The 177,898-nt window shown below is 29.4% G+C and carries 132 protein-coding genes and 4 tRNA genes (1 of these 136 running past the window's edge); 71 read left to right on the top strand and 65 right to left on the bottom strand.

Going from position 1 to position 177,898, the window contains the following annotated elements; translation table 4 throughout:
* Nucleotides 1-129 precede the first annotated feature (129 nt).
* On the bottom strand, nt 130-357 hold the full coding sequence (locus ACNQ13_RS00800; protein ID WP_416741589.1) for a sigma factor-like helix-turn-helix DNA-binding protein: 228 nt from the start codon (nt 355-357) through the stop codon (nt 130-132).
* Nucleotides 350-1,390, bottom strand: coding sequence for a signal recognition particle-docking protein FtsY (gene ftsY / locus ACNQ13_RS00795; RefSeq protein ID WP_416741588.1), 1,041 nt, complete (start codon nt 1,388-1,390; stop codon nt 350-352). The genes ACNQ13_RS00800 and ftsY overlap by 8 nt, the downstream gene beginning before the upstream one ends.
* 161 nt (nt 1,391-1,551) lie before the next feature.
* Here ftsY and ACNQ13_RS00790 point away from each other — a divergent pair.
* Nucleotides 1,552-1,636 (top strand) — tRNA-Leu (locus tag ACNQ13_RS00790).
* Nucleotides 1,637-1,709: 73 nt separating this feature from the next.
* Here the strand turns inward: ACNQ13_RS00790 and ACNQ13_RS00785 are convergent.
* The 4 genes from ACNQ13_RS00785 to ACNQ13_RS00770 all read right to left on the bottom strand — a co-directional run bounded on the left by ACNQ13_RS00785 (nt 1,710) and on the right by ACNQ13_RS00770 (nt 4,287).
* A complete protein-coding gene (locus ACNQ13_RS00785) occupies nt 1,710-1,973 on the bottom strand; it encodes an HPr family phosphocarrier protein (RefSeq protein ID WP_416741587.1) in 264 nt (87 codons plus the stop codon).
* A gap of 65 nt (nt 1,974-2,038) precedes the next feature.
* Nucleotides 2,039-3,553 carry a phospholipase D-like domain-containing protein gene (locus ACNQ13_RS00780; protein WP_416741586.1) on the bottom strand — a complete coding sequence of 505 codons (1,515 nt, stop codon included), beginning with the start codon at nt 3,551-3,553 and terminating at the stop codon, nt 2,039-2,041.
* A 45-nt stretch (nt 3,554-3,598) separates the two neighbouring features.
* Nucleotides 3,599-3,847, bottom strand: a complete 249-nt coding sequence (locus tag ACNQ13_RS00775) for a DUF2188 domain-containing protein (RefSeq protein WP_416741585.1) — start codon at nt 3,845-3,847, stop codon at nt 3,599-3,601.
* 2 nt (nt 3,848-3,849) lie between these two features.
* Nucleotides 3,850-4,287, bottom strand: a complete 438-nt coding sequence (locus ACNQ13_RS00770; protein WP_416741584.1) for an RpiB/LacA/LacB family sugar-phosphate isomerase — start codon at nt 4,285-4,287, stop codon at nt 3,850-3,852.
* 99 nt (nt 4,288-4,386) lie between these two features.
* On the opposite strand from ACNQ13_RS00770, the gene ACNQ13_RS00765 reads away from it, so the two are divergent.
* The 16 genes from ACNQ13_RS00765 (at nt 4,387) to ACNQ13_RS00690 (ending at nt 24,814) form a co-directional block, all read left to right on the top strand.
* The gene (locus tag ACNQ13_RS00765; protein ID WP_418035433.1) at nt 4,387-6,411 is read left to right on the top strand and encodes an Mbov_0121 family peptidase domain-containing ABC transporter; all 2,025 of its coding nucleotides are present in this window, start codon (nt 4,387-4,389) and stop codon (nt 6,409-6,411) included.
* On the top strand, nt 6,389-6,772 hold the full coding sequence (locus ACNQ13_RS00760) for an MAG1140 family protein (protein WP_418035432.1): 384 nt from the start codon (nt 6,389-6,391) through the stop codon (nt 6,770-6,772). Before ACNQ13_RS00765 ends, ACNQ13_RS00760 begins: the two co-directional genes overlap by 23 nt.
* Nucleotides 6,773-6,824: 52 nt before the next feature.
* Nucleotides 6,825-7,322, top strand: coding sequence for an rRNA maturation RNase YbeY (ybeY, locus tag ACNQ13_RS00755; RefSeq protein WP_416741580.1), 498 nt, complete (start codon nt 6,825-6,827; stop codon nt 7,320-7,322).
* A gap of 71 nt (nt 7,323-7,393) precedes the next feature.
* Nucleotides 7,394-7,792 carry a cytidine deaminase gene (gene cdd / locus ACNQ13_RS00750; RefSeq protein WP_416741579.1) on the top strand — a complete coding sequence of 133 codons (399 nt, stop codon included), beginning with the start codon at nt 7,394-7,396 and terminating at the stop codon, nt 7,790-7,792.
* A 2-nt stretch (nt 7,793-7,794) separates the two neighbouring features.
* Nucleotides 7,795-8,676: a GTPase Era gene (era, locus tag ACNQ13_RS00745; protein WP_418035430.1), complete on the top strand. Its 882-nt coding sequence runs from the start codon at nt 7,795-7,797 to the stop codon at nt 8,674-8,676.
* A 100-nt stretch (nt 8,677-8,776) separates the two neighbouring features.
* Nucleotides 8,777-9,814: a heat-inducible transcriptional repressor HrcA gene (locus tag ACNQ13_RS00740; RefSeq protein ID WP_418035429.1), complete on the top strand. Its 1,038-nt coding sequence runs from the start codon at nt 8,777-8,779 to the stop codon at nt 9,812-9,814.
* On the top strand, nt 9,807-10,646 hold the full coding sequence (locus ACNQ13_RS00735) for a nucleotide exchange factor GrpE (RefSeq protein WP_418035428.1): 840 nt from the start codon (nt 9,807-9,809) through the stop codon (nt 10,644-10,646). Before ACNQ13_RS00740 ends, ACNQ13_RS00735 begins: the two co-directional genes overlap by 8 nt.
* A 136-nt stretch (nt 10,647-10,782) precedes the next feature.
* Nucleotides 10,783-12,588: a molecular chaperone DnaK gene (dnaK, locus tag ACNQ13_RS00730; RefSeq protein ID WP_416741575.1), complete on the top strand. Its 1,806-nt coding sequence runs from the start codon at nt 10,783-10,785 to the stop codon at nt 12,586-12,588.
* 109 nt (nt 12,589-12,697) lie between these two features.
* A complete protein-coding gene (locus tag ACNQ13_RS00725) occupies nt 12,698-13,996 on the top strand; it encodes a glucose-6-phosphate isomerase (RefSeq protein WP_418035426.1) in 1,299 nt (432 codons plus the stop codon).
* Complete coding sequence (locus ACNQ13_RS00720; protein WP_416741573.1) at nt 13,996-14,697, top strand: pseudouridine synthase; 702 nt, start codon at nt 13,996-13,998, stop codon at nt 14,695-14,697. The genes ACNQ13_RS00725 and ACNQ13_RS00720 overlap by 1 nt, the downstream gene beginning before the upstream one ends.
* Nucleotides 14,698-14,788: 91 nt before the next feature.
* Nucleotides 14,789-14,864 (top strand) — tRNA-His (locus ACNQ13_RS00715).
* A gap of 128 nt (nt 14,865-14,992) precedes the next feature.
* Complete coding sequence (locus tag ACNQ13_RS00710) at nt 14,993-16,900, top strand: hypothetical protein (protein WP_418035424.1); 1,908 nt, start codon at nt 14,993-14,995, stop codon at nt 16,898-16,900.
* Nucleotides 16,901-16,991: 91 nt separating this feature from the next.
* Nucleotides 16,992-17,972: an aspartate--ammonia ligase gene (gene asnA, locus ACNQ13_RS00705; RefSeq protein ID WP_418024145.1), complete on the top strand. Its 981-nt coding sequence runs from the start codon at nt 16,992-16,994 to the stop codon at nt 17,970-17,972.
* A 91-nt stretch (nt 17,973-18,063) separates the two neighbouring features.
* Nucleotides 18,064-19,731 (top strand): site-specific DNA-methyltransferase, encoded by a 1,668-nt coding sequence (locus tag ACNQ13_RS00700; RefSeq protein WP_418035423.1) that lies wholly within the window; start codon nt 18,064-18,066, stop codon nt 19,729-19,731.
* Complete coding sequence (locus ACNQ13_RS00695) at nt 19,725-22,049, top strand: DEAD/DEAH box helicase (RefSeq protein WP_418035422.1); 2,325 nt, start codon at nt 19,725-19,727, stop codon at nt 22,047-22,049. The genes ACNQ13_RS00700 and ACNQ13_RS00695 overlap by 7 nt, the downstream gene beginning before the upstream one ends.
* Before the next feature lie 35 nt (nt 22,050-22,084).
* Complete coding sequence (locus ACNQ13_RS00690) at nt 22,085-24,814, top strand: cation-translocating P-type ATPase (protein WP_418035420.1); 2,730 nt, start codon at nt 22,085-22,087, stop codon at nt 24,812-24,814.
* A 32-nt stretch (nt 24,815-24,846) separates the two neighbouring features.
* Here the strand turns inward: ACNQ13_RS00690 and ACNQ13_RS00685 are convergent, their stop codons facing one another.
* Together ACNQ13_RS00685 and ACNQ13_RS00680 are read right to left on the bottom strand one after the other, a co-directional pair.
* The gene (locus tag ACNQ13_RS00685) at nt 24,847-26,217 is read right to left on the bottom strand and encodes a dihydrolipoyl dehydrogenase family protein (RefSeq protein WP_416741565.1); all 1,371 of its coding nucleotides are present in this window, start codon (nt 26,215-26,217) and stop codon (nt 24,847-24,849) included.
* Between the two features lies 1 nt (nt 26,218).
* Nucleotides 26,219-26,677 carry an Rrf2 family transcriptional regulator gene (locus ACNQ13_RS00680; protein ID WP_416741564.1) on the bottom strand — a complete coding sequence of 153 codons (459 nt, stop codon included), beginning with the start codon at nt 26,675-26,677 and terminating at the stop codon, nt 26,219-26,221.
* 197 nt (nt 26,678-26,874) lie between these two features.
* Between ACNQ13_RS00680 and rpmG the strand changes: the two genes are divergently transcribed.
* Genes rpmG through nusG form a run of 3 tightly spaced genes read left to right on the top strand, consistent with a single transcriptional unit; the run spans nt 26,875 to nt 27,929 of the window.
* Entirely contained in the window at nt 26,875-27,024 is a 150-nt protein-coding gene (gene rpmG / locus ACNQ13_RS00675) for a 50S ribosomal protein L33 (RefSeq protein WP_416738397.1), read from the top strand.
* Nucleotides 27,024-27,311, top strand: a complete 288-nt coding sequence (gene secE / locus ACNQ13_RS00670) for a preprotein translocase subunit SecE (RefSeq protein ID WP_418035419.1) — start codon at nt 27,024-27,026, stop codon at nt 27,309-27,311. The genes rpmG and secE overlap by 1 nt, the downstream gene beginning before the upstream one ends.
* A gap of 9 nt (nt 27,312-27,320) precedes the next feature.
* Nucleotides 27,321-27,929, top strand: coding sequence for a transcription termination/antitermination protein NusG (nusG, locus tag ACNQ13_RS00665; protein ID WP_416741562.1), 609 nt, complete (start codon nt 27,321-27,323; stop codon nt 27,927-27,929).
* Between the two features lie 58 nt (nt 27,930-27,987).
* Here the strand turns inward: nusG and ACNQ13_RS00660 are convergent, their stop codons facing one another.
* Together ACNQ13_RS00660 and tpiA are read right to left on the bottom strand one after the other, a co-directional pair.
* Nucleotides 27,988-28,989, bottom strand: a complete 1,002-nt coding sequence (locus ACNQ13_RS00660; RefSeq protein WP_418018711.1) for a hypothetical protein — start codon at nt 28,987-28,989, stop codon at nt 27,988-27,990.
* Nucleotides 28,979-29,725: a triose-phosphate isomerase gene (gene tpiA / locus ACNQ13_RS00655; RefSeq protein WP_416741560.1), complete on the bottom strand. Its 747-nt coding sequence runs from the start codon at nt 29,723-29,725 to the stop codon at nt 28,979-28,981. The genes ACNQ13_RS00660 and tpiA overlap by 11 nt, the downstream gene beginning before the upstream one ends.
* Before the next feature lie 173 nt (nt 29,726-29,898).
* On the opposite strand from tpiA, the gene recU reads away from it, so the two are divergent.
* Nucleotides 29,899-30,381 carry a Holliday junction resolvase RecU gene (gene recU / locus ACNQ13_RS00650; protein ID WP_418035417.1) on the top strand — a complete coding sequence of 161 codons (483 nt, stop codon included), beginning with the start codon at nt 29,899-29,901 and terminating at the stop codon, nt 30,379-30,381.
* On the opposite strand, the gene ACNQ13_RS00645 is transcribed toward recU, so the two are convergent.
* The 3 genes from ACNQ13_RS00645 to ACNQ13_RS00635 all read right to left on the bottom strand — a co-directional run bounded on the left by ACNQ13_RS00645 (nt 30,378) and on the right by ACNQ13_RS00635 (nt 32,190).
* Nucleotides 30,378-30,692, bottom strand: a complete 315-nt coding sequence (locus ACNQ13_RS00645) for an HU family DNA-binding protein (protein ID WP_416742042.1) — start codon at nt 30,690-30,692, stop codon at nt 30,378-30,380. The genes recU and ACNQ13_RS00645 overlap by 4 nt on opposite strands.
* Before the next feature lie 150 nt (nt 30,693-30,842).
* A tRNA-Ser gene (locus tag ACNQ13_RS00640) sits at nt 30,843-30,933 on the bottom strand.
* A gap of 117 nt (nt 30,934-31,050) precedes the next feature.
* Nucleotides 31,051-32,190 (bottom strand): YitT family protein, encoded by a 1,140-nt coding sequence (locus ACNQ13_RS00635; RefSeq protein WP_418018707.1) that lies wholly within the window; start codon nt 32,188-32,190, stop codon nt 31,051-31,053.
* 317 nt (nt 32,191-32,507) lie between these two features.
* Here ACNQ13_RS00635 and ACNQ13_RS00630 point away from each other — a divergent pair, with 317 nt between their 5' ends.
* The 4 genes from ACNQ13_RS00630 (at nt 32,508) to rsmA (ending at nt 37,081) form a co-directional block, all read left to right on the top strand.
* A complete protein-coding gene (locus tag ACNQ13_RS00630; RefSeq protein WP_418035415.1) occupies nt 32,508-34,025 on the top strand; it encodes a hypothetical protein in 1,518 nt (505 codons plus the stop codon).
* A 111-nt stretch (nt 34,026-34,136) separates the two neighbouring features.
* A complete protein-coding gene (gene mnmE / locus ACNQ13_RS00625; RefSeq protein ID WP_416741556.1) occupies nt 34,137-35,495 on the top strand; it encodes a tRNA uridine-5-carboxymethylaminomethyl(34) synthesis GTPase MnmE in 1,359 nt (452 codons plus the stop codon).
* 1 nt (nt 35,496) lies between these two features.
* Nucleotides 35,497-36,306 carry a TatD family hydrolase gene (locus tag ACNQ13_RS00620; protein WP_418035414.1) on the top strand — a complete coding sequence of 270 codons (810 nt, stop codon included), beginning with the start codon at nt 35,497-35,499 and terminating at the stop codon, nt 36,304-36,306.
* Nucleotides 36,296-37,081, top strand: a complete 786-nt coding sequence (gene rsmA, locus ACNQ13_RS00615; RefSeq protein ID WP_418035412.1) for a 16S rRNA (adenine(1518)-N(6)/adenine(1519)-N(6))-dimethyltransferase RsmA — start codon at nt 36,296-36,298, stop codon at nt 37,079-37,081. The genes ACNQ13_RS00620 and rsmA overlap by 11 nt, the downstream gene beginning before the upstream one ends.
* Nucleotides 37,082-37,298: 217 nt before the next feature.
* On the opposite strand, the gene ACNQ13_RS00610 is transcribed toward rsmA, so the two are convergent.
* Together ACNQ13_RS00610 and recO are read right to left on the bottom strand one after the other, a co-directional pair.
* The gene (locus ACNQ13_RS00610) at nt 37,299-37,661 is read right to left on the bottom strand and encodes a hypothetical protein (RefSeq protein ID WP_418035411.1); all 363 of its coding nucleotides are present in this window, start codon (nt 37,659-37,661) and stop codon (nt 37,299-37,301) included.
* Between the two features lie 428 nt (nt 37,662-38,089).
* The gene (gene recO / locus ACNQ13_RS00605; RefSeq protein WP_418035409.1) at nt 38,090-38,770 is read right to left on the bottom strand and encodes a DNA repair protein RecO; all 681 of its coding nucleotides are present in this window, start codon (nt 38,768-38,770) and stop codon (nt 38,090-38,092) included.
* A 137-nt stretch (nt 38,771-38,907) separates the two neighbouring features.
* Here recO and ACNQ13_RS00600 point away from each other — a divergent pair, with 137 nt between their 5' ends.
* The 5 genes from ACNQ13_RS00600 to ACNQ13_RS00580 are packed head-to-tail and all read left to right on the top strand — an operon-like array spanning nt 38,908 to nt 45,507.
* Nucleotides 38,908-39,231: a hypothetical protein gene (locus ACNQ13_RS00600; RefSeq protein ID WP_418035408.1), complete on the top strand. Its 324-nt coding sequence runs from the start codon at nt 38,908-38,910 to the stop codon at nt 39,229-39,231.
* Nucleotides 39,221-40,861, top strand: coding sequence for a fatty acid kinase ATP-binding subunit FakA (locus tag ACNQ13_RS00595; RefSeq protein WP_418018701.1), 1,641 nt, complete (start codon nt 39,221-39,223; stop codon nt 40,859-40,861). The genes ACNQ13_RS00600 and ACNQ13_RS00595 overlap by 11 nt, the downstream gene beginning before the upstream one ends.
* Nucleotides 40,861-41,865, top strand: a complete 1,005-nt coding sequence (gene plsX, locus ACNQ13_RS00590) for a phosphate acyltransferase PlsX (RefSeq protein WP_418035406.1) — start codon at nt 40,861-40,863, stop codon at nt 41,863-41,865. Before ACNQ13_RS00595 ends, plsX begins: the two co-directional genes overlap by 1 nt.
* Complete coding sequence (gene rnc / locus ACNQ13_RS00585) at nt 41,852-42,559, top strand: ribonuclease III (RefSeq protein WP_418027843.1); 708 nt, start codon at nt 41,852-41,854, stop codon at nt 42,557-42,559. The genes plsX and rnc overlap by 14 nt, the downstream gene beginning before the upstream one ends.
* A gap of 11 nt (nt 42,560-42,570) precedes the next feature.
* Nucleotides 42,571-45,507 (top strand): SMC hinge domain-related protein, encoded by a 2,937-nt coding sequence (locus tag ACNQ13_RS00580; RefSeq protein WP_416741547.1) that lies wholly within the window; start codon nt 42,571-42,573, stop codon nt 45,505-45,507.
* Between the two features lie 63 nt (nt 45,508-45,570).
* Here the strand turns inward: ACNQ13_RS00580 and ACNQ13_RS00575 are convergent, their stop codons facing one another.
* The 7 genes from ACNQ13_RS00575 to ychF all read right to left on the bottom strand — a co-directional run bounded on the left by ACNQ13_RS00575 (nt 45,571) and on the right by ychF (nt 51,426).
* Nucleotides 45,571-46,131 carry a hypothetical protein gene (locus ACNQ13_RS00575; protein ID WP_418027845.1) on the bottom strand — a complete coding sequence of 187 codons (561 nt, stop codon included), beginning with the start codon at nt 46,129-46,131 and terminating at the stop codon, nt 45,571-45,573.
* 9 nt (nt 46,132-46,140) lie between these two features.
* Nucleotides 46,141-46,569: a hypothetical protein gene (locus ACNQ13_RS00570; RefSeq protein ID WP_418024167.1), complete on the bottom strand. Its 429-nt coding sequence runs from the start codon at nt 46,567-46,569 to the stop codon at nt 46,141-46,143.
* A gap of 69 nt (nt 46,570-46,638) precedes the next feature.
* Nucleotides 46,639-47,565, bottom strand: a complete 927-nt coding sequence (locus ACNQ13_RS00565; RefSeq protein ID WP_416741544.1) for an SPFH domain-containing protein — start codon at nt 47,563-47,565, stop codon at nt 46,639-46,641.
* Between the two features lie 80 nt (nt 47,566-47,645).
* Nucleotides 47,646-47,719, bottom strand: a tRNA-Trp gene (locus ACNQ13_RS00560).
* A 180-nt stretch (nt 47,720-47,899) separates the two neighbouring features.
* A complete protein-coding gene (locus ACNQ13_RS00555) occupies nt 47,900-49,654 on the bottom strand; it encodes a hypothetical protein (RefSeq protein ID WP_418035404.1) in 1,755 nt (584 codons plus the stop codon).
* 82 nt (nt 49,655-49,736) lie between these two features.
* Nucleotides 49,737-50,291: a hypothetical protein gene (locus ACNQ13_RS00550; RefSeq protein ID WP_418033858.1), complete on the bottom strand. Its 555-nt coding sequence runs from the start codon at nt 50,289-50,291 to the stop codon at nt 49,737-49,739.
* A 34-nt stretch (nt 50,292-50,325) separates the two neighbouring features.
* Complete coding sequence (ychF, locus tag ACNQ13_RS00545; RefSeq protein WP_416741541.1) at nt 50,326-51,426, bottom strand: redox-regulated ATPase YchF; 1,101 nt, start codon at nt 51,424-51,426, stop codon at nt 50,326-50,328.
* 110 nt (nt 51,427-51,536) lie between these two features.
* Here ychF and ACNQ13_RS00540 point away from each other — a divergent pair, with 110 nt between their 5' ends.
* The 4 genes from ACNQ13_RS00540 to ACNQ13_RS00525 all read left to right on the top strand — a co-directional run bounded on the left by ACNQ13_RS00540 (nt 51,537) and on the right by ACNQ13_RS00525 (nt 69,785).
* Nucleotides 51,537-53,183, top strand: a complete 1,647-nt coding sequence (locus ACNQ13_RS00540; protein WP_418027848.1) for an MAG5620 family putative phospho-sugar mutase — start codon at nt 51,537-51,539, stop codon at nt 53,181-53,183.
* A 33-nt stretch (nt 53,184-53,216) separates the two neighbouring features.
* Entirely contained in the window at nt 53,217-54,581 is a 1,365-nt protein-coding gene (gene hisS / locus ACNQ13_RS00535; RefSeq protein WP_418035403.1) for a histidine--tRNA ligase, read from the top strand.
* A complete protein-coding gene (gene aspS, locus ACNQ13_RS00530) occupies nt 54,565-56,274 on the top strand; it encodes an aspartate--tRNA ligase (RefSeq protein ID WP_418035401.1) in 1,710 nt (569 codons plus the stop codon). Before hisS ends, aspS begins: the two co-directional genes overlap by 17 nt.
* Before the next feature lie 176 nt (nt 56,275-56,450).
* Nucleotides 56,451-69,785 (top strand): hypothetical protein, encoded by a 13,335-nt coding sequence (locus tag ACNQ13_RS00525; RefSeq protein WP_418035399.1) that lies wholly within the window; start codon nt 56,451-56,453, stop codon nt 69,783-69,785.
* An 83-nt stretch (nt 69,786-69,868) separates the two neighbouring features.
* Here ACNQ13_RS00525 and ACNQ13_RS00520 read toward each other — a convergent pair whose 3' ends face one another.
* The 6 genes from ACNQ13_RS00520 to ACNQ13_RS00495 form a co-directional block, all read right to left on the bottom strand.
* Nucleotides 69,869-70,369 carry an adenine phosphoribosyltransferase gene (locus tag ACNQ13_RS00520; RefSeq protein WP_416741536.1) on the bottom strand — a complete coding sequence of 167 codons (501 nt, stop codon included), beginning with the start codon at nt 70,367-70,369 and terminating at the stop codon, nt 69,869-69,871.
* Nucleotides 70,370-70,373: 4 nt separating this feature from the next.
* Nucleotides 70,374-72,179, bottom strand: coding sequence for a translation initiation factor IF-2 (gene infB, locus ACNQ13_RS00515; protein WP_418024178.1), 1,806 nt, complete (start codon nt 72,177-72,179; stop codon nt 70,374-70,376).
* Nucleotides 72,163-72,450: a YlxR family protein gene (locus ACNQ13_RS00510; RefSeq protein ID WP_418024180.1), complete on the bottom strand. Its 288-nt coding sequence runs from the start codon at nt 72,448-72,450 to the stop codon at nt 72,163-72,165. The genes infB and ACNQ13_RS00510 overlap by 17 nt, the downstream gene beginning before the upstream one ends.
* Entirely contained in the window at nt 72,437-74,116 is a 1,680-nt protein-coding gene (locus ACNQ13_RS00505) for a NusA N-terminal domain-containing protein (protein ID WP_418024182.1), read from the bottom strand. The genes ACNQ13_RS00510 and ACNQ13_RS00505 overlap by 14 nt, the downstream gene beginning before the upstream one ends.
* Nucleotides 74,117-74,125: 9 nt before the next feature.
* Complete coding sequence (locus ACNQ13_RS00500) at nt 74,126-74,557, bottom strand: LSm family protein (RefSeq protein ID WP_416755956.1); 432 nt, start codon at nt 74,555-74,557, stop codon at nt 74,126-74,128.
* A 153-nt stretch (nt 74,558-74,710) separates the two neighbouring features.
* Entirely contained in the window at nt 74,711-75,736 is a 1,026-nt protein-coding gene (locus ACNQ13_RS00495; RefSeq protein WP_418035398.1) for a S66 family peptidase, read from the bottom strand.
* A 281-nt stretch (nt 75,737-76,017) separates the two neighbouring features.
* Here ACNQ13_RS00495 and secDF point away from each other — a divergent pair, with 281 nt between their 5' ends.
* The 6 genes from secDF (at nt 76,018) to ACNQ13_RS00465 (ending at nt 84,977) form a co-directional block, all read left to right on the top strand.
* A complete protein-coding gene (gene secDF / locus ACNQ13_RS00490) occupies nt 76,018-78,615 on the top strand; it encodes a protein translocase subunit SecDF (RefSeq protein ID WP_416741530.1) in 2,598 nt (865 codons plus the stop codon).
* Between the two features lie 119 nt (nt 78,616-78,734).
* Nucleotides 78,735-80,000 (top strand): GTPase ObgE, encoded by a 1,266-nt coding sequence (gene obgE / locus ACNQ13_RS00485; RefSeq protein ID WP_418035397.1) that lies wholly within the window; start codon nt 78,735-78,737, stop codon nt 79,998-80,000.
* 176 nt (nt 80,001-80,176) lie between these two features.
* Nucleotides 80,177-81,010 (top strand): ABC transporter ATP-binding protein, encoded by an 834-nt coding sequence (locus ACNQ13_RS00480; protein ID WP_416741528.1) that lies wholly within the window; start codon nt 80,177-80,179, stop codon nt 81,008-81,010.
* A gap of 2 nt (nt 81,011-81,012) precedes the next feature.
* Nucleotides 81,013-82,470, top strand: a complete 1,458-nt coding sequence (locus ACNQ13_RS00475) for a hypothetical protein (protein WP_418034634.1) — start codon at nt 81,013-81,015, stop codon at nt 82,468-82,470.
* A 148-nt stretch (nt 82,471-82,618) separates the two neighbouring features.
* Nucleotides 82,619-84,364 (top strand): threonine--tRNA ligase, encoded by a 1,746-nt coding sequence (thrS, locus tag ACNQ13_RS00470; RefSeq protein WP_416741526.1) that lies wholly within the window; start codon nt 82,619-82,621, stop codon nt 84,362-84,364.
* Entirely contained in the window at nt 84,357-84,977 is a 621-nt protein-coding gene (locus ACNQ13_RS00465) for a hypothetical protein (protein WP_418035396.1), read from the top strand. Before thrS ends, ACNQ13_RS00465 begins: the two co-directional genes overlap by 8 nt.
* 81 nt (nt 84,978-85,058) lie before the next feature.
* On the opposite strand, the gene ACNQ13_RS00460 is transcribed toward ACNQ13_RS00465, so the two are convergent.
* The 5 genes from ACNQ13_RS00460 to ACNQ13_RS00440 form a co-directional block, all read right to left on the bottom strand.
* Nucleotides 85,059-86,804 (bottom strand): hypothetical protein, encoded by a 1,746-nt coding sequence (locus ACNQ13_RS00460; protein WP_418035394.1) that lies wholly within the window; start codon nt 86,802-86,804, stop codon nt 85,059-85,061.
* Between the two features lie 133 nt (nt 86,805-86,937).
* Entirely contained in the window at nt 86,938-87,264 is a 327-nt protein-coding gene (locus ACNQ13_RS00455; protein ID WP_416741523.1) for a Smr/MutS family protein, read from the bottom strand.
* Nucleotides 87,252-87,788, bottom strand: coding sequence for a cysteine hydrolase family protein (locus ACNQ13_RS00450; protein ID WP_418035393.1), 537 nt, complete (start codon nt 87,786-87,788; stop codon nt 87,252-87,254). Before ACNQ13_RS00450 ends, ACNQ13_RS00455 begins: the two co-directional genes overlap by 13 nt.
* Nucleotides 87,781-88,638, bottom strand: coding sequence for a bifunctional DNA-formamidopyrimidine glycosylase/DNA-(apurinic or apyrimidinic site) lyase (gene mutM / locus ACNQ13_RS00445; RefSeq protein WP_418035392.1), 858 nt, complete (start codon nt 88,636-88,638; stop codon nt 87,781-87,783). Before mutM ends, ACNQ13_RS00450 begins: the two co-directional genes overlap by 8 nt.
* Nucleotides 88,638-93,011: a PDDEXK-like endonuclease domain-containing protein gene (locus ACNQ13_RS00440; protein ID WP_418035391.1), complete on the bottom strand. Its 4,374-nt coding sequence runs from the start codon at nt 93,009-93,011 to the stop codon at nt 88,638-88,640. Before ACNQ13_RS00440 ends, mutM begins: the two co-directional genes overlap by 1 nt.
* 189 nt (nt 93,012-93,200) lie before the next feature.
* Here ACNQ13_RS00440 and ACNQ13_RS00435 point away from each other — a divergent pair, with 189 nt between their 5' ends.
* On the top strand, nt 93,201-96,707 hold the full coding sequence (locus ACNQ13_RS00435; protein ID WP_418035390.1) for a DUF31 family putative serine protease: 3,507 nt from the start codon (nt 93,201-93,203) through the stop codon (nt 96,705-96,707).
* A 131-nt stretch (nt 96,708-96,838) separates the two neighbouring features.
* On the opposite strand, the gene ACNQ13_RS00430 is transcribed toward ACNQ13_RS00435, so the two are convergent.
* Both ACNQ13_RS00430 and ACNQ13_RS00425 read right to left on the bottom strand, forming a co-directional pair.
* The gene (locus tag ACNQ13_RS00430) at nt 96,839-97,804 is read right to left on the bottom strand and encodes a hypothetical protein (RefSeq protein ID WP_418035389.1); all 966 of its coding nucleotides are present in this window, start codon (nt 97,802-97,804) and stop codon (nt 96,839-96,841) included.
* A 25-nt stretch (nt 97,805-97,829) separates the two neighbouring features.
* On the bottom strand, nt 97,830-98,051 hold the full coding sequence (locus tag ACNQ13_RS00425) for a hypothetical protein (RefSeq protein WP_418034642.1): 222 nt from the start codon (nt 98,049-98,051) through the stop codon (nt 97,830-97,832).
* Nucleotides 98,052-98,379: 328 nt separating this feature from the next.
* On the opposite strand from ACNQ13_RS00425, the gene ACNQ13_RS00420 reads away from it, so the two are divergent.
* The 7 genes from ACNQ13_RS00420 (at nt 98,380) to ACNQ13_RS00390 (ending at nt 106,523) form a co-directional block, all read left to right on the top strand.
* A complete protein-coding gene (locus ACNQ13_RS00420; RefSeq protein WP_418018676.1) occupies nt 98,380-100,251 on the top strand; it encodes a ribonuclease J in 1,872 nt (623 codons plus the stop codon).
* 104 nt (nt 100,252-100,355) lie between these two features.
* Nucleotides 100,356-100,898 (top strand): tRNA (cytidine(34)-2'-O)-methyltransferase, encoded by a 543-nt coding sequence (locus ACNQ13_RS00415; RefSeq protein WP_416741515.1) that lies wholly within the window; start codon nt 100,356-100,358, stop codon nt 100,896-100,898.
* Nucleotides 100,876-101,607 (top strand): TrmH family RNA methyltransferase, encoded by a 732-nt coding sequence (locus tag ACNQ13_RS00410; protein ID WP_418035388.1) that lies wholly within the window; start codon nt 100,876-100,878, stop codon nt 101,605-101,607. The genes ACNQ13_RS00415 and ACNQ13_RS00410 overlap by 23 nt, the downstream gene beginning before the upstream one ends.
* Nucleotides 101,608-101,609: 2 nt before the next feature.
* Entirely contained in the window at nt 101,610-101,873 is a 264-nt protein-coding gene (locus ACNQ13_RS00405; RefSeq protein ID WP_416741513.1) for a DivIVA domain-containing protein, read from the top strand.
* Nucleotides 101,866-102,723 (top strand): ribosome biogenesis GTPase YlqF, encoded by an 858-nt coding sequence (gene ylqF / locus ACNQ13_RS00400; RefSeq protein ID WP_418035387.1) that lies wholly within the window; start codon nt 101,866-101,868, stop codon nt 102,721-102,723. The genes ACNQ13_RS00405 and ylqF overlap by 8 nt, the downstream gene beginning before the upstream one ends.
* A 48-nt stretch (nt 102,724-102,771) precedes the next feature.
* Complete coding sequence (locus ACNQ13_RS00395) at nt 102,772-105,297, top strand: DNA cytosine methyltransferase (RefSeq protein WP_418035386.1); 2,526 nt, start codon at nt 102,772-102,774, stop codon at nt 105,295-105,297.
* A 2-nt stretch (nt 105,298-105,299) separates the two neighbouring features.
* Entirely contained in the window at nt 105,300-106,523 is a 1,224-nt protein-coding gene (locus ACNQ13_RS00390) for a hypothetical protein (protein ID WP_418035385.1), read from the top strand.
* Nucleotides 106,524-106,661: 138 nt separating this feature from the next.
* On the opposite strand, the gene ACNQ13_RS00385 is transcribed toward ACNQ13_RS00390, so the two are convergent.
* The 11 genes from ACNQ13_RS00385 to efp all read right to left on the bottom strand — a co-directional run bounded on the left by ACNQ13_RS00385 (nt 106,662) and on the right by efp (nt 117,471).
* Nucleotides 106,662-108,308 carry an MHO_4530 family protein gene (locus ACNQ13_RS00385; protein WP_418018674.1) on the bottom strand — a complete coding sequence of 549 codons (1,647 nt, stop codon included), beginning with the start codon at nt 108,306-108,308 and terminating at the stop codon, nt 106,662-106,664.
* Nucleotides 108,308-110,494 (bottom strand): ATP-dependent helicase, encoded by a 2,187-nt coding sequence (locus tag ACNQ13_RS00380; RefSeq protein WP_416741510.1) that lies wholly within the window; start codon nt 110,492-110,494, stop codon nt 108,308-108,310. Before ACNQ13_RS00380 ends, ACNQ13_RS00385 begins: the two co-directional genes overlap by 1 nt.
* 2 nt (nt 110,495-110,496) lie before the next feature.
* Nucleotides 110,497-111,150: an RDD family protein gene (locus ACNQ13_RS00375; RefSeq protein WP_416741509.1), complete on the bottom strand. Its 654-nt coding sequence runs from the start codon at nt 111,148-111,150 to the stop codon at nt 110,497-110,499.
* Nucleotides 111,150-112,169, bottom strand: coding sequence for a glycosyltransferase (locus ACNQ13_RS00370; protein ID WP_418018672.1), 1,020 nt, complete (start codon nt 112,167-112,169; stop codon nt 111,150-111,152). The genes ACNQ13_RS00375 and ACNQ13_RS00370 overlap by 1 nt, the downstream gene beginning before the upstream one ends.
* A 109-nt stretch (nt 112,170-112,278) precedes the next feature.
* Nucleotides 112,279-113,388, bottom strand: a complete 1,110-nt coding sequence (locus ACNQ13_RS00365) for a hypothetical protein (RefSeq protein ID WP_418035384.1) — start codon at nt 113,386-113,388, stop codon at nt 112,279-112,281.
* A gap of 90 nt (nt 113,389-113,478) precedes the next feature.
* Nucleotides 113,479-114,072 (bottom strand): FMN-dependent NADH-azoreductase, encoded by a 594-nt coding sequence (locus ACNQ13_RS00360; RefSeq protein ID WP_418032883.1) that lies wholly within the window; start codon nt 114,070-114,072, stop codon nt 113,479-113,481.
* 87 nt (nt 114,073-114,159) lie between these two features.
* Nucleotides 114,160-115,161 carry a nicotinate phosphoribosyltransferase gene (locus tag ACNQ13_RS00355; protein ID WP_418018669.1) on the bottom strand — a complete coding sequence of 334 codons (1,002 nt, stop codon included), beginning with the start codon at nt 115,159-115,161 and terminating at the stop codon, nt 114,160-114,162.
* 41 nt (nt 115,162-115,202) lie between these two features.
* Nucleotides 115,203-116,249, bottom strand: coding sequence for an MAGa3780 family membrane protein (locus ACNQ13_RS00350; RefSeq protein ID WP_416741504.1), 1,047 nt, complete (start codon nt 116,247-116,249; stop codon nt 115,203-115,205).
* Between the two features lie 10 nt (nt 116,250-116,259).
* Complete coding sequence (locus ACNQ13_RS00345) at nt 116,260-116,589, bottom strand: hypothetical protein (RefSeq protein WP_416741503.1); 330 nt, start codon at nt 116,587-116,589, stop codon at nt 116,260-116,262.
* A gap of 1 nt (nt 116,590) precedes the next feature.
* Nucleotides 116,591-116,908, bottom strand: coding sequence for an MMB_0454 family protein (locus ACNQ13_RS00340; protein WP_416741502.1), 318 nt, complete (start codon nt 116,906-116,908; stop codon nt 116,591-116,593).
* Nucleotides 116,908-117,471 carry an elongation factor P gene (gene efp / locus ACNQ13_RS00335; protein WP_416738327.1) on the bottom strand — a complete coding sequence of 188 codons (564 nt, stop codon included), beginning with the start codon at nt 117,469-117,471 and terminating at the stop codon, nt 116,908-116,910. The genes ACNQ13_RS00340 and efp overlap by 1 nt, the downstream gene beginning before the upstream one ends.
* Nucleotides 117,472-118,023: 552 nt before the next feature.
* On the opposite strand from efp, the gene ACNQ13_RS00330 reads away from it, so the two are divergent.
* Together ACNQ13_RS00330 and ACNQ13_RS00325 are read left to right on the top strand one after the other, a co-directional pair.
* Nucleotides 118,024-119,331 (top strand): hypothetical protein, encoded by a 1,308-nt coding sequence (locus ACNQ13_RS00330; protein ID WP_418035383.1) that lies wholly within the window; start codon nt 118,024-118,026, stop codon nt 119,329-119,331.
* Between the two features lie 113 nt (nt 119,332-119,444).
* Entirely contained in the window at nt 119,445-121,841 is a 2,397-nt protein-coding gene (locus tag ACNQ13_RS00325; protein ID WP_418035382.1) for an MIP family Ig-specific serine endopeptidase, read from the top strand.
* Between the two features lie 42 nt (nt 121,842-121,883).
* Here the strand turns inward: ACNQ13_RS00325 and ACNQ13_RS00320 are convergent, their stop codons facing one another.
* Nucleotides 121,884-122,660, bottom strand: coding sequence for a hypothetical protein (locus tag ACNQ13_RS00320; RefSeq protein ID WP_418035381.1), 777 nt, complete (start codon nt 122,658-122,660; stop codon nt 121,884-121,886).
* 300 nt (nt 122,661-122,960) lie between these two features.
* Here ACNQ13_RS00320 and ACNQ13_RS00315 point away from each other — a divergent pair, with 300 nt between their 5' ends.
* Nucleotides 122,961-123,785: a PTS sugar transporter subunit IIAB gene (locus ACNQ13_RS00315; protein WP_416741496.1), complete on the top strand. Its 825-nt coding sequence runs from the start codon at nt 122,961-122,963 to the stop codon at nt 123,783-123,785.
* Nucleotides 123,786-124,128: 343 nt separating this feature from the next.
* On the opposite strand, the gene prmC is transcribed toward ACNQ13_RS00315, so the two are convergent.
* The 3 genes from prmC to ACNQ13_RS00300 all read right to left on the bottom strand — a co-directional run bounded on the left by prmC (nt 124,129) and on the right by ACNQ13_RS00300 (nt 127,169).
* Nucleotides 124,129-124,842, bottom strand: coding sequence for a peptide chain release factor N(5)-glutamine methyltransferase (prmC, locus tag ACNQ13_RS00310; protein ID WP_418035380.1), 714 nt, complete (start codon nt 124,840-124,842; stop codon nt 124,129-124,131).
* 3 nt (nt 124,843-124,845) lie between these two features.
* Nucleotides 124,846-125,922: a peptide chain release factor 1 gene (gene prfA, locus ACNQ13_RS00305; RefSeq protein WP_474623449.1), complete on the bottom strand. Its 1,077-nt coding sequence runs from the start codon at nt 125,920-125,922 to the stop codon at nt 124,846-124,848.
* A gap of 143 nt (nt 125,923-126,065) precedes the next feature.
* Nucleotides 126,066-127,169, bottom strand: coding sequence for a restriction endonuclease subunit S (locus tag ACNQ13_RS00300; RefSeq protein WP_418034691.1), 1,104 nt, complete (start codon nt 127,167-127,169; stop codon nt 126,066-126,068).
* A 143-nt stretch (nt 127,170-127,312) separates the two neighbouring features.
* Here ACNQ13_RS00300 and ACNQ13_RS00295 point away from each other — a divergent pair, with 143 nt between their 5' ends.
* Nucleotides 127,313-128,590: an amidohydrolase gene (locus tag ACNQ13_RS00295; protein WP_418018662.1), complete on the top strand. Its 1,278-nt coding sequence runs from the start codon at nt 127,313-127,315 to the stop codon at nt 128,588-128,590.
* Between the two features lie 126 nt (nt 128,591-128,716).
* On the top strand, nt 128,717-130,588 hold the full coding sequence (gene topA / locus ACNQ13_RS00290; protein ID WP_416741492.1) for a type I DNA topoisomerase: 1,872 nt from the start codon (nt 128,717-128,719) through the stop codon (nt 130,586-130,588).
* A 288-nt stretch (nt 130,589-130,876) separates the two neighbouring features.
* On the opposite strand, the gene ACNQ13_RS00285 is transcribed toward topA, so the two are convergent.
* From ACNQ13_RS00285 to ACNQ13_RS00270, 4 genes are read right to left on the bottom strand one after another with little or no spacing between them, the layout of a single operon-like run.
* Nucleotides 130,877-132,352: an APC family permease gene (locus tag ACNQ13_RS00285; protein WP_418018660.1), complete on the bottom strand. Its 1,476-nt coding sequence runs from the start codon at nt 132,350-132,352 to the stop codon at nt 130,877-130,879.
* 7 nt (nt 132,353-132,359) lie between these two features.
* Nucleotides 132,360-135,170, bottom strand: coding sequence for an endopeptidase La (gene lon / locus ACNQ13_RS00280; protein ID WP_418024224.1), 2,811 nt, complete (start codon nt 135,168-135,170; stop codon nt 132,360-132,362).
* A gap of 12 nt (nt 135,171-135,182) precedes the next feature.
* Nucleotides 135,183-137,513, bottom strand: a complete 2,331-nt coding sequence (locus ACNQ13_RS00275; protein WP_418035379.1) for a class I tRNA ligase family protein — start codon at nt 137,511-137,513, stop codon at nt 135,183-135,185.
* Between the two features lie 15 nt (nt 137,514-137,528).
* Nucleotides 137,529-138,272: an MPN527 family putative ECF transporter permease subunit gene (locus tag ACNQ13_RS00270; protein WP_418032901.1), complete on the bottom strand. Its 744-nt coding sequence runs from the start codon at nt 138,270-138,272 to the stop codon at nt 137,529-137,531.
* Between the two features lie 254 nt (nt 138,273-138,526).
* Between ACNQ13_RS00270 and nadE the strand changes: the two genes are divergently transcribed.
* The 7 genes from nadE (at nt 138,527) to ACNQ13_RS00235 (ending at nt 146,968) form a co-directional block, all read left to right on the top strand.
* The gene (gene nadE / locus ACNQ13_RS00265; protein WP_416741488.1) at nt 138,527-139,318 is read left to right on the top strand and encodes an NAD(+) synthase; all 792 of its coding nucleotides are present in this window, start codon (nt 138,527-138,529) and stop codon (nt 139,316-139,318) included.
* Nucleotides 139,319-139,328: 10 nt separating this feature from the next.
* Entirely contained in the window at nt 139,329-140,060 is a 732-nt protein-coding gene (locus tag ACNQ13_RS00260) for a YebC/PmpR family DNA-binding transcriptional regulator (RefSeq protein ID WP_416741487.1), read from the top strand.
* A complete protein-coding gene (locus ACNQ13_RS00255; RefSeq protein ID WP_418035378.1) occupies nt 140,060-141,232 on the top strand; it encodes a ZIP family metal transporter in 1,173 nt (390 codons plus the stop codon). Before ACNQ13_RS00260 ends, ACNQ13_RS00255 begins: the two co-directional genes overlap by 1 nt.
* 532 nt (nt 141,233-141,764) lie before the next feature.
* Nucleotides 141,765-143,768, top strand: coding sequence for a GGDEF domain-containing protein (locus ACNQ13_RS00250; protein WP_418032906.1), 2,004 nt, complete (start codon nt 141,765-141,767; stop codon nt 143,766-143,768).
* Nucleotides 143,749-144,210 (top strand): 50S ribosomal protein L9, encoded by a 462-nt coding sequence (gene rplI, locus ACNQ13_RS00245; protein WP_416741483.1) that lies wholly within the window; start codon nt 143,749-143,751, stop codon nt 144,208-144,210. Before ACNQ13_RS00250 ends, rplI begins: the two co-directional genes overlap by 20 nt.
* Nucleotides 144,197-145,663, top strand: a complete 1,467-nt coding sequence (locus ACNQ13_RS00240) for a DnaB-like helicase C-terminal domain-containing protein (RefSeq protein ID WP_418018653.1) — start codon at nt 144,197-144,199, stop codon at nt 145,661-145,663. Before rplI ends, ACNQ13_RS00240 begins: the two co-directional genes overlap by 14 nt.
* Before the next feature lie 3 nt (nt 145,664-145,666).
* Nucleotides 145,667-146,968, top strand: a complete 1,302-nt coding sequence (locus ACNQ13_RS00235) for a CNNM domain-containing protein (RefSeq protein ID WP_416741481.1) — start codon at nt 145,667-145,669, stop codon at nt 146,966-146,968.
* Between the two features lie 43 nt (nt 146,969-147,011).
* Here the strand turns inward: ACNQ13_RS00235 and trmB are convergent, their stop codons facing one another.
* Together trmB and ACNQ13_RS00225 are read right to left on the bottom strand one after the other, a co-directional pair.
* On the bottom strand, nt 147,012-147,620 hold the full coding sequence (gene trmB / locus ACNQ13_RS00230; RefSeq protein WP_418035377.1) for a tRNA (guanosine(46)-N7)-methyltransferase TrmB: 609 nt from the start codon (nt 147,618-147,620) through the stop codon (nt 147,012-147,014).
* Nucleotides 147,621-147,897: 277 nt separating this feature from the next.
* Nucleotides 147,898-148,080, bottom strand: a complete 183-nt coding sequence (locus tag ACNQ13_RS00225) for a hypothetical protein (RefSeq protein WP_416741479.1) — start codon at nt 148,078-148,080, stop codon at nt 147,898-147,900.
* Nucleotides 148,081-148,441: 361 nt separating this feature from the next.
* Between ACNQ13_RS00225 and ACNQ13_RS00220 the strand changes: the two genes are divergently transcribed.
* From ACNQ13_RS00220 to ACNQ13_RS00200, 5 genes are all read left to right on the top strand, one after another.
* The gene (locus tag ACNQ13_RS00220; protein ID WP_416741478.1) at nt 148,442-149,098 is read left to right on the top strand and encodes a LemA family protein; all 657 of its coding nucleotides are present in this window, start codon (nt 148,442-148,444) and stop codon (nt 149,096-149,098) included.
* A gap of 4 nt (nt 149,099-149,102) precedes the next feature.
* On the top strand, nt 149,103-150,206 hold the full coding sequence (locus ACNQ13_RS00215; protein WP_418035376.1) for a DUF3137 domain-containing protein: 1,104 nt from the start codon (nt 149,103-149,105) through the stop codon (nt 150,204-150,206).
* A gap of 86 nt (nt 150,207-150,292) precedes the next feature.
* A complete protein-coding gene (locus ACNQ13_RS00210; protein ID WP_418035375.1) occupies nt 150,293-151,477 on the top strand; it encodes a phosphoglycerate kinase in 1,185 nt (394 codons plus the stop codon).
* Nucleotides 151,478-151,584: 107 nt separating this feature from the next.
* Entirely contained in the window at nt 151,585-153,090 is a 1,506-nt protein-coding gene (gene gpmI, locus ACNQ13_RS00205) for a 2,3-bisphosphoglycerate-independent phosphoglycerate mutase (protein WP_418027707.1), read from the top strand.
* A gap of 1,301 nt (nt 153,091-154,391) precedes the next feature.
* On the top strand, nt 154,392-156,092 hold the full coding sequence (locus ACNQ13_RS00200; RefSeq protein WP_418035374.1) for a hypothetical protein: 1,701 nt from the start codon (nt 154,392-154,394) through the stop codon (nt 156,090-156,092).
* A 136-nt stretch (nt 156,093-156,228) separates the two neighbouring features.
* Here the strand turns inward: ACNQ13_RS00200 and ACNQ13_RS00195 are convergent, their stop codons facing one another.
* Genes ACNQ13_RS00195 through ACNQ13_RS00180 form a run of 4 tightly spaced genes read right to left on the bottom strand, consistent with a single transcriptional unit; the run spans nt 156,229 to nt 160,054 of the window.
* Nucleotides 156,229-157,479, bottom strand: coding sequence for a cell division protein FtsZ (locus tag ACNQ13_RS00195; protein ID WP_418035373.1), 1,251 nt, complete (start codon nt 157,477-157,479; stop codon nt 156,229-156,231).
* Between the two features lie 9 nt (nt 157,480-157,488).
* Nucleotides 157,489-158,694: an MAG3720 family protein gene (locus tag ACNQ13_RS00190; RefSeq protein ID WP_418034655.1), complete on the bottom strand. Its 1,206-nt coding sequence runs from the start codon at nt 158,692-158,694 to the stop codon at nt 157,489-157,491.
* A gap of 30 nt (nt 158,695-158,724) precedes the next feature.
* The gene (gene rsmH, locus ACNQ13_RS00185) at nt 158,725-159,633 is read right to left on the bottom strand and encodes a 16S rRNA (cytosine(1402)-N(4))-methyltransferase RsmH (RefSeq protein WP_418018924.1); all 909 of its coding nucleotides are present in this window, start codon (nt 159,631-159,633) and stop codon (nt 158,725-158,727) included.
* Complete coding sequence (locus ACNQ13_RS00180; RefSeq protein WP_416741471.1) at nt 159,620-160,054, bottom strand: division/cell wall cluster transcriptional repressor MraZ; 435 nt, start codon at nt 160,052-160,054, stop codon at nt 159,620-159,622. The genes rsmH and ACNQ13_RS00180 overlap by 14 nt, the downstream gene beginning before the upstream one ends.
* A gap of 379 nt (nt 160,055-160,433) precedes the next feature.
* On the opposite strand from ACNQ13_RS00180, the gene ACNQ13_RS00175 reads away from it, so the two are divergent.
* Nucleotides 160,434-161,423 carry a YwaF family protein gene (locus ACNQ13_RS00175; RefSeq protein WP_418024239.1) on the top strand — a complete coding sequence of 330 codons (990 nt, stop codon included), beginning with the start codon at nt 160,434-160,436 and terminating at the stop codon, nt 161,421-161,423.
* Nucleotides 161,424-161,438: 15 nt separating this feature from the next.
* Here the strand turns inward: ACNQ13_RS00175 and ACNQ13_RS00170 are convergent, their stop codons facing one another.
* From ACNQ13_RS00170 to deoD, 4 genes are all read right to left on the bottom strand, one after another.
* Entirely contained in the window at nt 161,439-167,366 is a 5,928-nt protein-coding gene (locus tag ACNQ13_RS00170) for a hypothetical protein (protein WP_418035372.1), read from the bottom strand.
* A gap of 152 nt (nt 167,367-167,518) precedes the next feature.
* Nucleotides 167,519-168,181: a deoxyribose-phosphate aldolase gene (gene deoC / locus ACNQ13_RS00165; RefSeq protein WP_416738279.1), complete on the bottom strand. Its 663-nt coding sequence runs from the start codon at nt 168,179-168,181 to the stop codon at nt 167,519-167,521.
* Nucleotides 168,182-168,204: 23 nt separating this feature from the next.
* Nucleotides 168,205-169,500: a pyrimidine-nucleoside phosphorylase gene (locus ACNQ13_RS00160; RefSeq protein ID WP_416741468.1), complete on the bottom strand. Its 1,296-nt coding sequence runs from the start codon at nt 169,498-169,500 to the stop codon at nt 168,205-168,207.
* Between the two features lie 2 nt (nt 169,501-169,502).
* Nucleotides 169,503-170,207, bottom strand: coding sequence for a purine-nucleoside phosphorylase (gene deoD, locus ACNQ13_RS00155; protein ID WP_416741467.1), 705 nt, complete (start codon nt 170,205-170,207; stop codon nt 169,503-169,505).
* Between the two features lie 368 nt (nt 170,208-170,575).
* Here deoD and ACNQ13_RS00150 point away from each other — a divergent pair, with 368 nt between their 5' ends.
* The 3 genes from ACNQ13_RS00150 to ACNQ13_RS00140 all read left to right on the top strand — a co-directional run bounded on the left by ACNQ13_RS00150 (nt 170,576) and on the right by ACNQ13_RS00140 (nt 174,647).
* On the top strand, nt 170,576-171,802 hold the full coding sequence (locus ACNQ13_RS00150; RefSeq protein ID WP_418035371.1) for a hypothetical protein: 1,227 nt from the start codon (nt 170,576-170,578) through the stop codon (nt 171,800-171,802).
* A gap of 142 nt (nt 171,803-171,944) precedes the next feature.
* Nucleotides 171,945-172,877 carry a hypothetical protein gene (locus ACNQ13_RS00145; RefSeq protein ID WP_418035370.1) on the top strand — a complete coding sequence of 311 codons (933 nt, stop codon included), beginning with the start codon at nt 171,945-171,947 and terminating at the stop codon, nt 172,875-172,877.
* Between the two features lie 207 nt (nt 172,878-173,084).
* Entirely contained in the window at nt 173,085-174,647 is a 1,563-nt protein-coding gene (locus ACNQ13_RS00140) for an endonuclease (protein WP_418035369.1), read from the top strand.
* 43 nt (nt 174,648-174,690) lie between these two features.
* Here the strand turns inward: ACNQ13_RS00140 and ACNQ13_RS00135 are convergent, their stop codons facing one another.
* Nucleotides 174,691-175,164 carry a Sua5/YciO/YrdC/YwlC family protein gene (locus tag ACNQ13_RS00135; RefSeq protein WP_418018919.1) on the bottom strand — a complete coding sequence of 158 codons (474 nt, stop codon included), beginning with the start codon at nt 175,162-175,164 and terminating at the stop codon, nt 174,691-174,693.
* 124 nt (nt 175,165-175,288) lie between these two features.
* Between ACNQ13_RS00135 and ACNQ13_RS00130 the strand changes: the two genes are divergently transcribed.
* Both ACNQ13_RS00130 and ACNQ13_RS00125 read left to right on the top strand, forming a co-directional pair.
* Entirely contained in the window at nt 175,289-175,642 is a 354-nt protein-coding gene (locus ACNQ13_RS00130; RefSeq protein ID WP_418017985.1) for a PTS sugar transporter subunit IIB, read from the top strand.
* 9 nt (nt 175,643-175,651) lie between these two features.
* Nucleotides 175,652-177,898: the 5' portion of an AAA domain-containing protein gene (locus tag ACNQ13_RS00125; RefSeq protein WP_418035368.1), read on the top strand. Its footprint extends 1,968 nt past the window's final position; only the first 2,247 of its 4,215 coding nucleotides appear in the window; its start codon is at nt 175,652-175,654; the stop codon falls past the right edge of the window.

Genomic DNA, 177,898 nt, shown 5'->3' with positions numbered 1-177,898 from the left:
AAAAATTATACTGAAAATTCATACTATACAATAAGTGAATTTTCAGTATTTTTTTTAAAATAAAAGTGGTAATTTAACTGTTCAACTTACATAACTAATCAATATAAATTGCTAGTCAAAAGAGTTCACTTATTGATCTATTTGCTTTTCGTATTTAAGTAAATTTTTAATAGCTTTATTTAGGGTGTCATAAGCTGCAGATCTTGTAGTTGCTAGAATTTCGGCAACTTCTGCATAAGAAAGGTCTTGTTCATAGTATAAACGAAAGACTTGTTGTTGGTTTTGCGTTAGTAATTTGCCATATTTATCAAATAAGGCTGTATATCTGTCGATATTTTCAATTGATTTATTATTCATGAATTAAATCCTTAGTCATTTGATAAATAAACATTTCAAGGTCAAATTCTTGTAAATCATCTAACCCTTCTCCTAGACCAACATATTTAACATCAATATCATACTCATCTTTAATTGAAAGTACAATACCACCTTTTGATGTTCCATCCATTTTGGTTAGAATAATTCCAGTTAAGTTAGCAATGTCTTTGAAATGTTTAGCTTGTGATAATCCATTTTGTCCAGTTGTTGCATCTAGTACTAATAAAGATTCATGAGGGGCTGAAGGTTCAAATTTTTGAATTACGCCAATCATTTTTTCGAGCTCCTTCATTAAGTTAACTTTATTTTGTAATCTACCAGCTGTATCAATGATTAATAAATCATAGTGTTCACTTGTAGCTTTATCCATTGCTTTATAGACTACACTAGAAGGATCAGCACCTTCTTTATCCGGTTTTACAATGCTTGCTCCAATTCTTTCTGCTCAAACGCCTAATTGGTTAACTGCACCAGCTCTAAAGGTGTCAGCAGCAGCTATTAGTACCTTTTTGCCTTCTTTGATATATTTATTTGCTATTTTGGCAATTGAAGTAGTTTTACCTGACCCATTAACTCCAACAAAGATAAAGACATTTAATCTACCATCTTCAAAGTTTAAATTAGTGTTAACAATTGAGTTATTAGCATAAATTGAAAACATCATATCAGCTACTAATTCACCAATTAATTTTGGATCATCAATATTATTAGTTCTAATTTCTTGTTTGATTTTTTCAATCATAACATCAACTAAAGATGCATTAATATCTGACATAATAAGCAATTCTTCAAAGTCATCAAAAAAATCTTCATCTATTTTGACGTGCTTATTTTGAATTTCAAGTAGTTTTTTTCCAAATGAGGAAGCACTATTAAGTCCAGATTCATATTTTTTAAACTTTTCTGAAGCCAATATTTCTTTAGTTTCTTTTTCGTCTAGTTGTTTATTAACTGTTTCTACATCTTTTTTCTTAGTAAAAACTTTTTCTTTTAATTTAGTAAAAAATCCCATATATCTATTTTACTAATTAAATTAAAATTGCTGCATGATTTTTTAATAAATAGCTTACTTTTGCCTAATTTTAAGCAATAAGAAAAAGCCTGGGCAAAAGCAACTTTTTCCAGTTTTCTTATTTACTTCTTTTGTTTTTTATATTATAATATTTACAACAAGCCCGAGTGGTGAAATTGGCAGACACGCTAGACTAAGGATCTAGTGGAGCAATCCGTGCAGGTTCAAATCCTGTCTTGGGCACCAGAGTATGCGTTTATCGCATTTTTTTATTACTTTTTTGTATAAAAAATCACCACTGAATTGGTGGTGATATTTACTATATTAAACCGTTAGCTTCTAATGCGCCTTTGATAGCTTTAACTGCATCAGCTTCATCGTCGCCAGAAACTTTGATTGTGATTTCGGCACCGTGTTTAACACCTAAGGCCATAATGTTCATAATAGATTTTAAGTTAGCTTCACGTCCGTTGTAAATTAATTTAGAATCAGACTTGAATTTAGTTGCTGTAGAAACTATTAATGTAGCAGGTCTAGCGTGTAGCCCAATCGGGTCAATAATCTTAGATGAAAATTCTTTCATTAGACTCCTCCTTAGGATTTACGTTCTATATTTATAAACTTAAATTCTTTTTTCGTACGTTATTATTATATCAGTGGTTTAGTAATATCATATAGAAATTTTTCAATTACGTTAGGCTTTTTATCGATTTCTGGAACATTTTCCACTTTTTGGCTATCTTTTTCATATTTATGGAAAATTCCACATAAGTTTTCAATGGATTTACCAGTTAATATATCCATAGTTTCATATTGAGAAAACATACTGCGTGAATCTCAATTATTTGTTCCAACCCAACCATATTCATCATCAATTAGCCCAGCTTTAGTGTGCAAGAAGTGATCTTGATAGATTTTAACTTCTAATCCATATTCCCTAAGTTTGCTAAGTTGATAAATACCAATTTTATAAACCAATTTTTTATCAGGCAATCCAGGGAAATAAAGAGTAACTTTAACTCCACTTTTCAGTGCTAAAATAATTTGCTTTTCAAGGGCACGAGTAATTGAGAAATAAGGGGTAGCTATCTTAATACTTTTTTTAGCATTTGGAATCATTTTAAGGAAAAATAATTCAGCTTCTGAATGTGAATAAGATGGTGATTCAGTAACTAGTAAAGCTGAATCTTCATAATTTTGATTTTGATCAGCGATAAAAAGTGATGCTTGGATATCAATTTCACTTCGTGTAATAACTTTTCAAAACTTAATAAAGTGTATGATGTAAGCATTAATATATGGTCCCGTAATTCGATAGTTTAAATCAATTCAGTGTCCATATTTTTTTGACATTGAGGCATATTCATCAGAGATGTTATTTCCTCCTGAAAATACTACTTCATTGTCAATGATAATGAATTTTTGGTGATTACGAGAGAAACTAGCTGCATTAATGAATGGATAATAGATTTTACCAATTAGCTTAATTTCAATATTTGGATGTTTGTTTAATTTTCTTAGCAATTTTTTTTGTGAGGCCATAGCTCCAAAGTCATCAACTAATCACTTAATCTTAACTCCTTGGTTAGCTTTTTGCTCAAGAATGTGCAAGAATTCTTGTGAGATTTCGGATTGCTTAATAATATAGGTCACAATGTAGATACTACGCTGCGATTGTTTTAAAGCTTCGAATAAATCATCATAAAAACGATACCCTTCAGCAAAAAAATCGAAGTTACATGGTAGTACCATGTTTTGATTAATATTCTCCATGCGTTTAAGCATTGTAATGTGTTTTACTGTATTATTGCTATAAATTAAATCTTTATAAGTTCTTAAATTATATTTAGGATCTTCGTTAATTTTGAGTTCATATTTATTTCTAAATAATAATCCATAACCAATAAAAATAGCATGTCCAATAAAGGGAACTAGCAAGACTAGATAAATCCAACTAAATTTTGCTTCATGTTCACGATTTTGGGCATATATTACAAAAACAAACAGGACATTAATTAGGTAAAGTAGGAATAAAAGCAAGTAAGCATATCGTTTATCGACATTTAAAATAAGCATAGTAATTCCAACAATAAACCCAATAAATAAAATAATTTGTAGCAAGAAAATTACTACATTTTTTAAACTTATTTTAGTTTTATTCATATTTAAATTTTATCCCAATTAAAAATAACGCGTAAGCGTTATTTATTATTTTTCCTTAAAGCTTTGACCAGCTCTAATTTTACCTTTTTGACTGTGGATAAGGTATCTTCCTTCATTATTTTTAGCTAATTGTTTTGCATATTCAATAGCTTCTTTTTGGGTGTCAAAAGTCTTGATTGCCTTAACTCCACCTTGTCTTATAACTTTTCATCCATCAGGGTGTTGTGAAACATGTCAAACAGCAGCTAATTCTTTAGCTTCTTTTTCGTTTACTTCTAAGTTTTTATCAGCCATAATTATTCGTCCAATTCATCAATTCTTGCTTGGTGACGTCCACCTTCGTATTCTGTTTTTAAGTATTCATCAACCATAGCTTTAGCTTGGTCCAATGTAACTTGACGTCCACCGAATACAAGAACGTTCGCATTATTGTGTTGTTTTGCTAAGTGTGCATCTTCAACAGATGTTACTCTAGCTGCTCTAATGTGCTTGTGTCTGTTTAAAGCATAAGAAATTCCTAAACCTGTTCCACAAACACCAATTCCGAATGTTGGCTTAGCTTCGTCTACATAATTAGCTAATTCTTTCCCCATTAAAGCATATGAAACAGAATTTGCATCTGTAGATGGTCCTAAGTCAACAACATCAAAACCTTTTTCTTTAAGGTATGTTGCTAATTCATCTTTTAATTTGAAACCAGCATGATCACTTGCAAGTGCTACTACTTTGTTCATAAAATATCTCCTTTCACTTTTTATACCTTAATTATATAGAAAAAAACGCTTTTTGTTCTTTTTTAGTCCACTTATCAAATAATTTAATTTATAGAATATATGAGAGAAAAACAAATTGATATTAGAGATTGCTCACTGTTTGTTTTGAAGTGATTTTATGATCGCTATAATCTCAATTCGATTGAAATTAGTGAGCTAAAATTAAATGCAAAATATACTGAAAAAGGAATTGCTATTCCTGATTTTGAATCACTAGCTAGTAACTATAATTTCGCAATTGAAGTGTATAATTGTGACTTTTTAGGCTTGCTTAAATTAGATATTGAAACCTTCCCAATTGCAGCACTCATAAAGAAGGATAATAATACTCACATGGTGGTAATTAAGAAAGTAACTCATAATAAAATTAAGCTATATGATCCTGTCCTTGGAAATGTATCTTACTCATATCCAGACTTTAAAGATAATTTTTTTGGCTTGCTGATAAACTTTAAAAAACAAGAAGGCGAATTAAAATTTAGTTCACAGCTAAAAGAAAATTCTTGAGTCAAGTTTGATAAGTTTTCCTTCTTTTATTTAGCTGCCTTATTGTGTGAAATTTTAATTTTATTTTCCTTGCCTTATTTTAATAAGATTATTCTGGAAAAAATTATTCCAAATAGGTTAAATATTCACTTGTTGTATCTTGGAATAGTCTTTATTTTTGTGGTGTTGTTAAATTTTGCATTGCGCAATCTAAGCCAAAAAATTTTGCAAAAGATACTAGCGCAAAGGCGTGAAAGTGTATCTTTAAACTTTATTAAGAACTTAAAATTTAAAAATTATAAAGTAATAGATAAACTCACAGTGCTAGAAGCTAAAAATCGAATTGCAGTTTTTGATACTATTATTCATTTCCAAATTGTTTTTATACCTGAGGTGCTTTCAAGCGTTATGACCTTAATTTTGGCCCTAATTTTATTATGAAATGTTAATGTCTACTTAATGATTATTATTGTACTTTATTCAGTTTTAACTCTTATAGTAAGCTTTATTTCAAAATCAATCTATGATAATGAATTCCCAAAACTAATGCAAGAAAATATCACAACTGATAATGCTTTTAATAATTATTTTAATCATATAAAAAATATTCATAACTACTACCTAGAAGAAAACCTCTTTACTGCTCTATCTAATTCATATCAAAACATGAACTTAAAGCTTCTGCAGTTTAAAGAAAAAACCATTTCACTAAATTCTTTTTTGACTACTTTAGATGTTATTGCACCTTTATGTATTCTAATTTTAGGCTCATATCAAATTTGAAACAATAAATTAAGTGTGGTGAATTTAATCTTTTTCCTAACTGGTGCTAGTTTATTTACTCGACCAATTAAAAATGTTTTACCACTTGTAAGTAGTTATAGTGAGTTTAAAAAAGCTTTTAGTATGCTTAAAATATTTAAATTTGATGAGCAAGAAACTGAAGAAAGCAACAGTGTTGATAAGAAAATAAATTCAATTAAGCTCTCAAGTATTTCATATTCATATACTGAGTCTAAAATCAATAAAGCACTAAATATAAACTCTTGTATTATTGATAAAAACCTTCATTTAATAGGACCAAATGGATGTGGTAAGTCTACTTTGTGCGCTATTTTAAATGGTTCTAAGCAAGCTGATGATGGTGAAATACTAATTAATGGCAATAAGGTCAATCCATTTTTAGATGCGGGCTATAAAGCTAAAGTAATTTATATTGGAAAAGATAATAATTTAACGCTTTCAGTACTTGATTACTTATGTATTAGTAATATTGAACAGTTTAATGAACTAATTAATCAGTTAGATTTAAAAGGCTGCTTGCAACATTTAAATATTAATTTAAGTCAAAATATTTCACTTGATAATCTTTCTTCAGGCCAAAAGCAATTTATTGTATTACTTAGTTTATTTTTACTTCCATATGATGTTGTAATGCTTGATGAGGCTTTTGAAAATTTAGATCAATATACTTTTGAAAACTTACGCAGCAAGTTACAAAATGAATTAGGAAGTGCTTTAGTCCTAGAAATTAGTCATAATGGTAGATACTTATATCCAGAAAGTGAGGAGTTAAATGTACAAGAAATTAGTGCATAACTATTTAATTGAAATAGTGCTATTTATAGTTCTACTTGGGCTCTTTGGTTTCATTATGTATTTAATTGGTACAGTAAAATTGCAAGATTATAAAGAGGGATTAATACGTTATGAGGGTGACAATTTATATTTATATAATCTCAAACCACAAGATTTACCAAGCGAGCAAATAAGCATTAATTTTAACTATGACAATCACTTATATACCTATAGCGTAGATACAAAAAATGAAGAAGGTAATTTAGTAAAACTATATAGTGAAGCTTTAAAATTCTTTTTGGATCAAAACAATATTGCTGAACTTAAAGTTAGTGTTAAAATGCAAGATATCTCAGTTTTAAGTTATATATTTTCGCTGTAAATTTAATAAGATAATTACTCTTTTAGCAAAATAAAAAAAGTATAATAATTTTATGAAAATTAACGAAGAAAGAGATGCTATTAAAGCAGAAGATGAAATTTCAATTCACTCTCGTATTAAGCGTGCAATTATTTATCAAACAGAAATGGAACAAATAGTTGCTAACTTAAAGAAATACTTTAAAATCAAAAAACCAGTGATACTAGATGTTACAATCGTTTCACCGGCAGCAATTAAGAAATTAAATGCTGAATATAGAGGGAAAGATTATGTAACCGATATCTTATCATTTGACTTTGGTTTTGATTCATTTGATATGGACTCATTACCATTTTTACAAATTGGAGAATTAGTAATTTGCTGAGAAAAAGTAGAAAAGCAAGCTAAAGAGTTTGGACATTCAGTTCGCAGAGAATTTTGTTACTTATTTACTCATGGTTTAGTCCACTTAATGGGATATGACCATGAAGAAGAAAACGAAAGAAAAGAAATGAATGCCATTGTGGATGCAATATTTGATCCACTTAAGATTACACGTGAATCATTTTAAAACGAGCATGTCGGTTAAAGGCGACTAAAGTAAGGATTATATGCTCACAAATTTATTAAGGAGATAATATTATGACTTTTGAAAAATTAAGAGACTTATTAAAATATTCTTACGCACCATATTCTAAGTTTCCAGTTGCAGCTATCTTAGTAGCCGAAGATGGAACAGAATACTATGGAGTTAATGTAGAAAACGCAGCTTACCCATCAGGACTTTGTGCTGAAAGAAGTGCAATGTTTGGTTCAGTAGCTTACGGTGGAAAAGTTGGAAAATTCAAGGAAATTCACATTATCAGTGGAAAAAATGAAATCATTAGCCCATGTGCCGGATGTAGACAAGTAATGACAGAATTTATGCCATTAGACGCTAAAGTTTACCAATACAGTAATGATGGTAAAAGTGTTAGAGTAAACACTGTTGAAGAACTTGTTCCTTTCAGCATTAGAGCAGAAGAAATTACTATTAAATAATTATGAAAATTTGCTTTGCAAGTATCCTTGGTAGACCAAATGTTGGAAAGAGTTCATTACTAAATGCAATTTTAGGTTACAATGTTGCAATTGTAACTGATACAGCACAAACTACAAGAGATCAAATTACTGGTATTTATACTGATGATGACACTCAAATTATTTTTACTGATACACCTGGAATCCACAAACCATTAAATAAGCTTGGCGAAGCTTTAAACAAAAATGCCTATGACGCAGCTAAAGATGTTGACGTCTTATTATTCTTAACACCTGCTGATGAAAAACTTGGTAAAGGCGATGAAATGATTTTAGAAAAAATTGCTCACACTAAAAATAAGATTGCAGTTGTTTCTAAAATTGACAAAATCAGAAGTAAGCCTGAAATTTTAGTTGAAAAAATTAATGAATTACATGCCCGTGGTTTTGAAACTATTTTAGCTACTGATGTAAATGACTATAGATCAATTAATGCTTTAATTAATGAAATTAAGAAATATAGTTATGATGGCGAACCTCAATACGACCCTGAATATTTAACTGATAAATCTATGAGATTTTTAGCTAAAGAAATTATTCGTGAGTCAGCTATTAATGCTTTATATGAAGAATTACCTCACTCAATTGCAGTTGAAGTATCTGAATTTATTGAAGAAGATGACCACATTACAATTGATGCAGTAATTTATGTTAAGAAGGCTTCACAAAAAGGTATGGTTATTGGTAAAGGTGGTGAAAAAATTAAACAAATTGGTAAGAATGCTAGAATGAAGATCGCGCATCAATTTGATGCACCAACTACTTTAACTCTAAAAGTAAAAATTGCTAAAAAATGAATTGATGATCCAGAAGCTCTTGAAAAATTTGGTTATTCAAGTAAATAAATCACTCTATATATAAAGGGGTGGTTTTTTCTTTAGCAAGCTTTTAGCAAAAGAAAAGTTTATTTGCTAAAAAAATAAAATATTGTGGTAAAATAGTTCTATGAAAACAGGAAATAAATTAAGTGAAAAGTATGAACCAGTGCTTAAATACACAGTCCAAGCTTATATAGAAACAGGTGAACCAGTTTCATCATCATATTTATTAAGTAAGTATGCTCCAATTCATCCAGAGATTAATTTTTCAAGTGCTAAAATGCGTTATATGATGAATGATTTAGAGGAATTTGGTTTTCTTAAAAAAGAAGCGCATACCAGTGGAAGAATACCTACTATTGAAGGATTAAACTATTACGCAAAACATTTAAGTGCTTTAACAACAACTCGTTTTGAAGATAAACTTGATGCTATACTAGCAAATAAAAATGTTGCAATTGACCAGACAGTGGATCAAGCTGCCCAAATTATTTCAGATATGACTGGATTAACTATGATAACAACTGAGTCAAATGTGCATGATATGGAACTTAAAAGTATTGATTTAGTAGCACTTAGTGATACTAAAGCAACAATTGTAATGGTTATTTCTTCAGGTGAAGTATTTTCAAAAATTCTTAATATCAGTGATAAAGACTTCAAAATGAATGATGTTAGAATTGCAATTAAGATTTTTAAAGAAAGATTGATTAATACACCACTGCAAGAAATACCAATGCGTTTAGAATTGCTCAAAGATGTGCTTGCTGAATCAGTTAAGAAGTATCAAGAATTAATTAATTCATTTGTTGAAGACGTCTTCCATAATATTGGAATTCGAACAAAATCAAGAAACAATATCTATGGTAAAAATAACATCATACTTAGCCCTAAAATTGATAGAGAAAACTTAAATAAGATGATCGAACTTATTGAAAACCACTCAGTTTGAGAAAGCATTGAAAGTGAACTTGAAGAAAATGAAAAAATCAAGATCATGATTGATGATTCTGGTGCATATATGTCTAAGAAAATTGAATCAGGTGATAAGATCACTGAAATTTCAGTAGTTGGAGCAACTACATCAAACTATGATATGATGCGTTCAGCTATCAAAATTTTAGACAATTACTTAAATAGAAAGAAGGAAGATAAAAATGAATAATACAAAACTAAATGTTGGTGATATAGTTAAAGGTAACTTTACATTGTTTATTAATGATGAAATCATTGCAGAATACACTAAACAATGTAGCATTGAGTTAGGAAAAGAACAATATCTTCCTAACTTTGATGAATATTTAATTAATCGTAAAGTAAAACCTAGTTTAGAAGTTAAATTAAGTTTTGCTAAAAATTATCCTATAGAAGCTTTAGCAGGTAAGAATGCTAAAGTAATTATTGAAGAAGTGCAAGTTACTTACAGTCATCATAAAAGAAATGAAGCTATAAATAGCAAAGAAGTGGAAAATTTAAAAGCTGAAATTGACACTTTAAAAGCAAAACTAGCCGAAAAAGAACATAAGATCTTGCTTGATGAATACATGTATAAGGAAAAACTTGAAACCTTACAAACTAAAGCAAAGGAAAAACTTGAAGCTGAACAAGCTCATTTGCATTCAAAAATGAAACATGAAAAAGCAGAAATTAAAAAATATGCTTTACAAGGTTTCTTAGAAGATTTTATTGAACCTTTTAACAACTTTTTAGCTGCAACTAATGCTGGAGCAAATTCAGATAATGCAGTTGTTAAAAACTATTGTTATGGATTTAGTATTGTAGCTAAACAATTTACTAACTTACTAGAACAACACGGTGCTTTCATTATCCAACCTGAAATTGGGAGTGAATTTAATCCAGAGCAAGAAGAAGTTTTGGATTTTGTAGCTGATGAAACAAAAGCTAATAATACCATTGTTCGTGTAGTGCGTCTAGGTCTTTCAATTGATGATCGACTTGTGAAACCTGCTGGTGTAATAGTAGTAAAAAATAGCTAAAAAAATAATTAAAAAAAATTAGCAAATAAGTATTGTGTTTGCTAAAATGGTGGTATAATATTATCAGTTCAAGGGGATGAAATAAAGAAAATCTACCTAAACTTAAATAATTAATTTTATTTTAGGAGGCTATATTATGGCAAAAGAAATAGTATTAGGAATTGACTTAGGAACAACAAACTCTGTTGTTACAGTTATGGAAAATAAACAACCAGTTGTGTTAGAAAACCCAAATGGTAAAAGAACAACTCCATCAGTAGTTGCTTTCAAAGGAAACGAAATTATTGTTGGGGATGCTGCTAAAAGACAAGTTGAAACAAACCCAAACACAGTTGTATCAATTAAAAGATTAATGGGAACAGATAAAACTGTACATGTAAATGGAAAAGACTACAAACCAGAAGAAATTTCAGCAATGATTCTTTCATACATGAAAGATTATGCTGAAGCAAAACTTGGTAAAAAAGTTTCAAAGGCAGTTATTACTGTACCAGCTTACTTTGACAATGCTCAACGTGAAGCTACAAAAATTGCAGGTAAAATTGCTGGACTTGATGTATTAAGAATTATTAACGAACCTACTGCTGCTGCATTAGCATTCGGACTTGAAAAAACTAACAAATCAATGAAAGTGTTAGTATATGACCTTGGTGGTGGTACATTTGACGTTTCAGTTCTAGAACTTGAAAATGGAACATTCGAAGTACTTTCAACTAGTGGTGATAACCACCTTGGAGGGGATGATTGAGATCACGAAATCGTTGAATGATTAATCAAGAAAATTAAAGATGAACACTCATATGATGTAAGAAACGATAAAATGGCTATGGCTAGATTAAAAGAAGCTGCTGAAAAAGCTAAAATTGATCTTTCAAACCAATCAACAGCTACAATTAACCTTCCATTCTTAGCTGTTACAGCTGCTGGACCATTAAACGTTGAATTAGAATTAAAACGTAGTGAATTTGAAGCAATGAGTTCACACTTACTTGACAGAACAAGAAAACCTATTGAAGATGCTTTAAGAGAAGCTGGAATTACAGCTAAAGATCTTGATGAAGTATTACTTGTTGGTGGATCAACAAGAATGCCAGCTGTACAAGAAATGGTACGTTTAACATTAGGAAAAGAACCTAACAGATCAATTAACCCTGATGAAGTTGTATCAATTGGTGCTGCTATTCAAGGTGCTGTATTAGCTGGAGATATTAATGATATCTTACTTCTTGATGTTACACCTTTAACACTTGGAATTGAAACACTTGGAGGAATTTCTACTCCTTTAATCCCAAGAAACACAACAATCCCTGTAACAAAATCACAAATCTTCTCAACTGCTGCAGATAACCAAACTGAAGTTACAATTAGAGTTGTGCAAGGTGAAAGAGAAATGGCAAATGACAACAAGTTGCTTGGACAATTCAATTTAACAGGAATTGAACCTGCTCCTAGAGGAATTCCTCAAATCGAAGTAAGTTTCTCAATTGATGTTAACGGAATTACTACAGTAACTGCTAAAGATGTTAAAACAAACAAAGAACAATCAATTACAATTCAAAACTCATCTAAACTTTCAGAAGCTGAAATCGAAAAAATGATCAAAGAAGCTGAATTAAACAAAGAAGCTGATAAGAAACGTAAAGAAGAAGCTGAAACAATTGTTAGAGCTGAATCTCTAATTGACCAAATTAAGAAAGCTAATGCTGAACAAGGTGACAAGATGGACCCTAAAGCAAAAGAAGAATCAGATAAACTTGTTAAAGAATTAGAAGACTTAATTGCTAAAAAAGACATTGAAGCTTTAAAAGTAAAATTAGACCAAGTGGAAGAAGTAATTAAGAACTTTGCTAATGCTGCTGCTCAACAAAACGCAAATGCAAGTGCAAATGCTAACACACAAGCTAACTCAGATGAAGATGTTGCTGAAGTGGTAGAAGAATAATACATTCAATAATTTGAGATATACCTTCGGGTATATCTTTTTTATAAATTTACTTTATTTAATTGCTTCTAAAAATATATTGATAAAATTTAAGTTAATAGGAGTATATATGAATTTATCAGCCTTAAATGTTGAAATAAAGAACTTAGCTAGTGCTAAAAAAGATAAAAAGTTTATCCATAATTTAAATAAAATGGAAGGGATTTTTGACTTACTAAAAGGGCAAGATCCTGAATATGAATTTGACTTTTTAACTTATGCATGCAAGTATTGAGATGAACATAAAATGGAATTTTCTTCTGCTGTATCCTTTTTAAAAAGCAATGGAATTAATAAGATGGTTATTATAGCTGATGGAGAATCTTATATTTTAACCAAAGCCTTATATGATGTTTTTTATAATCAATATAGCAATCTAAAACCAGATATTGAATTAATTTTTACACAAGGTAATATTAATCCAGAAGAATTAGTAGCTTCCTTATATCAACTTAAGGATGAAATCTTTGCAATTAACTATATTTCTAAATCAGGAATTTCACTTGAAAGTGCCATTGCCTTTCGTGAATATCGTAAAATGCTAACTGATAATTTAAAAGCTCAAGGACTTGATCCAATTATGCTTATTGATTTAATTTATATAACTACTGATATTCATGAAAATGTACTCAACAAAATGGCTGGATTAAATAAGTACACTTTATTTAATATGCAAGCTCCTTTACCATGTCGCTACAGTGGATTATTTGAAGCTACCTGTATTTTTCCACTACTAGCTAGTGGAATAAATATGCAAGAAGCTTTTAATGCTTATATTGCAACCTTTAAAGATATTGTTAATAATCAAAATATTGAACATAATGTGGCTTTAGTTCTAGCTAGCTATATTCACTATATTTCACGAGCTTTAAAACACAATGTGAATTACTTACTGGTAAACGATCCTAGCTTAATGGCAATGGGAAAATACTTAAGTTTACTAACTAATACTTCATTAAACCAAAACCAAAAAGGCCTAGTGGCTTTTGAACAATTATTTGATTATAGTGCATTTGAAAATTTTAACTCCTTAAATAATAATTTTATTTTTACTACCTTTATTTCACGGAGTAAAGATCTCAATCAAGATGTTTTAGATATCAATATGCAACAATATGATGTGCTTAATTTTTTAGGTAATAAAGAGCAAATTAAGGCTTTAAATAACAAGGATAAAATTCATAGCATTCAAAATGACTTTGATATTAAACTTGAATTAAATGACTATTCTGAAGTTGCACTTGCTAGCTTAATTGCATTAATGCAAATTGTAACAATTGCTATTGCCTACTTATATGATATTGACCCATTTTCACAACCAGGAGTAGAAGTGTATAAGCGTAATTTATACAACTTACTAATTAAATAATGCAAAGTAAAATAAGATTAGATAAATTTTTAGCCCAATGTCTAGGACTAAGTAGATCACAAGCTTCCAAAGTGCTTAAAAGTAAACTAGTAACTCTAAATGGTGAAACTATTACTCATAATATGGACATTAATCCTAACGATATAGTATCGTATCAAGGACAAGAATTAAGTCTTGGCCCTAAGTATCATTATTATGCTTTAAATAAACCTGCAGGGTATATTTGTGCTAATTATGATAACAAGCATCAAACAGTTTTTGACATATTAGATAGCAATATAAATCAAATTAAGGATATACATACTGTAGGAAGATTGGACAAAGACACTACAGGTTTACTTCTAATTACTAATGATGGAGAGTTAACTCATCAATTGCTTGCACCCAAAAAACATGTCAATAAAACTTATTATGTAACTTTAAAAGATCCATGCCCAATTGACTTAGTGCAAGTTTTTGCTTCTGGCTTTGAATTAGGACAGGGTGAAAAAGTAAAACCAGCTAAATTAGAAATTATTAATCCAACTTTTGTGCATTTAACTATTAGTGAAGGTAAATATCATCAAGTGAAAAGAATGTTTGCAAAATTTGGAAATGAAGTAGTAATGTTACATCGTCAATGCTTTGGCACCTTATCATTAGATAATTTAGACCTAGCTCCAGGAGAATACAAAGAGCTTAAACGAGAAGAAATTAAATAGTGCATTAAATTAATAACTTATAGCCCTTAAAAATAGGCAAAAAAACCATTTGGAAAATTACTTCTTTTAGTTATAATATATGTGCTAATTGGCGAATGTGGTGAAGTGGCTAACACAGCGGGTTGTGGTCCCGTCATTCGCGGGTTCGAATCCCGTCATTCGCCCCATATGTTAAAAGACTGTCTAAAACAGTCTTTTTTCTTTACTAATAAAAAATATATATTGCTATAAAGTAATAAATGATATAGTACAATTATACTTATAAAAAGAATAAACTTAGATTTAAGGAGTGTTAATGAAAAAAATTTTTAATTTTATCTTAGTGAGTTGTGTACCAACAATATTGAGCTCTACCATAATAGCTTGTAATAATACAGAATCTTCAACTCCTGAAGATAAACAAATGAAATTATTAATTGATAAAATACAATTGCTTGAAAAGGTTGAGCCTAACCAATATCAAAAATACAGTAAAGTTATAAAAGAAATGACAAAAAATAATAATAAAACATTACAAGAAATTTCTACATATATTTTTGAGGTTGAAGAAATAATAAATCAACATCAAAACCTAACAAGTAGCATTACTGATAAAGTCAATTTAATTAATAAAATGATTAACAACATAAATGCTAAACCCATATTAGCTCATGAATTATTAGGATATGTTGACCAAGCTAATAAATTGATTTCATCCATAACTAAACTTAATATTTCTCAAACTAGTATTGAAATATTAAAAAATAAATTATTATCATTAAATTTAAAAATTGAAGAACTAGATAAACAACAACAGACAGCTGATATTTTGATTAATGAAAACTTAAATAAATTAAATAGTGAAATAGATGTAGTGCAAGCTCAGCTGGTGGCTCTAAATAAAACACGACCTCAAGAGGCAAAAATCTTGCAAAGTAAATTACAAAACAATGTATTACATTTTAAGAATAGTTTAAATTCAATCCAAAAAATTAAAGAATTATTAAACACGGTTAAAGACTTGGAAAATCAAATTCAAGTTACAAGCATGACACCTGAGGAATTAAAAAATTTAGAGTTTAATACTTTTTCTAATTTAAAAAAACTAGCTTTAGAATTAATAACTAAAATTGACTTATATGATGTTGATTCAAGTAACAAATATTCTGCTCAAATAAACCAAATAGCTGATAATTTATCTAGCTTAGGAATAGAGGAAATAAAAGAAAGAATTGAACAATTAAAACAATTAATGCAAGAGTGCAATGAATATCTTTCGATACGAAGTGTTGCGGTTAAGCAAATTGAAAGTATTTTAAATAATGCAAGAACTAATTTATTAACTTCATTAAATAAAGATATATATAAAAATGGTGAAAATAATCTTTATTCTGAACTAATAGAGTACTTAGATGGTGTAAATAATTTAAATATTCCAAATAATGAGCTTATTAAGTTACAAAAAGAAATAAGCGCTCAAATTGAAAAAGTTAAAATAGCCAAAGAAAAAATTGACCAAGAACAATTGAATAAAAAGAAACAACTAAATACATTAAGAATAATGGTAGATAATCAAATTGAAAGCATTAGCAGAAACTTAAATAAGATTCAAAAATATGATAATGACTATGCTATTGGAATAAAAGGTGAAATAAATAATTTAAAGGACCAATCAACAAATGTTATTTCAATTATTGAAATGAATGAATTGGTTAATAGGCTTACTGAAATAGAACAAGAAATCAAACAAAATTTAAAAGATCGTAATGATTTAATTAATACATTATCTGTTCAAGGCAAAAAGGAAATTAATAATTATGCTAATAAAATTAATCAACCTTTATTTTCAAGTGGAAGTCATAATTTACTAGTTAGATTTAATGAAATTGAAAAAATTTTATCTCAAAATTTTAATAATAAGACTTTGGGACAATTAAGAACAATACAAACTCAATATAGTGAAATGTTTGAAGATTTTAAAAGATCTTATAAAGAAATATTACAAGAGGCTGAAAATATTAAAACAATAGCATTAGATTTAAAAGAAAAACTTAATAAAAAGTCAGCTAATAATTTAAACAGTAAAGAAAAAGAAATAATGCAATTTATTAATAATTTACCTTTAGATCATATTGAATTTTTATCAGGAAATAGTTTAATTAGTACACTGCAAAAAGTTCAGGAATATCAAGCACAACTTGAGGAAACTAATATTGAGAAATAATATTATTCAGACATTTAATCAAATATTTTCAATAAGCTTTGAGTATAAAGTTTATAATTATTTGTAACTATATATTAGGAGAAATAAAAAAATGTACCATTCAAAATTAAATGTTAGACAAACTCAAAGCGCTATTCAGGACTTAAAATTATACTTTCAAGAACAATTAAAAGTCCACCTAAACCTTACAAGGGCAACAGCCCCACTGTTTGTATCTAAATCTTCCGGATTAAATGATGGGCTTAATGGTGAAGAACCTGTATGATTCTTGCCTAAAGATAAAGATGAAAGGTTGGAAGTAGTGCACTCACTTGCAAAATGAAAAAGAGATGCGTTAAAACAATATAACTTCTTACCTTATGAAGGTTTATATACTGATATGAATGCAATTAGAAAAGAAGAAGATCTTGACTTATTACACTCATATTATGTTGACCAATGAGACTGAGAGCTAGTGATTTTACCTCAAGATCGTAATTTAGAATACTTAAAGAAAACAGTTAAATTAATTTATGATTCTTTAAAAGTAACTAAAAAACTTTTAAAACTTAAATACTATCAACTTGAGGATGAAATGCCTGAAGAAGTTTTCTTTATTTCAGCTCAAGAATTAGAAAACTTATATCCAAACCTTGATATTAAAGAAAGAGAAAATGCAATTGCAAAAGAACATGGTGCTGTCTTTATTTATGGAATTGGATATCCAATGGAATCAGGATTAATTCATTCAGCTAGAGCATTTGATTATGATGATTGAAAATTAAATGGAGATTTAATTGTTTATTCAAATGTTATTAATCAAGCTATTGAACTTTCTTCAATGGGAATTAGAGTTAATGATCAATCTTTAGTTGAACAAAGTGGATTAAGCAAGGAAGATGTTAGAAAGCTTTCTCCTTACCACCAACATGTTATTGATCATAAACTTCCCTTAACTATTGGTGGAGGAATTGGACAAAGTCGTGTTTCAATGTACTTACTTGAAAAAGCTCACATTGGTGAAGTTCAAGCTTCATTCTGGCCTGAAGAATATCGTGAAGAAATGCGTGTCAAAGGAATTGAATTATTATAATGATTGCCTAGTGTAATAACTAGGCTTTTTTGACTCATTAAAGAAATAATTTAATAAAATTAAATTATAAATTTATGCTGTGAGGTAAGTTATGAATAATGAAAAGAAACAAATTATTTTAAATTGATTAAAACAACAAGAAGAAACTGATTCATTAACACAAGAGCAACGTGATATTTTTGCTCTCATTAGAGAATCATTACATACAAAAAAATACGGGCTCGTTTTTGAAGAAAAAGAAGAAGATATTGTTAAAGAAACTAATGATTCAATATTAACTTTAAAACAAAAAGATTTAATCATTGCAAATAATAATGCAAAGGAATTAAATTATCTGCTTGAGGGAGATAATTATCAAGCGCTAAAATTGCTTCAAAAAACGCACAGAAATAGAATTGATGTAATTTATATTGATCCTCCTTACAATACTGGTAATAAGGATTTTATTTATAATGATGCGTATGTTGATTCGGAGGACACTTTTAGACACTCAAAATGATTATCTTTTATGAAGAAAAGGTTAGAACTAGCGAAGACTTTACTAACTGAAAATGGTGTAATTTTTATAAGCATAGATGATAATGAATATGCACAATTAAAATTATTATGTGATGATATTTTTAACGAAAATAATTTTATAGAAAACTTTTTATGAAATAAAGCTGCTGGGGGATCATCACTTTCAAAATTTGTCAGAAGAGATTATGAGTATGTCCTTGCGTATTCAAATAATAAAAATAAGATTAATGGTAAGTTGATGGGGGCTATAACAAGTGAAATGGGTGATAGTTCTCTAATCAATAAGCCCAATAAATATTCAAAATTATTCTTTCCTAAAGGTACCATTAAGTTTGTTAATCATTCAAAAGGCTCTATTAAGCCTTTCAAGGATGATTTCTTTGAACTAGAAGATGAAATTGTTATAAATAACAATTACAATTCAAATGGAGTATCTATATGAGCACGCTGAAAATGAACTCAAAGCAAACTAGAAACAGAATTAAATAATGGAACCATAATTATTTCCAAAACTGAATTACTTAGGTTAAGATACATTAAAGAGAAAAAGAATGAGGTAGCAATTCCTAAAAAGTCTATAACAATAAGTGACAATGTTGGATATACACTTACAGCAACAATGGAACTAAAAAAAATATTAGATGATAACTCTGAGTTTTCATATCCTAAGCCAGTTAGTTTAATTGTTTACTTACTTAATATGGTTGCATATGACAAAAAAGAGTCAATTATTCTTGATTTCTTTGCTGGATCAGGTACAACAGGACATGCTGTTGCTAAGCTAAATGCCGAAGATGGTGGAAATAGAACCTATATTTTATGTACAAATAATGAAAATAACATATGTGAAAATGTTACTTTTAAAAGATTAAGTAATATTCAAGATGAATTACCTCACAACTTGATATATCAACAAATCGAAACAATTAATAAGGATGAGTTTATTGTTTCAAATTACGACCAAAGATATTTAGATCAACTAGAAGGATCTTCAAAGCAACTATCACAGTTAGAATTAGGAAAATTAATTGATAATAAAGAAATTTTCTTTATAACTAGCCAAGATGAATTAGAAAATGCTAATAAAGATGATTTATTAAATGCTACTGTGATCTTTATGAATGAAAACAAAGTTGACCCATATAAATCTAAGGTCTATGATCATATTAAAAACAAAATCATTATTATTCCAGATAATTACTATGAAAAAGAATTGAAAGAGACTGACTACTTATGATAAATATAAAATGAAAAAGATTTCAAGAAAAAACAATTGAAAATACAACAAATTTTGTACTTGCTAACAAAGATAAGAAATCATTAGTTATAAAATCACCTACTGGATCAGGAAAAACATTAATGATGTTACAAATGATTGCTAATGTCATAAATAATGATGTAAACAAGGAATTTATATTCCTATGACTAGCACCAGGTGCTGGATCATTAGAAGAACAATCTAAAAGAAAAATGATTAAGTTTTATCCCGAATATGACTGTGGTGATGTTCAAGACATATTAAATAATGGTTTTGTACCTGATACAACATATTTCATTAACTGAGAAAAGATTACTAAAAAAGGAAATAAAGCTATAGCTGAAGCTGAATATTATAATATTCATGATCAAGCCCTTAAGGCTAGAGATAATGGTTACAAATTTATAGTTATTGTTGATGAAGAACATGTTAACCAAACTAAAAAAGCTTTTGATTTCTTACACGATCATATTAAACCATTTAAAGAAATTAGAATATCTGCTACTGCAAAAGCAGCAAAAGGTCAAGAGTACATTGAAATAACAGATAAAGAAGTTATTGATTCTGAACTTATAACTCGCTCTATATACATAAATCCTGATGTAAATACAAAAGAAGCTTTAGAAGATTTTGAAAACGAAGCATTTATTTTGATAAAAGCTGCTGAACAAAAAAGATTAGAAATAGTTAAAGCATATGAAAGCATTGATTCTCAATATAGAATTAATCCTCTTGTTATAGTTCAAATACCAAATAAAAGTGATTCATTAATTCGTTACATGCAAGAAAATCTTTTTGATAAGATGGGAGTAAGTGTTGAAAATGGTAAATTAGCAATTTGACTTGACAATGATAAACAAAATATTGAAGGTATTGAAAAAAATAATTCAGCAGTTGAATATTTAATCTTTAAACAAGCTACAGCAACTGGTTGAGATTGCCCGAGAGCCAAAATTTTAGTTAAATTAAGAGATAACATGGCAGAAAACTTCGAAATCCAAACTATAGGAAGAATCAGAAGAATGCCATCACAAAGACATTTTGATGATGATAAAATTGATAATTGTTTCTTATATACTTTTGATGCTAAATTTAAAGATAATGTCTTAATGCAAGCAAATGGCGTTGAAGTAGCAAGAGTAAATCTTAAACCTGAATTTAATAAGTTTACATTAGTGAAAGAAGAAAGAAGTTTACGTACATCAGCACATGATGATGATCAATGAATTCACACTTCAAAGCTTATTTATAAATTTTTAAAAGAAAAGTATAAATTAACCAGAGATTTAGAAGAAAATGCTAAGAAATTAGCAGATAATGGATACATTATTGATACAAAATTCATCCATGATGATATGCGCCAAGGACAAGTTCAAGAGTTATCCGGAATGATTGATGATGTTTTAGTGCGTAAAGATGTTCGTTATCACTATAATACAGCTGCAAATCACAACGACGAAACTCATGCAATTGATAAATTGAGAAACATCCTAGGATTTGATGGTAAGCAATTAAAAAATATGCTCAATACTTTAATTAGCTCAAGAAGAGCCAATGAATATTTAGAAAGATATCAAATCATCGAAATAGGCCTAGCTAAACCACAAATCTTTTTAATTAACAATGTTAATAAATTAGCTAGTGATTTTCAAGAATTTACAACTCAAGCCAACATTGTAAATAATTACAATTTGTTTGAATCTGATGAAGATATTGTTAGAAGCAACTGATATATTCCTACAAAAGATGAAATTGTTTATGACTCTACTTCTAAGGATAAAAAAGTTTTCACTAAAAATGTTTATGAAGAATATGATGCAAGTATGGCAACAACTAAAAATAAAATTAGATCATTGCCTGAACACCTTTTTGAAATGTTTTGTCAAAGTAATAAGCACATTAAGTGATATTACAAAAATGGAGATAAAGGGAAACCTTACTTTTCTTTAATTATCAAAAAAGAAGGTTTAGAAAGACTTCAAGCTTTCTATCCAGATTATATTCTTGAAGATAGTAAAGGCACTATTTGAATTATAGAGGCTAAAGGGGGAGAAAGCTTCCAAGGTGAAAGCAAAAATATTGATCCATTTAGTGCTCAAAAATATGCCACATTAAAACGTTACGAAAAATGATATAACAATGATTGCAAAAGTAAAAAATATAACCTTAAAACTGCATTTGTTAGAGATAAAGATAATACTTTATATATAAGAACTGCTGATAATTATGAAGAGAACTTAAACGATCCAGATTGATACGATATTAAGCAATTCTTTAATATGCAAGAATTAAATAAATAATATAATTATCATGTTTTTAGAAAGGATATAAATAAATGGAGAATTTATTAAATACAGACCTGAAGTCTGGTTTAACTCAAGAAGAAGCACAAGCAAGAATTGCTTCTTTAGGAGAAAATACAATTAAAGCCAAAGAGCGTAAAAGTGTTTTCGTGATCTTTTTAGCTCAATTTAAAGACTTTATGATTATCTTGTTATTAATTGCAGCTGCCTTTTCTTTTGGGGTTACAATTTATGAACACGTGCATGGTGACTTCGAAACTAATGGACAAATTGCAATTGCATATATCGAACCATTTATCATTTTAATAGTAGTTGCCCTAAACTCTATGCTTGGTACCTATCAAGAGATAAAAAGTGATCAAGCTGTCCGGGCTTTAGCTAAAAGTAATGAACTATATGCTAAAGTTATTCGTGATGGTAAAATGGTTTCAATCCCATCTTCTCAAGTTACAGTTGGAGATTTAATTGTAATTGAAGCTGGAGATATGATTTCAGCAGATGCTAAAATTGTTGAAGCTTTTAGCTTTAGTGTGGTTGAATCAGCTATCACTGGAGAAGCTTTAGCTGTTGAAAAAAGAGTAGGTGAAATTGCTAATATTGAACAATTACCACTAGGAGATAGATATAATACTATTTTCTCAGGTACATATTGTGTTACAGGTAGAGCAATTGCCTTAGTACAAAAAATTGGAAAAGATACTGAAGTTGGTAAAATCAACTCAAGTATTCAAGAACAAGAAGTTCCAAAAACACCTTTACAAATTAAATTAGATAAGTTATCTAAAATCTTTGGAATTTCAGGGATTATCTTACTATTTGCTTCAACTATAATTCAAATTATTTTAACTGGAGCCTTTAGTGGTGAATGATCCAACCCTCAATTATATTCAAATGCCTTTATTATAGGTATTTCACTTGCTGTAGCTGCTATTCCTGAAGGATTAATTACTTTTACTACTGTGCTACTAGCTATTGGTGTTTCACGTATGACTAAGGAAAATGCTATTATTAAAGCTTTCCCAGCAGTTGAAACCCTTGGATCAACAAGTATTATTTGTTCAGATAAAACAGGTACATTAACAGAAAATAAAATGACAGTGGTTAAATTCTATGATGCTCAAGGAGTACAAGATTTAACTAAATCACAAACTTTAGGTAGCTTTGTAGCATGTACTGATGCACAAGTTACTTTAGATGAAAATGGTAATTATGTAGAAGTAGGAGATCCTACTGAAACAGCTATTTTAAGATTTGGACTTGAAAAAGGAAATTCAAAAGAAGAGTTTTATTCAAAATTTGAAAAGCTAGCAGCGTTACCTTTTGATAGTGATCGTAAAATGATGTCAGTGCTTATTAAGGCACCTAATGGACAAAAGATTTTAATTACTAAAGGGGCACCAGATGTTATCTTTGGTAAATGTGCTAAATTAGACCCTAATGTTCGTGAAATGAACGAAGAATGATCTAATGATGCAATTAGAGTTATTGCAGTAGCTTACAAAATGCTACCAGAAGATGTATCAACTATTACTCTTGCAGATGAACATGACTTTATTTTCTCAGGTTTAATTGGATTAATTGATCCACCTAGAGCAAATGTTAAAGCAAGCATTGAAGAAGCTAAACGTGCAGGTATCAAGACAGTTATGATTACTGGAGATCACTTAACTACAGCTGTAGCAATTGCACGTAGTTTAAGTATTTTTGAAGAAGGTGATAAAGCTATTGATGGTACTACACTAGCAAATATGAGTGATGAAGAATTAACTCAACAAGTACAACATATTTCAGTTTATGCTAGAGTAAATCCATCTGACAAGCTTAGAATTGTTAAAGCTTGACAAGCACATAACCAAGTGGTTGCTATGACAGGAGATGGGGTAAATGATGCTCCAGCCCTAAAAGCTAGTGATGTTGGTTGTGCTATGGGAATTACTGGAACTGATGTTTCAAAACAAGCTGCTGATGTTATCTTAACTGATGATAACTTTAACACTATTGTGCGTGCGGTTAAATCAGGTAGAGAAACATTTATACGTATTAAAACAGTTATCTTAAACTTACTAGTTTCTTCATTAACTGAAATTATTGTTATGTTAGTTGGACTATTTGCCTTTAGATTTATCTTTAAAGATGCAATTGGTGGTGAAGAATTTATTGTTCTAACTGCAGCCCAACTATTATGAATTAACTTATTAACACATGGATTACCAGCTATTGCACTTGGAATGGTGCCTAGTGATGCGGATGTAATGAACCATAAGCCAATTAATAAAAACCAAAGCATTTTTGCTGATGGACTTGGCAAACGTCTAATTATTCACAGTGTAATTCTTTCTCTTGCTGCATTGCTTTCTTACTTAATTGTAGGACTATATGCTTCTAGCCATGGTATAAATGGAAAAGATTTTGTTATGTTAACATCTTCTGCTGCCTTTATTACTTTAGGAGTTGGATCAAGTATTAACTCACTAAACTTAATGTCAAAAAATAGTATCTTTAAATGTTCTCTAGCTAAATACAAATTAGTTTACTTAGCAAGTAGCTTTAGTATGATTTGTATGCTTGGATCAGCCTTTATTCCAGGTATTAACCAATTATTTGGAAATGTTGATTTATTAAGTATTAGCTATTCATATTCAGTTGTTTATTGATTAATTCCAATTTTACTTGCATTTGTACTTACAATTTGTGTTGAAGGATACAAACTTTATCAAGCTATTGTAAGCAAAAAAGCTATGCAACCAGCAGTAAATGAATAAGAGATATAAAAAAGCACGTTTGTGCTTTTTTCTTATCCAAATATATTTAAGCTTTCAGTAAAGGTTGGATGAGTGTAAATAAAGTTAGCTAATTCATCATATTTAATTTTCTTAGCAATAGCTAATGAAATAAGGTTAATCATTTCATCAGCTTGATAATTAAATAATGTCGCTCCAATGATGTAGCCTTCACTATCTACAAGTATTTTATTTCATCCAAATGTTTCATGTATTGTTTTAGCTTTTGGAATTGATGATGTATTTAATTGTTTAACTTCATATTTGATACCTTTGGCATCAGCTTCTTTACAATTCATTCCTACACGTGCGTAGGCTGGGTCGATGAATAAACAGAATGGAATTGGTGGACGATTACCAAGGTTACGTTCATTAGTTTTATCTAATAATTGAGGTAATACAATTCTAGAGTCATCTAGTGATACATATGTGAAGAATGGACCACCCTTGCAATCACCAACAGCTCAAATGTTGTCAGCTGTAGTCTTTAAGTTTTCATCAACTTTAATTGCGCCATTTTCGGTAATAACACCAGCTTTACTTAGTCCTAAACGATCTAAGTTTGGTTCACGTCCAATTGAAACTAAAACTGCATCATACATTTCTTCGACTTCTTGGCCATCAATGATAGCTGTAACTTTTGTGCCTCTGCTGTAGTCTTTAATAGCAATAATTTCGGCATCATTTTCGAAGTTAATTCCTTGAGTTTGCATTGTTTCTTTAATACTATATGAGTCCATGTAGTCTTCTGAAGGAAGGAAATTGTGTAGTTTACTATAAACTGTTACCTTACTTCCAAAGTTATTATACATACTTGCAAATTCAAGACCAATAAAACCAGCCCCAACTACAAGTAATCTTTTTGGTAATGCAGTTAATTCTAAAATTGCATCTGAGTAAAAAATGTTTTTAGATTTAATATCTAAATCTAATCTAACAGGTTTAGAACCTGTATTAATAACAATTTTCTTTCCGCGAATTTTAATTAATTTATTTTGAGTTTCAATAAGAATTGTATGTTGATCAAGGAAACTAGCTGCTCCAACATATAAGTCAACATTTTCACTACTTATAATTTGATCATAGCTGTCATTATGCATTTTCTTAATAAATGCTCTTTTATATCTTTGCGCTGTTCTATAATATGCTTCTTTTTCTTTTCAAGTCATATTAAGATTGTGGGTTTCGGCTTGTTGTCTAATTTTAGCACTGTGAATTAGAGCTTTTGTAGGCAAGCAAGCCACATTAATACATGCTCCCCCAGCCATATCTATATCTTTTTCAATAAGAGCAACTTTTTGTTTATTAGCTGATAATTTTGTTGCAAGAGTTTTTCCTGCTTTTCCTCAACCAATAATAATTACATCATATTCAATATCTAACATATTAAGCCTCCCTAGATAAGACATCTTCTTTAATATCTTCTAGTGTTTTGTTTTTTAAATTTTCGTATATAACATTATTTAATGAGTTTATTAAATCCTGTTCTACTGCTTCTATATTTCGTGAGATCACGCATTCAGAATCCTTGAGACCACTCGCCCAAGTTCTATTTAGTAACTTTAGGTCTAAAACATCAAGCAAGTCGCTACATTTGATGTCTTTTAGCCCTACATTCAAGGCATACCCTCCTTTACGACCTCGACTCTTTTTAATCCAATTGTTGTCATCCATTGCTTGCAATATTAATCTGACTTTAACAGGATTAATGTTAGCATTTTTAGCAATTTCAGAGCTACTCATAGCAGTATTCTTGTGCCCTAAAATTGTTAAAATGTGTAATAGACTAATAAAGTCACTGAATCCATATTTCAGTTCAGTCTTTTTATATGTTACATTAACCATTACATATTAATTCTAGTACAAAAAAATAATATTTCAAGTGAATTTTTCAATTGTTTAGGCCTATTTTTTAGGATTAGAAAAATGAAAAAATTTCTACATTTTAAACAAAAATGGCTAGTTTGTGCAAAATAGGATAAAACTTATAAAGTTTTATATTAAAAACAAGCAATTTTTGCAACTTATGATAAAATAAACATATGAAAAATAATAAAGTATCACTAGCTTGCGAATTGTGTCGTAAAAAGAATTATGTCACAGTTAAAAGTGCAGGTAATCCAGAGAGAATTGCAATTAAAAAATTCTGTCCACGCTGTAAAGTACACTCGCTACATAAAGAGGAAGTATAATGAGTTTAGAAAATGAAACACAAGTTGAAACATCAGAAGTGACTGATACTAGTGTAGTAGTTGAAGAAAAGAAACCATCTTTAAAAGAAAGATGAAAAAATCGCAAAAAAAGATATTTCTTACGTAAGATTGTCAAAGACATTAAACGTGTTAGATGATCTTCACCAAAAGAAAATTGAAAAAATTTAGCTAAGATAATAATCTTTACAGTAATATTTGCTTTATTTGTGTATGGTGTAACAATCGGATTTACATCATTATGATCTGCAATCGGTGCAGCAAAATAAGGAGACAAGATGAATACAAATTTTAAATGATATATGATTTCTACTATTCGTGGAAAAGAAGAACAAGTTCTAGAAGCATTAAAAAACAGAATTGTGGCTGAAAATGTTGCTGATTCATTCAATCAAGAAGCTACAGAATTTGGTGCTTTCAAAATGTACTCAAAACCAACATTAACACCTAAAGAAATGGAAAAGAAACGTATTGGAGAACCTTACAAGATTAAATATGTAAATATGTATCCAGGTTACATCTTTGCTAACATGGATATGACTGATGAAGCTTGATACGTTATCCGTAACACTCAATATGTTACAGGGATTATTGGATCATCAGGAAAAGGAGCTAAACCAACTCCAGTTTCAGCTAGTGAAATTAGAAAAATGATTAAAGCTGAAGCTGAATACTTAAAATTATTTAATGAAGGTAAAAACTTACTTGGACTTAAGTTAGGTGATCTTGTTGAAATAATTAATGGACCATATAAAGGTGAAATTGGACCTATTGCTTTACTTGATGTTGATAAAGATATTGCTGTTGTAGAACTTGAATCATTTGGTAAGAAAATTGTAGTGGAATTCCCTCTTGAATTATTAAAACCTAGTGAAACATACCTATAATAATTAATATGTGCCTTGTGCACATTTTTTTATAAAAAAATACTGGCAAGCCAGTAATTTAAAATTCTTTACGTTCTTTTTTGAAATGTTCAATTTTATCATTAGTTGCTTCAATTTTTAATTCAGCTCACATGATAGCTTCTTCAAGAGAAGCTACATTTTCAGGGAGATTTTTAATAAATTTTAGCAGCAAGTTACATTCATGAATTTTATCATTTGCATATTTTTCAAGTGCAAGTAATGAATCATCATCTTGAGTTTTTTCATACTTTTTAGCATACTTAGCAAAATTATTTAACAGTTTCTTTTGATGAGACAGAGCTGAAGTAGTTTTATTAATGTTAGAATCAATTGTATCGAGATGATTTGAACGTTGCAATATGATATCTTGATTACGATAACAATAATCTAATTTTAATACATCATCCTTATTATAATTAACAATATCAGTATCAATAATTTGTAAGTCTTGTAAAGTTAAGTTTAGTTTATTAGTTGACTTTTTAGTCTTATTAAATAATTGAAAACGAATAAAACCTAAAAAGCTTGCAGCAAAGCCTGGATCATCAAAGATGCTGGCATCTATTTCAGGTTGTTTGGCTTCAAATAGGGCTCTAGTAGCAATAAAATAATCATCCTTATGTAAGTGAGGGACAACAATTTTAAGTGATAATAAACGCTTACCATTGTATTTTGAAGCGTTAAAACAATTAATCCCAAATAGCTTATTTAAAATGATATTTTCCATTTGAGGGTTTCAACCGTAAAATTCAACTTTTTCAGCTAAATTAGCAGCAGAAATTTCTTCTTTAGCTAAAATAGATAAATCATTTAGTAGATTAGTTTTAAGCTTATTTAAATAAGTACGATAGTTAAAATTCTTAAATGACATCATTGAGGTTTTGGTCATAAAACCTTTATTTAAATTGTTTTCACGATACATACCAATCGTATAACAATAAGGTAAAAATTGAATATTTAAGTTACCAGGTAGGCGTTTTAAAAAGTTATTGGTAATCGCTTCAAAATCGATAAAGACTTTTATTTTATTATTTTTCATTATGCGCCACTTCCATTAGTATGTCAAAAAATTGCTTAACATTTAATGAAGCCTTGCCAATTAAGAATCCATCGATATCATCTTTGTTAATTAGTTTAGTTACATTAGTTTCAGTTACACTTCCTCCGTATAAAATGTGACAGTTTTGGCCCACTAAAGAACGGATATATTCAGAAATTTCTTGAGCTTGACATGATGAAGCACATTTACCTGTTCCTGTAGCTCAAACTGGCTCATAAGCAATAACAAATTTATCATACGGTAAATTAGCAATTGATTCCAAAACTTGTTGCTTGATTATACTTTTAGTTTGGCCACTTTCAAAATCTTGTAAGTTTTCACCAACGCAAATTATTGGGATAATACCATTAGCTATAAGTTGCTTAGCTTTTGCATTAATGAGAGCATTATCTTCCTTGTGGTGTGCTCTGCGTTCATTGTGCCCTATGATAGCATATGAAACGTTTAAATCCTTAAGCATAGCTGCGCTAACATCACCTGTATAAGATCCTTCTTGGTGGCTTGAGACATCTTGAGCAACTAAGACAAAATTATCTATTTTAAGATTTCTAAAGGCAGGCAAACATGTGTAGGGAGCTGCAATTCCAAAACTAACTTTATTATTAAAAACAGAAGCGTTTTGTTGATAAAGATCCTTAATTTTAGCGATATACATTTCTGCTTCTGTATATGTTAAATTCATTTTTCAGTTACCAATTATTAAAATTTTATTCATTTTTACCTTCTTACTATATTTTATTAAATTTAAATTTAAAACCTAAATATAAATGCAGCATATTTTGTGAGATTTTTCACTTTACAATCGCAATTTTCTTATGCAAAAAGTGAACAAAAGCAAGGAAAAGTTCATTTTTAGTTCACTTTAACTAATTTTTAATTTATTAGTATATGAACAATAAAAATCGCGGGATGTTTTTGGAAACAATTATTAATCAAACACTAGCTTATTATTGAAACAATGACATTGCTTATATTGAGAAAAAGGCTACGCCTATGGAATTAAAAGCACTTATTCGTAGCGATAGAAATAAATTTCTTGGTACTTTTAGTCTCAAGAAATCTACAGTTGATTACATAGGCATGTATCAAGGTAGATTTATTTGTTTTGAAGCTAAAAGCACAAATGAAAATCGTTTGGATTTAAGTAACTTTCAAGCCCACCAGCTAGATTATTTGAAACTAATTGAGACTCATAAGGGAATAGCTTTTGTTATTGTGTATTTTTCACTATATAACGAATTTTACTTAGTTAATATACCATATGTATTAGCGCAATATCAAATGCATAAGTCGATACCATATCAAGAGATAAAGAAAAACTCAAGAAAACTAATCCTTGAGTTTCCTGGTTGTCTAAATATTCTTAATTAAGCTTTGAAGTCTACTAAGTCACGTAAGTATTTAGAAGGTGTATATTTTACAACACGTCTTTGTGGCACTTCGATGTAGTCTGGTTCATCTGCTGATTTCTTAAATTTATTTGACATTGTTCTAGCTGGTTTAATTGAAGTAGAGAAGATACCTAGGTGTGATAATCTTACTTTTTCTTCCATAATTAATTGTTCTTTTAGAACAAAAACCATAGCATCAAATACTTTTTCTACATCTTTAGGTGTAAATTCTGAACGTTCTGATACTTCGTTAATGAATTCTTTTTTTGTCATGTTTTTATTCCTCTCTAAGGTATGTGTTTGTTGTTTATACCTATATTATAGAACAAAAAAATATTTTTTAGAAAATAATTCTTGTGAATTGTGGAAAAATAGTTTTTGTTCCACATTTTCGTTTTTGAAGCAAAAATGCATAAAAAAAACTAGTTTCCTAGTGTTTACTGGCGGGACAGAGAGGATTTGAACCTCCGCGGGAGTTGCCTCCCCTATAGTCTTAGCAGGACCACCTCTTCAGCCTCTTGAGTACTGCCCCATATGCTTAATATTATATAGCATATTTATTTTAAACTAAACACTTTTTCTATAAAATTTTAAATTTTGGGCCCAAAAAGCTAGTTAAAAAGAAAATATTGTCCCTGTTGGAACAATACTATTTTTCGATAAACATGTAACCATCACCTTTTTTCAGATCAAGAATTGAAATAAATAAATCTTTATTAATTTTCTTAGTTACCAGGAATAAATCAGCTGCATCTAAATATTGAGTATTAGTTGTAATCATATATTTCTTAGCACGAGAATATCCACCAATTACTTCTACAATTGAAAAAGTATATGTACGATTTGAAAGTTTATTAATTTGTTCAATTAATTGGAATGGGTGATCACAGAAAATTTGAGTTTGCACTAATTTATTTTTTGGATAAGTAAAGTTAACAATAAAGGCATTAATTAATAACATGAAGAAGCCTGATACATAGTTTAAATTAAAGAAGATATCAAGCGCTCATGGACTATTTCCTTCTAGTGGCTTTTGTTCCAGTGACATTGAAGCTGGAATATAAGATCCCATAATGTTGGCAAGAGTTAATGAAATAAAGTTTAAAAAGAGAAAGACAGTACCAATATCTTTAAGCTTAGTTTTGGCAATATACATTCCATAAATATCAAAACCACCAGTAGAAGATCCAATAATTATGCAAGCTACAGCAGCTATTCCTTGTAACATACCTCAGCAAAGTGAATATAAGAAAATAGCCATGTGTTTAATTGCATCTTTATCATAGTTTCAAAGCACAACTTGGACTTCATTTTGACTAAAAATTGCTGGTGAATTAGCTTTTAAGTTTGTGAATAAATAAACTTCGTTAATTCCAGGAATGAAACCAAAAATTACCCCAGCTAATGTAAAAATAAATAAGTAATAACCTGTATAGATGGTAAAGCTATGTGAAATCTTCTTTCATGATAAGACTAACAGAGGGATGTTTAAAATAAAGTAAATTAATCAGAAACAAAGGTTAAAGACAATGTAGCCTAAATTAGAGTCTGGATTTTTAGATTGAATGTAGTATAGAAAAAAACTACCAATACCTTGCCCAAAAGCTTCCAACCCAAGAGCATATAGTCCAGTATTTTGAAGTAGTAACACTCCAAATAGACCCATAACAGTTCCAATTATGGTCATTACCAAGATTTTTTGTCATGGTTTTTTGATCCGATATAAGAATGCGAAAGCAAGTAAAGAACTCTTAATTTTTTGTCTTGTATATTCTTTTTTATGTCCCATATTACCTCCTTAATTTTTAGTAAATTAAGCACAAAACGGGATAAGAAATCTCTTTAAAACACAACTTTTATATTCATTTTTGCTTAATATTTAAATTATATCACTGCAAAAATAAAAAATATTAAATGAATGTAAAAATAGGGACTTTTAGCACTATATACTAAAGGCACAGGTATGTGGAAAATTTTCACACACCTGGTAGGCTGGAAGCTTAAAGAATATAATATAAGTAAATAGATTATTTATATGCCTAATGTTCAAACTAAGTAAATATTTATTTGAGTTAAATTCAACATTTTAGGTTTATGGGAGCGGATATGAAAAAAATCAAGACTATTTTATGCCTTACAACAATTAGCGCTTTTGCCACATTACCAATGGTTTCTTCTTCATGTACTCATCAAGAGGAGCCAGAATTAAATGGACAAAAGCTGTATAAAAATGCACAATTAGCTGCTAATTATAATGCACTTAAAAAATCAAATGTTGCAACCATTAATCACATTAATTCATTATTCTTCAAAATTAATCCCAAATTCAATAAAAAAATCTCAATTAATGCTTCAGCCTTCATTGATTGAGCAAATGTTGAAGCAATACTAAAATATAATGAAAAATATAGTGATAAGCAATGATATAAAATGCTGGTTGGAAACTTATATGATGCTCTAACTGAACAAGACAATACTCAAGAATTTAATAAATCAGCAGTTGTAGTTGATTTTTACGAGGAACTTGTGGATGATATATATAAAGTTGTATTTGTTAATAAAAACAATAATTTAGCTAATCTTTATACATTAAATAACTATATTAAATATATTTTAGATATTATTCAAAGTTATGAGCATAAAAACTTAAATCAAAGTGTATATTGAATAAATAATATTCAAGATCTTTTCAAAAAGCTAGTTGTTCCAAGTGCTTATATAGTAGATCCTGATATTGTTGAAGACAATTCTAAGTTTGCAACATTAGCAAATAATAATCTATGAGACGTGTTGAAAAATATGAAACAATACAGTAATGGAGCAATTTCAATTCTTGATTTTCCAAATGGTGATTTAACTGAAACGAAAAATGAGATTGAGGCTTTAATTAAAAAACAAAATGATGAGTTTTCAAAACTTTTCCCATCATGAATTCATAATTCTGATGATGATTCTAAAATATCCCCTTTATTAACAGATAAAGTATATGGACGTTATGGACGACTTGAACAATATGCAAATATATCAAATATTATAAGCTCATGGGAACATGTGCTAAAAGCTATAAAAGATAATGAAGATTATAGCCTTATTTCTTCAAAAGAAGCCAAGAGTAAGAAAGAAAATGATAAGTTTAGCTTACATATTTCATTAGGATTCTCTTATAAATTTAGTCAAAAATATACAATAGAAAATAAAAAGACTCGTGCAAATGCTCTTAGCGTTGGAATCAATTTAAATAATGCAATTCCATTGAGTTATTCAATGTTTAAAAATGAATATGAGCCACTAATTAGCTCTGCAATTGCATATATATTATCAATAAATAATGCAAACAGCAAAATACAGGAAGAATACAGTAAAGATATTAAGTTAATTGAACTAAAATATAAATTAATAGAGCAAGATAAATACAGTTATAACTTTTTCAAAGAGCTAGAAACTTATATTCGCAATATTAAAGATAATCAAACTAGTTTAGAATTAAGCTTACCCGTAGGAGAGATAAGAGATAGTTTAATGGACAATATAAAATATAGCGAAATATGAACTGAAATTTCAATTACTGACCATGAATTGCCTATTTTCTATATTCTTCAAGCAGCAGAAATAAATTCTAAGTAATTACTTTCCATATCATAATAACTTATGATATGGTTTTTAATAGCTTTAGGCCACTATTTAGTTGCAAAATAAAATATTTAACTAAATTGATTAATTTAATAAAATATAGCTATGTATGATAATATAGCAGCAATTAGTTCAGGTTCACATGTTAATCAACCTATTTCAATAGTAAGATTAGCAGGTCCTGATGTAAAAGAAATTATTTCTAAAATTTATAAAGGAAGAATCGGAAGTGATCATAATATTACTTATGGTCACATTTATGATGGTGAAACATTAGTAGACGAAGTTCTGGTAATGTGATTTTTAGGCAAACCAAATCCTGATGGTTCAGTTACATATAATAATTATGTTGGAGAGCCTTTAATTGAAATTAACTGCCACGGTGGAATTATAGTAACAAATAAAGTGCTAGAACTTTTATTACAAAATGGGGCTAGATTAGCTGAAAGAGGAGAATTTACTAGAAGAGCTTTTCTCAATGGCAAAATGGATCTTGTGAAGGCTGAAGCAATTCATGATTTAATCATGGCACAAACAGGTTCTCAAGCTAGTGCTTCTGTAAATAAGTTCAAAGGAAAAACATCAACAATGATTGATGAATTTCTTAATGAAATAGCACTATTAATTGGAACTTGTGAAGTAAATATTGATTATCCTGAATATGAAGATGTAGAACAAATGGACAATCGAGTGATGTTAAGCAAACTAGAGTACTTAATTAAAAAACTTTCTGAAATTGTTAAGATTTCAGAAGATTCTCGTTATGTATTCGAAGGGGTTAAAGTTGCTTTTTTAGGAAAACCAAATGTTGGTAAAAGTAGTATATTAAATAGCTTACTTTCAGAAGATAAAGCTATCGTAACTGATATTGCTGGTACCACTCGTGATTTGGTGGAAGCAACTTATAAAATTAACGATATGTTATTTAAACTAGTTGATACAGCTGGATTAAGAAAAACTGAAGAAAAAATTGAGCAAATTGGAATTAAAAAATCACTTGAACAAATTGAAAAATCTGACCTGGTAGTGCACGTTATTGACACTGTGCAAGGGATGGATGAATTTGACTTACAAGTCCAAGCTCGTGCTAAGGAACTTGGAAAATTCTATATCAAAGTACTTAATAAAATTGATTTAGATAATAGTTACAATGAGCCCGGACTTGTTAAGATTTCAGCTCTTGAAAATAACATTTCTGCCTTAGAGCAAGCCTTAGTATCTAACTTTGCTAATATAGATATTTTTGATGAAAGAATTTTTTCTAATACAAGACAATTATCATTAATTAAGCAAGCTTTAGAATGTTTAAAGAATGCTAAAGCTTCTTTAGAGCTATATTATACATTTGACGTCATTATTGTAGATTTATATGCTGCATGAGACGCACTACAAAATATAAAAGGAAATGTAAACAGAGAAGACTTATTAGATATTATGTTTAGTAACTTCTGTTTAGGTAAGTAAAATGGGAAAGAAACGTAATAAATTTGTTGATGCTCATAATCACATAAGCATTAACTACTATAAATCTCCAGATATCATTGATATGATAGTAGAACAAGCATATCATAATCGAATTGATTTTTTAATGGTGAATGGTGGACATCCAGAAGAAAATAAAGAAGTGCTTGAACTAGCTAAAAAATACGACATTATCAAACCAATTATTGGAATTCATCCTGAATCTGGAATTGATGGAAATGACTATAAGCAAGTGGAAGAATTATTGACTCCAGATGTAGTTGGAATTGGCGAAATTGGACTTGATTATTACTATGAGGATGCTCCAAGTCGTCAAAATCAAATTGATTCTTTAACTAATCAAATTATTTTAGCTAATAAATATAATTTACCAGCTGTGATTCACATTCGTGATAAAGATAATTGTGATTTAGCTTACCAAGATGCCTTTGATATATTAAGCAAGTATCCTAATACAAAATGCATGCTACATACATATAGTGGTACATTAGAGTGAGCTAAAAAGTTTGAACAATTTCCTAATTTATATTTTTCATTCAGTGGATCAATAACTTATGGCACAAATGATCAAGCTAGAGATGTTATTGATTACCTACCTTTGGAACGTATGTTAACTGAAACTGATGCTCCTTATTTAAGAGTTCACCCTTACACAGGTGAATTAAATGAACCAAATACAGTGCTATTTGTCGCTTATTATATGGCAGGAATTAAGCAAGTTGGAACTGAAAAATTTGTTGATCGGATCAATCGTAATTTAAGAAATTTATTTGGACTAAAAGATGAAAAATAATCAACCAAGATTCGCTAAAAAGGAATTTGGTCAAAATTTCTTACAAGATCAAAACATTATTCATAAAATAGCCAATGTTTTTCCAATTACTAATGAAAATGTTTTAGAAATTGGTCCTGGACGAGGAGCTTTAACTAAAGCCCTACTGCCTAGTGCTAAAAGTGTTACATCATATGAAATTGACCAAGATATGGTGGATGTATTAAATGCGGAAATTAGTGATCCTAAATTTAATTTAATACACCAAGACTTCTTGCAAAGTGACTTAAGCAAGATTGAAGAAAGCTACTTAATTGCTAATATTCCTTACTATATAACTACTGATATTCTTTTTAAAGTTTTTGAACATAAAGAAAAATTTAAAGGTGTGCTTTTAATGGTACAAAAAGAAGTGGCACAAAGAATATGTGCCAAAATTAATACTAGTGACTATTCAAAATTATCAGTTTCAGCCCAATATTTAGCAAATTGTAAGATTGAATTCATCGTTCCAAGAGGATGCTTTGTGCCTGCGCCAAAGGTAGATTCAGCAATTATTTCTTTAGTTTTTAAACCTGAAATTAGCTCTCAAGATTGAAATAAACATAAAGAGTTTTTCAAATTATGTTTTGCAAATAGACGTAAAAAGCTCTCATATGCACTAAGTGCTAAGTATCCTAAAGAACAAATTTTAGCTGCCTACATGGCTATGGGATATGATGATAATATTCGTATTCAACAACTCACAGTTGATCAAATTGTGAAATTACACAACTTACTTACAAAGGAAGCTTAAGCTTCTTTTTTAATTTCAACATTATGATATAGTAAAGCAATATCATTATTTAGTGCAAGGTTTAGATCTGAATATAGATGGGTAAAGCTATAAGCTGTGAAGAATGACAATATAAGATTAATACAATCTTAAAGTATATTTAAAAAACTAATATCATTATATCCTAGTGGTATTGGTTTTTAGATCAAAAAACGTGCCTATTTAGGCACGCTTCTTTTTACTTAATGATTTTTTGTCAGGTTAAGATGTCTAGACAGCTAATTGCAATCAATTCTATTATAATAAATGATCCGATTACAAATGGTAAACGATCAAGAGCTTTAACACTGGCACTTGATAAGTAAGCTAACATATAACAATCAATAACAAATATAAATATCATGAATAGATATTTAATTATAGAAAATGTAATTTTAACTACTTTAACTTGTCTTCCTATAAGCAGGTCTCCAAGCAGAAATATAGCAATGAAAATAATTCAGCTATACATTATTGTGCTTGTAATAGTCCCTGAAAAGTTAGTGCTTGATGCAGTGTTAAAGCTATAGAAATGATGTATCGGTTTCTGTCCATTAACCATTTCAGTAACTAAAACTTGTCCAGGAATGCACATTAATATTAATATTAAAAATGCAACAGCAATAAGACAAGATTTAAATATTAAACAAGTATCTTTTCTATCTAATTTCATTAAATTAAAAATGTGAAATTTTTAAAGCTTGAGCTTTACAACCGTAAGGTTGAAATTTCTTTTGCTCCTTACAGATATTTTTTGTGGGAATTGTTTCCCACATAATCATTATACTATTAAAGCCATGCAAGCCTATTTTTATAGCTATTATGTGGAAAATTCCATAAAATATGAAAATTTTCCACATTTTGGATGCTTATTTTAAGTACCTAGAAAAAAGGTACAAGCTTGCAAAAAAATATGGTTACTAGTCTAACTTGATAGCAAAAATTACATTTGTAATTAAAAAATCCAATATTTAAAAAATTAATATCGGATTAATAAGAAATTGCTCAAAAACCTTGCTGATGTAAAAAGTTTATATAGTTACTTAAAATGTATTTATTAATTGAATCAGTAGCTTGAAATACGTAAGAATTTAAACTATGAAATGAAGACCAAATACATTGCAGTAATTTAATATCCATTAAAGGCTCTTCACCTTCATGTTTGTAACAAATAAAGCCACCATATTGCACATCAAAAGAAATAAAATTTCTAGTGCTTCCACAAATTCTACATTTATTAAAGTAATTGCAAAATCCTTGATTCACAAGCAGTTGAGCAATAAAATAAGTTAGTATCTTTTGATTATCATATTTGCCTATGTCATAGAAGTATCGATCATATTCAGCAAAAATGTGATTCTGGGTTTTGATGTAAGAAAAGACTTTTGTTAGCTTGGCAAGAAATAATGAATTTTCTAAATTACTAATGTCAAATAGCTTTACTAGAGTGGCTTTTTTTAGTTTTCCCACTTTAGTATCAAAGCGTGCCTTAAAGTACTCGAGCTCTACAATTGAACCCAAAATCAGGTTGCTACGATTTTTGGATCCAGGCTTATCTAGCCCTTGAGCATAAAGTGCAAAAGTACCCCTAGCCCCAAAAAATGTGACTAAGAATTTATTATCTTCATATTCAGAAATATTCATAACAAGTGCTTTTTCTATGCTAACCATGACTAAATTATATTATTTTGCTATAAAAATGCAGACTTTTAGCACTTTTTTTGACAGCAATAACTTGAAATATATACTATAGTATATATTGAAAAATAAGGTAAAATATACATACTAATTAAAAATGGAGAAAATATATGGAAATTTCAGAAATCAAACAATTATGCATTGATTCGTTATCTGCAGTTCCAGGGATTGTTAAGTTACATAAGCCTACACTTGACTTAGATAAACCTTGTGACGAGTTAGATGATTGTCAAACACTCTTACTTGAGTTAATTAATGTCACAACTTCATCAACTGGTTTAAGCTTACAGTTAGCTTTTACAATTTTAGATGGAGTTTCAGCTAAATTTATTGTGACACAATTATTTAAACAAATTGACTTTGCTTTAAAGAAGAAGAAATTGAAATTATTAAATCTAACAGTAATTATTAAAGGAGTAAACAATGCAGGATAAAAATATCTTAACTGGTGTAGTTTTATCGAATGCTTTAATTTCAGGAGCTAATGCCTTAGTTAATGCCAAAAATAAAATTGATGCTTTAAATGTTTTCCCAGTTCCTGATGGTGATACAGGAACAAATATGGCTTCTACAATTGCAGCCACAGTAACTAATCTTGAAGCAAATGCCAATGAACCTGTGTCAAAAATTTTAAGCGATATGGCTCATGACATGATTTATGAAGCAAGAGGGAACTCAGGAGTTATCCTTTCTCAAATATTTAAAGGGTTTGCATTAGGTACAGCCGATAAAGGCAACTTAAATACTGCTGACTTAATTCAAGCCTTTGAAGGTGCAACAGCAAGAGCTTATAAATCAGTCTTTAAACCAGTAGAAGGAACAATACTAACAGTTATACGTGAAACAACCGAAAACTTAAAATTAGAGTTTGAAGGCAAAACTGTTTCTTATGTTGAATTCTTTGATAAAGCTTTAGCTTTTGCGCGTAAAAGTTGTGATGAAACTCCAAATAAACTAAAAACCTTAAGAGAAGTTGGTGTAACAGATAGTGGTGGAGAAGGACTTTACACAATTTTATGAGGAATTAATGAAGCGTTACATGATCGCTTTATAGCTATCTCAGAACAAAATGATGACATCAATAACTTTATTAGTGAAACAGAAGTTTATGAAGGTGAATTTGGGTATTGTACTGAAGTTTTAATTGACTTAGATAATCCTGAAAAATTTGATAAAGAAAGCTTTACTAAACGTCTTGAAAAAATTGCCAACTCACTTGTAGTTGTTAATGATGATAATTTAGTAAAAGTACATGGTCATGCTATTAAGCCAGGAAAATTATTAAACCTAGCTCAAGAATATGGTGAATTTATCAAGATTAAATCTGAAAACATGACTTTACAAGCCAACTATTCAAAAGCTAATGCTGAAAAGATGAAACAAGAAGCTCAAAATAATGAAGCTCGTAAATTATGTGGAGTTGTTTCATGTAACCTTGGAAGTGGAATTGTTAAACGGATGAAAGAATTAGGCTGTGACTTTATTGTAGAAAGTGGCCAAACTCAAAACCCTTCTGCTCAAGATTTAATCAATGCGATTAATAATGTTAATGCTGAAACAGTTTTTGTGCTAACTAATAACTCAAACATTATTTTAGTAGCGCAACAAGTTGCACAAGTTATTGATAATAAAAATGTTCTTGTGGTGCCAACTAAATCTCAAATGCAAGGAATTACTGCAATGTTAAACTTCAACCATGATTTATCTGCTGAAGAAAACATTGAAATGATTGAAGAATCAATTGCCACAGTAGTAACTGGAGAAGTAACTAAAGCCATTAGAAACACTACTTTAAATGGAGTTAAAATCAAAAATGGCTCATATTTAGCAATTATTGATGGCAAGATTATTTCAGCACACACAACAGTTATGGCAGCAGTCAAAGCAATTTTAAAAAACAGTATTAAACCAAGCAGTGAATTAGTTTCAATCTACTATGGGGATGAAAGTAACTTAGGTGAAGCTGAAGAAGTTTCAAACTATATTAATGCCACATATGATTGCGAAGTTGATATTGTGGAAGGTAACCAACCAACATATCAATTCTTGATAGGAATCGAATAATGAAATATAAATACACAATTGCTTTTGATGCTAATGGAAATGACAAAGGTGTCCTTGAATGTTTTTTAGGCGCTCAAAGATTTGCTAGTGAAAACCCTGATGTACTAGTGAAACTAGTTGGAGATATTAAAGAAGTAATTGATTTAAATGATGCAGCTAACTTGGAACTAATTCAAAATGCTAACAAGCCTAGTGATCCAAGAAACATCCGAAAATCAATGTCAGAAGATACCTCAATGAATCAAGCATTAAACTTAGTATTAAATAAGGAAGCTGATGCAATTTTATCTAGTGGAGATAGTGGGACATATATTTCTACTTTAACTTTAAAGGCTAAAAGATTACCTGGAGTATCTCGTCCTGCTTTTATGCCAATAGCTACAGCAAGTAATAATCGTAAATTTGTTATCTTAGATGTTGGTGCTAATTTAGAAACTAAAACAGAATTTTTAGTAGAATGAGCTTCACTAGCTGCAACTTATTGCAAAGCTATGTGACAAGTAACTCGTCCTCAAGTAACTTTAGTTAATATTGGAACTGAAGATTACAAAGGAAATAGCACAACTCAAGAAGCACATCAAATTCTAAAAGGTGCTTTAGATTTCGAGTACCTAGGATTTATGGAACCAAAATCTTTATTCAAAGGTCAATGCGATGTAGTGTTATGTGATGGCTATGCCGGCAACATTATGATCAAGAGTTATGAAGGTGCAATTTCTAGCTTCAAGCATATGCTTAAGCAAGAAATTAAACCTAGCTTATTAAGAAAAATTGGTGCTTTATTGCTTAAATCTGCATTTAAAGCAGTAGCTAATAAGTTAGACTATCGTTCAATTGCTAGTGCTTGAGTGCTTGGAGTTAATGCCTTAGCACTTAAGGCACATGGAAGTAGTGATTCACTAGCTTACTATAATGCTTTAAATAATATGAAGCAAGCACTTGAAGCTAACTTGCTAGAAAAGCTAAAAGATTCTGTTAATGAGGAGAAAAATGATGAGAATTAATAAATCTGCCTCACTTGATCAGTTTTTAAATGAGCACAATATTGTGCCAAACTCTTATGAACCTTATATTCTAGCAACTACACATCCAAGTTATAACCGTAAAGGCAGCAATAATTATGAACGACTGGAATATCTTGGAGATGCTGTCTTACAACTACTTACTTCAAGTTTTATGTATAAAGCCTACCCAAACCTTACACAAGGTGATTTATCTCGCTTGAGAGCTCAAACAGTTGGAACTGAATATCTTTCTTATATTTCACGTGAAATTGGATTATTAGATATTTTAAAAACCGGGCCTGGCAAAATGCGCGAATCAGTAGTTAGCAGTTTTAAAGTGCAAGCAGATATCTTTGAATCAATGGTTGGTGCTATATATATTGATCAAGGATTAAAAGTCGCAGCTGATTTTGTGTTTCGTTATTTAAAAGATCGTATTATTGAATTACATAATGAAGATAATAAAGATCCTAAGGGTGTATTACAAGAATATTTTCAAAGTACTAGCAAAGAAAGCATTACATATAATACAGTCCAAATTGCACCGCCAGATGAATTTAACCATCCATCATTTCAATCTCAAGCAATACATGATGGTCAAATTTATGGTGTGGGCTTAGGCATAAGCAAAAAAGAAGCTGAAACTAATGCAGCGCTAGATGCATTAGCAAAATTAAAGGATGAAATTATTTAAAGGAAGTTGATATGAAATTAATCAAAATCGAAGCTCATGGTTTTAAATCATTTGCTGAACCAGTAGTTTTACGCTTTGATGGTGGTGTTGCTGGAATTATTGGACCTAATGGTTCAGGAAAAAGTAACATTAATGATGCTATCAAATGAGTATTAGGAGAACAAAGTTCTAAAGAGATGCGTGGGGATTCGATGCAAGATTTAATCTTTGCTGGATCTAAAACTGCTAAACCAATGGACTTTGCTCGGGTAACTTTAACTTTTGATAACAAAGATTCAGACAACTCAATTGATGATGATACTGTTGTTATCACTCGTGAACTTTTCCGTGGTAAAGGAATTAATAATTACTATTTAAATGGTAAGCCTTGTCGTTTCAAGGATATTAAATCTATTGCAATGGAAACTGGAATTGGAAAAAGTTCATTAGCCATTATTTCTCAAGGTACAGTTTCAGATATTGCTGAATCTTCAGATGAAGAACGTAGAGCAATCTTTGAAGAGGCTGCTGGAGTTTCAAAATTCAAATTCAAGAAAACTGAATCTTTAAGATTACTTCAAAGTGCTGATGCTTCTATTGGAAAAATTGAGCCAACTATTAATGAATTAGAAAAACAATTAGTACCATTAAGAAAACAAGCAGAAAAAGCTTTAATTTATAGAGATAAAAGTCGTGAACTTAAGAAAGTAGAAGTAGCATACTTAGCTCATGAAATTAGATCTAATGAAAAAACTTATGAAACATTATCTAAAGAATTAGCTGGAGTTGAAGAAACTAGAGAATCATACTTAAGTCAAATTGCAAAATATCAACGTCAAATTGGCGAAAAAAGAATTGAAAAGAATGAGTTAAGCAAAGAAATTGCCTCTTTAACTGGAAAGCAAAGTGGAATTAAAAGCAGACTTGAAAACATTGAAATCACTATTGCAAAGCAAAATGCTCGTATGGAATTAATTGCTAGTGGTGAATTATCAGTTGGTAATGAAGAAACTGCAAAAGCTTATGCACTTAAAATTATTGAACTCGAACAAAATCTAAAATACCACAGAGATAGTGCTAAAAACTTAAATGAAAAAGTTCAAGACCATCAAAATAAAGTTAGAGAACTTTCAAGTAAAGTTAATACTTTACAAGTAGATTTAAACAATGCTAAAACAAAACATACTCAAGTAAATACTAATTTACAAATCTTACTGGAAACCAAAAACAAGAAAACCAACTTATTTAAGGGAACTAGAACTATCGTAGATAATGCCTCAAACTTTAGAGGATACAAAGGACTAGTTAGAGACTTAATTAAAGTTCAACCTGATTACACAGCAGCAATTGAAGCTATTTTAGCCAGTGCTTCACAACATATTGTGGTTGATATGCCTAATACAGCTGTTAAAGCAGTTGAATTCCTTAAGAAAAATAATGGTGGTAGAGCAACCTTTATTCCTTTAACATCTATTAAAGAAAAATTTGTACGTGATGACTATTTATTAGTCGCATCTAACCATGCAGGTTACATTGGAGTTGCCTCTGATTTAGTGGAATATGATCCTCAATATGATGTATTAGCTAAATTCTTACTAGGTAACGTTGTAATTGTTCAAGATATTGAAAGTGCTAACCAAATTTCAAATATTTTAGAACGTAAATATATGGTAGTTACCCTAGATGGTGATATTATTCGTGTTGGAGGTGTTATTGTTGGTGGAACTGCTCAAGAAAGCGATAACATCATTGGACTTGATGAAAAAATCGCTCAATTACAACAATTACTTCCTTCATTAAATAATATTATTGCTAATAATGAAGCTTTAATTGAAAAGCACAATGCTGAAATTACTCGTGTTAATACAGCTTTAAATGAATATATTTTTGAAGCAAGACAAGAAAACTTATTAATAGGTCAAATGGAAAGAGAACTTGATGAATTCAAGTCAAAAACAGACCTTATCGAAGTAAATCGTGATGAGGTTGCTCCATCAGTTCTGATTGGGGAAAGAAACGATTTATATAAAGAATACACAATTGTAAAGAATGATTTAACAATCAAGAATCAATTCCTTGAAACTCTTGATGCTGAATTATTACATTTAAGTGAAGCTTTAGATCAAACTCAAACTACATTAAATGAGTTAAATAATACTTTCACTAATAAAATTACAATTTACAAGAATTCTGAACTCAACTTGAAGAACTATCGTGAAAGACTAGCAAGCCAATATTCATATACAGTCGAATATGCTGAAGCTAACTACAAGCTAGAAATTCCAGTTGATAAAGCTAGAGAACTAGTTGCTGAATTAAGAGAACAAATCTCTGAACTTGGTGCAGTTAACCTAGAAGCTATTGAACAACTTGAAAGTGTTGAAGAACGTTATGACAGATATGTAGCTGACAGAGATGAATTAGTTTCAACTAGAAACATCTTAATGGAAGCCATTTCTGAACTTGACAAAATTATTGTTACAAGATTAACTAGTGTAGTAAATGATGTTAACAATGAATTCAATGCAGTATTCAAATCAATGTTCGGTGGAGGAAGTGCTGAAGTGAGATTTATTGATCCTAACAATATTTTAGAATCAGGAATTTCTATCTTTGCTCAACCTCCAGGAAAAAGCATTAAGAATTTAAGACTATTTTCAGGTGGTGAAAAAGCTTTAATTGCAATCTCATTACTATTTGCTATCTTAAGAGCAAGACCACTTCCATTATGTATTCTTGATGAAGTTGAAGCTGCTCTTGATGAAGCTAATGTTATTAGATATGCTGAATACTTACAAGAACTTAAAAAACAAACTCAATTCATTGTTATTACACATAGAACTGGAACAATGTCAAGAGTTGACTCATTATTTGCTGCAACAATGCAAACTCGTGGAGTTACAAACTTCTTTAGCGTGCAATTAAAAGATGCAGCCAAATATGTAGATCAAGATTCAAATAACCAATAATACTTATATCCCTATACCATAGGGATATTTTTTATTGCAAATAAAAAATACCTACAAGAGGTATTATTCAGTTTCGCTTTCATTAGAAGTTACTAAGCTTACATATTTTAAAATTTTATCCACTAATTGTTGTTTAGTAATTGTTCTTCCATGAGATCCGTGTATTGGATATCTAGGAATTGAATCGTCTAAGTCTTGTTCACTATAGTTGGTTGTGAGATTTTGAGCAAGGTCTAAGAACTCTGTAATAAAGTATGGATAATCATCTTCATTAGGAAATTTAGCTTTTGCAACTTCTTCCATTTGCTTTAAGTTATCTCTTAAAGCTTGAACTATAGTAACCATCGGAACTGATACATTTGTAACCTTTTTTAAGTTAGCTACTACTGTAGCAAGTAAGCTAGTATTTGCTTCTGTATTATGCTTTTCTTTTTCAGTGTTGTTATTTGTCCCTGGAGTAATTTGATTTCCATTCCCGCTAGTTGAATTTTCGGGATTTGTTGATGGCTGTGGTGTAGGATTTTTAGGTTTAGTTTCTTCTTTTTGCTGTGTACATTGAGCTGCAACTAAAGGTAAAATTGCACTTGCTGAAAGTAATGGAATAAGTGTAAATTTTAATTTCATAAACATCCTTTATTTTTGTTTTATTTGTATTTCTGTCTTGTTTTTTAAATCATAAATGGATAATTGATGATGCTTAAAAGCAATCATTTTAGCCATAAACTTAAAGTAAATCAATTTTACTTGATCAACATATAAGCATGATTTAGAATAATTATATCAAAATCCAATATGTCCTTGAAATTTATCAATTGCAGCTACAATATCGTCTAGTAGGGCAGATTGTAGTGAAATTATATTTGGATCAAAGTGTGCCTTATACAAAGTCTTAATATTTACTAAATAGCCATGCTTTAATTTCTTTTTAGCTGGGCCATTAAATAATGTCAGACCATGAGATACTTTTAACTCTTGTAGCAAGGCTAAAAGGTCTTGTTTATTTAGCACTGGTCTTTGATTAAAACATAAATAAGTAAAGTTACTATTGCGATTTGAAAACATAATTATCCTTATATCTTAATTATACTTTTAGATAAAAAAAGTATCAGCGAACTGATACTTAAAAATATCCTATTTTTTATCACTTTTAAAGATTTCAGCACCTGCTGCAACTACACTAGCAACATCAGCTAGATTTGGTGGTAAAATGATTTTTGTAGCTTGCCCATTGGCAATTTCACTTCATTCTTGAATTGATTTAAGTTTTAAAAAGGCTTCATTAATTCCGGCTGAATTAATCAATTCAATAGCTTCTTTTTCACCTTGAGCTTCTAGAATACGTTTTTGTTTTTCAGCTTCAGCTTGTAAAATCTTTTGTTGTCTTTCAGCTTCAGCATTTAGAATTGTGCTTTCTTTTTCACCTTGTGCTTTAAGAATTAAACTTTGTCTAATTCCTTCAGCTTCAAGAATGTTAGCACGTTTATCTCTTTCAGCTTGCATTTGTCTAATCATAGCTTCTTGCACTTCACGAGGAGGAATAATATTTTGAATTTCAATCCGATTTACTTTAATTCCTCATGGATCACTAGCTGCATCTAGAATTTTTGTAAGTTTAGCATTAATAATTTCCCTTGATGTAAGAGATTCGTCTAATTCAATTTCACCAATTAAATTACGTAAAGTTGTAGCTGTTAAATTTTCAATAGCTAATCAAGGTCTTTCAGCACCATAAGCAAATAACTCTGCATCTACTATTTTGAGGTAAATAACTGTATCTACCTTGATTGTAGCATTATCCTTTGTGATAACACTTTGAGCAGGAAAATCCATTACTTTTTCTTTGAAGTTTTCAACAAAAGCCTTACGATCTAGGAATGGAATAATAAAGTGAAGTCCTTTTCCTAAAGTTCTGTGGTATTTTCCAAGTCTTTGAACAATTACGAAATTAGTTTCTTGAACAATAACAATCGACTTAACTAATGCAATAATTAAAATAATTAAAAAGATTAAGCCAAAGATTGAACCAAATACTGTTCCAATAATAGCACCTGTTGTCATATATGTCTCCTTATATATTCGTATAATTTAATTCTACTAAATTTAACAAAAAAATTAGCTATTCGCTAATTTCTTTCATATGGCGGAGGTTAAAGGAATCGAACCCTTATCATCGGTTTTGGAGACCACTATATTGCCATTATACTAAACCTCCAATTTGTTACTTATTAATAATACCAAATTTTCTTTTTCTTGAGAAAAAAAGCATATTTTTGGTAATTAAAAAAATAAAAAGAATTAGCCAGTGACTAATTCCTATAAAGATATGAATGAAATCTCTTTACATTTAAATGTTATCAAATTTTTTATAGCTACTGATTATATTTTTTATGCATTATTTATTTAAAGAGTTTAGAAACTCGCTCATAGGCTTAAAGTTACTTAATTCAGGAAAATCACCTGAATAAATGAAAAAGCGATATATCTTTTCTAGCTCATTCAAGTTAGCATTATATCCAGTCTCTTTATTATTATAAGTGGTATTTCTATCAACGATGTTAAAGGTTCCTGGCAATGGGAAATTATTAGGATCAACAAATAATAAAGCTTGTTGTAGATCGATGTTAAAATATTCTCTTAACATTGCAATGGTTGTTAACAATGTGGTAGTAGAAGCTTGAATACCAAATAATTTGGTTTTTACATTTTCGTCTTTAACAAAAGAATCTTTGTCAAAGAAAATACTTCTTCCATTTTTTATTTGAGCAAAGTCTAAAGCAAGCATATTTTCTCATGAAATTGAGGAATCTAAAATAATTGCGCTTTTATCTCTTTCTTGAGTTAAAACTTTAACAAATTCGTCAGCTTGTTGCTTTTTAAAAACTGGGTGTAATTTGTAAAAGTAGTTATATTTTTCAGGAGGATATAGCTCAAAAATTTTATTAATATATGACTTAAATTCTAATGTTTTAGGTAAGTCTACTGTTAATGGTAAGAAATCACCCTCATATCTAAATAGTGATGATCCAATAAAGACAAGATTTTTCTTTTTAGGGTCATAATTTTCTTTACCTTTTGTTACTAAATCTAAGACAGTTTTGTTATTTAAATTGACTAATTGTAAATAGGTATTTAAAAATTCTTCCTTATTTATATATGGGCTTAGTTCTTGAGTCAAGGTACTAAAACTTAAAGGGTAATCATTGATTTCTAATTGTGCTCATTCTTTGTTGTTTTTCTCAAATAGCTTATTAAAATATTTTGCATAATCACTTACTGAATTATAAATTTTAAATTTATCCTTCAGTGTATAAAAATAATGATAGTCTATTTGCAATCTTTGTGTTTCATGAGTTCTATTTCAAAATTCTAAGAGTTGTTCTTGAGAATAGCCGGCAGATTGTTTATCAACTCATGGAAAATAGTTATCACGAATAAATTTATATGGTTGGGCATTTCCATCACTTAAAATAACTATTTTATTAGCATGGGCAATCATTCATTCAATAGTATCATAACTTAAGTCGATAAAACTAATGTCTGGAATGTAAAAATCAAAAAGCTGCACCTTATCCAAGTAACCAGCTAAATATGATAGTAATTCTGCTTTGCTTCTCGGAAAAACTGAATACTCATATGCTGAATTATTATTTTCAAAAATAGCAGAATTATTAATAACTCTTAATGATCCTTGCTCTACATTTAGTGTGTTGTTTTTATCTTTAATTGCGCTATCTCCATATTTATTTAATACAACATTATAATTAAAGCGTTGCTCTTCATTTTTTAATGTTTTTTGATAATCATTAACAACAGTATCAATAATGTAAATAACATCATTATATAAATTATTTTCTTTTTGATTGTGAGCAATTTCTAATTGTCCAAGCATTGCGTAAGAACTTGAAATTAAATATTGTGAAGCATTTCTCCCTATAAAAATAGATGGGTAAGGATTTTGTGCTGAATCAACTATATCATTAATAAATGCTTTATATTTTAATTTGTGATCAGTTTTCACAATTTGGTCTTTATCACTATCATCTAATTTTTCATCATAACTATTTTTGCAACTAATTCCAGCTGCAATTGGAATTGCAGACAATACCCCTACTGAGCATTTGATTAAGTGTTTTAGTTTAATTTTCATTTCTATATTTTATCTTAATTTTAAAAATAAAAATTAGCAAAAAGCTAACTTTATAAATATTGAAGTAAATATTTTAAACTTCCTAATCAATTAAAATATCTGCTATAACCTCACCAACAAAGTTACCAATAACAGCTCATTGAAATCTAGTTACAAAAGTTCTTTTATTAGAAAGAATGTCTTGAACTCATTGATTCACAACAATATCCCTTGGTAAATAATACTCAGCTTCAGGATTATCTTGACTCATTTCTCCCAGCTCTTCATTAGTCATATCATTTGCAAATAATAAGTATGAGACTTCATCAGAAAAATCTAAATTCTTTTCTTCTTCGTTGAGAAAGGAACTTTGCATGAGTTTGTTAAAAATTTCAAGTTGATTTTTTAAAAACTCAAAGTCATTTTGAGAAACTGCTTGATTTAATTTAATTTTGTCATAAAGATCATTATTATACTTATCCATTATGTCGTTAAAATTTTGTTCAAGTCTTTCTCTTAGTTCTTTTTTATTAGCGATTTCTTCTATGCTTTTATGAGATTTGATTTCGTTTTGTTGTTCAACTTGTTTACAAGCAATGACACTAAAGGTCAATAATGATGTAGTAAGTGAACCTAAAGTTATAAAAAGTTTCTTCATTTATCCTTATTATCCTTTAATTTTTATATTTAACTTATTTTCCAAATTTAAAGTGGCAAATATCACCATCTTTCATTACATAGTTTTTACCTTCAGAGCGTAATTTGCCAGCATTTTTAGCTCCAGCTTCACCTCCATAAGAAATAAAATCTTCATATGAAATAACATCTGCCTTGATAAATTTCTTCTCAAAGTCACTATGAATAACTCCAGCACATTGAGGCGCAAGTCAACCTTTGTGGTATACTCAAGCTCTAGCTTCAACTTTTCCGGCAGTAAAGTAAGTTTCTAAATTTAATAAATCAAAAGCTTGACGAGTTAAGATGTCAAGTCCACTAACTTCAATTCCATACATTGCTAGTAATTCCATCTTTTCATTTTCATCTTCAACAGCAATTAGTTCAGATTCTAGTTGTACACAAATTGGAAGTAATTTTTCACCTGGCTTTAATGAAGCTTGTAGCGCAGCAAAGTTCTTATCATTAGCATAATTTGCAAATTGATCATTGCTTAAGTTAGCTACATAAATAATAGGTTTAAAAGTTAATAAATGATAACCTTTAATAAATTTAGCTTCATTTTCATCTAATTCAACATCACGAGCTGGGATATTGTTTTCTAAAGCTTCTTTAATTTTACTTGCTGCATTAAATTCAATGATTCCATCCTTATCACCTGATTTAGCTTTTTTAGTTACACGATTAATTACATTATTAATTGTTTCTAAATCAGCAAGCATTAATTCAAAATTAATAACATCTTTATCACGCACTGGATCAACTGAATTAGCTACGTGCATTATATTTTTATCTTCAAAACATCTAACAACGTGAATAATTGCATCTACTTCACGGATGTTGGCTAAAAACTTATTACCAAGTCCTTCACCTTTTGAAGCTCCTTGCACAAGTCCAGCAATATCAACAAAATCAAAAGTCGCTCAAACAATTTTATCTGGATTTACAATTTTGGCAATTTCGACTAAACGAGGATCGATTAATGGGACTGAAGAAATATTAGGCTCAATGGTTGTGAAGGCATAGTTTGATGCTTCAACTTGCTTTTTAGTGATGGCACTAAACAATGTACTTTTACCAACATTTGGTAACCCGACAATTCCGGCTTTTAATGACATAATTATCTCCTTGAAAATTCTTTATTTAAAATATATTATATTTTACATTAATATGCTGAAAGGCATTTTTTTAATTTGATAAAATTAAACTAATTAACCAAAGGAAGAATATGCAACAAAAAAATGAACATAAACTAGCAAGTTGATACAACTTATACCAAAATAATAATTTAATTGATTTTAGCTTTGAACATTTTGTTCGTGAAATCGATAATTTATTTCCTAATAATTCTTTTTACACTCGTCCAACTTCTACCGTGTATGGTATTGAGTTTAATGGGTTAGATCAATATGGCTTTGGAAACTTAAATATTTATACTTTATTAAATTTAGCAGATATCTTTGATGCTACTAATAATAAATCTGGTTTCTTTCGCAAAAAAGCCAGAATTCTATTTGCTCTTAGTGATGAAAGTATCTTTCCATCGAATTTAGGACAATATTTAACTAGCTATTTAAAAGAAAAAAAGCATTTTGTGTATGGTTTTAATGTATCACAAGTGAATCAATTTGTTTTTCAAGCTGCAATTAATTCACTTGATATTGATTATGCTTTTTATCTTAACTATAATTCATGTAATAATAAATATTACTTACAAATTTATTCTGGCAAAAATTTTATTTCATTAGAGGAACAAGATGAATTAATCAGTCAGCTTTATCACTGAAAAAAACACTTTATTTTTTCAAATAATCATGAATTAATTACACTTAATATCAATAAGGTTATTGATAGTAATATTAAAAAAGTTTTAGCTCGATATGTGAATCGTGAAAATAAACTTGATTATTATGCTTCATTATCAATTTATTTAATGGTTGAAGATAATAGTGCTTCCTATATTCTAGAACGTTTCTTTAATCAAGTTAATATTAAGTATTCAAAACTTAACCCAATGTTAAATAAAGATTTGCTTTCACCTTCGCCAATTGTCTTTTGAAGATGACTAAGAACTGCTAATTATAAAGCTGATTTAATCATTATTTTAAATAAGCATAATGACTTAAAGCTTATCACTCGTACAAAAGAGGGTTATGTAACTTTAAATGATGATGAAATTGCCTTTTTATATATCAATAGTCAATACTTACATTGAAAACAAAAGGGATTACTTGAAAATGAGCAAATTTTTATTCCAATGAACGCAGCAGACTTTATTATTTCAAATCTGGAAAACTATAAAATACAATATAAGTTTGAAAATGAGTTATCTAATGCTAATAATGTCTTGTTTGCCTATGGTCAAGGTTTTTCAAATGGTTTAGAAATGAATTTAAATTATGATAATTTAGAATTTTTATTCAACTTTTGTTTTATGTTATTGAATTATAAGGAAAATAATAATTTATTTACATTTAAGTATAAGAAAATGACGGAAGCTAGCCATTTCACTTCATTAAATACTTATAGTGTTAAGAAAAATGCTAATGAAATGCAAGAGGTATTTGATTATTTAATTACTAATCCTGATGTGCTTGGAAAATACAAAATCGAAAAGCTTAGAGCAATTAATTATGATAGTAATAAATACCAATATTTATTTAATTTACGCCTTAAAACCAAACATAATAAAAACAATATTTATGTCTCATTTAATAAGTCAACTAACCAAGTAGAATTTAAATTTGAAACTAATATTAATTTATATAAAATCAACCATTTTATTGAAAAGTGATACACAATTTATATTCAAAAGAAAATTGTTAAAAAGCTTACTTATTTAGTTAATAAACTAAATAAGTCGAAAAAGAAATAATATATAATTACAAAAGCAAAAAAAGAGGTAAAAATGATAAATAAAATCAAAGGAACTAAAGACTTCTCAGTGACAGAAGCAATGTTAAAAGACTTTGTTTTAACATCATTTGAAAATGTTATAGCAAAACATGAATTCAAAATGATTGAAACACCTATTATGGAACAAAGTGCTTTATTTAAAAGATCAGTAGGTGAAAGTGAAATAGCTAAAAAAGAAATGTATGAATTCAAAGATAAGGGAGATAGAGATATTTGCCTTCGTCCTGAAGGAACAGCTTCTTTCGTACGTGCATTTGTAGAAAACAAATGATATGCTGATGATTTTGATCGTTTTGCATATTTTGGCCCAATGTTTAGATATGAACAACCACAAAAAGGAAGATATAGACAATTTTATCAAGCTGGTGTTGAGTATGTTGGAAATAAAAATTATTTAAGAGACGCTGAAGTTATTTTAACAGCTAACGATTTACTCGACTTATTTAATTTGGAATATGAATTAAAAATTAACTCAATTGGAGATAGTGTTTCACGTGCTAATTATGAAGCTGCACTATATGATTACTTAATTCAATATCATGATCAATTAAGTTCAGTTTCTCAAGAACGTTTAGCCAATAAAAAAGTGCTTCGCATTTTAGATGACAAAGAAGATAGTAAAAAGGATTTTATGAAAAATATTCCTTTAATTCAAGATTACTTATCACCTGAATCAAAGCAATATTTTGAAAATGTATTAAATACACTTGCGAATAATGGAATAGAATTTACAATTTCAAATGAACTAGTTAGAGGACTTGATTACTATGATGAAGTAGTTTTTGAATTTGTTTCTAAAGATAAAAACGCAGGTGCTCAATCTACTTTAATTGGAGGAGGAAGATATTCTAACTTAATTAAAGAATTAGGTGGTCCTGACCTTTCTAGTGTCGGATTCGGGTTTGGAGTTGATCGTTTAATTGATCTAATTAGAGATGATTTCAATGAGGTAACTCATATTGAAACAGAAGCAAGACATGTGGATATTTATATTGCGATGAGTGAAGATATCTCAAATATTGATTATGCTTTCTGACTTGCAAATAATCACTTAAGAAACTTCTTTAGTGTTGAGGTTGAACTTGAATTAATTAAAGCTAAAAAGATTATTGACAAAGCCAATAAACATTCAGCCCAATTTATTATTTATGAAGACAAGATGCTTGGAAATGACTTATTAAATGTAAAATCTTTAGTTACAAAAGATAAAATTTCATTTGGTAAAAATTTACATGGAATTGCTGATTTATTTACATTCTTAATTGAAAATGTAGATCAAGATGCTGAAATTGAAATTGATGAAATTGAAGAATATGTTGCAGAAGAATTGATGGGGAAAAATGAAAAAGACAATTAATAATAATCAATTAAGACTTGCAGATGCAGGCAAACAAGTTACTTTATATGGATGAGTAGCTAATAAAAGAAAATTTGGTGAAATTAACTTTGTTGATTTAAGAGATAAATTTGGTGTAACTCAATTAGTTTTTAATTCACCAATTACCTTTACCAAAGAATCAGTTTTAGAAGTAAATGGTACTGTAGTAGAAAGAAAAGATAAAAACCTTGATCTACCTACTGGTGAAATTGAGGTAGTAGTTGATTCATATAATGTACTTTCTAGTTCAAAAGAACAATTGCCATTCCAAATTAGAGATGATATTGATGTTAAAGAAGAGTTAAGACTTGAATACAAATTCTTAGACTTAAGAAGACCAGTAATGCAAAATACCTTAAAACTAAGAAACGATATTATTTTTGCTATTAGAGAATATTTACAAAGTGAAGCATTTACTGAAGTGGAAACACCTATTTTATCTAAAGCAACTCCAGAAGGTGCCCGTGATTTCTTAGTACCTACTAGAAATAAAGCTAATGCCTTTTATGCTTTACCTCAAAGTCCACAATTATTCAAACAATTATTAATGATTGCTTCTCTTGAAAAGTATTATCAAATTGCAAGATGCTTTAGAGACGAAGATTCAAGAAAAGATCGTCAACCTGAATTTACTCAACTTGACATCGAAGTAAGTTTTATGGATGTTACATCATTCCAAAGCTATATTGAAGGACTATTCAAATACTTTATGAAGAAAGTTATGAATGTTGAACTTCAAATCCCGTTTGATCGTGTTAAATACGATGAATGTATTGAGAAATATGGAACAGATAAACCAGACTTTAGATACGGAAATGAAATTGTTTCAATTCCTGAATTCTGTCAAGCTAGTGACTTTAATATCATTAAAAATGCAAGTAGCATTCGTTTATTAAAAATTGATGAAGTTATCAGTAAAAAGGACTTCAAGAAGCTTGAAGAAATTGCTAAGAAAAACAAAGTTAAGGCATTATTCTACTTTACGGTTGAAAACTTCCAAGTGGCTGAAAGCAACTTTGCAACTAAAGTACCAGCTAGTGAAATTGAATCATTAATTAAGAAACAAAAAAACCAAAATGGTACTTACTTAATTTGTGCTGATAAATACGAAAATGCATCACAAGCTCTTGGAGCACTTAGAGTTGAATTAAACTCATGATATGGTTGAGCCAAAGATGAATATAACTTCAAATGAATCGTTGATTGACCAATGTTTGAATATGACGAAGAAAATAACTCTTGAGCAGCAGCTCACCATCCATTTACTCAATTTGATAATACACTAGAAGAACTAGATACATTACCTAAAGAACAAATTAGAGCTCGTAGCTATGACTTAGTGTTAAATGGATTTGAACTTGGTTCTGGATCAGCTAGAATTTATGATGAAAAAATGCAGGAAAAAATGTTTGAAATGATTGGTTTAAGCAAGCAAGACCAACAAAACAAATTTGGATTCTTCCTCAAAGCATTTGAATATGGTGTACCACCGCACTGTGGAATAGGGCTTGGAATTGATCGTCTTGTTATGATATTAAGCAATCATAAGACAATTAGAGATGTTATCGCCTTTCCAAAGAACTCAAAAAATGAAGATTTAATGACTCAAGCACCTTCAAATGTTGAACAGTCTCAACTAAATGATGTTTACCTTGAAATAAAGGAAAAATAATTTATTAAACTATTGCTAAAAAGTAATATATTAGCCTCCCAAAGAGGCCTTTTTGCATATTTTTCGTAAATTGATACTAAACTTAAAATTATGTATAATTTAGGCAGATAATTATGTTATCTAGAAAATTTAAAAATTTATATATTAAAAAAATAAATTTATTAAAAGGAGATATTATGTCCGAGAAAAATAAAAATGGAAAAGTGAAGAAAATTATTTTAACAGTAGCAGCGTCATCTGCTGCTATCACATCACCTTTACTTATACTTGCTGGAACAGATGACATAAATACTGTTTCTAATGCAAATACCAAATTTGCAGCTGATTGAACAGTTTATGTTAATTCATTCCAAGGAAGAGAAGAATATAAAAATGTAGAAAACATTAACTTTGGTATGGGAAAAGCAAAAGATAAAGTTATGACTTATGATGATGCAATAAGAACAGTAAAATTTGCAAAATCACCTACAAAAGATGACTGAAATCAAGATGAACAAACATGAGAATTAATTTATGAATCAGGTACTTTATCTGATGATATATTTCGAAAGGGAACATTTTGAAAAAATGAATATTCTTTTGGTCAAAGAACATATGGATTTGCAATTTCTAGTGATTTAGAAATTGTTCCAGGTACTTTATCTATTAAAATGGAATATATGGGAGTTGAAGATGACAATCATATAAGTTTGAATGAAAATGAACGTCGTAGAAATATGGCTTATTCGATTTCTGGAACAAATCCTAATAATCCTAAAGAGAAATTAGAAAATAAGTATGGAACATATATTAGATTTGCTGATGAAAATGGTTATTTTGACTTAAATGCTGATCAAGAATTTGGTCAAAATAGTAATTTGGTTGAGAATAATTTTTGAATTCAAGATCAAAGATTTAACTTTAATATTGGTTCACACCGCAAAGGTAACTGAATGTACAATTGATGAGAACCAAATGATCCAAATAACCCTGAACCATTTTCAATTAATACAATCCCTGAATATGAAAATTTAGGCGCATACAGACCAGCTATTGATGGAATAGAATTTTTAACTTCAGATGCTAAATATAAAAATGTTTTTGCTAAAGGATTTACACCATCTCAAATGGATATTATGATGTCTATGACCCAAATACCTGATCAAGATAAACCTTTAGGATATTCTAGATATTTCGGTATTGGTCTTGATACAGACAAATATTTAAAACAACTTAGCAGACGTGGGAGCGATTATAATGCATTGGCATCCGACACAGGAAGCATATTTTTAGTTCACTATTTTACGGGTCTAGAACAAAATAGATATGATAGTGATAAAAGACCTATTCCATTGGTAACTATTAAATTTAAAACGCGCAGAAAATATGATGACTCACTAATAAATGTGCCTAAAAATGATAACGCAGTAGAAACAATAAATTCATATTTAAGTAAAAAACAAACAAATGAAAATCACTCGTCATTTGTAACTGGCTTATTCCACTCCGACAAAGATCAAACTGGTAGCGCCAGAGACCCGCACTCTTGATGAGCATTTGATAAAACGATTGAAAATACTGGATATGATACAAGCAGATTTAATACATGATATAGAAATCCATCAGGAATGGGTAATATAGATAATCAGTACACTGGTGTTGCAACTTCTTACGCAGTAAGAACTTTTAACAGAAATATAAATATAAATTTAACAGAGAAAATAAATATTAGAGATGGAAAAAATGATATATTTCCTAAAATTTCAGGTTTTGAAGTATTAAAAAATGGCCAAAAAATTGATTCTATATCTCTTCCATGAATAGATGATAAGAATCGCAGTCCTTTTCTAGATAATAAAGAATATAAAACTGCTTTAAAAAATTATCTACTGAATATAGAAAATGTCAATGATTTGGATAACCTTACTTTAAGACCTATTATGTCCGATCCTGAAGGTAGTTTTAAATGAAACACAAATTCAACATTGTTAAAATTTGATGAAAATTCAGGAACTTTAACTGGAACAATAACATATAGCATTTCAGATGAACAAGTCAAAAAAGAAAATTTAGATGATAAATTCATCTCATCAAAATTACCTTCTGAATTATTGTATAATGATACTCCATTAACTTTAAAACAACGTGGTGTTATAAGGGCTGCAATTTCTAACGATTTTGAAAGAAAGCGTTTTGATGGTTATACGTTAAAGGTTGGCGATACAACCGTATATAATGATTTTTGAAAAGATTTAATTAAATCTATTTCAAAAGCTAATAAGGAAAAGAGCAAATTAGCTGAAGCTGATACAACTTCTTTTATAGATACTGTAAATTACAGATTGTCTGATAATAAAATGGATCTTGATAAGCTTTTGGAAAAAGTTAATGAATTAAAATCGATTGATTTAGACAATTTCAAAATTGGTACTAAGTTACCAAGCAATGAAATTTATGTTCAAAATGGTTTGGATCCTAGAACTGTGGATTTTGAATCACCAGTTTCAAAATTAAAAACTGCTATTGCAGCAATGAATGGTCAATCTGTTTATGACAATTTAGTATCAGAAATGAACAAAAAAGTTGAACAATATGATAAATCGCTTCAACTTTACCAATTAGCTAAAAAATTAGATAACAATGCTGCCGATGTAAAAAACAAATTTATCGATGTTAAAGCACTTAAAGAAAATGTGCAAGCTTTACAAGAATATCTAAAGAATAATGTTACAACTGAAACACTTGAAAACTATACTGATATAGTATCAAAATATATTAATAACTTCGGAAACAACAGTGTAGTAGCTGCTTTAGTTGCTACAACTGATAATAAGCAATCCGAAGAATACAAATTATTATCAAAATGATTTGAAACAGCGAAATTAAATAATTTACTTGAATCATTTAATATAAATTCTATTGCTGACAAAATAAAAGATAATGATGAAGGCACTGAAGAAATTAAAGCATTAACTAAAGAATTACTTGATTCTTTATATACATTAAAATATTATTCAGATTTTGTTAATATGAAGGCATGATATCCAGCTGAAGAAACAGCAATTCTACCTAAATTAGAAGTAAAGAGCTTAAATTATGAGTTAAATGATCAAGCTAGAACACGTATTCATGAAGAGCTTGATGTTTTACCACAAGAAAACAAAACTGCTGGATTTAAAGCTAATATTTTAGAATTTATTGATAACAAAAATAAGGTGTTATCAAGTTTATCTGAAAAATTAAATAGATTATTAACAGAAAACCATTTTAATTACTGAGATTTACTAGCTAAATATGCTAATGATAATCTTGGAAGTGATGTAATTACAGGCACTGAATTACAAGATATTATTAGCCCATTAAAACTTGCTGTCTCAAGCATTAATAATTTTGAAAACCTAGCTATAATTTCAGACACAGGTCTTCAAGATGTTATTTACTCATACATCTTTAATAATTGATTAATTAAAACTGATAAATATGCATTACTTAATGGAGATGCAAAAGAATCAATTAAAAAATCATTAAAAGATGTGTTTGATAAATTAGCTAATACTCTTAAAGCAAATGCTCAACCTAATACATTGAACACAAGTTCACTTGGACTAAATGATGCATATCTAGAAACTATTTTAGATAGTAAAGTATTATTAAAAGACAGTAAAACAGTTGCCAATACTTTATTAAACTCAAGCAATGGATCTAGCTTAATTAAACCAGTTGCTGAATTAGAAAAATTATTAAATAATAACATTCAATTCTCTGCTCTTAAAGCAGCTGCAGCTGCAGCTAAGACAAAAGCTCAAAATGAGTTTAACAATATTAAAAACAAAGAAGTTTTAAACAAATTTAATAAAGATATTGATGATTCAATTACTGAATATAAATTAACAACAGATAGAATTGCTCAAGATAAAGGCAGTGCATTTTATGAAACAAATACAACTGTTAAATCAGATTGAGAGTCATTTGGAGACTTCTATTCTTTAAATAATTTAACAAAAGAAAACTATGCTAAAGAATTTAAAGACTTAAAAGAAGCTAAAGATGCTAACGTTGATCAATTCTATAAAGTTCAATTAGATAATCTTCAAACTTTAAATAGTGAAATTAATAAATTAGTAGAAAAAATCAATCAATCTCAATTAAACAATGAAGCTAAAGAATCATTAAAGAAAATTGCACAAAATGCTGCTTCAGTTGAAACAGTTAAAGCTATAGACACAAAACTAAATACTGTCGTTGAAGCTTACAATAAATTATCTGAAGTTGAAACTGTTGCTAATAATCTTAAAATACAAGCAAATAATAATTATAAATTTGCTTCAGAACAACCAAAAACAGCTTTCGACACATTATTAGATTCATTAACAGAAAAGAAAAATGAAATTAATAAAACTAAAGTTGCAAAAGTAGAAGATTTAGATCAACTTGTTACAAAATTAAATAATCTATCTAAGGAGATTGAAAATAAACAAGCTGCTTTAGATGGAAATGAACAATTAAAGAAACTACAAGATAATGTTACTGTTCAAAATCTTCCTGTATTTACACAAGAACAAATCCAAGGATTAAAAGATGCTTTAGCAAAAACAGAAGATCTTGCTGCTGCAACAGCCAAAGCAAATGAATACGTCAAAATTAATGATCAGATTACTCAAGCTAATGGCATGGCAGCATCTTCAGATTCTGTCAAATCTCAATTTAATTACATTAATGCTACAAGTGAAAAGAAAGCTGCTTTTGACTTATCTCAAAAAGCAATTAAAGAATTTGCTCAACAATACAGCGCAAAAATTGACCAATATAGAGCAAGCAACCCTGATACATGAACTAATAATCTTCCTACAATAGGAGCTGAAGCAACAAAACTTTATGATAAGTACTACGAAGATTTTATTTCTTTAGATGGAGATGAAGCTCTTAAAAAAGTAAAAGAAGGTAAAATTGAACAAATTCGTGCTTTTGATAATATTTCAGATTATTTAAAAGGTGAATTTGTAGCTAAAATTCAATCTGAAACAACAATTGCACAAGTAGAAGCAAAATTCAATGAACTTAAAGCAATTGATGCTGCTTATGGTGAAGCAATTACTTCTTTAATTAAACTTGAAGATTTAGTTAAGGGAGATAAATTTACTGCTCTAGAAGGTGAACCTGAATATACTACAATTCAAAATGGATTAGATGAAATTAAATCAAACTTTGAAGATAGTAGAAAAGGTAATGCTGACATAAGTAAGCAACAAGTGAAAGCACTTAAAGATAAAATTGATAGCGACATTGAAACAATTAATACGAAATATCAAGAATTCCTAGATTATCGTGAAGGCAAAATAACCGAATTAAATAAATTAGATTCATTATCACCATCACAAAAAGTACAATTAAAAGATGAAATTAACAAAAAGAAAACAAAAGCTCAAGTTAATGAGATTTGAGAAAATGTTACAAAATTAAATACTTCAATGGCAACCTTACGTGAAGTATATCAACAAGCAAAGGAAGTTAAAGCTACATCAAAATACATAAATGCTAGTGTTCAACCAAAAACAGCTTTTGATAGTCAAATGAATGCTGAAAATTCAAATCCTGATCATGTAGAGGCAATTGACTCTGGAAAAATTGATCAAACAGTTAAAACATGAAAAGACTTAATTGCAAACTTAGATGGTGAAACTGTTTTATCAAAAGCTAAAGAAGAAGCAATAAAAGAAGTTGAAAAATTAACAAACTTATCTCAAAAGCAAAAAGAATCAGTCAAAAACCAAATTAACTCAGCAAATACAGTAGATGCTATTACTGACTTGATAACAAAATCAAAAGACTTTAATAAGACAATTCAAGATGTAAAAGATCAAATTGCTACAGACACAAGCAACAAACAAACAGTTAAATATCAACAAGCTAATAAAGAATTAAAAGAAGCTTATGATAAAAAAGCTCAAGACGTTGTTAATAAGTTGGATGAATTGCAAAACCTTTCTCTTGATAATGCTCTAGCAGATAGTGCTACTAAAAAAGCTGAAGCAACCAATGTTATTGATGAAGCAAAAACTGCTTACAGTAATTTAAATGGGGATACTAATCTAGCAAAAGCAAAATCAGAGGCTAATGGTGCTCTTGATGCTCTTCAAAACTTAAATAATGAAGTAATTAATAGCTTTAAACAAGAAATTGCTAACGCTAATGATTTAACAAGTGTAAATAACATTAAAGAAAAAGCTGTTAGTCAAAATGCCTTGGTTGGAGATATTCTAGGTTCATTAACTCAAGCAGAAACTTTAAAACAAAACAATTCAGTATACAGTAAAGCAACTCAAGAACAAAAAGAAGCTCTTGAAGCTGCTATTAAAGATGTTAAAGATAACATCTTAGATTCATCTGCTAAGAAGATGAAACCAAATGAATTAACTGATCAATTACAAGCTAAGAAGGATGCTATTGATAATGCAATTAAAGCAATTAACACATTATCAAGTGAAATTGCTGATGCTCAAAGCAAGGCTAAAGCTGAAATTAATAAGTTACCTAACTTAACACAAGCTCAAAAAACTGCTTTAAATTCAAAAGTAGATGCTGCAGCAACAAAAGAAGCAATTAATACTATTGTAGAAGAAGCTAAAACACTAGATACAGCTACAAAAGCTTTAAGAGATGCACTTGATAAAGGAAATAAAGTTGATAAAGATGCAAATAATTACAAATTTGCTGATAGTGAAAAACAAAAAGACTTTGATGCTGCTGCTCTTGAAGCGAAAACTGCTCTTGAAGCTGGACTAACAGACAAGAATGCTGAAGCAATTAACAACTTAGCTAAGAAATTGACAGACTCTATTGATGCCTTAAATGGTGATGCTAAACTTAATGCTAATAAAGAAACTGCTAAAGGAACAGTAGATAAATTAGATAATTTAACTAAAGAACAAAAAGACAGCATTAAAGATAAGATTACAAATGCTACAGATGATGCCGAAGTTAAAAAATTAACAGCTGCAGCTGAAAAATTAAATAAAGCTCTTAAAGAAGCTCAAGAAGCTGCTAAGGCTGCAAATACAGCTAAAGATAGTGATAACTACAAACAAGCGTCAGAAACTCCAAAGAATGAATTTGATTCTAAGAAACAAGCTCTTGATTCAAAAATTGAAACAGCTAAAGGAACAAATACATTTAATGATGCTGATGCAATTAACAAGTTAGCTGATGAATTAACTAAAGCTACTGAAGATTCAAACACAGCTAAAGATGCTTTAGATGGAGATAAATTATTAGCTGCTGCTAGAGCAAAAGCTCAAAGTGCATTAAATAACACTAAACATTTATCTGAAGATTACAAGAAAGCTTTACAAGAACAAATCAATAATGCTAAAGAAGTTGCTAAGTTAGATGAACTTGCAACAAATATCCCTACACTTGATACAGCTGCTGGAAACTTAGCTGATGCTGCTACAAAATTAGCTCAAGCATTAAAAGATCCTGAATATGCTAATGCAAGTGAAGATACACAAGCTAAAGTAACTCAAGCTCAAAACCAAAATAAAGATTTATTAACTAATAGCTTATTAAATGATGGAAAAGACAATACAGCTATTCAAGCTGCTCTTGAGGCAAATAATGCTGCTTTAGAAGCTATTAAAGCTGATAAAGAAGCATTAGCATCAGCTAGAACAAAAGCAAATGAAGAATTAGCTAAATTAACAAACTTAAGTAAAGCTCAAAAAGATACTATTTCAGATAAGATTAGAGACGCTAAGACTGTGGGTGAAGTGGCTGCTCAAGTATCAAAAGCGCAAGAACTTAACAATGCAATGGGTGAATTAATAACTTGAAATGATAAGTTAGAAGCTGTAAAAGGTCAAACTAAATATACTCAAGCTTCACAAGATGCTAAAAACACTTTTGATTCCTTCTATAACAATAAAGAAACTTGATCAAACGAAAAACAAACATCTGTGGATCCTGAAACAATTAAATCTACTATTAATTCAATTGAATCTGTATATAACAATTTAGATGGTGACGAAAACTTAACAAAAGCTAAAGAGGATGCTATAAAAGCTATTGATGCCTTAACAAACATAGAAAATAGTGCAAAAGAAGCTGCTAAAGAAGCAGTAAATAAAGCAAAAACAGTTGAGTCTGCAAAAGCTATTGCAACTAAGGAATCAAACTTAGATGATGCTATTGATTCAGCTAAGAAAACTTTAGACACTGTTAAGTCTATAAAAGAAAAGCCAATTTATAAAGAAGCCACAGAAAGTAAACAAGAAACTCTTAATCAAGCTGCTAAGGAATTAGAAAATATTATCAATAAAGCTAAGTCAGAAATAGACCTAGAAAAAGTTTTAACAGATATTAATGGTCTTCAAATTAATTCAGATAAATTAATAAGAGCATCTGAAGCTTTAGATGGTGATGTCAACCTTGATGCTGCTAGACGTGCTGCCAAATCAGTTATTGATGCATTAGAAAATATTGATACTCCAGTTAAAGAAAGCTTTAAAAACCAATTAGCAGATAAAACTTCAACAAAAGATATTGAATCAGTTGTTGAAAATGCTAAGAATACAAATGATGCTACAAAAGACTTAATTCAAAAAATAGCTAAAGCAGATGAACTTATTAATAAGCCAGATTACAATGTGGTTCCTGAAGATAAGAAACAAGCTTTACAAAACGCTTTAAAAACAGCTAAAGATTTATTGACAACACAAGGCGATAAACTTAAAGCTCCTACAGAAGTTCTTGAAATTAATAATGCTAAAGAACAATTGTCTCAAGCTATTATTCAAGCATCAGGACAAGCTGACGAAATCTTAAAAGCTCAAAAAGCTGCTAAAGATGAAATTGATAAGTTAGAAAACTTAACTTCTCAACAAAAAGAAGCCTTAAAACACCAAGTTTCTTCTGCTGTAACAAACGAAGGAATTAAAGAAGTTGTTGATAAGGCTAAAGAATTAGATAAAGTTACAAAAGACTTTAAAGATGCTATTAAGTCAGCTAAAGATCTTGATAAAAATTCAGATAAATACAAATATGCTGATGAAAATAAACAAAAAGCTTTTGATGACGAACTAAAAGATGCTGAAGTTGAATTAGCTAAAGGACTTGCAGATAAAGATAAAGATCAAATTAAAGAATTAAGCGAAAAATTAACTAAAGCTCAAGGTGATCTAAATGGTGAAAGCAAATTAGCTGATGCTAAGAAAGACGCACAAGATAAAGTCCAAAACTTAAATAACTTAAGCAACGAACAAAAAGATGCTATTAAGTCTGCTATTGACAATGCTGCTAGCCCAGAAGCTGCAAATGCAATTGCAAATAAAGCTACTGAATTAGACCAAGCTATTGCAAAAGCTAAAGAAGCTCAAGAAGCTGCTACAGAAGCAAAAGCTACACCTAAATACACAGAAGCTAGTGATGCAACTAAGAATCCATTTGATACAAATGCAAATAAATTAGAAGATGATCTTAGAAATGCAACTACAACAAAAGATTTAGATACAGTTGAAAAACTAGATAACTTAGTTAAAGCTTTAAAAGAAGATACAACTAAGACAAATGATGCAAATGCTGCACTAGATGGTCAAAATCGTCTAGATGCTGCTAAAGCAGAAGCTAATGGTGTAATAGCTGGTGCAAGCCAATTATCACCTCAAGCTGCAAATGCATTTAAAGATACTGTTGATAAAGCTCAAACAATTGCTGCTGTAAATGAAGCAAAAGATGCTGCCAAAACAGCTCAAGAAGCTGCTAAAGCCTTAGTAGATAACCTTGATAAAGTAAATACAGCATTACAAAATGCTGGAAGTACACTAGATACAGCTATAGCTAAAGAAGCTAGCGATGCTAAAGAAAAAGCTAACGAATTCTTAGAAGATAATAAGTTAAAACAAGGAGCAGATGTTGTTGAAGTAAATAAAGCTGCTGCTAAATTAGCTGAAGTACTTAATAAGATTAAAGCTAATGTTGATGCACTAAAAGGTGCTCAAAATGATGCTATTGATCAAATTAATAAGTTACCAAACTTATCTTCTACTCAAAAACAAGCTTTAATCAATGAAGTTAAAGCTGCTGAAAGCACAGAAGCTGTAAATAGTGCATTAACCAAAGCTAAAGAATTAGATAAAGCTATTGGTCAATTAAAAGACAATTTAGCTTCAATTGAAACAGTAAAAGCTACTGACAACTACAAATTAGCTGATGTTGATAAGAAAAAAGAACTTGATAAAGTTGTTTCAGATAAAAACAATATCATGAACCAAGCAGCTGCTGCTTTAGATAAGGCTGCAATTGAAACCTTAAATAGCAAGATTAATACAGCTAAACAAGCTTTAAATGGTGATAACAATAAACAAGCTGCTAAAGAGGAAATTGATGCATTAAATAATTTAAGCTCAAACCAAAAATCAGCTGCTAAAGATACTTTAAATCAAGCTCAAAACAAAGCACAATTAGATGCTAAAGTTCAAGAAGCTAAAAAACTAGATGAAGCTAAAGTCAACTTGCAAACAGCTAAAGAAGACCTAGATGCTTTAATTAACCAATTTACAAAACCAAGCAACATTAATGAAGCTGCTTTAAGCTCATTTAGCAAAGAAACAAAGAACTTTGAAGATAACAAGAAAGCATTAGAAGCTGCCAAAGAAGCTGCTAGAGTAGCACTTGAAGCTACAACCTTAAATGCGGATGAAGTCGCAAATGCTTTAGCTGCTATTACAAAAGCTAAAGAAGATGCTACAAAGACAATTGAAACTGCTGTTGCAAACAACAACGCTATTGTTTCAGATGCTAATATTGCAAACTTTGTAGTTGCTACAGATAAAGACAAAGCTACAAATGCTGCTAAAAAAGCAGTAGATAAGAATGCTAATGTATATGAAGGTGTTGTTGCTGCTCGTGAAGTACAACATTTAGCTGCCCTAGACAAATTTGCTAAATTTAAAGAAGCTTTACCTCAAGAATTAAAAGCTTCAACATCATTTAAACAAATTCTAGACTTGGCTAAAAAAGAATTGAATAGTTCAAATAGCAAGGCAAGTGATGATGAAATATTAGTTAAAATAAATCACCAATTATTAAAAGACAAGTTAGCATTAGCTTATGATGCTGCTGTTAAAGAAAATATTTCAGAACAAATGCCAGCAGAATTAAAATCTCAATTTGATGAATTAGTTGCTTCAGCTCAAGATATCCTTGCATATGACCATACAAATGTAAATACACCTAAAGCAACATATGACAACCTAGCTGATCAATTGTATTCATTCATAACAAGAAATGAATTAGCTAACATGATTGCCAAAGCTGAATTAGCTCCAAAATCAAGCCAACTTGATGCTGCTATTACAAAAGCCAAAGAAGTTTTAAATAATAAAGACTTAACTAAAGAAGAACTTAAAGCTGCTAGTGATAAACTTGCAGATGAAACTAACAAAGCTAAACTATACCAAGCAATCAATAATGCTAATGACTTTGTTAAAGAATTACAAGAAGGAAACAAAGAACACCACAGTGCTTTAAGAGATAGAATTGTTAATACATTAACTAACAAAGATATCCCTACAGCAGTTGCTGCAGCTAATAAAAAAGATACTGAAGCTGGATATAATACAGCTGCTGTTGCTCTTGATAATGCTGTATCAAATGCTAAGAAGACAATTGAAAATGTCTTCAAGACTCTTGAAGAATTAAGAGATAAGATTGCAGCAATGCCACAAGATCAAGTCTCTGCTCCATTAAAAGAACAATTGGCTCAAGCTCAAACAATTACTAAAGATAGTGGTGTAGTTGCTATTGAAAATGCTTTAGAAAACTTACAACATAAATATGCAACAAATGAACTTGATAAAGCTATTGCAGCTGCTCCAACAATTAATGATAAGTATGCTACATTAGTGCCAAGTATTGTTGATCAATCACAAGCTGTAAGTAATAACCCTCAAGCAAGTACACAAGAAATTGCTAACCAACTTGCAAAACAATTATTAAACAATGCTAAAGGAAATGCATTAAATACCTTAGCTGGATTAAACAACTTGAATAATGCTCAAGCTAGCGCATTAGCTAATGCTATTGCACAAGCCCAAGATGCTAACCAAGTAGCTAATAATCTAAAACAAGCTCAAGACTTAGACAAAGCTATGGCTACATTAAAAGATACTTATACTAAAGTTGATGAAGCTTACAAATCAGGAACTAACTTACCATATGAATCCTTCTTTGTACCTAAAGATAAACAACAATTTGTTAAGGATACAATTGCTAAAGTAGGCGAAGTAACTCCTGAAACTGGTGAAGTTTACTTAGATAACTTACCTACTCAAATTGACCAATTAAACAGTGATTTAATTACTGCTCTTGACTTACTTGGACAAGGAAAAGGTCAAGCTAAAGCAATGGAAGAAGAATTTAATAAACTAAATAACCAAGCTAATACTTTATCAAACAACTTACAAGTAAATAATAATAAGCTATACAACTCACCAAAAGCAATTCAAACTCAAGTTGCTGAATTGCAAACCCAAATTAAAGACTTAAGTGACAAATACTTCAATGATCATGCTGCATATATGCAAGAAGGAAACGCTAAGTTGAAACAATTAGTTGATCAATTAAGCAGTCTAAATGATCAAGTTAACCAGTTCTCACCTCAAGTCTTTATGAAGGATAATGCACGCATTACTCAAGCTCAAGATGTAATTAACAATAATTCTGATTACACAAGTGATGTTGTCGCAAATAGTAACCTAGATGCATTTAATAAGGCTGCAACTTATAAAGATGCAATTAAGAGTCTAGATGATCAAATTGCAACAAACAATAACCTTAAAGCAAACATTGCTAAATTTGTTGCCAACTTAACTGATTCATTAAATGCTAAGAAGGCACATCCAGAAAATGCTGCCTTATTAGGAGAAATACTCCAAACAGCAAAACCTGAAATTGTTAAAGAATTAACTGAAATGATGCAAGGTGCAGCTACTATCTTAGTTGCTGATCAAGCTCTAAAAACTGCTTTAAATAGTAAAAATGCAGATAAGACATTCAAAAATCAAATTGACTTAATTAATAATGGCCTTAATGCATTACCTCAAGTATCATTTGCAGCTTACCCAGAATTTGATCAAGCTCTAAATGCAGCTAAAGACAATGTTAAAGACCACGTAAATGGAATTAAACAATTAATTCAAGCTCTTGATACACGTAATAGTGAAGAATTAGCCCAAGCTATTCAACTACTTAACAAGGTTGATAAGAATAATGCTAAATTAGCTGCTTTAATTCAAGAAGACGATTACATTGGAATCTTAAATAACGCTGATAATAAAGCAATTACTAAAGACAATTTAGCTACAGTAGAAGCTATGAAGAATTCTTCAGAATACCAATTAGCTTCACCGGCTATCCAAGATTTATTAAATCAAGATTTCAATAGTAAGAAACCATGAGGATGATGACCAATTGCTGTTGCAGTATCAGCAGTAACATGAATCGCAGGTATGCTTGCTATCCTACTTAAAAGAAAATAATACTTTTAAATCTCATAGGTAATCCCTATGGGATTTTTTCTGCTAAAAAAGGGATAAAAAAATCAGCCACTGGCTGATAGTTTTTACATTATAGAATGTATTTTAACGTCTCCAAGAAGTTTAGCTGCATTTAACTCAGGAATTTCAGCAAGAACGACTATGTCAGTCACTTCAATGCCTTGATTACGTAATAAATCAATTATTGCTTTAGTAGTTCCACCTGTAGCTAAAATATCATCAATAATAACTGCTTTTAATCCAGGTTTAAGTACTTGTGCTTGAATTTCAAGAGTATTATTGCCATACTCAAGATCATAATTTTGCTCAATAACTTGCCCTGGTAATTTACCTTTTTTTCTTACCATCACAAATGGCTTCTTCGTTTTGTATGCTACAGGAGTACCAAAGATAAAACCTCTGGCATCTGGAGCTACAATAATATCAGCATTTACCACATACTGACTCATTTCATCTATAACATAGTTAAATGCTTCCGGATTATTAAGAAGGGGAGCTATATCTTTAAAGATAATCCCTGGTTTTGGAAAGTCTGGAACGTTATTAATAAATTTTTGTAAATCCATAGTTTTAATTTACCCTTACGTCTTCGTAGAATTCTAAAATATCATCTTCAGCAATATCATTAAATCCCTTAATGTGTGTACCGAAGTCTTTACCTTTAACAACTTCTTTAGTATCATTTTTATCACGTTTAAGTGAATCAATAACACCTTCAAAAATTGTTTTTCCAGCTCTAAGTACTTTAACTTTACAGTTTGCTTTTACAGAACCTGAATCACACATACATCCAGCAATTTTTCCGACTTTTGAATAGAAGAATACTTTAATAATATGTGCTTCACCAATTTTTTGTTCTTCATAAACTGGAGCTTTTTCTCCATCTAGCATTGTTTGACAGTCTTCAATAATTTTATAAATAACATTATGTACAATTAGTGAAACCCCTGCGCTGGCTGCATTTTGCTTGATGTTAGGTGAAACTTTCAAGTTAAAACAGAAAATTGTAGCATTTGATGCTTTAGCTAGTAGCAAGTCTGTTTCATTAACATTACCAGCACCGGCTGAAATAACTTTAATGATTGCTTCATCATTTTCAAGTAAGTTAATTTGATCTTTGATAGCTTGTGAAGTCCCATAAACATCAGATTTTACAATCACATTGATAGCTTTTTTACCATCAATGTTTTCTTCAACATTGCTTTGTGAGTAAAGTAAATCCATTTTATCTGCATTAGCTTTTTCTTGAGCTAACTTTTTGGCAAACTTTTCATCATTAAATCCAATGAAACGATCTCCGGCATCTGGTACATAGTTAAGACCAGAAATAATACCAGGAGCACCTGGAGCAACTTTATCAATAGCTACACCATTAGAGTCAAAAATCATTCTCACTCTTCCATAACGAGAACCAGCAACTAAGAAATCGCCTTTATATAAGGTACCATTTTCAACAATAATTGTTGAAACTGACCCAATCCCTTTATCAATACGAGATTCAATAACTGTACCAATTGGGTATCTATTTGGGTTAGCTTTTAGATCTAAAATATCAGCAAGTAACATAATTGCATCAAATAGTTCATTAAGTCCTTCGCCTTTCATAGCTGAACCATAAACAATTTGAGTATCTCCACCATATTCTTCGATTAGAACATCATTTTCAGCAAGCTCGCCTTTAATTCTATCTAAGTCTTTATTAGGTTTATCCATCTTGTTAACAAAAACAATCATTGGAACACCTGCTGCTTTAGAGTGTTCAATAGCTTCTTTAGTTTGAGGCATAACACCATCATCAGCTGCAACTACTAAAATAACAATATCAGTTACTTTAGCACCACGTGCACGCATTTGTGTAAACGCCTCATGGCCTGGAGTATCAAGGAATGTAATTTTGTTCCCTTTATAATCAATTTGGTAAGCACCAGTATGTTGCGTAATTCCACTACTTTCAGTAGCTACAACATTAGAGTGTCTAATTTTATCAATTAAAGTAGTTTTACCATGGTCAACATGTCCCATAACAGTAATGATAGGTGATCTACGCACTAAATCTTGTTCATCATCAGTGAAGTTAACTTCATCTAAGAAGTTAGATCCATCAATATTAGTTTCTTTTTGGAAGTCGTATCCGTAATCTAAACAAATTTCAGCAATTTGTTCTTCGTCTAGAATCGTATTAACATTGCACATCTTTCCTTGCATGAACATTGTCTTGATGATTTCATTAGCAGAAACATTGATTTTTTCAGCGAAATCAGCAATTGTCATTTTTTCAGTAAAGATAAATACACCATCTTTTAATTCTGTTTTTGTGTTTGATAACTGTTCTTTAATTTCATTTATGTTAGAAATTCTATTATTTTTCTTTGCCATAAAGCACCTCCTTCAATTGTTCCTCTATTTCTATGTAAACTTCAGGACTTATATTTGCCCGAAAAACACGATTTAGAGCTTTGGTTTTCTTTATGTAATTTCAATTTTCTTGTGTAGGGATGAAATAAGCCCCTCTTTTTAGTTTGTTATGATCTAAATCCAATTCAACTAGATTAGTTTCTTTATTAAAGCTAAATCTTACTAATTTATCAATTGGTGTAATAGCATTAGTCGCAATACACTTGCGAGTGTAATTTTTATTCTCAGTCATCATCAACTAGTTCTGAAACATCTAATGAATCAGCTAATCCATAAGATGCTAGATCATCATCAACTTTAAAATCTTTAAGTTGTACTTTAGAATTTTTAAATTCGTTTAGTACTTTTTGAGTTTTAGCATTTGTTTCTTCTTCAGAAACTTCTGCCTTTGCTTCATCTAATTCATCTAAATTTTCATCACTGTATTCAATATCATATTTTTCAATTTCACTAATGAAATCATAACTGTCAAGGTTATCAAATTCATCTTCAATTTTAATAGCTTCTTCATCGAATAAAGTATCAAGGTCGTGCATGTTGATTGCATGTCTTTTAGCTGCAACTTTTTTCACTGCTTTAGCTGTTGGAGTAGGTTCAGGAGCAACTTCATTTCCAAATTCATCTAAGCTATGGTTGAAATCACTAAATAAGGTATCTGTATCAATAAATGAATCAAGGTTATTAAGCATTTTAGCTGCTTTTGAATTTTTGTTTCTTTCTGTAGTTTTGAAGTAGTGAGTATCAAATTGTTCAGCTTTCTTAAATTCAAATCCTCTTTCGATTGCATCACTAGCTTTAATAACTGTGATTTTAGCATTAGTTAATTTAGAAGCTAAATCAATGTTGATACCTTTTTTACCTATAGCAATATTAATTTCAGCATCACGAGCAATTGCATAATACTTAACTATATCTTCTTCTTTTCTAGCAATAACATCTAACACTTTAGCAGGTAATAAAGCATTTTTAATGTACTCTAACATATCGTCAGAATAATTAATTAAGTCAATTTTTTCTCCACCTAGTAAGTCAGAAATAGCATTAATTCTTACAGAATATTCACCTAAAACTGTACCAATTGTATCGAAGTCAAGTTTTTTATCTGGATTCTTTCTTAATGCAACTTTAGATCTTAATCCAGCTGATCTTTCAATTGCAACTACCTGTAAGTCACCATTTTGAATTTCAGGGATTTCATTAAATAGTAAGTCAAATAATTCAGTATTTGAAGTTGTAGATACTTGTACAATGCTTAATTTTGAATCTTCATTAATTGCATCAATATATACAGGAATAAATTTACCTGGTTGTAAGTTAAGTTTTTCATTAACTTTGTTTTGTGGTAAAAAGGCTGTAACTTGATCTTCAAATGAAACATTGTATGAACCATTTTTATTTCTTGTTAAAACTTTAGCATCAACTCTTTTGCCTAGTAATTGAGAGTATTTAGCAATAATTTTGGTTTTTTCCATTGCTTTGAATTCTTGTTTGTAATCATTTAAGATTGCAACATTAATTTTGTTTGGTAAGTCTGCAAAGGTAAATGGTATTCTCACCATATCACCTATTTGAACTTCCGGGTTAAATACTTGAGCTTGTGATAAAGGAATACAAATTAGTTTTTCTTCAGGTGTTTCTTCATTGAATTCAAAATCATCTTCAACTACTTCACCATTTATGTTATACATTCTAACTAATTTATTTTCACGATCTGCTTCAAGTACAATTTCAGCACCTTTGTCAATGTTTTTAACAAAGGCTCTTTCAGTAGCTTGACGAAAGATTTCCATGATGTCATCAAATAAGAAATCATTGTGTGTAGCAACTTCTTCAATTAATCTAAATAATTGAAATTCTTCAGAATTGTTAACTTCTGGGGTTGTTTTTTTAGTAGCCATAATGTCCTCTTAAAATTTTATATATTCGCTAATTTCAGATATATTAGCTTTTTCAATCTTGATTTTTCTGATTCTGCCTTTTTGATTTCACTCAACTAGAATATGATCATTTTCAATTGAAAGTAATTTAGCAATTAATTCAGTTAATCCATCAAATGGTTTAATTAATTTAATGTCTAAATATTTATCAATAAATTCATGAATGTTATCAAATGTTACAGATAGGTCTGTTCCTTTAGAAAGCACTTCTAAAGCAAAATCATCTGTGAACCAGCTTTGTGATTCTAAGTAAGTTGAAATTTCTCTTGAAATCTTTTCAACTTCATCTAAATTTGTAGAATCTACTGTGATAGAAAGTGTTTTTCCAAACACTGGATCACTTGTTATACTTGCGTATAAAATTTTAGGAAACTGTTCTTTTAATTTGTTTTCATTAAACATTTTTCCTCCTATGTAAATGATAAAGAGTTGCTGAACCAGCAACTCCTTTCTTTAACAATTTAATTTATGTATATATAATACAATAAAATGTTGAATTTTTATTTAAATATTTATTTTTTTAAGCCTTATATAGTAGATATTTAAGTTTTTTTATTATTTTTCAAACTTAATAATTTGGTTGTTAGCATCAACCTTTGCATTAATTCCAAATGGAATAATGCATCTTGGAGCTGCATGTCCGATATTGACATTATATAAAACAGGAATATGATTTGGCACAACATTTTTAATAATGGTTTTGTACTCTTCATAGTAAGCTTCATCTTGAGGTTTACCAATAAGAATTCCACTAACTTTATCAAATACTCCATATGACTTTAAAGCCTGTAACATAGTTAAATAATGTTCAGGTGATGATTTAGTTTCAGCAGTTTCTAGTAGCAAAATCTTATTTTCTCATTTGTCTAAAGAAGGAAAGATTTGATATTTTGAAGTTATTTCATATGCGGGTGATTGAGGATCTAAAAAGTTACTATAAATAGATTCAATGCATCCACCAAGAATTTCGCCTTCAAATTGTCCCTTACCTTGTAATAATTCAAATCCTTTAACATTAGGAAAACTTTCACGACTAGTATTAAGTGCTGCAGGCCCAAAATCAGTTCTTTCTTTGTATCAAGTTTTAGCAGGCGTAATTTCGCTAATTGTGTTTAAAGTAACTAATTGATCAAAATAATGTTTTGTATAAGGCAACATATTGGTATCTAACTCACAAATGTCAGTAAGAAAAGCTTGCCCATAAAATGTTTTTAGCCCTAGCTTATTGAGTAAAAAGTGATTTACTGTGGTATCAGAGAAACCTAAAAAGGCTTTAGGTTTTAAACTATTTGCTAATCTATTTTGCTCCATTAAATATGGAGTTAATAAATAAGTATCAAATCCTCCAATCGCACATAAAATAAGATCAACTTCAGAGTCATTAAAAGCACTTATTAAATCTTGGCCACGTGCTTCTGGATGTGCTTTTAAATATTGGATTCCTTTTAAGGCATTTGGCATAATTTTAACTTTAAGTCCCATTTGGCTTAGACGTTTGAGTCCTAAATCTAGTTCATGTTTAACAAATTGTTCTCCTAGTGCTCCACTTGAAAGTGAAACAATTGCTACTGTTTTTATCATATTTCTCCTTGCAATACTTCAATTGTAACAAATTCTAGATTTAGCATCCAAAATATAACAGGAAGCTATAGTCTACTAATTTATTTTTTAAACCTATCATACAGAAATAAAAGTATTTTTTGCTAATTATAAAACAAACAAATGTCTAAGCTATAAAACTTTTTAAAAAGAAAACTTTTTAACTTATATCACTACAAATAGGGAACTAAAGGTAAAATATGGCCCTTAGCAGCTATATTCATTATGAATATAGAGTTTTTTTGCTAAAATATATACTAGTTATGAAAAAGAGATGAAACAAATTTTTAAAATTAAATAATTTTAAGAGATTGATAATCAGTTTCATCACTATAGTCTCAGCAATATTAGCAATTGTTTTTGGTAGTGTATTCTACATAAATAAAAATGTTAATAAGTCAATTGAGTATGGTGGAGGAATTGAAGTACTTGTTCAAGTTAAGAAAGATGGGCAGAATGCTGATAAACAATTAACTGAACAAGTTAATAGATCTTTATTTGAACGTTTAACTGGTGGTACTGGACTTAATGGTATAACAGTATCCTCAGAAGGTGAAGGAAAAATTAGAATCACTAAGAGTGGAGCTATAACTGATTCACAGCGTATTGAATTCGAAAAAGAAATCGTTGATAAACCTATTTTAACCATAACTAACGCTGACTTACAACCATTGTTTTATGATGGCGTTTTCAAAATAGGAAATCCCATCAACTCTCTTGATGCCAATGGTGGAACTCCAGCCAACTGGATTCCCCCATTCAAGCAAAATTCAGCAGCTGTTTCTTCAAATACCCAAAATGGTAAAACTTCAGTTAACCTAAAACTAGCTGATAAAGATGCCATTTTCCAATGAACAAAAGCAACTGAATATGTTTCTCAGTTACAAGATCACAGAATGCTAATGTGATTAAACATTGAGAAGCTACTGAAGTTAGCTCAAGATAAATATCCAAGTGATTGAGAAGCTTCAGGACACAACTTATGAAACTTTATTCACGTTAATAACCAACCATACAGTGTGATTATGGGGATTAATGGGCAACCTCAAAGAGTGCCAAACATTTTAAAAGAACATGAATTTAATGCTAAAGAGTACTTAATTTCTGATGCTAGTGTTAATGGACCATTAAACACTGCAGATGTACAAATTTCAGGAAACTTTACACCACAAGAAGCTGGTGAATTAGCTGGAAAAATTAACTTTGGTCTTAGTGACTATGAGCTAAATGTTCTTTCAAACATTTACTTAAATCCAAACTTAAATTCAAATGCATTTAATTATGCAATGTATGCTGGACTTGTAATCTTTAGTTTAATTTCAATTTTCATGATGGTTAACTATGGATTATTAGGTGCCTTAAGTACAATTTCAATTGCACTATATATATTCTTAACATTATTACTATTTACAGTGCTTCGTGGTGAATACTCACCTGCAACAATTGCTGCTTTAATTATTGGAATCGGAATTAGTGTAGACGCTAATGTTATTACTTATGAAAGATTAAAACGTCAAGTCTACACTGGGGATTCCTTGAAAAAATCCTTTAGAAATGCTAATAAATTATCGCTTTCTTCAATTCTAGATGCCAATGTGACAACTATTATTGTTGGATTTATCCTCTTTTACTTCGGAACTAAGGAAGTGAGAGGATTCTCAGTTACTTTAGTACTCTCTATTCTATTTACCTTATTAGTTATGCTATTATTTTCTAGATTTTTAGCAACTATGCTAGTAAACTCAGGATTGTTAGATGATAAGCTTTACTTACTAGGTATTAGAAAAAGATACATTAATAATAAAACTAAACTTGGTGTTGCTGTCGAAAATAACAACTACCTTAAACAATCAAAATGATTCGCTTTAGGATCATTGATCTTTATGTTAGCTGGAATTATAGTATTTGCATCTATATCAGGAGCACATAAAGATATTTGAGCAGGATTTAATCGTTCATTAGAATTCTCAGGTGGAACTAATATTACTATTACTTCTGATATTGGTGGGCAATTAACCCAAACTCAAGCTCAAGCTATTCAACAAGCTTTATTAAACAATAGTCAAGCTCTCAACATTCATAATGTAGACTCAATTATTTCGCTAAATAAAGTCAGCTCAACTAGTGATAACTGAGCAATTTCAATTAAAACTGCTCAAGAATTTTCACTAACTGAATTACAAAAGATTAAGGAATTAATCCTAGCTCAAGACTCAGCTCTTAAGATAATAGATTACTCTATTTCATCTACTGAAGCCCAAAAATTAGTGCTTAATGCAGTAATTGCTACTGCAATTGCCTTTGTTGGAATTGTGCTTTACTTACTATTTAGAATGAGCTGAACTTACTCAATTGCAGCTATTATTGGTCTGCTACATGATTTCTTAATGGTTATGGCCTTTATTGTGATTACCAGATTACAAGTCTCAACTATTATTGTAGCTGCAATGCTTTCAATCCTAGGATTAAGTATTAATGATACTGTAGTTACATTTGACAAAATTAGAGAAACAATTAAAACACAATATGTTAACCAAATTTTAGGAAAAGAAGATATTACTAAAATTGTAAACAGTTCAATTGCTGAAACCTTAAAGAGAAGTTTATATACTTCAGGAACAACTATTTTAGCTATTCTTGTCTTACTATGCTTCCACAACGCTACTGATTTCTCATTTAACATTGTTATGTTATTTGGAATTAGCATTGGGGTATATTCATCAATTTACATTTGTTCATGAATTTGATCTAAACTCGAATTACATCGTCAAAAAGTTAGAGCCAAAAGAATTGAAACTGGATATTGAGACATCAACCATCCAGATGAACAAACTTTTGTTGGAATAAACGACTATATCTAATAAAATCAATGAATAAAAACAGCAGATTTTATTGCTGTTTTTATAATCTTGCCAAAACCTTATATAATATAAGCAATTAGGAAGAAAATAATAAAATAAATTAACCTAAGGAGGGAAATATGGCTAAATTTATCGATGAAGTTTATGTAAACATTCAAGCCGGACGTGGTGGAGATGGAATGGTCTCATTCCGTAGAGAAGCCCATGTTGATAAAGGTGGTCCTGATGGAGGAGATGGTGGACGTGGAGGTAATGTCTACTTCGTTGGGGACAGTGGTAAAAATACACTTCTAGCCTTTTATAAAAACAAACACATTGTTGCAAAAGATGGTATCAAAGGTGGACCTAAAAATCTCTATGGTGCTAATGCTGAAGATACTTTTATCAAGGTACCAGTTGGAACATTAGTTTACAATGGTAAAAAGTTGGTTGCTGACATTATTGAAGCAAACACTCCATACTTAATTGCTAAAGGTGGTAAAGGTGGTAGAGGAAATACTAAATTTAAGACTGCTAAAAATACTGCACCAAGAATTAGTGAAAATGGAATGCCTGGAGAAAAGTTTGAAGCTCACATTGTGTTAAAAATTCTTAGTGATGTTGGAGTGGTTGGTAAACCATCAGCTGGTAAATCAACATTTTTAAATGCTATTTCTAATGCAAAAGCTAAAGTTGCTGATTATGAATTCACCACTTTAGTACCACAACTTGGAATGGTGCAATTTCATGATGATTCCTTTACTGTAGCTGACTTACCTGGTTTAATTCAAGGCGCAGCACTTGGAAAAGGACTTGGAATTCAATTCCTTAAACATATTGAACGTTGTAGAGTTATTGCTCACATTATTGATTTTGGTTCAGAGGAAAAAGATCCAATTCAAGATTTTGAAATCATTAATAATGAACTCAAATCATACAATTTAAAACTTGAAAATAAACCTCAATTAGTAATTGCGAATAAATCTGATTTAGAAGCTTTTGATGCTCACCTTAAGGCATTTAAGGCTAAATATCCAAATATTGAAGTAGTAACAATTTCGGCAATCTTCCGTGAAAATTTAGATGAAGTTAAAGCTAAATTATGAGACATGATTACTAAACATAATTATGAAACTATCGAAGAAGAGCAAGAAGAAGAAACAGTTATTGAATATGAACCTGACTATGTAATTAAGAACCCATACAAAGGATACTTTGAAATCGAAGGTAAAAAGGTTGAAGAGCTTTACAACCGTATACCAATTAACACTTTTGACAACTTAGTAAGATTTAACAACATCTTGAAAAAAATGGGTGTATGAGATGAACTAGTTCGTATGGGAATTGAAATCGGGGATACTGTAAGTATCTACGGATTCCAATTTGAATGAACTGATGAAAGATAATTTTAAATAATTTATAATGTTACCAGCTATTGCTAGGTAGCTTTTTTATAACTTAAATTACTAAAAAGGCTACTAGCTAGGGTTAAAAGTAATGTGGAACAAAAAAGTTCCATATTTTACATTCTTTTGCCTAATATAGAAAATAAATTTATAATTTAATAGATAAAGGAAATAAAATGAATAATAAGATAGCAAAAGTACAAGAAATATCTCGAGATTTTTTAGCTGACTTAGAAAAACAATCACAAAAAGTTGAACTCTATCAACCTGCTAAAACTCGGGAATTCAATTTACCAAAACTCATTACAATACAAAACGTCAGTAAAGAATTTTCATTACGCCATAATAAGAAATTTTATGCTGTTAATGATATGAATTTAACCTTATATCAGGGTCAAAATGTAGCTTTACTTGGTTCTAATGGTGCTGGAAAAACAACAACTGTTGAAATGATAGTTGGAATTTCAAATCCAACTAGTGGTCAAATTATTTATAACATGCAAGAAACTAGTAAAATTAATAATGCCCTCATTGGAATCCAATTTCAAGATTCTTCCTACCCACAAGGGTTAACAGTTAAAGATGTTATTGTTTCAATGAAGAAAATTTATGGATCAGCACTAGAAGAAGCTGACATTGAAAACTTGATAAAAATATTCGGAATTGATGAATTTATTTTTAATAAAGCATCAGCTCTTTCTGGTGGTCAGCAACAAAGATTAAATGCCTTACTTGCTATTATCCACTGTCCAAAATTAATTATTTTGGATGAATTAAGCACTGGGCTAGATATAAAAATCAAATCTCGCTTAATTCATTTTATTAAGAAGTTTGCAATCGCAAATGAATCTTCAATTTTATTAATTTCGCATGATGTTAATGAAGTTGAAATAATTGCTGATCGAATTGTGATTATGCATAAGGGAAAAATCATTTATGATGCGTTAAAAGAAGAAACAATAGCTGAATTTGGTTCAGTTGCCAAATGTTTAGATAAATACATAGGATAAATATGAAAAGTAAAAGAATAAAATCACAATCAGAAAATACATTTAATGGTATTTTCTCATTAATTAACATTCACTTTTGAAAAGCCTTTGTAGGGCCATTTTTCGCATTTGGTTATCCGATTATTTTCATTGTTGTTTGTGGTTTAATTTTTAATTATCCAATGATTGCTTCATCTTCATTAACAATTGGACCGGTGGCAATTGCTTGTGTTTCACTACCTACTGCTATTTTTGAATTTAAGAAGTCAACATTATTAAAAAGAATAGGTGCAACTAAAATAAAGCCTTTAGTATTTTTACTCTATGTGGCTAGCTATTATTTCATCATCATGTTCCTTTCAGGATTGTGAACATTATTTTTCACTTTTATAATTTTTGGGCCCGATTATTTTACTGAAGGAAAAGTAGTCTATAGCAAAGTAATTGGCGGAGTGAATTATCATGTTTCTTTAGCTTCCTTGAAACAAATATTTCAACAAATTGAAGTTGGAGGTCTGATATATTCATTACTAACTTTAACGTTAGTTTCATTAGCTGTTGGGCTCTTTATTGTTTCAGTATCCAAATCTATTTTAATGATTCAAGCATTGGGATCTACTTTATTAATTATTTCAATGTTTTTAACTGGACAAGTGTTTCCAATGGTAGCTGTCTCAGAAGTTAAAGGAATGTGATGATTCTCATATATTTCACCTTTTAAATCATCAATTACCCAAAATAAGATGGCATTTGAAGGAAGTGCTTATTTAACTCCTGTTATTGAAATAAGTGGAAAAGAAATAAATTTTGCTGCCAAAGATGCACCAGCTATCTATGCACTAAATGATTACATGTCATACCTTGAATCAGTTGCTAAATATACCCAAGCTTTAAAACGTTTCCCACTACTACAAGGCGATGAAATAAAACCTGAAATTGATCAATTATTGCATCATATGCATAATATTGCAACCAGTGAATTTAATTCGGTTGCATTTGAAAAATATAATATATTTGATGTAAATAAAACTTATTACTCAGTTAACTCACTAAAAACTATTCAACCTTTAGTTGTACCATTTGAATCAGTCCTTAATCAAACTGTTCATACTAGTCTAAATGATGTTTTAGCCAGTGGTAAAGGTTTAAATGATAACAATGTCTTATTCTTACAAAACCTTGCTCTAGGTGCTAATGCATCAGTAGCTCGTGAAGGTCAATTCCAACAACTAATTCAAAACTTAAATGCAAGTAACTTAGATGATAGTACAAATCAAATTGTTCAATGAATTAAAATGAGACCTGATTTTAGCTCTGATTTAAAATCTTATATCCTTATGGGTAATAAAGCTATTAGTCAAGATGATTTAATTCAAATTGGTTCAAAATCAGAAAACATTATAAACTTAATTCTACCTTACATTTGAAGTGTTCTTCTATTTGGCTTATCAGCTAAGTCATTTAAATGATCAACCCGTTAATCTGCGAGCATTAGCTCGCTTTTTTTGTATGCAGATAACTAATTGGTGATAAGATATAAAAAAACAAATATTTTAAAGACATTTATCTTACTTTAGTAAGATAGAAAATTAAAAAAGTATTATAATTTCACTAATTTAAGGAGATACAATGAAAGCAAATAAACTTTTAAATCACACAACAAGCCATTTACTTGGTGCAGCAGTTGAAAAACTTTATCCAAATGTTAAATTAGGATTTGGGCCTGCTACAGATGAAGGATTTTACTATGACTTCGAATTCGAAACACCATTGAGTGATACAGAATTAGCTAAAATTGAAAAATACATGAAAAAACTTGCTTCACGTAATTTAGTTATGAAACAAGTTTCAATTAATGAATATGATTTTACTAATAAACCCTATAAGCAAGAATTATATGATGAATTAGTAGCAGCTGGAAAAAATGTTACTTTCTATGCTCTAGTTGATCCACTTAACAACGAAACAGTTTTTGTTGACTTATGTGCAGGTGGACATGTTGAAGATACTAAGAAAATTAAATACTTTAAACTTTTATCATTAGCTGGTGCATACTGAAGAGGAAATAGCGACAATATCCAATTAACAAGAATTTATGGTACTTCATGAGAAAGCCAAGCAGAATTAGATGCTTACTTAGAATTATTAAAAGATAGAAAAGAAAGAGATCACAGAAAAATTGGAAAAGAACTTAAACTCTTTACATTTAATAAATTAGGTGGTCAAGGATTACCATTCTGACTTGAAGATGGAATGTACATCCACAATGAAATTAGAAATCTTGTGCTTAAAATGGATAGAAAATATGGATTTACTGAAGTTTTAACTCCTCACTTTGGTGAAGAAGAACTTTATGAAATCTCAGGGCACTTAGCCCACTACAAAGACGATATGTTTAGACCTATTGTAGTTGAAAATGAACGTTTAATTCCACGTCCAATGACTTGTCCTCACCACATTTTATGTTACAACACAGAAAAACGTTCATACCGTGATTTACCTATTAGATATTCAGAACAATCACAATTATACAGATATGAAAAATCAGGTGCACTTACAGGACTTGAACGTGTAAGAGGTATGTTACTAACAGAAGGGCACTTATTTGTTAGAAAAGACCAAATCGCTGAAGAATTCAAATCAATGTACCAATTAATTAAAGAAACTCTTGAAATCTTCAAAATTCAAATTTCTTATGTTTCTCTTTCATTAAGAGACCCTGAAAATAAAGAAAAATACTATGAAGATGATCACATGTGAAATGAAGCAGAAAATCAACTTCGTGAAGTACTTAATGAATTAGGTGTTAAATATGAAGAAAAGATTGGTGAAGCTGCCTTCTATGGTCCAAAAATGGATATTCAAATCTTTACAGCTTTAGGACATGAAATTACTGTTTCTACCTTACAACTTGACTTTTTACTACCAGAACGTTTCCAAATTACTTTCACTAACCAAAATAATGAAGAAGAACGTCCAGTTATGATTCACCGTGGATTAATTGGAACATATGAACGTTTTGTTGCTATTTTACTTGAACAAACTAAAGGTGTTTTACCATTTTGACTTGCACCTAAACAATTTACAGTTATTCCTGCTACAAATAATGCAGAAGACATTAAATATGCTCAAGAAGTAAACAAGATTTTATTTAATGCAGACTTTAGATCAAAAATTGATGATAGAGATGAAAGATTAGGTAAAAAAGTTCGTGAAGCTCAAATGTCTAAATCTAAATACCAAATTATTTTGGGTGAAAAAGAAAGACTAAGTGAAACTATCTCATATAGAGAATATGGAAAAGAAGAAACTGTGACATTACCATTAGCTGACTTCATCTTACAAATGATGAGATTGAGAGATTCTCGTGGGTAAACAAAAAACTGCCACTAAAACAGCTAAAAGAAATTGATATACAACATCATTTTATATTTATTTAACTATCTTTAGCTTATTGCTAATCTTAACTAGTGGTATTATCATCCCATGAAATGTTTTTATACCTGATTCAAACTATCACTTGCCTCTTTGAGCAAGAATAGTTATGTCAGTGGTTTATGGCTTGAGTGTGGTGATATATGGATTTATTCTAGCTTGAAACAAAAAGCTATCAATTTATCGTTTTTCAAATTATATTTTTATTGTTGGAATTGTTTTAACTCTATTTTGAATTCCACAATCTCACAGTGTTAAAGGTCCAGATAACAAAGAAGTTTTTGAAACCAAATGATTAGTTTTTCCATTTGACACAGTGTTGGTTTTCTTACTTTGTGCAGCAGCTTATTTAACTGCTACATTTACATTAAATGAAAAATTTATGGACAAATTAAGACAAATGTTTGGCAAACAAAAGGCTTTTCTAGACAACAATGATCTAGACTTTGAAATTAAAGAAACAGATACAAAAGTTTCTACTACTCAAGCTCAAAACCTGATTGAGAAATTAGATATGACTAAACAAGAAATAGAAAATATTGATAAGAAATAATTCATCCTTTTGGATGGATTTTTCTTATTGCTTTTAATTAGAACTAAAAGAAAAACCCTATGCATTTGCATAGGATAAAAACTATAGCCCTTTTTCTTTTAATAAGGCTGCAATTTCAGGAATTGTAGTATTGTGAAGAATAGCAAAGTTTGATGTTTGCTTATCTATATCACCATAAGTATTTGCTAATGGAAAAGTGAATTCATATGGCCCTGGAATATTTCTTCTGCTTCAATCTTCTTCCATCTTATATGAGTAACCATATTGTAATTCAAAACGCATTTGAGAATCCATTGCATTGAAAATAACTTCTGGTTCTGGTTCGTTTTCTAATAAAGGAATAATAAATTCAAATGAATTTAAGACTTTATCTGAAGCTTGATATTCAATTTCTCTTGTAAGTTTATCAGATTTCATTTCTTTGAATAATTTGTCAGCATATTCAGATGGGTATATAAATCTATCATTTGCAAATCTATCAAATTGCATTTCATAAGTTTTCTTAAAATAATAAGAATAGCTCTCAAAACTATCATATCATTCTATCTCATTATTAATTGCACGCTTGCTTGGTTGATAGTTGATAAATACCTTATTGTCTTGATGATAAAGCTTATAGGCTCTAGGAACTAGAGAACCTTGTGTCACATGAACTGGAATTGTAATTTTGTAGAATTTTACTTTTTTATTGAAATCAGCGTTTTTTATTTTCGTAATATCAGAATCGAAATTATTGTATTTAATGTGACCATATAAATAATCGATATTATCCGGAACAAGGATAGAATTCTTTATGTTTTCAAGTCCTTGAATAATTGGAGTTGGAATGTCTTTTATTTTTAATAATTCAAGAAGGTTATTTCCTCTTGAGAATTCAACTTCTTGAATTTTATAGTCTGTAATAGCATCAATTCTTTTACCATCTTTTGTTACATATGATAATGGAGCATAAAATTCTGGATCAAGCTTTTTTGTCATGTATTCGATTTTTGTATCTCATACACTATTAAGACCTTGTGGTTTTTCATCTCCATTGTAGCCACCAACATTATCACGCATTGATAAGTCTTCTACATTTCATAAAGACATAAGTTTAGCAGGGAACAGTTTACAGTGTTTTGAAAGAGCAGATAAGTCTACGCCATCAAGTATATCCATCGCATATTTGTGATTATTTCTGTTTAATTCTTTATGTTGCTTTGCATATTCATCTCAATTTATTTTGTCTTTTTTATCAATAACATCTTGAACTAAACTAATATTCTTTTCTTGACCAACTGGTTTAAATAATGAGTTAAAATATTTTGCTTGACCAATCTCACTATAAAGATCTATTGAACCTAGTTTCATTTCAGATCATGTAGGAGCATAACGTGAATTAGAATTATCATCAGAACTAATGTTACCAAGATATTCAAGCTTGCATTCATTACTATTTAGATATTTGATATAGCTATTAACCATACTTATTGCAACTCATGAATCTTTAATAATATCTTCATTTTCTTCACTGATTATGTTTTTGATATAAGTTTTCGGATGACGATTAATAACCTTGACTATATCATTTAAAGATTTAATATATTTCTTTGCTGCTGGTGAGTTAGTGTTGTTCTTTAAAAGCTTAATTGCAGCAGCATTTAATCCATTTAAATTGAAATCTTTATTCGGCTTGTCTCAAATTAATTCATCAATTCCTTTAATTTTAGATAGGTTATTATTAACTTCACCTTTATAATTTTCATGATTTGTGTAACATGATACTGTTGCACAAATAGGAGTAATTGTATTTGCTCCTAATATTAAATATTTTCAAACTTTTTTCATGTCTTTTCCTTATCTTCCTTTTCTTAATTATATTATGTATTATCGTGAAGTTATGTAAAAAGGACATGAATGTGGAAATTTGAAAATTGTTCCACATTTTCATAAAAAAACACCACAAGGGTGTTAATTAAAATTAGAACTTGTAGCCTGTGAAAATATCTTCTAAATCATCTTCATCAAGTAATTCATCTTCAAAATCTTCTTCATCATATAAGCTTGAATTTGAGCCAGAAAAGCAATCTCTTGAATCTAAATAGTAAGCTGCTCCATCGTTTTGAAGGTTGTATTTAATTTTGTTTTTAACTAAAAAAGTTTCTAAAGCAGCTTTTAGTGTACCTGTACCATTTCCAGTAATAAATAGTACTGAATCAATTTTATTTCTTTTTAGATCATATAGATGTTTAACAACTTCAATCATAGCTTGTTCTGAAGTTAAACCATGTAAATCTACTGTTCTCATGTTTTTATAATTACTCCTGCATTTTTTAAAGCTTTTAAGCCTATTTCAGTGTACTGCTTAGCATTGTGATCTTTACTATCATAAGTAGCAAGTGCATCCTGATATACAATAACATTTTTATCTGAATGAATCTTATTTAAATATGTTTTCAAGGTTATACCTAATTGGAGAATGCAAATGTCAGTGCAGCATCCTACTAGATAAAATTCATCATAAAGATCCCAAATTTTTGCTGGTATATCTCAGAAGGCATTAGTAGTGTTCTTATAAACAATTTCTTGCGCATAAGGTACTAGTGGAGCCACTATTTCAGATTCAACATCATTGGCTAGACAATGAATTGGGTAAAGTTTCATTTCTAAGTCTTCTATTGAGTGGTGATCACAAACAAATAAATTATGATCGAATTCTTGAACAATATTAGCAATTGTTGGGATTATTTTAGCAATATTTGAGCTCGCTAAAGCTCCTTTATAAGCAAAACCATTTAACATATCAACTACTATAAGCAGTTTTTTATCCATTAATTTCCTTTTGGCAATTTGGACAAAAACTTGTGCCACGTCCATTTTGCTTATAATCTAATTTTACTTTTTTTATTAAAGAATGTCTACATGTGGAACAAAGTTGTCCATCTTTTCCATAAACTTTCAATTTATTCTGATAACTTCCTCTTTTAGAGTTAACAGATACATAAGTATGTACTGAAGAACCACCATGGGCCACTGAATCATTCATAATATCACCAGCAGCTTGTAATAATTGAGCTAGTCTTGTTTTTGAAACTTTATTGCACTTAAGCATTGGATACATTTTAATTCGATATAAAGCTTCATCAGCATAAATGTTACCAACTCCTAAAACTAAGGATTGATCAAGCAATACTGCTTTAATACTGATATTTTTATGTTGTAATTTGTTTCATAAAGCATCAACATCCACTTCGTGAGGTAACTTGGCTAAATTTTTAATCTCATAAATGCTGCGAGTATCGTTGGAAGGAATAATTTCAAATGAACCAAACATACGAGCATCATTATAAATCATAACTGTATTATTATCTAAATAGAAATAAATATAGTTATGAGTTTCTTGCATCATTGGGTTTGTGCTGTTTACATCTAACACAAAGTACTTTCCAGACATTCTAAGGTGTGAAATCATACGAGAATTATCATCAAATGTAAAGAGAATAAACTTCCCATAATTACATATTTCTTTTATGGTTTTGTTTTTTAAGAAGTCAATAAATTGGGCTTGTGAAGCATTCTTAATTAATTTATCCTTTAAAACCTCAATGGCTATTATTTTGTGACCACTAGTTAAGGAATTTAAAGTATTTGTTACAACTGTGACTTCAGGATATTCTGGCATTATTTGCCTCCTTTTTCATTAGTGTTCTTTAATATATCTATAACTTGTTGTAAAGTAACTGCACTTTGACGTTTGTAGCCAAGTAACTCAAGAGCAATTTTGGCTAACTCATCATAGTTCACTTCATTATTAAATTCTTTTGCTTTAGCTAAGAAGTGTTCTCATTCTTTAGGATGCAAGAATCCAATTTCTCTTTTATCATCATCGTATGCAGTTTTAAACTTGATTTCTTGATTATTTAACCCTGTGTTGTAGGCGAATCCTTGAATAATTTTGAATCTATAGTTGTCTAATACTAGATTGATATTTTTAGGGTTTGTATATACTTTTTGAATTAAAACTTTTAATTCTTTAAGTGAAATTACATTAATATGTTCTTGTAAATATATTGCCTTATCACGGATTAGGGTATTTCTTCTAACTTCTTTTAGGCTAATTAAAGGTTCAAAGCAACTTCTAAAATCTACTTTTGCAACTTGTTCAATGATGTTTTCTGATTCTAAAACTTCATTTAAGCGTGGTTTGACTTGTTCAAGTGAAGAAAGATGTTTTTGAATAAAGCTGGTTAATTGTTCCATTTCCAAGTCTTTATTTTTGAACCAATCAGTTGATCACATACGATAAATGATTCAACCACGACTTTGTAAAACATTGCTACGTAAATAATCACGATCTTTAGCTACACGTGAGGAAGCAAATGTTGTTCCATCGCATTCAAGTCCAAGTACATACTTGTTTTTCTCTTTGCTATAAATAGCTAAATCAATTTTGAAATCACTAGCTCCAACATTAGTATGTACAATATAACCTAAATTAGTTAATTCTTGTGCTAATTGAGCCTTAAATGCCTGAGTAATAGCACTATTTGAGGCAACACTTTGCACTCCAACTTCAGCATTTTTAAGTATGTCTTTTAAGAAGGCAACTCCACGGGATGGGCTTTTGTTTGTATCAATATCACTATATTTTAATGATGAAACAATAAACATGGCCTCTTTAGCACGTGATGCTGCTACATTTAGACGTTTATATCCAGCATCTTGGTTAATTGCTCCAAAATTATGTGAAATTTTACCTTCAGAATTTGGGCCAAATCCAATTACAAGTAAGATGATATCTCTTTCATCTCCTTGCACATTTTCAATATTCTTAATAAAGAATTTTGTTTTTGATTTAGGGTTTAAGAAAGGCTTGTATTTTTCATTACTATTTAAAAATCTATTAAGATGCTTATCTAAATAGTTGGCCATAGTGATATTAAGAGTAATAACACCAATAGTTTTCTTGTCTCCAAACTTGTCAATAATTTGAGTTAATTTTTTAATTGTTGCATCAGCATCCTGTGCATTTTCACGATCTTCATAAATACCATTGGTATAAATGAAATTAAGTCCTGTAAAACGATCTCCATTTGAAACACTTGGGAAAGAAACCAGAGTATTATCATAAACATTGGTATTAGATGAATAAATTAATGATTCATATTTTGAACGATAGTGTCATCTTAAAGCAATTGATTTAAGGAATGAGGCACCAGCTGAAAGTATTGATTCATAGGCATCTAAGTCATAGATGTTTTCATCATCGACTTCATCAAGATCAGATTTTTCTTCAAAGAAACTGGTAGGTGGTAATTGCTCAACATCCCCACAAATAATGTATTGATTTGCTCTAAAAATTGAAGATAAAGCGTTTTCTGTCTTAATTTGACTAGCTTCGTCAATAATTAGAACGTCAAAATTTGCACTTGAATCTTTTAGGTATGTTGAAACTGATAGAGGAGACATCATTAAACAACGTTTCATTTGTAAGATAGCATCGCTAGCTTCTGACATTACGTTTTTAACTGATTTTAGTTTACGTGACTTAGATGCTTCTGCTTTTAATATTAGGTAACTACGTTCAGTTCCAAGGAAATTAGGAACTTGCTTACTGCAAGCTTCTAAGGCATTGGCATAGGCATTTTTGTTTAAGATTGCAATATCATTTTGATATCTTTCATGTAAATCTTTTAATTTAACAAAATCACTTGCTAAATTATTTCTTACTAAAATATTTTTAATGTTTCAGTTTGCATATGATCATTTAAATGTATTTACAAATAAGCTGTTGTAGTGACCTGAATGTAAGAAGCTTAAATAGTTTTTAAGTCCAAATTCGACTAATTTAATTTCTAAATTATTCTTAGAAACTATTACATAACCATTATTTTGTTCCATTAGCAAGGTATCAATGAAATTCATAATTGCATAATAGTTTTCAGCATCCAATTCAACTAAGAAGTTTTTAAATAGTTCGGCATAATTAGAGTTAATTTCACTAATCATTTCTTGTAATTGAGCAAATGAAAAGCGAGCAACAGGAGCAACTTCTTTAGTGCAGTTAACTGCAAAGCTAAACTCTGAGTCAGTAAAGCTGTTTGCTAGAGTTTCGAAATTTTGAATTAATATATCAACTAACACTATATCTTGAATATCAAATTGAAACGTTAATGATGGTAAAATGGTTTGAATTTTATCAAATATCTTTTGAGCCTTTAAACTCGCTTTATAAAGTTTTTTAGCTTTTCTATAAGAATTAGGATGAATTCCAAGACCAAAATCTTGTAAAATTAAGACCTCTTTATTAGCTTTATATTGCTTTGAAAAAGCTCTAAAGAAACCATTTTTGTTTTCCTTTAATCATTTTTCCAAATAGCTAATATTATTTTTATTCATTTTCAAAGTAACTTGATCAAAACCAAGCAATCTTGTAATTTGTTTATATAATTTTGAAATTTCTTTTAGAGTTCTTAATTCAGAATTAAAGGTAAAGTTATTTTTCTTATTTCAAGTAGTTTTAGTCAAGATAAAAGTAATATTTTTAACCTTTTCAATCTCACTAAATAACTCGTTATTTTTAATAAAAATATAGTCACTATTACCAAGCAAGTAATTAAGTTGAGTTAAGTTATTTTTAAGATTATTTAAACAGTTAATAATTTTGTTAAAGTCAACTTCACTAGTGTGAATAATTGAAAATCATTTTGAATAGTTGATCTTATTAAATGAATTTAACATGCCTTGGTAATTTTTTAGTAAGTCATAGATATCTCTAAGTTCTTCTTCTGAATAGCTACGCATAAAACTAAAGGATTCAGAAATAGGTAAGTAGTCCTTAATTTCTAGATAATTATTAAATAAAGTAAATAATGGAACACTATTTTTATCGCTATCTACCAGTATGTTTTCATAGTCATTAATTAATCTGACATATTGAGAAATATTACGATTCATTTCATCTCTAAATGAATTATTTAATTTTGGATAACTTTTTGTTTCTTCATAGTCAGCAAGTAATTTTTTGGCGAATTCTTTATTGTTATCATCGCTATGAAGTCGTAGAATAAATTTTTCAAAACCTTTAGCTGCTAGTGTGTTATAAACAACATCAACAGCAGCTGTTTTTTCAGCAACAAACAGAACTCTTTTGCCACGTGACATTAATTCTGTAATGATGTTGCTAATAGTTTGAGATTTCCCGGTTCCAGGAGGACCTTGAAGCACGAAGCTGTGGCCTTGAATTGCAGCTTGAATAGCCTTTTCTTGGGATCCATCAGATTCAAGACAGTGGTAGTAATTTAAGTAATCAATTTTTTCATCAATATCTTTATCAGAGATAAGTTCGAAATTAAAGTTTTGCATTTGGCCATTTAATTGTTGATAAAATGGTGAAGCATCCAAACGGGCCTTGTTTTGAATTAAGTCATTATAAATGCTGATTTTAGAATAAGTAAAAATACCAAAATAAGCAAGCTTTTGAACCTTGAGTTGTTTTTGACCAAAATTAATTTGACTGAGGAGTTGGTTTTCTAATTCAGTTAAATTATCTAGTACTTCATTAAAAGTGCTCTTTGTTTCTAAATATTGTTCTAAGACTTTAAGTAAGTCAAAATTATATTCAGTTTTAAATTTAAAAGCAAGCGTATAGTTTGGCTCGATGTTAGCATAAGAAGCCTCAATAAAATAATCATCTTTTTCACTATTTAATTCTGCACTAATGGAAAATAATGGTGAATTAAGCAAGTTATCATCACGATCTTGTCATTTTAAAATTCCAAGAGTTAGATTTAAAATATTTATCCCAGTTTCTTCAATTGAAAGGCGATTGAATTTGATAAATTTGTCAGCCATTTTGCTAAGTTCAGCATTAGCAATATTAACTAGCATAATACTTTGTTTTGCTGTGGCACTTTTAGCATTATTAGTTAATAAAAATGGGCCTTCGGCTGTTTCTTCAATAGCTTCTATAGTTAAATATTTTTCAGGCTTAATTTTGACCAAATTGTTGCGTAATGATGTATCAAGTAGTTTATTTAATATATTTTCGAACATAATTCTCCTAGTTAATAGACTTAAATTAAACTTAATTACTAAGTAATTAAAGTTTATCAAACTTTAACTTTTTTTACTGAAATTTTAGTCAAAAAAGCATGCTATTTCCACAATTTCCACATTTGTGGAAAAAATAATAAGTTATTAATAGAATTAAAAAAATAAGTAAAAATAGAATAAAATTTAAATATGAAAAAGCTACGTAACTTACTTTTAATATCTAGTGCCTCAGTGGCAACTTTTTTGCCTGTTATTTCCTCTTCTTGTGATGATATAAATCAAGGGCCAGAGCAAAAATTAGTTGAAAGAATTAAAAAACTTGAACAAGATAATCAAGCTGTTCAGGCTGCTTTAAATGTAAAAATTTCTGAGTTAGAGGCTAATAAAAAAGCTTATGACTTAGAGCTTGCACAAAAAGATAATCAAATTAAACAACATCAAAACAATATTGCTCAATTAAATGATCAATTGGCTACTTTAAAACATCAAAATGAGGCAAAAAGCACAGAACTTAATAATCAAATTAATCTTTTACAAGATAAAATTGATGGTATTAATGATATTAAAGCAAGTTATGAAAATCAAATTATAGAAGCAAAAGAACAATTAGAAGAACTAAAAGCACAATTACATTCAAATCAAGATGAAATAGATAAACTAAGCAAAAGTATTGAAGTTAAACAAGCTTATATCACTGAGCTAGAAGGCAATATTACAGGGCTAAAGAATCAAATTGCACAATTACAAGCACAAATTGAATTAAATAAGCAAACTTTAGCTCAAAAAGAAGCTGAAATTGCTAAAAATGAGCAAGCTATTTCAAATTTAAATAATGAAAAATTAGCTCTAAATCAACAAATTGGTGAACTAAAGAATGAAAAGATTAAATTACTCAAGGAACATGAAAATGAAATTAATGAAAAAAATAAGAAGATTTCTGCTCTTGAGTCCTTGCTATTAGGCATAAATAAACAATCAGATAACTATGTAAATGCTAAAAATCTTCTAGCTATTTATCAAGCTAATGCACCTTTACAAACTGAGCTTGCATCAGAGTTTAATACCTTAAAACAAGCCATAGAAGCTATTAATAATGAATATAGTATAGATAAAACAAATGTTTTAATTGCAAGCTATTCAAATGCTCTTACTTCAGCAATTGGATTATATAGTGATGCAATGGCTAAGCTTAATACAATTAATAGCGAATTAGAAAGTCCAACTATTGCTTTACCTACTAATAAATTTGATAATTTAATTGAATACTTAAAGGAATTAATTTATTTAATTAATCGCAATAAAGTTCAAGTAATTGAACAATATAACAGAAAGCTTGAAAGCTATGCTAAAGCCTTTAATATGATTTCAAACTATCAAGTTACCTATAGTCCAATTGTGAATAATGATCAGTTAAACTTACCTAATTTAATAAGTCAAGCTAGTGATGAACTAAAATTCAATATTTGGTCATATATTGCTTTAAATATTTCACTATGTGATCAAATGGATGTAGCTTCATTAGATCCAATATTAAAAAGAAATTATCAAAATATTAGAAGTGAACTAACTAAACGTAGCTATATTAATTTAAGTTTTGATTACTTACTCAGTTCATTTCAAGCCTTGCTCAAGGTTAAAAAAGATTTAACTGCTGCAAGTGCTAGTGCTAGAAAAGAAGCTGAGCAAAATAAAGCCAGTGTACTAGAAGCTATCAAAGATTTTGAGACAAAAAATAATGATTTAATAAATTATATTAATGAACTTACTTCTTATAAAGAACTTGAAAAATTAAGAGAAGAAATTGGAAATGAAAAAGCTAATTATGATAGTATTATAGTTCTTTGTGCTAGAGCTAGAAGTAAACTAGCACAAGTACAAAATGATCTAGCTAGCGTTAAAAAATATTACATTAGTTTAAAACAAGAAACTGAGCAATCTATTTCAAAATTTAAACAATTGCAAGCTGAAATTGACAAGTGAGTTAATGCTAGCGACTACTATAAACAAAATGCTGAAATTCAAGCCATGTTAGCTCAAATTACCACTGGCCTAGCATCATTAGAAACAATTGATTGAAAAGGGCAAGAACTTGATAATATCAATAGCAAGATTGAAGCAAGTAATAAGGCTAAAGATAATATCAAACAGTTATGGGAAAAATTCGAAGCTAATATGAATGCACCTAGAAACACAGATGAAATTAGCGAGTTTTACAAGAATAATGCTGCAACAGTTAAAAAACTAATAATTGAAAATAAAGCTACAAAAAATCCAAGCTTTAGTAATTACAATATTTACGACTCTATCTTTAAACGTACCTTTAAAATAGTATTTGAGAATGTAGATGATGCTATAAAGTTTCAATCAACCTTAACACTTGGAACTGCTTGATTATTAGACTATGTTGATTTAGGAAATAATAAATATCGTTTATATTTAGGAACTAATTTACATGTAGCTAATGCAAATATTGATAAAAAAGACCATTCAGATAATAGACAAGAAAATAAAATTAGCAAAGGAATTCATACAGCTAATTGATTTATCGGATTTGATCCTGATTGAACTGATGGCAAAAATCAATATTACATGTACCAATTTATGAATAATTCAGACTCACATGCTTTATATATTCCTAAAAACTTTTATGTAGCAACCAATTTTATGTCACCAAATAAAGTCAAAGGTAATGTAGCAGCTGATTTTGCTGTACTTGAATGATATGTTGACTTAAATGTATTTGCTAAGTGAAGCCCTATGAGCTTTTTGGAAACAGCACAATTCTATGATCCAGAAGCAACTGCTTATGGAAATAATGTTGAAGCAAGAAATGAATATAATAGTTTAATTGAAACAGGTCGCCTTCAAAAAGCTTATGTACAACATATCTTAGATGCAATTGCACAAGTAAATGCTTCAAAAGTAGCAATTGCTAATAAAGCAAAGGCAAACTTCAATTCTAGCTTACCTTATATTTCAGTAGACTACATGTCAGCTGGCAATATCCTAAAAGAATATAACAAGATGTATCCAGATAATAAGATTAGTAGCTACTTATCTCAACCTGAAAGCTATAAGACAGCTATTTATTTAGACAGCTATATGAATACTAAATTTGGCAATAATAAATTTGACAAGCAACCTAATAATGTCTTTATTGCTGGATATCCAGCTAAAAATGGTAATAAGACTGAAATTAATGGAAGTTGAAGTAAGATTAATGAAAATGGAGATAGTATTTATAACTATAAGGTAACTGATGCAATAGCTGACTATAGTGTAGAATTCAATCCAAAAAGCACCATTGACTATAATGGCACTTTATATCAAAGATATATGTTACAATTCTATTCTTCTAGTGCAAACAACTTAAGTGGTGGATCTTCTGGTTCGCTAGCGGTTAACCAAGATAACTTGCCAATAGGTTTAAAATGAGGATCTATTGTTGATGGAGAAACAAAATACTTTGACAATAATTTAAGACTAGTACACTCATATCGTGATGTTGTAGCCTCATTTGTTAATACTTTTGATAAACCATTTTATAGGAAAAACGATCGTGCTGATATGTTATATGCTTATAACTTAGTTGATGGAACCAATAAAGATAACTATCCATATCAAGTTAGTTCATATCGCCATGAATTAATAAAACGTTATGGTCCAGAATATAAGACAGCGCTATTTGATAAATAATTTTGACTTTTTCTCACTAAAAAATAAAATACTTTTATAATAGAAAGGCACCTTGTTGTTTGGGTAAACAATGAGGTGCTCTTTTTATACTGGATAATGAAAACGCCATTGCGCTAGGCATGGACGTTTTTCTATTTTAATTGAATTGAAAGTAAGGTGTTACTACTATCAAGCACTTTACCAAGTTTTTTAATGTTATCAAAATCTTGTTCATTTAAAGGCGTGTATTGTGCAGGTAGATCATGATCTAATTCTAAAATGTTGCGTTTTATTTCAGCTGCTGAGCGATCAGCTATTGCTTTAATTTGTTCTTCATCTAAACTTTGAGTTACTAGAGGGTTATTTTTTACTGAGTTGATAAACATTTTTGAAATAACTTCTGAATTTTTGTCAAAAATGTTATTAGCATATGTTGCAAAGTCTAATTTTTTATTTAATGTTATTCTTGCTTTTATGTTGTATGAAAGTTTTAATAAGACAGGCTTATCTTGAGGCTTGCTATTAAAATCTTGTATTTGAGTAATAAAATCTTGAAGAATTTTAATAGCTTGCTTAATATCTCTCATAGATATTTTATTTAGATTAACACTTATTGTGCCTAAATCTTTGATTTCAGCATTCTTGTATTCATCTAAGTTTTGAATAAAGTTAAAACCTCCAGCTTCACCAGCATTAGCTAAATATTTTAATGGGGTTTCAGAGTTTTCAATTGAAATTTTTAAGAAGTTAGCTGGCATATTTAAGAAATCGCTGTAAAGCTTATTTAAATTTGCGATATCAGCATCAGTTACTGAATTGTTTATTTGGAGCATTTGTGGTAAATAAGAAACAATATACGGAATTGATTGCATTCCATTTGTCACATAAATTCCTTCTACTTTATTTGATGATAGTGGAGCTAAAAATTTAACAGAAAGATCAACATCAAAAGTTTTAGAATTTTGTTTTTCATCCTTCATAAATGCATCTAGATTTTTGGCCAAAGAAACCATATTTTCTTGACTTGGAGCTTGCGTACCACATTGAGCTGCTACTAAAGGTGTAAGCATTGTAGATGATAAAGTAAGTGGGAATAATATTTTAGTTAGTTTTCTCATAATTTTTCCTTTATTTTATATAAGTTTAAAAAGTTGAGTCCTTATAATTTGGACTTATTGTAATAGTTTTACTGCTCATTCCGCGTAAGCAACCTGGACAGCAGCAACGAATTGCGCTTGGATCATGGGTAATATTGTTTTGCTTAACTGTTGCACTCGTTGTAAATGAAATAGCGCTATATATTAATGGTGTGGCAATTAAACCTGTAGCTAGAATGCTGAGTAAAACTTTATTTTTAACTTTCATTTATATCTCCTGATTTATATCTAAAAAAATTATATAAAATTTAGCTTTCTAATATGGAAAAAAAGTAAGTATTTTACCTTTAAAAAATAGTGGAAAAAATAAATTTTGCTTGCAGTTAGAAGTAAAAAATACATTTTGCACCATTATTTAAGCTAAAATAGCTTTTTGAGATATTTAGCCTTATTTATTAATAAAAAGCACTTTTACTATATAATTATTTTGATAAATACATCTAGGTATTTTATTCACCTATTTCAAAAGATAATAATTAATTTTAATGAAGTGTTTTTTCATTATCTTAATTTCACATAATTTTTAAGGAGTTATTATGAAACAAAAACAACCTACAGAAATTTTTGCTTTAGGTGGTGTTGAAGAAATTGGTAAATCAACATTAGTTGTTGATCACCACAATCACCTTTTCATCATTGACTCAGGTATTAAGTTTGCTGATACATTTAATACAGGAGTTAAAGGAATCATCCCTGATTATTCATACTTAAATAGACCGGAAAAGAAAATTGAAGGTTTATTCATTACCCATGGTCATGAAGACCACATTGGTGGTGTTGTTTATTTAGTACAGCAAACCAGAGTTAAAAAGATTTTTGCACCTCGAATCGCAATTCAATACCTTAAGTTAAAATTTGAAGAAAATCGGATTAAAAAAGATATCGAATTTATTGAAATTGAAAAGAATGAAGTTTATAAATTCCCACTTGGATGTCAAGCAGACTTTTGAACAGCACAACATTCAATTCCAGATGCCTTTGGAGTTAGATTAACAACTCCAAATGGATCAATTATGTGTACAGGAGACTTTAGATTTGACTATACACCAATTGGAAACTACACTGACTTTGCTAGACTAGATGAAATCGGAAAGGATGGATTAACAGTCTTACTTTCTGATTCAACAAATGCAATGCGTCCGAACCACTCACCAAGTGAATCAGATATTTTAACTGATATTGAACGTCACATGCGTTCAGCTAAAAAGAAAACTATCATTACAGCATTTGCTTCAAACTTAACTCGCGTCAAAGTTATTATTGAGCTTGCAGCTAAGCTAAATAAAAAGGTTATTACCTTTGGACGTTCAATGATCCAAGGAGTTAAAATTGGTCGTAAATTAGGATATATTAATGTTGGAAATGACGTAATTATTGATAAAAAAGACTTAGCTAATGTTAAAGATTCTGACTTAGTTATCTTAACTACAGGTTCACAAGGTGAACAACTTGCAGCTTTATCAAGAATGAGTTATGGAAAACATGCAACAATCAAGATTACTAAAGGAGATTTAATTATTTTCTCTTCTAGTCCTATTCCTGGTAACAGAATGGTAGTTGAATTACTTGTTAATAGACTTTATAAGTTGGGAGCTATTATTAAGGAAAATGGTGTTGATGGTTACTTGCATACTTCAGGGCATGCTTACCAATGAGAACATGATAAGATATTTGCTTTAACTAAACCTAAGTACTTCTTACCATATCATGGGGATTACAGAATGTCACTTGTGCATGGTCAAACAGCAGTAGCTAATGGAGTTAAAAAAGAAAACGTTATGATTCCTCAAAAAGGTCAAATTTTTGAGATGTTAAATAATGTAATTACTCCAACAGATCGCTTTGTTGAATATGGTCCAATTTATATTGATGGAAATACTGTTTTAAGTGTTTCTGAACATATATTAGCTGATAGAGCACAATTAAAGGATTCTGGATTTGTTAACATAATTTTCCTATTAGATAGAAATAAAAATGCAATTCTAGCTCGTCCTCAAATAGTAACTCGTGGAAGTTTCTTTGTTAAGACATCTAAAGAATTAATTGAAGAAGCCAAAAGAGTAGCCCATGGTGCTGTGTTATATCACATTAAGAATAATGAAAAATGAACTACTGAAGAACTTGAAGCAATTGTGCGCGAACGTTTAGCTACTTTATTCTATAAAGAAAAACGTAGAGAACCAATTATTGTTCCTACAATAATATACACTGATGAGCCTCAAGATCCTAAGCTAAATAAAGCTAAAATTAAATTCTCAAATAATAAAGATGAAGGTGAAATTGAAGTTGAAAATAATGGTAAAAAACTTCGTAAGTCACTTGTCCAAGAACTTGAAAAAACTAAGAAATCAATCTTTGGTGAAGTCGAAAATGACGAACTTGATATTGATGAAGAAGACGAAATTTAATCACTTATCCACACAGCAAAACGTGTGGATATTTTTATTTTTACAACTTGCAGCAAGGGGAAAAACACATAAAGTAAATACAATAAACACTGTATAATATAAATATGTTAAATATAGTATTATATCAACCAGAAATATGCCCAAATACAGGGAATATTATTCGTACATGCTTCGCTTTAGGAGCTAAATTACACATCATTAAACCAATTGGCTTTGACTTACACCCAAAATGATTAAGAAGATATGGAGCTGGAAGAATGCTTTCAGATATTCCACATGAAGTGCATAAATCATATGCTGATTTTGCTGCTAAATATGGAGATAAAAGAATTTTTTACATTACTAGATATGGACTTAAATCATATACAGATGTAAATTACAAAGAACAATTTGAAAACACTGGTGAAATTTGATTAATGTTTGGTAGAGAATCTACTGGAATAGATAAGAAAGTTTTACAAGACCATTTAGATGATTGTTTAAGAATTCCAATGGTATCTGCAATGCGTTCAATCAATCTAGGTAACTGTGTAAGTATTCTTGGATTTGAAGTTATGAGACAACTCGACTTCCGTGATTTATCACTATATGAAGTAGAAAAAGGAAAGTACTTCTTAAGAGATTATGTTGAAGAAGATCACAAGTAAAAGCAATCCAACTATCAAAGAACTAAAAAAACTACAAGATAAAAAATATCGTGCTAAGGAAGGTAAGTTTTTAATTGAAGGCTACCATTTAGTTCAAGAAGCTTTAGATGCTGGGCTATTATTAGAAACATTTGAGTCTAATCCTGAAAGTATCAAGTATCCTAATTCAACACTAGTAACAAGCGAAATTATCAAAGAATTAAGTGATACTACTACGCCACAAAGTATTATTGGGGTATGCAGATTAATTCCAAATGGGAAAATTGGCTTTAAAGTGCTATTTTTAGATGAACTTCAAGATCCTGGCAATGTTGGAACCATTATTCGGTTAGCAAAATCATTTGACATAGATACAGTGATTGTTAATAAGTTTGATTATTTCAATCCTAAAACTATTCGCTCTTCTCAAGGAGCCTTCTTTAAAACCAATTTAGTTGCAACTAAAGATGGCGCAAGCTTACTTAGCGAGCTAAAAAACCAAGACTATCATATCTATGCCACAGTACTAAATACACAAGCTAAAAAACTTAATCAAGTGCAATTTAGCTATGAAAAATTTGTACTAGTAGTAGGAAATGAAGGCAATGGAGTTTCACCTCAAGTGCAAGGTCTAAGTGATGAATTTATTTATATCCCAATCTCATTTGAAAGTTTAAATGTGGCTTGTGCAACAGCTATAGTTCTAGATAAAATTAGAAATAAGGAATAAGTATGAACAATAAAGTAAATGACTTATGTGAAAAGATCAAGAATCAAACCTTTAGTTTGAATCTTGAAGGATATAATAGAAAAGAAGTTGATGATTTTATGCAACTTATTTTTGCTAATTTGATCGATGAACAAAGCCAAAAAGAAGCCTTAGCTTCTGAACTAGAAAAATATAAAGAACTATATCAAAAAGAATTATTGAAGAATCAAATGCTTGAGGAAGAAAATAATCGATTATCAAAAGAGGTAGAAAAAATTTATGAATAACAATGAAAATGAAAACAAATACCAAAACTTAATCCAATGATACCCAGGGCACATGGCCAAGGCTATGAAGGATCTAAGAGAAAATGCTAACCTAGCTGACTTATTTATAGTTGTATTAGATGCTAGGTGCCCAATTAGTTCATATAATGAAGATTTTGATAAGATTGCTCCTCAAAAGCCAAGATTATTTATTATTACTAAATCAGACTTAATGGATAAAAGTAAGAAAGATAAAATTCAAGCTAGATTTAAAGGTGAAAACTTATTGTGACTTGATTTAAGAAACCAATCTTCTAAAAAAGTTATCTTAAATAAAATTCAAAGTATCATGAAAGAAAAAATAGCACGTAATCGTGCTAAAGGGATGCTAATTACTCGCATTAAATCCTTTGTAGTAGGTGTGCCTAACTGTGGTAAAAGTACTTTAATTAACCTAGTTTCTGATAAGAAAACTTTAAAAGTTGCTAACTATCCAGGGGTTACTAGAGAAAAGAAATGAGTCGTTAATGGAGAATTTTTATTCTTAGATACTCCCGGAATCTTACTTCCTAAATTTGACAATCAAGAAAATGCAATTAAATTACTAGTAACAGGGGCTATTAAACTTGAAAACTTCCCTCAAGAGTTTTGTGCAACAAAAATATATGCTTTAATTTCAGGGTACTATCCAGAAAAGATTCAAGTTTTAGGACTTGTACCTAGCCAAAATGATGTTGAAATCTATGCTCAATTCCATCAATATGCAGCATTAAACAATATTTTTAAAGATGGTGGTAAAGTTGATTTAACACGTGCTTATACATTATTTATCAACTGAGCTAGAAACTTAAATGATGTAACTTATGATTAGGTAGCCAAATTGATAAAAACACTTTTTATTTAAAAATTGGAGAAATATATGAAGAGAGAAAAGAAAAAACAATTAACTTATATAAGTTTATTTAGTAGTGCTGGTGTAGGGTGCTATGGATTCAAACAAAATGGATTTGAATGTGTTGCCACAAATGAAATTATCCAAAGAAGAATGAATATCCAAGTTATAAATAAAAAATGCAAATATGAAAGTGGCTATATTGTTGGCGATATCACAACAGATGAAATCAAAAATAAAATTTTAGAACAGGTTGAATTTTGAAAGAAAAATGAAAATATTAATTCAATTGATGTTTTAATAGCTACCCCTCCTTGTCAAGGTATGTCGGTTGCTAATCATAAAAAAAATTTAGAGGACATTAATAGAAATTCTTTAGTTATAGAATCTATCGAAATGATAAAAAAAATAAAACCAAAGATTTTCATTTTTGAAAATGTTTCATCATTTTTAAAAACATTATGTGTTGACATTGATGAAAACATTAAGCCAATAGAAGAAGCTATTTTTAATTCATTAAGTAATATTTATAATATCGAATATAGAGTTCTAAATTTTAAAAATTATGGAAGCAATTCGAGTCGTCAAAGAACATTAGTAATCGGAACACAAAAAGAGTTATCTAATAAAATTTTGCCCTCACAACTATTCCCAGATGAAAGTAAACAAAAGACAATATTTGAGGTGATAGGGCACTTAAAATCATTAAAAAATATGAATGAATTTAGTCCCGATGACTTTTATCATTCATTTAGAAAATACGATTTACGGATGCTTCCATGAATTGAAAATACACCCGAAGGATGTAGCGCATTTGATAATAAAGAAAATATTTATAAACCCCACAAAATTGTCAATGGTAAATATGTTTTAAATTCTAATAAGAATGGAGATAAGTACAAGAGACAATTGTGAGATAGTGTCGCTCCTTGCATTCATACCAGAAATGATCAGTTGGCTAGCCAAAATACTGTTCATCCTAAAGATAATAGAGTTTTTAGCATAAGAGAATTAATGATTTTTATGACAATACCTGAAAATTTTAAGTGAATAGATAAGGAACTTAGTGAATTGAATTTATTGAATCAAGAAGAAAAAGAAAAAATATTGCGCCAAAACGAAATTAATATTAGGCAATCAATCGGGGAAGCAGTTCCAACAATCATTTTCAATCAAATTGCCAAAAAAATAAAAAAATATTTAAACACAATCTCTCTTGATCATAAGTCCATAATTAGTTTGATAGAAAACGAAAACTTATATAGTTCTCCAGAAAATTTAATATCGTTTTTAAAAATAAATAAGTATAAATATGATATTCAAACATTAATGAAAATCGCTGAATTATCAAATCAAAAAAGAGAAGAAAATGCAGCATTTTACACAGACTCTATATTATTAAAACAAATAGAAAATATTTTAATAAAATTGGAAGACAAAAAGTATTTAAATATTTTAGAACCATCAGTTGGAATAGGGTCTTTTTTACCAATTATATTTAATAAATTTCAAAATATAGAAAAAGTTAATTTAGACCTTGTTGACATCGATATCAATTCACTAAAACTAACCAGATTTTTTATAAGCATAATTAATCCAAAACAAAATTTTGTTATAAATTTTATACATAAAGATTTTTTATCTTATGCAGATGAAATTAATACTTTTAAATACAATTTAGTAATAGGAAATCCTCCATTTGGAAAACATAATAATGATGCACAGAGAGCAAAGGATAAATCTGCATTATTTTTAGAAAATGCACTAAGAATTTCTGATAATGTATTATTTATTATGCCAAAGTCTTTATTAAGTGGTGTTTCGTATAATGACACAAGAAAAATGATAAGTGATTATAAGATTCTAGATATTATAGATTTTGGCGAAATAGGTTTTAAAAACGTTTTAATTGAAACGATAGCTATTTTTATCAATGTAGTGGCAACAAATGAATTATCAGAAACAAAAGTATATTCAGTGGTGGAAAATGAGTATAATGTAAAAAAACAAAACTATATTACAGACAAAAACTTTCCAACATGGATCATATATAGAAATAAATTTTTTGATGATTTTATTCAAAAGATTGATTTAAACATTTTTGATGTCTATAGAGATAGACAAATAACAAATAAAATGATTGTAATTAATGATGGGCTATATATTAATAAACAAAATTATATTCCAATAATTAAATCTAGAAATATATCGGATAATGGACATATTAATTTTGAAAGTATAAATTCATATATCGAGAAATCTTTAGCTGAAAAGTTATCAGTTTCTAAATATTTAACAATGAAAAATATTTATATGACCCCAAATATGACTTATAAGACTCGTGTGGCTAGAAAACCTAATAATGTAATTGTTAATGGTTCTGTTGCATTACTTTTACCTAAACAATACGATTTGTTTTTGAATGAAGAAGATCTTTTGTTTTTTTCATCAGATGATTTTAGAAAATATATGTTTATTGCAAGAAATAAACAAACCAGAACTTTAAATATTGATAAAAATTCCATTTTTTATTTTGGAATCAGAAAGAGATAGAAATGTCAAATTGAAATAATGCGTATATAGATGCTTTTTTTGCTGAACAAGAAAGCTATAAATTATCACCAACTGATATAAGTACAAGGTGAATTGATCAAAAATGTACTCCAGATGTTATTTCTATAATTGCAGATTGCATTTTACAATATGTGCAATCCCCTGAAGGAACAATTGTTTTTTCGTCTTCCGATATTTGAAAAAGCGATTATGCACTTGAATATGTTCCACAAATTTTCAAGAAACCAGATTTAAATAATCTTTCCAGTGCTCATGAGTATGATAAATTTTTCTCACAGCCATTACTTCTTTTAGCTTTTTCAGGTGTGCTAAAACTAGAAAAAAGAGGGAAAAGAAATTTCTATAGAGTAGTTGATAAAGGAATTTTGGAGATTATTTCATTGGGTGAAAGACAATCTCTTCAATTTTTAAAAAGATATATCGAAAAATTCTTAACTGATGTAGGAATTATTGATGTGTTTAATGGTTTCTTGCAAGAGCAAACACAAGAAAGTTATATGAAAATGAAAACTGTATTTACAAATTTCTTGCTCGAGAATTCAAAAATAAGAAATAAGTGAGAATGTTATAGAATTTTTACAAAAGTAATTAATCCCCTAGCTTATTCCGCAAACAAATGCGGTAGCGAAGCAGGAAGAATATCTAGGCATAAAATAACATATGATATGTTGATGTATAACAGATTTAATTTTAGAGATACATATTCGGACAAACCAAAGGAACTTACAAGAAAAGAACATTCAGCAGAAAATTATTTAAAGCAAAAAGAAGCGTATATAATTTATGCTACTAAAAGAGCTATGGACTATGTAAGAAAAACCAATATTTTAATAAACCATGGTAAAAGTGAAAATCGCTTTGGTAATGATCCAGAAGATGCAATTCACATTCATCATATTTTCAAAAAATCTGAGTTTCCAGAAATATCATCATTTATTGAAAACTTAATAGCTATTACCCCTAATGAGCATATGATTTATGCGCACCCAAATGGAAATACACATTTAATTGATCCTATATTTCAAAAACAACTATTATTATCAAAAGCAGAAACAATCAAATCGTCTATCGAAGATGGATGAGGAGAATACACATTCTCTAATTTTGTATATGTCTTATCAACAGGTTTTCGAAACAACAACATATTCAAAAATGTAGCTAATAATGATTTTAATGAGCTGATATTAATAATAAATTCATTTTAAACTATACATCACTTATAAAAAGTGCTCCATATAAAAAAGTGGAGCACTTTTTATGCTCCACTAAAATTATAAAAGTGATTTTATATATATATATATATATATATGTGTGTTAAATAGTTATTGATAAAATTCAATTTTTTAGATTTTTTTGCCTTCAGTATAGTAGCAGGCAAAGACTTTAGCTTTAAGCACAATTAGTTCATCTAAATTTTGAGGTGGGTTTTCATAAATAACTTTAATGTTGTTGTTTGAGGCCAAGTTAATAACATTAATACAATCAAAATATACTTTAGTGCTATTAAGATGTTTTGTAACTTTTTCACCTATAACAATGGCTTTTAGCTTAGTATCATTGATAATATTAATTAATGCCTTATCAATTTCATCAATATACAGAGCAGTTGGAATTGAGTTTCTAAAGTTATCTTCAATTTTGCGCTTTAAATTTAAGTGATCAAAGACATTATTGTAAGCATAAATTAAGCAAATAGGTGAGTCTTTAGTGTTGTTTAAATCTTTATTTAAGTAAACTTCTTGACTAACTTTAACTAGTAAATTATGATTTGTTTTATTAGAGTTCTTTTCAACATATTCATATCAATACTTTTCATATTCATAGTTAAGAATTGGAATGTTTCTAAAGAAATCATTTCATTTATTATCTGCGACATCATAAGAGTCATTAGATACTGAAGCAATGGTTAAATTAGAAGATTTTTGTGATTGATAATTCTTAATTGGAAAGAAGTTTATATGCATGTTATTAAGGTCTTTATTTAGTAATGAGTTTTCATTACGATATCTCACTAATTGATTATTAAACTCCTTAAATTGAGGGGTATTAATAAAATCAAGTGGTAAATCTAGATAGTTAGCATAATTATTAAAATCATTTAGGATGTTAAATAAAGAGTAAGCGATTTTAGCTAGCAACATTTCACGTGAATATTCAGTAGCTAATTTTGCATTTTTAAAAATAGTAGCTGCAATAAAACATTTATTAAAGTTGATATTATTATTTATGTTACGAATTTTATTAAGGTAATTATTATAAGTGTGTTTACCTTTATCCTTAATTACAAGGAATAAAAATCCATTTTGTCTAAAAATTGGGGTACGTTTGTAAGACAAGTCAAATTGATTAAATAAGTCTTCAAGAAATTCAGATTCAATTTCTTTAGTCATGTAATATGGTTTGAGTGCAAAGGCAATTATAATGCTGTATTCTTGTTTGAATTGAGTATCAAAGAAGATGTTTTCATCATTTGAGATTTTATTTAGCGAATTAAATTTTTCATTTTGTTTACTAAAAGTAATAGTGCAATTATATTGACCATTACCGGTTGGATAAATTTTTAGAACATATGAACTAGTAACTTGAGAAATACGATCAAATCAGTAAATTAAGCGTTCATATGGAGTTAATAATGTCTTAATATTAGGATTAAACGTAAAAGGTATTTCTTGCTTACGGGCAATACCTTCTTCGATATACGAAGTAATATATTGCTTAGTTTCATCATCAAGTACATCTAAAAAAGTATCTTGTTGAATGAACTTATATTGTTGAAATCTTAAACGTTTCGCATCAAAAATAGTCGAGAAAGCATAATTCTTTTCACTTAAGCGTAATACTCGTTTATTACTTGCATCTAGCATAAAAAGAATAATACCAGATGAAGAACGTGCATAAAAGAAATATAAAGTTAGAAAGAAGAGGAAAGTAAGTAGGATGATTGCAACAAAAACACCTATTACTACTCCAATAATAGATGATGTTGGCATTATTGACCTATAACCTTAATAGAAGAGTGGTTTTTATTTAATGTTCTAACTTTTTTGTCTTTGATAAATTCAACAACAATTTCATTTGGTGTAACTTCTAGGACCTCACCTTCGCCAAACATGATGTGGCTAATGATATCTCCAACAATAATGTGGTTATTTGTAACAGTTTCTTCTTCATTGCCAAAGTTTCCATAAAAGCGATTTTTAGCATTAATTATTGTATCGTTAACATCTATTCCCATTTCAGTAATAAATCTTGAAGGAACCTTATCAATTTCAGTACCAATAATTTTACCTCTTGAATCTGAAATAAAGAGTTTATTTTTAGCTCTAGTTACAGCAACATAAGCTAAACGTCTTTCGTCTTCAAGAGTATTTGAATATCTTCCTTTAGCAGAGAATTTAGAACTATGATCTGGTTCTAGCGATCTTCTGTTAGGGAAAATTCCTTCTGACATACCTACAATAAAGACATTATCAAATTCTAGACCCTTTGCAGAGTGAATTGTCATTAATGAAACATAGTTAGGTACATTGTCATATTCATCCGAAACTGACATTAAAGCAACCATATTTAAGTAGTCAGATACAGTTTTATCTTTATTCTTTTCTTCTCAGTTGGCAATTGAGTTAATTAATTCTTTAACGTTATCTTCAGCTGATCCACGTAAGTTTTCGTTTAAAGCAATGTGTTCATAGTATTTGATTTCTTCAAGGAATTTGTTTAAAGTAACACTAATTTTATTGTGTTGTAAGGCTTTAGCATACTTGATTACAAGCACCATAAACGGATAAACTGATTTAACAATTTTATCATTTGGAATTGGCAAGGTTCTAATATCTTCTTGTAGAGTTCTAAATAGAGATTTACCTTGTTTTTTGGCATATTCTTTTAATTTTCCAAGAGTAGCATCCCCAATTCCACGATTAGGTACATTAATAATTCTTTCTAAAGCAATATCTTTTTGCTCAGCGATAACTCTCAAGAAAGCCAAGGCATCTTTAACTTCAGCACGTTCAAAGAATTTAGTTCCATTAAAAATCTTGTGGTTAATGTTTTCTTCAATTAAAGCTTCTTCAAATGGACGTGAGTAATAATTTGAACGATACAAAATAGCAATGCCTTTAAGTTGATTCTTTTGCTTCTTAAGTTCATTGATTTTTTGAATAACTCATCTAGCTTCAGCTTCAGGTGAAAATCCATGGTAGAATTCGACATCTTCACCCAATTCATTGGCTGTAACTAAGTCCTTGTGTAATCTGTTGGTATTTTTAGCAATTAGTTTGTTGGCAGCATCTAGAATCTTTTGAGTTGAGCGATAATTAATATCTAGGATAATAGTCTTAGCATCAGGGAATTCTTTATCAAAATTTAAAATTAAGTTAACATCAGCACCACGTCAGTTGTAAATAGTTTGGTCAGGATCACCAACAATAGTAAAGTGAGTGTTTTTTCCAACTAACAACTTAATTAAGTCATATTGAATTCTTGAAGTATCTTGAAACTCATCTACAAGCACATATTCAAATTGTTTTTGGTAAATAGCAGCAACTTCTGGATGAGTTTCGAGTAGTAACTTAGTTAGCGCAACTAAGTCATCAAAATCAAGTGAACCTTTTGAAACAAGTTCGTTAAGATATTCTTGGTAAACATCAGCAACTACTTTTGAATATTCAAAAGTTTTTAATTCTTCTTTAAGTTCCTTGTATGTTAATTCCATATTTTTAGCATATGAAATATATTCGATCATGCTTTTATAGCTAATATCATGACTAGAAACACCAAGTTTACGGTAAATATTCCCTAAAATTTGAATTTTATCTGGTTCATCAATAATTAAAAAGTCATTGTGAAATCCCAATAAGCGAATGTGTTTTCTTAGCAATTCTGCACAGAAAGAGTGGAATGTGGAGATCTTTAATTCATTTTTTAAACTTTTACTTGTATACTGTATTACTCTTTGTTTCATTTCATTTGCAGCTTTATTAGTAAAAGTCATAGCTAAAATATTTTTAGGTCTAACACCTAAGTCGTTGATTAAATAAGCAATTTTACGTGTTAATACTCTTGTTTTTCCTGATCCAGCTCCAGCAATAATACGTAGTGATGTGTCAAAATATTCAACTGCTTCTCTTTGTTTAGCATTCAAATCACTCAGTAAGTCAACTTTAATTAAATCCATAGTTAATCTCCTTGTATTTGGTTTGTTTGATTGTAGTATCTAAATGTTCTTTCTGTGTAGTAATATGGAATAAGAATAATATCTTTACTTGCAATTACTTCAAGGTATTTATCTTCAACGATTCTTGAAGCAAAAGCGATATCAAGTATGGTTAGTCTTTTCTTGTAAAAAATTAATAAGATATACCCTAAAGTTTGAAGTAAAAATCAAGTTCCCATTAGCGCAGTAATAATTGCTGTGATAGCTTGAATAGTAGGATTTTGATTTGCTTCATTCATATCTTTATACTGATTCAAGTCAATTGAAGCTGTGGCTGAAAGGACAATAATGAAATTTAGTGTTACAAATAAGCAACCTAAAATGTTGCGTTTTAAAATTAAGGCGTAATGAAATTTTTTATCGACATCTGATATTAGTTTAAGGTTAAAAATTCACATGCCAATAGTTTTGCCACCAATTAAGCATGGGAATAAGATGTAATAGCAATTTAATCAAATTGCTATCAATATCATTGATGTGTAGTAGTATTTGTGATTTGTTGTTAAGTTGCCATCTGGCTTGCTAATAAAAATAATGGCGATAGCAATGGCGATGAAAAGAATAAAGTCAATTAAGTTCGAGAAGAACCTTTTAAAGAATCCTGCATTTTTATACATTATTCTAGATTATCCAAGATTTTGTTTTTGATCAATTTAGCATAGCTTTCTCTTAACATACTGGTCTCAGTATTATCAACAAGCATATACATATTAGTTGTTAAGAAAGTTTGAAAATCATTGCTATCTTCAATTTTTTCAAGCATTTCATCATGCTTTTGAATTAAGATTTTACTTCTTTTTTCTTCTAGTTGTTCTTTATCATTTTTTGAAAAGTGTCTATAAACAAAATAGGTTTCTGATAAGAATCCAGTTAGAAGCAATTTAATAAAGTAATATTTAGCATATTTTAATTCTTCTTGAATTTTTAAATTCATACGTTTTGAGTTTTCTTCAATAACTCTAAAGGCATCTAATGCAGTCTTGGTATTAAATCAAGTATCTGAAGAGATGAATTCACGAATAATTCTAAAGTCTAAGTATTTGTATTTTTTAGCTTCCATCATTAGTAAGTAGTTAACTTCTAAGCACATTAAAGTATCGTTTGAAACTTTTGGTTTGTATTTAGTTACTTTTTTCACTAATGATTTTTTAAAGATTTTGTTAAAGATGAATGGGTATGTATATGCAATAACATTAGGATTTTTACTAATATCAAGCACTTTATCAAATTCACCTCTTTCTTTTGGTTTGAAGCGAACTGTACCAACTAGTCTTGGCTTAAATTCTAATACATCGACATTGAAACGTTGAGCATGCTCAATCATATCGCCTATAAAGTATCTTTTAATACTTGAGTCAGAGTTAATTACAGTTACATAATCACCTTTTACAATTCTAAAAGCACTTACAAGATTGTGTTGATATGAATTATCTTTTGAGTTAGTAATTAAAACTAGTCTGCTCCCAAAAAATTCGTAATATTTACGAGCAATTTTGAAAATATTTTTAGCTTCTGAGTTTTTATTAATACATAAAATAACCTCGAAACTTTGGGTTTCTTGCTCTTTTAATGAGGCTAAAAATGTATCTACATATGATGCATCGTCACCTACAAGTGAAATTATTGATAATCTCATATTTTTACTCCTTAAATTTATAACTTAATTTTATCATATTTAAATATTTCATATTTAAACTATTTACAATATAGTGTATTTTTAAGGGAAAAAAGAAAAAACCCAACTATTAGCTGAGTTTTGTTTTAGGATAATAAATTTCAATTAATTGGTCTGCTAAATTATTTAAGTATTTGATAATTGGTTTAGCCATAATGTAAGTACAAATAATGTTTAATGGTAGTGGTAAAATGTTTTTTAACGATGCAAAAATTACTACTTCAATTAATGTGTTAGTTATTTGTTTTAATACAACATCGCCTACTTTGTATAATCCAGCAATTAGAAGTTTATATTCTAAAGTTTTATTTGCTACAGCAGACTTTACTTTGGCAAATTTTGAATCTTCGTTGTTTTTAGCTGATATATCTGCATCACTTCAATCTTTGTGTGGTTTTCTAAAGTCTAGCTTAATTCCTTTGGCAACTAGATTATCTTTTTTCAATGTAATTGTTAAAGATCAACCTTTATTCAAGTCTTGATCAATTTTAGCAATTTCTAAATCTTGAGCTAAATGTACATTTCCATTAGCAGCCATAAATGACTTAATTTCATTTACTAATGCGTTATATTCAGCTGTTTTCCCCTTTTTAACTGCATTTTCTAATGTAACTGAGCCCATTAAACTTCCGCCAGCATTTTTGATCATTTCCTTTATTGTTTTTGTAAACCATTCTTCATTTACATAGTAATTGTTATATGCACTTTCTAGTGCTTTTTCCGCATTAGTTAGATCTTCTTGATTGTTTACTTCAATAAGTAATTGGCCAAGATCTAAATTGGTGTCAATGGTTTTTGAATTCATTTTTTCTAATAAAACTTTAAATTCATCCTTTGTATATTCGACTTGTTTTTCAAGTGTAAATTTGTCACCAATTTTAATATTGTAATTAAGAGCAATATCTGTATATGAATCATCATTCATAAATGCTTTAGATTCAGTATCTAAAGTTTTGGCTAGCGCATTTAATTCAGAAGCTTTAGTGGCAACTAAAGAAATAGTTTTTACTTTTTTAGTTGGTGTAACAACGACTGGTGTCTCAATAGGATTGTTGCCTAATTCAGGGTTCTTCTTTTCATCTTCGGTTTTATTTTCTTTATTGCATTGTATTGCAACAAGAGGGGCTAATGTAGTTGTTGCCCCTCCTAAAGTTAGTAATATTCAGTGTTTTTTCTTCATTTATTCCTTTCTAAAATATAGTTTATAAAAAAAAAAAAAAAAGAAGTCTGTTGTCAAACTTCCATAATTTTACGAATTTAACTTTTAAGCCTATTTTATAGCTGTTTTAATTTGTTCTTCAAGATAGTCTTGCAACTGATCTAATTTTATTTCACTAGTTGGTTTAACTTTTGTACCATATCATTTAATATGTTGAACTTCTTGGGCTCCTAAAAATTTAAATGTTCCTTCTAATCAAGCTGCATGAGTTCCTCATGGATATCATCCTTCAGGAGCTCCTTGAGTTGAAACGATAATAACTTTTTTAAGGTTAGTTAATAACCCAATTGCGTCACCCTTGTTTGAATATTTATAACTAAAAGTTTTATTTGCAACCGAAATAGAATCAATAAAGTTTTTAACAATTACTGGCGCAGAAAAATTAATCATTGGATTAGAAATGACTAAGATATCAGTATTTTTAACTAATTCAATCCATTTATCTGACTCTACATCTTGTCAGTAAGTTGACATGTTTTGACTTGTCATGAAAACTTTTGATAAAACTGTGTCATTTAAATCGATCCGAGTAATTTGATTATTTGAATCTTTTTGATATTTTTCTTGCACTAAATCAACAATTTTATGTGAAATTGAAATTTCTTTAGAAAGCACATGTGCATCCAAAAGTAGTATTTTTTGCATATTTTTACACTCCTTTTTAACTTTTTAATAATTTTACATTATTTTAAAATTTTGTCAAGGTTAATAAAAAAGAGCTTTGCGCTCTTTCTATTTATAAGTAATTAGATTTGGATTTTTTCTATAACTACGACCTTCTTTAGCTTGCAGTTGTCCATTTAAAACAGTAGCATCTGCAGAAAAAGAATTATTAAGTTTAAAAATACTTTGACCTACTCCATAGTAGTCAACTGGTACATGTAGCTCTTCAAACATTTGAATTTTCTCAGCATTAAATCCAGAAGAAACTACAATTTTATAATTAGTAGCGCCAGCTTGATCTAAAGCTTTTCTTAGTCTAAAGATTTGTTCTGGATTTACTCCATATTGTGCTTCTTCACCATCAAACATATGATCTACCATGTTTTTAGAAGTATCTATTCTAACACCTCAAACCTTATCACCTAGAGCATTTCAAACCTTTAAAGCATCAGTAATTACATCATTATGGTAATCAATTAAAGCAATTAATTTATTATTTGGAAATAATTCATGATAAGCTTGTGTGGCTGCAACTACATCTCCATTAAATCCTTGAATTAAAACGTGTGGCATTGAGCCAAAAACACTTTCTTCCTTAAATGCGGGGTCTTTTTGAGCTAATGTTGAAACTAATTTAATTCCACCAACTCTAGCTGCATAACCATCAATTTCTTGATTTATATAGTGGTCAGCACGATCACCCATAAAAATAACTTCTTTACCTTTTGCAGCTTGCACACAGTGATATGCATTAGTTGCAATAGAAGTATTACGAGTTAAAATACCATCAATTAATCCTTCTCAAATGCCAAATTCTTGGTATTGTCCTTCTAATTCTAAAACAATGTCTAAATTGTTAATATGACTACCTTCAGGTAAATATCTAATTGTATATTTACTAATATCAGTTTGAGTTTTTAAAATATCAAGTACTTCATTTATACCGCATAAAACTGCATCATCTTTTCTTTGAAAAAATTGCATTACAATTTTATTTTGTGGTAATTTAGTTGCAAGGATATCTTTAGTCTTCTGAAAATATGAAGCAATATATTTTTCTTTTTCTTGCATAATTCTCCTATTTTATAGTTATAGAAAACAAACTAATTAACTTAGTTTGTTTGATCTTGATTGTTATTTTCAAGAGTAGCAGTTTTAGGTGCATCTTGGGTGCTAGCTGCTAGTAATTTTTGATTCTTTTTATCTAATTTAGCCTGTTTAATTTCAGCTTTATGTTTCGCAATAGCATCACGTGTTTCGGGACGAATGAAGTAAACTTTTTTGGCTTTTCTTTGTCATGGAAGCAGTATTCTTAGCACTTTACGAAGGGTAAAACCAATTGCTGGAGCTGTAAAAATGGCACATAAGACCATAATTATATCTAGTACAACAACAACAAAAAGACTATCACCAGAATAACCGATTGGGTGGTAGAAAGAAACAACCCCATAGATAGTTACACCTCTTTGTAGCTCAGTTCCACCAAAAGGCTTCATGAACTTGTATCCAATAAAGTAAATTGCTACAGTAAATAATAAGTAAGCAATAGGCCATGCTGCGAAACCTCAAATTGACCTAGTTGAAATCCGGATTCTTTTACGTTCATAAACAAATAAGGTAAACAATCCTAAGAATGGTGCACCAGCATGCATGATTAATGTTTTAATCATTTCGAATGGGCGATTTTGAGTAATAATGCTATTATCAAAAATAACACCTCCTCAATAACCTAACATCACAATAATGATGTAAACCATAGAAGCAAAATAGAATGTTTGAGCTCTACGTGACTTTTGATAAAATGGGTAAATAAAGAGAGTTACACCCATTAAAACGTTTGACATAAATGTGAATCAATATGTTGAACCACCTCAAAATAGGTAAGTTGCATTAGGATAAACTAATTCTGTTATTACTCGTTGAGCATTTGAATCTCCAGCTGCATAAATTTCTTTAATATCATCAAGAATAGTTTTGCCACCTGGGCCAGCAATATTATATGCTTCAAGTACTCAAAGACTTCTAAAGTGTCATTCCAGAATTGTGATTGTTATATATGTAACAATTAAAGTAAAACCAATTGAACAAGTTAATCAATCTTGTCATTTAAATGTTCCAAATAACCTTGAAAAATAGTTTCTAATTTTTTTATTTTCCATAAATCTTCTTTTATAGCAAGATTGCAAGCAGAATAATAGTAATAATAAGAGCTAAAATTACAATTCCAAATATGATGGCTCATAAACGATTACGTAAGAAAGCATGCTCTCTTTTTAAACGTCTAAAAATAATTTTATTTGAAACTAAATCCTTATCAGCAATTTTATGATCTCGTAATTCAAGTAGCAACTTATTAATTTGATCTAAATATTTTTCTGTTGCTTTAGTATATCTTTTTTTATTTAAGTTTGTAAATTTATCTATTTCGCTTTTTACCTCGTTGCTAAAGAGCTTACGGTAAAAAGACATTTTTTCTTTTGGAAATTCTTTGCGTTGCATTTTAGTAAATGTCCATTAAAACAACTTGTACATTTTTAGGTTTTTTGTCAATTAAACTTTTAACACTTTCTTCAATCTTAAAAGTTAAATCTTTAATTATTGCATATGGATCAATTTCATTACTTTGTGCCCCACGAATTTTAACATCTATGTAAATTTGTACATTAGAATGATCATCGTCAAAGCTTAGTCTCATATTTGAGAGATTACTTTTAACGTATTTAGTACTTTCAATCGCGTTAGATACAGCATCTACAATAGCAGATTCTTGTACGATGTAACTTTGATTAGAATTGTACGGTACTGTAATTCAGTTCATTATTTATTTGATTTTCCAACGTATTTTCCAGAATCTGTTGAAACTGAAATAACGTCACCTTCTTTGATGAACATAGGTGTTTCTAATTCGAATCCTGTTTCAACTGTAACTTTCTTTTGAGGGTTAGTTGTTGTGTTTCCTTTAACAGCGTCAGGTGCTTCTGTTACAAGTAAGTCAACGTTTGCTGGTAATTCAACGTCTAATACTTCTTCTTGGAATTTTCTAATTTGAACTTCTTGTCCTTCTTTTAAGAAGTTTAATTCTCATTCAACGTGTGAAACTGGAATTTCAACTTGTTCAAATGTTTCGTTATCCATTAAAATAATGTTTTCTCCATCTGAGTATAAGAAGTTCATTCTTCTTTTGTCGATGTGAGCTGGTTTAACTTTATCTCCACCTGTGAAAGATTTGATTGTTGTAGAACCTGTTCTTAAGTTTTTAACTTTAGCTTTAACGTTAGCTTGACCACGTCCTTGTTTTGAGTGTTGTGCATCTAAGACAACAAAGATTTCACCTTCATCTTCGAATGTGATACCTGGTTTAAATTCATTAACATTAATCATTTTTTCTCCTTTTTTGACTATTTTAGCCTTGTTATATATTTTTTAATTAAATTAAACTAATTATATTAAAATTAGTCTTATTTTTTATAAAAAAATAAGCATTTAACAGCATTATTTTTTTAGCGCCACAATGAATTCTATCTGAATTAGGCTATTTCTTTAATTATTTTAAATGTCTAAAAATATGGAAATTTCCACAATTTGTGGAAAAATGTGGAACAAAGCACAATTTCAGTTATATTAAGAAAATAAATAATATAATAAATTTGTAAGACGCATGTGAATGCTGCTTACAAGCTAAACTTTTATAAAGTGGATAAAAAACTAACTTTTATTTATATCGCACTAAGTTATGCTATTTTGCATAAAGACCCCCACAATATAAAAGTAATTGACTTTATCATGGATAAAGTGTTCCCTAGTAGGTAACTATTAGTGGTTTCAGTATAAAAAAGATTTTGTTGTTTAAAAAAGTGAATGCTTTTTACGCACGGGAGTGCGTTTTTTCTACTTTAAAAATTGCTTATGATAGAATAATATTAAAAGGAAAATATGGCAAGAAATAAATTTCAAATAGTATCAATTATTTTTACAATTTTAGTAATTACTTCTGGACTAGGAGCTGCTGCCTATGGTATTTCTAACGCTATTATAAATTACAAACAAGGAACTAATTGAGCAAAACAAAATCGACCAGCTCTCTTAGAAATGAGACAAAAATATCTAAACTTATGAAATAAAGCTAAAGATGAAAATGATTATTATGTTACATATAAAACAAGAGAATGTATAAATCAAATTGATAATTATCTAAATGATAATTATTTTTTAAGAAATAGCAATCCAAATCAAAATGCATTTAATACTCTTAAGGAGTTTTATGACTCATTGCAACGATTATTTAATGAATATATTACTGAATATAAAAATCAAGTTGAGCAAGTTCTAAGGGTTTCTAATAGCTTAGAGGTATGGGCCAATAATCAAAGTGAAGAAATCAAAAAAGCTTTGCATAATAGTAAAGTATGAAGCAAGATAGTAAATATAAAACAAGAATCAGAGTTTTGACCAACTAAAACTATATCCATTCATTGAAAGTGGTTTTATCAATTACCAAGTATTTTGAATTCATATGCACAAACTAATCCAACATTAAAAGCCAATTTTTATAGCTACCTTTATCAAAACATTCTAACATTGTGCAATGAAAAATATTACACATCTTGAGAATGAGAAAATAATAAATTAAATAGTCTAGCACAAGAAATGGAAGCAAAAGTCAAGCTAGCTGATAATAAAGATTTAGTCCTTGAACAATTAGACAGCTTTTTGAAAACTGCTTGAGACTATTTAGAATTATATAATCAAGGCAAAAGAGAAATTGAAGGATTAAAGCACTATGCATCAGAGCTGTCAAGAAAGCAAATTTCTATAAATAATTTTATGAAAATGGATTTATTTAAAGTCCAATATGGCAGTGAAATTGAGAAGCATAAAGAAATGATCCAAATTGATTTAAATCAACCTTTTGAAAAAATTCAACAGCAATATTTAGACTTCTTTAATTTTATTAATCCAATTCTTCAAAAAGGATTTTTACTTCTAGGGTTTGGAACTGAACAATACAAACCTTTTAAAAATCTTAGATCTCAATTTTATAGCTACTTAAAAACACTAGCAAATAGTGATCTTTATGCTCAGGCTAGAGTGCGAGCCCAAGAGCTTATTGATAAATACTCTAATGAGTTTGCAAATAATCAAAATAATTCAAGTAAGCTTGAAGAACTTTTAATGCAATACCAACAAGCATATAATGATTTTGTTCAAAAGTTTACAGCTGTAAATAAAGCAACAAATTAGTAAGTAATTTAATATTAGTCACAATAGTGACTTTTATTATGCTTTAGGTAAATTTGCTTTAAATTTTAGTGGGAATGTTAAAATTATTAAAGATAAAAGAAAAGGAATATGTTATGAAAAAATGGAAATTTGCTCTTGGAGCAATAAGCATGCAAAGTTTAATACCACTAGTGGCTTTATCATGTAATGATACACAAGTGCAGGAACTAGATAAGAAAAATAAGTTAATTGAACAACTACATCAACAAATTAATCAACTAAATCAAGCTTTAGGGCAAAAACAAAATGATTTAACAAATGCAAACAAACAACTATTACAAGTTAATAGAAATTTAGCTTTAGTACAAGATCAACTAGTTGAAGCTAAAAGTTCTAATGCTTCATTAGTATCTCAAATTGAAAAATTAAAGGCTCAAAATAAAGAGCTAAATGAACAATTACAGCAAAATGCTATCGATATAACTAATTGCCAAACTCAGATAACTAGATTGCAACAACAAGTAAAAGAGTTGCAAAATAACGAGGAATATAAAAATCTGGCTGAACAAATAAAAGAGTTAAATAAGCAAATTGCTTCCTTACAAGAAACTATTAATCAAGCTAATGATACTCATGTTCAAGACCAAGAACAAATTCAAACATTAAAAGCACAATTAGCTCAAGCTCAAAAAGATAAAAGCAACTTAGAACAAGCACTAAAAACCAAAAATGATGCAATAAATCAAACAGCTAGCCAGCTACAAGAAGCACAAGGGAAAATAAAAGAATTAACTGCAAGTAATCAGAAATTGCAAGCAACTATTGAAACAAATAATGCTACCATTAAACAAAATAATATAACAATTGCTTCATTAAAAGAACAAATTAAGACAAATACAGAAAAAGTTGCATCATTGCAAACACAACAAGAACAATTAAACAAGCAAGTGGAACAACTTTTAGCTCAATTAGCAAGTGCTAAAAGTGCCTTAGAAGTTGCTAATAGTTCTAATGCAACATTGCAGGAACAAAACGCTAGATTACTTGATGAAATTGCAAAGCTTAAAAAACAAATTTCTAATAATTCTGGAGAAAGTGAAATTGATAAAGACAAAGTGCTTTCTACAGCAGAAATTAAGAAATATTATCAAGAACATCCTAACTTAAAACAATTTAAACTAGATACTAGTGTGGAAGGAAAACTTGAAAATAATAAAGCTTATATTAGTTCCATTCTAAATCGAACATTTTCTTTAATTTGAGATTTTAGTGATGGAACTAATACAGCTGGAACTATTTGATTGTTAGATTATCATAAAGAATCAGATACTAAATATAATCTTTTCTTTGCTACTAATTATCATGTCGCAGCTGAACTATATTCAGATAAAGACTTTACATTTAATGCACAACCCAATCGTAAAAAATCAATTACCAATATTCGTCTAGGAGCTATTGATAATTGAACGATTGCAAAGCGTAAGTATAGTTATAAAGAATTAAGTCATGAAATGTGACCTAAAAACTTGTTTTTAGCGCACAACTTCATGGATCAAGAAGTTTCTTCTCTATATCAAGGACGTTACTATACAGAGTTTTCTGTCATTGAATTTGACTATGACATAGAGAAATTCAACGCTTTACCCCCAATTGATCCTAAATTAAGTGAGGTTGAAAAAAGAGTTAGAATCGAAGAATTAAAACAAATGAAAGCAGATAATAACATCCTAACTAAAAAGCTTAATAATGCAATTAAAGAATTAGACTTATCAATTGAAAAATTCAAAAGTGGTTCTTACCCAATGCAAAATTCTACTTTACCATATGCTGGAATGGATTATGGCTCAGTTGCATTATTTGCGCATAATGTTTTAGGAACAAAAGATGGTGTAATTCAGCAGCCTAATACCATCAATAAAATCAATAAAGTAAGTAGTGATATTGAAAAATACTTTGGAGATGTTAAACTTCAAAAACAACCTACATGAGACTATTTTGCTGGATATCCATTTGTCAATGCTAGCAGAAATCAGTTGCTATATAATGTAGCTCCTTCTATGCTAGGCAGTCAAACTGGTCTTGTTCATAGTATTGATCAAAACTTTTGACGTACAATTGATTGATATAATGGTAATGTTATTGCGAATCATGGTGCAGAATTTAATGATGAATCTAGAAGCAAATTTTATGGCCTAGCATATGAAAACTTAGTACCATGCGATATTATTGGAGGAGCTTCAGGCTCATTAGTGGTTAATGATTCTAATTTACCAGTAGGACTGCTATTTGGGCATAATGGTAAACAGCCTTTAACTGATAATCAAAACGCTCAAGTAGTCTTAGAAAAAGCTTTAACTGTTGGTTATGCTTTAAATATGCCATTTTATTCAAGCAATATTAATGGTTATGTGCAACCTTATAATGTTATTGATGGAACTGATAAAGTAAAATATCCACATCAAGTAAATTCATATCGTGAAACGTTGACCAAAGTTTATGGATCAAATTATCAAACAGCATTATTTAAATAAAAAAATGTCTAAAGTGCTTATAGCAATTTAGGCATTTTTATATTAATCAAATTCAATTTTTTCTCAATTATCTTCATGATTTACTGAAGCAATTGTACATAGTTGAGTTTTTAAAATTCAAGAGAAAAATCTAGTTCCAAATAGCTTAATCATTAGCTTAGTATATTTAGAATTGAAATCATCACTTGTTAAATTATTTTCTTTAATAATTGTATAAATTACTACTCGGTTTAATGGATACAATCCAAGGAATGCAAGCATAGCAAATATGTAAATCATAAACATATAATTAATAAATGATCCATGATATGATGGATTTGCAAAGGCGTTAATAATTAATCCAAGCCCTGTGAAAACAAAAATTAAATTAAGTACCGGAAAAGCATTAATTAAGCAAGTGATTGCCTTTTTATTGCCTTGTTTAGCTACATTTGAATTTACATCAAGATCATAAGTTGGTTTAATGTAGATATATTTGTAAATAAAAGTAAGTAATTTACCTTTTTCACTAGGAAAACGATGAATTGGCGCCTCAATATCTTTGATTAAAATTCTGATTCAAAGGTTAAATCCGAATTTTAAATTATAGAAAGCAATAAATGGTGCTAGCATAAGAAGCCATACCCCAAAGAATGCTTCAGCTGCTATAAAAAACTTGAGTTCATTAGGATTTTTTGAAGCTTTAATTTCTTCAATAAATATAGGCATGATTACAGGCAAAAGTAGTAAGGTATATAGTGCTGCTATAAGTATAATTGCCAAAATAATTCCAATTGAAAATAGCCAGTAAATTTTTTTCTTGTTTCTTGATTCGTTCATATATACTCCTTAAAATATTTACCTTTTTATTATATAGAGAAGTTAAATAACCTTTTGAAAATTGAATTTATTTCCACATTTTGTTCCATATTTATAATTTCGTGCATAAAATAAAACTTTTTATTTGGCCTAATACTGTAAAAAGTTTATTTAGTTTTTATCTACATTTTGAATTTAATAAATATTGTTTCTTTAAGCTTAGTACATAGTTAAAAAGTGGCAGATAAAATTCTTTATTTTTTAGATTATGAAATTTAAAATAGGATAAAATTTAAGTAATATTTTAAATAAGGAGATCTTATGTTTGAAAACATAAAAAATAAAGAAGTTAATCACAAAGATATGTGCAATCTAGCTGGTATTATTGATGCATTTGGTGGTTTTGATAATATTTTAGCTTTTAATAACTCAGTATCTCAATTAAGATATGATGTTAAAAATATTGCATTAGTTAATGTTGAAGAATTAAAAAGACTTGGAGCAAGTGATATCAAAATATTTGATGCTGCAAGACACGTACAAGCAACATTCCCATGTGCTGAAGAATTAAACTGCTTTATTAAATGCAATAAAGAAGAATTAAAACCTTTATGTTCATCTGTACAAGCTAACAGTGAAAGTAACTGCGGATGTGCTAAAACAGAGGCTAAAGCTCAAGTGGTAAATCAAATTGATGTATTAGCACCAGTTACAGGAACAACATTTACTTTAGAATCTTTAAATGATGGTGTATTTTCTAAAGGATTAGTTGGAAAAGGATTTGGAATCAAATTAACAAACGAAACAAAAGCTGAAGTAGTTGCTCCATTCGATGGAAAAATTGCTATGATGCCAGCTAATAAATCTCAAATCATTTTATCTAACTCAAGTAATGGTGTTGAAGCTGTTATCTTATTTGGAAAAGACAGCTACAAATTAGATGGAATTGGATTTAAAGCTTTTGTTGCTTTAAATGACTCAGTTAAAGCTGGGGATAAATTATTTGAATTAGACTTAAACAGATTTAACAATGAAAACATTAATAAAGATGTATTATTTGTGTTAACACAAGATTCAAAATTCCAAGAAATTAGTAATTTAGAAGCTAATGCAACAGTTGGAAAGAAATTATTTACTTTAAAATAACTTACATTTAATAATTAACACGGGGCAACCTGTGTTTTTTAATACTATGTTGTAGAACTATAGTGGATTAGTAAAAACTATGCTTTTGCATAGTAATTACTAATCCGTATTGAGAAAGTACTTATTATAAAAATCTTGATAATATGTCATTTATATTTATCACATAAGTAGTATTAAATAATGTTCCATAGCATTATTATTGTTATATAAAAATTATAGAGAAAAATAGCCTATTTTTTAATTTAAAAAAGCAATACCTCTATATATTTAGCTTATTAGTCAAATGAAAGTTACAAAATAATAAAAATAAAATCAGTGAATAAAAATCCACTCTAGGAGTGAATTAGTTAAATGATACAATGGCAAAACGATCTTTGCCGGCCATATCTTTATGAATTTCAATTTGATATTTTATTTGTAGTTGTTTTCAATATTGTTTGTGAAATGGATTAATTTCAAAAAAGATTTTTCCACCTGGATTGAGGTAATTTTGACCTTGTTCAATAATGGTTTGATAAAAATAAAAACCATCTTGGGGGGCATATAGTGCATGTAATGGCTCAAAATTAATTACACTAGCATCTAGCTGCTCGCTTTCTTGAATGTAAGGTGGATTTGAAACAATTACATCAAACTTTTGATCTATATTATTAAATAAATCGCTTTGAATAATATTAATATCTACTTGGTTGCTTAAGGCATTTTCAGCACTTTGCGCTATAGCTTCCGGATCTATATCACTAGCAGTTAAACTTCAAGTTGGATTAGCTTTCTTTAATGCAATAGCAATAAAACCTGAGCCAGTGCATAAATCTAGCACTTGCAAGTTATTTATATTTTGGTATGCTTGTTCAACAAGTAAAATTAATTCTTCAGTTTCATAACGAGGAATAAGAACCTTATGGTTAACATTGATTCTAACATCATGCATATCAACATATCCCATAATTTTTTGCACCGGCATCCCTTGCTCAAGGAGCTCTAATTCAAAAGAAGATACAGTTTGAGGCAAACCATATCTTCTTTTTTCAAGCAATAAATCTGCTTTTGTAGGCATTAATTAAATTCCTGCTTCAGCAATTTTTTCATTTTGCTCTTCAACAAGTAGTGCATCAATAATTGAATTTAACTTACCTTCCATAACTGGAAGTAAGCTGGTTGAATAAGAAACTCTATGATCTGTAACTCTATCTTGTGGGTAGTTATATGTTCTAATCTTTTCACTTCTAGCTCCAGAACCAGCTAATTTACGGTAGCCTGATTCTTCAGCTTGTTTCTTTTGAAGCTCGATGTCATATAACTTAGATTTAAGCACTCTAAAGGCAATATCCTTGTTTTGGATTTGGTTTTTACCTTCTTGACAAGTAACAACAATTCCAGTTGGTAAGTGGGTAATTCTAACAGCAGAATCAGTTGTGTTAACTGATTGTCCACCATTACCACTTGAACGATAAACGTCAATTCTGACATCTTCTGATTTAATTTCAATGTTGATATCATCATCGATTTCTGGCATAACTGTAACTGTAGCTGTTGAAGTATGAACTCTACCTTTAGTTTCAGTTACTGGGATTCTTTGTACTCTATGTACTCCTGATTCAAACTTAAGTTTTGAATAAGGTTTATCTCCCTTAACTGAGAAGACAACTAGAGTAAATCCACCAGCTTCAGCTGCAGAAGATTCAAGTAAAGTAAGTTTCATATCATTTTGACTAGCTCATTTAGAATACATTCTAAATAAGTCTCCAGCAAAAATGTTAGCTTCATCTCCACCAGCTGCTCCACGGATTTCAACAATAACGTCTTTATCATCGTTTTCATCTTTAGGTAGAATTAAAATCTTTAATTCATCAGTTAGTTTTTGCATTTTGTCTTCAGCTTCAGCAATTTCCATTTTAGCTAATGAAACTAGTTCATCATCATTTTCTTTAAGCATTTCTTTAGCATTCTTTAAATTGCTTTCTGCTTCTAGATAGCTATTAAAAGCATCTACGATATCTTGAATTGAGTTGATCTCCTTGTTTAATTTTGTGTACTTTTTAATATCATTAATAACTTCTGGATCTTGAAGTTGTTTTTCAAATTCATCATGTTTTTGTTTGATTTGCATCAAAGAGTTATACATAGTTGTTTCCATAATTGTATATTTTAACATATAGCTCAATTTTTCAGCCTATTTTTTCAGTCTATTATATAGAAATTGAGGGAAAAATATTGTCTTGGTGATGTGCTCAGTAGATAATGAATAGAAAAAATATAGCTGCCAAAATTGCAACTATATTAACAAAACATCTTTTCTAATAAAGCTTGTTTGATGTTATTTAGTTTTTCAAGTTTTTGTTCTTGAGAATGGATAAGAGAGTCTATACTATCCAAGAATATAGATATCTTAGATTGCTCATTCTTATTAGATGGAAAGTAAATTTCCATATCTGCTATCATTTCTAGTCTAACTGAATCAACTGTTGCCTTAGCTGACATTCTTATGACTCTATCATAAAAATTAGATGAAAAATATCAATAAAAATACTTTCCTAAAACATCGGTAAAATTTGATATTTTATAGCATCTTTGATGCAAGTCAAATTTTCCATTAATATAGTGAAATACTTTGCCTATATTACCATCCCCAATTGTAATAACAGCCTCTTCATCATAAAGATATTTATTGCTTTTTAAAGGTTTATCAGATCTTATGAAAAATGGATAAGCACCATTTACATCACTGTCTTGAGTATTACTATTACCTGTAGTAATGTAACCCAAACTTTTTACTAATTTATGATTTCATGCATCTAGGAAATCTTTAAACCTAATATCTGGCATTTTTTGATTATCTGAAGCAAACATTTTATTTAGCAATGATTGTTTTATTGTTTGAAGTTTTTCAAGTTTTGACTTTTGAGATTCAATAATTAGATCTAGACTTGAGAAAAATTTTCCTATTTTTTGTTGTTCTTTTTGTATTACAGATATTTTTCCTTGCTGCATTTTTAAAATGCCAAAATGTCTTGTATATCCATGACTATCAGGCAGATATTTTTCTATTACTTTGTGAACAAACTCTATTGAGTAACCTTTCTTGCTTTGCAAAATTCGCACACCATCTGATGCTACAAAAAATGGCGATTTAGGCTTATATAAAGACAAGGTGTGATCTCCAAAAACTAAAACATTATTATAGTGAATAAATGGCACACCATTTGCAAAACCAGAAATTGGTTCACTGCCTTGTTGAATAATAGGATATGAACCGCTTGAAATAGGTGTATTAATATATTTTTTATATGGAAGAGAAGAAATAATATCTTGAATTAATATATATTTTCATTCTTCTTCAAACCCTTTAAACCTAATAGCTGGTACTAATTTTTCCTTTTGCATAAATCCTTCCATCTCAAACTAACTTGTTATAAATTAATTGTATCACAGCAATGCTAGAAGTAAGCAAAATGCGCTCTTTTCTTATGCATAAACTTGAAGATTAAGTATTATAATAATTTCTATATAAATATTTAGGAGTTGAAATGAAAATTTTAATTAAGAATGCAACAATTATTACAATGGATGATGTAAATAAAGTTATTTATGATGGAAATGTCTATATTGAAGATAAATATATAGTTAACGTGACTCAAGATTTAGATTCTGAGTTTCAAGCTGATAAAGTAATAGATGCTCATGGTAATGTGTTAATGCCTGGATTAATTAATTGCCACACTCACATTGCAATGACAATATTAAGAAACCATGCTGATGATGTTAACTTAGAAGATTGATTATATAATTGCATTTTCCCAGTTGAAGCCAAAATGGGTCCACAAGAAGTTTACTATGGGGCTAAACTTGGAATGCTAGAAATGATTGCTAGTGGAACTACCACCTTTTTAGATATGTATTTCCAAGAAGCTCAAGTAGCTAAAGCTGCTAGTGAAGTAAATATTAGAGCTTTCTTAGGAACTGGAGTTACAGGAGATTCACTTGAAAGAAATCTACAAGAAACTAGAGATTTATATAATAAATATAAAGATAGTGATCTAGTACAAGGAATTGTCTCTCCTCACTCAGTATATACTAATGATGAAAAAGATTTAGTGGCTTGTTCACAATTATTAAAAGAATTAGACTGCTTACATACTATTCACTTAAATGAATCAAGTGCTGAAGTTAAAAATGCTATTGCTAAATATGGTATTAACTCCTTACAAGAAGCTTATAAAACTGGCAACTTAACCAATAAAACTGTTGTAGCTCATGGAGTGCATTTAACTCAAGATGATATTGAATTAGTTAAACAAGTTGGATGTTCAATTGCACATAACCCATGTTCTAACTTAAAATTATCTTCAGGTATTTTACCGGTAGCTCAATTACTTGATGATGGAGTTAATGTTTGTCTTGGGACTGATGGAGCTGCATCAAATAATAACTTAGATATGTTTGAAGAAATGAAGTTTGCTTCACTAATTCAAAAAGGTGTATATAGCGATCCAGTGTTACTTCCAGCTTGAGAAACATTAAAGATGGCTACGGTTAATGGAGCTAAAGCACTACACATGCAAGAAAGTTTAGGAAAAGTTGAACCTGGCTATTTAGCTGATTTAATCTTAGTTGATATCAATAATATTAATCACACACCAAAAGCTAATATTATTAACTCTTTAGTTTACTCAACTAATAGTAAGGATGTCTATACTACTATTATTAATGGAAAGATTGTTTATGAAGACAGAGTCTTTAAAACAGCTGATGTAACTGAATTAATCAATAAGGTAAATGATCTATATAGCAATCTAATTAAGTAAATGCTGCATAAGCATTTTTCTTTATCTTTTTAATTATTAAATAAATAATTAAGCAAGCCAGTTAAATAAAAATCTTAAAAAAATATTTATCAATTTCAAAAAATAAAGGTATAGTTATTACTAATTATGGGAACAAAAAATTTAATTATTGTCGAATCACCTAATAAGGTAAATACAATTCAAAAGTATGTAGGAGATGACTTTGAAGTTATCGCCAGTGTAGGTCATATTTTAAAAATGAAGACTACCGGAACTTATGGCTTTGGAATTGATATGGAACATTGAGAACCAGAATACAGTGCTGACTCAACTAAGAAAAAAGTAATTACACAATTAAAGACAGCTGTTAAAAATGCTAACCACATTTATATTGCAACTGACCCTGACCGTGAAGGGGAAGCAATTGGATATCACTTAGTTGAATATTTAAAGCTAGAAGGTAGATATTCTCGGATCAAATATAATGAAATTACTAAAGATGCTATTTTAAAAGCTTTAGCTAAACCTTTAGAATTAGACTATAACTTAATTGATGCTCAAAAGGCACGTAGAATGCTAGATAGAATCATTGGTTTTAGACTTTCTAAATTAATGCGTACTAAGCTAAAACAAGCACCCGGAACACCAACAGCTGGTAGAGTGCAAAGTATTGCCCTTAAACTCATCGTTGATCGTGAAAATGAAATTAGAGCTTTCATTCCAGAGAAATATGCTACTCTTGGAGCTAAAATTGGTAAAGATAATTTTGCTTACTATTTTGACGCTAGTGTAACTGGAGATAGAAAAGACTGAATCATTGAATCTCAACTAGAAGAATTCAAAAAATACTTCGCTACAGCTAAAAAAGAATTATTAGTTACTGATGTTAAAGTTAGTGAAAGAAAAGTTCCAGCAATGCAACCATTCAAGCAAGCTGTAATCTATCGTAAGTCACCACTTTCATCTCAAACTACTCAATATGTGTTGCAAAAACTTTATGAAGGATTTGGAGATGGGGGGCTAATTTCATACCCAAGAACAGATTCTACTCGTTTATCTCAAGACTTTATAGACCAAGCACATAGCTATATTGAGAAAAAATGAGGTAAAGATTATATTGCTAGTGAAGTCAAAGGATTTAGCGGAGATCAAGACGCCCACGAAGCAATTAGACCTACTCATATTGAGCTAACCCCAACTAGTGCTAAAGCTTTATATAATTTAACTGAATCTGAATTCAAGATTTATAAAATGATTTATGACAATACATTACAAGCACTAATTAAACAGCCAATTAGAGAAGTAACTGCATATACATACCAAAATGGTTCATATACCTTTAGAAATTCATATTCTAAGATTAAATATGATGGTTACTATGTTGTTACAGGTAAAGAAAGTGAAGATATTGATCCAAGCTATCAAGTTAATCAAGCGATACCTGTTAAAGACTTTATTTTTGAAGATCATGAAACTAAACCTGTAGCCAGATATAATGATGGATCATTAATTGAAGCACTTGATAATATTAAGGTTGGTAGACCTTCAACTTTTGCAGCTACAGTTAAAATTGTAAAAGATAGAAACTTTGCAGTAAAAGAAGCTAATGCTTTAGTACCTACTCAATTTGGTGAAATTGTGCTTAAAGACTTAATTTCTGGCTTTCCAACAATTATTAGTGAAGACTATACAGCTCATGTTGAAGCTGAATTGGATCAAATTGCAGAAGCTCAAATTAGTAAAGATGTTGTTATGCAAGATTTTTGAGACAAGTTTGTTACTGAGTTTGAAAAAGCTGATAGCAAAATTGAAACCTATACCTTCCCTCTTAAAGAATTTGAAACCCCATGTCCACTTGATGGTGGTATCTTAGTTGAAAGATTTAATAAGAAAAATCAAGCCTTTGTAGCTTGCAAAAATTTCCCAAAATGTAAATATACAGCTAGCTTACCTGAAACAAAAGCTGAAGATGAAGACAGCGAAGAAGCTACATTTATTAATGATATTGAACTAGATTAAATTATTGCATATTATAATATTGTAAGAATTTTGTTTTAAACACTCTATTCTGCTATAGAGTGTTTTTTATATATCTGTTATAGAGTATGCATTGGAAAGATATAAGTTTTAAATAAAAAAGTATTAAATGTGACTACTTATAAAAATATATACTTTGTTTTAATAAGTAAAATAATTTTTAACTATATTTTAGGCTTAAAAGTATCATAGCAATTAAATTTACCTGTTATTTTTATTGTTAATAATTTTTGAAAAAGATATAAAAAATCAAGCCCGAAGGCTTGAAGATTATTGTTTTTGCGTCTTTTTTAGTTTCATTTTCTGCTTTATTAAATGAGTTACATTATAGTGATATCAAGCTTTTAAAACAAAACCAAAAAGCACAAACACTAAATATGAAACAATAGCTACTGTGTTTTTAATCCCTCATGTATCTCCAATAATTCATGGACAATAAAATAAGACTAATAAGAAAATTATTGCAATTAAATCTAATCCATATATTATTTTTTCTCAAACCGGAATGCGAGGGATTCTTTTTTTATTATCAAGTGTAAATGCAGTACTAAAAGTAATTATATCTTCTATAAACAAGGCAGTTGAACATGCAATAATAGTTCCATCAAAAAAGTCTTTTTTATCAGTTTCATTATCCATTATTGAAGGTATGATTCATAAAATTACCATTGATATTAAAATAATGATTGTAGTAAATACAATTGCATTTTTGAATTCATGATTTTTATTTTGCTTAGCTAGAGAAGCAGGTAAATAACCATCTTGAGCTAATGGCACAACCCTTCTGGCAGTTGAAGCACTTTGGAAGAGCTTAAAGCTTAGATCATTACATAAGAATCCAATGATAAACAATATAACACCAGCACTACCTAGACCATAAGTATAGATAGCTGAAATATTTATATTACTATTAGCGTTAGGCTTTAAATTATCAGGTAAAAATAAGTAAAGTGAGAAAAATATTAAATAGAATGTAAAAATAACAGCAAATGAAATAAGCAGAATTTTACGGAAGTTTTTAAATTTAACATCTTTAACCATTGCGGACACATCTTCAATCCCGGCAAATGCATACATAAATAGCAATGTATTGGAAATAATTAATCTTGGAGAGATAACATTTAATTTTGGATCTGCATTTATAGCCATTGTTGGCACAACTGGCGTTTTAGCAACAGCTATCATCATGATAACAAGAGCTAAAACTAGAATAAATCATTTAAAAGATGAAGCAATGAGTATGATTTTTTTATTAGTTTTTAGACCAATAGTTGATATTGCAATAATGATAATAAATAAAACTATTGAGACTCCACGAGTTATTCACATAACTAAATCATACTGTGCGAAATGCTCTTTATCTGGTATTATTAGCTCCACTGCATCAACTAAAAATAGGGGTGCAATTGCTGATAATAAAGGCATTTGAATAAACTGGTTTCATCCAACAAAAAACACTAAGTTATCTAAAAATTTATTTTTAGAACGCGTGGCTTTATTTTTTGCGACCTCATCATCAATGTGACGAGCAAAAGAGTATGAGCCTCCATAATGATCATTATAAGTATTAGCCAGACGTGAATAGGCTAAAGCTATCCCAAATACACAAAATCCAGCTAATAATAGAACTAAATATCCTCAGTAAGAGATTTTTAGCACTTGTGATATAGTGGTTATAAAACCAACACCTATAACAAAGTTTATAGTAAAGAATGTAAAACTTTTCTCTGTGAATTGTTTTTCCATAACCTATCTATTTTGCGAAAGTAATAATTTCATTAGGTTGTTTTCCTTCAAAAATTACTTGATATATTTCTTCATAATTTTTAACAGGAATGTATTCTAATTTTCCTTTAATTTCAAGTGGAACATCTTTTAGATTTTTAACGTTTCCAGCAGGAATAAAGATACGTTTTAAGCCCTTGGATGAGGCTGCAAATGATTTTTCTTTTAATCCACCAATTTCTAGCACCTTTCCACGTAATGTAATTTCACCTGTCATTCCAATTTCATTTGGAACTGCTCTTTGTGAAAGGGCTGAAATAATTGCTGTGGTGAAAGTTACACCAGCTGACGGACCATCTTTTGGTACAGCACCTTCAGGAACGTGGATGTGAATTGTGTTAGATTCAAAATCAAAATTGTCAACACCAAAGTGTTTTGCATTTGCTCTAACATATGTTAAAGCAATTTGAGCTGATTCTTGCATTACTTCTTTTAAAGAACCAGTTAATTTGATTTCTGATTTACCTTCATAGGTTGTTACTTCAATTGGTAAAGTAGATCCACCATATGAAGTGTAAGCTAAACCTGTTACTACACCTGGAAGGTTATCTTCTTCTTTTTCTTCATCTTTATATTTAATAACACCAAGTAATTCTTCTAAATCACTTATTTCAATGTTGTATGAAGTAATGCCTGGGTCATTAAGTTTTTTAAGAACAATTTTACGAGCAATTTTGTCAAGAGTACGTTTTAGGCCACGAACTCCAGCTTCCATTGTATAGTGCTTGATTATGTATTCCAAGGTTTCATCAGAAATCTTGAACATTCTTTTTCCTAAGCCTGATTGTTCAAGCACTTTTGGAACTAAGTATTTCTTAGCAATATTTACTTTTTCACTTTGTGTGTATGATGAAAGTTCAATAATTTCAACCCTATCTACAAGTGCAGGTGGAATATTATCGAAGTAGTTAGCTGTTGCAATGAAAATACATTTAGAAAGGTCATATTCATGTTCAAGATAGTGATCTTGGAATTTTGTATTTTGTTCAGGGTCAAGGACTTCTAACATTGCACTAGCTGGATCACCTTTAAAGTCTGAAGCCATCTTGTCAATTTCATCAAGTAGGATAACTGGGTTTGAAACACCAGCTTTAGTAATACCTTTAATGATTTTTCCAGGCATTGCTCCCACATAAGTTCTTCTGTGACCTCTGATTTCAGATTCGTCATGCACTCCTCCAAGTGAAATTTTGACAAATTCTCTACCTAAAGCTTCAGCAATAGCTTTTGAAAGAGATGTTTTACCAGTTCCTGGAGGACCAACTAAGGTAAGAATTGGAACGTTATTATATTTATCTTGTAAATTTTTACCATTTTCTTTAAAAAGATCATGGTCGATTAAATATTCATTATCAATAATTGTGTATTCACTCTTGTTCTTAACTTGTTTCTTTGTGTTAATTAAAACAGCAAGATATTCAAGAATTCTTTCTTTGATTTCTTCTAGACCATAGTGGTATTGGTCTAAAGTTTCTTTAACATTTCTAATATCTAATAATTCACGTTGAACTTTTCTTCAAGGCAATTTTTTAAGAGTGTTGGTATAGTTCTTAGATATTGCAGCTTCAGGTGATGCTGGCATCATTTCTGAAGAGCGCTTTTCTTCTTCTGAAATTAACTTAATAACTGATTCTGGATAAATAGTTCTTAATTTTTCATCCTTAATAGTCTTAATAAAGTCATCTTCAACAACATCTGAGCCCATTTCTTCAAGGTAATTTTGCAATTGTTTAATCTTTTCTCTAATAATAAATTCTTGTTGCTGTTTACCTAATTTTTGAGTTAATTTATTGTTAATATCACTATTTACTTCCATTTGAGTAGTAATTAACTCTGTAATTTGAGAAATAACGAATTCAATTGGGCCTTGACGATCTTGAGTATAAATATCAAGTAAGTCAAATTTAATTCTAAAGAAAAGTGGATCCAGGAAGTTAATAATTGTGGCTATTTCTTCATAAACATATTGATCAGAAGATTTAGGTATTTTACTATCAATGTTGTTTAAGAATATATTCTCAACTTCAGCCATTGTATATCTTTTATCACCAAAAATGTGATGTTTGAAAGGTATAAATTCACGATCAATTAGGCTTAGTGGATCTTCTTCAGTCATTCCATTAGGGAATGGGTGACCTGGCGTACTTAAATCCTTAACTGTTTGGATAAAGTTTCTAATAACCTTAACTTGTTCAGGTGTATTAGCAAACTCTCTTCAAGGTAATAATTGAGGAACATCTCTAATCCCTTGAGCAGCATAAAGAGGTACTTCAAAAGTTTCTCCATCAATTGTCACTTCATTTAATTCAATTGTTTGTAAAAGTGAGAAGTTTGATAATGGTTTAAATGTAAATCTATAAACAAATTGGTTTTGATCTAGCTCCATCTTAATAGGTTTTACATAAACACATGGGCTCATCTTGAATTCATATTCAGTAAGTCCAGTTTCTTCTCCTAAACGTAGCATATCAAAACAAATAACAAGTGTATTTTCACGATTTTCAATATCTATGTGTTGGAAGAATTCATATAGTCTTTCAAACTGCTTGTCATTAACTTTTCCTTCAATAACACCGAATCCATCAATACCAGTAATTTCTTTTGCTGATACAACAAGTGCAAAAGAATTAGTTGAACGTTCTAAAATCTGCTCATCAATTTGTGATTCTTCTTTTAAAATATGATCATACTTAGAAAAATAGTTGATTCCTTCTAAAGCATCAATAAAGTCTTCTGTTGAAAGGTATCTGTATTTTTTTGTATTAGATTTTTTTTGCATTTTTCCTCTTTTCTATTTAATTACCAAATTAACAATTTTTCCAGGAACAAAAATTTCTTTAATAATTTCTTTGCCTTCTAATCATTTTGCAACAATAGTTTTAGCTTGAGCTAGAACTTGATCTTTGCTTGCACTTTTTGAAATTTGAAGTTCAGCTCTAACTTTACCATTAATAGTGATTCCGTAAGTAACTTCATCGAGTTCTAATGCTTTAGCATCAATACTAAAGTCTTTTAGATTAACAAGGCCAAAGTATTGATCAGAAATTTCTCAAGCAAAGTGTGGAATAAATGGTTCAAGAATGTTTAATAAAACATAAAACATTTCAGTGATTAAGTCTGCTCGAGTAATTTGGTCATACTCATTTAAGGTTTCCATCGTCCATGACACTAGAGTGTTAAAAGAATAATTGTTGCTTCTATCTTCGAAAGTTGCAATTTGTTTTTGCATACCTAGATATAGTTTATATCTAGCTTTCTTTTCTTGACTAGTTAAGCTAGCTGAATCAATATTCTTGTAATTAGAAGTCACATCAATTTCTTTTGAACGCTCAAATAAACGATTGATAAATTTAAAGCAGCCTACTACACCTGAATCACTTCATTCAAGTTCTTTTTGAGGTGGAGCAGCAAATAAGATAAATAATCTAGAAGTGTCAGCACCATAAGTTGCAATCATCTCTCCAGGTTCAACTACATTGCCTTTTGATTTAGACATTTTGGCACCATCTTTAAGTACCATTCCTTGTGTAATTAGGTTATTAAATGGTTCTCTAAAGCTTACTAAACCAACATCAGCTAAAGCTTTTGTAAAGAATCTAGCATAAAGTAAGTGCAAGATGGCGTGTTCAATTCCACCTATGTATTCATCAACTGAATTTCAGTAAGCTAAATGTTGGGGTTCGATTGCATAGTCTTCTCTTAAGTATGTAGGAGTTGTATAACGTAAGAAATATCAACTTGATTCAAAGAAGGTGTCTAGGGTATCTGTTTCTCTTTGTGCATACTCACCACATTTTGGACATTTAACTAAACGCCAATCTTCATTGGTATTAAGAGGATTACCTTGACCAGTAAAGGCCACTTTTTCGGGTAAAAGTACAGGTAGGGAGTTTAGTGAAACAGGGTTAGTCCCACATTTACTGCAGTTAACAAGTGGAATTGGTGTTCCTCAATATCTTTGACGTGAGATACCTCAATCTCTTAAGTTATATTTAACTTCAGTTTCAAGACTAGAAGGGTCGATAACTTGTTTATGATCTAATTCATAAGCTAAGTTATTGAAGTCCATAAAAGCTTTTTGAGTTTCATTGGTTGCAGAAACTAGTGAAACTTCTTTATTAGGATTATTTGAGGCAAAGTCTGAAATAATCACTGCTACTTCTTGTTTCGAAAATGGGTTAAGTGCTACAAAAGGAGTTGCAAGCATAATTTTTTTAGAAAAATCTTTTTTAACAAAGTTAAGATTGATTTCTTCTAATAATGTTAGTTCATCTTCACTAAAGTAGTTAGCTTGTTTTAAGTCTTCTACTAATGGGTGTTTATTTGAAATAGCTATATAGTCAATATTTGAAATTGTATTTAAGTTATTTTCATAAGCAAGTAATATAGTAGCAGAGCTAAATTTATTAGCCTTGAGATCAAAAGAAAGTTTGTAATCTTGACTTCTTCCGATTCAGTTCTTTTGCATGGTCAAAACTTGTTGAGGTCAGTGCCCTTCAAGTTGTTGCAAGTCAGCTAATAATTCATCGGCATAGGCAGTAATTTTTAAGTAGTAAGTATCCATTTCTTTTTGAATAACTTCACCATCACATCTTCAGCATTTATTATCAATAACTTGTTCATTAGCTAAAACAGTATTGTCATTTTCACATCAGTTAAGTTGTGATTTCTTTTTGTAAATTAAACCCTTTTCTCAAAGTTTAATAAAGATATATTGTTCTCATTTGGTGTAATCATAGTCTGCAGTAATGCATTCATAATTTCAAGCAAATGATATACCAAGTTTTTGAACTTCTTTATCCATTGAATCGATGTTTTCATATGTTCATTTTCTTGGATGGATTCCATGTTTAATTGCTGCATTTTCAGCTGGTAGTCCAAAAGCATCTCAACCAAATGGGTGAAGCACATTGTAACCTCTACGACGATAGTATCTAGCAATTGCATCACCAATTGAATAGTTTCTAACATGTCCCATGTGCAATTTACCACTTGGATATGGGAACATACTTAAAATGTATTTCTTTGGAAGAGTAAAATCTTCTTTTGGTTCAAAATAATTGGATTCTTGTCAATTATCTTGTCATTTTTTGTCAATAAATTTAAAATCAAACTTATCCATTTCCACTCCTTTTGTTTAATAAGTATTTTTAGAGCTAATTTTATATATAAAATTAGTCTTATATTCTCATGTAATAAATATATAAATTATAATGCAATTTATTAAGATGTTTGTTAAATTAAAAATAAAATATACAGTAAATGATCCAGCATAGTAGTTAGGAATACCAAAAAAGAAGTTTTTAAATTTACTATTATAATTATTTACTATTTCACTAAGGCTAAAACTACTAATAATGTTTAAAATACGAAAATAAATTATGTTAAATAAAAATGTATTTAAGATAGGCATAATAACACTTACTGCAAGGGATGAAAGTATCATGACTAGTATCACTTTAACTAGTGGAGTGCTAATTCTAGAACAATTAACTACTCTATATAATAAATAAAAAAATCCAAAAAAGAACAGTTGTGAAACAAATACAATAAAATTCCCTAAATATTCGACCCCGGCTCCAAGACTAAAAGGCAGAGTGGATGCAATCAAGGGCATAATTATAAAGCGAGAAAAGCTTACAATTAAAGCATAATTTAACCCTATATATGTGAAGGTAAGAAAGATCGGGATTAAAGATAAGTTAAAACTTAAAAATGAAGTAAATTTTAAAAACATGCTTAGTAGAGAAAGGATAATTGTAAGAGCCAACATTATTCCACTAAAGGCAATTTTGTAACTAGGCCTTAAAGTTCTCTTTCAGCTAAATTGCATGAGATTTTTCTTATTGTGATTAATATTTTCAAGGGTATTATCTGTCATATTTATTCCTTATTTTCAATTGATTCTTATTATATCTTTTATTATAAAAAGTTAATGAAAAATATAAAAAGTGCAAAAACACACCAAAAATATACTGTTTTTACTACTTTTATATTTTGTTTAGTTTAAAATGAATTAAATTACTAAAAAGTAATATAAAACCTTCAAAATTATGGTATAAATTATTTGCAAGTATAAATGTAAAATTTAGTAAAATTTTAGATATTTTCAATATTAAAATATTAGAGGTTAGTATGAGTAAAATTACTAGATATGAAAATAACAAGCCTGTTTATGACAAGCAAGCTGCTCTAGAATACTTAGAAGTTATTAATAATTTCTTAAAAGATTACTTAGCAAAATCAAAAGCCAAAGGCTTCGTGGTTGGTATATCTGGAGGAATTGATTCAGCTTTAGTTTATGCTATTGCAAAAAACTTAATGCCAGAAAGTACCTATGGTATTGTTATGCCAGTTGGTCAAATGTTAGACAGTGATTTAAGTGATATTGCCAAATTAGAAGCAACTTTTTACGATAAGTTTGAAGTAGTTGATCTGTCAAAAACATTTAATGCTATTTATGATGCTGTAAATATAGACAATCCACTTGCAATTGCTAATATTAAGCCAAGATTAAGAATGACAACATTATATGCTAAAGCGCAAGACAAAAATTGCTTGGTACTTGGAACTGACAATTTAGATGAAACTTTTATTGGTTACTTTACTAAATATGGAGATGGGGGAGTAGATTTGCTTCCGATTTCAAGATTAACTAAAGGTGAAGTTCGTTTTTTAGCACAATTGCTTAATGTTCCTCAAGAAATAATTTCTAAAGCTCCTTCAGCAGGGCTTTGAGAAAATCAAACTGATGAAAGTGAACTTGGCTTTTCATATGCACAACTTGATTTTTACTTAGACAACATTGAAAATAGAGAATTAATATCTAAAGTTTTATCACAAGATATTATTGATAAAATTGAACACAAACACAAAATCTCTCAACATAAGAGGGATGCGATCTATAAACCATCAGAAATTAAATAAAGGAGAAATTATGGCAGGACATTCACACGCAGCCAACATTATGCACCGTAAAGGTGCTCAAGATGCAGCAAGAGGAAAAATATTCCAAAAACTATCAAAAGAAATTTATGTAGCTGCACAAAAAGGACCAGATCCAGAATCAAACCCAGCTTTAAAACTTGCGATTGCAAAAGCTAAATCAAAAAACATGCCAAAAGACAATATTGAAAGAGCTATTAAAAAAGCTGCTGGAGATAAAAACTCAAATGCATTCGTTGAAACAGTATTTAATGCAACAGTTAGTGGTGGAGCAACATTTATCGTTGTTACACTTTCTGACAATTTAAACAGAGTTAAATCAAATATTCAAGCTTACTTTAACAAACAAAATGCAACATTAGGGAAAACTGGCCAAATCCCATTTGCCTTTGACAAAAAAGGAATTATTGAAATTTCTAAACAATATGTATCAGAAGATGACATCATGATGGTCGCTCTTGAAAATGGAGCTGACGATGTTGAGGTTGCAGAAGAATCATTTGTTATTACTACAGCCCCTGAAAACTTCTCAGATCTAAAATCAGCTATTGAATCTTCACTAGGTGTTAATGAATATCTTCAATGTGAAGTAACTTACTTACCAAATATGTATGTAGAATATGATGCTGAAAAAGAACAAAAACTTCTTGATTTTGTTGAAAAATTAAAAGATGATGATGATGTTCAAGACGTTTATCACAATATTGATGTTAAAGAAGAATAATGTCTCTACAAGATTTATATCTTAGATTAACTGATTCTGTAGGAGGAAATCAAAATTTAGCAACTTTTATTGTAGTATTAGTAACCTTACTAATTTTGCTATCAATCCCAACCTTGCTATCATTTATTTTGCCTCTTTTCCACAGACTCAAAGATCGAAAATTTAAAAGTTTTACATTTTACTTATATGCATTTTCAACTGGATTCTTTATTGCATTAGCCTTATTTGGATTTTTACGTGAAAGTATTGAAACTTCAAGCCATGGCGCAATTGATTATTACCCAGGTGCATCTGAAAATAAAAATATCGTTTATGGCCTTAATATAGCAACAGTAGTGACAGGATTAATTGTTGGATTACTCTTTTCATTTACTTTGAAGTTTGTTATTACTTATCGAATTAATAAAGCACTAAAAAAAGACAAAAATATGAGTGTGTTTGTTCATGAACACGGGGATGACGAACACCACCATGATGCTAGACATGTACACTCAAAGAAAAATGTTGAAATCTTACAACTTGAAAATAAAAATAGTTTAGCTATTTTTAAAGATAAAACACTATATACAGGTGATAAATACATTCACCATCATGATCATGATAATCACCATCATGATCATGCACACCCTGACTATATTTTTGGTCAAGAAGAAAACCTAGCTCAAGCGGAAGAAGCAATTATTTATAAAACATCACCTAAAATGAAAGTCATTGCTTTACTTTTATTGCTTACACACAGAATTCCTGAAGGGATTTTACTTGGATACAACTTATCTTTAGCTACAGAAGGTAAATTAAACAACCTTTCTACAGCCTATTTTATATCTTTAGTCCTTCACCTTTTCCCTGAAGAATCAATTTTTTACTTTAGATTAAGAGAAGCAGGATTTAGCAAAGTTAAATCATTACTACTTTCCTTCTTAGGACTTTCACTCTTCTTACCATTTATGTTAATTGGCGCCTATGCAGGTGCTAAAATCAATGATTTATGATGACTAAAAGCTGGTATGTTTGCAGCAATTGCGGGTATATTCCTATTTACTTCGATTGTTGAGTTTATTCCAGAATTCTATCACAACCATATTGAAAAGAAGAAATGATTCTTTATACTCTTTTCATTATTTGTTGGAATCATTGTAGCGGTGTTTATTCTTTCATTCCACTCACACTAAGGGTGGAATTTTTCTTTCTGTTCTTTCTTAACCGTTAAAAAAGAAACATTTTTATTCTTTCTCAAGTGGCAAAAGTTGAATTATTTAAAAGAATATTTTGAAATGTACATAAAACAAAAAGTAAAAAAGCTCAAACTAGTTTGTAAAGATAGATGCATATGCTTTTAGTTAATACCTATTATTAAAGAAAGTTATGAAGGTTGATTAAATCTGCTTTGATTGCTATCTTAATTAAGTGAAATTTGATGTTCAAGTGCTCAAGAAATCAGAAAAAAATACTTTTGAAAACACATCAAAATAAGCAACAAATCTAGAAATAAAAACTAAATAAAAATATAATTATCAGTACAATATTTTGCTAAGAATAAGCACAAATATCTATCATTTTCTTATATTCAAATCTAATAATAAATCATCAGAAAATTGAAATAAAGTAGCTAAATTATCTTAAATAAAGCTAGTAAAAAGATTAAAGTAATTTGACCCTTTAGTCAGAATTAATTTATAATTTAAATATTACTGAAAGGAAGCAATGCGAAAAAAACAAAAAGTTTGAATTTATTCAGGACTAATAACATTATTTGTAATAATGTTCATCCTCTTAATTTGGGCATTAGTTAATCTTCACACTGATAAATTAACTGGTATTTTAGCAATACTTGGAATGTTTGTGCTCTTAGGAATTGTTATTATGTTACTTTATTTTGCTGTTTATAACTTTGCAAAATCAAGAGAACTAATAAATAAGTCATTTAATGGATTTTTGGAAAAAATTATGACAAATAATAATATTGGGCTTATTATTTATGACATTGATCAAAATATTGTATGGACAAGTAACTTTATTAAGAATAAATTCCATAAAGACTTTATTAATGTCTCAGTTAATGAGTTTTTCCAAAGAATAGATAATAACTATAAAAAAGAAGTTGATATGAACCAAACAAAAATTGAGTTCTATAACAACAAAAATATTTATGAAGCTCAATTTTGACCTTTATCAAACACAATTGTTATTCGTGACATCACAACTGAACACCTATTTAAAGTAGAATCATGGGAACAAAAGCCTGTAGTTGGCGAAATTGAAATTGATAATTATCAAATGTACCAATCAATTCTTTCTGAAGAACAAATTTTCTTAATTAATAAAGTTGTTATCGATACAATTAAAGAATATATGGAAAAATACAACTTAATTTATAGACAATACACTAATGGTAAGTTTGTTGTTATTACGAACGAAAAATCATTACACGAAATGTCAAAGGATAATTTTAGTTTATTTACCAATATTCATCAAAATATTAAAGATCCTTCAATTAACAAGCTATCTCTAAGTGTTGGGTTTGCAAGAGGTTGGTCTTCATTAAAAGAAAAACTTGAGCAAGCTAAAAAAGCTTTAGTGCAAGCACAAAACAGAGGTGGGGATCAAATAGCTATTTTCTCCAACACTCAACAAGCTGTTTATTTTGGGTCAAATAGCGAAATTATGTCAAATAATAATCGAACTAAGATTAAATCAGTTGCTTTAGAGTTTGCCAAACGTTTAGAGGAGCCAAATATTCAACAAGTTATTGTATATGGTCACCAATTAGCTGATCTAGATGCGCTTGGTTCAGCTTATGCAGTAGTTGAAATTGCACGTAGTTTTGGCAAAAAAGCTTATATTTGTAATGTTACATTTGACCAAACTACTGAAAAATACTTAGAAGAACTAACTTCTAGTGGTTTTGATGAGAAAGTATTTATTAAGCCAGCTCATGCAACTAAGATCACTGATGAAAATACGTTAGTTGTATTAGTTGACAATAATGATGTAGCTCGGACAGATAATAAAGATGCAATAATTAATGCAGCTAGAAATAATATCTTTATTTTTGATCATCACAGGGTAGGAAAAAGTATTGACTATTGTCCAATAACTAATATTTACATTGACACAACTGCTTCCTCAGCATCAGAAATTGTGACTGAAATTATGACATTTATGGAATATAAATTAAATATAAGTCAAATTTGTGCACAATTATTACTTAGTGGTATTTTCCTAGATACTGCACAATTTTCAAAATCAGTAACTACCCGGACATTTGAAGCTAGTGCCTGATTAGAAGCTCGTGGAGCTAATGTAATTAAGTCAGGTAACTTACTCAAAATTGATGATGAAACTGAAGAGCAAATTCAAGAAATCTTGAGCAATGTTCAAGAAGTGAAAAAGGGTTACTTCCTTGCCTACTGTGATTTAGAAGTTTCAAATGATGTTATTTCAATGGCAGCTAATGAAATTTTAAAAATAAAAGGAAGAGTAGCTAGCTTTGTTGTAGCTAGATTAAAAGGAACAAAATTATATAAACTTAGTGCTAGAGGAATAGGAACTAATGTCCAAATAATTTGTGAACAAGTTGGGGGTGGTGGTCACTTCTCAACTGCTGCTGCTGTCTCAGACGAAGAATTAGAAACCTTTGTTGATAATATAAGACATGCAATTATTACGAGTGAAAGAGAGATTAAAGATGAAAGTAATATTAATTAAAGATTGTAAAGATGGAAAAGCTAATACTATAGTTGAAGTATCTAATGGATATGGATCAAACTATTTAATTAAGAATGGATTTGGTGTTCCATACAACGATCAAACAGTGCACCAATTAAATAAAAGATTAAACAATTTAGTAGCTAATGAACATGAAAATAGAACTAGTGCATTAGAACTCAAAGAACAACTTGAAAAATTAGTACTTAAATATACACTTGAAGCTAACATCGATGCTAACGGAAACTTAAACGTGCATGGTTCAGTATCAACTAAAGATGTCGACAAAAAATTAACAGCTTTAGGATTTAAGCTAGATAAACACTCTTTAAGCAAAGTACGTCTAGTTTCAGAAGGGCCACATGATGTCGAAGCTGTGCTTTATAAAGACATTAAAGCTAACATTAGAGTAGAAATCACCATTCAACATGTCAAGAAGTAGACGTTTTTTCGAAGATAAACCTTATCGTAATATTTCTGGCGATTTAATGCCTTTAAAAGACACTTTATTTCACAGCGAAAGTGTTGAAAGAGAAATATTAAGTAATATGCTAAATGATTTGGATAAGCAAGGACTAGCCTTTGACTATTTAACTCCTAGTGCTTTCTTTAATCAAGCATATCATCAGCTTTTTAAACTAATTAAAACTACTCGGAGTGCTTCAAATAATAAGGCTATCACATTTGATTATAATGATGTTAAAAAACTAATTGAATCACATAATACAGAATTTGAATACAGTGCGCTTTCACTTGCAATATTAAACAAAGTTGCATCTTCATTTTACAATGATGACAACTTTGTATCTAACATTGAAAAGCTAATTGAATTACAAAAAATGCGTAATTTAGAATCTTTTTATGCTGAATATGTAAAAGCCTTTGGGCATAATAAAGAAATTAATTGAGATAGTAGTATTCAAGACTTACAAAACTTTATTGTAACTAACAACAATATGTCAATTAAGAATTCTGAATTTATTCCACTGGATGAGGCTGCTTTCCAACTAGCTGAACATATTAATGCAATCTTGCAAAACAAAGATGAAAATCAAAAGTTCTTATATTCAGGTTTCTACGCCATTGATAAATATATCAAAGGGATCAAACCTGGACAATTAATTATTCTAGCAGCTCGTCCTGGAGTTGGAAAAACAGCTTTAGCCTTAAATATAGCGAAAAATATCATTGATGAAGCTAATATGAAAGGTGAAGTTAAGAATGTAGCTTTTATTTCGCTCGAAATGCCAACTAGTGAACTAACAAGTCGTTACTTATCAACATCTAGTGGTATTGAACTTTATAAAATTCAAAACCCAAAATTAATCAATAGTGGAGATGAAGCTCTTAAGTTATTTCATACTATTGAAAATATGAAGAAAGATAGTGTTGTTTGATTTGATGATGAACCAAAAAGCAATATTACTGAAATAATTTTCAAGATTCGTCACTTAATGAAGAATCTTGAGGGCAAACTGGATTTAGTTGTAATTGATTACTTGCAATTACTTTCTGCAGGTGATGCAAGTGGTAATAGACAAAATGAAGTTGCAACTATTTCGCGTTCTTTAAAGACACTAGCCTTAGAATTAAAAGTTCCAATTTTGGCACTTTCACAGCTATCTCGTAGTGTTGAAAATAGAGAAGACAAGCGTCCACAATTAAATGACTTACGTGAATCAGGTCAAATCGAACAAGATGCTGACGCTGTTATTTTCTTAAATAGAAAACCTTTGAAAAAAGGTATTTCTGAAGAAGAATCCAATAAAAATGAACATATCCCAGTGGTTGTTACTATTGCTAAGAATAGAAATGGTCAACCAGGTAGTGACACTTTAATTTACACTGGAAAATATGTTAAATTCACAGATGAAAATGAAGGGAACAGATATTAAATCATGGACAGTTATTCCAGTCTTATAACTAATTTACAAAACTCTACAAGTGCAGCAGGTAATGATGTTAATAAATCTCTTATTACAGGTATTGTTGCAGCTGTATTAATCATATTATTCTTACTAAGTAGCATATTTTCTGGATCAGAAACTGCTTATAGCACTATTTCACCAGCTAAATTGCATGATATGCAAGATAAAAAGAAGAAGTTTGCTGTCTTAATCAATAAACAAGTTAAAAAATATAATCAATTACTAAGTACGATTTTAATTGGAAACAATCTAGTAAACGTTGCTTCCTCAGCACTTACTTCTTATGTGCTTTCGCTTTATTTTGCAGAAGGCGATCCACGAACTGTAATTATTTCAACAGTTGTTGTTACGCCAATTTTAGTACTCTTTGGAGAAATAATCCCCAAATTAATAGCTAAAAGTAATCCTGAAAGATATTTAACAATCTTTTGCATCTTTAATGAAGTGATGTTTTGACTTTTTTTCCCACTTACATATCCGATCAGTAAGTTGTCAAAAAATGTTTATGTAACTAACTCTGAAGAAGATATTAAATCAATGCTGTCATTAGCTCAAGAAGAAGGAGTGTTGCAAACTGGAGAAAGTATTTTAGCACAAAATGCTTTAGATTTAGACTCAACAAAAGTTTCTCAACACTATATTAGAATGAAAGATGTTACTACTATTTCGTCAAAAAGCAATATATCTGATGCACTTGAAATTTTTAAAGAAACTAATTATTCTAGAATACCAGTAGAAAAAGATGGACAACTAATTGGTATTGTCTTGCTTAAAGACATCTTTAATTTGAAAAAAGGTCGTATTATTGACTATATGAAACATGTACCTTTAGTTTCAGCTAACTCAATATTATCTTCAGCCCTAGAAAAGATGCGGGCAGCAAGAGCTCAAATGGCTTTTGTAGTCGAAAACAACAACAGCACTGATGTTTTAGGTATTATTACTATTGAAGATATTATCGAAGAAATCGTTGGTGAAATATACGATGAATTTGATGATGATGAAGAAATTTATGAAGTTTCTCTAGAAAAAGCTCGTGTGCAATCTAATGTAAAAATGGATGATTTATTCAAACAACTTGAAATTGATGATGAATTACTTTTACCTGAAGAAGAAGATATGGACTTACGTAGCTTTTTACTCAAGCGTACTGGGGCAAAACGTCTTTACAAGAATGCTAGATATACACTTGATGATGAAGTTACTTTCAAGGTTGTTGAAATTGTTAAAAATAAGAAATTTTCAGCCTTTATTGAAGTTAATAAGATTTAATTTCCCAAAATAACAAAAAATGTACTTGTAAGTAAGTACATTTTTAATTTGGCTTAGCAATTAAGAAATTAATGTTTTTCCCTTTAGCAGATCACTTTTCTTCGTATCCAGTAGGCACATTGGTAGCATTATAAGCTGAAGCATGCAAATCTCTAGTATAGTCAAGCACTGTTCAATTATTTAATGCAAGTGATTCTAATGAATAGTCAAATAACTTATCATTATCAGTCTTAAAGTATAAGCATCCTTGAGATGAAAGTAAAGCTTTATATTGCTCTAAGAATGTTTTATAAGTTAATCTTCTTTTTTCGTGAGCATTCTTAGGTCATGGATCTGAGAAAGTCAATCAAATTGTATCAATTGATCCAGTAAATAGCTCACTTAAGTTTGCTGCATCTTTAGTCACTATGAATAAGTTTTTAAGTCCCATTTCATTAATTTTCTTAAGTATTTTATTTGCTACAGTTGGATACTTTTCAAAAGCAATATATCTAGTATTTGGATTTAAAGAAGCAAGTTTAGCAATCATTTCCCCTTTACCTGCACCAATTTCTAAAACATCACCAGGATTAAGTTGCACTGGAAATTCCTTAATTAAGTATTCTGAAGCATTTAAATTGCTTTCAGCATTTTTGTCAAATCTTAGTCTCATAATGACAATTATAAAAGATATTTTAATATTACTATCTGAAAACTTGAACTTAATTCTTACAGTATAATAAAAATCTTTCTAATTTTGTCCAATCATCTTCAATTAGCCAATATTTGCTTTTTTCTACTTATAAACCTATAACTTTTTACTATCTGATCTATCTATAGGTGTAAATATATGAAAAAGCAATATATCTTTGGTTACCTATTTACACATGCTCAATTTCTACAAATTCTTCTAAATTATAATTATTATTACACTTACACTTCTCAAAGTACTAATTAGAAAGTACTTTATCAATAACTGATATTTTCATTTTTATAGATAAAAGTATCTCTACTTTACTAATGTTATTTCTCATTTCAATTAAGTTAGTGATTGCTTTTCTATTGTTTTTTAAGCGATAAGGAGCTGCTAATCTTTGCTTAATAGCTCTTTTACAAAATAATGAATAAGACATATTTTTTCTAATTTTTCTTGGTAAGAATATGCTATAAAAATATAATAAAGGGATAAATTTCTCTAAATATTTTATAAGAGACACTAGTTTTTGAAACGATCTTTTTTAGAGATGATTTTGCACTAAATTTATTTATAAATTTGAACATTCGAGCTGTTTTCTAGGAATTTGAGTTCTTATTTTGCAAGTTATTTTAATTTTTATTTAAATTAAATTAAGTTATGCATAATTCGTAATTAACTTTGATATAAAAAAATAAATTGAAAAGTAATAATTTAACTGTTTATTTTACACTGCAGTAATGGTAAAAAATGACTGTAGTCAAATTTAAAAAACTATATAATTAAAAAAAGGAGAAATTATGCCAAATTTATTTAATAACTCAGAAGTAAAAAACCCAGAAGGACTAGAACCAGTTGCTGACAACACACCAGTTGTTGCTAAGGCATCAACAGGAGCTAAAGTTGTTGTCTATGCTTCATTTATTTTGATTCTTCCAGTCATCTGATATATTGTTCGTAGAAACAAATTCTTAAGAATGCAAAATGATATTAATGAAGCTGCCTCAGGAATTGATACACAATTGCAAAAACGTTCAGATACATTAAACAAAATCGTATTACAAGTAAAATCATACAAAATACACGAAGAAAAAGTATTTGAAGATGTAGCTAAATTACGTTCATTAACTTTAGCAGGTAATACAGCTGCAAATAGTCAAGAAATTGAAAGCTTGAATAACTCAATTTTTGGTCGTTTAATGGCTGTTGGAGAAAACTATCCAGAACTTAAAGCAGATAGTTTATACAAAGAATTAATGGAAGAAACAGTTTATCTTGAAAGAGAACTTGCTGCTGCCAGAAGACTATATAACTCAAAAGTTAATGCTTTCAACATGCAAATTATGACTTGACCAGATAATGTTGTTGCATCAAACATGCAATTATCAACAGCTCCTCTATTTCAAGCTTCAACAAAAGCTAGACAAGATGTTGATATGAATGAATTAGGATTATAGTACAATGAAACGCGTAGCCGACTATTTAAACTATGCAGATTTTAAAAGTGAAGCTGACCAAAAAGTCTTGCCGGTAATTCAAAAAATAGTTGATGAATGTTTCAAGACACCTTTATATGATAAATATAAAAAATCAATCAAACTATTTTATATTGTGGGGTTAGTTACATTAGGATTACTAGCAATTACACTTTCAATACTTATTCCATGTGCTATATATAATAAGACAGCTGGAATGGTTGTAAGTGCAATTATAGGTACATTTACTTTAGTATCTTTAATTTTAACAATGATATATCTTGGAAAATCACTTAGTGCTGCAAAAGGGATTTCTTCTATGATCCGTAAAAAGTCTTCAAAAGATGAAATATATAAGATGACAATTAATATTTTGCAACCTAATTGAAATTTTCAAGGTACAAATTATAATGATCCAAGTGCTGGAGTTAAATATTCTTTTGCTCCGGATACTCATGTTTTTACTATGTCAGAATACAAAAACTGCATGCCTTCAAATATTCCGAATGGTGCTAGATTGGTAAATGCCAATCCTTGTCAGACATTAATTATTGATGGCAAATATCCAGCACATTTTTCTAATACTCACTGAATATATGAAACCACATATACTGACTCAAAAGGTAATGTTCACCACAGTGAAACACACTATTATGCTACATTACTTAAAATTGATGCCAGATCACTTGATCAAAAACATTGAGCAAGATTTTCATTCTTCGATTCCTTTATGGGAAAAATGAAAAAAATTAAGCTTGAAAATCCTGAATTTAATAAGATTTTTAAGCTCAAAGCAGATGATGAACTTAAAGCACGTGTAATGTTTACTCCACTAGCGATGGAAAATTTAACCAATATGTGAAAGAAAAATCTTAAATTTACTAATACAAGCTATATTAAATTACAAGCTGATAATGATTTAATTTACATGGGATTTATTTCACCACAAGGATTTGGAGTAATTGATGTTCCATTATATTCAACTAAACCAGAAAAAGTAACTAAAGCAGTTTACAACGATATTTTAAAAGATATTTTTTCACTTTACTTTTTACTTGAATTAGTTTATATTCCGAACTATTTATACTAGAAATATAGCAATAAAAAGCTATATTTTTTAGTTTATTTTATCCAAAATAAAATATAATTTCAAAAGATAACATAGAGGAGATATCGATGAAAAAAACAATTGATGACCTTAATTTAAAAGGAAAAAAAGTATTAGTTAGAGTTGATTTTAACGTACCTGTAAAAAATGGTGTTATTACATCAACAAAAAGAATAGTTTCTGCTTTACCAACAATTAACAAAATTATTGCTGAAGGTGGAAAAGTTATTTTATTCTCACACTTAGGAAGAATTAAATCAGCTGAAGATTTAGCTTCTAAGACACTTAGACCAGTGGCTGTAGAATTAGCAAATGAATTACAACGTCCAGTTACATTCTTGCCTGAAACAAGAGGTGAATTATTAGAAAAAACAGTTGCAAACATGCAACCTGGTGATGTTGTTTTAGTTGAAAATACACGTTTTGAAGACTTAAATGACAAAGCTGAATCTAAAAACAACCCAGAACTTGGTGCTTACTGAGCTTCATTAGGTGATGTTTTTATTAATGATGCTTTTGGAACAGCTCACAGAGCTCACGCTTCAAACGTTGGAATTTCTTCAAACATTAAAGAATCTGCACTTGGATACTTAATGCAAAAAGAAGTTGAATCACTTAACAAAGTAATTACAAATCCAGAACACCCATATGTAGCAATTATTGGTGGTGCTAAAGTTTCAGATAAAATTCAAGTTTTAGAAAACTTAGCTAAAATTGCTGACAAGATGATTATTGGTGGAGCTATGGCTTACACATTTATGGTAGCTAAAGGAGAAAGTGCTGGAACTTCATTAGTTGAAAATGACTATGTAGAACTTGCAAAAGAATTCTTAGTTAAATATGGTGATAAAGTTATTTTACCAGTAGATCACGCATGTGCTAAAGAATTTAAAGATGTTGAACCTGAAATTCAAGAAGGATCAATTAAAGATGGTTACATGGGACTTGACCTTGGACCTAAATCAATTGAAAACATCAAGAATGCATTAAAAGATGCTAAAACAGTAGTTTGAAATGGACCTATGGGAGTTGCTGAATTTGTTAACTATGAAAAAGGAACACTTGCTGTTTGTGAATCTATTGCACAATTAAAAGGTGCTTACTCAGTAGTTGGTGGAGGAGACTCTGTTGCTGCTGTTGAAAAACTAGGTATGGAAGACAAATTTACTCATGTTTCAACAGGTGGTGGAGCTTCTCTTGAATTACTTCAAGGGCTTAAATTACCTGGTGTAGAAGCTGTACAAGATAAATAATTTTAGTAAGAAGCTTAGGCTTCTTATTTTTTGATTATTGTAAGTTTTTATTTACATATTTATAAGAAAACAATATAATTTTTTTAATTAATTTAAAAGGAGAAAAAATGAAAAAAACTGTACTTATCGTTATTGATGGATTAGGACTTAGAGCAGAAAAACAAGGGAATGCCTTTGCTTTAGCTAACACTCCTACATTTGATAATTTATTAGCAAATTACCCTAACTCAGTGCTTCAAGCTTCAGGAGAATATGTAGGGCTTCCAAAAGGACAAATGGGAAACTCAGAAGTTGGACACTTAAACATTGGGGCTGGAACTGTTGTATATACAGGTCTATCTTTAATTCAAAAAGCCTTAGATGATGGGACATTTGGTGAAAATAAAGCTTTTATTGAAGCTTTTGAAGCTGTTAAGAAAAATAATAAAACATTACATGTGATGGGATTACTTTCTCCTGGGGGAGTTCACTCACTTGAAAACCATTTATTTGAATTATTAAAATCAGCACATGCACATGGTGTTAAAAAAGTTGCAATTCACGCTTTTGGGGATGGACGTGATGTTGCACCTAGAAGTATTAAACCTTCATTTGAAAAATTAGATGCTTTATGTAAAGAATACGGATATAATGTAGCTTCAATTTCAGGAAGATTTTATGCTATGGATAGAGACTCAATGTTTGATAGAGTTGAAAAAGCCTATGAAGCTATTTTAGGTAATTCAGATCATAAATTTAATACACCACTAGAATATGTTGATGCACAATATAGTCAAGATATTAGTGATGAATTCTTTGTACCAGCAATTAATGGTAACTTAACTAAAGAAGACTTTGTACAAGATGGAGATTCAATTATCTTCTTTAACTTTAGACCTGATAGAGCAAGACAATTAACACACTTATTTATTGGATCACCATTATATGATGTAAAACCAACACACCCAAGAAACATAGATAAATTTGTTTCAATGATGAAATATGAAGGAATTAATACAATTATTGCCTTTGATGAAATGCAAATTACAATGCCAATTGGTAGAGTTCTTGAACAAGCTGGATTAAAACAATTAAGAATCGCTGAAACTCAAAAATATGCTCACGTAACTTACTTCATGGATGGTGGAAATGATATTGAGTTTAAAAACTCAAAACGTATCATGGTAGATTCACTTAAAGTTGAATCATATGCTGATGCACCTCAAATGTCAGCTCAAGGAATTACTGATGAATTACTTGCTAATGCACTTGATTTTGATGTAACTATTATGAACTATGCTAACCCTGATATGGTAGGACACACAGGTAATTTACAAGCTGCAATAAAAGCTGTTGAATTTTTAGATGGCCAAATTGCTAGAGTTATAAAATGAGCCCAAGAAAACGATGTAACAATCTTTATTACAGCTGATCACGGTAATGCTGAAATTACAGAAGATGCTAATGGTAAACCAGCTACAAAACACACTTCAAGTCCTGTAATGTTTGTATGTAGTGATAAAAGTGTTAAATTAGCAGATGGTAAACTTGCTAATGTAGCTCCAACTGTATTAGACTACATTCATGTAGCACAACCAAAAGAAATGGATGAACCATCTTTATTAGTTAAATAATATAAACAAGGATATATAAGAAAATAAATTAAATTTACAAGGTAACAATACTAACAGCATTTTGCTCTCACAAATAGTTTTGCATTCAAACATTAATTCGTTTTTATGAAAAATAATTATTGTGATAATTAAAGAAATCTGAAGAAATATCAGTCTTAGTGCAAAAAAGCTGCTAGAAATACATATCCTATATAAAATAAAATGATAAAAAGAATCAATCCTAATAAGGCAATAAGCAATTTTAAAGACAATTTATTTGTATTAAAAAGTCTTACTGAATCAATTATTTTTAGTCTATTTTTGACTATAGCTTTTATTGATTTATCTAATTATTGAATACTTTTTGCCTGAATAAATCCATTTATATATTGAAATTTGTATAAACTGATTTGATTATATAAAAATAAAAAAGGTGACTTTTTACCTTTGTATATCCCTAGATATAAGTGAAATAAGGAATCAAATGTAAAAAATACTTGAATATATAGATATGCAATAGGATGTAATAAACAATATCGTATGGTTAATTTCTTTTGAAACAGAAAGAAAATTCACATAAATACAAAATATGAAATTATTGATGAAAAAAATGTAAATAATAATATATTTAAATTTAGAAATGATTTCTATTTACTAAGACGAAATAAACTTCTCGTTTTAATCAAAAGAAAATTAATATGCTGAATGATACTTAATGGCTTTTTATCTGCAACTTTAATATCATTATTTTTTATAATTACTACATTAACTATATTAGTTAAGGAAAAAGTTTATATGAGTCAATATTCATCCATAATATGTTATATATCTATGGCAGCATTCTTTATATATATTTCGCCTATAAGGTACATTTTCTATAAACGCTTTTTTGTGAATCTGTGCAAGGATTTAGATGAATATTTAAGTCTAGATGTAGATATCCCAAATAATATTGAATGAATATCTTTTGTAGGTAAGAATCGTAAGCACTATATTGCAAAAATTTATATACCAACTATAAAAAAATTAACGAAGCTACGCCCTAGGTAGTTTCGTTTTTCTTTGCTTTATTAAAATTGGAATTAATAATCTAAATCATTTATTGTTTGATCAGATCGTTTAAAAATTCTATTAAGAGTTCACAAATGCTCTTATTTATTTTACTTAGTTCTAAGTTTAAAGTATTTAAACTCCAAAATCTGAAAAAAGGGAAAAAATGTGGAAATTTCCACATGAAATCAAATTTTATAATGTACTTAATAAAATAAGCCTATAATGATTATATATACAATTAATTCTTGTATATAAATTAAAGAGGTGAAATGAAAAAACATAAATCATTATTATTACTTTTGGGTTCAATATCCTTTTTGCCATTTTGCACGCTTGTATCATGTCAACAAACTGAAAAAAGTGAATTGAATGATAATTTGAACAAAATTAAAGGCATTAAAGAATTGCTTTGAGTAAATCCGAACAAAAACTTTGATCTTGATGGTCTAAATAAAGCAGTATTAAAATTTATTCCAGCACAGGAACATGAAATTTACTATCCTTCAGAAACCTATTTAAAGTCGCTCAATTTAATTATTCAAACCATAAATAGAAATCCAAAGATATACAACAAAGATGGGACGATAAATAAAACAGCTTGAGTAAATATTAATTTAGTAAATAATTATTTAAACTACATGAATAGTTCCGATTGCTATTTTATAAAAAAAGAAGAGAAAAAAAGCAAACCAGGAGATATGGTACCAACTGTTTATATAGCATATAAGAATATCACGATACCTTTATATAAACAAATGGATTTATCAAATAAAGATATTGGATTTTTTACTCCTATAGGAGAAGGCGAAAATATAAATTTTTTACAGGAAATTTTACAAAGTAAAAATAAAATTAATTTAGCTAAATATAGCAATGAACACAAGAAGCTTGTGCAAGATAATAGAAAATATGGACTAGATTTGGTCACTTCTCTTAGTCTTGCTCAATTAGAAGGCAAACAAAAAGCAGAAATGATACCTGCTTGAAATGTTGAAGAACAGATTTTTAATAAGCTTTATCCAAATTATGAATTTAATATTTCAAGTTTCCTAGCACAAGCTTGAAATAATAAGCTAGAATTTAGTGCTAAAAGTAAGGATCCAGAGTTTAATGCCCCTTTATCATACTTAAATAAAGATAAACTTGTGCAAGCTATAAATGGTTATACAGTACAAGAATTGTCATATGCAAATAATAATCTATCTACATTACTGGAAGATAAGAAACTATCAAGCAGCATGCATGAATCATTAGTTGCTTTAAAAAACAGTTTTTTATCTAAGTATGATTTAGCATACTTAGATAATGATAAATTATATATTGACTATAAGCCGGAATTTGAAAAGAATAAATTAGAGGAATTAAATCCTAATGTACACTTTTATAAAATTTCTATTCCTGTAAACGTTCAACATGGCGAAATTAAACCAGAATTATATATGGTTTATGGTATAACAAATAAGGTTTTTATTAACTACCAACCAATAAAACATGTACCAGCAAGTCGTGCATATACACATAGCTCTTTTGAAAGTTTTAAATTATATTATCAAAAAGTCTTTAGTGATCAATTTGATAGATATCAAACTAAAGCAAGTAATGAGCAAGCATACATTGATCAATTATATGATTCAATGAAAGGCGACCAACTAAGCAGGGATATACAAAATACCATTGCTAATGAAGCAGTTGAAACATTAGAATTCATTGTCCCACTAATTTTACAAGACAATGAACCTGAATTTGTTATAAATAAGGTTCCAAATGATTTTATTACAAGTCTAGTATATAGAACTTTTGATTACTTTAAACTTGATTCTCGTTTAAAATGACAGTCACATAAGGCTATGCCTGTAGATGACTTTGATAAACGTATTAGTAAAACTTATTTAAATGAAACGCCTTATGACTTAGCTACTTTACACAATAAATCAATACCTGGAATAGCTGCTTTATTAAACAAGAAATAGTTGCAAAATGCTCTACATTACAGTAGGGCATTTTTTATTCAAGGCATTATAAAACTAAGGGATAATAAAACAGCCTAGGTATTAGCTAGGCTGTTAACAAGGAAACGTTAATTATTCCAAGTCTTCGTAACATCGACTATTTTGAAATAAATCAACTTGTTTCTTCTTGTTCATCTGTTAATGAAGTATCATCAATATCAAAATATGAGTTTAATTCTTTAGTTTGAGCATATTTAACTTCCTCGGTAGCATGTAACAAGGCATTTGAATCTGCTTCTAAAGTATTTTTGATCATTTCATTTTCTTCTTCTTGTTCAAGCATTACTTCTTCAGTATTTTCAATTTCAGGTTGCAAGTCTGCAATTGCATCAATCTTAGAAGTTACCTTTTCTTCTTGCACATCGGTTGTAGTTGCATCTACACCTGAGGCAATAATAGAAACTTTGAAAATTTGTTTGTTATCTTCAGTTTCAACGATTTCTTGACCAATTTTGCAATCATTGATAAAGCCATCTTGACCTGAAAGAATTTCGTGTATGCTAGAAACTGCATTTCTAATTTCTTTATTTGTGACTAATTTGTCATGTTGGATATTGATTAAAAGCTTAGATGCATGTTTAATGTCGTATTCGTATAGATTTGTTTCGAAAGCTTTTTTAACAGCTTTTTCAGCACGATTTTCACCAACTGCTTGTCCGATACCAACAATGGTTAGACCAGAATCTTTAAGTGTATGTTTAATGTCAGCAAAATCAATGTTAATTGTACCAACACGATTTAAAACATCATGGATTGCCATAATAATATTTTTTAGGGTTATGTTTGATAATTTAAGAGAATCAGCAAATGGAACATCTGGATTTTCATCAGATAATTTTTCGTTTGAAAGAACAATGTAAGAGTCAACAGCTTGTTTAAGTTGTTCAATACCATTTTGTGCTACAAGCATGCGATTTTTTCCTTCGTAAACAAATGGTGTAGTAACTAGACCAATAGTTAGCGCACCACTTTCTTTTGCGATTTGAGCAATTTTAGGGCTGGCACCTGTACCGGTTCCACCACCAAATCCTGCAGTAATAATTACAACATCAGCGTCTTTTAAGGCTTCTTTGACTTCTACTGTTGATTCATCAACTGCTTTGGCCCCAAGTTTAGGATCTGATCCTGCACCAAAACCACGATTTTCTTTTCCTAAAGCAACTTTATGAGTACATTTACTTTTTTCTAGAGATTGAAGATCGGTATTAGCAACGATAAAATCTACATTTGGTAAGTTTTCATCATACATCATATTTACTGCATTGTTTCCAGCGCCTCCAACCCCTATGACCTTTAGGGAAATGGCTGTCTTATATGATGCTGCATTATTGTTGAATTCATTATTCATAGCGTGCTCCTATCTTAAGAAAAGTCTACTAAAAAGTTTGCTTAATGCGTTATTTTTGGCTTTAGGGTGTGCATAATCAATTTTGCTTAGCACAGTGTTATTTTGAATTGCTTCAACTTTGTTTTCGTTGGTGATTAGAACAACTTGTTCTAAAAGCGAGTCCTCTAGAGCAAATAATCTAAAGTTGTTGTCATTGTCAAGACTTTGAATTGTCATGTTGTGTTTGTTAAAACGAGCGAAAAATGTTTCTTCAATATCCTTAACCATTCATGCAAGTTGACCAGTAAATGCAATGTGGCTTAATTGATTAATAAGAGGATTTTTGAAACTTGTCATAGTGTATTTTAATAATTCATTGAGTAAGGAGTTTTTGAATGCACTATATTGTTGATTAATTCCTTCAAGTGCAGGAATTAATGATTCTTCTACTATTTCATTATCTTCATTTTTGATTCTATTTTTGACTTGATATTTAATGATTTCTAAAGTATCAAGCTGGTTACCATTATCAAGTACATTATAACCAAGAGGCAATTTTTTATAAGTTAAAATTGCACCATTTTTAACTACAAAGAAAGTGATATAGTCAGCTTGCAAATCTACTACTAGGCTTGAAGTAGGGATATTTTTCATACTTGCTGCTAATACTTGACTTTGTAAAAAATAATTAATTTGGCAATTTGGAATGTTAGCTGAAAAGCAAGCTTTAAAATCATTGATTGAATTTAAATTTGTTTTGAAAACTGATAAATATTGAGTAATTGTTTCAGCTATACGATTTTTAGGAATATCTTTATATTCCTTAATAATTTCATTTTTTTGCATAGTGTAATTGATAGGAAAGCTGGCTAAGAAATCCTCAATTACGTTAGCTTTAGTTAATGTGACATTTTTTTGAGCAAATAATTCAGCTAGAATTCTTGAATCATAACTAGTGCTTTGGCAATTCAATTTATTAACCATAATTTTTTGTTCCAAATTAGGAAATAAATTGTCATCAAACACATAGTTTAATGTCACAATATCTTTTTTGACAATTTCCTTAACTTGAGACATAATGTCATCATGTCAAGAAATTAAGTCGCTTGGGTGTGAATAAGAAATATGATTTGAGACGTTTAATTTAACATTTAAGTAGTTATCGTTTGTGTTGTTTATGAACGCAAATGAACATTCATTGGTACGAATGTGAAAGTTTATAAAATACTTCTTCATAACTACTCCTTATAATATTTATTTATCTTGTTAAATTAATTTCTTTATGACACGTAATTTTGCACTACGAGAGCGATTATTTTCTTCTATTTCTTGTTTTGAAGGTTTAACCTGTTTTACTGAGAACTTTTTCTCTTCCATAACAGGCATCTTGCTTGGAAGGTCGCTTTTGGTTAAGTCTTTAATAAAATCCTTAACCATTTTGTCTTCTAGCGAGTGAAATGTAATGATACTTAATGTTCCATCCTTATTTAATAATTCAGTTGCATCAAGTAATAATTGTTTAAGCGAATCTAGTTCATTGTTAACTTCAATTCTGATTGCTTGAAAGATTGCTTTAGCAGGATTTTTCTGTCTTAATAAAGCTGCTGGGTAGGCAGATTTAACAACATCAACTAACTGCATGGTGGTTGAAATTGGTCTAGCATTTACGATGGCTTTCGCAACTTTTTTATTAAGTTTTACATCAGCGTATTTTCATAAAATGTCAGCCAATTTCTCTTCAGAGTATGAATTTACAACATCATAAGCACTTAGTTCTTGTTGTTGATTCATCCGCATATCTAATTTAGCATCTTTGTTATAACTAAATCCACGTTCAGCTTGATCTATTTGAGGTGATGAAATTCCTAAATCCGCAATAATGCCATCTACCTTATATATACCTAGCTGATAAAGCTTAGTTTTAACATCTTTAAAGTCGCTTTTTACTAGGGTAAAATTGGAAGCAATTGCGCTTAATCTAATTTGTGATTGTGCTAAAGCATAATCATCTTTGTCAAAAGCAATTAACCTTCCATTTGGTATCTTGGCTAGAATAGCGGAAGAGTGTCCGCCCATACCGACAGTTAAGTCTACATAAATACCATCAGGTTTTATATTTAGTGACTCAATAGTTTCATCTAGCATAACTGAGTAATGTAATTTATTTTGAGACATCTTGAGACAAGAATTGTGCTAATTCTGCCATATCCTCCACTGTATATTGATTTTGAATTTCATCGTATTTTTCTTTAGCTCAGAGTTCAACAATTGAACCCACTCCGATAAAGATTACTTCTTTTTGGATAGATAATTTTTCAATTATTGGTTTAGGTAGGGAAATTCTGTTTTGGTTATCAAGTACGATTTCGAAAGTGTTTCCAAAAATATATCTAGCTAATGTTCTGGTTTTGACATCAAATCTAGATTTGTTTTCAATCATCGCAATGTATGCTTGAAAACCTTCTTGGGAACGCACTTCAGCATTACCATCAAATCCGATGGTGATGTAAAGTTTGCTTCCGAGTTCATCTCTAAAAACAGGAGGTAAGACTACTCTGTTTTTATCGTCGATATTTCGTGTTTGTGATCCGTACATATTTACCACTTCCTCCCACTATCCACCATAATTCTACCATTTATTGATAACTCAATACAAAAAAAGTTCAAAATTTTCTTTGGATTTTGACACTTTTGTAGTAATTAAAACTATAATGAACCCATTCTAGTGTTTTAAAATTAGCTAAAACACTAAAAAAGAGCTTATTTTATTGGTATTTTGAACTTTTTTAGTATTATGAGTATATATGACACCGAAAACATAAATGTGGAAATTATGCAATTTTATTCCACATTTTGCTTTTGGGCAAATAGTGGGAGGAAGTTTTAAGAAGGCGAAAAATTAACTTTTTAGTTAGCATAATGCAATTTGTAAATTAGCATTTTTACTTTATAATATTACTTATTGAAAGGAAATAATGAATTTAGAACAAAAGTATTGATACCTTAGACATTCTTTTTTATCTTGAACTGGGACAGATAATAACTTTGCTAGCAATTTATCGATTACTTTAATATTGATGAAACTTGGATTAATAGCTACTGTAATCTTTGTGGTGTTATGATGAATGTTTAAACGTCAAATAGCAGCCTCATGGCAAAATAACAAACCATCTGAAAAAGTGCAAGAGATCTTAATTAGAGCTACAGGAATTTTATTATTACTTGGAATGTTTTTACGTTCATTAAACATGGGGTTGAGTCATTATCCAAGAATTTGAGAATCAATTCCACTGCACTTTTGTCGTTTAGTTGGTTTATGTATCGGATTTACTTTAGCACTTAATAAACCAAAAGCCTTACGATATTTTGCTTCACCTGCATATTTAGGAGCCTTTATTGCATTAGCAATTCCTGATGTTAAAATTGTATTTACTCCAAGCGAAACTTTTACTGTCTTTGGTCAAAGTTTTCAATCTGGAGTAAATGTCACTTATTATGTAGCCTGAAACAATGTTTATTTCTATGACCTCATGGGGTTACATGTCTTTATGATTGTCTCTGTTTCAGTTTGTGCTGTGCTTTATCCTTATAAGATGACCAAAAAAGATGTTGTAACTCAATGTAAGATTTTCCTTTCATTTTTATTAACTGTCTTTACTATTAATGCCTTTACTGATGCACTAGCACCAATTGAATGAAAAAGCAACTATTTCTACACTGGAATGAATCAATATAATGGTTTTGCTAACTTAATAGGTCCATTGCTCCGCTGACCAACAAGCCTTGTGACATTATCAGTTTTTGGAGCCTTTTACTTTTTTGCAAGTGCTTATTTATTTGAATTACAAGATAAAATTGTCTTTTCATTTGGTAAAGGAAAGAAATTTATTTCTCTAGCACCTAGTTCTAAAGGTTTCAAAGAATCATTTACAAGAAATAAAGAATACAAAAAAGCCCGTTGTTAGCGGACTTTTTTAATGCTATTTTTTACGTTTTTTTAGTTTTAGTGGAATATAAATTAATAAACCTATAATTGGGATAAATAGTAAGCTAAATCATGCATAAGCAGCATGTGAATTAGCTGCCTGAGCAGGCTTTTGATCCTCTGGTGTAGGTTTAAAATCCGGATTACTTGGATCTGGATTAGGAACCACAGGATCTGGAGTAACATTGTGTATTGAATTTTTTATATCATTAAAGTAATTATCAAGCTTTGAATAAATATCATTTAGTTCATTAAATGTTAAATTATTCAAACTAGCTGTTTCAATTTCTTGATCAATAAATTTAGTTATTTGATCATTTTGAGAGCTTAATGCAGCTTGATTATCTACTAGAAATTGTTTAAAAGAGTTTGCTAGTTGATTAATTTCTTCTTGGTTAGCTTGATATTTTTGGATTAGCATATTTGATTGTTCTTTAGTTGAATTGTATGCTTGATGAGCTTTTTGCACAAGGATAAGTAATTGATCTGTATTGAAGTTATATTGTAATTCTTTTGTAATAGCTTTAATTTGAGTTTGATAGTTAGCTTGTATATCCTTTTCGATTGGTAATGAGAAATCTGTAGCTTGTGTTAGTAACCCTTGTAATTCTTTGACAGTTGTTTCATAGGTACTATTATAGGATAATTGATTTACTAGATTTGATTTTAATGCATTCATTTGGATTTGGATGTTTTCTCCATCAGAAATTTTATCTAGCGAGTCAATTTGATTTTGTAATTTTTTAAATTGAACTTCATTATCTTGAATGATTGCTGGAATATTATTTTGCATTTTTGCTATTGCATTTAATTCAAGTCTTAATTCATTTTGTTTCATTTCTAATTCATTTTTAGCTTCTAGTGCCTTGTTATAAGCTTGTTTAATTTCTTGGCTTGTAGCTTGAATTAAGGAAACTGAAACTTGTCCTAATTCATTAGGAGCGAAAATAGAATGTGTTGCAATAGTTTTTAAATTATTTATGTAAGCATTATAAATTAGTTTTAAATTAGCAGGTTGTTGAAATTCATTTGCCTTGTTTTGATACTCTTGCATAGTGCTAAGTAATTCTTTGTATTGAGGTTGCGACTGAAGAGTAGATTGAATAGCACTATCTAAAGTTTTGATTTCTTCTTGATATTGAGCAAGATTATCTAAATTAAAACTTAAAGGACTGATATTAGCACTGATTTTTTGACTTTGCTCAAGTAATTGTTCTTTAATAAGCTTAAAGTTTGATATTTCTAAATCTGTAAGTTTATTTGTAGTATTAGCTAGCGATACTTTTAAATTATTTATAACTTTATTAGTTAGTTCTTTTTCTTGATTTTGCACATTTGTCAATTGGCCTTGAATTTGATTAGTTAAAGTCTTTATTTGTTCTGTGTTGAATTCTGGGCTTAATTGGTTTTGGTCCATATATTTTTCTAAAGAAACTTTAAGATCTTTAAATAAAGGATTTGTAAGATTATTTGCATAATTTGATAATTGTTTTAGGGCTGTATTGTAGGCTTCTTGAGCTGAATTATATTGACTTAATGCAAGTGTTCTGGATTGAGCAGCATTGTCTTGGAATTCACTAAAGTCTTGTTTTATTTTAGCTAGATCTTGAGCATCAAAGTTAAATTTAAGCTCATTGTGTAAGTTATCTATACCTGAAACATAAGGATTAAGCATATTATCATAGGCTGGTAAATTGTAAAGACTTGAAGCTTGACTTTTGGCTTCTTGCATTTGATTTTCTAATGCTTTATAAGCTCGAACATAGTTGTTATCACTAGTAATTAAATTTGTTAAGGCATCAATTTCTTTTTCTATTACAGCTGCATTTTGAAGGTCATTTAGCTTACTAATCTTATCTTTAATTTGGCTTATTAAAGATGCTAAGTGGGCTAAAACTTTTTCTTTAGCTTCAGGGAGTATGTTGTTTAAAGCTTGTTGTAATTGATTATTAAGCTCTTGTTTTTTAATATTTAGATCAATTTGATTGCATTGTTTTATACCATCTTGGTAGGCTTGGTTCAGCTTTTCAAGCAATGGCTGTAATGCGTTTGAATCAATAGAGACAAAATCTTTAGCTTGATATTGAGTTGATGAAGTAACTTGAGTAATAACCTCATTAAATTTTTCTAATACAGTTCGATATGCAGGCTGAGCAAATGAATTTTTAGCTTTAGCAATTAAATTATTAATTTTGTCATAGTCACGTTTTCAATTAGGAGCCACTTGTAACAAGTGAGAGATATTTTTAACTAAAGCAAGCACTTCTTCTTTTTGGGTAAATGGCTTAGAATCATCATTTAATAATGTTAAGTATTGACTTGCAGATTTTAAATAACCTGTTTTATATGACTCAAGTTCAGGGATGGAGAATCCTTGTAATTTTTTAATTAAGTTGTTTAATTGCTTAATTAGCTCTTCTTTATTTGATTGAGACTCTAAATATTTTTCTTTTAGTTGACCTAGAGCACTTATTAATGCATCATAACTATCTTGGATTTGTTTTTTATCTAAACTAGTTGTTACTTTTAAATTAAAATCACTAGCCAAGGATTTAATGTTTTCTTGATCTTGACTAGAAGCATTAATATAGTAGGCTTCTTTACTATAGTTTAATGCATCAAAGGCTGAATTTATAGTTTTAATAAAGTCATTTAAATCAATTGCTTGAGATAACTTACTATTGAAGCTCTCTTGATCTTGTTCTGTGTTTAATATTACCATTTCTGCTTGTTTTTGTTCTTGTGATAAAACGTCTAATAAAGCTTCTTTCACTTGTGGTAAGTTTTCACTTTGTGCTTGAGTGAATTCCTTTTTAGCTTGGACATAGGCCTTTACATTATCAATAGCTAAGTTTTGGTCGGCAATTTGTCCTTTTAAAATGTTTTTTTGATATGTAAATAACTTGTTTGAAGTAGTAATTTGATTAATTAATTTATCCACAGCTTGTTTATAGTTATTTGCAAGTGAATCTTGCATTTTGCTAATGTTTTCTAATGCTGCAGTGTAGTCTAATAAAGTAGCAGAATTAGCCAGTGTTTCATTACTTTGATTTAATAGCTTAGTTAATTTTTCTTGTTGCTCAGTTGATAAAATATCAGTATCAGCAAGAGCTAAAGAAATATTATTTAGTGTTTGGATTGCTTGTGATAAGGCTATAGTTTTATTTTTTAGCTCTAAAATGTTATTAAACTTAGTGATAAATGCTTCTGGATCTAAATCTGAACTATGATTGAAATCTAGTAATTTACATTCATTACTATTTAGTGGTGATAAAAAGTCTTCTTGAGTAACTTGCATTGGATTTAGACTATTAATTTGTTGAATTTGCTCCATTAATTGAGTTATTTCATCTTGCTTATTGTCTTGATTAAGAACAGAAAGCATTTTAATATAACCAGTTTTTTGCCATTCAAATAAGTTTTTTGAATCATAAATAGTTTTTTCATTTAAATATAGTTTCACTATTTGTGCTTTAATGTCTTCGATTTGTTTTATTTGTTCTTTTAGTTCTGGAAGTGGAATAGGATTTTGTTTTTGTGTTCCCATTTCCAAAATAAGTTTATTAATTTGATCTAAATAAGCTTGTCTTGTTTCAGTTATAAAAGCATTAAATTGGTAAGAAGTTTGGAAAGCATCATTTTGTTCAATTAAGTTAAGTACTTGGACCAAAGTGCTACCATAATCCTTGAAAGATTCCTCTACTTCTTCTAGATTTGTAAGGGATTCGACAGCTGGCTTAATTTCAGGTGCAAACAGTAAAACTTCTGGTTCTGTAAGTTGATATTTAGTAATTAAGTCATTTAATTGAGAAATAAAATTTGATACCTTAAGTAATTCGGTTGAAAGTTCTGATAATTTTACTTTTAAAGCTATATAGGTGTCAAGGCCATTTTTAATATCATAGCTTTGGTTAAATGAACTATTTAGGGTGCTAAAAGTTTCTTTGTATCAATCTAGTTTCTTTTCTCAAAATTCTAATCCTAAATTTTCATATGCAAAACTTGATTTAATTTTGCTCATTAATTTAGTTACTCTAGCAAAGATATCGGCATCTAGACATAAGTAAACATTCATATTAAAATAATTGTTAATATAGTCTTTTACACTGGTAAAATTAATTTCATTTTTTGCAATATTATTATTAAGTTGAACATTAAAGTTAACTTTTAATTCTTGTTTTAAGGCTTGAATTGTATTAGATTCTAAAACTGATGCTAAATTAGTATTATTTTTTTCTAATAAAGCATCGTTTGAATTTATTGTGCTTTCCAATAGTTTACTTAAATTATCCATGTTCAAGACATCTTGCTCAAATTTGTTTTTTAGCTCACTTAATTTAGCTTCATTTTCAGGCGTTGGTCTTAAAATAGTGTCAATTACATCTAAATAAGTTGTCTTTAAGTAAGCATCTAAATTACTTGGGTTATAATCTTCTATAATTTTATTTTTTCATTGATTAATTTTAGCTTTAAAAGCTTCAATATTTTGATTATGTGGAGTGTTGATCACTGTTACATTATAGGTAAATTGATTATAAGGTCTGGCTTCATAAAATGCATTAGCTGGAGTAAGTTTGTAAGTATTTATAGTATAGTTTGTATCTAATGGGAAATATAAGTCTTCACTTAATGTAGCTGTATATTGATCGCTAGTTCCTTCGGGTATATTGAAGCTAGCAACTACGTTATTACCTTGTTTAATATCAACATGATATCCAGCTAGATTTTGCCCTTGAATCGTAATGTGATTGTCATTCACTAAAGGGTTTGAGGCAGTAAGTGTTGAATTTCATGTATTAATATAATTATTTTGTAACTGCATATCAGTTAAATAATAATTACGTTTATAAACATTTTGTATAATGGAAGGCCCTGGATAGTCCATATAGACTATTCCTAGTTTAGTAAATTGCTCATTATCACTTAGGTATTTATTAAATTTGGGATTTAGAGTTTGTGATGAATTGTATGGATAACCACCAGCAACTGAAAAGAAGTTTAGGTATAACATTCTAGAGTCATAACTATTAGCATTTGCTATTGGCATAAAATTAATTGCATCAGTATACTTTTGTTCAACAGTATCATTGAAGTTATCTTGCATAGTATCTCTTTGGATAGCTTCTCAGTAGTTAAATCCTCCTGATCAAGCATTAGCTTTATAATCTTTTTGAATATCAATCATTTTACCGAGCACTTTATGGTGTCAAAAGTTGGCTATAACAATTTTCCCTCTAAGGTTTTTAAGTCTAAAATCATCTGTTGTGAGTTGATCATATTCCTTGCCTGTAGGGTTAAATAGTTTATTATAGATTCTTGGTTCACTAAGTAACTTTAAATATTCCTTTGCAACATTATTTTGATTTCAAGCACTATCAACATTAATTGCATCTGGCTCATCTTTAACTCTTAGAAAAACAAATTCACTAGGGTTTTCATCCAAGAAGCTAACAATATTATTTAATAAATCTGCAAAAGTTGTTGTTAAATAAGTCACTCCATGGCGTATATTTAAATAAGCATCACATCTAACATCAAAAGCACGAATTCCAGCATACATTTGTTGCATATAATTCATTGATTGAGTACGACCAAATCTTCACCCAACTCCTCAAGCTGGTCCAACTCCTTGTCAAGCTCCTGAATCGTGAGTTCCAGGTAGTGACATTTGAAAAATGGTTTTCATTTCATTAACATCTTTCATTCATTCGTTAGCTTGGTATTGCCCATAATATTTTGGATACTCTGTGCTTGCTCATTGTGTACCAAAATAAACGTATGATAAGTCATTATTTTTTCATACGTCGGTGTTTGATACAGATACTGGACTGGTGGTTGTATTACTACTTGCGCCTAAAACTGTAAGGGTACTAAGTGGAAAAGCTAGTGAACTAGCTAAAAGAAGTGCTTTGCGTTTTTTCATATTGTGCTCCTATATTAGACATATCTATTTAATTTATCTATAAATTATAATACAAACAAAAATACTAAAAAAGGCAAAAACGCTATTTTTTTATGTGCTTTTCCTCTTTTTATTAAAGAAAAAATGCCTATTACTAGGCATTTGAAAGGTTATTAATATCCACCTTTAGATTCTTTTCCTTCAATAATTGCTACTGAACGACTTGTTCCGAATCTTGTAGCTCCAGCTTCATACATAGCGATTAAATCGTCCATGTTTGAAATTCCACCTGCAGCTTTAATTAATAATGTGTCTCCACATACACTTTTCATGATTTTAATATCGTTTAAGTTAGCACCTCTAAAGCTAAATCCTGTTGATGTTTTAATAAATTCAGCTCCTGATTTCATAACGATTTCTGTAGCTTTTCTAATTTCATCTTCAGTTAATAAAGCTGTTTCGATAATAACTTTTAATACATGTGATCCACATGCTTCTTTAACTTTTTTAATGTCGTTTAATACGTATTCGTAATCACCTTGTTTAAATCTACCGATGTTAATTACCATATCGATTTCATCTGCACCGTGTTCGATAGCTAATTTAGCTTCATGAGCTTTAGCTTGAGTAATCATTGCACCTAGAGGGAAACCAACTACTGATGTAATACCTACACCTGTTCCTTGTAATTTTTCAGCAACATATTTAACTCATGATGAGTTTACACAAACTGTTTTGAAGTCATATTTAACAGCTTCGTCTACTAATTTATCAATATCTTTTTTTGTAGCTTCTGGTTTTAAATATGTGTGGTCGATCATTTTATTGTAATTCATAATCTTTGTCCTTTTTCTTTCTCTTATTTTAATTTATCTAAAATAATTTTGTTTTCCACTTTAGCTTGATTGAATTTGTATCCATTCTTAAGCTCTTCAACTAATTCAAGATCAATTGGGTTTGATGAGTAAAGTGTAAATAATACATCACCTTTTTTAACTTCTTCATTTGTCTTTTTGTTAAGAGTAATTCCAGCTTCAAAGTCAATTGAATCTTCTTTAGTTTTTCTACCTGCTCCAAGTTTCATTGAAACAATTCCGAATGTTAATGCATCAAAGATTTCTAAGTATCCATCTTGTTCTGCAATAACTTCTAATTTATACTTAGGATTTCAGAATGTTGGAGATTTTAAAGCTTCTACATCACCATGTTGAACTGTAACAAATTCATAGAATTTGTCTAAAGCTCTACCTGATTCAATAGCATCTTTAACCATTGCAAGGGCTTCTTCGTGGTTTGAAGCAATTTTAGCTTGTTCTAATATTGTTGCACATGAAGAGTAAACTAATTCATTAAAGTCTTGTGGCCCTTTACCTTGTAAAGTTCACATAGCTTCTAATACTTCGTTTTTATTTCCGATTTCTCTACCTATTGGTCTAGACATGTTTGTGATTTCAGCTCTAACATCAACATTTAGTTCTTTTCCAATGTTAATCATTGTACGAGCTAATTCACGAGCAGATTCAAGATTTTTCATGAATGCACCATTACCGCATTTTACATCTAGTAAAATGGCATTTGATCCAGTAGCAAGTTTTTTAGACATGATAGAAGATGCGATAAGAGGAATAGATTCAACTGTTGATGTAACATCTCTTAAAGCATATAGTTTTTTGTCAGCTGGAACAAGTTGTGCACTTTGTCCAATAACTGCAATACCATGTGTTTTAACTTGTTCGATGAAGTCTTTTTCACTAACTTCAACTGTAAATCCAGGAATTGATTCAAGTTTGTCGATAGTTCCACCTGTGTGTCCTAACCCACGTCCACTCATTTTAGCAACTGGTGCTCCACATGCTGCCACAATAGGTGCTACAGCTAATGTAGTTTTATCTCCAATTCCACCTGTTGAGTGTTTGTCAACTTTAATACCTGGGATAGCTGATAAGTCAATAACATCACCTGAGTGCATCATGTATTTTGTCATTGTGGCAATTTCTCTTGATGTCATTCCGTTAAACATAACTGCCATTAAGAAAGCACTCATTTGGTAATCTGGTGTTTCATTTTTAACGTATGAAGTAATTAAGAATTTAATTTCTTCATTTGTTAATTCTTTATTTAAACGTTTTTTTTCGATTATATCTACTACACGCATAATTATCTTGCTAATTTAAGAGCAATCTCCATCATTTTTGTGAATGCGAATTGACGTTCTTCAGCAGATGTTTCTTCGTGTGTAATAATGTTGTCACTGATTGTTAATAAACAAGCAGCTTCTTTACCTGTTGCTTCAGCATTTGTAAATAAAGCGAATGATTCCATTTCAACACATAATGATTGTGTGTCTTCAATTCTTTTTTCTACTGGCACAACTGAGTAGAATACGTCAGAAGAGTGAACTCTACCAACTGTAAGTGGTGTTCCGTTTTCTTTAGCAATAGCTTCAATTTCTTTGTTTAATTTTGCAGATGGTAAAGCTATATTTCCTTCTTTACCTAAAGCAATTCTTCTGAATGCATCAGCATCAGCGAAAGCTTCTGAAGCAAGAACAACTTCGTATAATCCTAAATCAGCTTTATATGATCCAGCTGATCCGATTCTGATAATTCTATCAACATCGTAGAATTTGAATAGTTCGTATGAGTAAATACCGATTGAAGGACATCCCATACCACTAGCAGCAACTGTGATTGGTTTTCCTTTGTATGTACCTGTGAACATAAACATGTTTCTAACTGTGTTAACTAGTCTGTATCCAGGGTCTAAGTAAGTTTCAGCAATAAATTTTGCTCTTAATGGGTCTCCTGGCATAATAACTGTTTTAGCAATATCTTCTTTTTTTGCATTAATGTGTGGTGTCATAATTAATAACCTCCTATTTAATTAAATTAAAATGCTTATGACATTTGGACTTTTAAATAGTCAATATAATTTTAACACTTCAACCGCAAACGTAAATAAATAACTTTATTTTTATTATGGAATTTCAAATCGATTATCTAGGCAAATTGTTTCAATTTATGTCATTATTAAAATAACAAAAAACACACTCATTTTTAAGCTAAATTATTTTATTTTTGCAAAATTAAAAATTTCAAAATAATATCTAAAGGTCTTATAAATGAGGCATATAGTATAAAAATATGGAAACAATGAACTATTTCCACAAATAATAGCTAAATTACACTCTTTTTAATGAAGAATTTTATAATAAATATGAAAGAGGCTAAATGAAACTAAAAACTAAATTATTATTTTGTACACTACCCATAGTTAGTACATTACCTTTTACAACGGTTGCTTGTTTTAATGTAACTAAAATGGATAAAAAACCAACAAAAGAGGAAACAAAATTAATGTTTTCTCCAGAGTTTAAAGCAAGAATTACAAATCATTATCCATCATTAATTTCAAAAGATTTAATTAAAGATAATATTAGAATAGAAAACTTCGATACTCATATTTATAATAGTTATGATATCCGAGATATTATTTATGATGATTTAAATGGAAAAATTATTGTCACAGTGCATTATAGAGAAAAATACCAAGGTGATTATGCAATTGTTAAATATCAAATAGATGGTTTTAGAAAATTATCAAAATGAGAACAAGATGCAAATAATCGGATCGAAGACTTAACGCCTATTGTTAATAAAGAAATTGATGAATTCTGAGAATATGCAACTGAAAAAGAATATCAAAATAAAAACTATCATATTAGTGATGATATTAGCTATGATGCTAAAAGTAAAATGCTATATGCAACATATAAAGGTAAAAAACTTGCTTTATTAAATGAAATCAATCTAGCTAAAGATGAAAACCTTGTTGGTATAGATATAAATATTAATAATGAAAGTATTATAAATCCTGAAAAATTACAAATTAAAGTGTATCCAAACACTCATTGTTTAGATATTTCATATCGAGTATGTAAAAATGAAAACATGATTAAACTATTAACTAAAGTGAAAACTCAACATATCCATTTTAATCAAGCTGCAAAAGAAGAGTCTTATAATGGAAGTCATCTTGATTTGGTATCTGAAACTGAAAATGGCTTTGATAATGAAATTACAGAAAACCTATTTACTATAAGTGAGAAATATAATGAAAACAAAGATGCAATACTTGATTATTTAAAATCAGGAAAAGAATTAAAAGTAGTACGCAATGTCAAAGGAAATGAATTACAATATCTTACTATTTGCGCCTTAATTCAAGGCAAGGAAGTAGCAATTTTAAATGCTAATGAAGACTTAATTAATAATGAATTTTATCTTGTAAATCAAGAAAAGCCAGCTTTAGAAAATAATGATCCAAATGAAAAAATAGACTATCAATATGATGAATCTAACAAATCATTAACACTAAAATATAAGCTGGCTTTTGGAGCAGATGAAGACTTAACATACTTTAGCAACAATCACAATGTAACTTATAAATTAAACTAATTTTAGCTGCACTATATAATGGTGCAGCTTTATTATAAATGTGGAACAAAATGTGGAAATTATTTCTATTTTCACTGATTTTTAAACAATGCTTAAAAATAGTAATAGAATAAAATTGGAATTAGAATTTTAGGAGAAACATATGAATAAATTAAAAACTATATTCCTTGCAATGGCAGGGACTACAATAACTTTACTTCCAGTTGCTGCAACAGTAGCATGTAAACATGAAAATGAAGATAAAAAACCAGCAGACAACAATGGTGGAGCTACAACAACACCTGGAACTCAAGAAGGTGGAAACACTGCGGGTGAAGCAAAAACTTCTACAATTGCAGAAGCAGCTAAAAATTTAGCTTTAAATATTGAAGATAAGTATCTAAATAATTCCGAATATAGAGCTTACTTAAATGCATCAGCTTATTCATTAATATATGGAAAAGTCGGTGTAACAGGAATGGATACAGCTAAATATGATATTGCAGTTAAAGGCTTTACAATTGATGATGCAAATGGAAAAGTCACTTTTAATGTTGAAGCGACAGATAAAGCTGATAAAAGCCAAACTGTAACAAAAGATTTAGAATTAACTGGCTTTAGACCAACAACAGCTGAAGAATTAGCTAAAGTCAATACTAAAGAAGTTCATATTACACCAGTAACAAATGCAGAAGATATTAAATTCTATTTTGATTCAGATCCTAAATATATAGGGTACTACTTTAGTGATTCTAAATTAAATAGTTCAAAAGGTGGACCAAATAGTCACTTTGATTTATCAGAACCTATTTTTGAAGATAAGGACTCATTCCAATTATGTCAAGCAGATGATGTCTTATTCGGAAAAAATAATAAAAAAGGACAATTTAGAGTAAATCCAAGTTCTAGGCTTACACTTAAAACTGTTGACAAGGCTAAAAAGACAATTACATTTACATATAGAGTTGTTTATGTAATTAAATCATCAGATAAAAAGATTCACCAAAAATATGTAATTTCAGAACCTAAAGAAATTACAGTAAGTTTTGCTGCTAAAGAAACAGCTGCTCAACCAGAAGCACAACCTGCTGCTTAGTAAGTACTTCAAGCTCATTATGGGCTTGAATTTTTTATCTAATTTTGTGGAAAACAAAGATTATATTCCACAAAATATGAAAAATTTCCATATATTAGAGCAAATGTTTGTCCTCCTAAAATAAGGTGTTAATATTAAATGTTTAGGGTAACTAAATAAAGGAGAAAAACGAATAAATTCAAAACATTATTATTAACAGTAGCGGGAGTGAGTTTAATTGCAACTCCATTAGTTGCTTCTCAATGTAATGATAAAAAAGCAAATGCTAAAGATGATACTAAAACAGTGGTTGCAGAAAAAAACATCAAAAGTAAAGACAATGCTTCTAAAGATGGGATGCAGAAAACTTCAGTTGCAAATTTAAATGATGAAAGCGAAACACCAGTTGACAATAAGAATAAAGAAAAAGAAGAAAGCAAACCTGAAGCAAAAACTCCAGATCCAGAATTATCAACTGCTAATTTAGTAGATGGGAATTCATTATTTCAATTAATGCCTAATTTTGATAAATCAGCAGTATTAAACCACATTAAAATTAGTGATAATTATGTGCAATTTGATTATAAGTCTAGAGAAATTACAACAAGTAAAAAGAATGGTACCAGCTTTTTACAATTTAAACCGGAATATAGTGCAAGCACAGTGCAACCTGTTAATGTAAGCAAAACTACATTTACCTATAAAAATAGAGATCTACCAAATGGAAATTTAAACTTTGTTTATGATGAAACAAGTGGATTACTACTAATTAAATATAAATTAGCATTCAAACAAGCTGATGGGACATTTAAATATACAAATAAAGCTTATACTTCAACAGTTAAGATTACAAATGAAACTGAAAACACTAATAGCGATAATAATGGTACACCAACTAGTGATTCAGATATTCGCCCTGGGGAAAGCGACAATAATGTAACTCCAATAAATGTGGCAGCAAATGGCTATAACTATGTTTATGATGCTAATAATGACTATTATGCTAGTGCTAATGGTAAAAAAGGAAAAGATCTAATTGATGAATTATTAAGAATTCAAAAGTCACACTTAAAAGGAATCCACAGTTACAATTCTTTACCAGGCTTTTATAATAGATCAAAAGCCTTTAGGGACCTATTTTATGAAAATGACAACACTATGTTAGATGTATATTCAGAAAATCCATCTGGTAAAGATCCATATACATATGCTAACTACAATGGAGGTAGAGGAGGGGTAGAAGGTTCAGGAATGAACCGTGAACACATGATTCCGCAATCATGATTTGGAAAAGTTAGCCCAATGGTTAGTGATGCTAACCATATCTTCCCTACAGACATAAAGGTAAATGGAGTTAGAAGTAACTTTGCTCATGACTATGTTACATCGCCTAAAGTAACCTTTAAGCAAGGAAGCAAAATGGGAAGAAATAATCTTGGACTGGATGCAATGGAACCATTAGATGAATTTAAGGGAGATGTAGCTAGAGCCTACTTATACTTTACAGCTACATATAACGATAAAAGCTTAAATAACAAGCCTACATCAATCTTTACTAGAACATTCCCTTATATCAAAGAACATTATTTAGATACTTATCTAGAATGAAATAAAAATGACCAAGTTGGACCTTGAGATGTTTTAAGAAATAATGAAACAGCTGCATTCCAAGAAGTTAGAAATCCATTTATTGATTATCCTGATTTAGCTAACAATATTTTTGGCCCAGACCCCAAGCCATTTGTTAACAAAGGTATTTTACTTAAGGCTGAACCTATTAAAAATAATTAATCCCGTAAGGGATTTTTTTGTTAAAAAAAGCAGCATTAGCTTGCTACTTAGAACGTATAATTACTTCACCAGTATCTAAATTATAGATATCACTAGGCTTACCATTTGGAGTGCAGAAATCATAAATATTTGTAACTTGAGGAAAGACGTTTGCGACTTCGTGCAAGGTTAAAACAGCTTGTCCTGAAATGTTGGCACTACTCATATAAATTGGCCCATTGGCAAGTAAATACGCTTGCAATAAAGGGCAATTTGGCATTCTAAAGCCTTGATCATTAACTACAATACTAACACCACCAGGTCATTTTTCCTTAGCTAGTTCTGTTGCTTGTTGGTTTCATTGAGGAAAAGCTTGTGCTTGTTGTAGTGAGCCTACTAAAATCATAATTTTCTTACTTTTAGGTCTATGTTTAAGTTCATAAAGTAATTCTAGGGTTTGTTCATTAACAGGGCCACCAATACCACAAACCGTATCAGTTGAGCAAATTATTATATCTTTATATTTATCATTATTCATGTCTACCTACTTTAATAATTGATATTTTACTTCTTAATTATAAAAGCCAAAATATTTATCTTTAAGGCTAAAAAATGCATTTATTTATAAATAAATTTATAAATAAATAATATAATAAATGCATATGAAAAAGGATAAATTTTTAATAGTATTTTTAACAATCATTACATTTGGTCTAATTTGAATAAAGTGAAACAAACAAACCAAAAAAGAAAAGAACACAATTTATCAAAATGATAAGTTGCCTTTTAAATTCAATGAGTTTTTAGCTCTACTTGGAGACAATAACATTCAAGAAGTGCAAACTAGACTCAATCGAATTAATATTTCGGTTAAAGATATTAAACTAGTCAAATTACAAGAATTAAATAAATTGAAAGGAATTAGTGGAATTGTTGCTCGTAGCAACGGAGTATCTTTAGTTTTAGGTGAATATACAACAGTTGTTTATAATGAACTAAGAAAATTAATTAAGTAAGGAGGAAACATGCAAGAACAATTAAAATATAAAATCGTACTTGACAATTTACTTGATATTACACAAAGTGATCCATCAATCTTTACCAGAATCAATGATAAAGATTACATGGACTTATATCAACTTGTAGGTGACAATAATATTGCCACAATTTTTGATAATGAAACTTTTGAAGTATCAGCACTTGATGATAGTATTGTTGAACATGTTAAGCGAATTATGAATCTTTCAAATTCAGAAAATTTAGTGCAATACATGGAAGCACATAGTGCTGATTTTGAGCGTCTTAATATTAGGTTTAATTCAGAAAATATTTATGAAAATTATGAACATAACAAAGAAAAGATATTAAATCAATTAGAGCTTAGAATCCAAAAATCAATTTTAAAATGAAAAATTTTAAATGATAAAGTAACTAATATCTTGGATGAAACTAACATTTGACCATTACACATTGGTTTCTTATTCTTATCTCTGAAAAAAGATGATCGGGTAATTTATGCTCCACTATTTTTAAAAGAAGCTAATATTATTTTTAAAAATGGAAAGCCTATTATTAAAAGTGATGGTGATATCAAAGTTAATGAAAAATTATTATTTTTCTTAAACAATAATGAATTTAACTTAACAATTGATACAGACTTTAAAAACTACAAGATTTCTTCATTAATTCAAAAATTACGTGCAGATTGAGATGGCTTATATAAATTACCTGAAAATATTGCAGCACCTTTTGAAAAATTTACTTATGAAGATATAAACAATGAAAACATGAGATTTTACCCAGGAGCTGTATTAGGTATTTATAAACCTTGAGGTGGATATTCACGTAATCGTATGAAAGAGATTATCATTAATAATGAAATGGATGACATTATTAAGGTTGAATTCAATAAGAATGTTTATAAAGAAGTAATTAATAAATTAATTTTTAATCCTAATTTAACATTACTTAGAATTACTGAATCAAACTTATCACAAGATAAAGCCATTGTTTCAGCTCTAAATCAAAATACTGTAATTTGAGGTCCACCTGGAACAGGTAAATCTCAAACCATTGTTAACTTACTTGCTAACATTTTGTTCTATGGAAAAACAGCTATTGTAGCTAGCCAGAAGAAAGCTGCACTTGATGTTATTAAAAATAGAATGAACTCACTAGCTCCATTCTGTCTTTTTATTCTAAATAGTAAAGATATGAATCGTAAAGGATTTTATAAGCCAATCAAAGACTACCTTGATATGCTGGAAAATTTTAATGATTCACGTAAGATTGAATCAATTGGTACCATCACAAGACGAGAACTTGAATTTATTTCACAAGCTTCTGAATACCTCAATGATTCTTTAGTCCAAAATGTGCTAAAAGCTTATTACTATATTGCAGAGCATAAAGATAATTTTGACTTTAATAAAGATATGGAGTTTATCTTATCTTTACCAAGAGATATTAAATATCCTAAAAATCCAACACATTGCCAAACAGCTAAAGAATTACTTAAAATATCGCGTTTAACTTTCTTCCCCTTCGTTAAGAAATATTATGAATTAAAACGCATTGGAAATGAAATTGATAGTCGCATGCCTAATTTTGATGGTTCATGAGCTGATCTAATGAACTTTATTATTAGTATTGGATTTAATAATATTGATTCAGAATATTCCCCATTTAGAAGATTAAATGAATTAATCAAGCTAAATGCAGAAATTGCTCATAAACCTTTAATTTCAAATGAAGAAGCCTTAAAGCAAATTATTACTGAAAAAATCTTCAATCGAATTAATCATTTTAATGAAGACCAAAAACGTTTATACCGTGAATTTGCTCAATCTGTACGGATTAATAATTTAGAACCATATAGATTTGTTAAAAAATACTCAGAAATGATTAAATTAATTTATCCAATTATTATCGCAACACCAAATACAGATTTATCTGGTTGAGGTAAGGAAGAATTTGATTACGCTATCTTAGATGAGTCAAGCCAAATTTTTATCGAAAACGCTTTACCAATTTTATATCTAGCAAAAGTAAATATTTTAGCTGGTGATACTGAACAAATGAAGCCAAGTAACTGATTTGGAATTCGCTATACTGACGATTCAATCTTTGGTCAAGTTGAATCTGTGCTTGATTATGCCTTATCTTTAGGTGTGCATTCAATTATGCTAAATAAGAACTATAGATCAAATCATGCTGCTTTAATGACATTTTCATCTCGTAATTTCTATGAAGGAAAACTTGATGTATTAGAT

Origin of the sequence: Mycoplasma milvi (genome assembly GCF_048284715.1) — a bacterium.
Lineage (GTDB): Bacteria > Bacillota_I > Bacilli_A > Mycoplasmatales > Metamycoplasmataceae > Mycoplasmopsis.
Note: the sequence above shows the minus strand (reverse complement) of the source record. Positions and strands in the feature narration are given on the sequence as shown.